This window comes from Mesorhizobium sp. M3A.F.Ca.ET.080.04.2.1 (assembly GCF_003952525.1).
In the GTDB taxonomy this organism is placed as follows: domain Bacteria; phylum Pseudomonadota; class Alphaproteobacteria; order Rhizobiales; family Rhizobiaceae; genus Mesorhizobium.
The window spans coordinates 3,444,037-3,667,222 of record NZ_CP034451.1 but is presented as its reverse complement, the minus strand read 5'-3'; the positions used below and the strand labels follow the sequence as shown (position 1 = coordinate 3,667,222).

Below are 223,186 nucleotides of genomic sequence, written 5' to 3'. Positions count from 1 at the left end.
GCCCGATATGATGGCGACCTTGTCCGCCAGCCTTCCACCCATGTCGCTCTCCGTCCTGTTGTTCGCTCGGAGCGATGCTATCGCTGACAAGCGGGATGGCCAAGACCAGTCTGGCCAGTCAAAGGCCTTGTCATTTCATTCGTGAAGGGTAGGAAAATCCGCCAGTTGCCAAAAAATGAGAACAGCATTTCACAAATCTTCAGAAAATAACAATCGACAAAGTCTACTAACTTTATAGATTAATGGTCGAGACGGAGGCCCGACCATGTCCTACATCCAGAACGACCAGCGCAAGGGCCCGAGGCTGACCGCTGAGCAAAGCTGGAGGCCCGCCTATGGCGGCACTTTCGCTTATCTCGTCTTCGCGCTGGCCTTTGTTTTCACTGGCGCGGTGGTGCTCGGCATCATTCCCTGATCGTCTCGGGTCCGAGGGACCACAATAAAATCCTGGTTGCGTAATCGGAGTTGAACTGGCGTTGCGCCGGGACGCTGTCGCGCGCCTACGCACGAATTCGAGAAGAGGGCTTCAAGCGGGGCAGATCCAACGTGATGGAGGAGATGCAATGCCGATCGAGTTCACGCATGTTCCCGGAAAGTCTGCCGATGGCAGGTTCTTCTACAATTTCGCCGAGACCGCCACCAGGCTATCGCTGATCGAGGATGCCGGTTTCCGCAAGCTGGTCGTCGACGATCCGGCCGGCCTTCTCAACAATATGGATATCGCCGCCCAGACGCTCGCCCGCACCGGCTCGTTGGAGGTGGTGCTGACACATTGGGCCGGCGTGATCGAGCCGACGGTGGCGGCAAGGCAGCTCGCAGCGCTCCACGCCAGGAGCGATGGCCGGCTGTCGCTCCGCATGCTGAACGAGCCGCTCAAGGATAGCGACGCCGAGGCGCGGCCGGTCGGCCACAGCCTGGTCTGGCAGCGCACCGACGAATATCTGGTGCTGCTGAAACGCCTGTGGTCGAACGAAAGGCCGTTCGACCATGAAGGCGCTTTTTACAGCGTGCGCGGCGGCTACGTGCCGCGCAAGGGACCGCATGGCGCTGATGTCGCCATTCGTCTCGGCGGAGAGTCCGGCACAGCGCTGAAAGTCGCCGGCCGCCACGCCGACATCTTCGAGCTCGCCGCCGGATCGCCTGATGAAGTCAGGCACTTGATCCAGCGCGTGCGGAGCGCCGCCGCCGAGCACGGCCGCGCCGGCAGGCTGCGCTTCGCGCTTCCCGTACGCATCCGTCCCGAGGGCTGGGTCGGTGCCGCCGACCACCAAGCGGTCGATGTTGCGGGACCACCGGCACGGCTTGCCCTGGCACTGTTGCCCTATGCTGCACTCGGCATCGAGGAATTCATGGTCGCCGGCATTGACCGGCCGAGCGAGATCGGCCGGATCGGACGCGAGACGATCACCTTGCTCTCCAATTCGCTGGCGCGGCGCGACGCCGAGATACCGCAGCCCGGCGCCTTCGCCGGGCGCCAGCCGCCGGCCGTTCGTTCGCCCTGGTGAGGCGAAGGTGCCCGCGATTGCTCGGTTAGAGCGGTTCAGCTTTTCTCAGAATCGCTGATCCGCTCTAAAGTTGTTTGTTTTCGCGCAATTCCGGACGGAAAACCGCTACGCACTTTTCCTGGAATTGCTCTAGGCGCGCCTGCCAGCAGCGCCAGCGCGGCTGCCGTCCAGAGCTCATAGCCCAGTCGATCAGCACGCAACGGCGATTCTTGATCGACAAAGTCACCTTTAGAGTTGACTATAAAGATCATGTTTTCTAGTCAGGCGGGAATTGCCCGCTTGCGGACAGCCTGAAGCAGCGGCCGCTCGGAGACGGATATTGACCGATACCGGTGCCCAGACAGCCTTCCATGTCGAGGCGGTGCGCTTTGCCGTCGGCGAACGCACGCTGCTCGGGCCGGTCACTCTCGAGCTGCAGCGCTCGCGCGTCTACGGGCTGATCGGCCACAACGGCTCAGGCAAATCGACGCTGATCAAGCTGCTGGCACGCCAGCAGCCGGCAAGCTCCGGCGACATCCGCTTCGCCGAGCGCCCCTTGGCCGGATGGGGCGCGCGCGAGCTGGCGCGGGCGCTCGCCTACCTGCCGCAGACGACGCCGGCGGCAACGGGGCTCACCGTGCGCGAGCTCGCCGCGCTCGGGCGCTACCCATGGCATGGCGCGCTCGGCCGCTTCCGGCCGCAAGACAGAAGCCATGTCGAGGAAGCACTCGCGCTCACCGACATGAGCGCATTCGCCGACCGGCTGGTCGACGAGCTTTCCGGCGGTGAGCGCCAGCGCGCCTGGCTCGCCATGCTGGTGGCGCAGAATGCCGGCGTCATGCTGCTCGACGAGCCGATCTCGGCACTCGACATCGCGCACCAGGTCGAGGTGCTGGCGCTGGTCAGGGATCTCAGCCGCAAGCGCGATCTTTGCGTCGTCGTGGTGCTGCACGACCCCAACATGGCAGCGCGCTATTGCGACGAGCTGATCGCGCTGAAGCAGGGCCGACTGCTCAGGCGCGGGACGCCGAACGAGATCATGCAGGGCGACGTGCTCAAGGACATTTTCGGTGTCGACATGGGCGTGCTCAAGCATCCCGTCACCGGCCAGCCCATCAGTTACGTGCAATGAGGAAGCGAATGCCAGGCTTGTCCCGAAACGGCTTTTCTTTGGCTGCGGCCGCATACCTCGTGTTTTCGAGCAGCTTTGCCATGGCGCAGGCGCAACCGGCGACGCCCACGCAGCCCGCCGCGCAGCAGCCGACGACAACCGCCCCTGCAATCGAACAGACTCCCGCGGCGCAGGCGCCCACGGTCCAGGTGCCGGCGACGCCCTCTGCCCCTGCCCCGGCCGAGCCACCCGCCCAGCCGGCACCGAGCGCGGTCCCCGCCGGCGAGGCGTCCTCCGCTGTCGCGCTGACGCTGCCGCATGACCTCTCGCCCTGGGGCATGTTCATGGCCGCCGACATCGTCGTGAAGGCGGTGATGGTCGGGCTTGGCTTCGCCTCGCTTGTCACCTGGACGATCTGGCTCGCCAAATCGCTGGAAATTCTCGGCGGCAAGCTGAGAGCCCGCCGCGCGGCCAGTGCGATCGGCAATGCCGCGACGCTTATGCAGGCCGGCCGCGCGCTCGGCCATAGTGCCGGCCCCGGCGCGCTGCTGGTGCGTGCGGCGGAGGAGGAGCGGGCGCTTTCGGCCGGCGCGCTCGACCATGCTCCTGGCGACGGCTTGAAGGAACGTGTTGCCTCCCGGCTCTCGCGCATCGAGGCGGCCGCGGCGCGGCGCATGTCGCGCGGCACCGGTCTGCTCGCCACCATCGGCTCGACGGCGCCCTTCGTCGGGCTGTTCGGCACGGTCTGGGGCATCATGAACGCCTTCATCGGCATCTCGCAGGCGCAGACCACCAATCTTGCGGTGGTGGCGCCCGGCATCGCCGAAGCGCTGCTCGCCACGGCGATGGGGCTGGTCGCGGCAATTCCGGCGGTCGTCATCTACAACGTCTTTGCGCGCTCGATAGCCGGCTACAGGCAGATCCTTGCCGATGCATCGGCGGGCGTCGAGCGGCTGGTCAGCCGCGACCTCGATTTCCGCACCGTGCCGCCGGCAAGCGCCTTGGCGGCGGAGTGACTCCCCATGGCTGCGCGGATTCGTGAAACAGCCGACGATCTCGAGGAAAGCCACGAGATCAATGTCACGCCGTTCATCGACGTCATCCTAGTGCTTTTGATCATCTTCATGGTCGCAGCACCCCTGGCGACGGTCGACGTCAATGTCGACCTGCCGGGCTCGACGGCATCGCCCGCGCCACGGCCCGAGACGCCGCTGTTCCTGACGTTGAAAAGCGACCTGACGCTCGCCATCGGCAATGACAGCCTGCCGCGCCCCAGCTTCGCCGCCGCGCTCGGCTCCAAGACCAAGGGCGACAAGCAGACGCGCATCTTCCTGCGCGCCGACAAGACGGTCGGCTATGGCGACCTGATGGAGGTGATGAACCTCTTGCGCGCCGCCGGCTACCTGAAGATTGCGCTGGTCGGCCTGGAGGCGGCGTCCAATGCCGAGAGCGTTAGCCCGGCAGGCAGTGTCCGGGCCACCGGCAGTGCCGCGCCGGGTACCGGCCTATGACGCCCGACATCTTGTCCGAAGTCCGCCAGCCGCGCCTGCGCCTGCGTGTCGGCGGCCTGTGGGCGGGCGCTGCCGCGATCGTCTTTGCCGGTCATGTGGCGGTCGCCTATGCGGTCCAGAACCTGAGCTTTGAAACGCCGGACGGCGGGCCGCCCCCAGCATTGGCGATCGAAATGGCGCCGCTGGTGACGGCGCCGCCCTTGCCGGAAGAAACGGCCATGCTCGACAGGGTGACGCCGGATCGGCCAGACCCGGTCGAGGAGGCGGAAACGGTCACCGACCAGTCGGCTGACGCCGCCGAGGCGGAGCATGTCGAGCAGGCCGAACCGACCGTCGCCGCGCTGAGCGACCAGCCGCCACTGGAAGAAATCGTGCCCGAGCCCATCGAAACGGTCGCGCCGGAGGCGGTCGTGCCACTGCCGAAGCCGGTCGAGACGGAGGTCAAACCAACCAAGCCGGTCGAAGCGAAGAAAAAGGCCGATAAGAAACTGCTTGAAAAGCCGAAAGAGCGGCCAAAGAAGGAAAAGGCGGCCAAACCTCCAAAGGCGATGATGACGGCGAGCATCGATGCCAGAGCAGGGGCGAAAGCCGCCGCACTGCAATCCTCCGACGCGGCGCCGCGCTCAAGCGCCAGCCCATCGCGCTGGAATGCCAGCCTGAAGGCCTGGATCAGGCGGCACACGCGCTATCCAAGCGCCGCAAAATCGAGGAAGGCGGAAGGCAGCCCGAACGTGACCTTCACGGTGGATGCATCGGGGCGGGTGGTCTCGGCCCGGCTGGCGCGATCATCGGGCGACGCGGACCTCGATCGCGCTGCGCTCGCCGCGCTGCAGGGCGCCTCGGTGCCGGCGCCGCCGGCGGAGCTCGGCGCGCCCGTCACCCGCACGGCGCCATTCGTGTTCAGCCTTCGGGACTAGGCTGGGGACGCGGATAGTGATAGGCGCCCGAGCGGGCGGCATTATCGTGAACTGCCCCGGGGGACCTGCCGGCCGGAAAGCCAGATGACCGTATTCACGCGACGCAATTTTCTCAAAGCCAGCGCTGCCGCTGGTCTCGCCGGAATCGGCGCCTCGACGATCGGCAGATTGAGCGGCCTTGCGGCGGCGCGGACCGACCCGGTGGTGCTGAAGACCGCGACCATCGAGGCGCAGTTGATGAACGGCGCGCCGACGAAGAATGTCTTGACCTATGGCGACGCCGTCATGCCGCCGGTTATCAGGATGAGAAAGGGCGAACCCTTCGCCGCGCGGCTCGTCAACGGCATCGACGACCCGACGACGATCCACTGGCACGGCATCCGCGTTCCCAACAAGATGGACGGCGTGCCGTTCATGATCCAGCCCTATGTCTATCAGGGCGACCATTTCGACTATGCCTTCACGCCGCCCGACGCCGGCACCTTCTGGTATCATCCGCACTGCAACACGCTGACCCAGATGGGCCATGGCCTGACCGGCGTGATCGTGGTCGAGAACCCGAACGATCCGGCGTTCGATGCCGAAGTGGTGATCAACCTGCGCGACTGGCGCCTCGGCGATGACGGCCAGTTCATCGAGCAGTTCCGGCCGCGCGACGCGGCCAAGACCGGCACCTATGGCACGCTGCGCACCGCCAACTGGCTCGATCAGCCGCAATATGACGCGCCCGCCGGCGGGCTGGTGCGGCTGAGGGCAGCCATCACCGACGTCACCCGCGTCTATGCGTTTCGCGTCGACGGCGCCGAGGCGGCGGTCATCGCGCTCGACGGAAATCCGGTGCCGCAGCGCTTTGCGCCCGATGCCCTGCAACTCGGACCCGGACAGCGGCTGGAGCTTGCCATCCGCATGCCCGACGACGAAGGCGCGATCGTCAGCCTGCGCGACGTCCGGGGCACCAAGCCGAAAATCCTGGCAACGCTGCGCTCGGTTGGAAAGTCGCTCAAGCGCGATGTTCGCGATCTCGGCCCATTAGAGGCCAATCCGGTCGCCGAGGTGGACCTCGCCGGCGCGCAGCATATTCCGCTGGCGCTCAGCGCCACGGCGGAAAACGTTCCGAACAATGGCATCTGCGGTTCGCTTGGCTACAGTTTCTGGGCCATCAACAAGGTGCCGTGGTCCGGCGACTCACCGGACCCGACCGCTCCGCTGGCGGAGCTCAAGCTCGGCCAGAGCTATGTCGTCGACATGGAGAACCTGACGCCGCATGCGCACCCGATCCACCTGCACGGCATGAGCTTCAAGGTGCTGTCGTCCTCGACCCGGCCGGTCCAGCCGCTGATATCGGATACCTACCTGATCCAGGCCAACGAAAAGGTCCAGCTCGGCTTCGTCGCCGACAACCCCGGCGACTGGCTGCTCCACTGCCACATCATTGAACACCAGAAGACCGGCATGACGAGTTATCTGCGGGTTGTATGAAACGCCGTCGTGCCGGCGCGGAAATCGCGAAGGATTGCTTGCGCCCCGATGAACCGCCAATCGAGCCGAAGTCGTGCTCTGGTCGTCGGTGGTGATGGCACATCATCTGACGCTCATATGTGCGGCGGGAAAGAAAAGTGAATGCGTCCGCCCCAAATCGTCCCGAATCAGGAGGTTTTTCCGGCCCAAACCGCAGACGATGGAGAGGTCGATGAAATTTTCCGTACTTGCCCTTGCGGGCGTCATGCTGGCGCCGGTGCCTGTGGTCCATGCCGCGCCGGTGATTGCTATGCCGGCCAGAGATAGCCTGGTGCAGGAGGCGCACGTGACATGCGCGTACCTGACCGAGGACGGCTACTGCGTGCGGCCGCACAAGAAGCACAAGTACTGGAAGCCCAAGCATCACGATCGGCAAATCTACCGCAGCTATGAACCGGCAGCGCCCGACGAATATTACTGGCGCTATCAGCGTCCACAGCCGGTTATCCGGGTCATTCCCGACTATCCGCGGCAGGATGAAGACGACTGGGACGATTGGGACGACTGAGGCTTTCGAAGCCGAAGGCCGTGCTGCATTCTGCCAAGGAGCCTTCACGGGCCTGGCGGCCTGTCCAGGAATGATCGACGGCGGAGGCTGGCCGACAGGTCGGCACCGCGGGGCAGCCCTGACTCGCCGCCTATCTTGCGGCCAACAAACCGTTTTGGACTGCTCACATATGGAGAGTTGGTCGGCTAGCCCGGCATTCGCCGCGGTGGCGCCGCCGATTCGGCTGGTGGAGCTGAGGGGGATCGAACCCCTGACCTCATCATTGCGAACGATGCGCTCTCCCAGCTGAGCTACAGCCCCGTTCCAGCGGATCGGCTTGTATCGGTCGCGGCGGTTTGATGTCAAGGCGAAACGGTCTGTCCCGCGGGCCGGCGCCGAGCGGCGGGCCTTGCCGGTTCCGCGCGCAATGGCTACATGTCGGCGACAATTTGGAGACCGGCATGATCGCCCTCATTCAAACCATCGTCATGGCGCTTGATATCTACTGGTGGATCATCATCGCTTCGGCGATCTTTTCCTGGCTCTACGCCTTCAACGTCGTCAACTCGCGCAATCAGTTCGTCGGCACCGTCGGCAACATGCTCTACCGGCTCACCGAACCGGCGCTGAGGCCGATCCGCCGCTACATGCCGGATCTCGGCGGTATCGACATTTCGCCGATCATCCTTCTTCTGCTCATCTTCTTCATCCGGCAGTTCCTGCTCACCACCGTGATTTCCTGGGTGGTCTGAGGCCATCCTGATCGATGAACGCTCCGTTTCGCCCGCGCGCGGACGGCATCGATCTCTACGTGCGACTGACGCCGAAGGCGGCGATTGACCGGATCGAGGGCGTCGAGACAGCGGACGACGGACGCAGCCATCTCAAGGCCCGCGTGCGCGCCGTGCCGGAGAACGGCGCTGCCAACAAGGCATTGGAACGGCTTGTCGCCAAGGCGCTGGGAGTCCCGGGCTCGTCGGTCTCGGTGGTGAGCGGTGGCACATCGCGGCTGAAGACGCTGCGGGTGCTGGGCGATCCGGCGGCGCTGGCGAAAAGGGTCGAGGGGCTTTCCGGGTGATCCATGTTGGCGGGACAGCGCCAAGGTCAACGGGAGCGGCGCGACTGCCGTCCTCAATCCCCCAGCGGCAGCCTTGGATCGTCGACCTTAAGCGTGTTCACGCTCTGCTTGATGCGACGCAGGGTCTCCAGCGCCGTTGGGCCGCGCGATTCCGCCACCACGGTGGCGATCATGTCGACGATGGCGAGCAGCGCGTAACGTGACGAGGTGGGCTTGTAGATGTTGCCGTCCTCGACAGGCAGAAAAGCGATGACCGTGTCGGCGGCCTTGGCCAAAGCCGAACCCGGCGCGGTGACCGCGACGGTGGTCGCGCCATATTGCTGCGCAACCTCGACCGCCTCGATGACCGAGCGCGCATGGCCCGAGACCGAGAAGGCGATCAGCGTCGTTTCCGGCGTCGCGGCCGCGGCATACATGCACTGCAGTTGGCCATCCACCTGAGCGAGGGCCGGGAGGCCCAGCCGGAACAGGCGGTTCTGCATCTCGGTCGCCATCATCGAGGAAATGCCGCCGGAACCGATGCAGAGCACATTGCCGGAACCGGCGATGCGCGCTGCCACAGCCGTCAGCGTCGCCATATCGAGGGCCTCGCCGGCGCGCTGGATAGCGGCGATCGCCGCTTCGGTGATGGCGAAGGCAATGCGCTGCTCGCGCGCGTCGCGGCTGAGCGGCGCCGGCGACAGATACGCGCCACCGATGGCGATCGCCTGCGCCAGGTAGAATTTGAAGTCGCGCAGGCCCTCGCAGCCGAGATTGCGGCAGAAGCGGGTGACCGTCGGCTCGCTGACGCCGACGCGCGCGGCAATTTCCGAGATCGCGGCCTTGGAGGCGAAATCGAGGTCGGAAAGCACCAGCCCGGCCAGCCGGCGGTCCGATTTGGTGCCGTCCTGCGACATCAATTGCAGGCGGGTGATGATGTCGGTCGGGGTTTTCATCCACTTGCCTTCACGGACGGCAGGACCATCGCCTTTGGGGCTCACGGTCACGCCCCCAGAATGTCTTCGATGAAAGGCAGGTATCCCGCTGTCACTCCGGCGTCCACCGGCAGCACCGCGCCGGTTATGCCGGAAGCGCGGTCGGAGGCAAGAAAGGCCACCGCTTCCGCCACTTCGGACGGGTTGACGATGCGGCCGAGCGGATAGAGCCGCTTCAGCCGGGCCAGGATTTCGGGATTGTTGGCCAGCCGATGATCCCAGGCGGCGGTGCGGATCGAGCCCGGGCAGACGACGTTGGCGCGCACACCGCTGCGGCCGAGCTCGACGGCGATCGCCTTGGCATAGGCGTTGATGCCGGCCTTGGCGGCGGCATAGGCCGGATTGCCAAAATGCGCGATGGCGTTGACGGAGGAGACGAAGACCGCGCTGCCCGCGCCGCGCCCGGCCATCGCCTTGACGATCGGGTCGGCGAAGGTCATCACGCCGGTCAGGTTGAGATCGAGCTCCTGCTCTATTCTGTCCGCCGTCAGCGCATCGATGGTCTCGGCGCGCGACCAGCCGGCATTGCTGATGAGGATGTCCGGCACGCCGTCCCTGTCGAGCAGGGCGCGGATCGCCGCCTCGATCGAAGCCCGGTCGAGCAGATCGAAGACGTGGCGCGAGGCGATATGCGGGCTGGCCAGCGCATCGGCCGACCGGTCGCATCCGACGATCCGCGCCCCGCGTTCGGCCAACTGCGCCACAATCGCCGAGCCGAGGCCGCCGCCCGCGCCGGTCACCACAGCGGTCTTGCCCTCGAAATCGGCCTTCAGCGCCACCCGTCTCCCTCCATCACTTCGGTCAGAGGTCACGCTACTCAACGGAATGTAATTTAGCAACATCGCTGGCCGCTTGTATGGCCGCTAAATGATCGATAATGTAGGAAAGTCACACCATATGTGCCTGCCGCCCGGAGCTTTCATGCGCATCTTCACGGCCTCGCTGGCGACGGAAACCAACACCTTCTCGCCGGTGCCGACAGACCGGGCCTCGTTCGAGATGGCCTTCTACGCCGGTCCGGGAAAGCACCCGGAGACGCCGACGCTGTGCTCCTCGCCGATCGTGGCATTGCGCCGACGCGCCGAGAGAGAGGAACTGACCGTGATCGAAGGCACCGCCACCTGGGCGGAGCCTGGCGGGCTGGTGCAGCGGCAAACGTTCGAGGCGCTGCGCGACGAGATCCTCGATCAGCTCAAAGCAGCCCTGCCGGTCGATGCCGTCATCCTCGGCCTGCATGGCGCGATGGTGGCGCAAGGCTATGACGACTGCGAAGGCGATCTGCTCGAGCGCGTGCGCGCCATCGTCGGGCCGCAGGTGGTGATCGCCTCGGAGTTCGATCCGCACAGCCATTTGACGCCGAAGCGCGTGGCGGCCTGCGATGTCATGGCCTATTTTCTCGAATTCCCGCACACCGATTTCTACGAGCGCGGCGAGCATGTCGTCGAGCTCGGCCTGGCCGCGGCGCGCGGCGAGATCAGGCCGGTCATCTCCACCTTCGACTGCCGCATGATCCAGGTGCTGCCGACCAGCCGCGAGCCGATGCGCTCCTTCGTCGACAAAATCAAAGCTTTGCACGGCAAGGACGGCGTGCTGTCGGTCTCGGTCGTCCACGGCTTCATGGCGGCCGATGTGCCGGAAATGGGCACGCGCATTCTGGTCGTCACCGACAATGACAAGGCCAAGGGCGACCAGCTCGCCGAGACGCTGGGGCGCGAGCTCTACGGCTTGCGCGAAAAGACGGCGATGACGATGCTCTCTGCTGCGGAAGGCATCGAGCGGGCGCTTGCCGCGCGTGCCGAGCGCCACGACATGCCGGTGGTGATCGCCGACATCTGGGACAATCCCGGCGGCGGCGTGCCGGGCGACGGCACCATCGTGCTGCGCGAGCTGCTGGCGCGCGGCGTCGACAATGTCGGCGTCGCGACGATCTGGGATCCGATCGCGGTGACGTTTTGTCAGGCTGCCGGCGAGGGCGCGGTCATCGACCTGCGCTTCGGCGGCAAGGCCGGGCCGCAGGCCGGCGAGCCGATCGACGCGCGCGTCACCGTGCTCAAGGCTGTCGGCGAAGGCTGGCAGAGTTTCGGGCCGAGCCGGGTCACATTGGGGCCGTCTGCTGTGGTCCGCATCGAGGGTACCGAGGTCGACATCATCCTCAACACCAACCGCACGCAGGCCTTCGAACCGGACATTTTTTCCAATCTCGGCATCGATCCGCTGTCGAAGGGCATCCTGCTGATCAAATCGACGAACCATTTCTACGCCGGCTTCGCCCCGATCGCCGCCGAGATCATCTATGTCGCCGCGCCGAGTTCCTATCCGAGCAATCCGGCGCTGACGGACTACAGGAAGCTGAAGCGGCCGATCTGGCCAAGGGTGGCGGATCCGTGGCGCTGATAATCTCCCTCCTCGAGGGGGAGATGTCGCCGAAGGCGACAGAGGGGGTCGGTACGACTGGGCTCGGTCTTCCTGCTGCAAAGACCGTCGGCGCTTCACGCGCGAGGACCCCCTCTGGCCGCTTCGCGGCCATCTCCCCTCAAGGAGGGAGATCGGCCCGGCGCTACACCAATCCTCTCTTCACCATCATCGCCTCGGGCGAAGGCATCTTGCCTCGAAACGCGGTGTAGAGCTCTTCCGGGTCCTTCGAGCCGCCGGCGGCGTAGATGTTCTTCCGCAGCCGCTCGGCGAGTTCAGGATTGAAGGGGTCGCCGGTTTCCTCGAAGGCGGCGAAGGCATCGGCGTCGAGCACCTCCGACCACATGTAGGAGTAATAGCCGGCCGAGTAGCCGTCGCCTGAAAAGATATGGCCGAAGTGCGGGGTACGATGGCGCATCGCGATCGTCTCGGGCATGTCGAGCTTGGCGAGCGTTTCGGCTTCGTAACGAAGCGGCTCGGCCGGAGCATCCGGCCGCGCATGATAGGCCATGTCGATCAGCGCGGACGCGGTGAACTCGACGGTGGCGAAGCCGGCGCCGAAGGTGCGGGCGGCCAGCATCTTGTCGAGCAGGTCCTTCGGCATCGGTTTGCCGGTCTTGACGTGCAGCGCGTGCTTTTCCAGCACCGCCGGCACCGTCAGCCAGTGCTCGTAGAGCTGCGAAGGCAATTCGACGAAGTCGCGGCTGACCGACGTGCCGGAGACCGACGGCCAGGTGACATCGGTCAGCATGCCGTGCAGCGCGTGGCCGAACTCGTGGAACAGCGTCTTCGCCTCATCGACCGAAAGCAGCGCTGCCTCGCCGGCCGGCGGCTTGGCGAAGTTCATGATGTTGTAGATCACCGGCTTGGCGCCCGGCCCGAGCTTGTAGCCGGATTTCAGCGCGCTCATCCAGGCGCCGGAACGTTTTGACGGCCGTGCGAAATAGTCGGCCAGGAACAGACCACGCTCGCTGCCGTCAGGGTTCTTCACCACGAAGACGCGCGCGTCCGGATGCCAGGCAGTGATGCCCTTCTTCTCCTCGAAGGTGACGCCGAACAACCGCGTCGCGACATCGAAGCAGGCGTCGATGATGCGCTCCAGCTGCAGATACGGCTTCAGCTCCGCTTCGTCGAAGGCGAATTTTTCGGCGCGCAGTTTTTCCTGATAGAAGCGCCAGTCCCAGGCCGCGAATTTTTCGTTGCTGCCGGCTTGCGCCGCCAGCCGCTCCAGCTCCTTCTGGTCGCTTGCTGCCTTCTCCAAGGCCTTTTCCCAGACCGGGTCGAGCAGATCGTTCACGGCCGTCGGCGTCTTCGCCATCGTGTCGTCGAGCTTGAGCGCCGCGAAGGAGGCGTAGCCAAGCAGCTTGGCCTTCTCGGCGCGCAGCTTCAGCATGTCGCGCACCACGTCGGTGTTGTCGGTGGCGCCGCCGTTCTGGCCGCGCATGATGAAGGCGCGGAACGCGGTCTCGCGCAGGTCGCGGCGCTCCGAAAAGGTCGAGAACGGCTCATAGATCGAGCGCGACAGCGTGACGGCATAGCGGCCCTTCTGGCCGCGCATCTCTGCGGCCTCGGCCATGGCGCTCTTCAGGAAATCCGGCAGGCCGGCAAGGTCCGTCTGATCGAGGAACAGCGCCCAGTCGCGTTCGTCGGCGAGCACGTTCTGCCCAAACTTCGTGCCGAGCGAGGAAAGCTCCTCGTTGATCGCCGCGAGCCGTTTCTTGCCCACCGCATCGAGCTTGGCGCCGGATCGCACGAACCCCTTCCAGGTCCTTTCCAGCACGCGCAGGGTCTCGGGATCGAGATTCAGGCTATCACGGCGCTGATAGAGATCGTCGATGCGGGCAAACAGCTTCTCGTTCATCGAGATCGCCGAGAAATGCCTGGACATCTTCGGCGAAATCTCGCGCTCCAGCGCCTGGATGTCCTCGTTGGTGTGGGCGCCGGCCCGGCACCAGAAGATCGACGAGACATGGTCCAGCGGCTCGCCGGCGAGTTCCAGCGCGGCCAGCGTGTTCTCGACTGTCGGCGCCTGTGCATTGGCGGCGATGGCATCGATCTCGGCCTGATGCGCCTCCAGCGCAGCATCGAATACGGCGGCGAAATCGCCATCGCCGATCCGGGTGAAATCCGGCAGGCCGAGCGGCCCTTGCCAGAAGGTCAGCGGATGAGCGGTGAGGTCGACGGCTTTTGCAGATGACATGGAAAAATCCGGCACAGGGGGATGGGTGGAGGCAGGCTGCTCCGATGTAGGGCGATGTCGCGCACGGCGCAACAAAGTGTTTACGCAATTCCGGACGGAAAGCCGCTGGGCACTTTTCCTGGAATTGCGATGCGACTCAATAGTCGTCGCAGTCCTGTGCGATCGCCATCTGGGTGCTGGCGGTGATGCGGCCGCCCACCACGGAGAAGGTCTCGCGCATCAGCGTGTCGTTCTCGGGAAAGTCGTAGCAGGCAATGACCGTCGTCTTGCCGTTCTCGCTCTTCTCGATGCGGTGGCGGATCGCGGCACCTGCGACCGCGCCCTGCCATTCGTCGATGGACTCGATGAAGTCCTGCTTGTCCTGGATGACGCCGATGTCGTCGAGCTTCATGCGCACGTCGTCGGCAAGCAATTGCGACAGTTCCCCGCTGTCAGCAGGGCCGAATACCAGCGGTCGATGAGGGCGCCGTCATCGGCGCTGGCGCGGACAACCATGGACAGCAGCATGGCTGTCGAAAGAAAGAACCTCCGCCAGCTCCGAAGCATCACACCTCCACTACAATTCCGGCCGCTCGAAATCGCCCGTTTCCTTGTTCATCACCCAGAGCTCGCCGGTCGAGATGTCGAACCAGGCGCCGTGCAGCGTCAGCCGCCCCTTGCCTTCGAGAATGGAGACGCAGGGAAAGGTGCGAAGATTGGCGATGGAATAGCGCACCGAAATGCGCTCCAGCGCGGTCTGGCGCTCCGTCGCCGTCATCATCGTGCTTGCGGCCACGGTCTCGGCCGCCGGCGCGATCAGGCTCATCCATTTGCCGATGAAGTCGCCCGGCGACAGCGGCGCCGAATTGATGTCGAGCGCGGCGCGGATACCGCCGCAGCGGCCGTGCCCCATCACCACGATGCTCTTCACCTTCAGACTCTGCACGGCGAATTCGAGCGCCGCCGAGGTCGAGTGGAACTCGCCGTCCGGCTCGTAGGGCGGCACCAGATTGCCGACATTGCGCAGCACGAAGAGCTCGCCCGGCCCGGCGTCGAAGATCGCCTCCGGAGCGGAGCGGGAGTCGCAGCAGGCGACGATCATCGTTTCGGGCGCCTGGCCCTCGCGCGCCAGCGAGCGATAGCGATCGCTTTCGCTGCGATAGCGGCCGTTCATGAAGTTGCGATAGCCGGTCAGCAGATGTTCGGGGAGGTGAGGCATGGGCGGCGTCTGGACCCTTTCCGGGTTGGATGCGGCAGCTCTTTTGCAGTCGAGAAAGGCTCTAGCGGCAAAAGCCGGGTGCAAGCAATGCCGAATTGCGGACGACTTCGTCGCAACCGTGATGGGGCGGACACGCTCGGTTAGGCCCAGATGGCGATTGGAATGCCGAAGCGGTCGCTCAGCGGCGGATCGGGCGAAGGGTGCGCCTCGCCGCTGGCAATGCGGCCGGCGATCAGCATCATCGCCGCCGCGTCGAGGAAGTCGTCGCTGGCGGCGCCCTTCGGCGGCGGCTGGTCGAGGAAGCTCTTCTCGTAGCCATGCCGGCAAAGCAGCGCCTTGCGCTCCTCCATGCCAGGCGGATTGACCACGCCTTTGATCTTCTTCGGCAGCGTCATCGCCGCACCGCCGTTCAACCGGCAGAAGGCCACTTCCGGATGCGATTCGAAGATGCGGCCGCGCAAATCTGGCTGCGCGATCAGCAAAGCGTCGATCTCGCGGATCTTGGCAAAAATGCCGAAGGCCTGGATCGAGACCCCGCGCGGCGGATCGGAGGTGGCAATCCCCACCGCGCTTGCCCGCCGGTGCGCGGCATACCAGGCTTCGACCGTGGTGAAGTCGCCGGTGTCGGCATAGAGCGCGTCGCGCGAGGGAATGGCAAAGACGCTCGACTGCCGCGCCCCGAGCAAAGGCCGCACCAGCGCTTCCGGCCCCCGGCCGCCGCGGCGCGAGAAGTCCGGCAGGCCGATCGGCATGTCGACGGCAACGATAGCGTCGGGTAGTGCATCGAGCAGCAGCTTGAAGCTCGGGAAAACCGAGACCGATGGTTCGGTCCCGGCTTCACGATGAACGACGATCCAGCCCGCCTTGCAGCCATCGACGCCGGCGAGTTTCACGCCCGCTTGTCCCGTCCGGGATGGAGCAGATGGCGAAGCTGCACCATGGCCATCGGATGCGACAGGCTCTGCGCATCGGTCTCGAGCTGCAGCTCGTCGCCGCCGCGTTTTGCCGTGCGCGCCAGGATCTCGTAGACGGCGGCCGTGGTCGATTGCAGCGCCTTGACCGGCGGCTGCCCGGAAAGGACGCGGGCGAGATAGACCGCCGCCGTCAGGTCGCCCAGCCCGTTCGGCGGCTTCTCGATCAGGCGGTGCTCGGCCAGCAGCGCCTGGCCGCCGTCGAGCAGGAAATTGCCGGTGCCGCCTGCCATCATCGACGGCGCCGAGGTCACCAGCATCGTCGAGGGGCCGGCAGGCAGGGCCGCCGCCATCACCGACTTGATATCCGGCAGCGGCGCTCCGGCCATCCATTCGAGCTCGTAGCGGTTGGGCGTGGCAATATCGGCGATCGGCATCAGCATGTCGCGCAGGGCAGCTGCCGTCGGTTCCGGCACATAAAGGCCGCCGGAATCGCCCATCACCGGGTCGCAGACATAGAGGGCGTCCGGGGTTCTGGCCTTCACGGCGGCGACCAACGAGGCGACGGCCTCGGCCTGGCCGGCCTCGCCGAGATAGCCCGAGAGCACGGCCCGGACCTCGCCCAGCCACGGCGCGCGTTCGAGATCGGCCAGCAGCGCCTTGAACTGGTCGAGCGGCGGCACGATGCGCGTCGCGCGGCTGTGGCCGGGGTGCCAGGGCAGGATGACGGTCGGCACCGCCCAGACCGGAAAGCCGAGCGTCTCCAGCGCGAAGACGGCCGCGCGGTTGCCGACCGATCCGCGGGCGACATGGCTGGAGATGACGATGACCGCACGCGGCGCGTCGCTTCTTGCTGCATTCATGGAATTCGATTCCTACTGCATGTCGCGTAAAAGTGTGCAGCGGTTTTGCGAAAACAAAGACCTAAATCGCGGCCTGGATCCGTTTCAGCGCGACGCGCCTTAGCCGCCCCGCGAGGCGACATACACCAGCCAGGCCAGCAGCCCAATGGCGATGATGAGACCGAGCATTCGGCCGATGCGGGTGCCCCAATATTCGATCGGATCGGAGCGATCGACGTCCGCGGCGGTGACGCGGTCATGCGCACCCTTCACCGTTCGGGCGATGAAAGACTTGCCGCCCGGCGTCGTCTCGCGCGCCACGCGCTCCAGGATGCGGCGCGATTCCGTGTCATCGTCCCGGCGCTCGGCCATGGCAAATGTCCTTTCTCACCGAAAGCTTAGCCGGTTCGCGCCGCCATTCACAGGGTGTTGTCGCGTCGGGACGGCAACGCGCCATAACGGCCAGGGTCATTTTCTTGAGCCTCGATTGTGGTATTGCTTCGGCCTGCATCTTCCATCGAGGGACCATCATGTTTGCCCAGCGCCTCTCCCCACCCTCCGTCTTCCGCACCCTTCCAGCCTTGCTGATGATGGCGTTCGTGCTGCCGCTGCTTGCCGGCTGCGGCTACAACACCATTCCCACGGCGGAGGAGAATGCCAAGGCGGCTTGGAGCGAGGTGCTGAACCAGTACCAGCGCCGGGCCGACCTGATCCCGAACCTGGTCGAGACGGTCAAGGGCTATGCGTCGCATGAGAAGGACACGCTCGACGCGGTGGTCGCGGCACGCGCCAAGGCAACGCAGATCACGGTGACCCCGGAAACGCTGAAGGATCCGGAAGCCCTCAAGAAGTTCCAGGATGCCCAGGCCGGGCTGACCAGCGCGCTGTCGCGGCTGATCGCTGTGTCCGAAGCCTATCCCGACCTCAAGGCGAACCAGAATTTCCTCGCGCTGCAGGCGCAGCTCGAAGGCACCGAGAACCGCATCGCGGTCGCCCGCCGAGACTACATCCAGGCGGTCAAGGACTACAATCTGACACTGAGAACCTTCCCCTCGGTGCTGTGGGCGACCTTCTGGTTCCGCGGCAACGAGCCGTTCGCGAACTTCACCGTCGAGGAAGACAAGATGCAGGTGCCGAAGGTTGATTTCGGCACCAAGCAGGGCGGGTGAGCGGCTACTGGATCTATCGAGCTCGCCGACTTTGCGTTCCTTCGCGCCCCCCTCTGTCCTGCCGGACATCTCCCCCACGAGGGGGGAGATTGGCTGTCGCATCCACCTTCGCCAATCTCCAACGTCGGAAGGGGAGATCCGACGCTTAAGCTGCCAATCTCCCCCCTTGAGGGGGAGGTGTCCGGCAGGACAGAGGGGGGCGCGAAGGAATGCTTCCCTCACCCTTCTTGGCCTCCTTTGCCTTCTCCTCCTTCCCCTTGCCGCGCTCGCCGCCGACCTTCCCGCCCTCACCGGCCGCGTCGTCGACAATGCCGCCATCATCGACGCTGGCACCAAAGCCGCGCTGACCCAGAAACTCGCCGATTTCGAGAAGAAGGGTTCCGACCAGATCGTCGTCGCCACCATTCCCAGCCTCGGTGGCGAGGAGATCGAGCCCTATGCCAATCGTCTTTTCCGGTTCTGGAAGCTCGGCCAGGCCAAGGAGAACAACGGCGTCCTGCTGCTGGTGGCCCCGAACGACCGCAGGATGCGGATCGAGGTCGGCTATGGCCTGGAAGGTACGCTGACCGACCTGCACACCAAGCTGATCATCGAGAACGACATGGTGCCGGCCTTCCGCGCCGGCGACTTCTCCGGCGGCATAGCCAAGGCCGTCGACGACATGATCATGGTGCTGGAGGGCAATCCGGAAGAGCTCGAGGCGCGCGGCAAGCGCAACGAGCAGGCGCCCTTCAACTCGGACGACCTGTTCTTCACGATCTTTATCACGATCTGGATCATAATCCTGGTCGGCAGTCTTGCCGCCTCCATCCTGCCGCCGATCTTCGGCCAGAAGATCGGCCCCGGCCGCTACCGCTGGCTGGGGATGACCTTCGAGCCGGGACGGCGGTCGTCCAGTAGCGGCTGGTCGTCAGGCAGCTCCGGCGGCGGCTGGTCGTCCGGCGGCGGCGGCGGGTTCTCGGGCGGCGGCGGCTCCTCCGGCGGCGGCGGTTCCTCGGGAAGCTGGTGAGATCCATGGCAACACGACCGATCAGCCCTGAGGACCACGAGCGCATCGCCGCCGCGATCAGCGCGGCCGAGGCAAAGACCGACGGCGAAATCTATTGCGTCGTGGCGCGCGCCAGCGACAGTTATTTCTTCCAGGCCGCCTTCGCGGTCTCGCTCGCCGCGCTCATCGTCAGCCTCGGCGTGGCGTACGGGCTGGAAGCGTGGTGGCTGACCATGCGCTTGCCGCATTTCGTCCTGGCCGAACTCCTGGCGCTGGCCTCGGTGCTGGTCCTGTTGTGGGCGCTGCCCGGCCTGCGCATCCATTTCGTGCCGAGAAGGCTGCGCTACCAGGCGGCGCACGACAATGCGATGAAGCAGTTCCTTGCCCGCAACGTCCATCGCACCGCGGCGCGCACCGGCGTGCTGATCTTCGTCTCCATCATCGAGCGTTATGCCGAGGTGGTGGCCGACTCAGGCATCGACGCCAAGGTCGGCCAGCATGTCTGGGACGGTGTGGTGCGGGATCTCACCGCGCATGCCGGCGACGATCGCCTCGCCGACGGTTTCGTCAAGGCGGTCGAATCAGTCGGCGCGATGCTGGCCGAGCACTTCCCGGTCACCGCCGACGACGTTAACGAGCTCGAAGACCACCTCGTCGAAATCTGATCGAGCGAAAAGCCCGTCCGAGGCCGTTTTCCGCGCTTTCGCCACCTGTCAGGAACGATTGTGCGAAAGAGCAAGCGCCCTCGGGCGGACTCTTTGCAAGCGGCCGATGCGGGTTTATGGTTAAGAAATCATGAACACGCTGATCATCGACATCAGGAAAGCCGAGCCACGCGATGCCAACGCCATCGCCGAGGTGCATCAGGAGGCCTGGCGCGGCGCCTATTCCGGCATCATCCCCCATCGCACGCTGACCTCGATGATCAATCGGCGCGGCCCCGACTGGTGGGCCAATGCGATTCGCCGCGCGGCGACGGTGCTGGTGGTCGAGATCGGCGGCACGATCGCCGGCTATGCCACGATCGGCAAGAATCGCGCCAAGGAACTCAGGCAGCAGGGCGAAATCTATGAGCTTTACCTGCGCCCGGAATATCAGGGCATCGGGCTGGGCAGCCGGCTTTTCAGGGCAGCGCGGGGCCGCCTGGCAGACCACGGTCTGAAGGGTCTGGTGGTTTGGGCCCTTGAAGACAACCAGAACGCGCTCGCCTTCTATTCCGGAGCAGGCGGCCGCGATATCGCCGAAGGCGTCGAGGTATTCGAGCAGAAGGCGCTGAAGAAGATCGCTTTCGTTTGGGAATGAAAGGCGCCGGACGCGCGGAAACGGATTGTCTGTTTCGGCGCATGTCTTCTCCCAAAACCGCTCCGTACTCGGGCCGGCCTGCATCAGGTTACAAACCATCACAAACTGTGCGCGTCCATTAGCATTCGGCGCTATTCGACGCATTGCACCATGATGCGTCCCCCGCTATCGGTCTTGCAACCGAGAGAGGGACCACGCCATGCGTATCGAAGCGATTGCCACGGGGAAGAACCCGCCTGAGGACATCAACGTCATCATCGAGGTGCCGATCGGCGGCGAGCCGATCAAATACGAGATGGATAAGGACGCCGGCACGCTGTATGTCGACCGCTTCCTGCACACCTCGATGCGCTATCCCGGCAATTACGGTTTCGTGCCGCATACGCTGTCGGGCGACGGCGACCCGATCGACGTTTTGATCTGCAACACGCGCGCGCTGGTGCCGGGCTGCGTCATCAATGTGCGGCCGATCGGCGTGCTGATCATGGAAGACAATGCCGGCCAGGACGAGAAGGTGATCGCGGTGCCCTCGCCGAAGCTGACGCTGCGCTATGAGAACGTCACCGAATACACCCACCTGCCCGAGATCACGCGCCAGCAGGTGCAGCACTTCTTCGAGCACTACAAGGATCTCGAGCCCGGCAAATGGGTCAAGATCGAGGGCTGGCACGATTCCAAATACGCCAAGAGGATGATCGTCGAGGCGATCGAGCGGGCGAAGACGGTCAAGTAGTCAGTTGTCGACCCGGCCAAAGTCGGGGACGCTGCCGATCACCTCACGCTTGTCCTTGCCGCAGGCGAAGCCCTTCGCCTTTTCATCGGCGAGTTTGCGCGCCTGATCGTTGGCCTGGGGATTGCCGGTGGCGAGCACCAGGCCGATCGTGCAGCCGCCATGCTCTTCCGGCTGCGCCACCTTGGCGACGACCAGCACCTCGGTCGGCTTGTTCTCGTTGTCGGGATTGCTGATCTCGCGGCGATGAATGACGGCGAAGGGCACGGCTTTGTCGCCATTGGTCTCGATCCGCCATTCGACCTTCGGCCCCGCGGTGTTGAGGCCGGAAAAGCTCTCCCAGACGGCGGTCATGTCGTCGGAGGGAAAGCCGTAATAGAGGGATTCGCGTGCGTCGTCGTAAGCGATCAGCACCGGATAGCCGCGATAGCCCGAGCAGGCGAGGCTCGCCCAGTCGCCTTCGCCCTCCTCGGATTGGGCGTAGGTCACGCAGTCCTTCTTCCAGTCGAGATCGGTGTAGACGCTGGAAATCTCGCCCGCACGCGCCGCCTGGCAGAGACCGGCAACGGCAAGCGAGATCAGAAGAGCACGCATCGCTGACAACTCCCATTTGAGTTGTCGAAGCGTAGCGCCACCCGCTATTTCTTCAAGCTCGCTTCGACCAGCAGGTCGGCGTTGCGGGCGACCGATGCCGCCGGTCCGCCGAGGCCGAACAGCTGGCCGCTGATATAGGCGCCTTCGATGAGGAGCAGCAGACCGTCGCCAAGCGTGTCCGGGTCCGCCGCGCCCATCGCCGCCGCCATGGCGCGCAGGCGCCGGCGCAGGCCCTGCTTGTTGGCCTCGCTGACGACGCGCGCCGGATGGCCGTGCTCGGGATATTCGACCGCGGCGTTGGTCATGCCGCAGCCGCGGTAATCCGGCCGCTGCGTGCGTTTGCCGACGCGGGTCAAAAAAGCACCGATCTGCGCGCGCGGGTCACCCGGATGGGCCTCGACGGCCTCGTCGAAGCGCTGCCAGAATTCGCGATCGTATTGGCGCAGGTAGGAAGCCGCGAGCTGGTCCTTCGACGGAAAGCTGCGGTAGAGGCTGGGCTTGGTCACACCGGCGCGCTTGACGATCTCGTCGACGCCGATCGCCCGGATGCCTTCGCGATAGAACAAGTCGCGCGCCACGCCGAGGATTTTGTCGGCGGCCTTCGGCGTCGAGGCAGGCGCCTCGCTGATCGATCCTTCAATTTTATTGTCCGATGGCATCAACCAACTCGCTTGACAATGTTACTGACCGGTACGTATGTATGGCGCCATCCCATTGCAACGTACCGGTCAGTAACATGATAGCTCAGTCCCGCCCGTTTGGCCAGCGCTACGCTTTTGTCGTCGTCGCGGTCATCTTCTTCTGCCTGCTCATCGCGGCCGGGCTCCGCTCGGCGCCGGCCGTCATGATGCTGCCGCTGGAAGAGAGTTTCGGCTGGCGGCGCGACGTCATTTCGATGGCCGCCGGCGTCGGCATCCTGCTCTATGGCCTGACCGGCCCGTTCGCCGCGGCATTGATGGAACGCATCGGATTGCGCCGCACCCTGCTTGCCGCGCTGCTGATCATGTCGGGCTCGACGGCGCTCAGCCTGCTGATGAGCAAGCCCTGGCATCTCTTCATCACCTGGGGCGTGTTTTCCGGCATCGGCTCGGGCGCAGTGGCAAGCGTGCTCGGCGCCACCATCGTCAATCGCTGGTTCAAGACCAATCGCGGCCTCATGATGGGCCTGATGTCGGCGTCGAGCGCCACCGGCATGCTGGTGTTCCTGCCGCTCATCGCCTCGCTGGCGCAGGCCGGCGGCTGGAAGCCGGTGGCGATCGCCGTCTCGATCGCGACGGCAGCGCTGGTGCCGCTCGTCCTTCTGCTGGTGCCGGAGCGCCCGGCCTCGATCGGTCAGGTCCGCTACGGCGCCGACGCCGACGACGTTCCGCCGGTCTCCCCCGCTTCGCAGGGCAATTTCCTGACGCACACGCTGAACACGCTTCGCCGCGCTGCCGGCACGCGGGTGTTCTGGTACCTGTTCGCCACTTTCTTCGTCTGCGGCTTCACCACCAATGGTCTCGTCGGCACCCATCTCATCGCCTTCTGCGGCGACATGGGCATCGGCGAGGTGCAGGCGGCCGGACTCTTGTCGATGATGGGCATCTTCGACCTGATCGGCACGACGCTGTCGGGCTGGCTCACCGACCGCTTCGATCCGCGCAAGCTGCTCGGCGTGTATTACGCCGTGCGCGGCCTGTCGCTGATCTACCTGCCCTATTCCGGTTTCTCAGCCACCAGCCTGATCATCTTCGCCGTGCTCTACGGGCTCGACTGGATCGCCACGGTGCCGCCGACGCTGCGGCTCGCCAACGAGGCCTTCGGCGACCGCAGCGGTCCGATCGTGTTCGGCTGGATCGTCGCCGGGCACCAGGTCGGCGCGGCAGCGGCAGCAGCCTTCGGCGGCACGATGCGCGAACTCCAGGGCAATTACGAGCTTGCCTTCTTGATAGCGGGCATGACCGGCATTGCCGCCGCCTGCATCTCGTTGCTGATCAACACCAGCAAGCCGGCCTTCGAGGCGGAACCGCAGGCGGCTTGAGGCGCCAATCTCCCCCCTCGAGGGCCCTCGAGGGGGGAGATCGCCTGTTCACTGTTATCAAAACTTCATGGTTCCGAGATGCGCCTGAAACATTGAGGCGGGAGCTTGGCCGGCGATGTTCAATGCCATCCCGGAGACAGCCATGAACAAGTTCTCGTTGACCCGCCGCGCTTTCGTCACTTCGGCCAGCGCACTCGGCCTTGTCGGTGCCTCCGGGCTCGCGCTGCCTTACTATTCGCGCGCCAGCCAGCGGCCAGTCTTCACCCATGGCGTCCAGTCGGGCGATGTCGATGCCACGTCCGGCATGGTCTGGACCCGCACCGACCGCCCGGCTCGCGTCATGTTCGAAGTGTCGTCGACGGAGAGCTTCGCCAACGCGACCAAGCTCGCGCCGCTCGATACGTCGCCGGCCAGCGACTACACGGTGAAGCGGCTGCTCGCCGATCTCGCCGCCGACCAGGACATCTTCTACCGCATGGTCGCCGCCGACCTTTCTGACATCAACGCTGTCTCCGAGCCGATCGTCGGCCGCTTCCGCACCGCGCCTGCGTCCAAACGCGATATCCGCTTCGCCTGGTCGGGCGACACTGCCGGCCAAGGCTGGGGCATCGACGAGACCGGCATGAAGACCTACGCCACGATCGGCAAGCACACGCCCGACTTCTTCCTCCACTCCGGCGACACGATCTATGCCGACGGCGTGATGAAGGACGAGGTCGACCTGCCCGGTGGCGGCAAGTGGAAGAACGTCGTCATGATCGACGGCAAGCGCAAGGTAGCCGAGACGCTGGATGAGTACCGCGACCAGTGGAAATACAACATGATGGACAAGAACGTGCTGGGCTTGAGCGCGATCTGCCCGACCTTCTACCAGTGGGACGACCATGAGGTCGTCAACAACTGGTCGGATTCGAAGGATCTCACAGCCGACGACCGCTACTCGGAAAAATCCATCCATGTGCTGGCGGCCCGCGCGGCGCGCGCCTTCCACGAGATGACGACGATCCGCTACGAGCCGTCGGAACCGGGTCGCGTCTACCGCAAGATCGCCTATGGACCATTGCTCGACGTGTTCTTCCTCGACATGCGCTCCTATCGCGGCCCGAACGGCCCGGGCATGGAGGACACGATGACGCCGCAATCGCGCTTGCTCGGCGAGCAGCAGACCAAGTGGCTGAAGCGCGAGCTCGCCAATTCCAGGGCGACCTGGAAGATCATCGCGGCCGACATGCCGCTTGGCCTCGTCGTCTGGAACGACGCCGCCAAGAAAACCGGCGCCGAGGCACTCAGCAATGGCGACAACGGCTTGCCGAAGGGCCGGGAGCTCGAGATCGCCGACCTGCTGCGCTATATCAAGAATGCCGGCATCAGCAACACGGTATGGCTCACCGCCGACGTGCACTATACGGCGGCCCACTACTATAACCCCGACAAGGCGCAGTTCCAGGATTTCAGCCCGTTCTGGGAATTCGTCTCCGGCCCGATCCACGCCGGCACCTTCGGCCCCAACAATTTCGACATGACTTTCGGGCCGGAGCTCAAGTTCATCAAGGCGCCGACCGCCGAGCAGGGCCAGAACCTGCCGCCTTCGGCGGGCCTGCAGTTCTTCGGCCTGGTCGACATTTCCGGCGCCACCGAACAACTCACCGTGCGGCTGATGGACCGCGACGACAACGAGCTCTACAAGGTCACGCTCGATCCTGTGCGGTCGGCCTAATCTGAATACGTCGGCGGGACAGCACCCCCCTCTGCCCTGCCGGCCATCTCCCCCTCAAGGGGGGAGATCGGATTTCGCATTAGCTTTCGCCAATTTCCAACGCTGCAGGACGCGGCGGTGGGGGCAAACTGCCAATCTCCCCCTTGAGGGGGAGATGCCCGGCAGGGCAGAGGGGGGTGCTGTCCCGCCAGGGTTCCTGTGGCGCCGTCGTCAATCCGGGTAGCAGGTCGAGGGAATATTCGGCCAGACGGCCGTGTCGCAGTTGGCCGCCTGCTGCCGCTGCTTGAAGGCGGCGCTGACCGGGCCGGTGACGATCGGGTCGACGCCCTCGGGGGCGTCGGCGAACATCTGCTGAGCCGTCTGCGTGCCGGACGGCCGCGCCGGATTGGCTTCCTTCAAGGCCGCGGCCGACTGCGCGGCTCCTGCCGCGATGAGGACGCCAAGCGCCGCCCACGCGAAAACCGGACGCAATCTGGACATCTGATCGGTCATGAACATCGAACTGCCCGGCCCCGCAAAGGTTCCGCCTTGGTTAACGGAATCATTTCACACCAAGACGTTTAAGAATCAGTGACCATGTATTTGGGGCGCGGCGTCCCCTTTCGCAAATGCGAAAAACCTTGTATGAGCCGCGCAACCGAAAATGGCGGCGCTTGTTAAGCCTGCTGCCTGCAACGCTCCCGAGACCAGACAAATGAATCTCCGCAATATCGCGATCATCGCGCACGTCGACCATGGCAAAACCACCCTCGTCGACCAGCTTCTCAAACAATCCGGCGCCTTCCGCGACAACCAGCGCGTCGCCGAGCGCGCCATGGATTCCAACGACCTCGAAAAGGAACGCGGCATCACCATCCTGGCCAAGGCGACCTCGGTCGACTGGAAAGGCACCCGCATCAACATCGTCGACACGCCCGGACACGCCGATTTCGGCGGCGAGGTCGAACGCATCCTGTCGATGGTGGATTCGGCGATCGTGCTGGTCGACGCCGCCGAAGGGCCGATGCCGCAGACCAAATTCGTCGTCGGCAAGGCGCTCAAGGTCGGCCTGCGGCCGATCGTCGTCATCAACAAGATCGACCGGCCGGACGCCCGCCACATCGAGGTGGTCAACGAGGTGTTCGACCTGTTCGCCGCGCTCGACGCCACCGACGAGCAGCTCGATTTCCCGATTCTCTACGGTTCGGGCCGCGACGGCTGGGTGTCGGAGAATCCGGAAGGCCCGAAGGACCAGGGCCTTGCGCCGCTGTTCGACCTCGTCGTCAGGCATGTGCCGGCGCCGACGGTGCATCCCGGTCCGTTCCGCATGATCGGCACCATCCTGGAAGCCAATCCGTTCCTTGGCCGCATCATCACCGGCCGCATCGAGTCGGGCTCGCTGAAGGCCAACCAGCCGGTCAAGGTGCTGCACCATGACGGCACCCAGATCGAGACCGGACGTGTGTCCAAGATCCTCGCCTTCCGCGGCCTCGAGCGCCAGCCGATCGACGAGGCCCAGGCGGGCGACATCGTCGCCATCGCCGGCCTGTCGAAAGGCACCGTCGCCGACACCTTCTGCGATCCGACGGTGAGCGAGCCGCTGCATGCGCAGCCGATCGACCCGCCGACCGTGACCATGTCCTTCCTCGTCAACGACAGCCCGCTTGCCGGCACCGAGGGCGACAAGGTGACCAGCCGCGTCATCCGCGACCGCCTGCTGCGCGAGGCCGAGGGCAATGTCGCGCTCAAGATCGAGGAATCGGCGGAAAAGGATTCCTTCTTCGTCTCCGGTCGCGGCGAACTTCAGCTTGCGGTGCTGATCGAGACCATGCGCCGCGAAGGTTTCGAGATCGCCGTGTCGCGGCCGCGCGTCGTCATGCAGAAGGGCGAGAACGGGGAACTGCTCGAGCCGATCGAGGAAGTCGTCATCGACGTCGACGAGGAGCATGCCGGCGTCGTCGTGCAGAAAATGTCGGAGCGCAAGGCCGAGATGGTCGAGTTGCGTCCGTCCGGCGGCAACCGCCAGCGTCTTGTCTTCCACGCGCCGACGCGGGGCCTGATCGGCTACCAGTCGGAGCTGTTGACCGATACGCGCGGCACCGCGGTGATGAACCGCCTGTTCCATGCCTATGAGCCCTACAAGGGCGAGCTGCCCGGCCGCACCAACGGCGTGCTGATCTCCAACGAGCAGGGCGAGTCCGTCGCCTATGCGATGTGGAACCTGGAAGACCGCGGCCCGATGATCATCGACCCGGGCGTCAAGGTCTATCAGGGCATGATCATCGGCATCCACTCGCGCGACAACGACCTCGAGGTCAACGTGCTGAAGGGCAAGAAGCTCACCAACATCCGCGCCGCCGGCAAGGATGAGGCGGTGAAGCTGACGCCGCCGGTCCGCATGACGCTGGAACGCGCCCTGGCCTGGATCCAGGACGACGAACTGGTCGAGGTGACGCCGAAGACCATCCGGCTCCGCAAGCTCTATCTCGACCCGAACGAGCGCAAGCGTTTCGAGAAGTCGGCCAGGGTGATGGGCGCGGCGTAAGCCCAACCCGAAGCAGTCATACAGGGAGGGAGGGAGCAGCTGCTCCCTCCCTTTTCACTTCAGCCGCATGCGAGCGCGATGATGGCGTCGCGGTCGGCCTCGCCTGCCAGATCGATGCGGATCGTCATGCCGTCTCGTGCCCGCCTGCGCAGGGCTTTGGCGCCCTCCGGCTCAACGGCCAGCGCGCGCCGCTCTTCCCAGGTCTGAAGCCTCGATCGCGAGATGCCCAACTCGCCGGCAAGCAGCCGATCCAGCCGTAAGGGTGTTGCGGCCTCGAGACGAAGCTCGAGCCAAAGCGCGCTCGCGCATTGTGGTCTCCCCTCGACAAGCTCCTTCCGCACCGTGATGTCGGGAAATTCCTTGACGCGGGCAATCCGGCTCCGGAGCCCGGCAGCGTCGAATGCATGGCGACGCGCCAGCGCCGGATCATTGCATTCCAGCGCCGCCAATAGCGCGGGCTCTATGTCGCGGCGATTGCAGCGCTCGAAAATGGTGCGGTTCCAGGAGTTTTCGCAGCCTGTGCAGCGATAGATCAGCCAGACGTCTATGCGCTTGCCGTTGGCGTTGACGCGGAATTTGCCGCTGCATCGATACGGTCTGGTGCCGCCGCAGCGATTGCAGTTGATGAAAGGTCGAGGCGCGATTTCGGGCGCGATCGCCCAGCGGATACGCAACAGTCCAGACATGCCGGTAGGCCCTTCCCGTTGGGAAGTCCGTCAGGCCGGCATTGTCCGAGATGCCCTATCTCTTTGTTGGCATGATCTTTTCCGAAAACCGGGTTGCACTTTTCGGGATCATGCCTGCGGGCACGGCGTGGCGAGAGCTGCGGCGGTTGGATGTCTGGCGTCGCGAGTTGCGCGCGACAGCGGCTCAGCAAGTGCCAACCGGTCTCGAACCCGCCGCCTGAAGAACACGTGAAAATGATGCAAGCTGCCGCCAAAGCTGCGCCTGCGGTGTTTTCGGGGGAGTAGACGAGACCGGCGGTTACTGAGGCAAAGTGAGGCTCGAAAAATGGATAAGGGTCGGTTCTTCTAGCCGCGAGGCGGCAGGCAGGCAAGTCCAGCCCTGCCTGCCTTCTCTCGGCGGCAATCGCCGCGCCCTGCCGTCACGTCATCTCGATGATCGGCGCGATCTCGACGCTGAAGGCAGGATCCATCAGGATCGGGCAATCCTTGGCCTTGGCAACGGCATCGTCGATATCCCTGGCCTCGACGATGGTATAGCCGGCCGTGGGATTGCTGCCGCCGTTGTTCTCGACCTTGCCGCCGGGCAGCACAGTCTTAGACATGCCGACCGGATTGCCGCCGTCGATCACCGCCGAGCCAAGCTTGCCGTACCAGCCGGTCCAGGCGTCCATCGCCGCTTTGCGTTCGGTCTCGTCGGTCGGCATCTTGCCGGAGCCGTGATAGACATAGAGAAATTTCGCCATGTTCTCCTCCTTGTCGGCGGCGTCGAACCGGCATGCGGCCACGCCGCGTTGGCTGTTTGTTTGGCGCAATTTCGGGCGGCAAACCGTTCACACTTTCCCTGAAATTGCTCGCGATATGCGGCCAGACCGCAATCCGATATGCGGGCCATGCCGCAATCGTTGATCATCGGACCAAACGGGCGGACATGCAACGAGAATGCACGGTTGCCAATTCAGGACCGAGGTCGCCTCACCGGGCCATCGCATGGTATTCGGCATTCGGCCGCATATCGACGGCGGCAGCCACCCGGTTCGACATGTTGAAGAACGCCGCGGTCGAGGCGATGTCCCAGATGTCGCAGTCGCAAAAGCCGGCTTCGCGCAACGCCGCGCGGTCCGCCTCGACGATCTTGGCCGGTTCTTCGGTCAGCTTGACCGCGAACTCCAGCATCGCGCGCTGGCGCGCCGACAACTCGGCGGCGCGGAAATTCATCACCATCATCTCGCCCAGCGCCGGCTCGCCGGAAAGCTGGCGCACTGCCGCGCCATGCGCGGTCAGGCAATAGTAGCAATGGTTGATCGAAGAGACGACGACCGCGATCATCTCGCGCTCCAGCTTCGACAGGCCGGAATCGCCCAGCATCAGCTCGTTGTACATGTCGGTGAAGGCGCGCAGCTTCTTCTCGTCGAAAGCGTAAGCCAAGAGCACGTTGGGCACGAGGCCGAGCTTCTCCTCGCATTTGGCGAAATAGGCTTTTGTCGCCTCGCCGAGTTCGGCCTGGACCAGATTGAGCGCGGTGATCTTGCCGGTCATATTCACCCTCCTCGCACGCTTCGATGCCGGCTCGAGGCCGAGCGTCATTTTTCTTGCTACGCCGTCAAACCTTTGTCGCCAAACGGCGGTCATCTGCTACCATAGCCGCAAAAGCATATGACGGGAGGGAATTAAGCATCATGGCCAGCGTGAAATCCAAGCCGAAGAAGAAGGTTGCCGCCGCCGCGAAAGCAGACGAGAAACCCGAAGGGCTTGCCAACTATCTGCTGGCCCGCGCACCGGCCGAAGACATCGCCGCCTATGATGTGGCAGACCTGGAACGCGCCGCCGAACTGGCGGGCCGGGCGGTTGCCCGCCATCGCAAAGGCGAGAGCGTCGTCGCCGTCGATGCCGAGTCGGGCGTTTCCTGCGCCGGACGGCCGGTGACCGTCATCACCGTCGTCAACGACAACATGCCGTTCCTGTTCGATTCGATCCTTGGCGAGATCGCCGAGACCGCCGGCGAACCGACCCTGGTGACACATCCGATCGTCACCGTGCGGCACGACAAGACCGGCGTCGTGCAGATCCTGGCCGACAGCGCCAAGGAGGACGACGATCACGACAGGCTGAGTGTCGTTCACGTCCACATTCCGCGATTGACGGCGGAACAGGCGAAGGGGCTCGCCGAGCGGCTGCGCAAGATTCTCGACCAAGTGCGCGCCGCGGTCGTCGACTGGAAGCCGATGCTGGCCCGGCTCGACCAGGCCATCTCCGAATTCCGCTATTCGGCCGTTCCTCTCGACAAGAAGAGCGTCGCCGAGGCCATCGCCTTCCTGGAATGGCTGCGCGACGACAATTTCACCTTCCTCGGCATGCGCGAATTCAAATATGTCGGCGGCGAGGAGAGCGGCACGCTGGAGCGCGCCGACAAGCCCGGCCTCGGCATCCTCTGCGATCCGGACGTGCTGGTGCTCAGGCGCGGCACAGAGGCGGTGACGACGACGCCGGAGATCCGTGCCTTCCTGCATGGGCCGGAAGCGCTGATCGTCACCAAGGCGAATGCCAAATCCTCGGTGCATCGCCGCATCTATCTCGATTACATCGGCGTCAAGACCTACACCCCCAAGGGGGCACTCGCCGGCGAGCTGCGGATCGTCGGCCTGTTCACCTCGACCGCCTACACGCGCTCGGTGATGAAGATCCCCTATCTGCGCTCCAAGGCCGAAACGATCATAGCCAAGTCGGGCTTCGATCCGCAGGACCACTCCGGCAAGGCGCTGATCAATACGCTCGAAAGCTATCCCCGCGACGAGTTCTTCCAGGTTCCGATACCGATCCTGAGGAAGCACGCCAGCGCCATCCTCGGACTGATCGAGCGACCGCGCGTCAGGGCGCTGATGCGTGTCGACCAGTTCGACCGCTTCGTCTCCGTCATCGTCTTCGTGCCGCGCGACCGCTACGACAGCGTCGTGCGCGAAAAGATCGGCGCCTATCTCAAGACCGTGTTCGAGGGCCGGCTATCGGCTTACTATCCGGCATTTCCCGAGGGCGCGCTGGCGCGCGTGCACTTCATCATCGGCCGGTCCGGCGGCAAGACGCCCAAGGTCGACCCTGCCACCGTCGAGGCGGCGATCCGCGATATCGTGCGCACCTGGGAAGACGCGCTTTCCGAGGCGGCCGAAGCAGCCGGCAGCGACCCGGCATTGAAAAGCATCGCGGCGCGTTTCCCGGAAAGCTACCGCGATACCTTCTCGGCGTCGGTGGCGCTGGCCGATGCCAGGCGCATCGCCAAGATCGATCCGGAAAACCAGATTGCCATCGACTATTACCGCCGCACCGACCAGAAGCCGCATCAGGCGGCGCTGAAGATCTACCACTATGGCAGCCCGGTGGCGCTCTCCCGGCGTGTGCCGGTGCTGGAAAACATCGGCTTCCGTGTCATCAGCGAGCGCACCTTCGAGGTTGGCGGCGAGGCCTCCGACACGGTCTTCATCCACGACATGGAGCTTGAGAACAGCTACGGCAGGCCGATCGACCTAACCGATGGCGGCGGCCTGTTCGCGGACGCATTCCTGTCGGTCTGGCGCGGCGACGTCGACAATGACGGCTATAACGGGTTGGCCCAGACCGCCGGCCTGTGGTCGGGCGAGATCACCATCCTGCGGGCCTATGGCCGCTACCTGCAGCAGGCAGGCATACCGCAGAGCCAGGATTTCATCGCCGCCGCGCTCAACCGCTACCCGGAGATCGCGCGCGGCCTGCACCAGTTGTTCGTCGCGCGTCTTGGGCCGACGGCCGAAGCCGAAGGCGACGTCGCCGCCAAGCACCTCAAGGCGAAGATCAAGGACGCGCTGGAAGAGGTGCCCAACATCGATGACGACACCATCATCCGCCGCTACCTCAACCTGATCGAAGCCTCGCTGCGCACCAATCATTTCGTTGCCGATACAAAGGAAAAGGGGCAGTCGCTGGCGATCAAGCTGAACTCGCAGGCGATCGACGGACTGCCGGCTCCCCGGCCATGGCGCGAGATCTTCGTCTACGGCTCAGAGGTCGAAGGCGTGCATCTGCGCTTCGGCCCGGTCGCGCGCGGCGGCCTGCGCTGGTCGGACCGTGCCCAGGACTACCGCACCGAGGTGCTGGGCCTGGTCAAGGCGCAGCAGGTCAAGAACGCGGTCATCGTGCCCGTCGGCGCCAAGGGCGGCTTCTATCCGAAGCGGCTGCCGGTCGGCGGCAGCCGCGACGCCATCTTCGAGGCCGGCACCTCGGCCTACAAGAACTTCGTCTCCAGCCTGCTCTCGATCACCGACAATATCGGCGTCGACGGCGTCATTCCCCCGGCCGGCGTGGTGCGGCGCGACCAGGACGACCCGTATTTCGTCGTCGCCGCCGACAAGGGCACGGCGACCTTCTCCGACACCGCCAACGCCATTTCCGAGAAGCACGGCTTCTGGCTGGACGACGCTTTCGCCAGCGGCGGCTCGGCCGGCTACGACCACAAGAAGATGGGCATCACCGCCAAGGGCGCCTGGGAAGCGGTCAAGCGGCATTTCCGCGAGATGAACCGCGACATCCAGACCACGCCCTTCAGCGTCGTCGGCGTCGGCGACATGTCGGGCGATGTGTTCGGCAACGGCATGCTGCTGTCGCCGCAGACCCGGCTGATCGCCGCCTTCGACCATCGCGACATCTTCATCGATCCGGATCCGGACGTCGCGGCCTCGCTCGCCGAGCGCCAGCGCATGTTTGCGCTGCCGCGCTCGTCCTGGCAGGACTATGACAAATCGAAACTGTCGGAAGGCGGTGTCATCGTCTCGCGTAACCAGAAGTCGATCACCCTGCCTCAGGCGGCCGCCACGGCAATCGGACTTGGCAAGACGACGGCAACGCCGGTCGAGATCATGAATGCCATCCTCAAGGCGCCGGCCGACCTGTTGTGGTTCGGCGGCATCGGCACCTATGTCAGGGCCTCCGGCGAAGCCAATGCCGATGTCGGCGACCGCGCCAACGACGCCATTCGCGTCACTGCGCTCGACGTGCGCGCCAAGGTCATCGGCGAGGGCGCCAATCTCGGCGTCACGCAGCGGGCGCGCATCGAATTCGGCATGAATGGCGGCCGCTGCAACTCCGACGCCATCGACAATTCGGCTGGCGTCAACTGCTCCGACGTCGAGGTCAACATCAAGATCGCGCTGGCTTCGGCGATGCGCAAAGGCTCGCTGGCGAGGCCGGCCCGCAACAAGCTGCTCGCCGAGATGACCGACGAGGTGAGCGGGCTGGTGCTGTCCAACAACTACCAGCAGACGCTGGCGCTCTCGATGGCGCGCAAACGCGGGCTGGCCGACATCGCGCACCAGGCCCGGTTCATGACGGCACTGGAAGCGCGCGGCCTACTCGACCGCGCGGTCGAGACGTTGCCCTCGCCGGCCGCCCTTGCCGAGCGCGAGGCGCGCGGCGAGCCGCTGACGAGAGCCGAACTCGGCGTGCTGCTCGCCTATGCCAAGATCGTCCTGTTCTCCGACATCGTTGCCAGCGACGTGCCGGACGATCCCCATTTCGATCGCGACCTGATGGGCTATTTCCCGGAACGCATGGCAAAGAAATTCGCCGGCGAAATACGGGAGCACCGGCTGCGGCGCGAGATCATCGCGCGCGTCGTCGCCAACGACCTCGTCAACCGCGGAGGGCCGTCCTTCGTCAACCGGCTGCAGGAGGCCACGGGCCGCACGGCGGCCGACGTCGTGCGCACCTTCGCGGTGGTGCGCGACGGCTTCGCCCTGCCCTCGCTCTATCAGGAGATCGACGCCATCGACAACCAGATCGACGGCCAGACCCAGCTCGATCTTTATCAATTGGTCAGCCGGCTGATCTTCATGACCAGCGGCTGGTACCTGAAGAACGACGCAGGCTCGGCGCCGCTCGGTCAACGCATCGCCGAGCTGCAGGACGCGCGCAAAGCGCTGGAGCCGAAGCTGGTGTCGCTGCTGCCCGCCTTCTCGCGCGAGCGGGCCGAGGCGCGGCGCCATGGCCTGTTCAAGGGCGGCGCGCCGGAGAAACTGGCCGAGAAGCTGGCTCTGGCCGAGGTAGGGGAACTGATCCCCGACATCGCGCTTACCGCGCGCATGGCCAACGCCGATATCATCGGTGCCGCCAAGGCATTCTTTGGTGTCAGTGACGCCTTCCGCATCCCGCGCGTCGAGGAGGCGGCGCGCTCGATCATGCCGCCCGACTATTACGATCAGCTCGCGCTGTCGCGCGCGACCGACACGATCGGCGCCGCAAGGCGCGGCATCGCGGTCGCGGCGCTCACCGCTCACGCCAATGCGGCCGATCCGGTCGCGGCCTGGCTGGAGGCCGGCGGTGAGCGGGTCGCGCGCATCCGCGAGCGGCTGCAGGCCCTGACCGAGGGCGGCGAAATCACTGTGTCGCGGCTGTCGGTGGCTTCGGGCCTGATGAGCGACCTGACGGGAATGTGAGCAGGCTCGGGCGGAGCTGTCCTAAAGCTTAAAGCGCGTCGGCTGAATCCTCAGCCCGACGCGCCTCAGCGCACCGCCTTCTCGCCACCCGCGGCCGTGATCACCCCGACGATGATCAGCCCCGTCAGCACCAGCCGCACGCCGGCGCTGACGCCGAACGTGTTGAGCATGGTGAGCAATAGCACCAGGAACAGGCCGGCGCCCCACACGCCGGGCACGTTGGCCTTGCCGCCTGCGACCGAGGTGCCGCCGATGACCACGACCGCGATCGAGGCAAGCAGGTATTCGTTGCCGATATCGACATTGGCGCCGCGGAAATAGCCGGCAAGTAGTGCGCCGTCGATGCCGCCGAGCGCGCCGCACAGCGTATAGGTGAGGAAGCGGATGCGGCCGACATTGACGCCGGCCAGCCAGGCGGCGCGGATGTTCTGCCCGATTGCCAGCACCGAGCGGCCATAGATCATGCGCTGCAGCGCCAGCGCGGCGCCGATGGTGAAGAGCACCGTCAGCATCGCCAGCACCGGGATGCCGAGGACCTGCCAGTTGGTGAAATCGGCAAAGCCTGGCGGCGGCTTGATCTGCAGGCCGCGGCCGTAGCTGATGTCGACCGACTGGATGATGAAGCTTGCCGACAGCGTCGCGATGATCGGCGGGATGCCCAGCGCCCAGATCAGCAGATAGTTGACGGCGCCGATTGCAGCCCCGCACAGAAGTGCGGCGAGCAGGCCGACCACGATCATGGAATCGCTGCCGCCCATGACCTTCATAGCCACGGCGCTGGCCAGCCCGATATTGGCCGGCAGCGATAGGTCGACATTGCCCGGCCCCAGCGTGATGACGAACATCTGGCCGACGCCGACGATGACGGTGAAGACGGCAAGCGAGAGCGCGGCCGTGACCATGCCGCCGGCGCCATAGCCGCCGGTGAAGGCAACGGTCGCCGCCCATACAAGAAAGGCGCCGACGAAGGACCAGAGCCAGGGTTTTTCGAGCAGCATCCGCAGCGAGGCCATCTCTCACCTCTCCCTGCGGCTGATCAGGACCCGCGCCGCCAGCACGATGATCAGGATCGCGCCGTTGGCGGCGACCTGCCAGTCGGGCGGAATGTGCATGAAGGTCAACAGCGGCGATGCGGCCAGCGCCAGCGTCAGCGCGCCGATGATGGCGCCGATCGGCGACACCCGGCCGCCGACGAACTCGCCGCCGCCGAGAATGACTCCGGCGATCGAAAGCAGCGTGTAGCCGTTGCCGATATTGGCATCCGCCGAGGTGGTGATGCCGATCAGCGCCAGGCCCGACAGCACACCGAACAGGCCGGTCATCGCAAACAGCACGATCTTGGTCCGGAGCAGCGACCAGCCGGCGCGCCTGAGCGCCGCGGCGTTGCCCCCGGAGCCGCGCAGGATGACGCCATAGGCGGTGCGCATCAGGCCGAAATGCACGACGACGGCAATCAACAGCGCGGCAAGGATGGGGAAGGGGACGTAAGGCGGCTTCAACGCCATGATCGACAGCAGCCAGTCGGGCGCCTTGCCGCCGGGCTTCGGCAGGATGAGGATGGCAAGCCCCTGCCAGACAAAGCTCATGCCGAGCGTCACCACGATCGATGGCAGGTTGCGCAGATGGATCAGCGCGCCGAGCAGCGCATAGACGCCGACGGATCCGAGCAGCACTGCGATGCCGAAGAGCGGCGCGTCCTTCAGCCATGTCGCGGTGACGCAGCCGACGAAGCCGACGAACGTGCCGATCGACAGATCGAGCTCATTGCCGGCGATGACGAACATCTGCGCGATCGTCGCCAGGGCGATCGGGATCGCCAGATTGAGCATCAGGTTGAAGCCGAAATAGGAGATGGCGCGCGGGTTCAACCAGGCGATCGCAAGCAGCACCAGAGCCAGCGACAATGCCGGCAAAAGGCTGCGCAGCATGCGCGCTTTGGCGGCGCTGCCGCGCGAGGACGATCTTGGAAGCGTGCCGGGAGCGATCGCCGTCATCTCAGGCCGCGTCGCCGAAGGAGGACTGGATGATCTTCTCCTCGGTCAGTTCGTCGCGCCCGAGATTGGCGACGATCCGGCCGTTCTTGAAGACATAGACGTGATCGCAATTGTCGAGCTCCTCGGTTTCGGTGGTGTACCAGAGGAAAGTTCTGCCCTTGGCGGCCTCCTCGCGCACGAGGTCATAGACTTCGAGCTTCGTGCCGACATCGACACCGCGCATCGGGTCGTCCATCAGCACGATCTCGGCATCGGAGCCGAGCGCGCGGGCAAACAGCGCTTTCTGCTGGTTGCCGCCCGACAGCGAATAGATGTTGTTGTTCAGGTCCGGCGTACGGATGCCGATCTTCTTCTTCCAGAACTCGGCCAGTTCCGCCTCGCGGTCTGGTGCGATCAGGAAGCCGCTGCGCAGACGCGCAAGCGAGCGGATGCCGATGTTCTGCGCGATCGACCACTGCGCAAATATGCCGTCGGATTGGCGGTCGCCGGCCACCAGCGCCACCGGCGCGGTCACCTCGATGCCGGCCTTGGCGCGAGAGGCTGCGGCGAAGATCGCGAGCAGCAGGTCCGTCTGGCCGTGGCCGGCAAGACCCGCGAGCCCGATGATCTCGCCGGCACGGGCGAGAAGCTCATTGCTGTCCTGCTGCCGTGCCGGCCGGGCGCGCACCCTTAGCGGCCCGGCCGTGACCTTCCGCGTCTCGGAAGCGGTCCTTTGATGGGCTTCGGCGCCGCCCATGGCAGCGACCAACCTGTCGCGGTCGAACGCGGTTGCGGCGTCCGCGGCCACCACCTTGCCGTCGCGCATCACCACGATGCGGTCGGCATTCTGCAGCACTTCGCCCAGCACATGCGAGATCAGGATGCAGCTGCCGCCGGCCTCGACGAAGCGGCGCACGAAGGCGAGCAATTGGCCAGCCGTATGCGCATCGAGCGACGAGGTCGGTTCGTCGAGGATGACCAGCTGCAGCGGCTCGCGCGTCAGCGTGAAGGCGCGCGCCACCTCGACCATCTGCCGCCTGCCAATCGATAGGTCACCGGCAATGTCGGAAGCGGAAATGCCGTGGTCGGGAAAGATCTCGTCGAGCTTGGCGGCGATGAGATCCGCCGCCTTGCGGCGCCAGCCGAAGCCGCGGAGCGAGGGATGGTTGATGCGGGTATTCTCGGCAACGCTGAGGTTGGGGCAGAGCGACAGCTCCTGGAAGACGCAGCGTATGCCGAGCTCGAGCGCGCGCGCCACGGAATAGCTCGCTTCCTGATTGCCGCGCACGGCGATCTGCCCGCCGTCCGGCCGCAGCGTGCCCGCCACCATATGCATCAGCGTCGACTTGCCGGCGCCGTTATGCCCGACTAGCCCGACGCACTCGCCGGCGCCGACATGGAAGTCGACGCCATTAAGGGCCCGAACGGCGCCGAAATGTTTTTCGGCGCCGTCCAGTCTGACGATGTCTGCGATAGCCTGGAGCATCCTCAACGATATCCGGTTGGCGATGCGCCTGGCAACGTCGGCAAAGTGGCATGACCCTTCTTCGAATCGTCATCCCACTTTATCGCTTGCTGGAGCATGATCTTTTCCGAAAACCGCTCACACTTTTTGCTACGCTGACCTTCGGTTCGGGATCATGCCCTATTGCTTGATATTGGCCTTGATGGCCGCGATGGCTTCTTCCTGCGTGTATTCGTGCGTGGCGACGCCACCCTCCTTGATCTTCGGCAACGCGGCCTCGAAATCGTCCTGAGTGAAGGCGAGATACGGCACCAGCAAGTCGTGCGGGATGTCCTTGCGACCGTCGAGCACCTGCTGCGCCACCCAGAAGGCGAGCGTCGACACGCCTGGCGCGATCGAGGCCGACCAGGTCGTGTATCCGTCCTTCTCCTTCTGCTCCTTCCACCACTTCAGCTCGTCCTGACGGTTGCCCATGATGATGGTCGGGCGTGGTTTGCCGGCGGCAGCGAATGCTTGCGCCGCGCCATAGCCGTCACCGCCCTGGTCGACGACGCCGACCACATCCGGCAGCGACGGCAGGATGGTCGCCACCGCCTTCTGCGCCGTGGTCTGGTCCCAGTCTCCGGTCACCGAGCCGACGATCTTGAACTCTGGATGCGCAGCCACGCCCTCGAGGATGCCGGCATGGATGGCTTCGTCGATCGAAGTTCCGGCCAGGCCGCGGATTTCGAGCAGGTTGCCGCCCTTGGGCTGGAACTTGGCCATCTGCTCGACTTCCTGCTTGCCCATGTCCTTGAAGTCGACGACGACGCGATAGGCACAGGGCTCGGTGACGATGCCGTCGAAGGAGACGACGACGATGCCGGCGTCGCAGGCCTGCTTGATGGCGCCGTTGAGCGCATCCGGCGAGGCGGCGTTAATGACGATGGCGTCATAGCCCTGCAGGATCAGGTTCTGCACCTGCGCCGCCTGGGTCGGCACCTCCTTGTCGGCAGTGGTGAAGACATCGGCAGCCGCGACCACCTTGTCCTCGACGGCCTTCTTGGTGACGATGCCGTAGCTGTCGAGCATCGCCTGGCGCCACGAATTGCCGGCGTAGTTGTTGGAGAAGGCGATCTTCTTGCCGCTCGTATCGGCAAGCGCGGTGCCCGAGGCAAGCATGGCTGCAAGGGCGCTCAAGACCAGTAGTTTCTTCATGTCATAGTCCTCCCAGATGTTTTGACAGCTGCACTTCCATCGGCCCTTGCGGGCCGGCTTCACTTCCATCCGATCTGAGCGCTCCCGCTCAAAACAGCCTCAATCCCGGCACGCGCACCCTCAGCCGGTAAAGCGACGTCGACGCGGCGATGTAAAGGCCCCGCAGATCCTCGTCGCCGAAGGTGAAATTGGCACAATCTTCCGGCGTCGCAATGACGCCGAGCAGATCGCCGGAGGCGTCGAAGACATGAATGCCGCCTGGCCCCGTGCAATAGAGATTGCCGCGGCTGTCGATCTTCATGCCGTCCGGCGCGCCTGGCATGTGGCCCTCGGTAACCGCCCACACCGCGCCGCCATTGAGGTCGCCATTCGCTTCCACGCCGAACACGCGGATGTGGCCGCGTGCGGTATCGTTGACGAACAGCCTCGACTCGTCGAGCGAAAAACACAACCCGTTCGGCTGCGCGAAATCGTCGGCGAGCAGCGTCAGCCGCGCGCCGTCGCCGTCGATCCGGTAGACGCCCTGGAACGCCAGCTCCTGCGGCCGCGGCACGCCGTAGAATTCCAGCCGGCCGTAGGTGGGATCGGTGAAATAGATCGATCCGCCGGTAGCAACGACGATGTCATTGGGACTGTTGAGCTGCACGTTCTGGTAGTGAGCGGCAAGGACCGTCGTCGCGCCGTTCGGTTCGGCGCGGGTGACACGGCTGGTCGCATGCTCGCAGGTCACCAGGCGTCCTTGCCGGTCGAGCGTGTTGCCATTGGCCATCTGGCTGGGATCGCGGAACAATTCGATCTCGCCCGAAGCGCCGCGCCGATATATACGGTTTCCCGGAATGTCGGAAAAGACGAGCCATTTCTCGTAAGGATGCCACACCGGCCCCTCGAGGAAACCATAGCCGGTGGCGAGCCGCTCCATCGCAGCATTGCCGACGACGTCATCAAAGCCGGAGTGACGGGCGCGCGCGGGCATCGACATTACGGAGCCTTTGGCTCGCGCACCGGCTTGCCGCCGACGAACCAGTCGCTGCCCGGCACGTCCTCGATCACCACCCAAATGGCTTCCTTGGGCAATTCGGCGATCTCGCTGATCGCTTCGGTGACGCGTCGCGAGATCTCGTTCTTGCGTGTTTGCGAATGGCCTTCGAGTATCCGGATGCTGACGAACGGCATGGGCTACCCTCCCGATATTCTTGTTCTTGGTCGGGAGCGTATTCGGGGTCAGGGTCCTGCGATACAGGTCAATGCGCAACGCCGACTGTGTGTTTGCACAGTCGCGGCGGTCGGCGTGCCGGCGCTGGGCTATTCGTGCAGCGGCACTTGCGCCAGCCAGGCATCCAACTGGTCCTGCTCGCGGCGCAACGCGTCGACGTTGATCAGGCCGCGCGCAAGGGCGAGATAGATTGCCCGCGTGCGCGAATTGAAGACCGACGCCTCGCCGGCGCCCTCCTCCGGCGGCGCGATGCCGAGCTTGTCGTAGACATGCTTGATGCGGCTTTGCGCGCCGCGAATCGACAGGCCGCGCCGCGCCGCGATCGCCCGGTCCGTCAGGCCGAGCGCGATGTCGATCAGGCTTTCATACTCGCCGTCGGTGATGCCCTCGAACCGGTCCTGGACGCGGTGCTGGATGCCGCGGATCTCGCGGTCGATGATGCAGTGGCCTTCGCTGAAGACACCGCGCAGCGCCGAGCGCATGCCCTCTTCGGTCGCCGATTTCAGCACATAGCCATAGACCGATCCCGGCGGCACGATGCGTGCGACGCCGCGCACATAGGCTTCGTCGGCGAAGTTCGACCAGAACAGGATATGTGTGCCGGCGCGGCGGCTCCAGATGGCGCGCGCCACCTCGATGCCGGTGGCCTTCGGCAGTTGGAGGTCGAGCACGACATGCGGCGGCTCGTGCGACGCGGCAAGGCTGATGGCGTTCTCGCCGTCGGCGGCCTCGATCACCTCGACATCGCCGGGCCACAATTGCTCGACCGTTCGCCGCGCGAAACCGCGGTGCAGGCCGTCATTCTCCGCAATCATGACCAGCATCACAATGCCTCCGCCACCGCCCGTTCAGTCGCCGCCGTTTGCCCGGGCTTCGGCGCCTCGCGGTCGATCTCGATGACGACCCGCGTGCCGCCCTTGCGGCTCGCCGGCTCGAAGCGCAGCCGCGCCCCGACCAGCGCCGCCCGCGTGTGCATGTGGCCGATGCCGCCCTGCGCGCCGGGATCGACCACGCCGCAACCGGCCCCGTCATCGCTCACGGCCACGCTGAATGTCGTCGCTGTCGATGCCAGCTGCACCTCGATGCGGCTTGGTCCGGCATGGCGCACGGCGTTGTTGATTGCTTCCTGCACGATCCGGTAGAGCGCCGTGCGCAGCGTTTCCGGCATGGTGTCGGCGCTGCCGTCGCTGCTGTCGGCTATGCGCACCGCGATCGGCGGCTTGGCCCTTGCGACGCTGCGGTTGAGATGCGCCTCGACGGCGTCGCGCAGGCCGAACAGCTCGAGCACGCTCGGCCGCATGTCGTCGACGATATGGCGCAGTTCCGCCAGGCAGCCCGCGACCTCCTGCTCGAGATCGGCAAGCTGCGCCGCCCGCGCCATACCCCGGCTGCGGAACGCCGACACCTGGCGCGCGATGCGGGCGAGGTCGCCAAGCGTCTGGTCGTGCAGGTCCATGGCCATGCGGCGGCGCTCGCGCTCCATGCCCTCGGTCAGTTGCGAGGCGCCGACCCTCAGCAGCTCCGCCCGGTTGCGCGCCTCGCTTTCGGCCAGCATGGCGCGGCGCGCCTCCTCGGTCTGGATCAGCGCGAAGATATAGGGCGCGATCAGGTCGGCGCATTGCTGGGCCACCGCCACGTCGGCCTGCGTGTAGCAGCCGGCCTCGTGGCGGCTGATGTTGAGCGCGCCGATGACGCCGCCGCGCGCCCGGAGCGGCACGATGATGCGGCTGCGCAGCTTGGCGGCGAAGATCGGTTCGTCGAACGCTCCCTCGAAATGGAAGCGGTCGTCGACCAGCGCGTTGTCGGACAGGAGGTAGGGCGTCTCGCCCCACAGCACGCGCCGGATCGGGCTGCCCGCCACCGGATGCTGCGCCAGCTCGCTCCAGCTGGTGTGGAATCCGGCCTCATAGCAGGCGTGCATGCGCCCATCGACCGCCAGCACCGCCAGATCGATATGGTCGTGCGGAATGAGCGTGCCGATCTCGATCGCCGTCGCCCGGAACGCCGAGCCTGGATCGATGTGTCCGGCCAGCGCCCGCGAGATCGCCAACAGCCGGTCGATCAGCTGGGGAGATACTTCCGACATGTCTCCTCCCTTGCCGCGCGGGCAATCCACGGGAAGGATCCGCCACCTGGACGGCTAATTCCTCGTCCGGATTTCCTCCCGCGGCCCTCCCTGGGAGCGAAATAGTGGACGCTTGCCGGCGCGGCTGTCAACGACAGCTGATGGGCGATGGGCCGATCAACTTGCGGTGCGATGATTGAAAAGCCTGCGGCTCCTGGTTTAGGAACGGCGGCAGGAGACCAATGCATGGCAGTGACGCCGACTGTTGCCCAGGGCGCTCCGGGAATCCCGGCGCGCTGGACGTCGAGTGCCAAGAGCGGCGTCGGCACCGCGCTTTCGCCCGCCAGCCGCGTCTGGTTCACCATCAGCCACGGCATATTGAACGAGCTCTACTACCCGCGCCTCGACAGTGCCTGCACGCGTGACCTCGGCCTGATCGTCACCGGCCCGAACGGCCATTTTTCTGAAGAGAAGCGCGACACCAAGCACACCATCGAAGCCTTCGAGGACGGCATTCCCGGTTACCGGCTGACCAACACCGCCGGCGACGGCGCTTACCGCATCGAAAAACAGATCATTACGGGTCCGAAACGGCCAGTCCTGCTGCAGGAGCTCACCTTCGTCCCGCTGAAGGGCGCGCCCGGCGACTATCGCGTCTACGCATTGCTGGCTCCCCACCTCGTCAATGCCGGCATGGGCAACACCGCCTGGATCGGAGAGCACAAGGGCGCGCAGATGCTGTTTGCATCGGGCCGCGGGGTCTCCATTGCGCTCGCCGCTTCGCTGCCCTGGCGCGCCTGCGCGGCCGGCTATGTCGGCTTCTCCGACGGCTGGCAGCAGCTTCAGAAGCATGGCGTGCTCGACCCCGCATGCCAACGGGCGGAGGACGGCAATGTGGCGCTGGCCGGCGAGATCGGCTTCTCCGCCGGCAAGACCACGGCCTTGCTGGCGCTCGGTTTCGGCGCCTGGCCGCAAGAGGCCGCCGACATGGCCCTCGCCAGCCTGGAGCAGGGCTTCGATGCCGCAGCCGAGGCCTATGTCGCGAACTGGCGGAGATTTCAGGCAGGGCTGGAGAAGCTGGACAGGCGCGCAGCCTCGGGATTGAACACCTACCGCGTCAGCACGGCGGTGCTGGCCACGCACCTGTCGGTCGCCAGGCCGGGAGCCGCGGTCGCCAGCCTGTCGATTCCCTGGGGCTTCAGCAAGGGCGACGACGATCTTGGCGGCTATCATCTGATCTGGCCGCGCGACCTGGTCGAGACGGCGGGCGGTTTCCTCGCCGCCGGCGACGCCAGGCAGGCGCTGCAGATCCTGAGCTATCTGCGCTCCATCCAGCAGCCGGACGGCCATTGGCCGCAGAATGCCTGGTCCGACGGCACCGCCTATTGGCGCGGCATCCAGATGGACGAGTGCGCCTTTCCGCTGCTGCTTGCCGATGCCCTGCGCCGCGCCGGCCATCTTGCGCGCGCGGCGCTCGCCGATTTCCTGCCCATGATCGAGAGCGCGGCCTCCTATGTCGTGCGCAACGGTCCTGTCACCGGCGAGGATCGCTGGGAGGAGGACGCCGGCTACAGCCCGTTCACGCTTGCGGTCGAGATCGCGGCGCTGCTCGCCGCCGCGGACATGCTGGACGCGCTCGGCAAAAGTGAGCCGGCGAACTATTTGCGTGAGACCGCCGATTGCTGGAACGACCAGATCGAGCGCTGGACCTATGTCGGCGGCACGGACCTTTGCCTCCGCGAAGGCATCGACGGCTATTACGTGCGCATCGCGCCGCCCGACGAGGCCGGCGCCGCTTCGCCCAAGGACGGCTTTGTGCCGATCAAGAACCGACCGCCGGGCGACACCGAAAAGCCGGCCGACGCCATCATCAGTCCCGATGCGCTGGCGCTTGTCCGCTTCGGTCTGAGGGCGGCGCACGATCCGCGCATCCTGAATACGGTCAAGGCCATCGACGCCTCGCTGCGCTGCGACTTGCCGCAAGGGCCGGTCTGGTACCGCTACAGCGGCGACGGCTATGGCGAGCATGAGGACGGCGCACCCTTCGACGGCACCGGCAGAGGCCGGCCATGGCCGCTGCTCACCGGCGAGCGCGCCCACTATGAGCTGGCGGCGGGACGGCCCGAACAGGCCGCCGAATTGCTCGAGACCTTCGAGCGCTCGGCCGGCCTCGGCGGCCTTCTGCCCGAACAGGTCTGGGACGGGCCCGACATGCCGGCGCGCGAGTTGCACCTGGGTGCCCCGTCAGGCAGCGCCATGCCGCTGGTCTGGGCGCATTCCGAGCACATCAAGCTGCTGCGCTCGCTGCGCGACGGCGCCGTATTCGACATGCCGCCGCAAGGCGTCGAGCGTTACATCAAGGGCGAGATCATCTCGCTCTTCAGATCATGGCGCTTCAACAACAAGATCCGCTCTCTCCCCGCCGGCAAGGTGCTGCGCGTCGAACTCTCGGCGCCCGGCGTGGTGCACTGGAGCAGTGACAAATGGCTGACGGTACGGGATGACAGGACCACCCAAAACGCCTTCGGCGTCCATCTGGTGGATTTGCAGACAGCCGGTCTGCCGCCGGGATCGACCATCGTCTTCACTTTTTTCTGGCCCGACAGCCACCGTTGGGAGAATGTCGACTTCACTGTCGGCATCGATGCTCGATCATGATCCCGAACCAAAGGTCAGCGCAGCAAAAAGTGGGAAGCGGTTTTAGGACAAGATCATGATCAACGAGTATGGCCAGGAGCTTTCCTTTCCTCGAACGACTGGGTGACACCATGCAGATCGGAATGATGGGACTGGGCAGGATGGGCGCCAACATGGTGCGGCGCCTGATCCGCGACGGCCACGAATGCGTCGTCTACGACATCAACCCGGCGAGTGTTGCCGGCCTGGTCAAGGACGGCGCCATCGGCACGGCCTCGATGGAGGAGTTCATCGGCAAGCTCAGCAAGCCGCGCAGTGCCTGGCTGATGCTGCCGGCGGCGATCACCGGCAGGATCGTCGGTGAGGTGGCGGCGCTGATGGAACCCGGCGACATCGTCATCGACGGCGGCAATTCCTATTACCACGACGCGGTCGACCAGGCCGCCAAGCTCGCCGCCAAGGGCATCAACTTCGTCGATGTCGGCACCAGCGGCGGCGTCTGGGGCCTCGACCGCGGCTATTGCCTGATGATCGGCGGCCCCGACGAGGCGGTGCGTCATCTCGATCCGGTCTTCGCAACGCTGGCTCCCGGCGCCGACGCAGGCGCCAGTCCCCCGAAGGATGCCGGCACCGCGCCCTTCGGCTACCTGCATTGCGGCCCGAGCGGCGCCGGCCATTTCGTCAAGATGGTGCACAACGGCATCGAATACGGCGTCATGGCCGCCTATGCCGAGGGCATCAACATCCTGAAATCGGCGAATGCCGGCAAGCGGCCGCGGACGGCCGACGCCGAGACCAGTCCGCTGGAAAATCCGCAATATTACCAGTTCGACATCGACCTGCCCGCTGTCGCCGAGGTCTGGCGGCACGGCAGCGTCATCGGCTCCTGGCTGCTCGACTTGACGGCGGGCGCTCTGAAGAACGACCCGGGGCTTACACAGTTCGGCGGCCGCGTTTCCGATTCCGGCGAAGGCCGCTGGACGCTGAAGGCGGCGATCGACACCGGCGTGCCTGCGCCGGTGCTGTCCTCGGCGCTGTTCGACCGCTTTTCCTCGCAGGGCGAATCCGCCTTCGCTGACAAGCTTTTGTCCGCCATGCGCTACGCTTTCGGCGGCCATGTCGAGAAGCCGAAGGGCGGCGCATGAAGGGAGTGCAGAGGCGATGAGCCAGGAACGCTCCGACACGCTGGTGCTTTTCGGCGCCACCGGCGATCTCGCCCACAAGAAGATCTTTCCAGCGCTCTACCAGATGGTCGCCAAGGGGACGCTCACCGAGCCGGTGATCGGCGTCGCCTTCGACCCCTGGGAACTCGCCAAGCTGGTGGAGCGTGCCCGCGACGGCATCGCCAACACGCTTGGCAGCGTCGATGAGAAGGTCTTCGCCAAGCTCGCTTCGCTGCTGCGCTATGTCAGCGGCGATTACCGCGACGGCGCCACCTTCGAGAAGCTGAAAGCGACGCTCGGCTCTGCGCAGCGGCCGCTGCATTACATGGCGGTGCCGCCGAACATGTTCGAGACCGTGGTCCAGGGCCTGGAGCAGTCGGGCACCGCGCGTGGCGCGAGGCTGATGGTGGAAAAACCCTTCGGCCACGACCTGCAGTCGGCGCGCTGGCTGAACCGCGTGCTGCATCTGGTGTTCGACGAACAGTCGATCTTCCGCATCGACCACTATCTCGGCAAGGAAGCGATCCAGAACCTGCTCTATTTCCGCTTCGCCAATTCCTTCCTCGAGCCGATCTGGAACCGCAATTTCGTCGAAAGCGTGCAGATCACCATGGCCGAGGATTTCGGCGTCGAGGGACGCGGCCGCTTCTATGACGGCGTCGGCTGCATCCGCGACGTGATCGAGAACCACCTGCTCAACATTCTTTTGCTGCTTGCCATGGAGCCGCCGGTCGGCCGCTCGGCCGACGACCTGATCGACGAGAAGGTGCAGGTGCTACGCGCCATCCGCACCTTGACCAAGGCCGATGTCGTGCGCGGCCAGTTCGACGGCTATCTCGCGGAGCCGGGCGTGGCGCCCAACTCGCCGGTCGAGACCTTCGCCGCGGTGCGCTTCTTCGTCGACACCTGGCGCTGGCGGGACGTTCCCTTCTTTATCCGCGCCGGCAAGAACATGCCGGTGCACGCGACCGAAGTGATTGTGCGGCTGAAACGGCCGCCGCTCGACGTCTTCGATCCGATCGATCCGGACGATGCCAACTATGTCCGCTTCCGCATCGACCCGCAGGTGGCGATCTCGATCGGCGCCCAGCGCAAGCGGGCCGGCGACGACATGATCGGCGAGCAGGTGGAACTGACCGCGCTCGACGACAGCAAAGGCGACATGCCGCCCTACGAGCGGCTGATCGGCGACGCCATGAACGGCAACGGCCAGTTGTTCACCCGCCAGGACGCGGCCGAGCTTGCCTGGCGCATCGTCGGCCCGGTGCTTGGCGACACCACGCCGCCGCCGGTCTACGCGCCGAAGACCTGGGGGCCGGCCGATGCCATGAACGGCTTCGGCCCGCCCAATGGCTGGATCAATCCGTCGAATTGAGCGGAGGACGAGAAATGCCCAGGACGAGGACGCCGGCCCCGGCGAATAGCGGGCAGGTCGTGCTCACGATCGATGTCGGCGGCTCGCATGTGAAGATCCTCGCCAGCGGCGGCGGCGAGATGCGCCGCGCCGATTCCGGACCGGGCCTGACGCCGCGGCGGGTGGTCGCCTCGGTGAACGAACTCGCCGAGGGGCTGGACTATGACCTGATCGCGATGGGCTATCCTGGTCCGGTCAGGGACAACAAGCCTTCGCGCGATCCCTTCAATCTTGGCAAGGGCTGGGACGGCTTCGATTTTGGCGCCGCCTTCGGCAAGCCGGTAAAGGTCGTCAACGACGCGCTGATGCAGGCTATCGGCAGCTATGAAGGCGGGCGCATGCTGTTTTTGGGGCTCGGCACCGGGCTCGGCGCGGCGATGATCCTCGAGAATGTCGGCCAGCCGATGGAACTCGCCCACCTCCCCTATCGAAAGGGCGGCAGCTTCGAAGACTATGTCGGCGAACGCGGCCTGGACAAGCACGGCAAGAAGAAATGGCGCAAACATGTCTTCGACGTCGTCGACAGGCTTCGCGCCGCCCTGCAGCCAGACTACGTGGTCATTGGCGGCGGCAACGTCGACAAGCTCGACGAATTGCCGGCAAAATCCCGGCGCGGCGACAACACACGCGCGTTCGAAGGCGGATTTCGACTGTGGCGCGACAAGGCATTGATCGTCTGATCTGTGACGAATCAGTATAATTGTTCAAAATAACGTGTAATAGCGTCGCGCAACGTTGCATCATGCAGATTTGCCGACTAGGAAGTCGCCAGCCTGCAGCACCTCGCGCCATCCTGGACACGCGAGAACAAGTAGCGCTTCCACAATCGCGCCTTTCGAAAGTCGAGAACGATTTTCGCGGCGTTGCGGCACTGACGGAGGTATGACGTGGCCGAGGACGACACCAACAATCGCAAGGAAATCGACCTGCTCGGGCTGACCGCTCACATCGTGTCGGCCTATGTCGAGAAGAACCAGCTGCCCGCTGCCGGTCTGAGTGACCTCATCGCCAGCGTCAACGCCTCGCTGACCGCCCTCGGCAAGCCGTCGGCGCCGCCCGCGCCGCCGCCGACCCCCGCCGTCAATCCAAAACGATCGGTGACGCCGGACTACATCATCTGCCTCGAGGACGGGAAGAAGTTCAAATCGCTCAAGCGCCACATCGGCGTCCATTTCGGACTGACGCCCGAGGCCTACCGAACCAAGTGGGGCCTGCCGGCCGACTATCCGATGGTCGCGCCGAACTATGCAGCGTCGCGCTCGGAGCTCGCCAAGTCCATCGGCCTCGGCCGCAAGGCAGCGGAACCCGAGCCGGTCAAGCCCGCCAGGGGCAGGAAAGCCAAGGCATCCGCCTGAGCCACTTCAGGGTCCGTGCAATTTTTTCTGGAGGCCTGCCGACGAGATCGGCAGGCCTTCGCGCTTTTGTGGCTTGGACACACCCGTGCCTCGGGAGGCAGATCGACGAGCTGGTAGTCATCTCGCGGCTCCCAGGGACTGGTCTGTTGCCTTGCGAACGACGACTCCGCCTTTCGTTGATCCAGCGCGGATTTTTTGCGCGCACGGCAGCACGAACTGGGCTAAAGGGTTCTGGCCGGACCAGCGCCCATCGTGGAAGTGCCCCGCCGGCCGATGCCATAACGGGGCCCTTGAACAATGACCGCCGAAGCTACTTCACCCGACCAGCGCTACGCCGCTTTCCGGCATAGACCTTTCCTCAGCTACTGGACGGCGCGCTTCCTCACCACTTTCGCGACCATGATCGTGTCCGTCGCCGTCGGCTGGCAGGTCTACGACCTGACGCGCAACCCCTTCGACCTCGGCATTGTCGGCATCGTCCAGTTCCTGCCGTCGCTGCTTCTGGTGCTGGCCACCGGCGTGGTCGCCGACCGCTTCGGCCGACGCCTGATCATGACACTGTCGTCGCTGGTCGAGGGTGCCTGCGCGCTGGCGCTTCTGTTCTTGACGCTCCGCGGCCTGACCAGCCCGCTACCGATCTTCGTCGTGCTCGCCATGTTCGGCATTGCCCGCGCCTTCTACGGGCCGGCTTCGTCCTCGCTGTTTGCCAATCTGGTGCCGCAGGAGGATTTCGCCAACGCGATCGCCTGGAACTCGTCCGCCTGGCAGACGGCGACCATCGTCGGCCCGGTCGCCGGCGGGCTGCTCTACGGCCTTTCGGCGGAAATCGCCTATGGCACCGCCACCATTCTGATGCTGGTGGCTGCCTTGCTCGTCTTCGCCATTCCCAAGCCCGCCCAGCAGACCGCCACCGACAAGCCGACGCTTGAGACGCTGTTTGCCGGCTTCCGCTACATCTGGAGTGAGAAGATCGTGCTCGGCGCCATCTCGCTAGACCTCTTCGCCGTGCTTCTATCCGGCGCCACAGCGCTGCTGCCGGTTTATGCGCGCGACATTCTCGAACTCGGCCCCTGGGGTCTCGGCCTGCTGCGCTCGGCGCCCGGGATCGGCGCCATCGCCGTGGCGGTCTGGCTCGCCGGCCATCCGCTCCGCGACCATGCCGGCAGGATCATGCTGGGCTTCGTCGCCTTGTACGGCGCTTCGATAGTGCTTTTCGGCCTCTCGACCATCACCTGGCTGTCGATCGTGTCGCTGGCCTTGCTCGGCGCCACCGACATGTTCAGCGTCTATATCCGCGAGACGCTGATCCAGCTCTGGACGCCGGATGAGGTGCGCGGACGCGTCAACGCCGTCAACGGGGTCTTCGTCGGCGCCTCCAACGAGGTCGGCGAGTTCCGCGCCGGCACCATGGCGGCGCTAATCGGCACCGTGCCCGCAGTGGTCATCGGCGGCGTCGGCGCCATCGCCGTCGCCGGCCTCTGGGCCTGGCTGTTCCCGGCGCTGCGGCAGGTAAGGCACTTGAACAGCCGCAATTGATAAGCGCAGTTCTTCTCACTTGCTTCTGGCGCGGTAGACCCCGCCATCCCGTGCGAAAGGCGCTATATCTCGACAACTAGGCGGTGCTTTGGCGGCGGCCAGCCTAGCCAATAGGTACGGAACCCGAAACTCGTCCCTATTGCTTTCTTGGATCTTATTCACGGCGACCGAACTGACAGAGTAGTCTGGACAGGTTATGGAAGCCCCGAGATATCCACCCCATGCCACCGCTGCTGCGTAGATTCTGTATTGTGAACTGCCACGCGGCGTCGCATTGAGTAGACTTAGCATCTCTTGGCGGGGATTCGGAGTTCCAATATCGAAATCTAGAATTTCGGCGCTAAGGTCATCACACTCTATTCCAGGTATCCCACCGTCTTTAGCTCTCCAGGTGCTTTGAGCGTCGAGGTAGGTTTTTTGTACCAGAGCGAGATCTGAAGGGCTAAGGCTCCAAGTCAGATTTTTGTAGTAATTTTCAAATGCCTTAATATCTATCAGTGGAACCAAATTGCATTTGTCGTCAAATTCTTTGTGTAGCGTCAGCGCGTTCATCATGCTGCCGAGTATGTTGGCGCGAATCAACGAATCACGGCTGGCCACGTTGTGATAGACCTCTTTTGCCAGAAGGGTCGACGATGCTAGAGAAGTGAGAAACGACAACAAAAGGATGAGACGCACTTCGAGGCCCTTCCCGTGAACGTAGCCATTCTACGATGCAGCAAACCTAGTGAAGGACTGATCTCAAAACAATGTAGGGGCGAAACAGGGAGGTTCGAACTTACCCATTTCTTTTCATGGCAGGCAATTCGAGGTGATCGAGTGGGAACAACGCCTGCTCGCGCGAAAGGGGTGCGGCTCAACCCCGCCGATGTCTGGTTTCTGAGAGCGGACCGACCTCCGGAATGATCGATGTGAGGCGCAGACCCCTGTCGTTCGCGCCTCGGCCAATCAAGCTGCACCGTCGATGAACGAGTTAGAGGCGCGAGCAGATCTACTCCGAAAAACTCACGCTGACGCCCCGCTGCCGAAAATAGGCCTGCATCAATTTGCGCCCGGCGCGATTGTTCTGCGCCAACTTGGTCGGATCGAACACCGCCTGCTTTTTCCCCTCTCGTGCCAGCGCTGCCTTGAGTGTCGCGATATGGGCATCGATGTCGGCATTGTCCGCTCGGAGTGAGGCGTAGATATTTTCGATCGCCTCGGCCACGGTCAGTTCGCTCACAGCTGTCGTCCTTTGGTTGATTGGGCGGCCCCTTAGCACAGATTGCGGTTCCGTCGATACCGAACGAGGTCGGTGAATTCTGAGCCGGCACGTTGGCTGCGCTCATCGGCACTATTCCTGCCGTGGTGGTCGGCGGCTTCGGCGCCGTAGCGCTCGCAGGATTGTGGGTCCATCTATCCCCGGCGCAACGGCGGGGGCGGCATCTGAACAGCCGGAAATGAATGAGCGCCCGATCAAGCCGCAGGGATCCGACACTCAGGCCTAGTCAGCTTGCGCCGACAACGGCTGACATGGGGCCGCCTCCTGCCTGTCCGGTTTCGGGCGGCAGCATTAGGAAAGCGGACACAGTCGTTGCATGGCAAACCTGCAAAGCAGGCGAGCCTTCATGCCTTCAACCCTGACAGGGAACATGAGAGACTAGTCGTTCAGCTTTCCGCCACGGTGTCCGATCGTCATCTTGGATGCGTACATCGTCGGTGAACGTTTGCCTGGAAGGTTCGCCTCGAGGACGATCTGTTCGACAAAGCCTTGGTTCATCTCCAACTCCACACATTCGTCGAGCTTATCAACGAGCCAAACCGCGTAGCCTTCAGGTTCCTTCGCGTCAAATTCCGAATCGTCCGCTGGTATCTTGGGCTCCGGAAACGCCGGGATGATCATTATCTTGGGCTTTGGCAAATCGTAGGTATGTCCCTCATAGGCATAACCGACAATTATTCCGCACGATGTTTTCTGTTCTGGAGATGATCCGAGCATGAATGTACTTCCTACCGTGGAAAGGATCGCAGTTCCAAAATTCTTCAGGTCGATCTTGAAATGATAAGAGACTCTGATTGGTATTTCTGGGAATGGAATAATTCCATTTAATATATCTTGGCGGCCTTTGTTGCTGTTATATTTCTCCAACACGTCAAGTGCGTTGACACGTTGCTCGTCAGTGATGGATGCCCCAGGCGCGGTTTCGACATACATGCCGGTGTCCCCAAAGGGTGCTGGCGCACCGGGCACGCTGAGTCCAATTTCCGCCCCCAAGCCATAGAGCCTGACCTGTGTTGCGTTGTAAGCGCCTGATGGAAACGTTAGTGTCGGTCGGTGATAGTCGTCGCTCATGTTCCTCGCTCCTTTTTGCTGCATCCTTCAGTTCACAAGATCTCCCGCCAGCTGAAGTTCTCATCGAATTTTTCCGCGAGCATCGGCGCGACGCGATCGCTGGCGTCCACCACCAACGCCGCGGCCTTTTCGAACGACAGGTCATCCGCATCGAGGCGTGGCCATGCCTGAGCAAGTGCGAGAGCCACCTCGTCCCTTGCTCTGATCAGCATGCTCTTGAACATGAAGGGCCGAGCGTGGAAGGCGCGGGACGTGAAATCCGAGATGCGCTGCATGTCGGATTGGTCGAGACCCTTGATATCGATCCCCAGCAGCCGCTCGTCGGCCAAGCCCTCGTGCACCAATGCCGCGTGGTAGATGTCGACGATCGTGTCGAACACAGCTCCCGTGAACGGCCGTGACCTGTCATGGATTTCCGCCGTCACCTCCGACATACGGCGTGCGTTGCTGGCGAGGCGGATCTGCCGATCGCCAGTCAATTCGGCAATCCGGTTCAATTCATTGAGAACAAGCAGGTTGCCGTCGCAGTGCCGCAGCAGCCGGTCCATGCCGCTGTCGAAATTCAGGAAGGACAAGAGCGAGACCAGATCCGAGCAGGCTTCGTGGAACGGTCCGAAATCGCCTTGAGTCAGGGCGCCGGCTGGTGTCCCGAACAACGAAAACAAGATTGCGTGGCCGACCTCATGTGCGATCACATCAAAGTTGAGCGCATAGGGATACTTGCCTCCGTCGATGCCGCGCTCTCGGCCGAGTTCCAGATAGCCATAGCCCGATTGCGCGTTCTCCCAGTCGACGAAGGGGATGATTTCGAGCCGCTCGTACGTCTCGGCAAAATACCAGACAATCGGTTTGCCGAGGTAGCTTTCCCAGATGTCCAGCACGCGGCTGACCGAGGCGAAAGCGTGCGCAGAAAGGAACTGTCGCGAGGTTAGGGAAAGCTGATCGAAATGGCCGTCAAAGCCAGCCTCTGCAGGCGGAAAGATTTCCCCGACAAACGGTGGCAGATAAGGGTAGTCGTAAGGCTCCTTGTCGAGGAGCGGATCGCGAACGTAGATGCGGTGATCTTCCGGGCCGGAGCGGATCAGATCGGGTGGAGTTGAAATCCATACTGTTTCGGGTGTTCCGTAACCCGAAAGATGAGGGACCTGCGGGTAGACTAGGAACCGCGTTCCCAGAAACCGATCTTGCGCAACGACACGATCGACCGCGTCCAATTGCTTGGCCCCCTCTGACGCTAGCACGCTATCACGGCGCTTACGTTGCGTAAATCGCCGGCCGCCAAGAGGTCACGGCCTAGAGCGCCAGCCCCGCATCGTCCATATCCTTGGAAAAGGCGGAGGTTAGCTGCAATTCCGGCATGGGGTGTGCTTTTTCAAATGCTTGGTCCCGCAAAAGTTCGAGTGCCCGCAGGGCATCTTGCTTTTTTTGCTGGACGAAAGCCGCGCCGAGCTCCCTGCACAATCTCCCGACGTCGTCCTTGTCGTCGTGCGCATCCCGGACCATCCGTGCCAGGGTGCGTTCGCGAAAGTTGAAGGCCTGTGCCGCACTCTCGAGCCTCGCCTGCTGTTCGGGTGAAATCACGCCGCGCCGGCAAGCGGCGCGAAGGGTCCGGCGCAGGTCAATCAGCGCATGCGTCAATTGAGCGAAATTCACCTCGGCCGGTCCATGCAATACCGCTACTGCGTCGTCGGGTGCAAAGGCGAAGCGACGATACCATCGGTAGATAAGCCCGACGCCTTGCATATGGGGGAACAGCTCGGCTGCTCGAAGGGCACCCATGCTGGCCGCGCCGACGACATGGATGCCGCGGCTGAGAGCCCACAGGATTTCCTTGTGCCGAACCGCCGGCTCAGCCTGAAAACCGCCGTCTATGATAAGGATCGCACTCGGGTCGAAATGCTGCACGGCCGAAACGATCGAGCCTTGCACGGCGGGCGGAAGGCATACCGCATCGACGACCTTCAATGCGTCGGCATGGGACACGGTAGGGCCGGTGAAGACGAGTTTCGGGCGCATAATCTCTACCCCTGCAAAAGCGGCTGCAAGGCAGGAATGACGATCCTGACAACCGACAGGGCATCGAACGGTCGCGTTCGCACCCGGACCAGGTGAACCGCATCGAACCCTCTCTCTTCGAGAATTGCCAAGAGGACCGACAGCCCGTCCGACGCCGTGTTGAACCTCTGCTCGGTCACCGCGCGCAAATCCACGCTGCGCGGTCCATCGCGGAGGAGCCGGCGATGCGCTGCGATCATCTGCCGATCGGGGTATTTCGGATAGGACGCGCGTGTCAGGTCATCGCGTGCGCCCGAGATCGCCGCTAGACGGGCCTGGGCCGCTTCGTAGATGGCGTGCGCCGCCGCGCCGGCAAAACTGAAACCCGCAGCCGAGCCATCAGCCGGATGATCCAAATGGACGGTTTCCGTCGGTTCGTCTTCCAGCAGATGACACCACACCACCGGGATGCCCAACGGCGACAAAGCCTGCCAAAGGCCGACCAGCACGTTCTTGGCCGCCAAAGTTTCCAGGAGATCGCGGAGCGACGGATCATCGATCGTCTCGGGATCGATGCGTTGACGGTGGAAAAAACCGTGGGTCCGGTATGCCGTGGCGATCGCATCGCGTTCGATGCATTCAAGCATGCCATGAACGATGGCATCCGGCTCCTCGAAGCCTGCCGCCAAACCGCTCGTCGATGCCGCGAAAATGCCGTCGTGGGGCAGGGACGGCAACACATACGCGGTGTGCGCGAGCTCGAACGGGACCAGGTCGCGGCTGCCGGTAAGAAGATTATCCGCGGCTACCCACGCCGTGTCCCTACCGCGCCATCCGGGCGCGGCGCCCCCCTGGAGATGCCTTTCGAAACGACCGGGCGGGATGCGCAATTGATCGGCGGAGCCGACGACTATGTCGAAATTCGCCACCTGCTCTGCAAAGAAGGTCTCGGCCGATTCCAGCATGGCCGATATCGCGGCTTGCGCCAGCGTGGCGCCCTTGCCTTGCGCGACCGCGTTGGAGAGCGAGAAAGGTCTTGTCACCTGCACGACCGGGATCCCGAGTTGGTCGAGTCCGGTAATGTCGGCGATCCGCGTAATGCCAAGGCCTCCGCGCATCTTCATCAGCCTCGCCAGCGCCTCGTCGGGCGGCGGACCGAGGCGTTTGTATCGCTCCAGCATAGCGGATGCTCTTGCAGGGTCAGCTAGCGCCGAACAGCCGGTTCGGGATTGACGATCAGCGAGGCGCCCGGCTCGAGAGCGGATTTCGCACGTTCGACCCGATCGCGATAGCGTGACGACAGTTCAGGTGACAGGCCTGATGATTGAAGGCTTTCGTATGTACTGACGAGGAAAGGCACGGCGCCTTGCTCCGCGGCTATGGCGATGCTCTTTTCGAGGGCAGCGACTACGTTCGCGTTCGCATCGCCCTGGAGAAGGAGTAGCTCCGCTCTTCGCCTGTAGAGTTCTGCCAGCCAGAAGCGGCTGCCGCCGGCCTTGGCCTGCGCCACGGCCGAGTCCAGCAGAGCGAGCGCCTCATCGACCTCGGCAGTTCTTGTCAAAAGCTCCGCCAGCATGCCGCAATAGACCGGTTCGTCCTCAGGCGTCTGGAACTCCCCATGGAGGCCGAGGCCCTGCCGCATTTTATCCCTGCCGCCCTCGACCTGGCCGGCGTTGCCGTCGCACCAGCCTTCGAAGATCTGCACTGCGGCGGCGAGGGCGGGCATATGATGACGCCCGGTCAAGTGGCGCAGATCCGCTATCACGCTTCGCAGCATCGAAAAATCGCGGCGATAGCAATGCAGCATCGCCTCGTTGAGGTAGGCATGCGCTATGCTGCTGGCATGTCCGGTTTGCTGCGCCCAGCTCCTAGCTTCCGACATCGAATGGAGCGCGCTTGCCGGCTTTCCGACGAACCACATTGACAAGGCGCGGTGGGCGAGCCCGCAGACCCTCGCATCATGCCCGCCGAACAACGCAGCATGGGCTTTGCCCTGGCCGTGCTCATAGAGCGACAGTCCGGCGTCGACGGCCGCGATGCAGCGGTCGTGGCGGCCAAGATTGAAGTCGATTGCCCACACGCAATGCCTGGCCTGGAGTTGCACTTCGGCATCCTCGACATCCCTGAGATCGCTGAGCACGACCTCCGCGCGCTCGCCGTCCATGACGGTATCCGTAAACCACCAGCCCCAGTAGATCGGGAACCACTTGGCCCGCTCGGCCACCGGCCGCCGCCGGGCGATCACCACGCCGTCCTCGTATAATTTGCGGGCGGGCGCCGAGTTCGGACCTTCGACAGCGGTCAGGATGGGACCGAGCACGATCATTGCCGATAGCCGCAGCGCGTCTCGCGTGTCGGCTGCCGCAACGCGCCCGCAGAGCGCCAATGCATGCTCTAGTATCTGCCTCGCTTCCGCCATCGCCGAGCGGGACGAGCTTTCCGTGCCTGCGATCACGAACTGAGCGATCGCGTCCTCCAGAAGGCCTGCGCGCTCTGCATGCTCGGCGACCTCGGCGGTGCCCAGCCACCCGGCCAGGTTTCGATTGCGGCTCACCGCGGCAAACAGGCGGCGATGCAAGGCCTGCCGTCTCTTGCGCAGCGTTGCGTTGTAGATCGTCTCCTGGATAAGCGCATGGCGCACGCCGTAGACCGGAGCGCCGGAAGGCCGCACACGGATCAGGAACCCGGCCTCACTCAGCAAATCCAGCGCGTTTGCGATGATTTCGTCGTCGAGCTCCGGCAACAGCGCGTGCAGCAATTCCTGATTGAAGCGATTGCCCGCGACGGCCGCAGCGCGCGCGACTTCGCGTGCCGGCCCCAGGGTTTCGAGCCTGGCCTCGATCACGCTTTCGAACACCGAGGCATGACTGCGCGTCTCGGTCTGCGCCAGCCGATCCGTTGCTGAGGCCGCGTTCTCGGTCATCCACTGGCAGATTTCTTCGATGAACAGCGGGACGCCTCCGGTCACGCGTTCCACCACGTCGAGCAATTCCGAGGAAGTTGACGGCTTGCCTTGCGGCCACATGGCCGCGATCGCCAGCCGCGTTTGCTCGCGATTGAGCGGATTTAGCGAGATATGCCTTGGATTCGATGCTGCCAGCCAGCTCCCGGATTCAGGGCGCGTGGTCGCGATGACAAGCGCCCGGAAGTGACGGGCCGCCTGTGCGAGTTCAGCCAACAATTGTCTCGACGTCAGATCGATCCAATGGATGTCCTCGACCACCAGGATAATCGGCCCGCTGGCGCACAGGGCTTCGAGCGCGTGGCGAACCGCCCAATTGGCTTTCGCGCGCATCGCCTCGGCGTCGATCTCCTTGAGCATCGGATCGGCTCCCGCTGCGCCGAGCAGGAACGAAAAGATATCGATGATTTCAGGATCGCGGACGTCATTATCGCGGAATGCTTCCGCCACGGCGGCAGCGCTCAGCTGGCCTTCGTTGCCGGCGAGATCGCCGCGTACGTTCTGCAGCAGCGGATGCAGCGCCGAGCGCGAGCCGGCGGGCGTGCACTGGAAGAACAGCAGTTTCGCGCGCTGGTGACGCGTGCGCCGGCGCACTTCGTGAAGAATGCGCGACTTGCCGATCCCCGCCTCGCCCTCGATCACCACCACGCCGCCGTTTCCCGCAATGGCGCTGTCCCATGCTTCGGCGATCGTGGCGAGCTCGGCCTCGCGATCGATGAGCGGACTGCTCAGCCGCCCGAAGGCGAAGAAGCGGTCGACCTCGCGCTTGTGACTGAGCGCGCGCCAGACCAGCTCCGGCTCGGCAAACCCCTTGATCGCATGGGCGCCCCTAAAGCTGAACACATGCGACCGTCGCGCCAGGTTGCGCGTCGCGTCCGAGACCACCACCGTGTCCGGCTGCGCGATGGCCTGGAGCCGCGTGGCCATCGCGAAGGCCGGCCCGGTGACATTGTCGTGACCGGTATCGGCGTCACCCTTGTGGATCAGGGTCATCGATGTCGCGATTCCGACTCGGACATGCAAATCGGCGCGGCCTTTGTCCGAGCCGACGTGCCTGCAGGCGTCGATGATTTCGAGCCCTGCCCGGATCGCCAGCGATGCCGCGTCCTTGGCGTCTATTTCGGCAGGAAACAAAGCAACGCCGCCATCGCCGACCTCAACCTGGACGGCACCCGAGCATGACGCGACTGCCTGTCTCGTCGCCCGCTGGAAGGCTGATATCAGTTCCTCGAACTCTTCGATGTCCAGGATAGCAAGAAGGTCAGTCGATCCGACCAGGTCGTAGCAAAGCGCGGTCAGGATTCGACGCTCATGCCGGGCTTCGGACGGATTGTTGCCGTTGCCGCCCAGAAAACCTGTTGCCACCGGCGCCGCCGGCAACGCGACCGGACTCCTCTCCGACATGCTGCGAATTCCTCGCCGAGTGCAGTGACGGCAATATTAGCAAAGTGCGATGCTGTCCACAAAACACTTGATCGGTGGCAAGGGCTGGAAAAAGCCGATGCTGACATCGTTATGAGAGAGATCCTCACGGCGCAAACTCTCCTTGGCGTTGACACCAGCTGTGACCGCTTTTGGTGGGCGGTCGGGATGACTTTGATGACCGAGATAAGGCGCAAAGCGGTCGTGCACGCCTCGGCAGACGTAAGCCATCTTCGGTCAAAACCGACCGTTCAGACTTTGGCTCTATCCCACCGCCGGCTTGCCAAAGATCAGGCCCAAAAATTCACCCAGCCAGCGCTTCAGATGCATGTCCCAGATCAGCCGGCCGCCGAGATGGTCGCGGCCGGGCTGCGCGCCGGGCAGCTCGAAACGATGCGCGCCGCGCACCACCCAGCGCTGCATCATCAGCCGTGTCAGCTCGCCGTGAAACTGGATGCCCCAGGCATTGTCGCCATAGCGAAAAGCCTGGTTGGGATAGGTTTCGGCGGTCGCGAGCAGCGTCGCGTCCTTCGGCAGCGAAAAGCCCTCGCGATGAAACTGGTAGACCATCTCCGGCCAGTGCAGCAGCTGCTTGCCGGCGTCTGTCGCCTTGAGCGGATACCAGCCGATCTCGACCAGGCCCTCGCCATGGCCCTCGACCTTGCCGCCGAGATGATTGGCCAGCATCTGCGCGCCAAGGCAGATGCCGAGGAAGGGCCGATTTTCCTTGAGCGGGATTTTCAGCCAGTCGGTCTCGCGGCGAACGAACTCGTCCCCGTCATTGGCGCTCATCGGCCCGCCGAAGACGACCGCGCCGGCATGGCCGTCCAGAGTGCCGGGCAATTCGTCGCCGAGCGGCGGCCGGCGGATGTCGAGGTCGAAACCTTCTTCCAGAAGCATGTGGCCGACGCGGCCCGGACTCGAGGTCTCCTGATGCAGCACGATCAGGACTTTCGGTCTCCGGGCAGGTGGCATGGAGGGAGGGCGCCCGCTTATTCGTCGCTCGATGTGCCGCGCGCGCCCGGCGCCTCGGCTGCCGCCTGCTGCCTCGCCTCGATGCGATCGCGGCGCTCGACACCGATCAGTTCGGCAACACGCCAGACCGTGTTGTCCTCAAGCTCATGCAGTTCGCCGTCGGCATAGACGATTTCCCACATCAGCCCGACAAAAGCCTTGCGCGCATCGGCGTCGAGATGCCGCTTGAGCACGCTGGTGAAAGCATAGAGGTCGATCGCCTCGTTGTCGGCGCGCTCGCCCGCGGCCGCCAGCGCGTCGAGTTCCGCGCCGCTGACCGAATAGGTCTCGGCCAGCACCGTCTTGAACTTTTCCCATTCGACATCCTGGCGCACGCCGTCGGCACTCATCACATGGTAGAGCAGGGCCGAGGCCGCCACGCGCGGATCGTCGGCGCTCGGCTTGCTCCCGCCGCCGGCAACAGGCAGGTCCCTCAGGAACGACAGCACCCGTTCGAACATCTAGATCATTCCCTTCGGCCGGATGTTGCCCGAACCTCAAAACAAACGAAACCGGCGCGGCGATTTTTCCGCTTCGTCTTCGGGCGTGACACCCGGGTCGTCCGGCAGCCGCGGCAGCTCGGACGCCTGTTCGACGGCTTCGGTTTCGTCCTCCGGCGCCGCCGTGACGTCCTTCTCGCCATCGGCCGAGGTTGCGACCGGCTGTTTCTCGTCCGGAGCAAGGTCGATTGGCCGCTCCTCGACCGGCACGGACGGCGCGGAAACGGCAATCGCCGGCATCGCGGCGTCCTCATGACTGTCGATCAGCTGCCCGAGCCGCTCCATCGGCGCGCGCCAGGTGAAGGCGTCGAGCTTGCCGGTCACCGGCGACACCGGCGCCCAGCGTTCGGAAACCACCCCATCGGCAACCCAGGCCGGATCGCGCGGCGCACGCACCGCCTTCGACAGCAACTGCCGTACCTTGCCCTGGTCGCCGGTCTCCGCCTCCTCGATGTCGGCGAGCAGCAGATAGGCGCCCTCGCGGCGATCGATGCGGATCGCGGCCTCCGCCTCGCGCCGGGCGGTGGCGAAGTCCTGCGCCTCGAGCGCGGCGCGCGCCACCGCCATCGACGACTCGGCATGGTTCCGCTTCATCTCCTGCAGCTTCTTTGCCCGGTTCAAGCGATCGAGCACCGCGTCGCCGGGTCTTGCATGGGTGTAGAGCTCGGCGATGTCCGGATGCGGCTCGGCCCTCCAGGCGGCCTCCAGGATCCTGGCGCCCTTGCGCACGTCGTTCTGCTTGAGCAGCAGATTGGCCGCGATGACCGCGGCGGGCACGAAATCAGGCGCCAGCCTGTTGGCTTCGACGGCGGCAGTCCTCGCGGCATTCGGATCGCTGTCGACGAGCGCCTGCGCCTTGGCGGTGAGCAGCACGGCGCGGCGCCGGTTGGCCGCGTCGCGCTCGATCTGCCTTGTCGATTTCTGCGCCTCGACCAGCTTCAGCGCGCCGTCCCAGTCGCCGCGCTCGGTCAGCTCCTCGAGCGTCGATTCCGCCGCCCAGGCGAGCTGCGGCGCCACGGCAGCGGCGCGGCCGGCATAGTGGCGCGCTGCGTTGCGGTCGCCCAGCCGTTCGGCCTCGAGATAAAGTCCGCGCAGCCCGAGCAGCCGCATCTCCGGATCGTCGAGCATGCGCTCGAACTTCTCGCGCGCGCCCTCATGGTCGCCTTCGAGCAGCGAGGCCTGCGCGTCGAGCAGGTTGATCAGCGGCTCCTGATCGGATCGGATCAGTTTGGCCGCTTCCTTGGTCTTCTTCCGAGCCAGCGCCCCATCGCCGGCGCCGGCAGCGATCATGCCGGTCGACAGCGCCTGGTAGCCGCGGTCGCGGCGTCGCACCCGGAAATAGCGCGAGATCGTGTAGGGACTGTTCCACAGCGATTTGAGCAGCCACCAGACGATCATCACCGCGGCGACGACGGCGACGATCGCCACCGCCGCCACCATCAGCGAGACCGTGTAATTATAGCCGTTGAAGGTGATGAGCATCTCGCCCGGGCGATCGGCCAGCCAGGCAAAGCCAAGCCCGAGCGCGAAGACGACGGCGAGAAAGATGAGCATGCGAATCATCTATCGGTCCTCACGCCTTCATCGCGCCGGCAATCAGCGCATCGAGCTGCTTTTCGACCTCGAGCCGTGCCTTGAGTTTGCTCGCAAAATCGGCGCCCGCCGTCTTCGCCGTGTCCGGCAGGGTATCGTATTCGCTGAGTGCCTTGGCGTAGTCGCCCTGGTTCACCGCGACTTCGATCCGCGCCACGGTTTCGGGGACGCCCTTGCCTTCGACGGCGCCCACCGGCCGCACCTTGACCAGCGATTTCGCGCTCGACACCAGGCTCTGGAAGAGGCCGGCATCCGGGTCGACCGGCGTCGCCGCCTCGACCATGGCGCTGGCGGCCGCATCGACTTCCGAGGCGATCGTGGCCCGGGTCGGCACGCCCTTCTCGGCATAGGACCGCAGGGCCGCGATCTCGGGAGCATCGGGCGCGATGGCCGCGAAGGTGTCGAGCTCGGTTGCGAATGGCGCGCCGCGATCGAGTGCCGCCTTCAGCGCCGAGGCTGCGATGGCGAGCGCGATCTTCGGCTGCGAGGCCTGCGCCTCGACCTTGCCCGAGAGCTGCGACACCGATTGCTCCAGCGCCGCGATCCGGCCTTCCTCGGCCTTGGCCGCCTCGCCGGCGGACTTCACCAGCGCATCGAGCCCGGCAATCTTCTCGTTGAGCGGTCCGAGATCGGCAGGGGCGGCGTTGCCGGCCTTCTGCAAATCGGCAACGGCCGTATCGATCTGGCCGACCTTGTCGCTGAGCGTCTTGAGCGCCGTACCGTCGCTGCCCTGTCCGGCCGAGGATTTGAGCGACGCGACATCCGACTTCATCTGCTCCAATGCCGATGCCAGGTCATCGACCTTGGCGGAAGCGCCGCTGTCGCCCGCTTGCTTCAGCGCCGCGACCTCGCTTTTCAGCGAAGCGATCTCGCCATTGACGCTGTCGAGCGGGGCTCCGCCGGAAACCGGCGCGCCGAGCAGGCCGACCGCCTGCAGCAGGCCGGCCCCGGCCAGCGCAATGACGCCACCGACAATCCCCGCAGCTATGGTGCCGACGCCGCGCCGGGGCGGCGTGGCGATGCGCTCGTCGCTCCGTGGCTCACTGGCCCTCGGCGCCGCGGTGCCAGAGCTGGTCTTGGCCGTCGACGCGTCCTCGAAATCGTAGTCGGACCGCTTCGCCTCGCTCTCGGCTGCGTCGGAGCCGCCGGGATAGGGCGCATCCGCCTCGTCCTTGCTCTTGGCCTCGGCCTCGGTGTTTCCGGCTCGCGCCGCATCGGCGTGTTCCCACGGCTCGATGTCGGCCTGCTCGGCATGCATGGGCTCTTCCGGAGCTTCCGGCTGCGAGGCGGCGGCGGCTTCTTCGGCCTTGGCCTCATCGGTGCGCGCCAGATCAGGCCCGGAGTTGGCGGCATCCTCGTCGCTGATTCGCGATACGGCGCCGGGCTCGAGCTCGATCGTCACCGGCTCGCGGCGGCTCTTCGAATGTCGCACCTTCGGCGTCTTGACCATGCTTGGGCTCCGCGAATTGGCTTGAGGATGGTTCAAAGGATCTAGAGCTCAAGGATGCTCTAGCACATCACCCAGCGGTGAAAAGGGGCGGTGTGATGACGCGGCCTAGCGCGAAAGCGACAAAAGCCTGAGCAGCGCGTCCTCGTCGGGCTGCGGCGCGATATGGATTCTGCCCTCGGCGATCCCGTCCAATGCTCCGCCAACGCGCGCGGACAGCGCGAAAAACGCTGCCTTTTCAAAAACCCCGCGCAAAGCGGGCCGGCGCGCCAGACGGCTCAATGCCGCAGCCGCATTTGCCGAATAGAGCAGCACCATATCGGGCGACCAGCCCGAAAGACGCGCCTGTATCTCTTCGTCGGTATAACTCAATTGCGCCGTGTCATACGTCTCCATGGCATGGACCTGCACGCCGGCAGCGGCGAGCCGCTCCTCGAAGACCGGAAACCGAACACGGCCGCACAGATAGACGATCGCCTTGCCGGCAAGATCGCTGCCGATAGCGGCGGCCAGCGCCTCGGCGTCGCCCGCCGCTTCGCTGACAGACGAAAATCCCGCCGTCCGGCAGGCTTCGGCCGTTCTTTTCCCGACCGCATGGCAAGGCAGGGCTGCGAGCGCCGCGATCAGTTCCTTCGGGGCGTGGCGAACCGCATTGGCGCTGGTGACGGCAACCGCTGCGGCGCCGCGCACGACGTCAGCCTCGACCGGCAATGCCCTGGTTGTGGTCAAAGGCAGCAGGACCGGCTGAAATCCCTGTGCTTCCAGCCGCCGCGCCGTGCGCGAGGCGCCCGGTTCCGGCCTCGTCACCAGGACGCCGACCATGCTCAGGCCCAGCCGTCGAAGAATTTGGCGCCCGCCCTGGCGCGCACTGTCCGCGCGGCCTCCGCTCCAATTTCCGCCGCAGCCGTCGCCTGGCCGTCCAGCCTGACATCATGCGATTCCCTGCCGTCGGGCGAGATGATCAGCCCGGCGAAGGTCAGCATTTCCCCCGAGACGGTGGCATGGCCGGCGATCGGCGTGCGGCAGGAGCCGTCGAGCGCGGCAAGGAAGGCACGCTCGCAGGCCAGCGCCTGCCCGGTCGGCGCATGGCGTATAGCCGCCAGCATTCTATCCACCGCGCTGTCACCGATCCGGCTTTCGATACCGATCGCGCCCTGCCCCGGCGCCGGCGGAAATGCCTCCAGCGACATCAGATCGGTGATGACATTGTCGAGCCCGAGCCGCTTCAGCCCGGCATAGGCGAGGATGGTGCCGTCGGCGACGCCTTCGTCGAGCTTTCGCAATCTGGTCTGCACATTGCCGCGGAACATCACCACCTCGAGATCGGGCCGCATGCGCCGGATGAGCGCCTGGCGCCTCAGTGAGGACGAGCCGACCCTGGCGCCATGCGGCAGGTCGGCGATCCGCTGCGCCGCCTTGCCGATGAAGGCGTCGCGCGCATCCTCGCGCGGCAGGAAGGCGGAGAGCTCCAGCCCTTCGGGGAGCACGGTCGGCATGTCCTTGGACGAATGCACGGCGATGTCGATGCGGCGGTCGAGCAGCGCCTCCTCGATCTCCTTGGTGAACAGCCCCTTGCCGCCGGCTTCCGACAGCGGCCGGTCCTGGATGCGGTCGCCGCTCGTCGATATGACCACCACTTCGAAGGCCTGCTCCGGAAGGCCGTGCGCCTCCATCAGCCGCGCTCGCGTCTCATGCGCCTGGGCCAGCGCCAACGGGCTGCCGCGGGTTCCGATTTTCAAGGTTGTTTGCATGGCGCGCAGTCCGTGATAACCCCCGGCAAACTGAGGTCTGCCGAGATTCAGGTCAGGCCGGGTCGAAAATGCAGGGTTCTGGGAACAGGAGCGGAGCGTACGTGAAGTACGTGAGCACCGGAAGCCCAGGAACCCGCCATTTGCAGGCCGGCATCACCTGAATATCGATAGACCTCCGGCGACACAATCTTCGAGGACAGCGACGAATTGATCCGCGTTCTGGGCATTGAGACGAGTTGCGACGAGACGGCGGCCAGCGTGGTGGCGCTCGACAGCGGCTCCGCGCCCGAAATTCTGTCCAACATCGTGCTGAGCCAGATCGAGGAACATGCCGCCTTCGGCGGCGTCGTGCCGGAAATCGCGGCGCGTGCCCATGTCGAGGCGCTGGACGGCATCGTCGAGGCAGCTCTTGCCGATTCGGCCGTGTCGCTCGACGAGGTCGATGCGATTGCCGCCACCGCCGGGCCGGGTCTCGTCGGCGGGCTGATCGTCGGCTTGATGACGGCAAAGGCGATCGCCGCCGCCGCCAACAAGCCGCTGATCGCCATCAATCACCTGGAGGGCCACGCGCTGACAGCGCGACTGACCGACGGGCTCGAGTTCCCCTACCTGCTGCTGCTCGTCTCCGGCGGCCATACCCAGATCGTCGCGGTGCGCGGCGTCGGCGACTACCAGCGTTGGGCGACGACCATCGACGATGCGCTCGGCGAAGCATTCGACAAGACCGCCAAGATGCTCGGCCTGCCTTATCCAGGCGGGCCTAATGTCGAGAAGACGGCCGCCACCGGCGACGCCAGCCGCTTTGCCTTTCCACGCCCGATGAAAGGCTCGGCGCAGCCGGACTTCTCTTTCTCCGGGCTGAAGACCGCCGTGCGCCAGGCAGCAACTGCGATCGCGCCGCTCAGCGACCAGGATGTCGCCGACATCTGCGCCTCCTTCCAGGCGGCGGTGGCGGACGCGCTGGGCGATCGTGTCGCACGGGCGCTTGCTCGCTTCGGCCAGGAATTTCCCGGTTTGCAGAATCCGGCCCTGGTCGTCGCCGGCGGCGTCGCCGCCAACCGCACGATCAAGGCGACGCTGGAGACGCTCTGTTCGGAAGCCGGCTTCGCCTTTGTCGCACCACCGCAAAAACTCTGCACTGACAATGCGGCGATGATCGCCTGGGCCGGCATCGAGCGGCTGCGCGCCGGGATGGCCGGCGACAATGCCGCCGACTTCGTGCCGCGCTCGCGCTGGCCGCTGGACAGCATTTCAACTCCTTTGGTCGGCTCGGGCCGGCGTGGTGCCAAGGCATGAGCAAGAAGGCCACGAGCGGCAACAGGCAAGCCAGCGGCTGGCGCGTTGCGGTGCTGGGCGGCGGCGCCTGGGGCACGGCGCTGGCGCTCGCCATGCTGCGCGCCGGCCATGACGTGCGGCTCTACGCCCGCGACGCGGAAACCGTCGCCGCGATTCGGCGCGGCGAGAACCCGCGCTATCTGCCCGGCATCGTGATCGACCCCGGCATCGCCGCGACGACCGATCTTGCCACCGCGCTGGACAATGCCAATTGCGTGCTGGCGGTGACCCCGGCGCAATCGCTGCGCGCGGTGCTGGCCGCTGCACGCGATCACGTTCCTGGAGGCGCGCCGCTGGTGCTCTGCGCCAAGGGCATCGAACGCGCCACCGGCGCGCTGCTGTCGGCGATCGTCGAGGAGAGCCTGCCCGGGAACCCCGTCGCAGCGCTGTCCGGTCCGAGCTTTGCCAGTGACGTCGCACGCGGCCTGCCGACGGCCGTGGTGGTTGCCGCCCGCCAGGCAGAATTGGCGGCGCAGCTTGCCGTGCGCTTTTCGGCCGAAAACCTGCGCTGCTATTCCAGCGAAGACCTGATTGGCGTCGAGATCGGCGGCGCGCTGAAGAATGTCTTCGCCATCGCAGCGGGCGCCGTCACCGGCGCCGGGCTCGGCGCCAGCGCCCAGGCCGCCATGGTGACACGCGGTTTCGTCGAGCTGCGCCGCATCGGCGCCGCCTTCGGCGCGAAGGCGGAAACGCTGATGGGCCTTTCCGGTCTCGGCGACCTGCTGCTCACCTGCTCCTCGGCGCAATCGCGCAACTTCGCCTATGGACTGGCACTCGGACAGGGCAAGCCTCTTGCCGGCCTGCCGCTCGCCGAAGGCGTGCCCACGGCGGGCATCGCCGCCCGCATCGCCGCCGAGCGGCAGATCGAGGCTCCGATCATTTCCGCCGTCGCCGCCATCCTCGACGGCAAAGTGACCATCGACCAGGCCGTCACCGCGCTGATGACGCGACCGCTCAAAACCGAAACCGACATCTGAACAAGCGGAGCTTGAAGACATGCTGTTTGCGTTGATTTGCAAGGATAAGCCAGGCAGCCTGCAGCTGCGTATCGACACGCGACCGGCGCACGCGGCCTTCCTGGAGGGTCTGATCAGCGAAGGCAGGCTTGCCTTTGCCGGCCCTTTCCTCGACGCCGACGGCAAGCCCGACGGCAGCCTTGTGATGATCGAGGCCCCGGACATGGCCGGCGCGCAAGCCTTGGCCGCCGCCGATCCCTATGCCAAGGCCGGCCTCTTCGAAAGCGTCGAAATCCGTGCCTGGAACTGGGTCTTCCAGAAGCCCGTCTCCCCGTAGGGACGACGCGAGGGTAAGGATAAGACGATGCAACGCTGTGCGTGACGATCCGGCAATGGCAACGGGATAAAGTGGGATGAACTACTGGCTGTTCAAGTCCGAACCCTCGGTCTTTTCCTTCGAGGCCCTGAAAGCCAAGGGCAAGGCCGGCACGCAGTGGGACGGCGTGCGCAACTATGCCGCGCGCAACAACATGAAGGCCATGCAGATCGGCGATCTCGGCTTCTTCTATCACTCCAACGAGGGGCTCAACATCGTCGGCATCGCCGAGGTCTGCGCGCTTGCGCATCCCGACAGCACGACCGACGACCCGCGCTGGGAATGCGTCGATATCCGCGCTTTCAAGGACGTGCCGAAGCCGGTGACGCTGGAACAGGTCAAGGCCAATCCGAAGCTTGCCGAGATGGCGCTGGTCCGGCTTGGGCGGCTCTCCGTGCAGCCGGTGACGCCGGACGAATGGAAAGAGGTCTGCCGCATGGCTGATCTCAACCCGGCCCCGTGAAGAGGCTCACGCCCAAGACCGCGAAGAAATTCATCCTCGACAACACGGCGCTGCTGGCGCCGCCGCATGTGCCGGAAGTGCTGCTGAACCTGGCTGATGAGGCGCATGATCTATGGCTGCGCACTGAGGAGGAACTGGCCGAGATCGGCCTGCCGCCGCCCTTCTGGGCCTTCGCCTGGGCCGGCGGCCAGGGCCTTGCCCGCTATGTCCTCGACCATCCGGCAACAGTCCGCGGCAAGCGCGTGCTTGATTTCGCCTCCGGCTCAGGCCTGGTCGCCATCGCTGCGCTGAAGGCCGGCGCGCGGCAAGTCATCGCGGCCGATATCGATCCTTTCTGCGAGACGGCGATTGCCATCAATCTCGAAGCCAACGGACTGGAGGCAAAATTCCTGGGCGTCGACTGCGTCGGCGCGGACGACGACTGGGATGTCGTACTTGCCGGCGACGTCTTCTACGACAAGGCCTTCGCCGATCGGCTGACGCCGTGGTTCGCGAGCTTGGCCGCGCGCGGTGCCGACATCCTCATCGGCGATCCCGGCCGCGCCTATCTGCCGAGGACAGGATTGCAGTCGCTTGCCGTCTATCAGGTGCCGGTGACGCGCGTGCTGGAGGACGCGGAAGTCAAGCGCACCACCGTCTGGCGATGGGGTTCGGCCGTTCCCGCTTGACGCCGCCGGCGAACAGGGATTCCCTCTGCCGAGTCGATATCACGCATCGTTGTCTCCGCAATCCAGCTTTGAGCGACATGCGTTCGGAGGGGACCATGGATTTTTCAACCGTGAACTGGCTGGCGGTGATCGTCGCCGCCGTCGCAGCATGGCTGTTCGGCGCCGCCTGGTACATGGGTTTGAGCAAGCCGTGGCTGAAAGCGGCGAAGCTCGATCCGGCCGCCATGAGGCGCTCGTTCGCTCCGTTCATCATAAGCTTCATCGCCGAGTTGATCATGGCCTTGATCATGACGCTGGTGATCGGCGCCATCACCGGCGGCGAGCCCAACCCGGTTGCCGGAGTGATCTTCGGTTTCCTCCTGTGGCTGGGCTTCGTCGCCACCACGCTTTCGGTCAATCACCGCTATCAGGGCTTCGGCTGGGACCTGACGCTGATCGACGCCGGCCATTGGCTCGGCGTCTTGCTGATCATCGGGGTGGTGATCGGCTGGTTCGGCGCGCCGGCAGCCCCGACAGGCTGAAGCTGTGTCGCGAGACTGCGCGGCCGTTGAGCATCGCTACGCGACGTCCGCTTCTTTCGCCACCTCGTCCAGAAGCCATTCGCGGAAGGCGACGATACGCGCATCGTCCTTGGCTTCTTGCGGGTAAACCAGGAAATAGGCGAACTCCGGCGCCACCTTGATGCCGAGCTCGAAAGGCCTGATCAGCCTGCCTTGGGAAAGGTCGTTGGCCACCATCGCGAAGTCGGCCAAGGCGACGGCATTGCCTTCGAGCGCCGCCTGGGCGGCGTCGGTCGACGATCTGAAGACGAGGATTCGGCTGTCGTCGAAATCATCGACCCCGGCCGCGTGCATCCACATCTGCCAGTTCGGCCATGTCACGCCCTGTTGCGACCATTCGATATGCGCAAGCGTATGGTGGAAGAGATCGCGCGGCTCCTTGAGCGGCGGGCCTGACGCAAGCAGCGCCGGGCTGCACACCGGAATGATGATGTTATCGAACAGCCGGTGCGCGCACAGCCCCGGATACTTGCCGGCTCCAAAGCGAATGCCGGCATCGACATCGTCGCGCTCGAAGTCCCTGATGTCGTAAGTGATGTCGAAGCGCAGCTCGACGCTCGGCTTGTGCCGGCGAAAATCGTCGACGCGCCGCATCAGCCACTTTGTCGCGAACTGTGCGTCGAGCGTCACTTTCAGCAGCGAGGTGCCCCGCGTCATCTTGCGCGCGCGGCTGACGGCGCGGTTGAGCAGGTCGAGCGCATCGATCGACGCCTCGTGAAGCACATTGCCCGCCTCCGTCAGCCGGATGGTGCGGCTGGTGCGCGTGAACAGCACCAGTTCGAGCTGCTCCTCAATCTCCTTGATCTGGTGGCTGACCGCCGCCGGGGTCAGGCCGAGCTCGTCGGCGGCGCGGGTGAAATTGAGATGCCGAGCTGCTGCCTCGAAGGTCCGCAGCGCTCGCGTTCCGGGCAGCAGGCGAGACATCCGATCTCCAAATAAAACTTGATGATCAGAAAAGAACTACTCGTTTCCCGTTTGTTTTTCAATCCCGCATGATTGCGGCATCGAAACACTATCAAACCGGATTTGACGCCCGGAGAATATGGATAAAGCCATGACCGACCTCGTTCTGAAGTCCCGCGCCGCCCTGAAAACCCGCTCTGGCATCGCAGCGTGGCTGCGCGCAACGATTGATTGGCTGCGTCAGGCGCGAGTTGCCGCCGGGCGTCGTCCCGAATCCATCGAAGATCTCTCGGAGAGCCTGCTGCATGACATCGGCGTCGAGCGCCAGGACGTCGCGAAGGCGGTGAACCGCGACCTCGGTCGCATCGGATTGCTGGATACCGGTTGGCAGAAGCCGGGGAGGAAGTAAGGGAGTAGGGGAGTAGGGATGTGGCAGCAGATGAACACGCCCCCTATTCCCCTATTCCCCTATTCCCCTATTCCCCTATTCCCCTATTCCCCTACCTCACCACCTTCACCACCGTCCGGTCCGACAACAATGGCAACAGCCTTGCCATGGTGCGTGCCGTCACGCCCACGCAACCTTGCGTCGGCGTGAAGCCGGGACGCGCCAGGTGGAAGAAGATCGCACTGCCGCGCCCGCGCCGGCGCGGCGCGATGTTCCAGTCCAGCACCAGGCACACATCATAGAGGCGGTCGGCACGCCGCATCCGCTCGTGGCTTGCACCGTAGGGGATCTTTACCGGTCGATTGTAGTTGCGGTCGTCCGGCACCTCGCACCAGCCGAGATCCGGTCCGATCGGCGCCATCGGCAGCCTCGTTCGGCGCCCGCCGGGAAATTGGTCATTCCGGAAATAGCCTGAAAGAATGCGCATCGCGGCCAACGGCGTCGCGCCGTCGCCCTCATGCTTGTTGGCCGATATGCCGCCGCGCCCGAGCGCGCAGGGAAAAATCATGTTGCCCGCCTGCAGGAAGCCCTGACTAGGGTTGCCGGGTCTCGCCCGCACAACCAGCACGCGCAGGCCTTTTGGCAAAAATGCGTCCGCCTCATTGCGCGCGCGTTTTTTCTTGTATGATCGTGTCACGGAACAAATCACTGTGATCGGCTGTTGCGCCGGTGAGCTTCCGCATAAATGGGGGGGAGGTCAACTGATTATTCTTTTTAAAACAACGGATTGATCCATGACATCACGTACCATTCTGATCGTTGACGACGACGACGACCTGCGAGCCACGCTCGTCGAGCAACTGGCCCTCTATGAGGAATTCGACGTTCAGCAGGAAGCCACCGCCGCCAAGGGCGTCGCTGCGGCGCGCGGCGGCCTCGTCGACCTGCTCATTATGGATGTCGGCTTGCCCGATATGGACGGCCGCGAGGCGGTGAAGATCTTGCGCAAGGGTGGCTACAAGGCGCCCATCATCATGCTGACCGGACACGACACCGACTCCGACACCATCCTCGGGCTGGAGGCTGGCGCCAACGATTATGTGACCAAGCCTTTCCGCTTCGCGGTGCTGTTGGCGCGCATCCGCGCACAGCTGCGCCAGCACGAGCAGAGCGAGGACGCCACCTTCTCGGTCGGCCCCTATACGTTCAAGCCCAGCCAGAAGCTGCTGATCGACCCGCGCGGCGCCAAGGTGCGGCTGACCGAAAAGGAGGCTTCGATCATCAAATACCTCTATCGCGCCGACCAGAAAGTGGTGACGCGCGACGTGCTGCTGGAGGAAGTGTGGGGCTATAATTCCGGCGTCACCACGCACACGCTGGAAACCCATGTCTACCGGCTACGCCAGAAGATTGAGCGTGATCCTTCCAATGCCGAAATTCTTGTGACAGAAAGCGGCGGCTACAAGCTGGTTCCTTAAACATTTCATGATCTAGAGCAATTCCAGGAAAAGTGTGAAAGCGGTTTTCCGGCCGGAATTGCGTCGAACCAAACGGATAGAGCGGTCGGGGCGGAACCGCTTCGGGTACGATCCTGATGCTGGAGGGAGATGGATCGGCTCGCCGGGCGCATCATACGGTGCGTGATCGAAACTGTTGGAGCGTGCGCGCCCGCAAAGGCGCGGCGCTCCAAAGGAGGGACTGGACTGACCGCTCGGGGACACAGCTAGGATGGCGCTGGATGACGACATCCGCATCCTGTCCGCCGTGAAGCTCTTTCAGGGCTTCACGCAGGAACAGCTGCGCCTGCTCGCCTTCGGCGCGGAAAACACCTTCCTGCAGGCCGACCGCAAGCTCTATCTCGAGGATGACGACGCCGATTCCGCCTATATCGTGGTCAGCGGCGAGATCGCGCTCTATCGCGAGTTGGGCGGCGAGCGCGTGCCCATCGGCATGGCGGGTCCGGGCGCCGTGCTCAGTGAACTCGCTTTGATCGCCGACACCAGGCGCGTGACCAGCGCCTCGGCCGCGACGGATGCGGAAGTGATCCGGCTCAGCCGCAAGATGTTCCGCCGCATCCTGGAGGAGTATCCGGAGCTGGCTATGCAGCTGCACGAGCGCATCCTGGAAGAGTTCCAAGAGATGATCGCCCGGATCGAGCAGCTCGGCCCGCGCTTTTCGGAGTAGGATGGCGAAGACGGCTCAAGCAGCGGCCATCGCCGCTGCGCCCTACTCCAAGTCAAACTTCGCGATAACCGGCACATGGTCCGACGGCTTCTCCCACCCGCGTGCCGCCTTCAGGATTTCATAGCCGCAAAAACGCGGCACCAGATTGGCCGACGACCAGACATGGTCGAGCCGCCGCCCGCGGTCGGAAGCTTCCCAGTCCTTGGCGCGGTAGCTCCACCAGGTGTAGAGCTTCTGCTCGGCCGGCACGTTTAGCCGCATCAGGTCGACCCAGCCGCCGGCCCGCCGCATCGCTTCGAAGTTTTCCGTCTCGACTGGCGTGTGGCTGACGACGTTGAGCAGCTGCTTGTGCGACCAGACGTCATGCTCCAGCGGCGCGATGTTGAGGTCGCCGACCAGGACCGAGGCGGAGGCCTCGTCCTGGCTCGCGGGCACGCCGTTCATCTCGTAGACGAAATCGAGCTTGTGCCGGAATTTCCGGTTGATCTCCGGGTCCGGCTCGTCGCCGCCGGCCGGCACGTAGAAATTATGCAGCAGGATCGACTTGCCTCCGGCTCGGACTCTGACCGACAGATGCCGGCTGTCCTCGATCTCGCAGAAGCGCCGCTTCTCGACCAGCTCGATCGGGCGCCGCGCGACGGTAGCGACGCCGTGATATCCCTTCTGCCCGTGGAAGAGGATGTGCTCATACCCAGCCTTGCGAAACGCCTTCTCGGGAAAGAGCTCGTCCGGGACCTTGGTTTCCTGCAGGCAGAGCACGTCCGGCGCGTGCTCCTTCAACAGCCGCTCGACGATCGGCATGCGCAGCCGCACCGAGTTGATGTTCCAGGTGGCGATGGTGAAAGGCATGCGGCGAGGTCCGGGACGGCGTAAGTCGCCGAACTACTGCCAGCCGCGCGCCGGAAAGACAAGCACTGCAACAATAGCAGAGGTCAGCGCCGCCCCTCATTGCCCTGCCGGGCATTTCTCCCCCGTTCACGGGGAGACGAGGGCAGTAGCCAGATGATGGGCGGCGCCAGCGTGCGGGAAAACCTCCGACAGCGACGTAAGCTTACCGCGTCTTCGTATTCAGCTCGCGGTTCGCCGTGTAGTCGATGGCAAACATGTCGGGCGGGATGCTCACGCCTTCCTTGACGTTGAAGATCATCACCGTCGTGTCCTTGCCCTGCGCGTCCGTGATCGTCCACTGGCGCAGCTCATAGCTCTTCGGATCGAACATCATGGTGATCTTGGCATTGCCGAAGACGGACTTGTCGGAGAGCTGGATGGTGGTGAGGTCGTCCTCCTCCTTGACGCTCTTCACCCGCCCGCCGGAGAGATCGATCCGGTCGTCCAGCAGCAATTTGAGCGGCGTCTTCGACAGCGGATAGAGATCGGAGGTATTAAGCTTCTTGTTGAGGATCACCACCGACTTGCCGTCGGAGATCACCCGGAAATTGGACGACCCGTCATAGTTGAAGCGGATCTTGCCCGGCCGTTCCAGGAAGAACTTGCCGCCGGTCTGCTCGCCCTTCGGCCCGAACTGCACGAATTCGCCGCTCATCGATTTGACCGAGGAGAAATGGTCGGCGATCTTCTGCGCCGTCGGCGGCACCGCTGCCTGCGCCGACGCCAGCAGTTGGAAGCCCGGCACCACATTGATGGCTGCCGTCCCCGCAAGCACAAGACCGAGGCCAAGCACCTGGCGGCGGGTCGGGGCGAATTCTCTCTGGGTCTTCATGCCGGTCACTTTCTGTGTTTCGTCCTGGTCTGCGTCTCTGGACCCCCAGTTGGGCCTAAGTTTGGCGGGTCCGACGGCGCTCCGTCGCATGAACGCGCCAGAAGGTTCAAGGTTGCCGATCGACGGAGCCGGGTGTGTTGAGCTTGAGGTCAGGCCGGCATCACCTGAATATCGGCATGCCTAGAACTTGTCGTCTTCCGTCGGCACCAATATCTCGCGTTTGCCGGCGTGGTTGGCCGGACCGACAATGCCTTCCTTCTCCATCTTCTCGATGATCGAGGCGGCGCGGTTGTAGCCGATACCGAGCCTTCGCTGGATATAGCTGGTCGAGGCCTTGCCGTCGCGCAGCACCACGGCCACGGCCTGGTCGTAGGGATCGTCGGAATCCTCGAAATTGCCGCCGCCACCGCCGCCCGAGCCTCTGCCGGAGGAGCCTTCTTCCTCCTCTTCCTCGTCGTCCTCGGTGATGGCGTCGAGATATTCGGGCACGCCCTGCAGCTTCAGATGCGCGACGATCTTCTCGACCTCGTCGTCGGAAACGAATGGACCGTGGACGCGCTGGATACGGCCGCCGCCGGCCATGTAGAGCATGTCGCCCATACCGAGCAGCTGTTCGGCGCCCTGCTCGCCCAGAATGGTGCGGCTGTCGATCTTCGACGTCACCTGGAAGGAGATGCGGGTCGGGAAGTTGGCCTTGATGGTGCCGGTGATGACGTCGACCGAAGGACGCTGGGTCGCCATGATGACATGGATGCCGGCGGCGCGCGCCATCTGCGCCAGGCGCTGGACGGCGCCTTCGATGTCCTTGCCGGCGACCATCATCAGGTCGGCCATCTCGTCGATGATGACCACGATATAGGGCATCGGCTCGAGATCGAGATCCTCCGTCTCGTAGATCGCCTCGCCGGTCTGGCGGTCGAAGCCGGTCTGCACCGTGCGCGAGATCTTCTCGCCCTTCTTCTCGGCAAGTTGGACGCGCGCGTTGAAACCGTCGATGTTGCGCACGCCGACCTTGGACATCTTGCGGTAGCGGTCCTCCATCTCGCGCACGGTCCACTTCAGCGCCACGACCGCCTTCTTCGGATCGGTGACGACCGGTGTCAGCAGATGCGGGATGCCGTCATACACCGACAGCTCGAGCATTTTCGGATCGATCATGATCAGCCGGCATTCCTGCGGCGTCAGCCGGTAGAGCAGCGACAGGATCATGGTGTTGATGGCGACGGACTTGCCCGAGCCGGTGGTGCCGGCGACCAGCACGTGCGGCATCTTGGCGATGTCGACGATCACCGCTTCACCATTGATCGTCTTGCCGAGCGCCAGGGCGAGCTTCGCCTTGGTCGTCTCGAAGTCGCGGCTGGCCATGATCTCGCGCAGGTAGACCGTCTCGCGCTTGGCGTTCGGCAACTCGATGCCGATGGCGTTGCGGCCGGGCACGACGGCGACGCGGCAGGCGATCGCGCTCATCGAGCGGGCGATGTCGTCGGAAAGGCCGATGACGCGTGAGGACTTGATGCCGGGCGCGGGTTCCAGTTCGTAGAGGGTGACGACCGGGCCCGGGCGGACATGGATGATCTCGCCCTTGACGCCGAAATCCTCAAGCACGCCTTCCAGCAGGCGCGCGTTCTGCTCCAGCGCGTCCTTCGACAGGCTCGGATCGCGCGCGACGTTCTTCGGCTCGGACAGGAAATGCAGCGACGGCATCTCGAACCTGCCGGAGCCGATCAGCGAGGTCTGCGCCTCGCGCTGCACGCGCGCGCCCTGCACCGGACGCGGCGCCGGCGCCTCGACGCGGGTTGCCGCATCGGAGCGGAAATTCCGCACATTCGCGCGGCGCTGGACAGGCTCCTCGTCGTCGAAATCGTCGACGTCGGCGTCTTCATCCTCCTCGCCGAAATCCTCATCCACCGGATCGACCGAGGCGCTGCGGTCGTTGACCATGGCGGCGAAGAATTCCGGCTCGACGCGTGCGCGGCCCGGGCCCATCCGCGATTCGGCGAATTCGGCCGATTCGACGCGCTCGGCAGCGCGCCGCCAGGCGCTGGCGCGCGGCTCCATCTGCGGCTCGAACTCGTCGCGCTCCCGCCTGCGACGCGCGGCGCGCCGGTGCAGGAAGGCGCGCAGCGACAGCCACCAATGGGTGATGGCGCCAAGCGCCAGAATGCCCTCGTCGCCTTCGTCCTCATCCTCTTCGAACAGCAGGTTGTCCCGCTCGCGCGGATCGGGCTCGGCGGCGCGTTCCATGACGGCAAAGCCGTTCCTGCGCGCGATCAGCGCCGAGCCGTAGGCAAAGAGCCACAGCGCCGGCGCGGCCAGAATGAGCGCGATGACGCTTGCGAAAAGGCCTCTCGGATAGCCGCCGACGGCTATGCCGGGAATTTTCAGCACCATGTCGCCGAAAACGCCGCCGAGGCCGGTCGGCAGCGGCCAGGTGTTGGGCGGCGTCACGCATCCGGTCATCGCCGCGGCAAGCAGCGCGAAACCGAACCAGGCAAAGCCGCGCTTCGGCAGCTTGTCGACCCCACGGGCGGAGAACAAGAGAAAGCCCCAGACCACCGCCGGCACCAGTCCGGCCACGGCGGCCAGGCCGAAGAACTGCATGGCAAGGTCCGAGAACACCGCGCCCGCATAGCCCATGGCGTTGGTGACGATGTTGTTCGTCGCATGCGAGAAGCTCGGATCGGCGACATTCCACGTGGCAAGGCTGGCAACGCCAAAAGCGGTGAACACGAACAGGCCTGCGCCGACCAGCCGCCCAACCTGACGCCGCGCGAACGCCTGGATGCCATGCCCCGTGTCGGCCAGCGCGAGCGGTGCTGAAGCGCCTGAACGCATGCTCTTCCCCGTAAGTCGTTGCCTGGCCGGGCGCATGGCGCAGTCCGGCAGATTCGGAGACAAGACTATGGGTGGGAAGGTTAAGGCCGCATTAACCATGGGCCTTTACCGAGATGACCCTGTGAAACGGAAATGGCGGGTCGAAGCCCGCCATCTCTCGCTCGCAACTAGGAAGCGAACCGCGCCCGTCAGGACACGATCTCCCGCATCACTTGTGACCGGCATACATCATCAGATTGGCGCAGAACTCGGCGTGGGGCTTGCTCATCGCCGCGTCCTGGCACTCCTTCATCATTGCATCCTGCTTGTCCTTGGCCATCGAAGCCCAGGCTGCCTTGAAGTCCGCCTCGGCCTTCATGGTCTTCATGCTGGAGTCGGTGAAGAACGGCGCCATGTTGTCCGGCTCGTCGAGTGCGCCGGCAAGTGCAACACCGCTGACCATCGACAGAGCCATTGCTCCCAGCAGGATGTTCTTGAAGTTCATCAGTTGGTTCCTTCTCTTTTGTTTGCGGGCGCCGCAACGGCGCTCGCTACCCCCCAAGTACGGAAGCAGTGAGCTGTATGTTTCTTGGCTTTCGCGCATCACGGAAACGTGATCGCGCAGAAAACGATTCCTCGCTCCCTTCGTCGCAGCCATACGATTTCCAAAAAAGAGGCCCGGATTGCTCCGGGCCTCAATGCGTGAGCCCTCTTTCGAGAGCGTCACGACGGGATGGGAGGATGCGGGGCGGCACAGGGCCGCCCGGCACTGGCGAGGCTTACGGATGATAGGCCGCTTCGCCATGCGAGGTGAGGTCGAGGCCTTCGCGCTCTGCGTCGGCCGACGGACGCAAACCGACGATCATGTCGACGATCTTGTAGAGGATGGCGCTGCCGATGCCCGACCACAGGACGGTCACCAGCACGCCCTTGCCCTGCGCCAGCAGCTGGGTAGCCGTTCCGGCATAGCCAGCAGCGAAGTCGGCCGTCGAATAGTCAACGATGCCGGCGCCACCGAGGGCGGGATTGACCAGAATGCCGGTGCCGAGCGCGCCGATGATGCCGCCAACGCAGTGGACGCCGAAGACATCCAGGCTGTCGTCATAGTCGAACGTGTTCTTCACGACCGAGACGAAGAAGTAACAGACGAAGGTGGCGACGATGCCGAGCACAATAGCACCCATCGGCCCGGCGAAGCCGGCGGCGGGCGTGACGGCGACGAGGCCGGTCACCGCGCCCGAGGCAACGCCGAGCATGGACGCTTTGCCGCGCAGCAGCGATTCAAGCACGATCCAGGTCAATGCCGCCGCCGCCGTGGCAACGAAGGTATTGATCATGGCCAGCACCGCATAGGAGTTCGCCTCCAGGTTCGAACCGGCGTTGAAGCCGAACCAGCCGACCCACAGCAGTGAAGCACCAACCATGGTGAGCGTCATCGAGTGCGGCGCCATGATGTCCTTCTTGTAGCCGATGCGCTTGCCGATCATCAGCGCTCCGACGAGGCCGGCGATGCCCGCATTGATGTGAACGACCGTGCCGCCGGCGAAGTCGATGGCACCGAAGCCGAAGATCAGCCCGGACGGGTCGGAATAGGCGCTCGGGCCGCCCCAGAACCAGACCATATGTGCAATCGGGAAGTAGACGAACGTCACCCAGAGGACGACGAAAAGGATCACAGCCGAGAATTTGACGCGTTCGGCGAAGGCGCCGACGATCAGCGCAGGCGTGATGCAGGCGAAGGTCATCTGGAAGACGACGAACACCAATTCAGGAATGGCGACGCCCTTGGTGAAGGTTTCCGACAGCGTCGATACGCTGACACCGGAGAGAAACGCTTTGGACAGGCCTCCGACGAAGGCATTGCCGGCGGTGAAAGCCAGGCTGTAGCCGTAGAAGACCCAGATGATCATGACCAAGCAGGTGATGGTGAAGACCTGCATCAGCACCGACAACATGTTCTTGGTGCGAACCAGGCCGCCGTAGAAAAGGGCAAGGCCGGGAATGGTCATCAACAGCACCAGCACGGTGGAAATCATCATCCACGTGGTGTCGCCCTTGTCGACGGTGAAAGCGGGAGCTGCCGGCGCGGCCGCGGCAACGGCGGGAGCCGCTTCCTGCGCCAACGCGGCGACAGTGCCCAATGCTCCGAGCGCGAACGAGCCCAGCAGCGCGGAGCGCGCCACCGACTTCAAGGTGGAAGGTATGTTCATTGAACTCTCCATTGGAATACGTGCTCGCCGCTCTAGAGCGCGTCGGTGTCTGTTTCGCCGGTGCGGATGCGCACCGCCTGGTCGATGCCGAAGACGAAGATCTTGCCGTCGCCGATCTGGCCCGTCTTGGCGGCCGAGGTGATGGCTTCGACGGCCTTGTCGACCATGTCGGAACCGACCGCGACCTCGATCTTGATCTTGGGCAGGAAGCTGACCGCATATTCCGCGCCGCGGTAGATTTCCGTATGCCCCTTCTGACGCCCGTAGCCTTTGACTTCGGTGACGGTCAGGCCCTGGATGCCGACGGCGGTGAGCGCTTCGCGCACCTCGTCGAGCTTGAACGGCTTGATGATTGCCATCACGATTTTCATAAGGTTTCACCCTTTTGCTGTTGCGGTCGCCCGCGTTTGCACGACTTCGCGGATCCCGCGGGAACCGGAGAGTGATCGACAGGATTCAAGCTCCGTGCCAATTGCCAAGGCAGGACAGTAACTTGTTGCAAACAAAGGAGATTGAAGGCGGCTGCACGTTATTCGTGCACAGCCGCGTCAAGGCACCTGATTAAGAAATAGGCAAAATTGTCAAAACGCCTATTTTACAGGCTTCCCCGCAAGCCGGCTCACCGTTTGAGCCGGATCAGGCCTTCCTGCGCGACCGACGCGATCAGCGTTCCGTCGCGCGCGAACAGCGATCCGCGCGTGAATCCTCTCGAGCCCTGCGTGGACGGACTATCCTGCGTGTAGAGGATCCAGTCGTCCAGCGCATGGCTGCGGTGGAACCACATGGCGTGGTCGAGGCTTGCCGCCTGGATGTCGCGGTCGAAGATGGCGCGGCCATGCGCGAAGGTCGAGGTGTCGAGCAGCGTCATGTCGGAGAGATAGGCGAGCACTGCCGCCTGGGTGGCGCGGTCCTCCGGCACCGGACCGGTGGTGCGGATCCAGATGTTCTGCTCCGGCTCCAGTTTCTCGCGGCTGGTATAGTGCTTCAGCATCACCGGTTTCATCTCGATCGGCCGGTCGCGTTCCCAATAGCGTTTGATGCCTTCCGGGACCGCCTCGCCGAACTTGCCGAGCAACTCGCGCTGCGACAGCAGCGTGTCGGGCGCCGGCACGTTGCGCGGCATCGGCAGCTGGTGTTCGAGGCCGACCTCGTCCTGCTGGAACGAGGCTTCCAGCGAGAAGATCGCCTGGCCATGCTGGATCGCAACCACGCGGCGCGTGGTGAAGGAGCCGCCGTCCCGAATGCGGTCGACCTCGTAGACGATCGGCACCTTGGTGTCGCCGGGGCGCATGAAATAGCCGTGCAGCGAATGCACGTGGCGCTCCGGATCGACCGTGCGCTGGGCGGCGACAAGTGCCTGGGCGATGGTCTGGCCGCCGAACACACGCTGCCAGTCGAGCTTGGGACTGCGACCACGATACAGGTTGTGTTCGAGCTGCTCGAGGTCGAGAATGCCCAGAAGCTCGTCCATGGCCGCCGTCATGTTCCACGTCCTTCGAAGATGTGCCATGGCGGGTTTCGGACAGGACAGGCAGTCAGTCAAGCTGCTATGGCCGCCGCAGCGGTCTCGAGCCGCGAAAGGGAAAGTGCCATGGTCGACGGCAATGCGGGTGGAGCGGACGAGGCCGCGCTGGACGTGCTGGTGGCAGGCGCCGGCTATGTCGGGCTCGCCGCAGCGGTGTCGCTGAAGCAGGCGCGCCCGAGCCTCGCCGTCGCCATCGTCGATGCGGCACCGGCCGGGGTCTGGCAGAAGGACGGCCGCGCCTCGGCGATCGCCGCCGCGGCCTGCCGCATGCTCGAGCAGCTCGGCGTATGGGAAGAGATCGCGCCAGAAGCGCAGGCGATCACCGAGATGATCATCACCGATTCGCGCGCCGCCGATCCGGTGCGCCCGGTGTTCTTGACCTTCGACGGCGAAGTCGCGCCCGGCGAGCCTTTCGCCCATATGGTCGCCAACCGGGATCTAAACGGCGCGCTGCGCCGGCGCGCCGAAGAGCTCGGCATCGATATCATCGAGGGCATGGCGGTCAATGCCTTCGATACCTCTGGAACCGGCATCACCGTGCATCTGGCCGATGGCGCTGCGCTCAAGGCGCGACTGCTGATCGCCGCCGACGGCGTCAATTCCAAGCTGCGCGACATGGCCGGCATCAAGACGGTGAAATGGGAGTACGGCCAGTCCGGCATCGTCTGCACGGTCGCGCATGAACGCCCGCACAACGGTCGCGCCGAGGAACATTTCCTGCCGGCCGGCCCCTTCGCCACGCTGCCGCTGAAGCCGCGCAAGGATGGGACCAACGCCTCATCGATCGTCTGGGTCGAGCGCACGCAAGATGCGCAAACGCTTGTCGACGGCGACGAGTTCGTCTTCGAGCACGAACTCGAGCAGCGCTTCGGGCTCAAGCTCGGCGAGATCCGCGTCGCCGACAAGCCGCGCGCCTGGCCGCTCGGCCTCACCCTCGCCCGCGCCTTCGTTGCAACCCGCATCGCGCTCGCCGGCGACGCCGCCCACGGCATCCACCCGATCGCCGGCCAGGGCCTGAACCTCGGCTTCAAGGACGTCGCCGCATTGGCCGAAGTGGTGGTCGAGGCCGACCGGCTCGGCCAGGACATCGGCGCGCTCGACGTGCTGGAGCGCTACCAGCAATGGCGCCGCTTCGACACACTGCAGATGGGCGTCACCACCGACGTGCTGAACCGGCTGTTCTCCAACGACATCGGCCCGTTGCGCGCCGCGCGCGACATCGGCCTTGGCCTTGTCGAACGCATGCCTAGGCTCAAGGATTTCTTCATTCGTCAGGCCTCGGGCCTGTCTGGCGACACGCCGCGGCTGCTCAAGGGCGAGGCGATCTGAGGGTTTCGCGGAGGCCGAGGCCCACGCGATATCGTCATCCACGGGCGGAGCGGGAGCGAGGCGGACGCGAAGACCCGCGGATCCATGCCGCGCCCTTGGTCGAAGAGCGCAGCCGACCAGAATTCTGCACTGCTGCAACGCTTATAGGTAACAGAATGGATTCTATGGTCTGCGCCACGTCGCTTCGCTCCTTGCTCCGCCATAGAATGACGACGCGAGAGGCGTTTCGCCCAATCACCAAGGAGCGGTCAGGCCGCCGCGGCTTCAGCTCAATTCACCTCGAAACCGAGCTTCTGCCTGAGCCTCAGCATGCGCTGGTCGCCGATCCGCAAACTCTGCTCGCCGCCTTGCGCCACACGGTTCAGCATTTGCAGCAAGTCGTTCCTCTCGTTCGGATCCAGACGTTCGCGCAGGAACGGCGCCAGCTTGTCGATGACGATCGTCGTGTCGTCGACCTGCGCGGCCGCCCATTTGGCGTAGACCACCGCCTCGTCGGTCTTCTTCTGGCTCTGCGCAATCTCCGCAATCACCTCGCGGATCACGCCTTCGCGCTGCGGCAGGATCGGGCCTTGCTCGGCAATGATCGCCGTGATCAGCGTCGCGGCAGCCACCACGGGATCGTCGATCGCCGTCAATGGCGAGAGCGCTGCCTGCTTGCGCAGCTTCTTGCGCCGGATATTGCCTTGCACGCGCCCGACGACATCGGCGACTTCGCGCGCGGCATCGTTCATGGCCTTCAGCCGATACCACCAGAACGCCGCCGCGCCGAGCAGGCCAAGTATAGCAATCAAGAACGGCATGCCGAATTCCCCCGAATCCCGGCGACGATAAGAGAAGTGCAGCATCGCTTCAACACGCAACAGTTGCCGCGATGAAGAAACTCCTAAGTCAATGCATGTCGCCCAAAGTGCGCAGCGGCTCTTGGAGAACGACATGCATCAAACGAAGACTGCGCAATCGCCATACACCGGGATCATGACCCCGGGATGTCGTAGGCCGCCCGGATCTCGATGGTGCCTAGTTCGGCAAGCGGAATCCCGTCGGCGATCTCGAGCGCTTCGTCGAGATCGCGCGCCTCGACCATGACGAAGCCGAGCAACTGCTCCTTGGTCTCGGCGAATGGACCATCGGTGACCAGCCGCTTGCCCTTGCGCCGCCGCAGCGACTTCGATGCTCTCACCGGTTGCAGCGCCTGCGCGATGATCAACTTTCCCTGTTGGTCGAGCACCCTGTCATAGGCGAGCGAGTCGACATCGAGTTTGGCCGACCTTTCCGCAGTAAGCGCGAAGAGGACTTTCTCCTCGCCATAGACCAGCAGCACATATTTCATTTTCTGTTCTCTTGCTTTGATGAACCATATGAGGCGACGGCGACACTCTCAGCCTTGCTCCCGACCGCCGCAGCATGATCGAGAAGCCATGCCGCGAAGGCGATGATGGCCACCGCCGCCGCCAGCCGGACGAAGCCGGATGCCGGCGGGTCGAGCCAGAAATCTTCGGGACGCCGAGCCCTTTCGGTTGGACGCCTCCAAAGCGCGAAGAACAGATTGTCCATCCTGAACCTCCATCGGCCGGAACTCCGTGGCCGCACGCAGGACGGTTGGGCGGGAGGGAAGTCGACATTTTGCACGCGTAATTTTCTCAGCCATTTTCTTCCCGCGCCGCGAACGTGGGCGGGAGGCGAGATTCAGGTCAGGCCGGCCTCACCGGAATCTCAACACGCCTCAGTGCATGGATGGTCTTCCGACGCTCCCGCGCTATAGTCGAGGAGAACGCCGGCGCCCGCCGGCGCGAACCCCGACATCCCAGGAGGATTTTCATGGACCGCACCGCAAACGCCGTCTGGAAAGGCAATCTCAAAGAAGGCAAGGGCACGCTGGATAGCCAGAGCGGAGCGCTGAAGGGAACGCCCTATTCGTTCAAGGCCCGTTTCGAGGACGAGAGCGGCAAGTCCGGCACCAACCCGGAAGAGCTGATAGCCGCCGCGCACGCCGGCTGCTACGCCATGCAGCTGTCGCACTTCCTCGCCGAAAACGGCACCCCGGCGGCCGAACTTGACGCCAAGGCGGTGGTGACGCTGGTGCCCGGCACCGGAATCACCGGCAGCGCCATCACCCTGGTCGGCAAGGTGCCCGGCATCGATGCGGCGAAGTTCAAGGAACTGGCCGAGAAGGCCAAGGCGGAGTGTCCGGTCTCGAAGGCGCTTGGGGCGATAAAGGTGTCGCTCGACGCAAGGTTGGGGTGACTGGCGTTTTTATCTGAGCTCCTTCGCGCCCCCCTCTGCCCTGCCGGGCATCTCCCCCACTTGTGGGGAGATTGGCGGCTCCAGCGCCGGCGCTCTTCTTTCTAACGTCGGCGATTGGCGAAAGCCGGCATGACCTCTGATCTCCCCCCTCGTGGGGGAGATGTCCGGCAGGACAGAGGGGGCCGCTGTCCCGCCGACATATCGGCCCAGCTAGCCGCCCAGCGCCTCAATCTTCGCCCGCAACGCGGCGACCTCTTCTTCGAGCGCTCGCAACCGCGCTTCGAGATCGGAATCCGATGACGCCGGCGGCTGCCATAGCGCTGCTGCCGCCGATGCCTCCACCGGCCCGCTCAGCAGATGCACATAGCGCTCCTCGCGCTGCCCGGGCGCACGTTCGAGCAGCAGAATGAGCGGTGGCCGGCGGCCGATCAGAAGGTCGAGATTGTCGCGCAGTTCCTCGACCGAGGCAAAGCGCGCCATGCGTTCGGCGCGCGCCAGCAATTCATGCGCGGTCTGCGCGCCGCGCAGAAGCAGCAGGCCTATGATGGCGATCTGCGGCGTGGTCAGCGAAAAACGCTGCGCCATCAGATGCTCGTAGCGCTCGACCCGCGATGCGAAGGCCTGCCGCACCAGGCCCTTCTGCTCGAGCGTGCTCAGCGCCCGCCTGACCTCGGTGAGTTCCAAGGCCATGACGGGTTCCCGCGCCGTCTTCTGGTTGGCCGCCTGATGCGCGCCGTTGAGCGTCAGCGGGTAGACGTCCGGCGTCAGCTCCTTCTTCTCGATCAGCGAGCCGAGCACGCGCGCTTCGACGGGGGAGAGGGTGGGAAGATCGGTCATGGGCGCAATCCTTTCTGACGCTGGCGGGACAGCGCCCCCTCTGTCCTGCCGGACATCCGCCAACTTGGGAGATCAGCAGCTTCGCCGACAGCGCTTCATCCTTCAACCTCTGAGATTGGCGAAAGCCGCGATGACAGCCAATCTCCCCACCCGTGGTGAAGATGTCCGGCAGGACAGAGGGGGGCGCTAAGGATCGCTACCAAAGACGCTGAGCGGCCAGATTCTAAACCCGCCGCTCCACCATCATCTTCTTGATCTCCGCGATCGCCTTGGCCGGGTTGAGCCCCTTGGGGCAGGTCTGGGCGCAGTTCATGATGGTGTGGCAGCGATAGAGCCGGAACGGATCCTCGAGGTTGTCGAGCCGCTCGCCCTTGGCCTCGTCGCGGCTGTCGATCAGCCAGCGATAGGCCTGCAGCAGCACCGCCGGACCGAGATAACGGTCGCCGTTCCACCAATAGCTCGGGCAGGAGGTGGAGCAGCAGGCGCACAGGATGCACTCATAGAGCCCGTCCAGCTTCTCGCGGTCCTCATGGCTCTGCAGCCACTCCGTGGCGGGCGTCGGCGACACCGTCTTCAGCCACGGTTCGATCGAGGCGTGCTGGGCATAGAAATTGGTGAGGTCGGGCACCAGGTCCTTGATCACCGGCATATGCGGCAGCGGATAGACCTTGACCGCGCCCGAAATGTCGTCGCAGCCCTTGGTGCAGGCCAGCGTGTTGGAGCCGTCGATGTTCATGGCGCAGGAGCCGCAAATGCCCTCGCGGCAGGAGCGGCGCAGCGTCAGCGTCGGATCGATCTTGTTCTTGATGTAGAGCAAGGCGTCGAGCACCATCGGCCCGCAATCGTCCATGTCGACGAAATAGGTGTCGATGCGCGGATTCTCGTCATCGTCGGGCGACCAGCGGTAGATGCGATATTCGCGCAGGTTCGTGGCGCCCTCCGGCTTCGGCCAGGTCTTGCCCTGCTTGATTTGCGAATTCTTCGGAAGCGTGAGTTCGACCATTACCTGCGGTCCTTTCGGATGACGAGCTTCAGCCCGGACCAGATTTCGTTAACGGCTGCGACCTTGACGTCGACCAGATCGCGCTTGAGCGCCTCGGCGCGGATCACGTCCTCGGTGACGTCGGTCGGCACCTTCGAGGCCTTCTTCGGCCAGGAAACCCAAACCATGCCGTCGCGCTTGATCGCCGCCTCGATCCCGGTAAGTCCGCCCTCGATCTCGGCTCTCTGCCGCGTGAAGGCATGCACGGCATCGTATTTCTGATTGCCCGAAATCGCGGCCCATTCGGCCAGCCGGTCCACTTCGGCAAAATCCACGGCTTCAGCCAGGCCTTCGAGCTCGGCCGGCAAGGCGATGAAGGCGGCAACCATGCCGTCCTTCAGGCCGAGCTTGGCCGGCAGGGGCGTGCCGGAATATCCCGCGGCCGCCAGCGCCATGGTCAGTACACCCGCGCCTTCGGCGCGATCTTGGCCAGGCTGATGCCGCCGTCCTTCTCCGCCAGCTGCGGCTCCGTGTGCACCGGCCGGTAGCTGAGCGTCACCCTGCCGTCCTCGCCGACATGGGCCAGCGTGTGCTTGCGCCAGGCGGCATCGTCGCGGGCCGAGAAATCTTCGCGCGCATGTGCGCCGCGGCTCTCCTTGCGCGCCTCGGCGCCGTAGACGGTGGTGATGGCGTTGACCATCAGGTTTTCCAGTTCCAGCGTCTCGACCAGGTCGGAATTCCAGATCATCGAGCGATCGAAGACCTTCAAGTCCTTGAGCTCGCCCCAGATCTGCGAAATGCGCTGGCAGCCTTTCTCGAGCGATTCCTGCGTGCGGAACACGGCCGCGTCTTCCTGCATCGCCCGCTGCATCTTCTCGCGCAAGGCGGCTGTCGGCGTCGAGCCGTTGGCGTGGCGCAGCCTGTCGAAGCGGTCCATGATCTTCTCGACCGAAGCGGCATTGGGCGACGGGATCTGCGACTTGCGGTCGATGACCTGGCCGGCGCGGATCGCCGCGGCGCGGCCGAACACGACGAGATCGATCAGCGAGTTGGAGCCCAGCCGGTTGGCGCCGTGCACGGAAGCGCACCCGGCCTCGCCCACGGCCATCAGCCCAGGCGACACGCGGTCGGGGTTTTCCAGGGTCGGGTTCAGCGCCTCGCCCCAGTAATTGGTCGGCACGCCGCCCATATTGTAGTGCACCGTCGGCAGCACCGGGATCGGCTCCTTGGTGAGGTCGACGCCGGCGAAGATCTTGGCCGATTCCGAGATGCCCGGCAGCCGCTCGGCGAGCACGGCCGGATCGAGATGGTCGAGGTGCAGGAAGATGTGGTCCTTGTTCTTGCCGACGCCGCGGCCCTCGCGGATCTCCAGCGTCATGCAGCGCGAGACGACATCGCGCGAGGCAAGGTCCTTGGCCGACGGCGCGTAGCGCTCCATGAAGCGCTCGCCTTCGGAGTTGACGAGATAGCCGCCCTCGCCGCGCGCACCTTCGGTGATCAGGCAGCCGGCGCCGTAGATGCCGGTCGGGTGGAACTGCACGAATTCCATGTCCTGCAGCGGCAGCCCGGCGCGCGCTGCCATGCCGCCGCCGTCGCCGGTGCAGGTATGCGCCGAGGTGGCGGAGAAATAGGCGCGGCCGTAACCGCCGGTTGCCAGCACCACCATCTTCGCCGAGAAGCGGTGGATGGTGCCGTCGTCGAGGTTCCATGCGACCACGCCGGTGCAGGTGCCGTCCGGCTCCATGATCAGGTCGAGCGCGAAATACTCAATGAAGAACTGGGCGTTGTTCTTCAGCGACTGGCCGTAGAGCGTGTGCAGGATGGCATGGCCGGTGCGGTCGGCGGCCGCGCAGGTGCGCTGCACCGGCGGCCCGTCGCCATAATTCATCATGTGGCCGCCGAACGGCCGCTGATAGATCTTGCCCTCTTCGGTGCGCGAGAAAGGCACGCCGTAATGCTCGAGTTCGTACACAGCGGCCGGCGCCTCGCGCACCATATATTCCATGGCGTCGACGTCACCCAGCCAGTCCGAACCCTTGACGGTGTCATACATGTGCCACTGCCAGGAATCGGGCCCCATGTTCGACAGCGAGGCAGCGATGCCGCCCTGCGCCGCCACCGTGTGCGAGCGCGTCGGAAAAACCTTGGTGATGCAGGCGGTGCGCAGGCCCTGCTCGGCCATGCCGAGCGTCGCGCGCAGGCCGGCGCCGCCGGCGCCGACGATCACCACATCGAATTTGTGGTCGACGAAATCATAGGCGGAAGCCGAGGTGTTTGCGTTGGCCAAGGCTTCAGCCTCCGAATGCGAGTTTGAGCAGGGCGAAGAGCGAAGCGACGCCGACAGCGATTGCGAAGAATGTGTTGAGGGCGATCAGCGCAAGCCTCATGCCCTCGCCATGCACATAGTCCTCGATGATCACCTGCATGCCGAGCCGCATGTGGTAGAGGGCGGAGATGAGCACCAGGGCCAGCACAAGCGCGACGAACGGATTGGCAAGGGCTGCCCGCACCTCCGCATAGCCGTGCCCGTTGATGGCAATGAGAAAGCCGACGAAGAACAGGATCAGCGGGATATTGGCGACCGCCGTCAGCCGCTGGCGCCAGAAATGGCCGGTGCCTTCCCGGGCCGAGCCGAGGCCGCGGACCTTGCCGAGCGGGGTGCGCATGTCCGTGTTGTTCGCGCTCATTACAAAGCCCCCCGCGCCATGTAGCCGGCGACCCAGATCAGCAACGTGAGCGCGATCGAGCCGGCGAGCGTTGCCCAGGCGATCCTCGAGGCGGTGTGTTTTTCGAGCCCCGCCCCGGTGTCCCAGATGAGATGACGCAGTCCGCCGAGCATATGGTGCATCAGCGCCCAGGTGTAGCCGAAGAGGACGAGCCGGCCGAGCCAGGAGCCGAATGCCCAGTTGACCCAGTCGAACGCGGCCTGCGAGCTCGACGCCGCGATCAGCCATGCCGCCACCAGCAGTGTGCCGAAGTAGAGCGCGCCGCCGGTGATGCGATGGATGATCGACATCGTCATGGTGATTGGCGGGCGATAGATGGTCAGATGCGGCGAAAGCGGCCGTTCACGTCTGGCAGATGCGCGGGTGGCTGGTGATTGGCTCATGGCTCCCCCAGTTCGGCGTCGGCGTCCCGGAGCTTGGAATGCGGCATGGCCGCTTTCCGGATGCGACTTCGGACAGCCGGTTTCTAATGCGCTTTTTGCACCGCGTCAAAGCCGGAAAATCGTTTTGGAAAAGTCATTTAGTCTGAAAAAAGGAGAGGAATTCGCTTCAATCGATTAGCGCGCCTGTGCCAACCCGGCGCAGCGTCGCTGCAGTGCGAGATGCCGAGGAGGATTTGGTCGCGCCGCCATCTGCAGATCAGTGGCGCCGAGGCCTTTCTCGTCACCAGCGCTTCTCGCGCCCCAATCACGTTTGCGTCATGGGCCATCTTAACGTCACCCCACTGGCAGAGCGGTCGTCGGGATGTGCGCCGCCGCCCGCAAAATTAACCATGTTTATCAAGATATGGCCGCAAAACCTGCCTGGCTCTTAACAAAGGTTAAGAAAGGGTTAATTTCTGATTCGAACGAAGTCCGGAACGCGATTCATCAGGGTCGCACCGAATGATTGGAGGGCGACATGCGTTCGAATTCCATGCGTACGAGCCTTGCAGCACTGATGTTGGCCGCATGCGCCATCGCAGTTGCGGTACCGGCCGAAGCCGGCCTGCGCCACCACGACCGCGTCTATGCCGATTCCTTCGGCAACCTCGTCATCGACAGCGCCGCCGGCTACAAGCGCATCATCGTCGGTGAGGGCAAGCTGGCCAAGGAAATGTCGGGCTACACAGGCGGCGCCCAGCCAGGCGTGATCTACGACGAATCGGACGACGCCTGGGCTCCCGGCTGCTACCAGCCCCCGGTCTTCGTGAAGGGCCGCAGCTACATGTACGGGCTTTCCGACGGCGAGATGCCCAATCTCAGCCCTTGCCGCTGATCGGCTTGTTCTGCCGTCCCGTAGGTCCGGGTGAAACCCGGACGCAGTCGCGACCGGCGCCCTTGGCCTGATAAAGCGCCTCGTCGGCGCGCCGCAGGAGGCCTGAAAAATCTTCTTCCGCGGCCAGTTCTGCAACGCCGAAGCTCGCGCTGCAGCGGTATTCGATGGGCAGGCCGTCAATCGGCAGAGCGCCGAAAGCGCTGCGCGCGCCCTCGGCAAACAGCGGCGGCCAGATTGGTGCCCGGCAGGATGATGGCGAATTCTTCGCCGCCGATGCGGCCGGCCACGTGGTGCTCGGCCGCCGCTTCGCGCAGGAAACCGGCAAAGGTCTCGATGACGAGATCGCCGCAGGCATGACCGTAGCTGTCGTTGATGCCCTTGAAATGATCGAGATCGGCGATGACCAGCGCCACCGGAACCCCTTGGCGGACGGCGTCTCCCATGGCGAGCTCCGCATGGCGCTCGAAACCGCGGCGGTTGAGCAGCCGCGACAGCACGTCGGTTTCGGATTTCGACGTCGCTTCGGCAAGCACGTCGCGCACCAGGATGGCCAGCGCCAGCAGCGCCAGGGCCAGGCCGAACACGGTGCCGAGCGACTGTGAGACAAGCGCATAGCTGGTCTGCACGTAGGATTGCGGATTGGCGCCCCAGCCGCCGAGCGCGCCGGCGATGAAAGGCTTCGAGGCGAACTGGATGGCGCTGGCAGCCAGCACCGTCATCAAAAGGTGATCGAGCCGCCCGCGCCTTTGCCTCGATGACCCGACGATAATCAGAGCGGTCGACTGCATGGCGGCATAGGGGAGCTGGTAGGCCATCATGCGGGTGAGCGAGTGGCGCGGCAGATCCTGAACCGTGAAGACGCCGACCGATGCGACAGCGAGGAAGAACAGCATCGGCGCCCAGGGTGGCGCGACGCCATATTTGTGTGCAAGCCCGCCATTGAAGGCGATCGTGGCCGCCAGGAAGACGGCAAAGGCGGCAACGACCGGCAAGCGCGCATCGTCGAAGGCGGGAATGGCGAACTCGGCGGCGAAATAGGCCATGCCGAGCATATAGCTGAAGGCCAGCCAGCGAGCGGCAACCCGGCCGACCTCATGTATAGCGAGCGTCATGAAGGACGCCGCCAGCAGCCCGGCGACGAACAGATTGATCACCAGGATGATGTCGGCGCTGCCCATGATTCTTTCGAAGGATATGCCGGCAGAGAAGACCATCCAGGCGCGAAAAAGAGGTTAACGCGCGCGGAAGGCGTCTGGGAGTTTCCGCCCCGGAACTGGACTGGCTTTCACCCGACGCCGAGCGGTTCGGCGACGAAAACGGTTTCCGGCCGCTCATACGACAGCCGCACGCTGTCGCGGCCGTTCTTCTTGGCCTTGTAGAGCGCCTCGTCGGCGCGGCGCATCAGCGGCACCAGCCCCTCGTTGCCGGTGCGGGCGGCGACGCCGAAGCTGGCGGTCACCCTGGTGCCCGGCGGCAGCCCGTCGATCGCGCCGACCGAATAGAAGGTGCGGATCGCCTCGGCGAAGAGGCGGGCCGAGGCGAGGTCGCTGAGCGGCAGCAGCACCGCGAATTCCTCGCCGCCGATACGGCCGGCGGCGCCGCGGGTTCCCGTGGCGAAGCGCAGTTTGGCGGCGAAATCGGCAATCACCCTGTCGCCCGCCTCATGCCCGTACTGGTCGTTGAGAGCCTTGAAGTGATCGAGGTCGGCAAGCACCATGGCGACCGGGAACCCGGCCTTGCCGCACTGCTCAAGCAGTTGCGCCGCCCGTTCCTCGAAGCCGCGGCGGTTGAGCAGTCCGGACAGCGGATCGGTATGGGTCTCGGCCTTCAGCGCCTTCATCACGTCGAGCGCCGCCGCCGTGAACAGGCAGAGCGCGATGAGCAGCGACAGCAAGGCATGCGAGAGCAGCGCCGTGGTCCAGTAGGACGAGTCGTAGAATCCGTCATAGCTCGGGAATGGTCCATGCGCGATGACGACGACCAGTGTGCGCAGGATGAAGTTCAGCCCGGAAAGCAGCGACAGCGCGAACAAGATTTTTTGGGTCGGGCCCTCGTTGCGCACGGTCCTGAGTTCGGCGGCGACCACCAGGCTCAAGGCGCCGAAACCGAAATTCATCGAAAGGATACGCCAGGCGAGATCCGGCTGGACGAACATGAACCACGAAAAGGCAGCAAGCCCCCCGCCGGTGGTGAGCGCGATGCCGACAAAGGGTACGCGCCTGCCGAAGCGCGCCACGACCGCGCTGGATAGGCAGCAGGCCGCAGCCGTGAAGCAGATGTTGGAAATGAGCTTGGTCGGCATCATGCCGACGGGGAGAGTGAAGTATTGGAACAGGAAGCCAAGCGCCGAGAGACAGTAGCTTGCCGCCAGCACCGCCAGATAGGGACGATGGCGCTGATGGAACCACAGCACGAGGAACGCAGCGCCGAGGGCCAGCGCTATCGTCGGATTGAGCAGCGCTATGAGCAGACCGGTGTCCAAAGGACTGTGGCTTTCCCCGCTTGACCCTGGGGCAGATGCTAGACCGGAAGCACGAACAAGCCGTTAAGCGAAATCCGAAGGATCTCAGCAACCCACCGGAACCGGCACCCGCAAGCGGCGTTTTCCGGCCAGACAGGAGTGATGCCTATGGCCGACACAATCACCTTGACCGATCACGACGCGATCCGTTCCTGGGCGGCGGCGCGAGCCGGTTTTCCGGCCATTGTCGACGTCTCGCCCGAAGCCGGGACGCAGGCCATGCTGCGTCTGGTGTTTGGCCAGCACGCCTATGAGGACGACGACCGGCCGGAGCGGCCGATGAATGCCGGCGGCTACGAACTGGTCGAATGGGACGAGTGGTTCAAGGTCTTCGACGAACGAAAATTGGCGCTGGTGGTGGCCGCCGACGAGCCCGGCCGGCGCGAACAGTTTCACAAGATCGTTCGCAGGTAACCGACAAGCCTGCAAGCAGAAGGCCCGGACCGCAGCGCGATCCGGGCCTTTTTTGCATTTGGTGCCGGCGACTATTTCCAGTCGCGGATGTCCACGAAATGGCCGGCGATCGCCGCCGCTGCCGCCATCGCCGGCGACACCAGGTGGGTGCGGCCCTTGAACCCTTGGCGTCCCTCGAAATTGCGGTTCGAGGTCGAGGCGCAGCGCTCATGCGGCTTCAGCCGGTCGTCGTTCATGGCCAGGCACATCGAGCAGCCCGGCTCGCGCCAGTCGAAGCCGGCGGCGACGAAGATCTTGTCGAGCCCCTCGGCCTCGGCCTGTTCCTTGACCAGGCCGGAGCCCGGCACGATCATGGCATTGACGCGCGGATTGACCTTCTTGCCCTCGACCACCTTGGCGGCGGCGCGCAGATCTTCGATGCGGCCGTTGGTGCAGGAACCGATGAACACCCGGTCGAGCGCGATGTCGGTGATCTTGGTTCCCGGCGTCAGCCCCATATAGTCGAGCGCGCGCAGCTTGGATGAGCGCTTGTTCTCGTCGGCAATGTCTTCCGGATTGGGCACAACGCCCTGCACCGAAACGACGTCCTCCGGCGAAGAGCCCCAGGAGACGATCGGCGGCAGCTTCTGCGCGTCGAGCACGACCACCTTGTCGAAATGCGCGCCTTCGTCCGAATGCAGCGTCTTCCAATAGGCCATTGCCGCGTCCCAGGCCGCACCCTTCGGCGCGCGCGGCTTGTCCTTGACATAGGCGAAGGTCGTCTCGTCCGGCGCGATCAGGCCGGCGCGCGCGCCGCCCTCGATCGACATGTTGCAGATCGTCATGCGGCCTTCCATCGACAGCGAGCGGATCGCCTCGCCGGCATATTCGATGACATAGCCGGTGCCGCCCGCGGTGCCGATTTCGCCGATGATGGCGAGGATGATGTCCTTGGCGGTGACGCCTTCCGGCAGCGTGCCGTCGACCCGCACCAGCATGTTCTTGGCCTTGCGCTGGATCAGCGTCTGCGTCGCCAGCACATGCTCGACCTCCGAGGTGCCGATGCCATGCGCCAATGCTCCAAAGGCACCGTGCGTGGAGGTGTGGCTGTCGCCGCACACGATGGTCATGCCGGGCAGGGTAAAACCCTGTTCCGGTCCGATGATGTGGACGATGCCCTGGCGGATATCGTTCTCGGAGTAGTAGTCGATGCCGAAATCCTTGGCGTTCTTGGCCAGCGCCTCGACCTGGATGCGGCTCTCCTCGTTCTTGATGCCGAACTTGCGCTCCGGCGAGGTCGGCACATTGTGGTCGACCACGGCGAGCGTCTTTTCCGGATGCCGGACCTGGCGGCCGCTCATGCGCAGGCCTTCGAAGGCCTGCGGGCTGGTGACCTCGTGCACGAGGTGGCGGTCGATATAGAGCAAGCAGGTGCCGTCGTCCTGGCGGTCGACGACATGGTCGTCGAAGATCTTGTCGTAGAGGGTGCGCGGTGCGCTCATGTGCGTAAATCCGTCGATGTGAAAATGGGAAGGTGCCTGTGCCGAACCATGCAACCCGGCAAGGGCGAGGAGGCGACGTCGGCTCAGCTAAGTCGGCTGGTGAGCGCGCCGCAGACGCGCGCGGCAAATCGCGACGGCAGGCGCTTTCTGTCCTGCAGCACGAAACCCTTATAGGCCGGATCGCCGAAAAGCTCTTCCATGGCGGGGTAGATAGCAATGTTTTGGCTTTTCGGCAATTGCGGTAGCTTTGCCTTCTCCGCTTGTGGGAGAAGGGAAGCCGCCCTCACAACACCTCGAACACAAAAGTCCGCACCAGCGCTTCCGGGTCGCCGATCGCATAGCAGCGGAACCACGGGCTCTGCTCGACCAGCCGCCATTTCTTCGCCTGCGTGAGCTCATCGAACACAGCCTGGAAGCCGCCGCTCTCGAACACCTGGTCGCGCACGGTGAAAATGGCGTGGCCGCCGCTTTTCGTGATCCGCACCAATTCATGCAGGCCGGAAGCCGGTGCGTGGCCGATCGTGAAGACGCCGGCCGAGAAGAAGGCACGAAAATGCCCGTCCGGCCAGGGCATCGGGCCGCCGAGCATCGCCTTCTTGAGCTCGCTATAGGCGTTGCGGCTGCCGGCAAGCTTGAGCATGTCGTCGGACAGGTCGAGCCCGGCGATGTCGCCATAGCCCAGCGCCTTCAGCGACGGCCCCGACAGGCCGGTGCCGCAGCCGGCATCGAGCAGAGGCCCTTCGCCCGAAGGCACATGGCGCGCCACCCAGGCGGCGATCAGGAACGGCAGCAGATAGCCGAGCGAGGCGGTCTCGCTGTCATAGGTCGCCGCCCATTCGGCGTAAGCCTTGGCCAGCGCTTCCGGCGTGTCGGACGTATATACCGAGTCCAGCGCCGCATTGGCCTTGTCAAAATTCATCGGTCGGTTTCCTCCGCGCCGGGATGCATGTCGCCCAAAACTGTGCAGCGGTTTTGGGACAACGACATGCATCGAACAACGACAATCGTAGCGCCGTCTTCGCCCGCCGGCTATTCCTGATGCTGGCGGCGCAACCGCCGCTCGAACGCCCGCAGCGCCAGCGACAGGCCGACGGTCAGGATGAGGTAGATGTAAGCGACGATCGAATAGGTCTCGAAGAAGCGGAACGAGCCGGCGGCATAGACCTTGCCCATCTGGGTGATGTCGGCGACGCCGAGCACCGAGACCAACGAGGAATCCTTGACCATCGCGACGAAATCGTTGCCGAGCGGCGGCAGGATGGTGCGGATCGCCTGCGGAAACACGATCAGCCGGAAGCGCTGCACCCGCGACAGCCCGAGTGCTTTCGCCGCCTCGATCTGACCCTTCTCGACGGCCTGGATGCCGGCGCGGAAAACTTCCGAAATGAAGGCCGAATAACCGATGGTCAGCGCCATGATGGCGCGCCACAAAAGCGAGACGTCGCGGACCAGCAATTCGCCGAGATAGCCGGCGCTCTGCAAGGGCGCCGTCAGCGCGTTCCACGCCGCCACGAAGGCCGGCGCGCCGGCAAAGGCGATCCAGAACAAAAGCACCAGGATCGGCACGCCGCGGATGATCTCGACATAGAAGCGCGCGACCTGGCGCAGCAGGCGCGAGCGCGACAAGGCCATCAGCGCCAAGCCCAGCCCGATCGCGGAGGCCAGCGCGAAGGCGACCACGGTGACGAAGATGGTGATGCCGATGCCCTTGGCGACGATGGCGAAGACCTGGGCATAGAGATCGCTGGTGGCGATGAAGAGCGCCGTCGCCAATGCCAAGGCAAGCGTGGCTGCCAGCCACCAGGGGAATTCGGGTCTGGTGGTGGAGGTTGCGGGCGGCATCAAGCGGCGCCGGCGAGATAGTCGCGGAAGCTGCGTTCCGGCACACCCCCCTCTGCCCTGCCGGGCATCTCCCCCGCAAGGGGGGAGATCAGATGTCGCCTCGGCTTTCGCGAATTTTCAACGCCGCAGAATTGGGCGAGAGGCCAAGACTGCCAATCTCCCCCCTTGCGGGGGAGATGTCCGGCAGGACAGAGGGGGGTGTGAAGGAATGAAACCTTTGCAGGCTTCGGCCCGCCACTGTCGCGTGTCATTGACAGCAAAGGAGGCTCACTGCCCCATCTTGTAATCAAGGAACCACTTCTTGTTGAGCGCATCGAGCGTGCCGTCGGCCTTGAGCGCGGCGATGGCGGCGTTGACCGGCTTCACCAGCTCCGAGCCTTTCGGGAAGATGAAGCCGAAATCCTCGGTGCCGAGCGGGCCGCCGATCAGCTTGAGCTTGCCTTCGGAAGCGTCGACATAGCCCTTGCCGGCGGTGCCGTCGGTCAGCACGACGTCGACGTCGCCCGACTTCAGCGCCTGGACGCTGGCGCCGAAGGTCTCGAACAGCTTGATGCGCGGATTCTGCTCGTTGCCGTCGAGCACGCTGTAGACGGCGGTATAGAAGGGCGTGGTGCCGGCCTGCGCGCCGATCAGCCCGTCTTTGAAGGCGGCAAAGCTCTTGGCGTCGGTGAAGCGGCTCTCGTCGCCGCGCACCAGCATGAACTGCTCCGAGCGCATATAGGGATCGGAGAAGTCGACCTTCTCCTTACGCTCGTCCTTGATGGTGATGCCGGTCATGCCGATGTTGTACTGGTTGTCGGAAACCGCCTGGATCATCGCGTCCCAGGAGGTGTTCTGATATTCGACCTTGAAATTCAGCCGCTTGGCGATCTCGTCCATCGCGTCATATTCCCAGCCGATCTGCTTGCCGGTCTTCTTGTCGACGAACTGCAGCGGCGGGTAGGCATTCTCCGTCACCACCACGACCTTCTTGCCGCCGAGGTCGGGCAGCGTGTCGGCCAGCGCCGCGACGGGCGCAAGAAGGCAGGCCAGCATGGCGGCCAGCAGCAGTTTCGACTTGGTCATGACAAACTCCCCGCAGGTGATTGGCCGCGCATTGGCCGCGCGCCACCAGAAAAAATCCGGCGCCGACTTTAGCCTTCCGCAAGCGCCTTGCAAGCCGATCCGCTGCGGCGATGCGCGTGGGCGTGGCTTCCCATCCTTCCGAACGGTCGCTTCGAGAACCCTCTTTCCGCGATCAGCCCGACCCGACGCCTCGCGCAAGCCGGCCATATTGGCCGTCAACACGCGAGCGATTTTTCTCCGAGCTCGATTCAGCGCTTGGTGGCGCCGATCGACACGGAAAGCGGGATCTTGGTGACGTCGGCCGGGAGCGCGTAGAGCCCCTCGCCTGCCTCGACCATATAGGGAAATTCCTTCCACCCCAGCATGGCATGCTCGTTGAGGAAGTCGATCGCCATGTCCGATGCGATGAGCGCATTGATGACGTCGCTCAACGGGTGGATCCACTCATAGTTCAGGCGATGGGTCAGTGGCCGCTCGTCGCCCGTATAGGTATGCGTGTCGTGCCATTCCAAGGGCGCCTGCCGTGGTGTCCGCCAATCGAGCAGCAGACCCGGCCGGTCGGTCTTGCGGCCGCATTGGAACATCGTCGGATGGCCGTCGAGAAAATAGAGTTTCCCGCCAGGCCGCAGCAGGCTGGCGACCACCTTGGCCCAGCTGAAAATGTCGTCCAGCCAGATGGTGGTGCCCCAGGTGACATAGACGAGATCGTAATAATCGTCGAGCGCCGCCACCGCGTCATAGACCGAGGCCTCGACGAAGCGCGCCTCGACGCCGGCCTGCTCGGCAAAGCTGCGCGCCGCGGCCAGCGCCTTGGGCGCGAAGTCCAGTCCGGTCACGCTTTTCGCGCCAAGGTGCTTCAGGCTTATCGTGTCGAGCCCGATATGGCATTGCAGATGGGCAATATCCTTGCCGGCAATTCGGTTGCCGACCTCCCGCATCTCCAGCGCCGTCAGGCTTGTACCGCCGGCCAGCACCTTGTCGATCGGATAGTATCGGCGCGCTGCATCGCTGGTGTGCAGTTCTGCTCGATTATTCCAATTGGAGCGATTTGCCCTCGCAAAAGCATCCACCCAAATCACCCCCAAAGCAAATAAGGCGGCCGAAGCCGCCCCTATTGCTAAGAGATGTTATGTAAAACGCAAGAGACGTCGTTAAGAAATTATTTACTCTGCCGCGGCTTCCTTGGCAGCCTCGGCGGCGGCCTTCTTCTCGGCGGCATCCTGCGCGGCCTTCTCGACGGCCAGCGCCTCGGCGGCGGCGACCTTCTCGGCCTCGATGCGGGCACGCTCGGCGTTCAGCGCGTCACGTTCCTCGTCGTTGAGCTTGCGGGCGCGAACGCCGGTATTTTCCGAAATGCGGGCCGACTTGCCGCGGCGATCACGCAGGTAATAGAGCTTGGCGCGGCGCACCTTGCCGCGGCGCACGATCTCGACGCCCTCGACCATCGGCGAGTAGACGGGGAAAACGCGCTCGACGCCTTCGCCATAGGAAATCTTGCGGACGGTGAAATTCTCCTGGAAGCCCGAGCCGGAGCGGGCGATGACGACACCCTCATAGGCCTGGACGCGGGTGCGGCTGCCTTCGGTGACGCGAACCTGGACACGCACGGTGTCGCCGGGCTGGAATTCGGGCAGCTTGCGCTTGGCTTCGATCTTGGCGGCCTGCTCGGCCTCGAGCTGACGGATGAGATCCATCTCAAAAATCCTCTTCTTGTTCTTCCGACAGTCAGAGCGTCCTCATCTCGCCTTGCAGTTCCAACGCCCGCTCGGCTATGCCCTTTGCGATAGCATCGGACAGGGACGGCTACACCGCCATTGTTGACGGGCCCGAAAGATCGTTCTTCCGGTTCGGGCGGCCACATACCGCTATTTCGGCGCTTTGTCACGCCTTATTGCACGTCGCCCGCAAGTGTGTGCGGTTCTGGCACGACGACATGCATCGAAACAAGGACTTATAAGCGCGCGCCGCTCTTCAGCGCGACGCGCCTTGAAGGCATATTTTTCGCGCCTATGGCATCATCGTATTGTGTCCGTGTCGGGTTGCGCCAGCCGCGCAGGCTTCCTAAGCGGGGAACGGTCTAAGTCCCTCGGGTTCCCAATGACATTCTTCGATGCCTTCCTGCTCTTCCTCGCGGGCTTTGTCTCTGGCGCGGTCAACGCCGTCGCCGGCGGCGGCACCTTCATCACCTTCGGTGCCATGACCCTGGTCGGCCTGCCGCCGATCGTCGCCAACGCCACCTCCTCGGTGACCCAGTTCCCCGGCTACATCACCTCGACGCTGGCCTATCTCGACGACATCAGGCATTTCTGGCGCCAGGCGCTCCTGCTTTGCCTGATATCCGCCTGCGGTGCGCTGGCCGGCTCGCTCATCCTGCTCGCGCTCTCCAATCCGTCCTTTCGCGCGCTGGTGCCCTGGCTGCTGATCGCCGCGACCGCTTTGTTTGCCGCCGGACCGTGGTTGAAGCCGGCGGCGGGACCCGAGCACCAGGCCTCGCTCGGCTCAGTCGCCGGGTCGCTGGCGCAATTCCTGACCTCGGTCTATGGCGGCTTCTTCGGCGCCGGCATGGGCGTCATGATGCTGGCGACCCTCGGCCTGACGCAAGCCGGCGACTATCACAAACTGAATGCCCTGAAGAACATGCTGGCCGTGGTCATCGCGGCCATCGCCATAGTGGTCTTCGTTTCCGGCGGAGTGATCGCCTGGCCGCAGGCGATAATCATGATCCCGGGCGGCGCTTTCGGCGGCTATGCCGGGGTGTGGATCGCCAGGCGCGTGCCGCAAGGCGTCGTGCGTGGCTTCGTCGTCGGCGTCGGCCTGTTCCTGGCGTTTTATTACTTCACCAAGGGGTGAGCCGCCGTCAGCAGGTCCGGGCGCCGCTCCCTGGTCAGCTTCAGCGCCTCGGCGCGGCGCCATTCCGCGATCTTCTTGTGGTTGCCGGAGTTCAGCACCTCGGGGATCGGCCTGCCTTCGAATTCCTGCGGCCGCGTGTAATGCGGATGCTCGAGCAGGCCACACTCGAAACTCTCTTCCTCGCCCGACACGGCATTGCCCATCACGCCAGGCAGGAGCCGCACCACGGCGTCGAGCAGCACGAGTGCCGCCGGCTCGCCGCCCGACAGGATGAAGTCGCCGATCGAGACTTCCTCCAGAGCTCGCGCCTCGATCAGCCGCTGGTCGACGCCCTCGAAACGGCCGCAAAGGATGACGGCGCCCGGCCCGGCGGCGAGTTCCCGCACGCGCGCCTGGGTCAGCGGTCGCCCGCGCGGGCTCATCAGCAGGCGCGGGCGCGGATCGCCCGGCGGCGAGGCATGGTCGACGGCCTTGGCCAGCACGTCGGCGCGCATCACCATGCCGGCGCCGCCGCCGGCTGGCGTATCGTCGACGGTGCGATGGCGATCGGTGGCGAAATCGCGGATCTGGATCGCCTCCAGCGACCAGGTGCCCGCCTCCAGCGCCCGGCCGGCGAGCGACAGCCCGAGCGCGCCCGGAAACATCTCCGGATAGAGCGTCAGCACCGAGGCGGCAAAGCTCACCGGTTGCCCCCGGCATCCTTCGGCCCGCGCGGCCGGCCCTTCGGGTCGAACCCGGGCTGACCGGGCGCCTCGCTCTCCTCCTCCTCGACCAGTCCCGCCGCCATGGGATCGACCTGGACAAAGCCATCGGCGATCGACACATGCGGCACCGCGGCCTGGGTGAACGGGATCAGCACGCCCTTGCGACCGGCAATCGTGACGTCGAGTATGTCGCCGCCGCCGAAATTGTGCACCGCGACGACCCTGCCGATGACACCGGTATCGTCCCTCACCTCCAGGCCGATCAGGTCGGCGTGGTAGAACTCGTCCTCCTCGCCATCGTCCGGCAGCACCGAGCGGTCGACGAACAGCTCCGTGCCGGCAAGCGCCTCGGCGGCGTTGCGGTCGCCGATCCCTTTGAAGCGCACCACCACGACCGTGCCTGCCGGCCGGATATCGAGGATGTGGAAGACGCGGCCGTCCTTGGCCTGGAGCGGTCCGTAATCGGCCAGCGCCAGCGGATCGCCGGTGAAGGTCTTGACCCGCAATTCGCCCTTGATGCCGTGCGCGGCGCCGATCACGGCCATCTGGACGGGGTTCTGGAGCTTGGACATCGGCATTTCCTTTGCTTTGCTCTAACGCCGGCCAGCCGCCATTTCAATGATCGCCTATTCACGGCTTGCTAACCACGCTGCCCGAAGATGCCGCCATGCAGGAATTCCTCATCCCGGCAAAGCCCGATCTTCAGAGAGCGCGCGAGAACTGGCTGAAGATGCTGGCGCGCGAGCGCCGGCTGTCGCCGGAGACGGTGGAGGCCTATGAGCGCGACACGCGCCAGTTCCTGCAGTTCCTGACCGGACATTGCGGCGGCCCGCCCGGAATTTCGGACATTGCCGACCTGCGTCCGGCCGATCTGCGCGGCTTCCTCGCTGCGCGCCGCAACGAAGGCGTCGGCGCCCGCACGCTCGGCCGCGGCCTTGCCGGCATCCGCTCGCTGCTGCGCTTTCTCGAAAAGCGCGGCCTCGTCAACGCGGCCGGTGCGACAGCCCTTCGCGCACCGCGCCAGCCGAAATCGCTGCCCAAGCCGCTGACCGCGAGCGATGCAAAACAGGTCGTTTCCGTGGAAGGCCAGCTCGCCGAAGAGCCCTGGATCGCGGCTCGCAACGCCGCCGTGCTGACGCTGCTTTATGGCTCCGGCCTGCGCATCTCGGAAGCGCTCGGCCTGTCGGGAGCGGATCTTGCCGCCGAAACCGACACCGTGCTGCGCATCACCGGCAAGGGCGGCAAGACGCGGCTGGTCCCGGTGCTGCCGGTGGCGCTCCGGGCGGTCGTCGAATACCGCCGGCTCTGTCCCTACCACATCGATCCGAAGGGGCTGCTGTTCCGCGGCGCCCGTGGCGGTCCGCTCAATCCGGCCATCGTCCAGCGCGAGATGGCCAGGCTGCGCTCGGCCCTCAACCTGCCGGACACGGCGACGCCGCATGCCTTGCGCCATTCCTTCGCCACGCATCTGCTCGGCCGCGGCGGCGATCTGCGAACCATCCAGGAACTGCTCGGCCACGCCAGCCTGTCGACCACGCAGGTCTACACCGGCGTCGACACGGCAAGGCTGCTCGAAATTTATGAGCAGTCGCATCCGCGGGCGTGACCGCTAGCGGCGCGCTCTCGTCGAGGGACAACATGGGATTGGGGCGAAGCCGCCACACGTCGTCATACCAGGGCGAAGCAGGAGCGAAGCTCCGTCGCGGAGACCCTGGTATCCATGCCGTGACCCTGGCCGAGGAGTGCAACGGAGCAGAATACTGCACCGTGGCACAGCGCAGAAGTCGCGGCATGGATCCTCGGGTCTGCGCCGCGTCGCTTCGCTCCTTGCTCCGCCCGTGGATGACGAGGGATGGGCGGCCTAACTAACCATCAGATATTCCGTCTGAGAACTAGGCGATTGTCAAAACTGCACCCGGAAACAATTTCACCCCGCCGGTTAACCGTTTTGCCGCTTTTTGAGCTTAAGAAGCGAGCCATGAAACGCGTCATCGCCATCGCCGACCGCGCGGCCCTAGTCTCGTTGAAGCTGCTTGCAGCACTCAACCTGCTGTTTTTCCTGTCCTTCATCCTTGTCCTGCTGCTTGCCGGCAGAGCGCATGCGGAAGCGCCCGCCTGCGGCGGCGCCGATCTACTGGCCGGTCTCGAGAAGACCGATCCCGCCGCCTTCAAGAAGGTCGAGGCCGAGGCCGCCGCGGTTCCGAACGGCAAGGGCCTGCTGTGGAAGCTGGAGAAGTCAGGCGAAAAACCTTCCTATCTGTTCGGCACCATGCACGTGACCGACGCGCGCGTCACCACATTGCCAACCGTGGCGCAGCAGGCTTATGACGGCGCCGACACGATCATCATCGAGACCACCGAAGTGCTCGACAAGAAGAAGATGATGGCCGCCATCGCCGCCGATCCCAACCTGATGATGTTCACCGACAACACCACGCTGTCGTCGCTGCTCTCGCCCGAGGACGCAGCCGTGCTGAACAAGGGGCTCGATGCGCGCGGCATTCCGCCGGCGACGGTTGCCAAGATGAAGCCTTGGATCCTGTCGGCGATGGTGGCGCTGCCCGCCTGCGAAGTCGCCCGCCAGGCCGCTGGAGAGCCTGTGCTCGACGTCAAGCTCGCCTCCGAGGCCAAGGCCAACGGCAAGGCGGTCGAAGGCCTGGAAACCGTTGCCGACCAGCTGCGCGCCATGGCTTCGCTGCCGCTCGCCTTCCACATGAAGGGCCTGGTCGACACGTTGCGGCTTGGCGACAAGGCCAACGACCTCAACGAAACCATGATCATTCTCTACCAGCGCGGCGAGATCGGCATGTTCTGGCCGCTGTTCAGCACCGTGCTGCCCAACGCGGAGGACGATCAGGCCGGCTACGCCGCCTTCGAGCAGACCATGATCACCAGCCGCAACAAGGTGATGGTGGACCATGCCCAGCCGATTCTGGCCAAAGGCAATGTCTTCATGGCGGTCGGCGCGATGCATCTTCCCGGCCCCGAAGGACTGGTCGAGGATTTCCGCAAGGCAGGGTATACTGTTACCGCCGTCAACTGAGTCGTCTGGCGGCTGGGGCCCGGAAAACGCCGGTTTTTCAGCGCTTTCCGTCCGCCGGCGTGAAACCGAATCGCGGGATCGCGCGTTGATGGCTGTTGATTGAAGGCTTTCATTCCAAGGAGGACACGTTTTATGGCGAACCCTAACGATCCCTTCACCCCTCCGAGCACGCCGCCCTCGTCGAGTGGCGGAGGTGGCAGCGGATGGCTGATCGCCCTTGTTGTCATTATCCTGGCCGTTGTTGCGTATTATGTCTTTGGCAGAAGCGGCGGCGAGCATGCCCCGGCGCCCGCTGAACCGCCGGCAGCAAGCACGCCGGCCCCTGCACCGGCGCCTGCTACGCCTGCTCCTGCGCCAGCCCCGGCGCCCGAGCCTGCCCCGGCCCCAGCACCGGCCCCCGCGCCGGCTCCCGCGCCTGCACCGGCTCAGTAATCAGGCCCAGCTCAATGACGAACGGCCCGCCGAGAGGCGGGCCGTTTTGTTTCGGCTGTGACCTGGCAGAGGCCTTTTTAGAAAGCCGCTCCGGTGAGTCAGCTGGCGTGGTTTTCGAGAACCGGAGCGGAGCGTACTTAAAGTACGTGAGCACCGGAAGCGCAGAAAACCGCGCCAGATGGCCGCCGGAGTGGGTTTATGAAAGGCCTCTAAATATGGATCGGCTTGAAGAACGTGGCGAGTGCCGCTTCCTTCACCGCTTCCGACATCGTTGGATGCGCATGGCAGGTGCGGGCGAGGTCCTCCGAGGAACCGCCGAATTCCATCAGCACCGCCGCCTCATGGATCATCTCGCCGGCGCCGAAGCCCATGATATGAACGCCGAGCACACGATCGCTGGCCTTGTCGGCGAGGATCTTCACGAAGCCGTCCGTATGCAGCATGGCGCGGGCGCGGCCATTGGCGCTGAACGGAAATTTTCCGACCTTGTAGTCGATGCCGCCCTTCCTCAGTTCCTCCTCGGTTTTGCCGACGGAGGCGATTTCAGGGCTGGTGTAGACGACGCTGGGGATGACGTCGTAGTTCACATGGCCGGCTTGGCCGGCAATCGTCTCGGCCACCGCGACGCCCTCGTCCTCTGCCTTGTGCGCCAGCATCGGCCCGGCGATGACGTCGCCGATGGCATAGATGCCGGGCACGTTGGTCCGCAGATGACCGTCGGTCTTGACCCGGCCGCGTTCGTCCATCTCGACGCCCGCTTCCTTGAGTCCGAGGCTGTCGGCATAGGGACGGCGGCCGGTGGCGATCAGCACCACGTCCGCCTCGATGGTTTCCGCGGCACCGCCCTTCACCGGCTCGAACGTGACGCTGGCCCCCTTCTTGGTCTTGCCGACGCCGGTCACCTTGGCGCCGAGCCTGAACTCGAAACCTTGCTTGGACAGCAGCCGCTGGAACTGTTTCGACACTTCGCCATCCATGCCGCCGAGGAGGGTGTCGAGGAACTCGACGACTGTCACCTTGGCGCCGAGCCGCGCCCAGACCGAGCCGAGTTCCAGGCCGATGACGCCGCCTCCGACCACCACCAGTTGGCCAGGCACCTTGGGCAGCGACAGCGCGCCGGTGGAGGACACGATCACCTTCTCGTCGAAGTCGACCTTGACGCCGGGAATACCGGCGACGTCGGAGCCGGTGGCAATCACGATGTTCTTGGTCTCGATCTCCTCGACCTTGCCGTCCTCGCCGGTCACCGACACCTTCCCGGCACCGACCACCTTGCCGGTGCCGCGGAAGCTATCGATCTTGTTCTTCTTGAACAGGAAGGCGACGCCGCTGACGTTGGACGCCACCGTCGCATCCTTGTGCGCCAGCATCTTCTTCAGGTTGAGCTTCGGCGCACCCACCTCGATGCCGAGCGTATCGAAGGCATGGCCGGCCTCGGCGAACATCTCGGAGGCGTGGAGCAGCGCCTTCGAAGGAATGCAGCCGATGTTGAGGCAGGTGCCACCGAAGGTGGCGTTCTTCTCGACCACCGCCGTCTTCAGCCCGAGCTGCGCCGCCTTGATGGCGCAGACATAGCCGCCCGGTCCCGACCCGATGATTACGACGTCATAAGCCATGATCTTGTCCCTCTATCCGGCCTTCAGCGGCCGCCGCTCACATTCAGGATCGCGCCCGTTATATAGGAGGCTGCGTCCGACAGAAGATAAAGCACGGCGCTCGCGACTTCGTCGGCCGTGCCCGCCCTCTTCATCGGCAGCATGTCCTGCATCCGCGCCACCCGATCCGGCTGCCCGCCGGAGGCATGGATCTCGGTTTCGGTGATGCCGGGGCTGACCGCATTGACGCGCACGCCTTCGCTCACCACCTCGCGCGCCAGCCCGACGGTCATCGTGTCGATCGCGCCCTTGGAGGCGGCGTAGTCGACATACTCGCCCGGGGCGCCCAGCCTGGCGGCGGCGGAAGAGAGGTTGACGATCGCGCCGCCCTTGCCGCCGTGCCGGGTCGACATGCGCTTCACCGCCTCACGGGCGCAGACGAAGGAGCCGACGACATTGACGCGCATCATCCGCTCGACCCGCTCGGCGCTCATCTCGTCGATGCGCGCCTTGACGTCGACGATGCCGGCATTGTTGACGAAGGCGTCGAGCCGGCCAAAGGCCCGGTCGACCGCCTTGAACATCGTCATCACATCGGCCTCGTCGCCGACGTCGCCCTTCACAGCGATGGCTTGCCCGCCAGCGGCTTGGAGCTCGGCGACCAATGCATCGGCAGCCAGCCGGTTGGAGACATAGTTGACCGCCACCCGGTAGCCGGCCTGGCTGGCCTGCCGGCAGATTGCGGCACCGATGCCCCGGCTGCCGCCGGTGACCAGCAGCGTCTTCTTGTCCGCGCTCATTCCTGGCAGCCTTTCAGCGTAAAGACGTCCCACGGCACTTTGGAGAAACCGGCGGGACCATAGGCGGCCGACATCTCGAGCGACGGCCCGAGATCGGGAAAAATCAGGCTCTTCGGTGCATCGGTGCCTTCGGCCGGCAGCAGGCCTATCCCGCCCTTGTCGTCGGAACTGTAGATCACGCCTTCCCACACCGTGCAGGCGGCAAGCTCCTCGCCGGTGACATCTCCGGTCGGGCATTTGTACATCAGCGAGCCATGCGGCCGGCCCTGGCCCTCCGTCCACATGGCGATGCCGTCGAGCACGGTATTGTTGTCGAGAACCATGCGGAACGTGTTGGTGATCGTCGCCGAGGTGCCGCTCGGGGTGAAGTCGATCTCGGCGCCGCTCTTCGCCTCGCCATAGACGGCAAGTTGAATCGGGCAGGCGGCCTGGGCGGTGGAACTCGCGGCTGTGAGAGCCAGTGATCCGGCCAGAAATCCGATCAACGGCGACGCGACGTTGGTCATCAGTTAGCCTGAACGCCTTCGCGGCCATCGGCGTTTTCGAGCACTTCGAAGTCGGTCATCAAGACCAGCGGCTCGCCGGCCGCGTCCAGTCCCCAGAAGGATGGATAGATGCCGTCGCCCCAACCGCTCCAGAACATCGCGATGTTGGCTGGATTGCCGGTGACGGGGTGATGCATAACGAACCTGTCCTGGTTGGGCGCGAATTCGGCCGCCAACACGTCATCATAGTAATTCTGGTCGGGTTTGAGCTTGTCCTGTGCGGCCGACATCAGGGCCATCGCCGTCTTGTCCATGAACGAGCCCAGACCGGCATCGACAGGATAGCCGAAGACTTGGTCGCCATTCAGCGTCGAAACGTCCTGGCCGGGCAACGTGGCAAGCTCCCAGCGCACCGGGACGCCGGGACGAAAGCGAAGGAATGCCGCCGCGACACGACCCTGCGCCTCGAACAGCGAGACCCGGTAGCGCCCAGGCTTGACCTTGCGATCTAGCGCTGGCCAGTCGTCACCGGTCACCAGAGGATCGCAGGCGATGATCTCGCCGGTCGGCAGCTCGAGGTCGCCAATCGGCGTGACGGTGATCTTGCGCTCCGCCAATTGTGCATCGGTGAGCGCAAATATGCCGAGATTGCTGCTGGCCTTGGCCGGATCCCAATCGGCAAATGCAAGCGGCGGAATGGCGGCGGAGATTCCAAGCGGGACGATGCTGCGCCGAAAAACCCGCCGCAAGCCGCGCGCTGCCCGACCTATCCCGAACCCTAGCTGCTCCAGCCAGCCGCTCACGACGCGACCGGTCCGATCACAGATCGAGCACCAGCCGCTCCGGATCCTCCAGGCTTTCCTTGACGCGCACCAGGAAAGTCACCGCTTCCTTGCCGTCGACGATACGGTGGTCGTAGCTGAGCGCCAGATACATCATCGGGCGGATGACGATCTGGCCGCCGACCACCACCGGCCGGTCCTGGATCTTATGCATGCCGAGAATGCCGGACTGCGGCGCGTTCAGGATCGGCGTCGACATCAGCGACCCGTAGACGCCGCCATTGGAGATGGTGAAGGTGCCGCCCTGCATATCGGCGACGGCGAGCTTGCCGTCGCGCGCGGCGAGACCCAGCCGGCCGATCTCCTTCTCGATCTCGGCAATCGACATCTGGTCGGCATCGCGCACCACTGGCACCACCAGGCCCTTGTCGGTGCCGACGGCGACGCCGACATGGGCGAAATTCTTGTAGATGATGTCGGTGCCGTCGATCTCGGCATTGACCGCCGGGATTTCCTTCAGCGCATGCGTCACCGCCTTGGTGAAGAAGCCCATGAAGCCGAGCTTCACGCCGTGCTTCTTCTCGAACACGTCCTTGTACTTGGTCCTCAGCGCCATCACCGCGCTCATGTCCACCTCGTTGAAGGTGGTGAGCATGGCGGCCGTCGACTGCGCCTCCTTGAGGCGGCGCGCGATGGTCTGGCGCAGCTTGGTCATGCGCACCCGCTCCTCGCGCGAGGCATCGTCGGCCGTGGACGGCGCGCGGGCCGCCACAGGCGCGGAGGCCGGAGCCGCCTTCGGCGTTTCGGACGGCTGCGAGGGCGCGCCCTTGGCGATGGCGTCGAGCACGTCGCCCTTGAGCACCTGGCCGCGCTTGCCGGAGCCGGTGATCTGGTCCACCGCGAGATTGCTCTCGGCAATCAGCTTGGCTGCCGCAGGAGCCGGCGGCATGGTGCGCGGCTCGATCGGGCCGGCGTCGCCGGCCACCTTGGCGGTCTCGGCCGCGGCCTGCTTGACCGTGGAGGCGGCATTCGGGCTGGAAGCCTGTGCCACCGCCTGCGGCTTGGTCGCCGGCGCGGCCGCTTCGCCGCCTGCCGCAATCGAGCCGAGCAACGCGCCGACATTGACGGTTTCGCCTTCCTTGACGGTGATCTCGGAGAGCGTTCCGGCGCCCGCGGCAGGCACCTCCACCGTCACCTTGTCGGTTTCGAGCTCGACCAGCGGCTCATCGGCGGCGATCGCGTCGCCGACCTTCTTGAACCACTTGCCGACGGTCGCCTCGGTGACGGATTCGCCCAGAGTGGGGACGCGGATTTCGGTAGCCATTGTGCCTGTCCGTTCTCTTGTCTGCTTGAGGTCTGTTTCGCCCGATCTGCCTGTTCACCCGGCCCGCTTATCCGCCGAGCGCGTCGTCGAGCAGGGCAGCAAGCTGGCTGAGATGCTTCGACATCAATCCGGTCGCCGGCGAGGCGGAAGCCGGCCGGCCGGTGTAGCGAACGCGCTGATGCTTGGCGTCGATATGCGCCAGCACCCATTCGAGATAGGGATCGATGAACGACCAGGCGCCCATGTTCTTGGGCTCCTCCTGGCACCACACCATCTCCGCGTTGCGGAAGCGCGACAGCTCGGTGATGAGCGCCTTGGCCGGGAATGGATAGAGCTGCTCGACGCGCAGCAGGTAGATGTCGTTGATGCCGCGCTTCTCGCGCTCCTCGTAGAGGTCGTAATAGACCTTGCCCGAGCACAGCACGACGCGGCGGATCTTGGAATCCTTGACCAGCTTGATCGGCTGGTCGGCGAGCAGTTGCGCATCGTCCCACAACAGCCGGTGGAACGAGCTCTCGCCCGACATTTCCGGCAGCGTCGACACCGCCCGCTTGTGGCGCAGCAGCGACTTCGGCGTCATCAGGATCAGCGGCTTGCGGAAGTCCCGCTTCAATTGCCTGCGCAGGATGTGGAAATAATTAGCCGGCGTCGTCACGTTGGCCACCTGCATGTTGTCCTCGGCGCACAGCTGCAGGAAGCGCTCCAGCCGCGCCGACGAGTGCTCGGGCCCCTGGCCCTCATAGCCATGCGGCAGCAGGCAGACCAAGCCCGACATTCTGAGCCACTTGCGCTCGCCGGACGAGATGAACTGGTCGAACACGACCTGGGCGCCGTTGGCGAAATCGCCGAACTGCGCTTCCCAGAGCGTCAGCGCCTTCGGCTCGGCCAGGCTGTAGCCGTATTCGAAGCCAAGCACCGCCTCTTCCGACAGCATCGAGTTGATGACTTCGTAGCCGGCTTGCGCCGCCGACAGATTGTTGAGCGGGATATAACGCGTCTCGTCGCGCTGGTCGTAGAGCACCGAATGGCGCTGCGAGAAAGTGCCGCGTTCCGAATCCTGGCCGGAGAGCCGGATCGGACTGCCGTCGAGCAGGATGGCGCCGAAGGCCAGCGCCTCGGCCGTCGACCAGTCGATGCCTTCGCCGGATTCGATCGCCTGGCGGCGGTTCTCGAGAAAGCGCAGGATCGTCTTGTGCGCCTCGAAACCCTTCGGCACCTCGGTCAGCTTCTTGCCGATTTCCTTCAGCGTGCGGACCGGAACGGCGGTCTTGCCGCGGCGCTGTTCGTCCTGATTGTCGGCCGTGCGCAGGCCGGACCAGGCGCCGTCCAGCCAGTCGGCCTTGTTCGGCTTGTAGGACTGGCCGACTTCCCATTCGGCTTCCAGATGCGCGCGCCAGTCGGCCCGCATCTTGTCGACTTCCGCCTGGGTGATATGGCCTTCGGCGATCAGCCGGTCGGCGTAGGTCTGCACCGTCGTCTTATGGGTGCGGATCTTGCGATACATGATCGGCTGCGTGAAAGCCGGCTCGTCGCCCTCATTGTGGCCGAAGCGGCGGTAGCAGAACATGTCCACCACCACCGGCTTGTGGAACTTCATGCGGAACTCGGTCGCCACCTTCGCGGCGTGCACGACGGCTTCCGGATCGTCGCCATTGACGTGGAAGATCGGCGCCTCGATCATCTTGGCCACGTCGGACGGATAGGGCGACGAGCGCGAGAAGCGCGGATTGGTGGTGAAGCCGATCTGGTTGTTGATGATGAAATGCAGCGTGCCGGCGACGCGGTGGCCGCGCAGGCCGGACAGGCCGAGGATCTCGGCAATCACGCCCTGGCCGGCAAAGGCGGCATCGCCGTGCAACAACAGCGGCATCACCTTGGCGCGCTCCGACAGCGGCACGATCTCGCCGCGCTCGCGCCCGGCGAGCTGGTCCTGCTTGGCGCGCGCCTTGCCCATCACCACCGGGTCGACGATCTCCAGATGCGAAGGATTGGCGGTCAGCGACAGATGCACCTTGTTGCCGTCGAACTCGCGATCCGACGAGGCGCCGAGATGGTACTTCACGTCGCCCGAGCCCTCGACCTCGTCCGGAGCGGCCGAACCGCCCTTGAATTCGTGGAAGATGGCGCGATGTGGCTTGGCCATCACCTGGCTGAGCACGTTGAGGCGGCCGCGATGCGCCATGCCGAGCACGATCTCCTTCAGGCCGAGCTGGCCGCCGCGCTTGACGATCTGTTCCAGCGCCGGGATCAGCGACTCGCCGCCGTCGAGGCCGAAGCGCTTGGTGCCCTTGTACTTGACGTCGATATACTGCTCGAAGCCCTCTGCCTCGATCAGCTTCGACAGGATCGCCTTCTTGCCGGCGGCGGTGAAGGTGATCTCCTTGTCGGCGCCCTCGATGCGCGCCTGGATCCACGCCTTTTCCTCGGGGTCCGAGATGTGCATGAATTCGACGCCGAGCGTCGAGCAATAGGTGCGGGCGAGGATGTCCAGCATCTGCCGGATGGTGCCGAATTCGAGACCGAGCACATTGTCGAGAAAGATTGGCCGGTCGTAGTCGGCCTGGGTGAATCCGTAATTCTCCGGCGACAGCTCGTTATAGTCCTCGAGCGGCTTGGCGATGCCGAGCGGATCGAGATCGGCATGCAGATGGCCGCGCATGCGGTAGGCGCGGATCATCATGATGGCGCGAACGGAATCGCGCGTCGCCTGGTGCACGTCCGCATCGGAAAGGGCTGCGCCGTTGACGACCGCCTTATCCTTCACCTTCTTTTCGATGTGCTTCTCGACCAGGCCCCAATTGCCATCGAGCGCCGACACCAGCTCGCCATTGGTCTGCAGGGGCCAAGAGGGCTTTGCCCAGGAAGCGCCCTTGGCGTTCTTGCGAACGTCGCCCGCATCGTCCTTCAGCGCCGCGAAGAAATCCTGCCATTCCGGATCGACGGAGGCCGGATCGTCCTCATAGGCGGCATAGAGCGCGTCGATATAGTCGGCGTTGCCGCCATAGAGGAACGAGGTGAGCGAGAATTGGTCGTTGGCCTGATCTTGTCGTGCCATGTCACTATCGGAGCCTGGCTCCGTCTCCTTCTTGGGGTGAATAGTGAGTGGTGAATAGTGAATGGCCAAAGAAAACGGGAACGACCCGCTTGGCGTCACTGTTCACCTTGTCCCTTCCATTCACCATTCACCACGCACTATTCACTGACCCTTGATCGCCTCAACTAAGGTCGTGCCCAGTCGAGCCGGCGACGGCGAAACCTTGATGCCGGCCGATTCCATTGCCGCGATCTTATCTTCGGCGCCGCCCTTGCCGCCGGAGATCACCGCGCCGGCATGGCCCATGGTGCGGCCGGCCGGCGCCGTGCGTCCGGCGATGAAACCCGCCATCGGCTTCTTGCGACCTCGCTTGGCCTCGTCCTTGAGGAACTGCGCGGCGTCTTCCTCGGCCGAGCCGCCGATCTCGCCGATCATGATGATCGACTTGGTCTCGTCGTCCGCGAGCAGCATCTCCAGCACGTCGATGAACTCGGTGCCTTTGACAGGGTCGCCGCCGATGCCGACCGCGGTGGTCTGGCCGAGGCCCACATTGGTGGTCTGGAAGACCGCTTCATAGGTAAGCGTTCCCGAGCGCGACACAACGCCGACCGAGCCCTTGCGGAAGATGTTGCCGGGCATGATGCCGATCTTGCATTCGTCGGGCGTCAGCACGCCCGGGCAGTTCGGACCGATCAGCCGCGAGGAGGAGCGGTCGAGCCGCGCCTTGACCCTGACCATGTCCATCACCGGGATGCCTTCGGTGATGCAGACGATCAGCGGGATCTCGGCCTCGATCGCCTCGATGATGGCTTCGGCGGCGCCCGCCGGCGGCACATAGACGACGGAGGCGTTGGCGCCTGTCCGTTCCTTGCCTTCGGCGACCGTGGCGAAGATCGGCAGGCTCTCGCCCTTGGCGCCGGCCCAGGTCTCGCCGCCCTTCTTCGGATGTATGCCGCCCACCATCTTGGTGCCATGATAGGCCAGCGCCTGCTCGGTGTGGAACGTGCCGGTCTTGCCGGTCAGGCCTTGGACCAGCACCTTGGTGTTCTTGTCGACGAGAATGGACATTTTTTAGCGACCTGATCAGTGAGTGCGGAACGGGTTAATGGCGACCACGGAGCCGTAAGCCTGGCCGTGATTGAGGTCTTCGGTGTACAGCGTCTTGACGCCGAGGCGCTCGGCAGCGGCGATGATCGCGCCAATAGACAAGGACATTTGTGTCGAGGAAGCATTCAGCGATCATAGAGCTCTTCCCGATTCCACTGGTTGCCGCCGATATCGCCTGCGGTATCTCCTGCCGCCTCCAGGGCGAGGCTCAGAAGAGTAGGCGAGACGCGCCGGTAGACGCCACTCACCATGTCTTGCCAAACATCGCTACCGGTAGGCTTGAATTGCAATCGCATGCGGTAGGTATCGTCGCCGTCGAAAATATACGTCACGCGGGCGGAGCCGCGCGGCGACGACCGTTCCAGAACGAGCTCGGCGCCGTTCCAGATGCCCGTGGCCGGTGTCGCCGGCACGAACCCCATGGAATCGAATTGGTGCATTGTGACGAGCTTGCGTTGCTGGTCGAAGCCGAACACATTGTGCGAGCCGAACGAAATCGTGCCGTCGCGGCGCTGGCGATAGCGCTGCACCACGAACAGGCCGCCGAACTGCGCTTCAGCCAGCACTTCCGACGTTGCCGTGCCGGCATCGGTCCATTGTGTCGCCGCAACGTCTTCCTCGCCACGCCACGCGCCGACCAGCGCCTGCAGGCGTTGGTGGTCGGCCGAAAGCGAGGAGAAAGACGCCGCGTTCATTGTCAGAGCCGCTTCAGGTCGGTGACGGTTAGGTCGCTCTTGGCATTGCCGGTGTTCAAAGTCGTTGCCGGCTCGAACATCAGCACCACCGGCTCCGTCGTCAGCGAGCGCGGCCGGTGCTCGACGCCGCGCGGCACGACGATGAAATCACCTTCGCCGAGCTCGACCGGACCGTCGCGGAAATCGATCGCGATCCTGCCGCGCAGCACGAGGAAGGCTTCGTCCTCATGGTCATGCGCATGCCAGTCGAAGACCTCGCCGAACTTGGCGACCTTCGCTTGGGCATCGTTGACGTCGCCGGCGATATGCGGATCGAAGACCTTGGCGATCTTCGCATCGGCCGCCTCGACCAGGTTGATCTTGCGCGGGGGCACGAGCTCAGCCCTTTACCGCCTTGACGATCTTCTTGGCCGCGTCGTCGAGGTCGTCGGCCGAGACGACGTTCAAGCCGCTTTCGTTGATGATCTTCTTGCCGAGCTCGGCATTGGTGCCTTCCAGGCGCACGACCAGCGGCACCTTGAGCCCCACTTCCTTGACCGCGGCGATCACGCCCTCGGCGATGACGTCGCACTTCATGATGCCGCCGAAGATGTTGATCAGGATGCCTTCGACGACCGGATCCTTGGTGATGATCTTGAACGCCGCCGTCACCTTCTCCTTTGACGCGCCGCCGCCGACATCGAGGAAGTTGGCCGGCTCTGCGCCATAGAGCTTGATGATGTCCATCGTCGCCATGGCGAGCCCGGCGCCATTGACCATGCAGCCGATATTGCCGTCGAGCGCGACATAGGCGAGGTCGTATTTCGACGCCTCGATTTCCTTCTCGTCCTCTTCGGTGGTGTCGCGCAGCTCCATCACGTCCGGATGGCGGAACAGCGCGTTGTTGTCGAACGACACCTTGGCGTCGAGCACGCGCAGCCGGCCGTTCTTCATCACGATCAGCGGGTTGACCTCGAGCAGGCTCATGTCCTTTTCGACGAATGCCTTGTAGAGGATCGGAAACAGCGTGCTGCCGTCCTTGGCCGCATCGCCGTCGAGCTTCAGCGCGGCGTTCAGCTTCTCCACGTCGTCCGCCGTCACGCCCTTGTCCGGATCGATGGCGACGGTGAGGATCTTTTCGGGCGTGTCATGCGCCACCGCCTCGATGTCCATGCCGCCCTCGGTGGAGACCACGAAGGCGATGCGGCCGACCGAGCGGTCTACGAGGATCGACAGATAGAGCTCTCGGTCGATATCGGCACCGTCCTCGATATAGAGGCGGTTGACCTGCTTGCCGGCCGCGCCGGTCTGCTTGGTGACCAGCGTATGGCCGAGCATCTCGTTGGCGTTGGCAACCACTTCGGCCGCCGACTTCGCCAGCCGCACGCCGCCCTTGGCATCGGGGCCGAGCTCCTTGAACTTGCCCTTGCCGCGGCCGCCGGCATGGATCTGGCTCTTCACCACATAGAGCGGCCCGGGCAGCGCCTTGGCGGCGGCTTCCGCCTCGCTTGCCTTGAACACGGGAACGCCGTCAGCGACCGGCGCGCCGAAACCCTTCAGCAGCGCCTTGGCCTGATATTCATGGATGTTCATGCGCTTGGTCTCCGGGGGAGGGGGCGATTACTTGCCGGCGAGATGCGGGGCGATCTTGGTGCAGGCCTCGGTCAGGCCTTGCACGGCCGCCACTGAGTTTTCGAACATCTTCTGCTCGGCCTTGGACAGGTCGATCTCGATGACGCGCTCGACGCCGCCGGCGCCGATCACCACCGGAACGCCGACATAGGTTCCCTTGACACCATACTGGCCGGAGAGATGCGCCGCACATGGCAGCACGCGCTTCTTGTCCTTGAGGTAGGATTCGGCCATGGCGATCGCGGACGCCGCCGGCGCGTAATAGGCCGAGCCGGTCTTCAACAGGCCGACAATCTCGGCGCCGCCGTCGCGCGTGCGCTGCACGATCTGGTCGAGCTTCTCCTTCGAGGTCCAGCCCATCTTGACGAGGTCGGGCAGCGGGATGCCGGACACCGTCGAATAGCGGATCATCGGCACCATCGAGTCGCCATGGCCGCCGAGCACGAAGGCGGTGACATCCTCGACCGACACCTTGAACTCTTCTGCCAGGAAGTAGCGGAAACGGGCGCTGTCGAGCACGCCGGCCATGCCCACGACATGGCTGGTCGGCAGGCCGGAGAACTTCTGCAGTGCCCACACCATGGCGTCGAGCGGGTTGGTGATGCAGATGACGAAGGCCTTGGGCGCGTACTTCTTGAGGCCGGCGCCGACCTGTTCCATGACCTTGAGGTTGATGCCCAGCAGGTCGTCGCGGCTCATGCCGGGCTTGCGCGGCACGCCGGCGGTGACGATGCAGACATCGGCGCCCTCGATGCCGGCATAGTCGTTGACGCCGGTCAGCCTGGAGTCGAACCCATCGACCGGCGACGACTGCGCGATGTCGAGACCCTTGCCCTGCGGAATCCCCTCGGCGATATCGAACAGCACCACGTCGCCGAGATCCTTGAGGCCGATCATATGGGCGAGCGTGCCGCCGATCATGCCCGAGCCGATGAGCGCTATCTTGTTACGTGCCATGTCAGGAGGTTTTCCCTTTGTGAGTGACGCGCCCAAATCGTTGCGACTTGCCGGCGTCGAGGAGAGAGGCCGTGATGCTGCGAGAACCGCGGGATTTCGCCGCACCCATAGCCCCGGCCCGGTGGAAATTCAAACGATTATTTTGAGCTTAGCATTTTCAATCGGTTAGATGGATCGGGAGTTACGTAAGCGTCAAAATTCTGAAGGCCATTGAGCGGAAGTTACACAAAGATCGTGGAAACCAGAAGACATCATCCCGGTGATGACGCCCTTGTGATGCAGCGCCAAGTCTCCCTCCTCGAGGGAGAGATGTCGCCGAAGGCGACAGAGGGGACGCCGCGCCTGAAACGCCGGCGCTCACCTGCGCCGAGGCCGGTCGAACCGACCCTCTGGCCTGCCGGCCATCTCTCCCTCAAGCAGGGAGATCGCCGTCACGCCGGCTTTCGCCAATATCCAACGACGAGCAAGGTAGCGAACCGGATCTCACGCCTGCGCCTGGCGTGCCTCGTCACTGAGCACCTGGCTCTTCCGCCGCTCTGCCCAGCCCTCCAGCCAGTCGCGGCTCTGCATTTCGACCAGCCGGGAGGCGGTGCGCTCGAACTCGAACACCTCGTTGCCGCGCTTGGCGGTGTAAAGCTCGGAGGGCTGCGCGGCGGCGCTCATCACCAGACGCATGCGATGGTCGTAGAGCGTATCGATGAGGAGAATGAAACGCTTGGCCTCGTTGCGCTTGCCTTCGCCCAGCACCGGCACATGGTCGATGAAAACGGTCGAAAACCGGGCGGCGATCGCCAGATAGTCGCGCGCGCCGAGCGGCTTTTCGCAGAGATCGGCGAAGGAAAAGCGCGCGGCATCGCCCGCCGCGCGCGGCACCACGAGATGTCTGCCCTTCAGCGTCAGCGTCACCGGCGAAGTCGGCTCGCCGTCGGTCATCGCCTTCCACGCCTCGTCGAGCGCCCGGTCCGCGGCCTCGTCGACTGGCGTGACATAGACCGGCAGGCGGTTGAGCTTCTCCTGCCGATAGTCCTTCTCGGCGTCGAGCGTCAGCACCGCGGCATTGCGCTCGAGTAGCCCGATAAAAGGCAGGAAGAGCTGCCGGTTCAGGCCGTCGCGATAAAGCTCCCGCGGGGCGACGTTGGAGGTGGCGACCAGCACGACACCATTGGCGAACAGTGCCGAAAACAGCCGCGACAGGATCATTGCATCGGCGATGTCGGCGACGGAAAACTCGTCGAAGCACAGCACCCAGGCTTCCTCAGCCAGCGCCCGCGCCACCGGCGGGATCGGATCGTCTTCCTTGACCTCGCCGTTCTTGCGCGCCGCCCGGTGCTTCTGGATGCGGTCCTGCACGTCGGCCATGAAATCGTTGAAATGGACGCGCCGCTTGCGCCTGACCGGCAGCAGTTCATAGAAAAAATCCATCAGCATGGTCTTGCCGCGCCCGACGCCGCCATGGATGTAGAGGCCCGTGATCGCCTCGCGCGTCTGCTGCTTGCGCGCGAACAGCCAGCCCAGCGCGCTCGATTTCTGCGCCAGCCTTTTTGCGGAGATTTCGTCGATCAGCCGGTCGAGCGCGGCGACAATGCGCTCCTGCGCCGGGTCACGGTCGACGGCCCCGGTCTCGACCAGATGGTCGTAGCGCTGCCTGACGGTCACATGAGTCTGGAGGCCGTCACGCAGATGCATCGGTCACTTCGTTCCGGAGCAATTCCAGGAAAGATGCGCAGCGGGTCTTCCATAGGGAATTGCCTAAATGCAAATGCTCAAGGGCGGTTCGGCGATTCACTCAAACGCCGAACCGCTCCAGGAGCGGGTTCGCCTTACCTTGTAAGCGAGATCGGCAGGCCGTTGGAAGTCTGGCCGTCGAATTTCTCGCCGCCCGAGGAATAAAGCCTCGCGAGCGGGCCGCCGTTTTCGTCATAAAGCGTCAATTGCTTGCCGGAGACGTTCCAGGACTTGATGCCGTCGATCGGCGACGGGCAGTGCAGCGGCCCGGCGCGATAGCCGGCGCCGAACTTGGTCTGCGGAGTCGCCACCTTGCAGCTCTGGCCGGACACGCTGGCGTTCCAGACGCCGGCGACGCTGGCCGCGGTCAGGTCCGCGGCGCCGGCCGGCGCCGAGCCATCCTGCGGCAGGGAGGCAACCTGGTTGTTCGTCGGCGCTGTCGGGAATTGCGACGGGTCGGTGGTGCCCGGCGCAGCGGGCGGCGGCAGCTGGTTCTGCGTCACCGTGCCGGAGGGCGCGGGCGTCAGCGGCGCCGGCTGCTGGTCGTCCATCGACGAGAACCGCGAGGTCGAGCAGCCGCTCGCAACGAGCGCGGCCAGCGATACGGCCAAAAGACCAGATTTCGAAAAAGGGCCCGTCTTCGAAAAATTCATTCCAACCTCCGTCGGATCCGGCCGGGGAACGCCGTCCGAGCAATCTCTCCCTCACCAAGATGGAGAAGGTGGCAGAATTTCAACCCGATATGGTTAAAATTGGGTTTTGCGGTGCAATTGTTGCAAATTTATCGCAACACTCATGTGACACCAAATCTCTCCGCGAGGCAGGCAAACAGCGCGCCCGAGGCCTAGCTGCGAAGCCGCGCGCTCGGGACGAAGACGTAGCCGTCCGGACCGACGATGTGGCATTCGCGCAAGCCATGCGGCTTGTCGATCGAGCCGGCCAGCACGATGTGGCCAAGTTCAGCAGCCCTTTTCTCGACGGCATCCGGATCGGCGCCGTAGAGCCGCAGTTCGATGCCGACGCCGCGCGTCTCGGCACCAGCAACGACACCGGTCATCGGATTGTCGAGATAGGAGTGGTCGGCGTGCAGCATGAACACCGAACCGAGCAGCCCGATCGCCGCGAAATCCTCGTCGGCATAAATGACCTCCGCGCTCAGCACGTCGCGGCAGAAGGCCTCCATCGCCGCCATATCGGTGACCAGCAAATTGACGCCCAGCCCGCGCGGCAGCGAGCGGCCGAAATCATCGGCCTTCATCCACGGTGTCTTGGTTCGCTTTTTCAATCGATCCTCCCCTCTGCACTCGATCGGCGATTTTAGCCTAAGCAATCCCGCAGCCCTTGGCATTCGCCGCCAAAATGCTTGCGCCAGCGGCGCTGGAAAGATCGCCGAAGCGCAGGTGGTCAAAAGCATTTCGCAGGCAGCCTTTCGCCGCTGCGTCCCGGCGAAGATACCCGCCGCCCGAGCAAGGAACTCAAGCCGCCTAAACGCGTTGGTTGCACACGCAATTCTGCCCCGGAGCCTTTCATGATCAAGTGGATCATCATCCTTCTCATCATTGCCGCTGCCGCGAGCCTCCTCGGCATGCCGGCGCTCGCCGGCGCCGCTGCCACGGGCGCGCGCATCCTGATCGGCATCGTCCTCATCATCTTCCTGCTGATCGTCCTCGGCGTCTTCGCAGTGACTTAGGCGCGACCTCTTGGTCGTCTGCCGGCGCGACCTCTTGGTCGTCTGCCTGCGCGACCTCTTGGTCGTCTGCCGGCGCGACCTCTTGGTCGTCGCCCAGCGCGGGGGGCCGTCGCTGTCCGGCTTCTTGGCCGGCGCGGCATCTGCGCCGTGGCCTGAAAGCGCGCCGCACTGGTAATTCCCGCCCGTTTCCGCCATATAGCGCCAAACGGACATGGAATGACCGGACCGATGGCAGGCACTGCCCCTTTTGCCAAGATGAACGGCATCGGCAACGAGATCATCGTTGCCGACATGCGCGGTCGTGCCGACAGGGTGACGGCCGCCGCCGCGATCAGGCTCAATGCCGACGCCGCAACGAAGTTCGACCAGATCATGGCGATTCATGATGCTCGGACGCAAGGCACCGCCTATTACGTCGATATACTGAATTCCGACGGCTCCGGTGCGCAGGCTTGCGGAAACGGCATGCGTTGTGTGGTCCAGGCGCTCGCCGCCGAGACCGGCCAGAAGACCTTCACCTTCGAGACCCGCGCCGGCATCCTCAATGCCAGGGAACATGGCGACGGCTCGATCTCGGTCGACATGGGCAAGCCGCGCTTCGGTTGGCAGGAGATCCCGCTTGCCGAGGAGTTCCGCGACACCCGCATGATCGAGCTGCAGATCGGACCGATCGACGCGCCGGTTCTGCATTCGCCTTCGGTCGTGTCGATGGGCAATCCGCACGCCATCTTTTGGGTCGACCGCGACGTCTGGTCCTATGAGCTCGACCGCTTCGGCCCGCTGCTGGAAAACCATCCGATCTTTCCCGAGCGCGCCAACATCACCATTGCCCAGGTCACGTCGCCGCAGACGATGGTCATCCGCACCTGGGAGCGCGGCGCCGGCCTGACCAAGGCCTGCGGCTCCGCCGCTTGCGCCGCAGTGGTGGCCGCCGCCCGCACCAAGCGCACCGGGCGCAGCGTGTCGCTGATCACGCCCGGTGGCGGCGAGTTGCATGTGCTCTGGCGCGATGACGACCACGTTATTCTGACCGGCGCCGCCGAATGGGAATTTTCCGGCAGCTTCGATCCCGCGACCGGCGCCTGGGCCCGCGACACCGAAAGCGCCGCCTGATGTCCGCCCTGCAAAAAGGCCCGCCCGCAGGGCTCATCGGCAACGGCCCGCCCGCAGGGCCCATCGGCCAAGGTCCGTCGCCCGACGGGCCAATCGGCAACGGTATCGACGTCGTCACGTTCGGCTGCCGCCTCAACAGCTATGAATCGGAAGTGATGCGCCGCGAGGCCGAAAGCGCCGGCCTCGGCGCGCTCTCCGGCGGCGCCGTCATCTTCAACACCTGCGCCGTCACCGCCGAAGCGGTGCGCCAGGCCAAGCAGGCGATCCGCAAGGCACGCCGCGAGAATCCTCAGGCGCGCATCATCGTCACCGGCTGCGCCGCGCAGACCGAGCCGCAGAACTTCGCCACCATGGACGAGGTCGATCTCGTGCTCGGCAATGAAGAGAAGCTCAAGGCGAACTCCTATCGCGCGCTGCCCGATTTCGGCGTCAACGACACCGAAAAGGCGCGCGTCAACGACATCTTCTCGGTGCGCGAGACGGCAGGCCACATGGTCGACGCCATCGAGGGGCGGGCGCGCGCCTTCGTGCAGGTGCAGAACGGTTGCGATCACCGCTGCACCTTCTGCATCATTCCTTATGGACGCGGCAATTCGCGTTCGGTGCCGATGGGCGCCGTGGTCGAGCAGGTCAAGCGGCTCGCCGGCAACGGCTATGCGGAGATCGTGCTGACCGGCGTCGACATGACCAGCTTCGGCGCCGACCTGCCGGGCAGCCCGAAGCTCGGCAGACTCGTGAAGACGATCCTGCGCCAGGTGCCCGACGTGAAGCGGCTCAGGCTGTCCTCGATCGATTCCATCGAGGCCGACGACGAGCTGCTCGACGCGCTCGCCACCGAGCCCCGGCTGATGCCGCATCTGCACCTGTCGCTGCAGTCGGGCGACGACATGATCCTGAAGCGCATGAAGCGCCGGCATCTGCGCGAACAGTCGATTCGCTTCTGCGAGGATGTGCGCAAGCTCCGCCCCGGGATCGTCTTCGGCGCCGACATCATCGCCGGCTTTCCGACCGAGACCGAGGCGATGTTCGAGAATTCGGAAAGAATCGTCGAGGAATGCGGTCTGACGCATCTCCACGTCTTCCCGTTCAGCCCGCGCGAAGGCACGCCCGCGGCCCGCATGCCGCAGGTCCGCCGCGAGGTGGTCAAGCAGCGTGCCGCGAGGTTGCGCGCCGCCGGTGAGGCCGCCTATCGCCGCCATCTGTCCGCGCTCGCCGGAACACAGCAGTCGATCCTGGTCGAACGCGATGGGCTTGGCCGCACCGAAGGCTTCACGCTCAGCTCAATTGGCGTCGGCCAGCCGGGCGAGATCGTTGACGCCGTCATCACCGGCCATGACGGCGCCCGCCTGACCGCGGCCCCCCTGGCCGCCCGCGCCGCCTGAGACAGCAAAGAGCATGGCCGGTTTTTTCAAGAAGATATTTTCGTTCGGCAAGAAAGAGGTCGTCGAAGAGCGCGTCGACGAGACCGCGCCGCTGCCGCCGATCAAGTGGGATGCGCTGCAGGCACTGAAGCCGGAGGCCGAGCTGGCTCAGCCGGAAACCGACCGAGCCGAAGAGCCTGCAGCGGCGGCCGCGCCGGCTCCTGAGCCGGTCCCCGAGGAGCCAAAGCCCGAGCCGGCGCCGGACATCCCGCCGGCGCCGGAACCAGTCATTCCGCCCGCACCGGAGCCGGTCGTTCCCTCCGAACCGGAACCGCTGCCGAAGCCGGGACCGGAAGAAGAACCGCAACCCGAGCCTGAGAGGCCTGAGCCGCCGGCGCCCGAGGAAGTGCCGCCGGCACAGCCGAAGCCCCAGCCTGCGCCCGCACCGACACCCGGACCCACTCCGCAGGAGGTGCCTGCCGCGCCGGTCAAGCCGGATATCGAGCCGTCGCGCCCGGAAAGGCAGCCTGGGCCGGCGCCGGTCGAAGTGCCGACCCCGCCCGGCGAGGTTCCGCCTGAAACGCCTGCGCCTGAAATTCCGCCGTCGGTGCCACCTTCCGTAGAACCGTCTTCAGAGGGCGGCGCCGCCCCTCACCCGCCTGCCGGCACCTTCTCCCCGTATGGTGAGGTGGAGAACGAAGAAGCTTCGACGCCGACAGCCGCCTCTCCCCGTCCTTCACGGGGAGAAGGTAAGGGTGAGGGGCAGCGCCAACCTGCGCAGGATTCAGCGTCAGCGGAGCCAGCTTCGTCGGCGGAGATCTCGCCACCCATTCGCCAGCCTGCGCCGGTCGAGGCACAACCGATCTCTGCCGAGGTTGCGCCAGAGCCGCAACCGGTCCCGCAGCCCGCGCCGAAACCGGCGCCCTCCGCCGGCAAGGTGACAGTGGCGAAGAAGGTCGAGCAGAAGGCCGAGCCGCAGCCGCTGCCGGAGCCGGCGCCGCGGCGCTCCTGGTTCCAACGTATGCGCGATGGGCTTGCCCGCTCCTCGCGCGAGCTGTCGGGCAACATCGCCGGCGTCTTCACCAAGCGCAAGCTGGACGAGGACACGCTGCAGGACCTGGAGGACGTGCTGATCCGCGCCGATCTCGGCCTGGAGACGGCGCTGCGCGTCACTGATTCGCTCGCCTCGAGCCGCTACGGCAGGGACGTCTCCGATACGGAAGTCCGTGCTGTCATGGCCGCCGAGGTGGAGAAGGTGCTGACCCCGGTCGCCCTGCCGCTGGAGCTCGACCTCAGCCACAAGCCGCATGTAATCCTGGTCGTCGGCGTCAACGGCACCGGCAAGACCACCACCATCGGCAAGCTGGCGGCCAAGCTGACCGCGGGCGGCCTCTCGGTGATGCTGGCCGCCGGCGACACTTTCCGCGCCGCGGCAATCGAGCAGCTGAAGATCTGGGGCGAGCGCACCCGGTCGCCGGTCATCGCCACCAAGCTCGGCGCCGACGCGGCCGGCCTTGCCTATGACGCCTTCGAGAAGGCGAAGGAAGCCGGCTCCGACGTGCTGATCATCGACACGGCCGGCCGGCTGCAGAACAAGGCCGAGCTGATGGCCGAACTGGAAAAGATCGTGCGCGTGCTCGGCAAGCTCGATCCGGAAGCGCCGCACACGGTGCTGCAGACGGTCGACGCCACCACCGGCCAGAATGCGCTCAGCCAGGTCGAGATCTTCCGCAATGTCGCCGGGGTCAACGGCCTGGTGATGACCAAGCTGGACGGCACGGCGCGCGGCGGCATTCTGGTGGCGATTGCCGCCAAGCACAGGCTGCCGGTCTATTTCATCGGCGTCGGCGAGCAGGTCGACGATCTCGAACCGTTTTCCGCGAGCGAATTCGCCAGGGCGATCGCTGGCGTGGCTTGAACAGGCACGATCCCAAAAGCGCCGACTTTCGGGACAACAAGGACTTTTATGAACATCCTCGAACGCGACCCGTCCGATCCGCAAAAACAGAAGAAGGAAGGCATCAATCCGCTGCTCAAGCTCGTGCTCGAGCTCGGTCCGCTGCTGGTCTTCTTCTTTGCCAATACCCGCAGCGGATGGCTGGTGCAGAAATTTCCGATACTCGGCGAACTCGGCGGTCCGATCTTCGTCGCCACCGGTCTCTTCATGGCTGCCACCGCGCTCGCGTTGGTCGCCTCCTGGCTGCTCACCCGCACCTTGCCGATCATGCCGCTGGTGTCTGGCGTCGTTGTCCTCATCTTCGGCGCGCTGACGCTCTATCTGCAGGACGACGTCTTCATCAAAATGAAGCCGACCATCGTCAATACGCTGTTCGGGGGCGTGCTGCTCGGCGGCCTGTTCTTCGGCAAGTCGCTGCTCGGCTACGTCTTCGATTCCGCCTTCAGCCTCGATGCCGAGGGCTGGAGAAAGCTCACGCTCCGCTGGGGCCTGTTCTTCCTCTTCCTGGCCCTCGTCAACGAGGTGGTCTGGCGGAATTTTTCAACCGATGCCTGGGTCACCTTCAAGGTCTGGGGCATCATGCCGATCACGCTTCTCTTCACCTTCAGCCAGATGCCGCTGATCATGCGACATTCGCTCGAGGAAAAAGCCAAGGAAGAGCAGGCCGGCAAGTAGAGTAAGTTTTCCGTTCGGAGATTGCGCCAAGGATAGCCGCCGGTGGTAGCATTCGGTCGACTCAACCCGCCGCCCGAGCTCATCCCTTGCTGAACATCCTCGCCATCTCCGGCAGCCTGCGTGTCGCCTCGACCAATTCGGCGCTGATCGCAGCCTTGGCTGAGAACACGCCGCAGGATTGCCGCATCACCACCTATGATGGGCTTCGCCGCCTGCCGATCTTCAATCCGGACGACGAGGGCGAGCGGACGCCACTCGAGGCTGCCGCGCTGATCGATGCCGTTACCGGCGCCGACGGCGTCATGGTCTCCTGTCCGGAATATGCCCACGGCGTGCCAGGCGGCATGAAGAATGCGCTCGACTGGCTGGTGTCGCGCGACGCCGCAGTCGCCAAGCCCGCCATGCTGGTGCACGCCTCGCCGCGCTCGCTCTACGCCCGAGCAGCACTTGCCGAGATCATGCGCACCATGTCTTTCGCGCTCTACGAAGACGCTACGCTCGAGATCGCGCTGCTCGGCAAGAAGCCGCCGGAGGTTCAGGCCATCCTGGCGGAGCCGGCCAACCGGCAGGCGATGCGCGAGGCGGTTCAAGCCTTCGCAAGCTTCATCCGCTGGCAAACCTAGCCTCGTCATCTTAGGGCGAAGTAAGGAGCGAAGCGACGTGGCTGACAGGGCGCCCCGCACCGCAACTTTGCAAGGAAGCTCCCCCTTCCTCAGCGTCTCGACATCGGTGTTGCCGACATCCCGGTTGCGAGCGTCGACATCCTCGAACGAAGAGTCAACATCAGCCTCAATAGGTCTTGGCGCCGTTTACCATCAACCGAACCATGTAGAGCGAGGTGGTGCCGGCGATGTAGAGGCAATTGCGCTTGATGCCGCCGAACACGCAATTGGCGGTCACCTCCGGCACCTTGATCTTGCCGATCAGCGTACCGTCCGGGTCGTAGCAATGGATGCCGTCGGCCGCGCTTGTCCAGATACGTCCGGCATCGTCGAGGCGAAAACCGTCGAACAGGCCGGCGGTGCAGTCGGCGAACACCTTGCCGCCGGAGACCCTCTTGCCGTCCTTGCCGACATTGAACACCCTTATGTGCGCCGGGTTCTCGGCACCATGTGTGCGGCCGGTGTCGGCGACATAGAGCTGGCTCTCGTCGATGGAGAAGGCAAGGCCGTTCGGCCTGACCATGTCGGTGATGACGGCCTCGACATCGCCCGTGCCCGGATCGACACGGTAGACGTGACAGGCGCCGATCTCGCTCTCGGCCTTGTCGCCTTCATAGTCGGTGTCGATGCCGTAGGTCGGATCGGTGAACCAGATCGAGCCGTCGGACTTCACCACGACGTCATTGGGCGAGTTGAGCCGCTTGCCGCGCCAGCTGTCGGCGATGGTGACAATGGAGCCGTCATGCTCGGTGCGGCTGACGCGCCGGCCCGAATGCTCGCAGGTGACGAGCCGTCCCTGCCGGTCGACCGTATTGCCGTTGGAGTTGCCGCAGGGCTGGCGGAACACGCTGACGCTGCCGTCGGTCTCGTCGTAGCGCAGCATGCGGTTGTTGGGGATGTCCGACCACACGACATAACGGCCGGCCGCGAACCAGGCCGGGCCCTCGGCCCAACGGCATCCGGTGAACAGCTTGTCCACATGCGCGTTGCCAACAAACAGGCGCGCAAAGCGCGGGTCGAGAACTTCGTAATAGTCGGCGGCCGCCATGCTCTTCCTCCCGGCATCCATGTGACGCGCGGATCAAGCCAGCCGGCGTGCGATTAAGCAAGACCATTGATGGCCATCACACCATGTCGAGGCATGCGTGGGGTGCAATGGTGCGTTGCAACATATTCCTTTTGCGGCGCACCATTCCTATGTCATGCTCGCAGTCGATCAGGGAGGAACAACCCGCCGCGCCAAAAGCGGCAGCAAAGGACCTCGCCATGATCTTCGACGATATCGTCGCCCGCGCTCGCACCAACATTGCCAAGCGCCGCCGGTACAACCGTCTCGTTGCCGAAATCGAGAACCTGTCGAGCCGCGATCTCGCCGATCTGCGCGCCGACCGTTCCGAGATGCTCTTCCAGGTCCACAAGCAGATCTACGGCTGAGTTTTTTGGCCGCTTGTGCGGGCTTGGCCGGCGCGTTGAGATTCAGGTCAGGCCGAGCTGAAAATGGTGGCTACCGAGAACCGGAGCGGAGCGTACTTGAAGTACGTGAGCACCGGAAGCGCAGGAAGCCGCTATTTGCAGGCCGGCCTCATCTGAATATCAGCGTGCCGCCAGCGCCTTCTCGATCTGCGGCAACAGCAAATCCCTGGCCGATTCCGGCGTCAGCGGCCCGACATGCTTGTAGGCGATCTTGCCATCCTTGCCGATGACGAAGGTCTCCGGCACGCCGTAGACGCCCCAGTCGATCGCCGTGCGGCCGGCCGGATCGACGCCGATCGCCTGGTAGGGATTGCCGAGATCGCCCAGGAAGCGGCGGGCATTCTCCGGCTCGTCCTTGTAGTCCAGGGCGGCAAGCGTGAAGCGCTTGTCCTGCGACAGAGCCAGCAGCACCGGGTGCTCTTCCCGGCACGGCGCGCACCATGACGCGAAGACGTTGACCAGCGTCACCTTGCCGGCGAAGGATTTGGTGTCGAGCCCCGGCAGGCTCGTCCCTTCCAGTGGCGGCAGCTTGGTCTGCGGCGCCGGCTGGCCGATTAGCGCCGAGGGAATTTCCGAAACGTCGCGGCCCGACAGCAATTGCGACAGGAACAGCCCCGCCAACCCCAGGAAGACCAGGAGCGGCAGGAAGACGAACAGGCGGCGGCTCCGCGCCGGCGTCTCGCTGTCGATGCTCACGGCTTTGTCGTCCCGGTCTTGTGGGAGCGGCGCCGCACGCCCGACGCTTCCAGCGCCGCCAGGTCCCGCTTGCGCCCGCGCTGGTCGAGCAGGATCCAGCCGATCAGCCCCGCCAGCACGATCGCCGTGATGGCATAGGCGGCGGTGACATAGAGGGCATGCGCGCTCATGCCCGCAGCTCCGCCAGCGTGCCGCCTTCCGCGCCTTTGCCTGTCCTTGCGATCATGCCTTCCCTTAACTTCGCGCAGCGGACCGCGCAATTGGCCGCTGCGCCGCAGCCCGGCCTGGAGCATCTTCGCCCTCAATCCGTTCCATGGCGCAGCGCCAACGCGGCCGAGAGCGGCCCAACCACGGCAAGAAACAGCGTCAGCGCGGCAAGAATGAGGAAGGGCTGCAGGAACGGCGCCGGATCAGCCACCGCGCCATAGCTTGCCGAGACCCCGAAGATCAGCACCGGAATGGCGAGCGGCAGCACCAGCACCGAGATCAACAGCCCGCCGCGCGGCAGCGCCACCGCCACCGCCGCCCCTGCGGCACCGATGAAGGTGATGGCCGGCGTGCCGACCAGCAGCGTCAGCGCCGTGGCGCCGATCGCCGCCGGCTCCATGTTCATGAACAGGCCGAGCAAGGGGGCGGCCACCACCAGCGGCAGCACGCTGCCCGTCCAGTGGGCCAGGCATTTGGTCAGCACCGTCAGCGCCAGCATATGGCGGTCGTTGCCGACCACGAGCAGGTCGAGCGAGCCGTCCTCGCGATCGGCCTGGAACAGCCGGTCGAGGCCTAACAGGCAGGCGAGCAGGGCGGCGATCCACAGGATGGCGGGGCCGATGCGGGACAAAAGATTGAGATCGGGCCCGATGCCGAACGGGATCGTGACGATGACCGCGAGGAAGAAGATGACGCCGATCAGCGCCCCGCCGCCGGCGCGGATGGAGAGGCGGATATCGCGCAGGAAGAGCGCTAGCATGATTTGAGATGCTTTCGCCCAGGCACCCCCCTCTGTCCTGCCGGACATCTCCCCCTCAAGGGGAGAGATTGGATGTCATCCCAGCTTTCGCCAACCTCCAAGGTAGGGAGGTAGGCAGGACGCCCGAACTGCTGATCTCCCCCCTTGAGGGGGAGATGCCCGGCAGGGCAGAGGGGGGTGCCTGGCACAGACATCAAGCCGTCTCCCCCATCCTCAACCCCTTCGCCCCCTCCAGCCCCAGCGTCAGATGCGTTGCCGCCACCAAAATCCCCCCGTCCTGGAGATGCCCCCTCATCAATTCCGCGAACCGCTCCTCCGATGCCTTGTCCAGTCCCGCCGTCGGCTCGTCGAGCAGCCAGATCGGCCGGCGGCTGATCAAAAGCTTCGCGATCGATGCCCGGCGCCGCTGCCCGGTGGAGAGATAGCCGAACGGCAGGTGGCCCAGGCCGCCCAGCCCGACCGTCTCCAGCGCTTCCTCGACATCCAGCGCCGGCTCGCCCTGGAAGGCGCGCCAGAACTCGAGGTTCTCCGCGACGCTCAACGCCGTCTTCATTGCATTGAGATGGCCGAGGTAATGCGAGGCGGATGCAATCGTAGGAAAATCGTCGCCGCCGCCGTCAAGCCATACCCGTCCCTCGGCTGTCCGCAGCAGCCCGGCGATGATTCTCAGCAGCGTCGACTTGCCCGATCCGTTCGGTCCGGTGACGACCATCGCCTCGCCCTTTCCGAGGGCGAAATCGATGCCGGAGAAGACCGTCTCGCCGCCGCGTTCGCCGCCCAGATTTTCGGCGATCAGCCGCATTCTTGCCCGCCCCGGAAGCACCGTTTTGCGGCGCTCGCCGCATCGCACAAATTCGTCTTTCGACTGTCTAGAACTATTCCAGGAAATTCTCTATATGCGGTTCATCCGTGCCAGCGGTCGGCGCGGGATCAGAATTAGCGCCGAACCAGCGCACGCGCCGCCTTGAACGGCTCGGGTTGCTTGGGAGCGGACAGCGGAAATGGCCGTACCCGCACCTTTGCGCGTGATTGCATGCCATCGGCGTCCGTTCCCTTTCAGGCTGAACAGACAAGGACGGATCGCACGTGTCAAAATCCCTCGACAGCTTCAATTGCCGCCGCACGCTCTCCGCGGGTGGCGCCGACTATGTCTATTTCGACCTCGCCGAGGCCGAGAAGAACGGTCTGAGCGGCGTCTCGCAGCTGCCCTTTTCGATGAAGGTGCTGCTGGAGAACCTTTTGCGCAACGAGGACGGCCGCTCGGTCACCCGGCAGAGCATCCAGGCGGTCGCCGGCTGGCTGAGCGACAAGGGCACCGCCGGCGTCGAGATCGCCTACCGCCCGGCGCGCGTCTTGATGCAGGACTTCACCGGCGTTCCGGCGGTGGTCGACCTGGCGGCGATGCGCGACGGCATCAAGGCGCTCGGCGGCGATCCGGAAAAGATCAATCCGCTGGTGCCGGTCGACCTGGTCATCGACCATTCCGTCATCGTCGACGAGTTCGGCACGCCGATGGCGTTCGCGCGCAATGTCGAGCTCGAATATGAGCGCAACGAGGAGCGCTACAAGTTCCTCAAATGGGGCCAGCAGGCGTTCCGCAACTTCCGCGTCGTGCCGCCCGGCACCGGCATCTGCCACCAGGTCAATCTCGAATATCTCGGCCAGGTGGTGTGGACCAATGCGGAGGACGGCGAGACCACCGCCTATCCCGACACCTGCGTCGGCACCGATTCGCACACCACCATGATCAACGGGCTCGGCGTGCTCGGCTGGGGCGTCGGCGGCATCGAGGCCGAGGCGGCGATGCTCGGCCAGCCGGTCTCCATGCTGCTGCCGGAGGTGATCGGCTTCCGCCTCACCGGCAAGCTCAAGGAAGGCGTCACCGCCACCGACCTGGTGCTCACCGTCACCCAGATGCTGCGCAAGAAGGGCGTCGTCGGCAAGTTCGTCGAGTTCTTCGGCCCCGGCCTGTCCAACATGACGCTGGCCGACCGCGCCACCATCGGCAACATGGCGCCCGAATACGGCGCCACCTGCGGCTTCTTCCCGGTCGACGGCGAGACCATCCGCTACCTGACCATGTCCGGCCGCGAGGAGAGCCGCATCGCGCTGGTCGAGGCCTATGCCAAGGCGCAAGGCATGTGGCGCGACGCCGGCTCGGCCGATCCGGTCTTCACCGACCTGCTCGAGCTCGACCTCGGCGACGTCGTGCCGTCGATGGCCGGGCCGAAGCGGCCGGAGGGCCGCGTCGCGCTGGAAGGCATTCCGGCCGGCTTCGCCAAGGCGATGGAGAGCGAATACAAGAAGGCGGCCGAGATCTCGAAGCGCTATGCGGTCGAGGGCGCCGGCCACGATCTCGGCCATGGCGACGTCGTCATCGCCGCCATCACCTCGTGCACCAACACCTCGAACCCGAGCGTGCTGATCGGCGCCGGGCTTCTGGCCCGCAACGCCAACCGCGTCGGGCTGAAGCAGAAGCCGTGGGTCAAGACCTCGCTGGCGCCGGGCAGCCAGGTGGTGGCCGAGTATCTGGAGAAGTCGGGGCTGCAGAAGGAGCTCGACCAGATCGGCTTCAACCTGGTCGGCTTCGGCTGCACCACCTGCATCGGCAATTCCGGCCCGCTGCCGGCGCCGATCTCGAAAACCATCAACGACAAGGGTCTGATCGCCGCCGCGGTGCTGTCCGGCAACCGCAACTTCGAAGGCCGCGTCTCGCCCGACGTGCAGGCCAACTATCTCGCCTCGCCGCCGCTGGTGGTGGCGCATGCGCTGGCCGGCACGGTGACCAGGGACCTGACTGCCGAGCCGCTCGGCGAGGGCCGCGACGGCCAGCCGGTCTATCTGAAGGACATCTGGCCGAGCGCGGCCGAGATCCAGGAGTTCATCGAGAAGAACGTCACCCGCGAATTGTTCGCGCGCAAATATGCCGACGTCTTCAAGGGCGACGCTTACTGGCAAGGGGTCAAGGCGCCGGAAGGCCAGACCTATGCCTGGGACGACAACTCGACCTATGTCCAGAACCCGCCCTACTTCGCCGGCATGGCGCGCAGCTTCGGCACGGTCGGCGACATCAGGGGCGCGCGCGTGCTCGGCCTGTTCGGCGACAAGATCACCACCGACCACATCTCGCCGGCGGGTTCGATCAAGGCCGCCTCGCCGGCCGGCAAGTACCTGACCGAGCATGGCGTCGGCGTCGCCGACTTCAACCAGTACGGCACCCGGCGCGGCAACCATGAGGTGATGATGCGCGGCACCTTCGCCAACATCCGCATCCGCAACCACATGCTGGGCGAGAACGGCCGCGAGGGCGGCTACACCATCCACTATCCCTCGAAGGAGGAGATGTCGATCTACGACGCGGCGATGGCCTACAAGCAGGAAGGCGTGCCGCTGGTCATCTTCGCCGGCGTCGAATACGGCAACGGCTCCTCGCGCGACTGGGCGGCCAAGGGCACCAACCTGCTTGGCGTGCGCGCCGTCATCGCCCAGTCCTTCGAGCGCATCCACCGCTCCAACCTGGTCGGCATGGGCGTCATCCCCTTCGTCTTCGAGGACGGCACCTCCTGGGCCTCGCTCAACCTCAAGGGCGACGAGCTGGTCGAGATCGACGGGCTCGACGCGATCAAGCCGCGCCAGAAGATGGCGGCCAGGCTCACCTATGGCGACGGCACCGTGAAGACCATCCCGATCGTCTGCCGCATCGATACGCTGGACGAACTCGACTACTTCAAGAACGGCGGCATCCTGCAATACGTGCTGCGCGATCTGGCTGCTTAGCAGCAGCCAGGGACTAGGAGTCAGGCAATAGGCAGTAGGGAAAGGGCCACCTACTGCCTACTGCCTACTGCCTACTGCCTACTGCCTACTGCCTACTGCCTACTGCCTACTGCCTACTGCTGCTTCGATTTCGGCGTCCCAAAACGCGCCGTCGCAGCCAGCAGCACAGCGAGCATGAGCCCGTTGAGGACATGCCACAGGAAGTGGGTGCCGAGCGGGAAAGCCGGGCACACGATCGGATCGATCATGCGGCAGACGACCGAGACGACGAAGATCGTGGATCCGGTGAGATTGTACCAGCCGGCGGGGTTGCCGATGGCAGCTGCCCAGACGCCGAAGAAGGCCAGCGCCAGGAATGGCGGCAGGTAGCCGGTCGTGCCGTTGGAGGCCTGCCGCAGCCAGTCCGGCACGGCAAAAGTGATCAACCCGGCCACGACATAGAAGGCGATGAAGATCGCGATCGCCTTGCCCCATTCCATGCGCAGGAAACGGCGCAGGTTGAACAGCGTGTAGGCAAGCGTGAAGCCGGCGATCGGCAGGATGTCGGCCCAGATCGTCCCTTTGTTGGCGAAGATGTGGAACAGGGTCGAGCCGACCCCGATCGCCACCACCCACCAGGCCAGCACCGCCGCGAAGACGCCTGTCTCATGCCGCCGCACCTGCCAGACGCCCCACAGTCCCGCGGCGATGAAAGCAAGGTTGGTCAAAGCATTGGCCGGCTCGGCCCAAAGTCCTGGTCCCGTCCGCTCGCAATAGAGATCGACGGGCGTCAGGAAAGATTGCCACATGGTGATGATGCCGCCTCGAATCGAACCGCCTCGAAAAATGCAATGACTCTCCTATTGCGGCCTCATCTGTGGTTGCAACGACAAAATTTCACCGCAACGTGACTTCCCGTTGACGGTCGCTTCTGCCACATATTTTAGCAATCACAACAAGGCCGGCGCCACCGGCGGGAAATTTGGGTCAGTCATGGGATCTCGAGGACCGTTGCGGCTTGCGGCGCTTGCGCTGGCCCTCGCCGCGCTTGGCGGCATGGGACAGGCAAGCGAGCCCGAGGAGTCGCAGGCCGGCAAGCCGCAAACCGAGAAATCCCAGATCGAAAAACCATTGGGTGTGGTCGAGCTCTTCACCAGCCAAGGCTGCAGCTCATGCCCGCCCGCCGACGAATTCTTTGCCGAGCTCGCCGCTAAGGAAAACATCATCGCGCTCGCCTATCACGTCAGCTACTGGGACTATCTCGGCTGGCAGGACACGCTGAGCAGCAAGGAGAACACCGAGCGCCAGTACGACTACATGCGCTCCTTCGGCAGCCGCTCGGTCTACACCCCGCAGGCCATCATCAATGGCCGCAGCCATGTCAACGGCGCCAGCCGCAAGGAAGTCGACGCGGCGCTTGCCCGCATGGACAAGACCGGCGAAGGCATGCGGGTCGGCATCAAGGTCAGCCGCACCAGCGATCGCGTCATGATTGACGCAGGCGATGCCGGCAACGGCCCGAGCGACGCCCATGTCGTGATCGTCTATTTCGACCCGCCGCAGACGGTGAACATCGGCCAAGGCGAGAACAGCGGCCGGCGCCTGACCTACTGGAACGCCGTCTCCGATATCCAGACTGCCGGCCTGTGGCACGGCAAGGCGCAGCGTTACGAATTGCCGATGACTGAAATCTCCAAGAAGGGCGGCTGCGCGGTGCTGCTGCAGTCCGTCGGCAAGGACGGCTCGCCAGGACCGATTCTCGGCGCCGCCTTCATCCGCAAGCCCTGACGCTCAGTAACAGCGACACCCCTTCTCCCCTTGGGGATAAGGAAAATAAAAAACCGGCGTCAGCTTGCTTCTGACGCCGGTCATTCAGGTTTTGGGATCGTCGCACCTGATTTTTCCAAGGAAAAACCGAGGTTGGTTCGATCCGACGCTGACCCGTGGGCGGGGGGCTTGGGGTTTACGAGCCGGTGCCGGACCGAACCGTCTCAGGCAACGCCGGTAAACTCGTCGGACATTGGGGCATTAGCGCGGATAAAATGTGGCAGGAATGTGGCGGAGCATCACCAATGACAACACACGTTTCGCAAACGTGACTGGACCTTTTGGAAACAGCACGACCCCGGAGTGCTTCGCCGGGCCTTGCAATTCGGCCACGAAAGCGTCAACCTTGGCAGGCGCAAGATCAATCGAAGGATCGCGGCATGACCGATCACAGCAGCGGGGCGGAGGATGGGGAAGCATCCGCAATACTGATCCCGCTGCATGAGGCGCGACGCGCGCGCCTCGATCAGCCGGTGCGTTTTGACAGGCGCGAATTGGACCAGATCCTCAGACTCTATGGACGCATGGTGGCGGCCAACGAATGGCGCGACTATGCCATCGATCATCTCACTGATCGTGCTGTCTTTTCCGTCTTCCGCCGCGCCAGCGAAGTGCCGCTGTTCCAGATCGTCAAGGACCCCAAACTGGCGCGTCGGCAGGGCGCGTTTGCGGTCATAGCCGCCGGCGGACGCATCTTGAAGCGCGGCCAGGAGCTAGGCCGCGTGCTCGGGGTCTTCGACCCCAAGCTGAAGGTGGTCGAAGCGTGAAGGGAATTGAGGAACTGAGGAACTGAAGAACGAAATCGGACAGCGGCTTTCGGGCGCGCCGGGCGCTTTTTCCTCAGTTCTTCAGTTCCTCAGTTCTTCAGTTCCTCAATTCCAGCTCTCCCGGAATCTCCGCTCCGGCAGCGAATCGGGATCGGGCGGCAATGCCGCGCCGCCATTGAGCGGCAGCTGCATGAACACGGTGTCCAGCCAGCGGCCGTGCTTGTAACCAGAACCTTCCAGGCTTCCCGAATGACGGAAGCCCAGCTTCTCGTGCAGCCGCACGGAAGCGCTGTCGGCATGGCCGTCGCCGATAACCGCGACGATCTGCCGGAAGCCGGCCTTCCGCGCTGCCTCGATCAGCGCCTGCATCAGCAGCAGCCCGAGGCCCTGGCCCTTGGCCTCCGGCGCGACATAGACCGAATCCTCGACGATAAAACGGTAGGCAGGCCGCGGCCGGAACGGGCCGGCATAGGCATAGCCGAGCACGAGCCCATTCTTCTCGGCCACGAGATAGGGGAAGTGGCCCGCCATCAGGCTTTCGAATCGGCTGCCCATTTCAGCCCGGCTCGGCGGTTCGAGCTCGTAGCTCGCCGTGCCGTTCGCGACCGCATCGGCGTAAATCTCGGTGATTCGGTCGAGGTCCGCTGTCAGAGCGGCTCTGATGACAGTACTGCTCATAATTTGGGCAAGCCGTTATTATGCCCGCCATAACAGCAAAACCCGGCACAAAAGAAAAGGGCGGCCGTTGGGCCGCCCTTCCGGAACTCAATGGTCCAACCGACCGGACCCGCCTTTAACGGCGGTCGCCCATGAACTGCAGCAGGAACATGAACAGGTTGATGAAGTCGAGATAGAGCCTCAACGCGCCCATGATGGCCTTGCGGCCGGCAGTGTCGGTGGCGTCGCCCTCGTAATACATCTCCTTGATGCTCTGCGTGTCGTAGGCGGTGAGGCCCGCGAAGACCAGCACGCCGATCGCCGATACGGCGAAGGTCAGCGCCGACGATTGCAGGAAGATGTTGATCAGCGACGCGATGATCAGCCCGATCAGGCCCATCACCAGGAACGAGCCGAACGCGGAAAGATCGCGCTTGGTCGTGTAGCCGTAGAGCGACAGACCGCCGAACGCAGCCGCGGTAGCAAAGAAGGTCTGCGAGATGCTGGCCGGGGTGTAGATCAGGAAGATCGACGACAGCGACAGGCCGACAAGCCCGGCATAGACCCAGAACGTCGTCTGGGCGGCCGCGACGCTCATCGACTGAACGCGGAACGACAGGAACATCACTGCTGCCAGCGGGGCGAAGATCACCACCCATTTCAGCGGCGAAGCGAAGATCGCGTAGCCGAAGGAGGTGAGCATCTCGCCGCTCGACAGCGTGGCGACTGCCGAGGCCGGATCGGTTGTGGTGGCCAGCATGATCGTGCCGACCGCGGCAAGGCCGGTGATCAGCAGGCCGAGCCCCATCAAATTGTAGACCTTGATCATATAGGCCCGCAGGCCCTGATCGATATCGACGCGCACGCCGGTGCTCGTCTGGTAGTTGCGAATGGGATCAGCCATAGGAAATCCTCTGTTGCCTCTGCCCCGTCCGGTGACAGGTCCCCTCGGAGCATCCTCTTGGGACCAGGCGCCGCTGGCGGGGCGCCAGCATGCCTGCGCGAAATATGATGGTTATTGGCGTCAAGAACAAGACGGTAACCGGTCGTAACGCTTCGTGAGAGGCAAAAAGGCCGGCGTTCGGCCCTTCTATCTGGCAAACCTTACAAAGATTTAACCCTGGAAGCCGGTCCCAAGCTCGCGAAATCAGAGAGTGCGCAGCACCGGGGCAGCTTTGTGGCCGAGCACGCGCCAGGTGCCGGCCAGGCCGATGCCGACGGTGACCGCCAGCGACACGAAGATCGTCGCCACCGCCACTTCCGGCATGAAATGCGAAGGCAGCGTCATGATGTGCGCGACCACGAACCACGCCGCGACACCGCCCGCGGCGAGCGCGAACAACGCGGTGGCAAGCCCGATCAGCGCATATTCCAGGGAGAATGCCGTGATCAGCGTCCTGCGCGTCGCGCCGAGCGTCTTCAGCACCACGGCATCGTGGACGCGCGCCCGGTTGCCGGCGGCCAAGGCGCCCGACAGCACCAGCACCGAGGCGATCAGCGCCACGCCGGCGGCGGCGCGGATCGCCGTGCCAAGCTGTGCGACCAGCCGGTTGACGATGTCGAGCGCGTCCTTGACCCTCACCGTCGTCACCGCCGGAAAGGCGCGGGTGACCGCGTTGAGCAGCCGCGCATCGTCGGCCGTGGTTGCGCCTTTGTCGGTCAGCGTCGCCAGCCAGCCATGCGGCGCCCCGGCGAACGTGTTGGGCGAGAACACCATGACGAAGTTGATGCCCATCGTCTCCCACTCGACCTGGCGGAAATTGGCGATTCTCGCCGTCACGTTGCGGCCGAGCACGTTGACGGTGACGGTATCGCCGAGCTTCAGCCCGAGTTCCCTGCCCTCCTCGGCCGAGAACGACACCAGCGGTTCGCCGGAATAATTCTCCGGCCACCACGTGCCTTCGCTGAGCGTGGCGTTGTCCGGCAGCTTCGCGTCATAGGTCAGGCCGCGATCCCCGCGCAGCACCCAGGCGCCTTGCGCCGGAATTTTCATCTTGTCGACGGCAACGCCGTTGAGCGCCATGATCCGGCCGCGCAGCATCGGCACCTTGGCCAGCGTCCCCCGCGGTGCCTGATTTCCGATCAGGGCAGCAAAGGCATCGACGTCGCTGTTCTGGATGTCGACGAAGAAGAAGTTCGGCGCCCGCTCCGGCAGGTTGCCCGAGATCTGCCGTCGCAGATTCCCGTCGATCAGCGCCAAGGTCACCAGCAGCGTCAGGCCAAGCCCGAGCGACAGCACCACCGACGGCGTCAGCGCGCCTGGCCGGTGGATGTTGCCGAGCGCGAGCCTGAGCGGGACCGAGCGCACGCGCGGGCTGCGGCTCGCCGCCCATTGCACCAGCGCTGCGACCAGCCGCAGCACCAGGAAGGCACAGACCGTGGCGCCGACGAAGATCGAGGCGATGCGGCGGTCATCGGCTGCAACAATCGCCAGGCCGGCCAACGCCAGCACGATTCCGAGCGCCGCGGCTAAGTAAGGCAGGCGCGGCAGGCCGCGGCTCTCGAAACCCATCTCGCGAAACAGCGCCGTCGCCGGCACGTCGCGGGCGCGCCCGAGCGGCAGCAGCGCGAAGGCCAGCGTCACCAGGAGGCCGAACAGCGCGGCAAGAGCGAGCTCGCCGGGATAGAAGCCGCCTTCCGCCGGCACCGGAATGACCGATTGCAAAAGGGCGCTCGCCACGAAAGGCAACGCGGCGCCGAGGACAAGGCCGAGCACGATGCCGAGACCGGCGATCAGCAGGATCTGGACGAGGTACACCGCAAAGACGAAGCCGCCCGAGGCGCCAAGGCTCTTGAAGGTGGCGATGACGCCACGCTTGCCGTCGAGATAGGCGCGCACCGCGTTCGCCACGCCGACGCCGCCGACCACCAGCGACGTCAGCCCGACCAGGGTCAGGAACTGCGAGAAGCGCTCGATATTGGACGACAGCGCCGGTGCTGCGTTGCTGCGGGTGCGGATCGACCAGCCGGCCTGCGGAAAGTCTTGTGCGGCCTGCGCCTGGATTTCCTTGATTCGCGCCTCTGACGTGCCGTCGGGCAGGCGCACCTTGTAGGCGTTCTCGACCAGGCTGCCCGGCTGGACCAGGCCAGACGCGGCAAGTCCCTCGCGCGAGATCATCAGCCGCGGCGCGAAGCCAAAACCGTCCGAGACCGCGTCCGATTCGCTGGCCAGCCGCGCCCTCAGTTCGAAGGTGGCGCTGCCGAGCTTCAGCCGGCTTCCGACATGGAGATTGAGGCGATCGAACAATAGCTCGGGCGCGGCGGCGCCGAAAACACCGGATCTTTCGCCGAACAGCTCCGTCTTGGGCAGAGCCGGATCGGTTTCGAGCCTACCATAGAGCGGATAGGCGTCGTCGACCGCCTTGGCCTCGACCAGCGCCTGGTCGGAACCGTCCTCGAGCCGCGCCATCGAGCGCATGCCGGAATTGAGCGAGACCGCGCCAAGGCCTTTTATGAAACCGAGCTCGGCACCTGAGGCGCTTCGCTGGTTGATCTGGAAGCGCAAATCGCCGCCGAGCAGCGTCTGGCCCTGGTTGGCGACGCCGGCGGTGATCGCCTGCGCCACCGAATTGACGCCGCCGATCGCCGCGACGCCGAGCGCGATGCAGGCGAGGAAGATCATGAAGCCGGACAAGCCGCCGCGCATCTCGCGCAGCGAGAAGCGGATGGCCAATGTCAGCGTTCGCATCAGGCCGGCACCTTCAGCGGTCTCTGCGCGTCCTCGATGCGGCCCGAGCGCATCGCCACCTGGCGCGCGCAGCGCGCCGCAAGCGCCGGATCGTGGGTGACCAGCACCAGCGTCATGCCGCGCTCGGCCGCCTTGGCGAAGAGCAGGTCGGCGACCTGCTTGCCGGTCGCCTGGTCGAGGTTCCCCGTCGGCTCGTCGGCGATCAGGATGCGCGGCGACGGCGCCAGCGCCCTGGCGATCGCGACGCGCTGCTGTTCGCCGCCGGAAAGCTCGCCCGGATAATGCGTCACCCGGTCGCTGAGACCCACCGCCGCCAGCTCCCGCGCCGCTACTCCGAAGGGATCGGCGTGGCCGGCCAGTTCCAGCGGCACCGCGACATTCTCGAGCGCGGTCATGTTGGGGATCAGATGGAAGGACTGGAACACGATGCCGATGTTTCGTCCCCGAAACGAGGCAATCTGGTCTTCGCTTTTGCCGTTGAGCACTTCGCCGGCGATTCGAACCGTTCCTGAATCGACCCTCTCCAGCCCGGCCAGAACCATCAGCAAGGTGGACTTGCCGGACCCCGACGGGCCGACGATGCCCGTGGCCTCGCCGTTGGCCACTTCGAGACTGACGCCTTTCAGCACATGAACCGAAGACGCCCCCTCGCCGAGCGTCAGCGAGACATCCCTCAATGCGATGACGGCTTCTGTCACAGTGAAAGCGTCCTATATGGTGGAAAAGGAGAGGCCTTCTCCCGGGAAATGGTTTTGGTCATATGGGGCTCGACGCATGGCTTTCAAACACAGGCTTGTCGCGGCCCTCATGCTTTTTCTTGGCGTCTGCGGCATTTCGCCGGCGCGCGCCGAGACGTTCAGCATCGTCGGCTTCGGCGACAGCCTGACGGCCGGATTTGGCCTGGACCCGGGGCAAAGCTTTACCGACCGTCTGCAGGCGGCGCTGAAGGCCAAGGGGCTCGATGTCGCGGTCGCCAATGCCGGTGTCTCCGGCGACACGTCCAGCGGCGGCCTGGCGCGTCTCGACTGGTCAGTGCCGGACGGGACGAGGCTCGTCATCCTCGAGCTTGGCGCCAACGACATGCTGCGCGGCGTCTCGCCCGCGATCACCGAGAAGAACCTCGATGCGATGCTGGCGAAGCTGAGAGAACGCAAGATCGCCGTGCTTCTGGCCGGCATGCGCGCCGCTCCCAATCTCGGGCCGGACTACCAGAAGAGCTTCGACGCCATATATCCGAAATTGGCGTCGAAATATGGCGTACCGCTTTATCCGTTCTTTCTCGAAGGGGTTGCGGGAAAGCCGGATCTGCAACTGGAGGACGGTCTGCATCCCAACCCGAAAGGTGTCGACGTGATGGTGGAGCGCATCCTGCCGACCGTCGAAAAGGCCATCGCCGCCCTCGGCGATGGGTCGTGAGTCCTTCCAGCAACGCTTTCCGTTGCGGAAACTACGGAACGAACAAACCGCTTGCTCCGTTCGGCTATCGATGATTCGCTACGGCTGAGAGTTTCGATTCGAGGACAGGAGGCTTCTAATGCCACGTCTTTTCACCGCCCTCGAAATTCCGCGTGACGCTGCTCTTTCGCTGTCCCTGCTCCGGGGCGGCCTGCCCGGAGCCCGCTGGATCGATGTCGAAAACTATCATCTGACGCTGCGCTTCATCGGTGATGTCGAAGGCCATGTCGCCGACGAGATCGCCAACGCTCTCGACCGCGTCCACCGCCCCTCCTTTCCGCTGACGCTCTCAGGTGTCGGCGCCTTCGGCGGCAAGAAGCCGCATGCGGTGTGGGCCGGCGTGTCCGCCTCGCCGGATCTGGTGGCGCTGCAGAGCGAGATCGACCGCATCTGCCAACGGCTCGGCCTGCCCGCCGATCCACGCAAGTTCACACCGCATGTGACGCTGGCGCGCCTGCGCAATTCGAGCCCGCTGGACGTTGCGCAATATCTTTCGGCGCGCGGTAATTTTTCCGCGCTGGCCTTCCGCGTCGGCCGCTTCGTTTTGATGTCGTCGCGCGATTCGGTCGGCGGCGGCCCTTACATCGTCGAGGAAGCCTGGCCGCTGACTGGCGCCGACGCGCGTGCATCGAGCCGCTTCGCCAGCGATGCCGACGCTTCGCGGATCATGCGGTAGACAGAGGCGAACGCTTCCGCCCCGTCGTAATAGGGATCGGGCACGTCACCGCCGTTGCCGGTCGCGAATTCCAGATAGAGATGGATGCGGTCGGCCGCTGAAGGCGGCGCCACTGCCTTGAGGTCGCGGACGTTCGCCCGATCCATGCCGAGGATCAGGTCGAAACGCGAAAAGTCGCCGGGCGCTATCCTGCGTGCCCTTTGCCCGGAAATGTCGATGCCGTGGCCCATGGCGACCGCGATCGAGCGCGGATCGGGAGCGGAGCCAACCTCCCAGCCGCTGGTCGCGGCCGAATCCAGCACGATCTCCCGACCCTGCGCGCATTCGCTCCACACGGCGCGGAACACACCTTCAGCCAAGGGCGATCGGCAGATGTTGCCCAGGCAGACGAACAGAATGGAATTTATCGGCTTCGCGCTCATCGATCCGGCGCTATGGTGCAGGTCATTTTCCCGAATAGCACAGGAAACCGACATGACCAGAGAGAAACTCAGCAAGGAAGCGATCACCGCCGCGCTCGCCGAACTCGAAGACTGGTCGCTGGCCGCAGACGGCGGCTCGATCAAGCGCAGCTTCGGCTTCAAGAACTTCTCCGAGGCCTTCGCCTTCATGACCCGCGTCGCAATGGCCGCCGAGAAGATGGACCATCACCCCGACTGGTCCAACGTCTACAAGACCGTCGACGTGACGCTGAACACCCATGACGCAGGCGGCGTGACCGCGCTCGACATCGAATTGGCCAAGCAGATGAACCGCTATTTTGGGTAGGACCATCGACGCGGCTACCTCGATGTCGTCATCCTTGGGCGTAGCGACGCGAAGCGGAGCGAAGGCCCAGGGATCCATGCCGTTACCTTGATCGAAGGGCGCAGCGGAGCAGAATTCTGCACTGCGGCGGCGCCGCAAAGTAGCGCCTGGATCCTCGGGTCTGCGCCGCGTCGCTTCGCCCGTGGATGACGATGGGAGGGCGGCCTCGGCCAACATTCCCATCGATTTTCCCAGCCAGCCCCCTTCGAACTCTTGTAGCGCTGCAACGCTTTCACCACATCAGTCCCGGCGGGCCGTCGTGCAAAGACACGCGCGGGCCAAGGAGAAACGAATGGCGCAGGAATCCGGTTCTGATTTCTTCGGCTTCGGCGACAAGCTCGCCGGCGAGGGCGAGGTGCGCGAGAAGTTCTGGCGTACCGCCAAGAAAGCGGCCCGCCAGATCCCGTTCATGGATGAGGTGGTTGCCGCCTATTACTGCGCCATGGACAAGGACACGCCGCTGCGCGCCAAGGGCATGCTGCTTGCCGCACTGGGCTATTTCGTGCTGCCGGTGGATTTCATCCCCGACTTCGTCCTCGGCCTCGGCTTCACCGACGATCTCGCCGTGCTGACGGCCGCGATTACCGCCGTCAGCGCCCATATCACGCCCGCGCACAGGCAGGCGGCCAGGGATGCGCTGGCCGACAAGAGCTGACGTCGGAGCGGTTGCAACGAGACCGCGGGCCGCCTGCGCGAAAAGACAAACTCTTGCCGTTTTCGTGGCCTCCAAGTTCGCGCCGGGACGTCGCGCCTGCCGCCTTTCCGGCGTTGGCGCGGATGGTGGCGGTTTCCGGGGGTGATCTCCTTTTCTTGAGGAAAATTCACCGTTTGGTAACCCTGATTAAATCAAAATGAAGCGACGGCAGGACGCCACGCGGCCCGCCTCCGCACCAGTCGGAATACGGGAAGAACAATGCGCGGATTGATTGCTACAGTTTACAGCCTGGTCCTGGCGGCCGCCTTCGCGGCGCCGGCGCTGGCACAACAGGCGACCAAGATCGGCCAGCACAATGCCTGGGGCACCTACAGCTACCAGTCGCAGGGCGGCAAGGTCTGCTATGTGCTGACCGTGCCGACCGACAAGCAGCCGCCGACGCTCGACCATGGCGACATGTTCTTCTTCGTCAGCCAGCGCCCAGGGCAGCAGGTCTCCTACGAGCCGCAGTTCATTGCCGGCTACAATTTCCAGGAAGGCTCCAAGGCCACCGTCACCATCGACAAGAAGTCGTTCTCGATGTTCACCCGCGGCAAGTCGGCCTGGGTTGAGAACGCGGCGGAAGAGCCGGTGCTGATCGCCGCCATGAAGACCGGCACCGACATGAAGGTCTCGGCGAAGTCGGGTCGCGGCAACCCCACTTCTTATGTCTTCTCGCTCAAGGGCATCTCGGCCGCGCTGTCCTCGATTGCCAAGTGCAAATAGGCAGGAGCCATATCTGACGATTAGGCCGGGCCTCCAAGCCCGGACTCGACACCGACGCATTGGTCTGACCCGCTATCGGGAATTGTCATGAGGCAGCACGGGGCTGATCGCCGCAAGGACGTTCGTCCGGCCATCGCTCGTCAAACCGTTAGCTCTACCATCGGCGGGTGCCTCGCGATTGCAATGATGCTGACTGTCTGGCCCCAGGATTCCCTTGCTGGGCAAAGAACGGCCATTCCGACTACCGATTTTCTCAACAGCATCGGCGTCGTTACCTCGTTTCCGGACAGGGGCCAGCCCTTGGCCAAGACCATCGAGATGATCCGCTACTGCGGCTTTCGATGGGTGAGGGCGGGAATAGAGGGATTAACTGACAATGGTCCCACAACCATGCGGACCTTTCTGGAACTGCATCGGCAAACTGGCGCCCGCCTCAGCTGGGGACTGGTGAGTGGCGGGACCGACGTAAAGAAGCTGGTCGAAACCGGCAAGATACTGGCCGACAATGGCGCGCTGCTTGCCTTTGAAGGCAACAACGAGCCAAACAACTGGTCCGTTGAGTATCAAGGCGAAAAGGGCGGCGGCGAGTTCTCCTGGATGGCCGTCGCGAAGCTGCAGCGTGACCTATATCATGCGATCAAAGCGGATCCGGCGCTTGCGAAATATCCCGTTTGGTCGATCTCTGAACCGGGCGCGCAGCAAGACAATGTCGGCCTGCAGTTTCTGGCAATCCCTCCGGGCGCCGGAACCTTGATGCCAGATGGCACCAAATATGCGGAATATGCGAATGTACACAATTATCTCTATCATCCGCATTCGCCCGATCCGGCGGACAACAAGGCGTGGGATGCCACCGACCCCACCTATGCATCGCGGGTCGACGGTTTGTTCGGCAACTTCGGCCTGACATGGTCGAAGTGGTTTCGGGGCTACACTCAAGAACAACTTGAAACACTGCCCCGCGTCACGACCGAAACCGGCGCCAACATCTCGGGCCGCGTGACGGAAGAGCTGCAGGGCTTGAACTTGCTGAATCTGTATTTCGCGCAGTTTAAGCGCGGCTATGCATACACGTCAGTCTACCTGCTGAGGGACCGCACCGATGAGGCCGGCAACCAGTCGTTCGGTTTCTTCAAGCCCGATTATTCGCCCCGCAAGGCCGCGACCTACCTTCACAACATGACGACCATACTGGCTGACAAGGGCACCGTCGCTGCGCCCGGACAGTTGGACTACACGATCGTGGACCAGCCTCCGACGGTTCACGATCTTCTGCTCCAGCACAGTGATGGGACATTCCAATTGATCGTATGGGACGAACGGTTGAACGGCCAAGATCAAGTGACAGTGGACTTTGGTGTCACGGGCGCTTCCCTGAGCGTCTACGACCCGACCATTGGCGTCGATCTTATCCAGACACGGAACAACGCAACCTCGCTCGAGCTCTTGCTCAGTGATCATCCGATTGTCATCGCGATTTCAACTGCAAAGTAGCTCCGGTGCGGCGGTTGCTTGCGCAGTACCGGGGCTTGCGACCGCGTCGGCACCGACGCATGACTCTGCCGCCGAGCTGTGCTATGCGGCGCGCTTCATTTCGGGCACGATGCTGAAATCGGCCGCAAACCGCTTATATTGGCGCAACCATGACCCTTTCGTTTGACCTGACCGCCGAAGGCGCACGCGACGCCTTGCGCGCCCGCGCCACGGCGACCGAGAAGCCTTCGCTGATCGGCCTGACCCGCGCCGAGCTTGGCGCCGCCCTTGTCGAAGCCGGCATCGTGCCGGAGCGCCAGGCGAAAATGCGTGCCCAGCAGCTCTGGCATTGGATGTATGTGCGCGGCGTTTCCGACTTCGTCCATATGTTCAACATCTCCAAGGATCTGCGCGCCGAGCTCGACAAGCACTTCACCGTCGCCCGGCCCGAGATCGTCGAGGAGCAGATTTCTTCCGACGGCACCCGCAAATGGCTGTTCCGCTTTCCGCCGCGCGGCGCCGGCCGCCCGGTCGAGATCGAGACCGTCTACATCCCCGAGGAAGGACGCGGCACGCTCTGCATCTCCTCGCAGGTCGGCTGCACGCTGACCTGCTCCTTCTGCCACACCGGCACGCAGAAGCTGGTGCGCAACCTGACGACGGAAGAAATCCTGGCGCAGCTGCTCACCGCGCGCGACCGGCTGGGCGACTTCCCCGACCGCGACACGCCGGACGGCGCCATCGTTCCGGCCGAGGGCAGGAAAGTCTCCAACATCGTCATGATGGGCATGGGCGAACCGCTCTATAATTTCGAGGCGGTGAAGAAGGCGCTGCTGATCGCTTCCGACGGTGACGGGCTGTCGCTGTCGAAGCGCCGCATCACGCTGTCGACCTCCGGCGTGGTGCCGGAGATCGCCCGCACCGGCGAGGAGATCGGCGTCATGCTGGCGATCTCGCTGCACGCCACCAATGACGACCTGCGCGACCTTCTGGTGCCGATCAACAAGAAGTTCCCGCTGAAGGAGCTGATCGCCGCCTGCCGTGCTTATCCGGGCCTTTCGAACGCCCGGCGCATCACCTTCGAATATGTGATGCTGAAGGACGTCAACGATTCGCTCGAGGACGCCAAGGCGCTGGTGAAGCTCTTGAAGGGCATTCCGGCCAAGATCAATTTGATCCCGTTCAATCCCTGGCCCGGCACCAACTACCAGTGCTCGGACTGGGAGACGATCGAGAAGTTCGCCGACTACATAAACAATGCCGGCTACGCCTCGCCGATCCGCACGCCGCGCGGCCGCGACATCCTCGCCGCCTGCGGCCAGCTGAAGTCGGAGTCCGAACGCATGCGCAAGGTCGATCGGCTGGCGCTGGAGGCGATGATGATCGCGGGACACGGCGAGGCGTGAGGCGCCTCATCACCTATCTCGTCCGCTTCGCCGTCATCCTGATCGGCTATATCGTCGCTTCGCTGGCGGCCAGCGCCTTCCTCGACGTGCTGTTCCTGGCCCATCTCGGCTACACGCCGCAGCATCCGGAGCCGGCGGCCACCGCCTCGCTCTATTTCTCGGTGCCGTTCGTGGCCCTGTTCGTGGCTTATTTCGCCTTCATCCCGGCCGCCGCCGTCATCCTCATCGCCGAAGTGCTCGGGCGGCGCGACTGGCTGTTCTACGCGCTGGGTGGCGCCGTCATCGCGCTCGTCTTCCTCGGCTTCGTCTATCACATCGCCGCTGCCAATTTCGAAGTCACCGAAACCAGAGCCGGGCTCGCCGTGATCGGCAGCGGCATGGTTGGTGGCATCTTCTACTGGCTGTCCGCCGGCCGCTCGGCCGGCCGCTGGCGCCGCGAACCGCTGCTCAGTCCGGAGTCCTAACCGCCTACTTCGCCTGCGCCGTCAGGATCTTGAGCGCGAAGGCCGAGAACACGCCGCCGAACAGATAGTCGACCGCGCGGGTGACGCGCGGGCTGGCCTTCATCGCCGCCGAAAACTTCTCCGCCGCCAGCACCATCGGCGCCGTCACCGGGATCGACAGCACGATGAACATGAGGCCGAGGAAGAACAGCTTGCCGGGCGCATGCGGATCGTCCACGGAGACGAACTGCGGCAGGAACGTCATGAAGAACAGGATGATCTTCGGGTTCAGCAAATTGACGCCGAGCCCGGCCGCCCAGCTGCGGAACAGCGAGATCCGTGGCCCCTCCTTCTTTTCCGGCGAGAAGGCCGAGCCCTTCGTCACCGCCTGCCAGGCCAGGAAGACGAGATAGCCGGCGCCGAAGACCTTCAGCACGAAGAACGCCATCGGCGAGGCGACGATCAGTGCCGAGATGCCGACCACCACCAGCGTGGTGTGGATCAGCGTGCCGGTGAGCGCCCCGGCCATCGAGGCGAAGCCGGTGGCGCGGCCCTGGCTCAGCGTGCGCGACACGAACAGCGTCATGTCCGGTCCCGGCGTGATCGCCAGGATCACCGTCGCGATGGCGAACTGGATCAGCGTCGTGGTGTCGGGAACGAAGGACATGAATATCGATCCTGCGAGTGATCTCATGGCTATAATACGGCTGTCTCATCCACGCCAGCGGCTGACCGGCGCCGTCTCTGGTCCAGCATATGCGACAAGGCGGGCCCGGTTCGTCTCTTGCGCGGCCTGGAAGGGCCGTGATACCTCGCCCGCGAAACCTTTGCCGGAACCGCCAAAATGTCCAAGACCAAAGACGTGAAGAAAGTCGTGCTCGCCTATTCCGGCGGCCTCGACACCTCGATCATCCTGAAATGGCTGCAGACCGAGCTCGGTGCCGAAGTCGTCACCTTTACCGCCGACCTCGGCCAGGGCGGCGAGCTCGAGCCGGCGCGCCGCAAGGCCGAGCTGATGGGCATCAAGGACATTCGCATCGTCGACGTGCGCGAGGAGTTCGTCGCCGACTTCGTCTTTCCGATGTTTCGCGCCAATGCCGTCTATGAAGGCACCTATCTGCTCGGCACCTCCATCGCCAGGCCGCTGATCTCCAAGCATCTGGTCGAGATCGCCAGGGAGACCGGCGCCGACGCCATTGCCCACGGCGCCACCGGCAAGGGCAACGATCAGGTCCGCTTCGAGCTTTCGGCTTACGCGCTCAATCCCGACATCAAGGTCATCGCGCCGTGGCGCGACTGGTCGTTCAAGTCGCGCACCGATCTCATCAATTTCGCCGAGCAGCACCAGATCCCGGTGCCCAAGGACAAGCAGGGCGAGGCGCCCTTCTCGGTCGATGCCAACCTTCTGCACTCCTCCTCCGAGGGCAAGGTGCTGGAGGACCCGTGGAGCGAGCCGCCGGAATTCGTCCACCAGCGCACCGTCTCGCCGATGGACGCGCCGGACGCCGTCACCGAGATCGAGATCGAATTCCTGAAGGGCGATCCGATCGCGCTCAACGGCAAGAAGCTGTCGCCGGCCACCATGCTGGCGGCGCTGAACGACCTCGGCCGCGACAACGGCATCGGCCGCCTCGACCTCGTCGAGAACCGCTTCGTCGGCATGAAGTCGCGCGGCGTCTACGAGACCCCCGGCGGCACCATCCTGATCGCCGCCCACCGCGCCATCGAATCGATCACGCTCGACCGCGGCGCCGCGCATCTCAAGGACGAGTTCATGCCTCGCTATGCGGAACTCATCTACAACGGCTTCTGGTTCTCGCCCGAGCGCGTGATGCTGCAGGCGATGATCGACAAGAGCCAGGAAGACGTCGAAGGCACGGTGCGGCTGAAGCTCTACAAGGGCAACGTCATGGTCACCGGCCGCAAGTCGAAAAAGACGCTCTATTCGGACGCGCTGGTCACCTTCGAGGACGACCGCGGCGCCTACGACCAGAAGGATGCCGCCGGCTTCATCCGCCTCAACGCGCTGCGGCTCAGGACGCTCGCGGCACGGAACCGCCAGTGAAGCTGCCGATCTCCCCCCTTGCGGGGGAGATGCCCGGCAGGGCAGAGGGGGGTGGGAAGGATCGCCGACCCCCACAATTTGCAACCGAACGCGGCATTAATATCCGGCGACGATTTGCTAAACAGGCTGGCGGGACAGCACCCCCCTCTGTCCTGCCGGACATCTCCCCCGCAAGGGGGGAGATTGGCCGTCACCTCGGCCTTCGCAAATCTCCAGCGCAGCCAATTTAGGTCAAAAGCAGAAAGAGCCCGTCACTCGCCGTCGATCGCTTCGGCGATACGGGCGATGGCCTGCTGGTAGACACTTGCCGAATTCCAGCCGGCAATGGCGCCCATGTTTGCCTGATAGCTCGCGCCCGCCTGCCAGCCATGACCCTTGAGGAAATTGGCGGTGGAAGCCAGGGCCGTGTTCTTGTCGCGCAGATTCCCGCTGCCGACGCCGTATTTCAGGACGTTGCCGGGCAGGAACTGCGTGTGGCCGATCTCGCCATGCATGGCGCCGACTGACGCCGAGGTCAGCGCCCCGCGGTCGACCAGCTGCAGCGCTGCAATGGCATGCGGGTAGAAATAGTCCGGGCGGCGGCAATCATAGGCCAGCGTCAGAATGGCCGAGACAGTGTTCTGGTTGCCCATGGACGCACCGAAGCCCGTCTCCATGCCCCAGATGGCGAGCAACACGCCCGGCGGTACGCCGTAGGTCTGCTCGATCCGGTCGAACAGCGCCGCGTTCGCCTTCTTCAGTGCGCGGCCCTTGGAGATGATCGCGGCCCCGCCGCGGCGCTTCATGAACTCTTCCACCGAGCCGCTGAAAGCCTTGTGAATGGCGCGGTCGGCGGCGATCGTCCGTGTCGCGTAGGTCGCGCCGGCCAATGCGGACAGGCCCCTCTGGCCCACACCCTCTGCCTTGGCCTCAGCGGCAAACTCTTGCTTCCAGGCCTCGAAGCCGGCACCGTTCTTGCCGCAGCTGCCTGCTGCCTCGGCGCCCGTCACCATTGCAAAGACCGCGAGCGTCGCGGCCACAAAAACCTTTCCCTTGGCAAGAAATGCCATGCTTTTCTCCTGGTTTGCCTGAATCACGTCCCGGTTGCGAATTTGCCAGCGAAGCGGCCGATTGTCACCGCCCCCGCGGTTGCACCGGCGAATGCCGGGGAATTTGCCCACGATCAAGTAATTATTATGGCGGGCCCTCGGTTTTGTGAAAGATGTGGCGCCCGGGGGCGCCCAGCTTGCGGCGAGATAGCGTTGGAACGCAGCGCCTCGACAGGCGTTTGGGCCAAGCCCAGCTCCCATTCCCTTCCCACGGGTCGATGACAGATGAAGCTGTTCGACTGCCCAAATTGCGGCCACCGGCTCTATTTCGAGAACGCCCAATGCCTGAACTGCGCCAGCCTGGTGCTCTATGACCCTGAGCAGGCGCGCTTCGTGCTCTCCGGCGCCGGCGGCGTCTTGCCCTGCGGCAATGCCGACGAATGCGCCTGCAACTGGCGCGCCGAGCCGGACCGGGCCTTCTGCCGCGCTTGCGCGCTCAACCAACTGATCCCGGACCTGTCGGTGGACGGCAATCGCCGGCGCTGGATACGCGTCGAGGCGGCGAAGAAGCGCGCCGTCTATTCGCTGCTTGCCTGTGGCCTGCCGGTTGTCGCGAAGGCCGACCCTTCGGACGAGGCTGGGCTTGCCTTCGACTTCCTCGCCGACCCGATCGGCGGCGGGCCGGGCGGTGAGCGCATCCTCACCGGCCACGACAACGGCCTGATCACGCTCAATGTCGCCGAGGCCGATTCCGCCGAGCGAGAGAGGCGGCGCGTCGAGATGGGCGAGAACTACCGGACCTTGCTCGGCCATTTCCGTCACGAACTCGGGCATTATTACTGGGACCGGCTGATCCGCGACGATCCGCAACGGCTTGCGGCCTTCCGCGCCCTGTTCGGCAACGAGCAGGCCGATTACGAGCAGGCGCTGAAGGCCTATTACGCCGGCGGTGCGCCGCCGGACTGGCAGCAGCACCACATCTCGGCCTATGCGACGTCGCATCCCTGGGAGGACTGGGCCGAGACCTGGGCGCATTACCTGCACATCACCGACACGCTGGAGATGGTGCATGCGCTGAATTTCCCGCTCGGGCGGCTGGAGACGGTGGACGCCGACGCGCTGCCGCGGGGCGATACGGGCGGGCATTTGCAGCCGGCGCCTGCGGATCCCGATCCGCCGCCGGAGTCGTTCGAAAAGATCCTTGCCCGCTGGCTCGTGTTGTCGGAGGCCTCCAATTCGATCAACCGCTGCATGGGCCTGCCCGACCTCTACCCCTTCGTGATCTCGGATATGACGGCGCGAAAACTCGCCTTCGTTCACGCTCTTTTGAGCGGTCTGCAGCAAGACCATGGAACAATTCGTGAGGAGGCGGCAGCACTTTAGCCGGAACGCATAAGGCCTGGTTTCGTTTCCGAGCCCGAGGGAGCGTTGAAAAACGGAGAGAAACCATGAAAAGCGTTCTGTTTCCGGCGGTTGCCGGTGCGCTGCTCGCCCTGTCGGGCGCTGCCCTGGCCGATACCCCTGTCTCGGCGGTGACCGATCTCAATGTGCGCGCCGGTCCCGGCCCGCAATATCCCGTCATTGGCGTGTTGGCGGCTGGCCAGTCGGCAACGCTCACCGGCTGCATCCAAAACAGCAAATGGTGCACCATCGCCGAGGCGGGCGGCAACGGCTGGGTCTATTCGGACTATGTGACGGGCGAGTTCGGCGGCAACCGCGTCGTGCTGACGCGCCGGCCGGCCGAAGCAAACATCGCCATCGTCCAGCCGCCAGCCGACGATATCTATACGGACAATTATACCGCAGCGATCGTTGCGGGCGAGCCGATCGATCCGATCGCCAGGCCGCCGGCCGCGGTCGGCACCTACGTGACCACGCACCGGGTCGATCCCGTCTATCTCGAAGGCGAGGTGGTGACCGGGGCGACCCTGCCCGAATCGGTCGAGTTGCGCGAAATCCCGGACTACAACTACCGCTATGTCTATGTGAACAACCAGCCGGCGCTGGTCGATCCGGGCACGCGGCGCATCGTCTATGTGATGCGCTGATTGCGAGACTCACACCACAAACGGCCGCTAGCCATGGCGGCCGTTTGCTTGCGTGCTGGAAGCGGCTTGTCGTCGCGGCATACGTTCGCGAATTGGCCGAAGCGCCACGGCCGGAGGCTGGCTGGAACATTGATCGCGTCGGGTGTCGGCGCCGCATTGTGCGCTCGAAGCAGCCAATTCAGCCACGACCCACGCTACGGTAATCGCGCGGTAACCGCCGTCCTCCTACATCATACAGCCGAAAGCGTTCGGCCGGGGACCCACATGACCATCCACAGTGCCGCCTTCGAGAGTTACCGGCGCTCGCCCAACCGAAAGACCACTATCCCGCGGCTTCTTCTCGGAACCGCGATCGTGGTCGCCTTCTGGATGGCCATGACGGTGCTCGTGCTCTTTGCCGGCACCTATGCCTTTGTCGTCTGGCATCTTGGCCCGTCGACCGGGCAGCATGTGCAGGACTTCCTCGCCTCGCCGGTCGGAATTCTCACCGCGCTGCTGTCGTTTGCCGGCATCTGGATCGGCTTGTGGGTGGCGATGCGTTTCGTCCATGGCGAGCCGCTCTCGGCCCTGATCGGCACCACCCGGCGCGTGTCGTGGGACGGTTTTGTCAAAGGCCTGATCGCGGTCCTGATCACCTCGCTGATTTCGGAGATCCTGCTTTACGGCCTGCAGCCGGACATCGACCGCGGCCCGATCCCGCTCGCGTCATGGCTACTCTTCCTCGTCCCGATCCTGCTGCTTGCCTTTCTGCAGACCTCCTCCGAGGAGGTGCTGTTTCGCGGCTATCTTCTGCGCGGGTTCGCCAGCAGGTTTGGCAGCCCGCTGATCTGGGCGACGCTGCCGGTGCTTCTGTTCACCGCGCTGCACTGGAGCACGGCCTCGACGCTGGCCATCAATGCCTGCGTGCTGGTCTCCATCGCCGCCTTCGCCCTGCTTCTGACCCTGCTGGTCTACAGGACCGGCAATCTAGGCGCCGCCTTCGGCGCCCATCTCGGCAACAACCTGACCGGCTTCCTGCTGATCTCGCATCAGCAGAGCTACAATTCCTTCGCCCTGCTCAACGCCAAGCCGCTCGAGGGTCCGGGCTGGACGACATGGGACGCCGTGCTCATCGCCGCGATCGGTATCGCCAGCACCCTGCTGACGATGCTGCTGCTTCTCCACCGCCGTTCGCCGCTGAAGGTCGCGCCGTAGGATTTGAACGGCCGATCGGCTGTCCTTAGCCGCTCGGGATCGCGGCCTTTGGCCCCGAAGCGGCGTCTGCCTTGACTCTGAGCCCGATTTCCTGTCTACACCCCACGAATTCCGCGACGAGTTTCCCTTCGCGAAGCCGACCAGGACGCCGAGCCCTCGTTTGAGGCAAGTGCTGTAAACCGATCCTGGAGGCCAACACCCGGCAGCGCAATGCGCCCCCGGGTGCTTTTTGGCTTTGGCTTTGTTTGGCGACTTGACGCGAACGCATTACCTCTCCGGCATCCGCAGGTGCCAGAGAAAAGGAAGTCGAATGTTTGAATCCCTGCAAGAGCGCCTTGGCTCCATCCTGAACGGCCTGACCGGCCGCGGCGCGCTGTCCGAGGCCGATGTCTCGGCGGCGTTGCGCGAAGTGCGCCGGGCGCTGCTCGAGGCCGACGTGGCGCTGGAGGTGGTGCGTTCCTTCACCGACAAGGTGCGCGAGAAGGCGGTCGGCGCCGCTGTGCTGAAGTCGATCAAGCCCGGACAGATGGTCGTCAAGATCGTCCATGACGAGCTGGTCGACATGCTCGGCGCCGAAGGCGTAGCCGTCGATCTCAACGCACCGGCGCCGGTCGTCGTCATGATGGTCGGCCTGCAGGGCTCCGGCAAGACGACGACCTCGGCCAAGATCGCCAAGCGGCTGACCGAGCGTCAGAACAAGAAGGTCTTGATGGCTTCGCTCGACACGCGGCGTCCGGCCGCGCAGGAGCAGCTGCGCCAGCTCGGCGAGCAGACCAAGGTCGCCACACTGCCGATCATCGCCGGCCAGAGTCCGGTCGACATCGCCCGCCGCGCCGTGCAGGCGGCAAAGCTTGGCGGGCATGACGTCGTCATCCTCGACACCGCCGGCCGCACGCATATCGACGAGCCGCTGATGATCGAGATGGCCGACATCAAGAAGGTGTCGTCGCCGCACGAGATCCTGCTGGTTGCCGACTCGCTGACCGGCCAGGACGCCGTCAACCTGGCCAAGAGCTTCGACGAGCGCGTCGGCATCACCGGCCTGGTGCTCACCCGCATGGATGGCGACGGCCGCGGCGGCGCCGCACTTTCGATGCGCGCCGTCACCGGCAAGCCGATCAAGCTGATCGGCACCGGCGAGAAGATGGACGGGCTCGAGGAATTCCACCCCAAGCGCATCGCCGACCGCATCCTCGGCATGGGCGACATCGTCTCGCTGGTCGAGAAGGCCGCCGAAACCATCGACGCCGAACAGGCGGCTGCGATGGCGAAAAAGATGCAGTCGGGCAAGTTCGATCTGAACGACCTTGCCGCGCAGCTTCAGCAGATGTCGAAAATGGGCGGCATGGGCGGCATCATGGGCATGATGCCCGGCATGGGCAAGATGAAGGATCAGCTTGCCGCCGCTGGTTTCGACGACAAGATGTTTCGTCGCCAGCTCGCCATCATCTCCTCGATGACCAAGGCCGAGCGCGCCAACCCGGATCTTCTCAAGCATTCGCGCAAGAAGCGCATCGCCGCCGGATCCGGCACCGATGCTGCCGAGATCAATAAGCTCTTGAAGATGCATCGCGGCATGGCCGACATGATGAAGGCGATGGGCGGCAAGGGCAAAGGCGGCGGCCTGATGCGCGGCATGATGGGCGGCCTTGCCTCGAAGATGGGGCTTGGCGGCATGATGCCTGGCGGCCCGGGCGGCTTAATGGGCGGTGGCATGCCCGACCTGTCGAAGATGGATCCCAAGCAGCTCGAGGCGCTGCAGAAGCAGGCCCAGGCCGCCGGTCTCGGCAAGGGCCTGCCGGGCGGCCTGCCCGGCGGCGGCGGGCTGCCCGGCCTGCCTGGCGGCATGAAGTTGCCCGGCCTTCCCGGCCTGGGCGGCGGCGGGCTGCCTGGCCTTGGAAAGAAGAAATGATGGGCAAGAAGAAGTGAGACGGCGATGAACGAGGACAAGGATATGGCCGACGCACGCGCCATCCTGGCGGGCTACCGCGCTTCGATCGACAACATCGACGCGGCCCTCATCCATATGCTGGCCGAACGCTTCCGCTGCACCAAGGCGGTCGGCGTGCTGAAGGCCGAGCATGGCTTGCCGCCCGCCGACCCGGCGCGCGAGCAGCAGCAGATCGCCCGCCTTCGCCAACTGGCGAAGGATGCGCATCTCGATCCAGATTTCGCGGAGAAGTTCCTCAACTTCGTGGTCCGCGAAGTCATCCGTCATCACGAACAGATCGCCGCCAACAACGGCGTGACGAAAGCCGGCTGATCAATGCATGTCGCCCAAAAGTGCCGAGCGATTTTGGGATACGACATGCACAAATGACCAGCCTCAACCGATCAACGAAATCAGAGCTTTTAGGAGAAAGAGAATGGCACTGAAGATCAGACTGGCCCGTGCGGGCTCGAAGAAGCGTCCCTACTACCATGTCGTCGTCGCCGACGCCCGTTCGCCGCGCGACGGCCGCTTCATCGAGGCGCTCGGCTCCTGGAACCCGCTGCTGCCGAAGGACGGCGAGCGCGTCAAGGTCGACGCCGACCGCGTTAAGCACTGGCTCTCGCACGGCGCTCAGCCCACCGACCGCGTCCTCCGCTTCCTCGACGAAGCCGGCATTGCCAAGCGTTCGGCCCGCTCGAACCCGCAAAAGGCCCTGCCAGGCAAGAAGGCGCAGGAACGCGCCGCCCTGCTGAAGAAGGCACAGGAAGATGCCGCTGCTGCCGTCGCTGCGGCGAGCGCCGCGCCGGCCGAAGCGGAAGCTGCTACCGCCGAGTAAATTCGGCGTCGGTTTCGCTTACGAGAACGGCGGGCATGAACCCGCCGTTCTTTTCTTTCGAACCTAATGCAATGCCTCAGTAACCCTGCGGGCAGCGCGCTATGTAGACGCGCCCGTAACGGTCGCGGTAGCGGCAGCGATCGGGTTCGCTGGCCCTTCCGATCAGCGCGCCGGCCACTGCGCCGACGGCGCCGCCGACCACCGCGCCCTCCACCGGATCATTTGCCACTGCGGCGCCTACGGCCGCACCGCCCAGACCACCCACAGCCGCACCCTTTTCCGTCTGCGAGCAGGCGCCGAGCGCCATCGTCAGCACCAGAATGGTAATAACTTTCTTCATTTTGGTTCCTCTCTCACGGGGATCGCCGTCCTCGCCGCCACGTCATTAACTCGCGACCGGCTAAATTGATCCCTGGAACAATGAAGATTGGCGGCTCCGCGCGCGGGCTACGGTGACGGTGCCCCGCTCCGGGGCGGGCCGAATTCTTCACCGCGACCCGCTTCAGCGACTGAACGGGAACAGCGCGCGCACCCTAGCGTCGCGCAGATAGAGCCCGCCCCATAACATGATATCGAGATAGACGCCGAACAGCGTGTGCGAAAACAGCGGGTTGCCGATGCGCACATGCGTGGAGATGGCGCCACCCATATAGGCGGTGAGCAGGATGGCGCCGAGCACGGAGGTGCGCGGAAGCGCGTAAAGCGCGGTCGAGACCAGCCCGATGATGCCGAGGAGACGGGCGATGCTTGCGTCGGCCGGCCAGCCGAGCGCGGTCATTGTCTCGGTGACCACGGCGAGCGGCGGCAGCTTGATGACGCCGTCGAAGATCATGAACAGGATCACGACGGCGCTGAGGGCGCGCCCGCTCCACAACGCGCCGTTCGAGACAGGCGCGGCGTCAGTCATGCTCATTGCTGTTGTCTCCTGATGTTCGAACCCTGGCTGCTCGCCAGTGTCGAACCAAGGACGGCGCTCGGCGTCGCGATCCTACAGGAGTCGGCGCTGTTCTTTTCGGGACGGCTGCGGCAAGCGTCCGCCCGGCTCAGGAGAAATTGAACTTGTCGGCCGGGATCATCGCCGGCGGCGTCTCGCCGAGCGCTTCGAACACGGAGATCTCGCAGACACGGCAAAGACCGTCCAGCGCAAGATCGTTGGGCTGCGTCCCGAAGGGGTCCTCAAGCTCCTCCGACAGCGCATCGAGGCCGAAGAAGGTGTAGGCGATCAGCGCCGTGAACAAGGGCGTCGCCCAGCCGGCGGCCGACGCCAGTCCGAACGGCAGCAGCAGGCAGAAGACGTAAGCCGTGCGCTGCAGGAGCAGCGTGTAGGCGAAGGGCAGCGGTGTGCCGGTGATGCGCTCGCAGCCGGCCTGCGCTGCGGCGATCTCCGACAGCCGCTCGTCGAGGATGCGGTAGCCGATCGTATCGATCGCGCCGCTCTTGCGCAGCGCCGCGACTCGCGCACCCATCCTGCGCAGCATGGCGTCCGGGGCATTGACCGCTTTCGCTACAGCTTCGACATCATCGCCAATGAAGCCCCGCGCCTCCGGCAAGGCGTCTACCCGCCGCAGCTGGCCGCGCAGGAAATGGCAGAACGCGATCGCATCCATCAGCAGGGCGCGCAGCTCGCTGCGCTCTTCGATCAGGCCGGTTGAGGCACGCGCCAGATTGCGGATATCGAAGACGAGCTGGCCCCACAGTTTTCGCGCTTCCCACCAGCGGTCATAGGCGGCGTTGTTGCGGAAGCCGAGATAGATCGACAGCGCGACGCCGAGCAGGGCGAAGGGCGCGGTGCCGGCATTGCCGAAATCGAGCTTCAGCGCCCGCACGATCACCACCACCAGCGCGCCATAGGCGGCGAAGCCGAAGATCTGCGGCAGGATGCGCGGCACCACCGAGCCGCGCATGATGAAGAACAGGTGCAGGAATCCCGGACGCGGACGGACGATCATCGAAACCCTCAACCAATTCCGGCAACACTGCCCTGCTCCCGCGGGACAGTGGCGGCCCTGATCTTGTGTATTGTGCTATTCACCAGCCGCGCAAGTCCGGCCGCCCGCGACATTGCGATGTCGCTCGAATATAGGACTCGCCGTTTTAGTTGCCGGTTCCGCGCCAGGCTTGCGTCACCGTCGAAGGAGAGAAAATGACCGGCGAGACCAATCTGCAAAAACTGCTCGCGTCGATGGCGCCGCAGCTGCTGCCGGACGTCCACCTCTTCGCAACGCTGGCACCAGGCGCGGCCGTGCCGGATGCGCTCAATCCGGTCATGAGCTTTCGCGAACCGGAAGGCTTGACGCTGATCGTAACCGAGACAGAGGCGAAAGCCGCAGGTCTTGCCGGCACGTTCCGCTGCCGGATGATCACGCTGGACGTCCATTCCTCGCTGGAGGCGGTCGGCTTCCTCGCCGCCATCACCGCACGGCTGGCAGCAGCCGGCATGGGTGTCAATCCGGTGTCGGCTTTCCACCACGACCACCTGTTCGTCCCAGCCGATCGGGCCGAGGAGGCGATGGAGATACTGGCAAACTGGTAGAGGAGAACCGATGCTTCGCCGACAGCGCTCTCTGCAGCGCTGGCGATTGGCGAAGGCGCATGCGAAGGCCGACCTCCCCCACGAGGGGGGAGATCGGCAGCTCCAACATCGCCGCCGATCGACAAGCCCGCGGCAGCGGCGGAACAGCCCGTGAGCGTTGGGTAAACAGCCGTCAGGCTGCCTTCTTCTTCGGCTGGATCAGCCCCCGCTCGACCAGAAGCTCGGCGATCTGCACCGCGTTCAGCGCCGCGCCCTTGCGCAGGTTGTCGGAGACGACCCACATCGACAGGCCGTTGTCGACGGTCGAGTCCTCGCGGATGCGCGAGATGAAGGTAGCGTCCTCGCCGGCCGATTCGAGCGGCGTGATGTAGCCGCCGTTCTCGCGCTTGTCCAAGACCTGGCAGCCGGGAGCGTCTCGAAGGATTTCCCGCGCTTCGTCGGCCGTGATCGGCTTCTCGAACTCGATGTTGACGGCTTCCGAATGGCCGATGAACACCGGCACGCGCACGCAGGTCGCCGTCAGCTTGATCTTGGGGTCGAGCATCTTCTTGGTTTCGGCCACCATCTTCCACTCTTCCTTGGTGAAGCCGTCGTCGAGGAAGACGTCGATGTGCGGAATGACGTTGAAGGCGATCCGCTTGGTGAACTTCTTGATGTCGACCTGGTCGGCGACGAAGACCGCGCGCGTCTGGGTGAACAGCTCGTCCATGCCTTCCTTGCCGGCGCCGGAGACCGACTGGTAGGTTGCCACGACCACGCGCTTGATGGTGGCGACATCGTGCAGCGGCTTCAGCGCTACCACGAGCTGCGCCGTGGAGCAGTTCGGATTGGCGATGATGTTCTTGCGCGAGAATTGTTCGATCGCATCCGGGTTCACTTCGGGAACGATCAGCGGCACGTCCGCGTCGTAGCGGAAGGCCGAGGAATTATCGATGACGACGCAGCCCTGCTTGCCGATCTTGGGCGACCATTCCTTGGAGACGTTGCCGCCGGCCGACATGACGCAGATGTCGGTGTCGGAGAAATCGTAGGTGTCGAGCGCCTTGACCTTCAGCGTGCGGTCGCCGAAGGACACTTCGGTGCCTTGGCTGCGCCGCGAGGCCAGCGCCACCACTTCGCTCACCGGAAAGCCGCGCTCCTCCAGAATGTTGAGCATTTCGCGGCCCACATTGCCCGTGGCGCCGACTACCGCAACCTTGAAACTCATCGAAATCTCCTTGTCCCTCTCCGCTGGTTGTTGGAGAGAACCCGCCGGCCTATGCGGGTTCCGTCCCCCGGGCCGAACCCGGGAGAGGGTGGTTAGGCCAAGGGAATCACACCGTTTTGGTGGTGGTTGTTTTGGCCGTGGTTTTGCTGGAACGCGGGGACGCGCCGAAGCGCCCGGCCCAATGGTTCGCATTGAGGCTGGGGGCATCGAGTGCAAGAAGAGCCATCAAAAGGCCGCGCATCGAGGACGATCCCGTTCGAAGCGGGCTTTTACGCGGTTTGGTAAAAGAGTCAATCGGCGCCGAGACGGTTGAGGGTGGAGCGACGGATCGCCGTCATCGCCAAGCTGGAGCACCCCTCATCGACCGCGCTTGGCTCGGCCACCTTCTCCCACGGGGAGAAGAAGAGGCGGTGCCGCTTGCGCTGTACAATGGCGGACGCAGGAAGTACGAACACGCAAAATATCCTTTGGCGTGTCTGCGCTGGCCGGCTTGTGCTGCCCGATAGGCAGACCCGAATTCCGAAAGACAAAGATGTCCAGTTTCGAAACGATCGTGCCTGCGCTTGCCGAGGCGCTGCAGAACCGCGGCTATAACGAACTGACAGCGGTTCAGAAAGCGGTGCTGGCCCCTGGGCTCGGCGCGGCCGATGCGCTGGTCTCGGCCCAGACCGGTTCCGGCAAGACGGTGGCCTTCGGCCTTGCCCTGGCGCCGAGCCTGCTCGGCGGCGCCGAACGCTTCGCCGACGCCGGCGCGCCGCTGGGGCTGGTGGTGGCTCCGACGCGGGAGCTGGCGCTGCAGGTGCGGCGCGAATTGGAATGGCTTTACGCGCTGACCGGCGCAACGGTCGCCTCCTGCGTCGGCGGCATGGACATGCGCAGCGAGCGGCGCGCGCTGGAGCGCGGCGCCCATATCGTCGTCGGCACGCCGGGCCGGCTGCGCGACCACATCACCCGCGGCGCGCTCGACATGTCGGCGCTGAAGGCCGTGGTGCTCGACGAGGCCGACGAGATGCTCGATCTCGGCTTTCGCGAGGACCTCGAATTCATCCTCGATGCCGCGCCCGCCGAGCGCCGCACGCTGATGTTTTCCGCCACGGTGCCGCGCTCCATCGCCACGCTGGCGAAAAGCTACCAGCGCGATGCCGTGCGCATCTCGGCCGGGGGCGAGGAAAAGCAGCATCTCGACATCGAGTATCGGGCGCTCTCCGTCGCGCCGGCCGACCGCGAGAACGCCATCATCAACGTGCTGCGCTATTACGAGGCCACCAACGCGATGGTGTTTTGCAACACCCGCGCCGCCGTCAACCATCTCACCGCGCGCTTCAACAACCGCAATTTCTCCGTCGTGGCGCTTTCGGGCGAGCTCAGCCAGAACGAGCGCAGCCATGCGCTGCAGGCGATGCGCGACGGTCGCGCCAGGGTCTGCATCGCCACCGACGTTGCGGCGCGCGGCATCGATCTGCCCAATCTCGACTTGGTCATCCATGCCGACCTGCCGAGCAATCCCGAGACGCTGCTGCACCGCAGCGGGCGCACCGGACGTGCCGGACGAAAAGGCGTGAGCGCGCTGATCGTGCCGGGCAACGCCCGCCGCCGCACCGAACGGCTGCTGCACAATGCCGGCCTGGCCGCGACTTGGGGCAACCCGCCCTCGGCCGACGAGGTGCTGCGGCGCGACGACGAGCGCATCCTCGCCGATCCGGCCTTCGGCGAGCCGGTCAAGGAAGAGGAGCGTGATTTCGCCGGCGCACTGCTCGAGCGGCATGGCCCCGAACTGGTGGCCGCCGCCTTCGTGCGGCTCTGCCGCGGCAGCCGCTCGGCACCCGAGGATCTGCTCGAGGTCGCGCCCTTTGCACCGTCAAAGGAGCAGTTTACACGCCGTGACGAAGCACCCGGCCGCCGCGACGAATTCGGCGCCAGTGTCTGGTTCTCGCTGTCGGTCGGCCGCCGGCAGAATGCCGAACCGCGTTGGCTGATCCCGATGCTGTGCCGCACCGGCAGCATCTCCAAACGCGAGATCGGCGCCATCAAGATGCAGCCGGAGGAAACCTTCGTGCAGATCGCCGCCGACTGGGCCGACCGCTTCCTCGCCGCGATCGGCCCCGACCGCAAATTGCAGGGCAGCATCGCCGTGAAGCGGCTGGACAGCACGCCGGATCTGTCGCGAGCCGGCTACCAGCCGCCGCGGCCCGAGAAGAAGCCGCATCGCGGCAAGCGCGCTTTCGATCAGAGCACGCCCAAATTCGAGAAGCGCGCGCCGGGCGAGCAGCGGCCGACCGACGCGGCGGACTCAAAACCCTGGGCGAAAAAGTCCGGCAAACCGAAATTCGAAAAATCAAAACTCGATCGGCCGAAATTCGACAAGCCGGCAAAGCACAAGAATCCGAAGAAGCGGCCGGGCTGACCGCACAGCCTGCCAGCGCCGCCGACCTCACGCATGCCTCTTGCGATTCGCCGCGACTTTGAACAGTCTGGGCACGGCGCAGCAACGGGGACAGGGCGATGCGCGGCGAAGTTCTGCACTATGACGAGCAGCAAGGCTTCGGCTTCATCAGCGGCGCCGACGGCAAGCGCTACAGTTTCGCGCGCGAGGATTTGCGCCGCGAGATGGCGCTGACCAGGGGCGCCGAAGTCGAATTCCAGCCGAATGGCGACCGGGCAAGCAATATCTATTCGGTCCGCGCCCGCGTTACCGGCCAAACAGACAATGCCGCTCCGGCCGTGGCGGCCGCGCGTCCAATGCCGGGCAGCGCACCTGCGGCGCCCACGCCATTCGGCCGCAACGCCGACAACGGAACGATCCAGACCACCGGCCTCTGGGACTATTTCTGGCGTGGCCTGACCACGAACTATGTCAACTTCGCCGGTCGTGCCCGGCGCAAGGAATTCTGGGGCTTTTGCCTGTTCTGGACGGTCGGCCTCGCCGTCCTTGTCGGCGTCGGCCTCTCCGTGGATTTGGGAAGCGGCATCGAACAGGGCGACGACCTGCCGATCGTCATGATCGGCCTTGTCGTTCTCTACATTCTGCTGACGTTCCTGCCGTGGGTCGCGCTGCTTGTGCGCCGCCTGCACGATCTCGGCCTGACCGGCTGGCTCGCAATCCTCTGCTTCCTGCCCTATGTCGGCGGACTGGCCACCCTGGTCTTCGGGCTGATCCCGACCCAGGCCGGCGACAATAAGTGGGGACCGGTGCCGGGCGGGGTGAGATTCTAGCGCGATACGTGCGCATTGAAATTTTATACAACTTTAGATAGTCTGCGGCGACGCGATGCAGGGGGAGCCAATGCGCGGAACTGTGTTTCACTACGACAAGGATCACGACTACGGCTACATCAACGGCGTTGACGGCAAACGCTACATCTTCGGCCGCAGCGACCTGACCAACGATGTAGCCCTCGCCAGAGGCATGCTGGTCGAGTTCTCGCCGGACGATGGCACTGCGCACGACATCGTGGCCGTAGGATCGGTCGTACCATCACCAAGCGGCAGTCTGCAGCCGCAGCTCGGCCGAACCACTGAAATCCGCCCCGCCAAGTCCCTGGGACTGTGGGCTTATTTCCTGCGAGCTCTGGGCGACGACTATCGCAATTTCACCGGCCGAGCCCGTCGTAAGGAGTTTTGGGCGTTCCATCTCTGGTTCTACGCCGTGCTCGTCGCGCTGTTCGGTTTCGGCATCCTGCTCAACCTGGCGATAAGCGGTTTCGATGATGGTCCAAGGACCTCAATCGGGTATATTCCTGCCCTGCTTTTCGTGCTGGTAGCAATCCTGCCGTCGATCGCGCTCGTCGTGCGGCGTCTGCACGACATCGGGCTGACCGGCTGGCTTGCCTTGCTTTGCTACACTCCGGCATTCGGGGCGGTGGCCATTCTCATCTTCGGGCTTCTTCCCTCTCAATTCGGGGACAACCGGTGGGGGCCGATGCCAGCCGGAGCCGACCCGGCCTGAAAGCCTGCTCGATGCGGCTTAACCCAGGAACTTGGCGATGATGGCGTCGCCCATCTCCGTCGTGCCGACTTCCTTCATGCCTTCGGACATGATGTCCTTGGTACGAAGCCCGTCATCGAGCACGGCGGCGATCGCGCCTTCGAGCTTGTCGGCTTCCGCCACCATGCCGAAGGAATAGCGCAGGCACATGGCGAAGGAGGCAATCATCGCGATCGGGTTGGCGATGCCCTTGCCGGCGATGTCGGGCGCCGAACCGTGCACTGGCTCATAGAGCGCCTTGCGCTTGCCGGTCTTGACGTCCGGTGCGCCGAGCGATGCCGAAGGCAGCATGCCGATCGAGCCGGTGAGCATGGCGGCGATGTCGGACAGCATGTCGCCGAACAGATTGTCGGTGACGATGACGTCGAACTGCTTCGGCCAGCGCACCAGCTGCATGCCGCCGGCATCGGCCAGCATGTGGTCGAGCTTGACATCGCTGTACCTGGCCTTGTGCGTCTGGCTGACGACCTCGTTCCACAGCACGCCCGACTTCATGACGTTGCGCTTTTCCATCGAGGTGACCTGGTTGCGGCGCGTGCGCGCCAGCTCGAAGGCGACGCCCGAGATGCGCTCGATCTCGAACGTGTCGTAGACCTGCGTGTCGATGCCGCGCTTCTGGCCGTTGCCGAGATCGATGATCTGCTTCGGCTCGCCGAAATAGACGCCGCCGGTGAGCTCGCGCACGATCAATATGTCGAGGCCCTCGACCACCTCCTGCTTGAGCGAGGAGGACGCGGCCAAAGCCGGATAGCAGATGGCCGGCCGCAGATTGGCGAACAGCTCCATGTCCTTGCGCAGGCGCAGCAGCCCCGCCTCGGGGCGCACCTCATAGGGCACATTGTCCCATTTCGGCCCGCCGACGGCGCCGAACAGCACTGCGTCCGCCGCCATCGCTTTTGCCATGTCGGCATCGGAGATCGCCGCGCCATGCGCGTCGTAGGCCGAGCCGCCGACCAGCCCCTCGTCGGTGGCGAAGCCGCTGTCGAGTTTTTCGTTCATGGCCCCGATCAGCTTCTTCACCTCGGACATGGCCTCGGGGCCGATGCCGTCGCCGGCGAGCAGGAAGAGATTTTTCGAAGTCATGGAGAACCGTCCCGGGAGAGTTTTGAACCGCGGCCTTGCTAAACGCCAAGCGCTTGCGGCGCAAGCCTGCCAACCATCACCGGTGCGAGAGAATATTGACCAGCCGGCCGAGCGGATCGCGCACATAGAAGCGCCGCACGCCCCAGGGCTCATCGGCGGGGCCGTATTCGATAGGGAAGCCGGCACGCTTCATGGCTTCGAACGCTGCGTCGACGTCATCGACCTCGATCGAGAGATCGGGTACCGGCGTACCCGACCCGCCCTCGGCCATAAAGCTTATCTGCACGGTCATCGTCTCGGCCGAGCCACAGGTGACGATCCAGCCTTGATCCATCAACACGTCAAGTCCGAGCACATCCTGATAGAAATGCTTCGCCGCAGCGGTGTCTTGCGTGGCGATGTTAGCGACGATGCGCTTGACCTTCACCATCGGCTGATCCTCGCTTTGCACAAGTCATTGCCCAAATGCCTTTTGGGCGACCGCGTCACTGCGGGCGCTTGAGCGCCGTCACTTCGATCTCGATCTTCATTTCCGGTTTGTTGAGATGGCAGACGATCATCGTTGCAGCCGGACGGATGTCGCCGAAGACCTCGCCAAGAATGGGAAAGACCACGTCAACATAGGCCTGGTCGGTGATGTAGTAATGCGCCCGCACCACATCGGCCATGTCGAAGCCGCCCTCGGCCAAAGCCCTGGCGATGGTGGCGAGGCAATTGCGCGCCTGCGCCTCGACCGTCTCCGGCATCGTCATGGTGGCATAGTCGTAGCCGGTCGTTCCGGACACGAAGCACCAGTCGCCCTGCACCACCGCGCGCGAATAGCCGGCGGTCTTTTCGAAGGGCGAACCGGTCGAGATGAGCTTGCGCATGGAGGCGGCCTCCTTGTGATGGTCGCGTCCGTCTAGCAGAGTAATGCGATCTCGTCGTGGGCCAAGCCGGGCGGACCCGTTGTCAGGACAAGCAGGCTACGTGAGAGATTGGCCGCAAACTCCTCCGGTCGTCATTCCTGGGCGGCGCAAGGAGCGAAGCGACGCGCGCAGACCCTGGAATCCATGCCGTGAACTATAAGCGTTGCAACGGTGCAGAATCTGCAACGCCCCACTCTGCGGCAACGGTCCCGGCATGGATCCTCGGGTCTGCGCTCCGCTGCGCTTCGCTCCGCCCGTGGATGACGAAGCCGCGATAGTCGCGCCCTGCCGATTCCTAATTCCCCGACCCCTGCGCGTCGTCATACGCCTTCTTGATATCGGCCGGCCAGCTCTTCACGTCGGGCCAGGTCAGCGGCTCGCCATTGTCGCCGCGGCGGGCGAAGTAGACCTTGTGCTGGACGGGGTCGACAGCCAGGAAGCCGTCGCTGCCGCCGCAATCATGCGGCACGCAGCCGGTGGCATAGAAGGCGCCGGACGCGGTCTTTTCGGTGCCGCCGCCGACCAGCAGGCTGGTCGCCATGTCCGGCATGTCCTTGCCGAGCAGCGCCTCGGCCGCCTTGTAGACGGCCTCGTTGTGGAAGGCGTCGATGATGTTGTCGTATTTGGACGGATCGACATCCTTCCAGTCGGTTCCCGGCTCAGGCGTGTAGGTGAGTTCGCCCGAGGTCGTCAGGCCCGTCCTCGGCGACCATTGCAGCGCCGGCTTGGAATCCCCGGGCAGAAGATAGGGCACGTAGTAGATCGCGCTTGCGGAGACGGCAGCCGGCGGTGCGCCGCATTCGTCCTGCTCGACCGTGGTGGTCTGGATCTCGCCGTCTTGCGCCTTCCAGGCGATCACGCTCGCCGGCCCGCACTGGTTGCCGCCGTCGCCAACGTTGAAGAGGGCGACCTTGACGCCGCCGATCTCGGCGATTCTGTCGAGGAAGACATCGTAGTTGCTGGCCAGTTGCTTGCCGTCGAAGGCCAGGACCTTCTCGCCATACTGCTCTTCCTGCGTGATGGTGAACTGGCCGCCCTCGAAGGGGATCGGGGCCTGCTTGTCCTCATCGGCGGCCGCATCGTCGCTGCCCGATCCCTGGTCGGCGGCCCCGCCGGACGCATCGCCAGCCGGCACAAGCACCGGGTCGGTCTGCGCATGCACGCCGGCTGCCGGCATGAGCAGCCACGCCAGCGCGCAGGCGCCGGCCAGAAGCGAGCGTGTCATGACTGTTCCTCCGTTCAGCCGTCACCCAAAGACCTCCCGGCGGCGGCGCTTCGCCACCCGGACCTGAATCTCGATTGCCGCCGCTTAGGCCCAGGGGCGCAGCTCGGCGTTCCTCTTCTCGAAGGAGGCGATGGCGCCGGCCTTTTCCATGGTCAGCCCGATGTCGTCGAGACCGTTGAGCAGGCAATGGCGCTTGAAGTCGTCGAGGTCGAACTTGACCACGCCGCCGTCCGGGCCGCGGATCTCCTTGGCTTCGAGATCGATCGACAGCGTCGCGTTCGATCCGCGCGAGGCATCGTCCATCAGCTTGTCGAGGTCTTCCGGGTTGACGGTGATCGGCAGGATGCCGTTCTTGAAGCAGTTGTTGTAGAAGATGTCGGCGAACGAGGTCGAGATCACGCAGCGAATGCCGAAATCGAGCAGCGCCCAGGGCGCATGCTCGCGGCTCGAGCCGCAGCCGAAATTGTCGCCGGCGACCAGGATCTGCGCCTTGCGGTAGGCCGGCTTGTTGAGCACGAAATCCGGGTTCTCCGAACCGTCGTCCTTGTAGCGCATCTCGGCAAACAGGCCGGTGCCAAGCCCGGTGCGCTTGATCGTCTTGAGATAATCCTTCGGGATGATCATGTCGGTGTCGACATTGACGATCGGCATCGGCGCGGCGACGCCGGTGAGCTTGGTGAATTTGTCCATGGCTTTTGCCCGTCTTCTTTCGTTGCGGGGAGAACTTGGCGCACGCTTTACACAAAGCCGGCGGCAAATGAAAGGCAACTGTTCGTGCGGACCATTGCGCCATGGCGGATCGGATGGCCTGGCGAAAAACGGCTTCATGATCGCGGCCGACTGGTGCAGTCTGGCCGCATGACCGACCATTCCCGAATCCTCTATGCTTGCGAGCCCACGCTCGACGCCGCCGAGTTCCGCCGCGTGCTGGTGGAATCCGGCCTCGGCGAGACGCGGCCTGTCGACGACGAAGTCCGCCTGAAGGCGATGCTCGGCAACGCCAACCTGGTGCTGACGGCGCGCCTCGAAGTCGACGACAAGCCGCTGATCGGGGTTGCCCGCGCCGTCACCGATTTTTCCTGGGTCTGCTACATCTCCGAGCTTGCCGTTTCCAAATCGGCGCAAGGGCTCGGCATCGGCAAGGGCCTGATGGACGAGGCCCGTCGCCAGCTCGGCCCTTCGGTCGCCATAAGCCTGATCTCGATGCCCGACGCCGTCGGCTTCTACGAACGCATCGGCATGACGCGCATGCCCGACGCTTTCTGGTTCGCCCGCAAGCGCTGACTCGACGATCGACTTTTCTCAAGAAGAGGCTCATCCTCCCAAAGCAACAGTCACCGACAGGAAGTAGATGCGGCATCAAATGCTTCCTTGTCCGGTCGTTTTGCTTTCGAGGAGGGGCCCTTGGCGGAGAGTGCGTTCAAATACTGCGATCTCGTCATGAAGGGCGGCATCACCAGCGGCATAGTCTATCCCAACGCGGCCCTGAAGCTGTCCGAGACATACCGGTTCAAGAGCATCGGCGGAACCTCCGCCGGCGCGATCGCCGCTGCCGCCTGCGCCGCCGCCGCGGTCGGGGAGCGGCGAAAGACCGCCGGGCAGGAAATCGCCAAAGCCCCGTCGCAGGTCGGTTTCGCCGGTCTGGCTGGAGTGTCCAGCACGCTTTCGGGTGAGGGTTTCATCTTCGGCCTGTTCCAGCCCGCCTCGGGCGCTAGCGCTGCCTACAGGCTGGTTGTCGTGCTTGCCGGAAACGACGGCCCGCTTCGCAAGTGGCTTCAGACCGTCGTCGCGGTGTTTGCGATCGCACCAGTCGAGACATTCGGGCTCTTCGCTCTGCTCTGCTGGGGTTGGTGGGCCGCCGGCTTCTTCTCGGATCCCCTGGCGATCGTCTTGCACGCGGTTCCTTCATTCCTCGGCGCCTATGCGCTCGGGGCAGTCTTTGCCGCCCTGCGCGTCGCGCGGGTGGTGCGGCGCAACCTTCTCGGCCTCTGCTGCGGCAAGCGGGGCGCCGGGTCGTTCCGGGGAAAGGGCAAACCGGCGCTCACCGATTGGCTGCATGAAACGCTGCAGAACCTCTCCGGCCAGGCCGACGCCAGGCCGCTCCTGTTCGAGGACCTGTGGGAAGCGCCGCCCTACCCGCAGGAGCCTCAATCGAGTCATGCCGTTTCCCTGACGATGATCACCACCGACGTTTCGCACAGCGAACCGCGCAGCCTGCCCTTCGACAAGGACACCCATTTCTGGTTCCTCAAGCGTGAGTTCGATGCTCTGTTTCCCGAGAACCTTGTCGACTGGATGATCGGCGAATCGGGCAAGCAGCGTCGCTTCAATGGCGAAACTTATTATCGCCTGCCTGAATATGGAAAGCTCCCGGTCCTGGTCGCCACCCGCATGAGCCTGAGCTTCCCGCTGCTGATCAGCGCTGTGCCGCTGCATGAAATCTTCGATCCCGCCGCCGCGGACGGCGTGGATGCGCCGGCGCTCAAAAAGAGCAGTCCGAAAACGCCCCTGGAGGCTACCGATTCGCTTGCCGCCGGCGGCGCCGAACAGCCATCCGACACGGCTGCCTTCCGACGCTGCTGGTTTTCCGATGGCGGCATCTGCAGCAACTTCCCCATCCATCTTTTCGACGCGCCGCTGCCGCGTTGGCCGACCTTCGCCATCGACCTCGTCTATCCCGACGCAAATGACAGGCAGAACAGGGGAGTCTTTCTGCCGAAGCCCGATGATGGCTGGCAGGCCCAATATCAGTCCCTCTCCGGCATGAAGTCCGTCCGCGAGATCGCGGCGTTCGTATTCGGCATCGTCGCCACGATGCAGAACTGGCGCGACCTGCTTCAGTCGCGGGCGCCCGGCAATCGCGAGCGCATCGTCCACGTTCCCCTGACGCCCGAGGAGGGCGGCATGAATCTGAACATGCCAGCGCGTATCCTGGAGCAGGTCTCCGAGAAAGGCACGCGGGCCGGCGAGACATTCGCGGAGTTCTCTTTCGATGCCCACTACTGGACGCGCTGGCGCAACCTCGCCTCAGCCTTGCAGCGCTACACCATCAGGGTCGCCGAGAGCGCTGACTACGAACCGAAAATAGCCGAGTATGTGAAAGCCTATGAGACGGCCCGCACCACCAACCCGGTGCCGCCCTTTGCCTTCGAGGGAGCCATGCAGCGGGCCGAGGCAAGGGCCCTGCTGGCAGGGCTGATCGCCCAGGGGCATCGATGGGAAGACAAGGGGCCCGACTTCACGGAGACCGCGCCACGGCCGCTGCCGCAGATGCAGATCACGCTCACCTACTAGAGCAATTTCAGGAGAGATGCGTGGCGGCCGGAACCGCGCAAAAGCAAAAAACAAACACTTGGAGGGGGCAGCGATTCCGCGAAGCGCTGAACCGCACTAAGAGCAAAACCGGGAATGACCCTCAGATCACGTTCAGCTCCCTGAACGCCCGTCCCTGCGCGATCCGTTCATACCCGAAGGCCGAGCAGTCCACTGTGCGATAGCCGCCATGCACGATGAGCTCGGCGAGCGACTTGCCGACCGCCGGCGCCTGCTGCAGCCCGTGGCCGGAAAAGCCGTTGGCGAAAATGAAGTTCTCGACTTCCGGATGCGGCCCCACCACGGCGTTCTGGTCGAGCGTGTTGTAGTCGTAGTGCCCGACCCAGGCGCGCGTCGGCTTGATCGCCTCGAAGGCCGGGATGCGGGTGGCGAGCACCGGCCAGATCACCTCTTCGAACAGCGGCCAGTTGACGTCGAAATCGTTGGGATCGGGCGCGCAATCCCCTTCCTCCGGCTCGGCGCCGCCGGTCAGGTAGACCGAGCCTTCCGGCCGCACATAGATGCCGGATGGATCGACCAGCAGCGGCATGTCGGCATATCTCTCGCGCGCCTCGAAGACGAACACGTTGCGCTTGCGCGGCTCGACGGGCAGCTCGAGCCCGGCCATGGCCGCCACCTTGCCGGCGTTCGGGCCGGCGGCGTTGACGACGATGCCGGCCTTCAGCGTCTCGCCATTGTCGAGGCTCACGCCGGTGACGCGGTTGCCCTGCCGCGCGATGCCGGTGACGGAAGCGGTGATGAAATCGATCTGCTTCTCGCGCAGCGCCTTGCGGAACAGCATCAGCATCGCATGCGCGTCGAACCAGCCTTCGCCGGTGCGGCCATAGGCGCCAGCCGAAATGCCCTCCACCGACAGCCATGGGAAGCGGCGCGTCAGCTGCCCGGCATCCTCGAGCACGATGTCGGCGCCTTCGGCGATCTGCGCTGCGTGGTTGGCCTCGAGGATCGGCAGCCCGGACTCGCCGGCCAGGATGAGATAGCCGCCCTCGCGAAAGCCGATATCGGCGTCGGCGCCGAAAGTCTCCTTGAGCCGCCGGAACAGTTTCAGCGTGAACTGCGACAGGCGGATGTTTTCAGGGATCGAGAATTGCTGGCGGATCGAGGCCATGGAGAGCGTTGTCGCCGCGTGGGAAAATTGCGGATCGCGCTCGACCAGCGCGATGGAGCCCAGGAACCCTTCCTCGCGCAAATAATAGGCGATCGAGGACCCGACGATGGCCCCGCCGATAATGACGATGTCGTACTGCACTTCTTTCGGCTCTCCGGCTCCAGAGCATGATCCCGAACCGAAGGACCGCGTAAGCGAAAAGCGGGTGCCGGTTTTCGGATAAGATCATGCTCAACTTGATAAAGGCAGACTGATCTCGAAGCGCGTGCCGCGCTCGGAGTCAACCAGTCTGATCGTGCCATCATGCGCTTTCAGGAGGGCCAGCACGATGCCGAGCCCCATGCCGGTGCCGCCGCTCTCGCGCCGCGTGGTGAAGAATGGCTCGAACACCTTTGCGCGGTTGCTGGGCGAAATGCCGTCGCCGTCGTCGCCGATATGGACCACGACCCTGCCGCCTGCGACCGCGGCCTTGATCGAAACCAGCTTCGCGCCGTGCCGCGCCGAATTGTCGATGAGATTGGCGATCACGATGGCAAGGTTCTCGCCGGAAATGCCGACTGCGACCTCGCCGCCGGCCTCGATGCGGACCTCCAGCCTGGTGTCGACCGGCAGCAGCGCGAGCGCCGCGCTGGGCGTCGTGCTTTCGCCGCTGGGCGCCAGGTTTTCCGCCCGCGCCAGCTCGAGCAGCCGACGCACCAAGAGGTTCAGCCGCCCGGCATCGGTGACGATGTTGTTGGCGAAGCGCTGCCGCTCGGCCTCGTCCATCGTGCCGCCGGAATCCCTCAGCAGCTCCGCCGCGCCCTGGATTGCCGTCAGTGGCGATTTGAGCTCATGCGAGACGTGGGTGGCGAATGTCTGGATGCTGTCCGAGCGCGCCTGCAGCTTGCCGGCCATGTCGAGGAACGCAGCCGACAATTCTGCCATCTCGCGCGTGCCGTGATGGTCGAGCGGCCGCATCGCCTCGCGGTCGCCGACGGCGATGCGCTTTGTCCGCTCGATCAGCGCGTAGATCGGCCGGCTGACGGTGCGGATGAACATGAGCGCGATCAGCAGCGTGCCGCCGAGCATGGCGATGGCAGCGAGCGTCACCTTGCCGCGCTCGCCATAGAGATGCTTGATGATGTTGTTCGGCGTTCGCGACAGGTACACCACGCCGGCGACCCGGCCCTCGACCTCGACCGGCATGGCGACGAAGACGCGCACCCTAGTGCCGCGGCTCACCGAGTAGAGGGGCGGCGGCGGCTGGTCGGGAATCCTTAAGCGCAGCTCGCTGGCATAGCGCCCGGCCAAGGCCTGCCGCACCTCTTCGACCTCGCCGAGCGATTGTCCGACTTCCGAGCGGCCGGCGATGACGACGCCGCGGGGATCGAGCAGCCGGAAACCGGCGAGCGTCGTCTTCTGTATCTCTTCCAGCATGCCTGACAGGCGCACGCCGATCGCCGCGAAGCCCGGATCGGCAGCGGCAGGAAGGCCTGGCGGCCGGGTCGGCAGCACATCGTCGGCGGCAAGGTCGAGGCGCGGTTCGATCGGGTGGTAGGGATAGTCGCGGGCGCTCGCCGCATCGGACGGGACCGGCGGTCCGAGCCTGTCCTGGGCGATGCCGGCGTCGCGCACCTCCCGGGCGTAGATCGCGGCAAGAGCGGCGCCTTGCGCGATGAGCTCGGCCTCGGTCTGGCGGATCAGCTGGTTCTCGTAGAGGCGGAAGAAGAACAGTCCGACCAGCGGCAGCGCCATCACCACGATCAGGATGGCGACGACGACGGTGGCAAGCCGCGGCCGCCATTTTTCCTTGCTCAACCACCGCATCGGCCGAGCCGGAAGCCGACGCCATGCACGGTCTCGATCGCATCGTTGCAGCCGGCCGCCGCCAGCTTGGCGCGGATGTTGCGGATGTGGCTGTCGACGGTGCGGTCGGAGACATGGATGTTCGATTGATAGGCATTGGCCATCACCGCATCGCGGCCGAGCACGTGCTGCGGTCGGGCAAGGAATCCCTTCACGATCGCGAACTCGATGGCCGTCAGCACCAGCGGCCTGCCGTCGAAGCTCGCCGCATGGCTTGCCGGAACCAGCGTCAGTCTGCCATGCGCGAACTGCCGCTCATCCGTCTCCTCCACCGCCACGGGGCGGGCGCGCCGCAGGATGACGTTGACGCGGGCGACCAGCTCGCGCGGGCTGAACGGCTTTGTCACATAATCGTCGCCACCCATCTCAAGCCCGAGGATGCGGTCGATCTCTTCGTCCCGCGCCGACAGGAACAGCACCGGAATGTCGCAGCGCTGCCGCAGCCGCCGGCAGACCTCCAGCCCGTCCATCTCCGGCATGCCGATATCGAGCACGATGAGGTCCGGCGGACGGCGCTCGACCGCCTGCAGGGCCGCGGCGCCGTCTGAAACCGCGTGGGTTTTCATGCCGGCCTTTTCCAGCGCGAAGCAGATGATCTCGCGGATGTGCGGGTCGTCGTCGGCGACGAGGATATTGTGCGGCATGAATCAGTGGCCCGGCGCATAGGGTTGGGTGACGGCAGGATCGGCAAGCGCGCCGTTCTTCTCGAGATAGCGCAGAAGCCGCCAGTCGCGAAAGCTCCAGGCGCGCCAGTTTTTCTGGCTGGCACGATAATGGGCTTCAGCGATCAGATCGGTCTCATCGCCGGCCTCGCGGTCGGGATACGATCGCTTTTGATGGTCGAAGAAGCGACCGAGAGCCGGCAGGGCGTCAGGACCCAGCGAACGCGTATAGCAGATGTCGAGGGGAACGCCGTGTCTGGTCATTTCAAGGGAGTGGTCGACATTGTAGTTGGCGATGAGCGCGGCGAAGTTGACGAAGCAGCAGGCATAGAGCGTCGCCGATAACGTCAGAAGATTGGCGGAGAACAGCCATTCGCTGGATTTTCCGAGCGCGATGCGAGCAATGATCAGCGCCAGCCCTGCCGCGACCAGCCCCATCCAGACAAAGGCGGCGATGCGCAGATAGGTCAGTGCATAGACATCGACATAGAGGTCCAGCCTAAGGATAGAGGAGATGACCAGTACGATGTTCTGCGCCACCCACAGATAGACCAGCCGGCGGATCAGCGGGTCGTGCGAGGTCTCGCTGCCGGGCTTGAGCGCCGCCAGCACGAAGCCGGCCGCAAGCAGCGCGGTGACGACCAGCGGATAGGCGCCGCGATGTGCATAGGCGGCATAGGTCAGCCCATCGGGCAGCGCCACACCGCCCCACAGATACGTGGCGTCGAGCGCGGTCTGCACGGCGAATAGGGCGTTGAAAACCATCAGCGCGCGCAGGATCGCCGCCTTGCCGAAAATGATGTCCTCGGCGGAAGCCCTTGCCGGTCTTGCCGTTGGCGCGGCCGGCGCGAGGCGCCTGATGCGGGAGACGAAGCGCGGCAGCCGCGGCCGCAGGAAAGCCCAGACGCCGGCGAGCACGACCAGCCAGAAGACAACCCGGCCGACCTCGATATATTCGAGCAAGGCGTAGAGATCGATCAGTGAGAACCAGTGTTCGATGATGGGGTTGGCGGCGCCGAACAAGGCGAGGAAGACCGCGCCGAGGGTCAGCGGCATGATCCAGACGGTGATTGCCGCCAGCCGGATCCCCCGTCGCCCAAGCCGCCGCGCTGCCTTGCGCCAGCCAATGAAGTCGCGGGCGAAGCGGAAGGGCGCTGCAAGCAGGAACAGGCAGATCTGCTTCGCGATGCGGGCGAGCCCCGGGCCCAGCCGCCCGCCCAGCGACAGCGCGAATAGAGCCAGCGCCACGATCGCGACCAGCACGGAGAGCGGGCTGACATTTTCGACCAGCGGCAGCAGCCCGGCAAACAGCGCCAGCGGTCTCAGCCAGACCCTGCCATTGCTTATCGCTGCCGGATGCATGGCGACGACCGCGCCGGCGAGCACCATGCCGAACAGGAAGACGGTGATGCCGATCGGCTGGTCATAGAGAAGGAAATCCCCCAGCCCCACCAGCAGGACGGCGGCGCCGACGCGGCGGCAATAGCTCGGGGCAAGTGATGTCGCGGTCATGGCCGGGCTTTCCTCAGGACGGCGGCGGTCCGGACTGCATGCCGCGATCCAGGGATGAAGGGCAGGATGTTGGCGCCCGGGCGCAGCCTTTGCGGCTCGGCGAGCCACCAGCCGTCTTTGCGCAGCCGGCGCGGCAGGGACCAACGGGGTTTTGCATGTGTTCGCATGCCGCCTGTCTCGCCGGCCGCCGCGGAGGGCTTGCGGCGGATTGGAGGAGGTTTTCCGCAAGGATTTGCAGATTTCGTGCAGAGGGGAGGGCGCCGGCGTCCTCTCCCCCCTCGAGGGGGAGATGTCGCCAAAGGCGACAGAGGGGGTCGCTGCGCGTGAAGCGCCGGCGCTACCCCGCGACGAGAAACAGCGTTGGCGCTTTGTGCGAGACGACCCCCTCTGACCGCTTCGCGGCCATCTCCCCCTCAAGGGGGGAGACTCCTCCGCGACTTGCCTCACTCGTCCCCAACCGCCATAGATCGGTCATGGAAACCTACCGTTCGCGCCGCTTGGTGCTCTACATGCCCGCCTTCAACGAGCGGGCGCTCGCCAAGATCGCATCGCTTGCCTGCGACGCGGTCGTCATCGCATGATGACCGTCCAACGCCGGCTGGCTGCAACTCACCACAGGGTCGAAAAATGAAACTTTACCGCTTTCTGTCCGGTCCGGACGACTCCACCTTCTGCCACAAGGTGACGGCGGCCCTAAACAAGGGCTGGCACCTGTTCGGCTCGCCGACCTATGCCTATGACAAGACGACCAAGTCGATGCGCTGCGGCCAGGCCGTGGTGAAGGATATCGAAGGCCAGGACTACGCCCCGGACACCAAGCTCAGCGATTGGTAGATGCTGCCGATCTCCCCCCAAGTTGGGGAGATGCCCGGCAGGGCAGAGGGGGGCGCGAAGGAACGAGGCGTCAGCGGAATGGCGCGTGAGCACTCACCCTGCCGCCGCCTGCTCGGCCGCTTCCTCGATCCGCTCCATGTCGTCGTCCGACAGGCCGAAATGGTGGCCGATCTCGTGGATCAGCACATGGGTGACGATGTCGCCCAGCGTCTCCTCGTTCTCGGACCAGTAGTCGAGGATGGCGCGGCGGTAGAGGGTGATGCGGTTCGGCCCCTCGCCGGTCTGCGGGTTCCAGCGCTCGGCGATGCCGCGCCCCTCGAACAGGCCGAGCAGGTCGAAGGGCGTCTCCAGCGACAGGTCGTCCATGATCTCGTCGGTCGGGAAGTCGGCGATCTGGATGACGATCTCGCCGGTCAGCGTGCGGAATTCGTCCGGCAGATGGGCGTAAGCCTCCAGCGCCAGGAATTCCATCTCCTCCATCGATGGCGAGAGTTGATCGTGCCAGGTGCGGGTCTTGTAGATGCGGGCCATGAAGTGTCCTTTGATCCCGGCATATAGGCTTTTGCGCCGGTCGAGGCAATTGAGCCGCAATTCCGCGCTCAAATCCTTTGCCGTTGAGGTTGAATCGGCTATGGCTCGGTTCCGGCCATGACTCAGGAGCTTCTCATGCCGGACCTTTCCACCCTTGGACTTTTCGCCATTGCCTGTCTCGCGCTGACCGCCACGCCGGGGCCGGACATGCTGTTGATCGCCTCCCGCAGCGCCAGCCAGGGGCGCGCCTCGGGCCTGGCGACCTATGCCGGCATCGCCGCCGGCACCTATTGCCACGCGCTCGCTGCCGCCTTCGGGCTGTCGCAACTTTTCGTGGCAGCGCCGATCGCCTACGACGTCGTGCGCTATGCCGGCGCGGCCTACCTCGCCTACCTCGCCTGGAAAGCTTTCCGTTCCGAAGGGACGGCATTCGCGCCGGTCGCCGGCCTGCCGCGCTATTCGCGGGCTCGCATCTTCCGGCAAGGCCTGCTTACCAATCTGCTCAACCCGAAGATGGCGCTGTTCGTGCTGGCGCTGTTCCCGCAGTTCGTGCATCCCGAGGCCGGGTCCGTCGCGGGCCAGATCCTGATGCTGGCGACCGTGCTCAACCTCATCGGGCTGGTGGTCAATGGCCTGGTTATCCTGACCGCGAGCCGGATCGGTGTCGCCTTGTCGAGGCGCACGCGCTTCCAACGGGCGCCGCAGATCCTGCTGGGAACCGTCTTTGCTGGGCTTGCCGCGCGACTGGCTTTCGGCGGCCAGCGCTGAACCAAAGGCAATTTTCTTAAGGAATAAATTCCTTGTGAGTCTGCTTGACTCTTCCAAGGCGCTCTGGAATCTATAGGAACATAACAGGAACAATTGCTGCCGGAAGTGAACGTCATGGCGATGAGCGCCGTGGCGCGGGACACTGTTTTTGCCCTGCGCCGCCAGATCGCGAAGATAGAGGGAACGCTGCCCGAGCGCCTGGAAACGCCGGCGGTCGGCGCGCTTAAAGCAATTCCAGGCAAAGTGCGAAGCGGTTTTCCGTCCGCAATTGCGGAAAAACAAATTTCCAACGATGCCGCCGGCTCCGACCTCACAATCGTCCGGCGCGGCCTTGCCGTGGCCCTGCCGGACGCTTTCCTGCATACCGGCATCGAACGCTTCGACACAACGCTGGGCGGCGGTCTGCCCAAGGCGGCGCTCAGCGAGATCCATGGCCTGGAGACCCGCGATGGCGGGGCCGTTGCCGGCTTTGCGCTGTCGATCGTCAGCCTGATCCTGAAGGAGAGGCAGGGCCTGCCGGTCCTGTGGATCGGCACCGCTGAAATCTTCCGCGAGGCCGGTTTTCTCTACGCCAGCGGGCTCCACGCTCTCTTCGGCATCGAGCCCGCGCAATTGCTGTTTTCCGAGGCGCCGAAACTGCGTGATGCGCTGTGGATCGCCGAGGAGGCCGCGCGCATGGCGGCCTTTGGCGCCGTCATCCTCGAGATCCGCGGCAGCCCGCGGCTTCTCGACCTCACCGCCACGCGCCGCCTCCATGCCCGCGCCCAGAACGCCGGCCGGCCGGTGCTGCTCCTGCGCCAGGCGGGCGAGGCCGCGCCGACCGCCGCGCCCGTGCGCCTCATTGTTTCGGCGGCACTCTCGGCCAGCCGCGAGACGCTCGCCGGCCCGCTCGCCGGCTCGATCGGCCGCCCCGCTTTCACCGTCGATATCGGCAAGAGCCGCACGGCCCTGCCCGGACAATTCACACTGGAGTGGAACCCCGATGAGCACGCATTCGAAGAAAGAAGGGGCGAAGAAAGAAGAGACGAGGAAAGAAAGTTCCAGGAAGAGTGGGCAACGAATCCTGTCGCTGTGGTTTCCGCATCTGCCGGCGGAGCGGATCCTGCGTCAGCGTCTGGGGCGGTCCTGGCGTTCCCGGCCCTCGGATCACCTGGCCCCACCTCACCCACCACTTGTGATCAGCCATCGCGACAGCAACGCCCAGCGCATCGCAGCCCTCGACGAACGGGCTGAGGCGCTCAATTTGAAGCGCGGCATGGGCATTGCCGACGCCCGCGCCATGCATCCCTCGATCGATGTGGTGGAGGCCGATACGGAAGCCGACCGCCGCCTGCTCGAGGGCCTTGCCGACTGGTGCGACCGCTACACGCCGCTGGTGGCGATCGACGGCGAGGATGGGCTCTTCCTCGACGTCACCGGCTGCACGCATCTGTTCGGCGGCGAGCGCGCCATGCAGGACGAGATCCGCACCCGCTTCTTCCAGCAGGGTTTCGATGTCCGTGCCGGCCTCGCCTCGACGCCGGGAGCAGCCTGGGCGGCGGCACGCTACCACGGCGACCGCATCATCGCCGGCGGCGAGGAGGAGGCGCTTCTGGCGCCGCTCCCATTGTCTGCGCTGCGCATTGCCCCGGAGATACGCGCCAGCCTGGAAAGCGTCGGCCTGCGCACGGCGGGCGCCGTGATGGCGGCACCGCGGGCGCCGCTCGCCCGCCGCTTCGGCGCCACCTTGCTGTTGCGTCTCGACCAGGCGCTCGGCCGCCTCGACGAGGCGGTGTCGCCACGCCTGCCGGTGGCGCCGCTCTCGGTGGAGCGCCATCTTGCCGAGCCGGTCGTGCTGACCGACGACATCGAGCGCCTGGTGAGCCGGCTTGCCACGGCCCTGAAGAGCGATCTCGAACGCCGCGGCGAGGGCGCCAGGGCGCTCGCCCTTCTGCTTTTCCGCGTCGACGGCGCCGTCAGCCGCATCGCCGTCGGCACCTCGCGTCCGCTGCGCGAGCCGCAGCTGATCAGGCGGCTGTTCCACGAGAGGCTTGCAGCGCTGGAGCAGGACATCGACGCCGGCTTCGGCTTCGACCTCGTGCGGCTCTGCGTGCTCTCGGTTGCCGCCTTCGACATGCTGCAGGGCGACCTTGCCGGCGAGACAACCGACGACGAAGCCGACATCGCCTTGTTCGCCGACCGCATCCGCGCCCGCCTCGGCGAGGCCGCGGTGCTGAAGCCGGTCGTCGTCGAAAGCCATCTGCCGGAGCGCGCCGTCGCGATGGTCCCTTTCGCGGCAGCGCCGCAAAAGCGCATGCCGCCGAAACAGTCCGGCCGCTCGGCACCGCCGATGCGCATCTACCCGCCGGAGCGGCCGGTGCGGCTGTTCCGCTCGCCCGAGCCGATCGAGGTGCCGGCGACCGAAATCCCCGAGGGCCCGCCGATGAATTTCCGCTGGCGCCGCGCGCTCTACCGCGTCGCCCGGGCTGAGGGACCGGAACGCATCGCGGCGGAATGGTGGCGCAGGCTGCCCGGCGAGGAAGAGGCGCCGACCCGCGACTATTATCGCATCGAGGACAGCGAGGGGCGCCGCTACTGGCTCTATCGCCAAGGCCTCTACGACGCTTCTCACGTCCCGCCGCGCTGGTTCATGCACGGTGTCTTCGCATGAACGCGCTGACCGCCATCCCCTATGCCGAGTTCGGCATCCAGTCGAACTTCTCCTTCCTGCGCGGCGCCTCCAAGCCGGAGGAGCTGGTGGTCACGGCGAAATTCTACGGCTTTGCCTCGATCGGACTTGCCGACAGGAACACAGTGGCCGGCGTCGTGCGCGCCTGGCAGCAGGCCAAGGTCGAGACGCTGGCCTATCATCCCGGCTGCCGCCTGGTCTTTCGCGACGGCACGCCGGACATCCTCGCCTATCCCCGCGACCGCAAAGGCTGGGGGCATCTCTGCCGCATGCTGACCCAGGCCAATCTGCGCGAGGAGAACGAGAAGGGCGCGACCCTGCTCGAGCTGGATGACCTTCTCGAATGGGGCGATCGGATGGCGCTTGCAATGCTGCCTCATCTGTCGGCCCGGACGGAAGACAGCCTGCCACTTATTAGCCGGCTCAAGGATCGCTTCGGCGCGGCGCTCAGGCTGGCCGTGGCCCCGGACTATGGCGGCAATGACCGCTTCCGCATCGAGCAGGCGGCGGCGATGGCCGAGCAGGCCCGCCTCCCGCTGATGGCGACCAACGACGTGCTCTACCATGCCGCCGACCGCCGGCCGCTGCAGGACGTGCTCACCGCCATTCGCCTCAACACGCCCGTTTCCGAAGTCGGGCTGGAGCTGACGGCCAATGCCGAGCGTCATCTGAAGCCGCCGCTGGAGATGGCGCGTCTTTTCCGCCGGCACCCGCAGGCGCTGGCGGAGACGCTGCGCTTTGCCGAGGAGCTGACCTTCTCGCTCAGCGATCTCGAATACAATTATCCGGACGAGCCGACCGAGTCCGGGCTGGGACCCCAGGCCGAGCTCGAGCGCCTGGCGCGGGAAGGGGCATGCGTGCGCTATCCGGCCGGTGTTCCCGCCCATGTCACGCAGCGCATCGAGGAAGAGCTCGCCCTCATCGAGCGCCTCAACTATGCGCGTTATTTCCTGACCGTCCACGACATCGTCAAATTCGCCCGCAGCAAGAACATCCTCTGCCAGGGGCGCGGCTCGGCCGCCAATTCGGTCATCTGCTTCTGCATCGGCATCACCGAGGTCGGGCCCGACCGGATCGATGCGCTGTTCGAGCGCTTCATCTCCGAGGAGCGCAACGAGCCGCCCGACATCGATGTCGACTTCGAGCATGAACGGCGCGACGAGGTCATCGCCTATATCTACGAGAAATACAGCGCCAAGCGGACAGCCCTTGCCGCCGCCGTCATCAGCTATCGCGGCCGCTCGGCCCTGCGCGAGGTGGCGAAAGCCATGGGCCTGTCGGAGGATGTCCGCAGCGCCTTGTCGAGCACCATCTGGGGCTGGTCGACCTCCGAGCTCGGCGACAGGGAGGCCAATGCCGGCGGCCTCGACCGCAGCGATCCGCTGGCGCGGCAGGTGCTGGAACGCGCCAACGAGATCATGGGCTTTCCCCGCCATCTCTCCCAGCATGTCGGCGGCTTCGTCATCACCAGGGACCGGCTGGACGAAGTCGTGCCCATCGTCAAGACGGCGATGGAGGAGCGCAAGATGGTCGAGTGGGACAAGGACGATCTCGACGCGGTGAAGATCCTCAAGGTGGACGTGCTTGCGCTCGGCATGCTGACCTGCCTGAAGCGCGCCCTCACCCTGCTCCAGGACCATTACCAGGACGCGCGCGACGAATACGGCCGCTCCTACGGGCTGAACTCTCTGCCGGCGGAAGACTCCCGCGTCTACGACATGATCTGCCGGGCCGACACGCTCGGCGTCTTCCAGATCGAATCACGCGCCCAGATGTCGATGCTGCCGCGCTTGAAGCCGCGCGAATTCTACGACCTCGTCATCGAGGTGGCGATCGTGCGCCCCGGCCCGATCCAGGGCGACATGGTGCATCCCTATCTGCGCCGGCGGCAGGGCAAGGAGGAGGCCGACTACCAGAAACCGGAACTGGAGGCGATCCTCGGCAAGACGCTCGGCGTGCCGCTGTTCCAGGAACAGGCGATGAAGATCGCCATCGTCGCCGGCGGCTTCAGGCCGGGCGAGGCCGACGAGCTGCGCCGCGCCATGGCCACCTTCAAGCGCACCGGCACGATCGGCAACTACCGCCAGCGCATGATCGACGGCATGGTCTCCAGGGGCTACGAAAAGGACTTCGCCGAGCGCTGCTTCAAGCAGATCGAGGGCTTTGGCGAATACGGCTTTCCCGAAAGCCATGCCGCGTCCTTCGCTCTGCTGGTCTATGCCTCCTGCTGGTTCAAGGCCTTCTACCCGGACGTCTTCTGCGCCGCGATTCTGAATTCTCAGCCGATGGGTTTCTACCAACCGGCCCAGCTCGTGCGCGATGCCCGCGACCATGGCGTGGACGTGCGCGAGGTCGACATCAACCATTCCCTCTGGGACTGCACATTGGAGGAGGCGGTCTTCGATCCCTCGCGCATCCTCGAGCGCCACGCCTCGATGCGCAGCGTCATCGAAACGGCGCATGCGGTTCGGCTCGGCTTCCGCCAGATCAAGGGCCTGTCCGAGGAGCGCATGAAGATCTTTCTCGCCCAGCGTGGGCGCGGCTACATCTCGGTCAGGGACGTCTGGCTGCGCTCAGGCCTCGATGTCGGCGAGATCGAAAGGCTGGCACAGGCCGATGCCTTCCGCTCGCTCGGCCTCGACCGCCGATCAGCACTCTGGGAGGTGCGCGCGCTCGACGGCAGGAGCGCCGCCGAGAAACTGCCGCTGTTCGACCAGCCGGGGCTGGGCCTGCGTGAATTGGAGCCGGAGACCAGGCTGCCGAAAATGCCGCTCGGCGAGCATGTCGTCCACGACTACCGCTCGCTCGGCCTGTCGCTGAAGGAGCACCCCGTGGCCTTCCTGCGCGAGCGGCTTGACCGCGCCGGCATCACCCCCAACGCCCGCCTGCCCTCGGTCCGCGACGGCCGGCGCGTCACCGTTGCCGGCCTGGTGCTGGTGCGCCAGCGCCCCGGTAAGGGCAATGCCATCTTCCTCACCCTCGAGGACGAGAAGGCGATCGCCAACGTCATCATCTGGCCGCGCGTCTTCGACCGCTTCCGCCCGGTGGTCATGGGCGCGCGCCTCATCCGCGTCACCGGCAAGCTGCAGCACGAATCCGACGTCATCCATATCGTCGCCGACAGGATCGAGGACCTGACCTCCTGGCTGAGCGTGCTCCTGCACGAGGCTGCAGGGCCGCCAATCATCGCGCATCAGCCCACTGCGCACCGGCCAGCCCCGGCGAACCGCGGCCTGCCGGTCGGCCAGGACATCGAGGCCCTGTCGGGTGCCGCGCAACAGGTCATGCCCAAGGGGCGGAACTTTCAGTAGGGCGACGCGAAGTAGCAGGAGCCTATCGTAGCTGCTGCCACGATGCAGAATGTTGAATTGCCGGCGGGACAGAGGGGGGCGCGAAGGATCGCAACCTTCTACGTCGATACACCTAGAAGACATCGCCATTTAGGAAGGCCCGCTCAACCTCGGCGGCGGCGTCAGCAGATCTTCAGCCGAGATGGTGCGGGCTTCCGAAGGCAGCATGATCGGGATGCCGTCGCGCACCGGATAGGCGAGCTTCGCCACCCGCGAGATCAGCTCGCCGCGCTCGGCGTCCCAGGTCAGCGGCCCCTTGGTCAGCGGGCAGGCGAGCAGCTCCAGCAATCTTGGGTCGACCGTGGCCTTCTGTCCGTCACGTCCATCCGCTGCCATCGCACTTTTCCTACTGCCAGGCCTAAGTGGGTTGAGATTCAGGCCAGGCCGAGTCGAGAATGGTGGCTTTCCGAGAACCGGAGCGGAGCGTACTTGAAGTACGTGAGCACCGGCCTCCGCCGGCCGAAGCCTTGTCTTACTCCCACGTCACTATCATGAATGCTTCGGCCGGCGAAGGCCGGAAGCGCAGGAAGCGCAGGAAGCGCAGGAAGCCGCCGATCGCAGGCCGGCCTCGCCTGAATGTCAATCCACTTTACTGCAGGCTCGAGCCAAAATCCTCATCCTCGCGCGCCAGCGCTATTTCGGTGATGGCGATCAGCGTCTCGGCGCGCGTCTTGAGGTCGGGCGCCTCGAGCAGCGCCTGCTTCTCGGCCGGGCCGTAAGGCGCCATCATCGACAGCGCGTTGACCAGCATGGCGTTCTCGGCGCGGCTGACGCTCTCCCAGTCGGCCTCGAGGTCGTTGGCCTGCAGATAGGCACGGAAAGCCTTGAGCAATGACGGCCGGTCGACCTCCCCGCCGGCCTGGTCCTCCTCGAGGTCGGCCAGAAACGGCGCGATACGGCATTGCCGGAACGGCGTCTTGACCTGCAGCTCATGGGCGACGCGGAAGCGGCACACGCCCTGCAGCGAGATCAGATAGCGGCCGTCGCCGGTCTCGGCCAGCGAGATGATACGCCCGGCGCAGCCGACGCTGCACAGCTGCGGTTCGCCGTCCTCGCGCAGCATGCCGTCGAGGCTGGGCTGGATCATGCCGATCAGCCGCGCCCCGCCAATGGCCTCGTCGATCATCTGCAGATAGCGCGGTTCGAAGATGTTGAGCGGCATGCGCCCGCCGGGCAGCAGCAAGGCCCCTGCGAGCGGAAACACCGGGATCGTCGACGGCAAATCCGTGGCGAGCCGGTAGCGCGCATTTCCGACCTGCACCTCAACCCTCCGAAACCCTCGCCGGCAAGCGGGCTATGCCGCAGCCGGCGCATGCGAAACCTTACCGGCAGTCCAAGGCCGGATTGCGACCCGATGCACCCAGAGCGCGTCGCGGCGGCGACCTGCTGCTCTTAGGCATGTCGTTCTCCCATCACCGCTATGCAGCTTTGGGCGACATGAACTATCTGGCGCATCCGCGCCCTGCCGCAAGCCCATGCGGCAAGACAGCCGGCAAACGCTCTAGGAAAACAGCAGCGACGACAGCTTGCGCCGCGCCGAAAGCGTCGCCTCGTCGGTCATTCCCCAGGCCTCGAAGAACTTCAACAGCTGCGCCCGGGCGCCGTCGTTGTTCCATGTCCGGTCGGCCTTGATGATCGCCAGCAGATTGTCGGCGGCCTGCATCCGCTCGCCGTGCGCATTCTGCACCATCGCCAGATCGAAGCGCGCCTGGTGGTCGGCTGGATCGGCGGCGAGGCGGCGCTCGAACTCGGCCGGATTGCCGAGCGCGGCGGCCTCCGCGGCAAGCGTCATCCTGGCGCGCAGGGCGGCAAGCGCCGGAGTGTCCTTCTTGGCCTCCGGGGCCTGCGCCAGCAGGGCCTCGGCGCCTTGCGTGTCGCCGGCCTCGAACAGGATCTCGCCCAGTCCGGCGATCGCCTCGACCGTGTCCGGCGCCTGCTCCAGGATAGCCTCATAGATGTCTTGCGCGGTCTGAACGTCGCCCGCCTCGCGCGCTTCCGTCGCCGCGGCCAGCGCCTCGGTGATCTGCGGCGCGCCGCCGCCCTTGCCGCCGATCTTCTGAATGAACTGCGTGATCTGGCTTTCGGGAATGGCGCCCATGAAGCCGTCGACCGGCTGGCCGTCCTTGAAGGCGATGACAGCCGGAATCGACTGGATGCCGAGTTGGCCGGCGACCGAGGGATGCTCGTCGATGTTCATCTTGACCAGCTTGACCTTGCCGCCGGCGGCCTGCACCGCCTTCTCCAGCTGCGGCGTCAGCTGCTTGCAAGGACCGCACCAGGGCGCCCAGAAGTCGACCAGCACCGGTTGCCGGCGCGATTCCTGGATGACGTCGGCGGCGAAGCTGGCGGTCGTGGTGTCCTTGATCAGTTCGGCCGCGGCCGGCGCCTCGCCGAGCGAAGGCTTGGCGCGATCGCGATCGCCGCCGCCATACTGCACGGATTGGGCGTACCCGCCGCCGATGCCGCTGAACGGATTGTTGCCACTCATGTCTTTTGCCCTTTCGGTCGCGCCGGCATCGGAGGGCGCGAAATGTTGCTCGGTTCGTGCCATCCATGTGGCGATCAGGCCGAGACTTTCAAGATAACAGGATCATGACCGGTTGCCTCGACGAATTTGACCAGATCGGCGGCGCTGATCGACGTCGTCGCCTCGTTGGTCAGCGGATGGGCGTTGATCACCGCGTGGCTCATCAACTCCTGGTCGAGCACCAGCTTGACCCGCCCGGCCGTGTCGTTGATCAGGCCGAAGACGCTGACCGCGCCCGGGATGACGCCGAGCAGCTCCATCAGCATGTCCGGCTTGCCGAACGACACGCGGCTGGCGGCGCCGATCATGTGATGAATCTGCTTGAGGTCGACCTCGGCCTCCTCGCCGACGGTGACGAGGAAGAAATTGTCCTTCTTGTCCTTGAGGAACAGGTTCTTGGTGTGCCCGCCATGGATCTCGCCGCGCAGCGCCTGCGAATCGGCGACCGTGAACAGCGGCGGGTGCCGCACGGTCGAAGCGGAAATGCCGAGATCGGCAAGAAAGGCGAAAAGCTCGGCTTCGGTCTTCGGCATCGGTCCTCGCGTCGTCCAGAACGGCTGATGCCTTTACGGCCAATGATGCCCCCGGGGCAAGGCCGGCTTGGCACGAAGCCGGCGAATCCACGGCGCCCGGGCGGGTCCCGGCGCATGGCGAGCTAGCTCGAAAAGAACCGTCATTTCCCTGTTGCAATCGCCGCGCTCTTCGGCCATATAGGCGCGGCTTGCGGCCCAAAGCCGCGCGAGCGGGTGTAGCTCAGGGGTAGAGCACAACCTTGCCAAGGTTGGGGTCGGGCGTTCGAATCGCCTCACCCGCTCCAGTTTCCTTCAGGGATCAAGCAAACGAAAAGCCGCGGTTTTCCGCGGCTTTTTCGCGTTTGGGCTGATTGAAAACGCAAGGGCGCGCAAGTGGCCCGGAAGGTCGCGGTTACGCGCGGGTTACCAGCTCGCGGAAACGACGACGGGTGAAGTCGCGGCGTTGCTGGCATGGCCAAATTCTGTCCCTAGGGCAGCGGCTCTTTCCGCTCCTCCATGCGCCTGAGGAGAACCGATGCCACAGACAGGTGATCCAGGCACCGATCAATGGGATCTGAGGTAATGTCATGCCCGCGAGGGTTGCGGATGGCCGACATTACGCCCGCGAATATGAACTTGAACCCCATCTGCTCATCAACGTCGCTCGATGTGACTAGGTCGGTGAGCTTGATCTTTGGAGCTGCCTCCGCAAACGCCGCCATCATCAGCTTGTAGCCGCTTTCATTGATGCCGGAGAGCTTCTTCACCTGGACGTCCAGGTACTTGAATGCCTCGAAGGTGGCCTGGGAATAGTGGCCGTTGTCAAACAGCTTCAGAGAGACACCGGCAATCTCCGGATGAATGTTCCGCTCATCGAACGGATGGACATCCCGGCCCTCAGTGACTGAAGGCTGGCCGACATTTTTCGCCCCTCGTGCGATCCTCTCGAACAGCGTCAGCGCAACGCTCATGGATAGAGGTTAGCCTTGATGCTCCTGAAGATGGCGTCATAGGTCTCCTGCGTTCCCTCTGCAGGAAGATTGATCTCGACGCGCACTGTCAGAGCTATATCACCCTTCTGCCCCTTCGGCGGAACAGGCGGAGGGTCCCCAACGACCTGATCCTGGGCCTTCTGCTCAGCCGGCTTGGCCTTCTTCGCGGGACTCTTCGGTTTTGAGGTGTTAGTCGACTTTGTCTTCGGGGTTGCCTGGCTCTGATCCGCCTTGTACCCGGCGAGCTCCCGCAAAGCGATGAACACGGCCGCCTGTCGGCCTCCGATGACGTCGCTAGTCTTGTCGGTACTGCGAAAGTAGCTGATGAGCTGATCCTTGTTCATCGTCCAGGCATCATCGCCACGCAGTTCGAATAGGTCCGCGTACGCCTTCTCGACGATGCCCTCAAAGGACGACTGGAACTCACCCTCATCATGCTTGGTCATAGCCTCTTGACCGGCGTCGGTTCGCTTCCCCTCCTCATCGATCAAGCTCAGGAACTGCAGCACGTTAATGACGTAGCTCTCGTTCTTCGAAGCTAGCCCGAGCTTCTTGACCGTGTCAGAAGTCACCGTCGTCGGGAAATTCTTTCGGAGAAAGCCGATCATCTGAGTGATGTTGCCAGCGCCGGAGATATAAGGATGACTTGCCATCTTCGTCCCACAATTTTGCTCAAGCCTCTATTGATCAACTGACTCTCGCGTCGGGTCAATATGGAGGCTTTCGCGCTCCACTAGTGGATCAACATTGGGAGCATGGAACAGACACGATACGCGCTGTCACAAACTTGCGGATACGCCGAGGCGTGAAGTCGCGGCGTCGCGAGAGTCCACGGCAGCGTTGGATGCTACGTTATAAGAGGCTACTTAACGCCGGCCTAGCCGCTGACTCTCTAGAGGCGTCGAATGAGATTCTTGATCCAGCTCATACTAAACTCAATCGCCCATTCCGTCTGGGAACGAGTCAGGCTCGGCATCTGCGAACTGCCAGCTCCATGTCCAAACGGGTTACGGACATGGGTGAAAAATTCTTTTAGCGATGCGCTTTCCCAAGAGGTGATCAATGCGTTCTTTTTCGACGCGAGGTTATCGATATAGTTGTGCGCACCCTTCTCCCCACCGTGGGTCCAACCTTTCTGATCGGATATGATTTTGATGCTGCTCTCCAGCGCGCGCGCAGCATAAAATGCCGGGTCGCGTCCATCGGAATCCCGAAGATCGAGGGCCTCCTTCATATCCACGTCCACATTTGCCCATAGCGGATCAGACACAAGCTGCCAGAAAGGGGTTCCAATCTCTTTTTGGGCCAAATCGTCCGTTGAGATCTGAATGAAGCCATTGTGGTAGTTTAGGGGATATCCAGCCTGACGAAACCGAGCGTTCAGTTCATCGACATTTGCGCGGAATACTGCAGTTCTCGTCTCTCGCCGTTTGCGAGCGCCTTCCACCGGATCGCCCGGTACACGCAACGAAGCCGACAATCGCTCGCCGTCGGTAATGGCTGCGGCGTTCATGGCAACAATCTCGTTCTCTCTTCCCCTAAAGCCAAGCTCAATGAGACTGAGGCGTTCTTTGATATGCGTGTCAGGAGAACCTCAAACTGGTTGTGTCATCCAGTTCTGGCAAACTGTCACCATCGCATATTTGCTGGTCTGGACGTGATCGCTGCCATTCCATTTCGTCGTGTAGCTGAACCACTGCGGCGAAAGCTCCTGCATCCCCAGCTCCCGCGACACATTGGCATGCAGTCCCGCCCAAAACGCAACGCCAATAGGGTCTTCTTTCCCGTCGCGGTAATACGGGTAGATGTCTTCCGAGAGGATACGAAAGGCTTGAACGAGAACCCGACTATCCCGTTGCTCAAAACCGTCACGCAGCGGCTTGCTCTCGTATCGGCGTGCAAAGATGTCGATAAGCATGATTCATTTGAGACAGAGTCTCAACCCTGAAACAAGGGGGCAAATGGCGCGCTCAGAACCTGCATCAGAAAGAAGCTCTATCCACTGACAGACGAGCGTCTATCGCCGTTCAGTAGCTAGCGCCTCGACCATAACCGCCACGCGCTCGAGATCGTCGCTTCGTAATACCGCCAAAGCAGCGATTGTGCGCTGCCGTGCCAGTTGTTCTGGCACGATTTTCTCCAACGAGGTTGTCAACAGATCAGTGGGCGTAGTCGCCAGCACTGACGATATTCTCACAAGCGTTGCCAGATCTGGTTCACGCCGTCCGCTGACATAATTCCCGTACCGCCGCTCGCTCAAACCAGCGCGGCGCGCCACTTCCGCGTTTGAAAATCCAAGCTCCTCGGCGCGACGCCGGAGATTTGTCGCGAACAACTCCATACGCACGAAATGTTCATGACACGCACCACGGGTCTATGTACGTTCTGGCGTAGTGATTCACGCCATTTCGTGGGGGCGAAGTGAAGCATCAATACGTCGGGGACATAAGCGATTATCGGAAGTACGCACTGCTGCGGGCGCTCTCGTGGGGCGGCGCCAATCGTATCGGCGTGTGCTGGATGCTAACGACTTCAGACGGAAGCTCTGACGGTGGTAAGCTTGCCTATCTCCAGAAACCCGACCGATACCGGCAATTCGATCCCCAGCTTTTCGATATCCTGGCGCATGCGGCCGGTGAGCCGGATCGCCGCCGGCTCCAAACCATAGAGGAAAGCGGCGCCGTCCGAGACGCAGCCTACTTCAGCGAGCCGTTGCCTGACGATAAGGCGGGCCGCGCCGCTTTCATGGATCGCTGTCTATCCGATTTTGATCGCGCGGATATCGTCTTCTTCGACCCCGACAACGGTTTGGAAATGTCACTTGCGAAGGGCCGCAAGAACTCCTCCAAATATCTCTACCTAGATGAAGTCGTCCGCTTCTACGGGGCAGGGAAATCCCTGCTAATCTACCAGCACTTCCCCAGGGTCGAACGGAGCTCCTTCCTGGGATCGAGCATCGAGCGTTTGCGGAAAGGCGCGGCCGACTCGTTGGTCTGGACGTTCACCACGGCTCATGTTGTCTTTTTCCTTGTCATCCATCCACAGAGCCCAGCCCGCTTAGCAGTCGCCGCAATGGAAGCATGCCGGCGATGGGACGCGAGCTTCATCGGGGGCGAGTATATCGGCCGCGCCACGCTCCACGCGGCTTAGCGGAATAATTGACCGCGAGATCTCGCCGTGTTTCGATTTTCGCTTTTTGCTCAATAAGTTAGGAACCAACAATGCAGCGTCTACCTATCACTCTGGCGGCGGCCCTACTCTCGCTTCCGGCCTTTGCCCAAGATTCGAGCACGCAAATGACGGGAGCTGGTTTCTCAGAAGCTTGCACCCGCGCGAATGAGAGCTGGATCAGTTTCTGCAATGGCTACATCCAGGCGGCAGTCGACAGCGTTGGTAAGAGGGACGGCATCTGTATTCCGAGCGGCACGACGCGCACCGAGCTCGTCACCGTAGTCGAGAAGGCGATCACGGGTTCGGATCAGCTAAAAGCGCTGAATGCCAATGAAGCTGTCCATTTCGTGATGCGCAAATCGTACCCTTGCCCGTGACCTATCCAAACTGAATTTCGTACCGGGTACGGGCTCGGGACGATATCGCACGGTTAGACGGGTCCCTTCGGTATTGCCCTGGCATTTGCTTGAAGGGGAGGGGCGGCGCGCGGCGCACGGGGAAAACGCGAATACAGTAAGGCGGCGATCGTGATGGCAACCGCCGCCTCTGACACGACTTTTGGCTGGCGCGACTATTCAGGCTCGATGGCGATGTAGTCGACAGACTCGCACTCGCCGAATTCTTCTAGCGCCCATTCGATCTCGGCCGGATCGAGCCGCATCAGCTCTGCTGCTTTATCGAGGGACATCCACTCCTCGCTGCCGGTGCGCTTGTCCTTGACCATGATGTGCATGACTGCCTCCTGTCCAACAGGACAGGAAAACACGGCGCGAGTCTTGGCACAATTATTCGCGTAATATCAGATAGTTAGCTCGCGCACAGGTAGTGCAAGCCTGCCACATGCCGCCCTGCGCCGGGCAGGCCACGGGGCGGGCCCTGCGCCCGCACCGCCCCGGCGGCAGCGCCGGCCTGCTAGCGCCCACGGACGTACGGTCCCCGTGGCGCGGCGTGGCCAGCACCGCAGCTACCTACCCACCGTAGGCCCGGTCCAGCGCCTCCATTGCAGCACTGCCGTCACGAACCGCCTGGGTGTAGTGGCCAAGCGTCACGGTCGGGTTCGCATGGCCGGCGATCTGCGCGACCAGACCGATCTCAATGCCTTGAGCTTGCAAGGTCGAGATAAAGGAGTGGCGCGCCGAATGCGGCGTCACATACGGAAGGCCCAGACGCTTGAAGACCGGCGTCCAGTAACGCTTACGGAAGTTTTGGTAGAGCAGCGGCCCACCGCCGCCGAGGCGGGGCTTCGGCCATTCCTGTAGCCGGCCGGGGCCGGGGAAGACGCGGTGTAGCTCCTTGCCCTTTCTCGGGCAGCGGACCCGCCAAGCCAGCAGCATCTCACGCAACACGGCGCTCATTGGGATGTCGCGAGTACCGGCTTCGGTTTTGGTCATCTCGGTGAGCGTTCCATCGCGCTCCTGGATGCGGCGAATGTGGATCACGTTCTTGTCGAAATCCACCTCGGACCAGAGCAGGCCCAGCTGCTCGGACGGTCGCGTCCCGGCGAGGAAAGCGAAGGCGTAGTAGATGCCGCATTCTGCGTCATCTTTGGCGGCCCGGACCACCTTCGCGATGTCTTCCGGGGTCAAGATTGCCTTCTTCGGACGGTTCCGGACCCTCGTAAGCCCAGTCGGCATCGACGGCGCCCTTACCAGGAAATCTTCCTCGGCAAGGGCCGTGATCGATTTGATGTGGCTCTTTGCCCGATTGGCAGTGTAGATGCCGCAGTGGTCCACAATGGTCTTGTGCCAAACTCGGAGCATCGCGGGGTTTAGATCAGTCAGCTTTACGTCACCAAGAAGCTGGAGAAACCGGGCTCCCTCCGGCGCGACGCCGGTTTCGGTATAGTTTGCCCGCTCTTGAGCGGTGCCGACCAACAACGGACCACGGATAGCGCCGTTCACGACAACCTTATATCCCATGAGGGTCGAGGGCTTCACCTTGCCTTCTTTGTCTGCCAACCAATGATCTATGGCCTTGCCGAGGGTTGGCGAAGTTCGTTCGTCGACATACTTGCCCTCAGAAACCTTGATTAGCAGGGCATTCCGGAAGGCCTCGGCATCCTTCTTACGATTGAAGGCGCGGCGGCGCCTGCGCTTCAACTTCGGATCGCGGTACTCGCAGTAATACTGGTCATAGTGCGCAACCTTGCCGTCCTTTAGCTTACGCCGACGGGTCGTGTGCGTAATAGAAACTCTAAAGTCGTTCATCTCTGTGCTCTCGCTAAGCAAAAACAGTCAGGAAAACACGCAGCGGTAACCCGCACAATTAATCGCGAATTGTGCCCCGAGGCCTCCTGAGCGACCCCACTTGTAACCAGCGCGGTAACCTCAGCATGTTGTTGGATGTCGCAGCCGCGAGACGACGCGGCCGCGGATATTGCGGATTCCTCGGCCACCGAGGTTGAAATCGAGTCCACGAACATCTCGGCAGCGAAACGGTGAAAGCGGCGTTCCAGCATTCCGGCGGCCACGGGACGGACGGCCGCCCATACAGCACCGGCACAGGGGGTGGGCGGCGGCAGTGCACGGCAGCTACCCCACCCCCTCTCTCCCATAGCGTATAGGTGTCCGTCCGTCCGGGCGGCACTAATACGGTCCTTTGGTGACGAACGGCAGCGGCTCATCGGGTAGGTAGGAGAGCGGAATACCTAGTGCGCGCTTCTTCCCCAGCACCTTGAATTGGACAGGGTTACGAGGTGTGAAGGCACCCTCCAACTTGCGAAGGGCGCGTTCCCAAGCCTTCTGCGCCCATTGTGTGCCCTGGAACACCCCCTCCGTCGCTGGAGCGCCGTTGGCGATGTAGAAGCCGGCGGCCTCGCCCTCGGCATTTACCCGCATGCCGTAGCTCGCGACTATACGCTCTGCATCCGCGAAGTCGTTGCCGCGCCGCTGCTGTTCATCCCTGACGCAGGCGAGCCAATGCCCGAGGGGATAGCCGTCCGTGACATGGGAGAGCAGGTAATCGAGGCACTCCTGCGCGTCGTCGCGCTCGACTTCAAGGGCATGTTGCTCGATGGCCGGCGCATATTCGGCGGCGAGCGCCCGCGCTTCCTCGTCCGTGGGGATCCTGCTGTTCAAGGCAACGAAGCCCGCCCCGATGAGGATGCTCATGTTCTGACGATGGCGCCGATCTCCCACCAGATGGATGTCGATGGCGTCGGCGGCCGGCTGCACCAGATGGGCGAGCCCAATCATATGGGAGCACCACGCCGAGCCCGTCGTACGGAAGTATGTCTCATCCTGGGCGATGCGCTTGGCGACCTCCCTGTCGTTGTTGTGCATCAGCAGTTCGAACATCGAGATGCGTGACTGGTCAGCCGGGGACATGCCGCGCGGGTTGATGGCGCTGAACAGGAAGGTGGTGCGCAGGCTGAAGCTCATAGCCTTCCCTTCCGGTGTGCCCTTCAGCACCGGTGTATCCGCTGACGACGCGCTGCGGGCGAGCCGGAGGATGTTTCGCAAGGTTGAACCGTTCTGGTCACTCTCGAACTCGTCCAGCAGGATCGGCAAGCTATCTGGCCCCAGCGTCTGGCGGATGCCTGCTTCCGTGCTTTGGCCGTCCGCCGATATCGCTAACGGGCTCAGCACGATGGAAGCGACCGTGTGGATGGTGGTTTTTCCCGACCGCGCCGGCCCGTAGACGAAGGCATGGGGCCGCCACACCAGAGCGCCGCAGATCGGAGCCATCGCGAGCCAACCGAACAGCAGTCCAGCATCCTGCGAGTTGCGCCAATGATAGAGCTCCAAGTGGCTCCTGAGGCGCTCGGCATCGAAAGGCGGCCCATCGTTATCCAGAACTATGCGTTCAAAGCATAGGTAGAGGAATTTCGAGCTTTCGATCGGCTGGCCGAGATTGACGATCACCTCGCCGCTCTCAGGCCAGATCCCACGGCCACGAATGCGCAGGGGATTGAACGGGCCCGCACGGCGGCAGGCTTTTATCAGGGTCTCTCCTGCGGCTTTGAAATTTGCGCCCCTTCTGCCGGGAAACCGCTGACGCCAAAATCCGGATTCGGCCAGACCGAGCAGATACTGCTCCGCGAGAAGCTGCTGGGCGGATGCGAGTATGACGATCTTCCGCACCGGATCGAGTAGCGCGTAGTGCCCTTCTTTCGTGAAGCCCAGCGCCCTCGGCCCGGTGGGGCCGGGATCGTAAATTATGCCAAGCTGGATAGGCGACGTGATGCTACCGCGATGCGGGCAGCCGTCACAGAAGCGCTCATTGCCGAGTTCCGAGCGGATAGAATCGCAGGTGCGGGGACCGGCTTCCTCAAGTGCGCGTCTGAGTTTCTTGTCCGCCTCGCGCGGACTATAACCGGGATGCCGAGCGCTATATTCGTGGAAGCTGCGTTCGCCATCTTTGCAGCGCGACGTGATCGACGCGGCACCATACCAGTTGGGCTCATCAGCAGCGGCCGCACCATCCCCCGTGAAGTGGCTATACCAAGGACATTCCTGCCGAATCACCGAATGGTCGGCTGGTTTCGCCGAGGCCGCTTTTGGTGTTTCGCCATCAACCTGCGGCAGTTCCCGTTCCAGGTCGGAGAGTGACAGTCGTTCCTCGGGACTGTAAGTGATGACCGCCACAGGCTTTGGTGTGCCCGACTTGTGATTGAAGGTCATTGGCACGCGGAAGACGCGAGCAAGATCGCTGACATTGTCGATCTCATAGCCGGCACGTTCGAAGTGATCAGCCAGCTTACGATAAAACTGCCGCAAGATGGCTTGAGCCCTACGCCGTTCGTCTCGGTTCACCAGAGCCATCGACTTGTCGAATGCATAAAGGACGTGGAGACCGTTGCCGCTATGTTGGACCAGAAACGGCTTGACCTCGAACGACTGGATAAGGTCGAGGGCGGTGTCGCTATCGGGCGGATAGTGCTTGGTGCTGTTCTTTGCCTCGGCAAAATCGATGTCGGCGAAGATGCCTGGAAGCGAGACGGCGGTTTCATTCGAACCGCGCGCAATGGGTTTGAGGCCTGTCGCCTGGGTACTTAGCCCGAGGTACAAATCCTCGGTGTGTTTCCGCTTCTCGATATCGCGAACCAGTCGGGGAATATCGTTCGGCCTGTACGAACTCGTCTTTTTGGTCTTGCGGCTCCACATCTTGAGTTCGCCCTCAAATGACGAACCCCAAAACTCGTTGATCAGGTTGGGGAGAGAGAACTCAGCGCCCATCGAGAGTCTCCCGACGGCAAGAGTCGATGTAAGCTAGGACTTCTGAAAGCTTGACCAGCGGCCTGGACGTGAACGGGGTGTAGCTAGGAATGTCCCCGCGCCGGACGGCACGTTGGACTTGCCAGTATTTGGCACCGATCGCCTCGGCGGCTTCGTGAATGGTGAGCAACCTCGGCGGAGGCGGTGTGCCGGGCTCCGCAAATTCCGAATCCATGTCTTTTCTCCTTAAAGGAGCAGAGACGACGGAGCCGGGAGGAAGGGCTGCGCAGTGCATCTCCGCCCCGTTGAACCAGGGGGGTGAAAATGCAAACCGGCAGCGCTCTGCAGAACTTTCCAACCTTAGCAACTGCGGCCTAACTAGCCTGCGTTTCGGTTGTCACGTCTGAAGCACTCCACCATGAGACGGCGTTAGCCGTGCGTCAGCGTTTCTCATCGGTGTTGCTGCTGTTCTTTTAGGCTGGCGTGCGTCACACGTCCACCCTCGCTTTGTTTCGGAAGCGTTCACGGAATGTGGTCAACCAGCAGCGCCTGGAGGGATCACGCGCCCGTGTGCCGCGCCGCTGCTGCACAGCCGAGGTATATGCGTAGGGGTGGCGGCAGAGGCGTGCGGGGTACGCTATCAGTTAGACGCGTACCAACGCAGCGACATTTGGGTCATAGACATAGTCCGCGATGGTGCCACTTTTGATCTTCTCGACGGCCTCGTCGATGATGAATAGCGGGACAAGGAACCATTCGCGCGGAATAACGGGATGGCCAAAGCGGTCCTTGATCTCGATGTCGAGGCGGGCCGGGTCGAAGATGCGGTGAATCAAGTTTTCAAGCCGGGTGCGGTTGATGTTGTAGAGCGTATAGGTGGCGACGATCTCCACGTCAGCCAGCAGGAAGGTCGGATCGAGTTTCGCGTTGGCGACGCGCGTTTTCACATCCCCGCCGGTGACGCCGATCTTGTGCAGCACGTCACGGCGCCCAGCGACAACCGGGTTGTCGGATTTGCTGCGCAGGACGTAGATTGTACCGCTGGCAAGGTCCCCTTGTTCGCTCTCCCCGGCGAACAGCGGCCCGGCCGTCGGGTCGGTGATGCGCCGCCCCGCCTCGTCTTTGTACAGTGCGCGCTGGAGCGACCGGCGCAGCAAATTGCTTTGCGTCCCGTTGGAATAGATGACCCGCAGACGAGCGTCGTATTCCCCATTTGGGGCTTTGAAGGTTTCGCCAACTTCGGCAACGTAGGCGATCTGGCCGCCAAGAACGAAGAACTGGCCTTCCGTGATGTCCGCTTTCAGGAAACCGGCATCCTTCACAAACGAGCGGGTTGTCCTGACGCCGGTGTCGAGGTCGCGCTGAACGTTGGCGAACAACGGCTTGAACTTCCCAAAATCCGGGCAGGGATCGCGGTTGGCGATCTCCTCCGCTGTACGCTTTTCAGCGCTGGCACGTACATGCCGCAGCTCCGTGATGTCGGACGATCCGGCCACACCCCCCAGTTCGGCGAGCAACTCGTCCTCGCCCATTTCCTCTACCGGGCCGGTGACGACGACCTCCTCGGGGGCAAGTAAGTCCTGCCGGTCGAGCGACAAAAGAAGCGAACGGCATTCCTCCAGCGCGCGCAGCCGGTCGAGGCGCACGGCGTAAAGCCGCTCGAAGATGTCGCGGTCCTCGCCGTGCTGCGGCGCGCGGCCATGCTGCTCGGCGAAGCGCTGGATTTCGTCAAATCCGGCGATGATGCGCTCCTCGCGCGGTGAACGCCCGCCCTTCTTCTCAGGGACGGCGAAGTCGTCGAGTTCGGCGCGGAGATCGTCGAGGTCAAGGTCACTCATAGCGGCCCTCGTCCTTGAAGCGGACGAAGGCAGCGGCGCCTTCGGCCATCCGTTTCTCCCAAGCGTCAGTGGAGCTGATGGACGGGAGCCGTCCGCGTTCCTTCTTGAATTTCACGGCGCGCACGGCGAGTTCCTTGGCCTCATCCGGCGTCAAGCTGGTACGCTTGCCGGCGATGGCGGCGGCAACCTGTTTCAAGCTGTCCTCGCTCATGGTCTTGGCGAGGATGGCATAGGCTTCGCCGAACGGATTGATGCGGTCGATCAGATCGATGTCGAGTTCGCGCACGTCCATTGCGAACTTGCGCACGCCGTCGATCAGGGCGGTGTTGGATGGCGGTTCATCACTCCCGCCACCCCCACCGCCAAGCGCGATCTGCTTGGCCTGCTGCGTCAAATTGAGCGCAGCGATGGCGTGCTGCCGCACCGCCTCCTGATCCTCCTCGCCGAGTCCAGGGTACTTGTCCTTGATGATCTTGCCCAACCTGACCTGCGTCAGTTCCTGCGGCACCAGTTCCTCGTCGAACAGGCCGCGTTCGATGGCAGTCTTGTCCTGAACGAAGGCGGCAATGACCTCGTTCAGATCCTCCCGGCAGATCCGTTGTCCCTCCTTGCTCGTCGGCTCGGCGAGGCCCTTGATCTCGATTTGGAACTCGCCGGTATTTTCATTGAAGCCGACATTGCACTTGTTAGGGTCATATCCGCCCTCGCCGTAATTGAAGCCGGGAGTCGGGCCGCTCGTCGGGTTCTTCGGCTTGAACTCGAAGCGCGGCGCAAGCACCTGCTCCATCAACAAGCTGGCGGCGATGGCTTTCAACGTATCGTTGACGGCCTCGGTGACGACCTGCTCGGAAGCGTCCGGCTCGGCGATCAGGTTGGTGAAGCGGGCGCGCATCTTGCCACGCGCGTCGCGGGTCGCGCGTCCGATGATCTGCACGATCTCGGTCAGGCTCGAGCGGTAGCCGACCGTCAGCGCGTGTTCGCACCAAATCCAGTCAAAACCCTCCTTGGCCATGCCAAGGGCGATGATGATATCCACATGGTTGCGATTGTTCTTCTGCACCGAATCCTTCAGCGCGGCGGAGACCTTGTCGCGCTTGGCCGGATCATCATCGACAAGATCAGCGATGCGAAGGATGCGGCCGTCCTTTGCCTTGACCAACTGGAAGCCCGTGGCAGGATCGGTCCCCTGCCACGCGCCCAGTTCCTCGATGATATGCTCCACCTCCCTGATCTTGTCCTTCGTGCTTTCGCGCGAATTAACGCTCGGAATGTGGATGATAGTTTTCTCACCGGGGTCGAGGACTTTGAGAATGTCGTCGGCATAGGCACCGGAATAGAAGAAATAGCCGATGTCGAGCGATTTCAGATATTCGTAGCCGTTGAGCTGCTCGTAGTAGGTGTAGGTGACGGTATCGAACTTCTCCTCGTCCTGTGGAGCGAGAACGGGTACGGCGTCGCCCCGGAAATAGGACCCGGTCATGGCGACGATATGCACTTTGTCGCGCGCGATGAGCTGCCCAAGATGCTGGCCGAGCCTGCTTTCCGGGTCGGCGGAAACATGGTGGAACTCGTCCACGGCGATAAGCCGGTCGTCAAACTTCTCGATGCCGAATTTCTCTACGGCGAAGCGGAAGGTTGCATGGGTGCAAACCAGCACCTTGTCGTCGCCTCCCAGAAAGACGCCAAGGGAATTGACCTTGCCGCCATTGTCCGAACCAGGGGCATTGCAAAGATTCCATTTCGGCTCCACGGCCCAGTCGGCCCAGAAACCGAACTTGCTTAACGGCTCGTCGTTGAAGCTGGCGCCGATGGATTTCTCCGGCACGACGATGATGGCCTGTTTCAGGCCCTGATTGGTCAGCTTGTCGAGGGCGATGAACATGAGCGCGCGGCTCTTACCCGACGCCGGGGGCGATTTGATGAGAAGATATTGCTCACCGCGCCGCTCATAGGCGCGCTCCTGCATCGGCCTCATGCCGAGCGCGTTGGCCTTAGTCGAGGAGCCAGTACTGGCATAGGAAACCGAAACGGACGGGACTGTTTTCTTTTCGTCGGTCACGCGCTTGCCCTCGCCCTTCCTCTCGCGGCCGACTTCGGCGCAGCGGTCATTTTTGTATAAAGTTCAAACAGCCTCTCCAGCCGCTCCGTGTCATTGCGGAAGCGGCGACCAATATATATGCGCTCCAGTACCTCGTCGTTGCGCTCGTGCGCCTCGCGCAAGTCGGCGGGCATGTTCTCCGGGTCGTATAGGTCGGCGATGGTCGCCGGGAAATGCCCCTCGCGCGTCAACAGGATGTCCTCGGCACAGCGGGTCAGGTCGGCCTTGTTCTTGTCGGTGAGTGTGGGGACCGGAAAGGTGTTCCATCCGAGGGTATTGGAATACGAAAACCGCATCTCAAGACGAACACAAACCGCCCCGATCCAAACCCAATGGAGGCGCGACGCCACTAGTGAGAGGTGCCAGAGAGGTGCATCGTAGAGCGCGAAGCACTTATTCGAGAGAACAGACTGGTTGTCGAGCAAGTCGACGGGAAGAAATTCGCGGTTTTCGGAGGATACGACAGGGATAGCGAAGAACTGCTGTCGGGCGCTGTTCATCTCACGAAACTGGTGGGGACGGTTGACCATGCCGTTTGCAACTGCGTCGCCCGACTCGGATCGCTTCTCTGCGCCAACTCTAATACGCTGGTCGATGTCCTTGACGGCAAGCGTTGTCGGATCAGGCTTTTCCTCAAACCAAAAGCAGTATCGCGGCTTGGCGTTGATTACTTCCGTCGATCCGTAGAATTTTCGGACAAACCTGCTATCCAGACCAGCCGCGACATAAGCGTCTTTCGCCTCTCGGTCGAAAAGCAAGTGTTCCGAAAGGCCATAGTAGTTTCCCTTGACCATCGGATAAATTGCCGACAGCGGTTTTCTAGAAGCATATACCCAGAAGTTATCTTGGGCCAACAGGTATGCATTTATGTTATCCGCCGAGATGCGGACATCGCCATCAAATATGATCCGCTCTCCCGCGTCCTTGCCTGCACCCACGATGACAACCGTTACTCCTGCATCGTTGCGCGCAAGGTTACTCCACTTGAACGACCGAACTGCGAAAGCGAAGCGCAGTCCGTCGTCAAAGAGTGCTTTCCAGAAATTGGACACATGCTGACCTTGAGCCACGCTATTTGTAGCAACAAACGCAAACCTTGCTGCGGTGTGCTTTGAATAATCGTGCGCTTTGAAGAACCACCCGCAGACGTAGTCGAGCAAGCCCCAGTTCTCGATCCGTCCATCCAACAGTGCCTTGAGATCGTCCTTCTGTGTCGCTGTCTTCCTGGCATTCCCCTTGTACGGCGGGTTTCCGCAGATGTAGGTCTCACCGCCCTCATTCTCGAAGTCGATCTGCGCCTGATCGAGCGGCGTATGGAACAAGTCATCGGCCTGAAACTTCACGCCCGTTCCGGTCGGCGGGCAGACGCTTAGCCAGTCCAGCCGCAGGGCATTGCCGCAGGTTATCCAGTTCTGCGCATCGAGCGGCAGAAACTCTGCGAGAGCTTCCTTTTGGCCGCGATATAGAACGTCGCACTGAAACTCTGCGATGATGAGCGCAAGACGTGCTACCTCAGCAGGGAAGTCGCGCAACTCGATTCCACGGAAATTGGTCAGGGGAATCTCGGTGCGCCGGTCTGGCTCGCCGCGCAGCTTATTGATCTCGGCTTCGATCTCCCTCATTGCCTTGTAGGCGATGACAAGGAAATTGCCCGAGCCGCAGGCCGGGTCGAAGACTCTGATCTTCGCCATGCGCTTGCGCAGGTTGAGAAGCGACCGGGCATTGTTGCCGGCCTCCTCAAGCCGCTTCCGCAGATCGTCGAGAAACAACGGATTGAGGACTTTCAGGATGTTCGGAACCGACGTGTAGTGCATGCCGAGCGCACCGCGCTCCTCATCGTCGGCGACCGCCTGGATCATCGAGCCGAAAATGTCGGGGTTGATCTTCGTCCAGTCGAGATTGCCAATGTGAATGAGGTAGGAACGGGCTATCTTGCTGAAACGTGGTACGTCGATACTGCCCGAAAAAAGCTCTCCGTTCACATACGGGAAGGTGTCGGCCCACCTCGGCAGATTAGCCGCCTTCCGTTCGGCGATCTTCGTGTTCATGGTGAGGAACAGCGTGCGGATGACCTCGTGGGTGTTCGACGAGTCGCGCGCGCTCATCTGCTCGACTGTAGCCGTGAACAGGCCGGTGCCGTTGAAGATGTCGGTATCCTCGGCGAAGAAGCAGAAGATCAGCCGCGCCATGAAATGGTTCATTCCCGCTCGGCGCTCGACGGCATCCCAATCGGGGTTTTCTTCCAGCAGCGTACGGTAGAGCCGGTTCAGACGGCCGGTGGCTCTGATGTCGAAAGAACTCTCTCGTATCTGCTTGACGGTCGTGATGCCGGCGAGGGGCAAGAAGAAGCCGAAATGATTCGGGAAATCGGCATAGGCACAGGCAACTGTTTCGCCGCTCGCCAGGTCTTCGGCCTCAAAGGTGTCTCCGTCTGTCGCCAGCACGAATTTCGCCCTGGTCCTGGCCGTGGCCGGGCTGGCTTTCAGCACGCCAAGCGTCGCTGTGACTTCGCCAGGAGCGGCCACGGCGATATGGATGTTGCTGGTCTGAAGCACGCCGCCGGGAAGGTCGGACTTGTTCGACGCGCCCGCCCGCAACTTCTTGATCGTCGTTTCCTTGTTGCCGAAGGCTTGCAGGAAGGCGAACGGAAACTCGACAGGTTCGAACGGCTGCTCGGCGAGGGCCGATATGGCTTCCTCAATCTCTACGGCGTTCATGTGTTCAGGCCATTATTGATTTCTTTGTCCAACATGCACGGGGGTTAGTTGGCGGACGTAGGACAACCGCCTACCCGTGCGAGCAAGTTGCTATTTGTTGGAGGCGGCGTTGGCCGGTGACCGATTCGCTCCCATTGACGCATCCAATTGCCGCTTAAGGTCTGCAACTCGATCTTTCAGGACTTGCACATCCTGAGCAAGTTGGTAGCGCGAGCCTCTGAGTTCTGTTTGCGCGTCAGCCGCAAATTGTTGAGCCCCAGCAAAAAGTTGCCAACAGGTAATCACCAGTCCCGCCACGCCAATCGCGCCAGCAACAGTGGCAATATTCAAAACGTTACGCGTCCACTCAGCCTGCTTTCGCATTTCAGCAATTGACAGTTCTATCGCGTGCTGCGGTGGGCCATTACCCGTGGCCTCGGCTAAATAATTGTCCAGCGATTTTCGCTTGTTTTTTGAAGCGGGAAATGGCGGCTGACAATTAACCGGATCTGGAAGCCACGATATCTCATCTGGAGCTTTTGCCGGATTTTGCCAGCTCAATTTTGTAAATTCAAAATAGACAATACCCTCTCCGGCGGTAATGTCGTACGGCTGAGTGGTGAAATTATGGATTGGTATTGATAACCTACCATCGAAGCCAGGGTCTACTAATGGTCCAGTACCTACAAGCAAGCCGCGATATACGTCCCGTATCAACAAGTTGAACCTTGCCGCGATGTACGATGGCATTCGAAAGGTTGGTTCCAATGTCAAAAAACAAATGGAATTGGGCGCGATCTGAACTGAATCACGGACGCAAGATTCCGTCTCACGCTTCTTCGGATCCGCGGAGAGATAGAAACGCTCTACGTGACCTTTGTCATTCCTATATCTGACCGGCCCTTCAGCGGCGACCAAATAGGTCGCAGGCTTGATCAGGCGCGATGCATCGAAGGGCTCAATCATACCCGTAACCATCGCGTACGTGGCCAAATGGCCCGCGTTCAGCAAGGCGGGCTCAATCTTGCCCGCGTACGGATCAAACTCGTCAAAAAGGTCATGGCGCCCGTCGGCGGAAAGTCTCGATTTGGCAACGGCCTCGGCCAGCACCGCAACCTGGTTGTGAAACGCTTCCAAGCTGACCTTCATACTGCATACCTAAGGTTTACACTCGAACGAGGCTCGAGTGATGCCGCCCCAAAGCCGAGAAGGTCAATCTGTCTGCCCATATCGCGCTCGACTTGAATTAAGAATTTTTGGCTACGCCAAGTCGGACTGTCTTGGGCGCCGGGGGGATCAATGTAGTCCATGTGGTTCATTACGACTCGATGCGGCCTGTTGCTGTTTATCGCTCGCTTCACAATACTTGGATCAAATCGCCCGACTCGGCGCACGCGATGAGTTGCCGAGGTCAACTCGACGAAATCGGGCGCCAAATGGGCCTCTCTCGCAAGCTCTGGCCAAGAGATTTCGTTAGGCAAAGGACCCGAGTTTCCGCCAACGCGGATTGGAAAGGCTCTAAGCACCAAAACTACGTCGTCGACGTCATGGGGGGCCAACCCAGCTTCGGAGACAAATCCAGCTGCCGTGGTATCGCGGCTAGTCGCGTACGGAAACTCGTGGGAATGCCAGATGGATAGGGCAAATCCCTGTGTGCCCTCTATGACGACGCGCTCATTGCGATCTAGCAGGCCCCTCAAATAGGCCGCCGAGTCATGCTCGATAAAGTTCTGCAGTTCTTTGACATCTCGTGCCAGGCGGTGCGCAGAGGTGCGCGACAAGCGCTCCATCAGGGCTGCGCCAGTGCCCGAGGCGGTCGAGCCAATTGAACTCATGAGTGCCAGATCAGCTTCCTTATTAATATGCTCACGAGTGATGATGGAGGCATTACCGTCGATTCGTAGGCGGTCCGGACTCACGCTCAGCCTGGCTATTTCGCGTTGCAGTATGTGCAGGTCGATCAGGCTACCCGCAGGCAGGACAATTTGCACATCCGAGCTTACCGCGCCCGCAGGCAGTTGACGCAACGTGATGAGTTCACCTTGGTCGTTGACCGCACTATGGCCCGAATTTGGGCCACCGACGCGCACGACTGCAGCCGCGCCACTTGTTCTGGTAACGTAAGCGGAAACCTTGCCTTTGCCTTCCGAGCCGTACTGCCCGCCGACTACCACTGTAACTGGCATAGGATTCTCCGCTTGCTCTCGCCGGGTTCTAACTCAATTGCCAGCCTCCGGAAAGGCTGGCCGGATTTTGAAAGATACGGGAGGTTACTAGCGGTCGGCTCATTGCTATACACTTGCAGCATGGCGACAAAAGGCAATAGCATTCGAACCGCAATCGGACCCACTATCCTACTGGGTTCAGGCAATTTCTTCGACTATGAAGACCCGGAAAACAGCCGCGTCACCCTGGCGGATTTGGCGTACAGTTTGGCCTTCACTGGAAGATTTTCCGGCCAGTGCGTAAGTCGGCGCACCGGCAAGCGCGTTTTCTATTCGGTTGCCCAGCACTGCGACATTATGAGCAGGCTCGCCCCAGAGTCCCATGCTTATGCCGCGCTGATGCATGAAAGCGGCGAGGCCGTGTGTGGCGATTTGAATACTCCGCTTAAGTCCAAATTGCCCGAGTATCGGCATATTGAGAAGCATTGCTCCAGCGCGATAATGGCAGCGTTCGGGGTCGACAACTTCGACCACGCCCTCATCAAAACCTACGATGTGAGATTGTGGGCAACCGAACGCCGTGATCTGTTGAATTGGGATGGCCGGCGCTGGGCCGAAGACGACGATGCCGAACCATTTGACTTCGAAATAATCCCTCTAGGCCCATACGAAGCTGCGGAGTCCTTTCTAGCGAGGTTCAACGAAATCGCTCCGAAGACGATACGTGACCGAGAGAATACCCAAAATGGAGCAATGAAGCTCTAGCATCCACGCGGTCACCGTGCGGTCACCGTTTCGCCGTTTCGCTGCGGTACGCGCCAGGTCGCTGGAGTATCGTTCCGTTCACGAATCGCAGCCCAGATGAATACCGGAAGAACGGGCACTCTTACGTACTGGAATGAAATCGACGATATTCTGCTGGAATACCTTAACGGTGTAATTTTTGCCTTGCCAAACTGGGGCGACAACGCGATTTCATGTCGCGTAGTGTTGTGCTCTACCCGTCCTTACCGTGCGAACACTATTTGCACGGAGGTCAGCAGCAGGTTACCAGCAGGTCACCGCCGAGGTTACGCAGCGCCCGTTAGAGTCGATTATCTTCGGATTTGGAGACCGCGGCAAGCCGGCCTTGAGCGCGACGGGCAGTGATTCCAACCTGCGTAGGTTTGTGCTCTACCCCGACTGAGTCGCGTCAGGGTGAACGCGAGGCTCCGGGCCAGCATCGGCGAACGATGTGTCTGCTCTGTCGCCAAGATGGAAGCGGCCGAATCCGCTAGTCATCATGTGCCGAGACGGGTCTTCAAGCAAAGGGTTTGCTGCTACCCGCACCTGCCTAAGCGGAGCATCGCGGCAAGCAGTCTGAGCGCGGCAAGCGTATCGACCATCGACTGCCGATTTCGATTGCTTTGCCGCTATAATGCCCGCCGCGCCAGATCGCCTGAAGCAATCCAGGAAATTGGTGGCAAGAGATTAGAGTCCGGCACCGAGGCTAAAATCTTGGACCATAATGTCGCCACTGGGTATTGGCGATGGTACCCGCCGCCTACCCATAGGGCGGAAGGGTTCAGGACAAAGGCGAATCCGCCAACGACGACCAAATGACGGGCATGGCCCACGCCTGTTAGTCTAAGAGCAAGGTTGCTATCGGCCACCCGGACGGCACGATACGCCCTCCGTCCGCGCAGTTTCTGTTGGCGAGTCTCAGACACCTGTCAGCGCACTATGGACGAGTGCGCGCAGTTCTTTGCGCACCGGAATGGCGCTCGAAGGCAGCAGTTGCGTGAAGAGAATGACAACCATGTCGTCGATCGGGCTCACCCAGAAGAAGGTGCCTGCGGCCCCGCCCCAGCCATAGTCTCCGACCCGCGCCGAAATTTGTGCCTTGGCCGGATCGAGGACGACGGAACCCAACAGACCAAACCCGACGCCGTCAAACTGGGTCTCGGCCCAGACTTCGGTTGCCAACGAGGCAAGATCGCCCGGCAGGTGATTGCACGCCGCCAAGCTCAAGGTGCGGGGACTGAGGATGCGCTCGCCATTGAATTCACCCCCACCCCGTAGCATCTCAGCAAACCGCCAATAGTCGTCGATGGTTCCGACAAGCCCGCCGCCACCGCAGAACGTATCGACCTTGCCTTGCCGCCACGCCGAAACCTCAGGCCTTTCGTTCAAGGCCATGCCGCCCGCAGTCACCTCGTACATCGGGGGGAAGCGGCTGATCTCGGAGTCCGGCACAGAGAAGCCAGTATCGGTCATGCCCAGGGGCTCGAAGATCCGCGTAGCGAAGTATTTGTCGAGCGTCATGCCGGAAACGACTTCAACTACGCGCCCGATGACATCGGAGCCAGTGCTGTACTGCCACCTCGTGCCAGGCTCCCATTCCAGCGGCAACTCGGCGATCCTGCGAACCATCTTGTCGAGCCCGCCATAGGCCAAGGCCAAGCCGAGCGTTTCCTTGGCATAGGCTTCGCCGAGCAAGCGGGGGTTTGTAAAAAGGCTCAGGCCAGATTGGTGGGTCAAGAGATGATGGATCGTCATCTTCGTTTTGACAGGCACCGTTTGGTCGAGCGACGTTGCGTCCGGTATCAGAAGTTGCACGTCTTTGAATTCCGGCAGATAAGCCTCGACCGGATCGTCGAGATGCACCCGCGCTTCCTCGTACAGCGTCAACAATGCGACGGCCGTGACAGGCTTGGTCATTGAGTAGATGCGGGCGATGAGCTCGCGCTGCCAAGGCCGCGTGGCCTCCACATCGGCATGCCCGGCGCAGTCGAAGTAGGCGAGCTTGCCATGCCGCGCGATGAGAACCGCGCCGCCAGGCCAGCGCCCGGCGTCGGTGTAGCGCTGCATCCATTGCTTCAATCGCGCCAGCCGCGCCTTGTCGAAACCAAGGTCCGTAGGATCACCAATCGACTCGCCAGCCAGCTGACTCATCGCCCAAACGTCCTGTCGCTGGACAAAGACCTTTGGCAATCCTGAACGCTTCCCGCATTGTTGCCAATAGTTGCCTGCCTGAATATTTGAGGCGCGCATGAACCAGCGCGCTTCATAGGCCCCGCGCGAACTGCGCATATTTGGACCCGCGTTATGGCGGTTGCGATTTCCCGTCCGGCAAACCAGTCGTCGACCATGTTGGTCATCAGTAGGAGTATGCCTCCAGTCCCACCGATCACTCGGCCGCCAATCTGCAGGTCCAGAGCGTTGAGGCCGTCATCAGCATACGTGAGACCTTGCCGCCCGCGACCCGGATCAGCATGAGCCGCGCGCGATATCGGCGACTTCCGTTCCGAATGACGACGCGCGCAAGGCCGCGCGAGCTTCTTGATGGGAGAAGCTCGTGGCACGGCGGTGCTCTTTGTAACCTTCTGGAGCCCGTGATAAATTCCGCGCCCGAACCGAGGTCCTAAAATGGAGAGGGCGTGGTGACGAGTTTCGATTCGAAAAATCTTTCGATGATTCATCACGATTTACACGACCACTTGCCCTCCGAACCGGCTTTGAGAGCGAAGGCTCTCGAGAGCCTCCTGGTAGAGAAGCGCTTGGTCGATCCGAAAGCGATGGACGCATGGATCGAGATGTATAAGGAGGAGATCGGACCCAAGCGCGGCGCGAAAGTTGTGGCGCGAGCATGGAAAGATCCCGCTTTTAAAGCGCGCCTGCTGGCAAACGCGACGTCGGCAATCGACGAGTTCGGCTTTGCGGGCCACGGAACGGGTCATCTAGACGTGGTCGAGAACACTCCTGACGTTCATAACCTCGTCGTCTGTACGCTTTGCTCCTGCTATCCGTTCTCCATACTGGGCATGTCGCCGGCATGGTACAAATCCAACGAATACAGGGCGCGCGCCGTACGCGATCCTCGGGGTGTCCTAAAAGAATTCGGGGTCGACCTCGAAGACACCGTAGAGGTGCGCGTCTGGGACTCGACGTCGGAAAGACGATACCTCGTACTGCCGCAACAGCCAAAAGGCACTGAGAGCTTGGATGAGGACTCTCTTACGCGGTTGGTGACGCGCAATTCGATGATCGGAACTGAAAGGGACCTCTGGCAGTCGCAGAGGGACCGCTGATGGACGGCATACATGACCTTGGTGGGCGGGAAGGGTTCGGCTCGATCCAAGGCACGAGCGATGGGGAGCCGTTCCATGAACAATGGGAAACACGTGCTTTTGGATTGGCGCAGGCGGCCGCTGGCGATAGCGACTGGTCGATAGACTGGTTCCGACACTGCCGCGAGTTGATCGTTCCGGCGGATTACCTGACGCGATCCTATTTCGATCACTGGCTGCTCACCCTTACAGCGCAAATGATCGACGCGGGCTATATTACCTTGGCGGAGCTCAAATCGGGGACATCGATGTTCACGCCTCAGCCAGGATTGCCGCCGGAGACGGCGGAGGACGCCAGAGCCTATGTCAAGAACCCGCGCAGCTACGCCGTTGAAATCGAAGCTCCGCCATCATTTGCCTTAGGCGAGTCCGTACGCGCAAAGATATCGGGGCGATCGGGACATACTCGTCTTCCCGGTTATGTGCGCGGCAGAAAGGGAACGATCTTCGCCCGTCATGGTGGCCATGTCTTCCCGGATGCGTCTGCGCGGGGCGAACAAAAGGCGGAGCACCTTTATACGATTAGTTTCGCTGCGTCGGAACTGTGGCCGGAAGCGATGGACCGCCGGGACCGGGTTTTTGTTGATCTTTGGGAGGGCTATCTTGAACGTTCCTGATCCAGGCTGGGGGCCGTTGAGGAAAAGAGATGACGAGCCAATCTTCGCTGAACCATGGCAAGCGCAGGCAATGGCAATCGCCAATCTAATGATCGGTTCGGGAACGATTTCGCAAATAAGATGGGCGGAAATCTTAGGTGAAGAAGTCCGCCTGGCGAACCCTGCCGGGAGTGCCGACGATACCAGCACCTATTACGCAGCCGTGCTGGCTTCTCTCGAACGTATTCTGGACGCAGGGGGACACGTTTCATACCAGGAACTGGCACGCCGACGAGACGAATGGCGGCGAGCACACTTGCATACTCCTCACGGGCAGCCCGTTAGCTTGGCCGCTGCCGACTTATGGGAACTTTGCGCGGGTCGCCCTTGGGGGGACCCGAAAGGTCACACTTGATCCGTCGCCCTTACATGATGGAGGTCGCTCTTCCATGAAGATGGACCGCCGCCTTCGGGCAATAGTCTCGACCGTCGCAATCCGGCCGGCTGAAATGTCGCGCGCGGTCCGTCGGTTGTAGCATTTGATCCTAGCACAGCGTCTCGCAGGCCACCCCGTCGCTGTCGCGGTCGAGCTTTCGGCCCCACGAGCAGTTGTGCAGATACCACTGTGCTTCGTCGCACGAGCTGATCTGAGAGCAGTAGCGGCGCGGCGCGCACGAATAGCTCCCGCTTTGCGCCACCAACTTGCGATTCATGATGCCGAGAGGCTCGCTCGTTGGAGGCTGACTGTCACCGTGCGATGCGCGCCAGTCCCACGGATCTTGGAACTTCCCGCCCCACAGACCGACCTTCGCCGCTTTTGCCTTCGTCTGCTGCGCCGCATAGGCGCCGTGGCTGTACCGCGGCCAATCGACCGCCTGGCCATGCTCGACCATCCACACGGCCACGCTGGTGCCGTCAGCGCGCCGACAGTTGCCGACATAGCGGTGATAGCGGTCCCAGGTCACGAACGTGCATTGGATCGGCCTCGAGGCGGCCAAGAAAGTGTCCAGTGCCTCGGCCGATCGCCGGCCGCAAGGGTACTCAAAACCCTTGGTGTCGTCGCAGTATTGCTTGCTCTCCGGCGCGTCGATCCCGTTGAAGCGTATCCGCTGCCCGTGGACTTCGATCGTGTCGCCGTCGATCACCGACGCGACGCCAGCGATCGGCGCCGGCTTCGGGCCGATCAAGTCCGATAGGTTGAGCTCCGGCAGGCTGTCGCTGTGTCGTAGGACGGTTTGGGCGGCCAGCGCGCCAGCCGCAGCGACAGTCACGAAGATCAGCCGTCGCGGCACGCTCGCCCAACGCAGGGAGCGCGAGCGCCGCGCGCCGCTGCGCTTCCGCCACTGGTCCGACCGGTTGTCGTAACGAGATTTGTCCAAGCCCCTCTCCCCGACGGAAGAATGCGCCGAAACCCCGCCTGGTGTCCAGATGAGACGACAAGGAACGTTAATGTCATCTCGAAGTTGATTCACAGCCCACGCTCTGGAGAAGGAGCGGGATACTCTCATGCCGTCCACATCGATCAGAAAAACAAAATACGATCCGGCCAGCCGTGTTCTCTCGGTCTGGTTCGTGGCCAGCGGCAAGCACTACGAGTTTGAAGAAGTGCCGCCGGAGACTTATGCGGCGTTCCGATCGGCGTTCGTCAAAGGCCGTTTCTTCAACGACCATATTCGCAATCGCTTCCGATACCGTCACATCCCAGACTAGGCGTCCATTTCAAGCGGCTCATGTTTTGGCCGCTCATGCCAGATGACTTGCCGCAAGTCCCGCCGATCGACTGCTTGCCCACACGTTGGGCAGAGGTGGAAATGATGCGCCTCCGTCTGCGGCTCGCGTCCGTGTCGCGTCCCGGTGATCGGCGGCCCGAGATCCGAAAGCTTGGTCATGACCACTAGTCCATCGACTTTGCTAAAATACGAAGAGCCGGAACGCGTTCGACGGCTTGAATCCGGCGGTTCGGAGTAGCAAGTCTATGCGTAACGCCCGCGAGCGGCCGAAGTTCATCAGGCCGCTGAAGCCAGGTCGAGACGCCACCAGTCAGCGACGACTGGCTGAACGAGATCAAGTAGGACGGTTTCGGACCCAGATCATCCTCGATTTGGCCGGCGCCCGCGCTTTCTCCCGAAATGGCTTCGACTGGTCCACGCGCTATTGGCCGATCGTGGCCACGGCGGAGAAACTGCCAGCAAGGGCTTTTATTCTCGACGGTAAGATGATCGCGCCCGAACCCGACGGCCGGCCCAACTTTCAACAGATGCACTCGCGGATGACCTGGAACGCCGAACAGCTAACAGCTTGCATTCGTGGCTTTCGACATTCTGCACCTCGACGGCCAGGATCTTCGCTCGCTGCCAGCGATCGAGCGCAAGGCGAAGCTATGGGACCTGGTCAAACCCGCCAAGGGGATCTCCAGTACAGCGAGCACGTCGAGGGCGGCGGAGCTGCATTCTTCGAAGCGGTCGAGAAAATGGGGCTGGAGGGCATGGTCTCGAAGCGGCGGGGAAGCCCCTACAAGACCGGCAAGCTGGACTCTTGGGTCAAAACGAAGTGTTGGGAACTGGGGGAGTTTGAACTGCTAGGCATTCGACGCGAGTCAGGGAAGCCCGCAGCGGCGATCATGACGCGCAATGGGCGCTACGCTGGCGCTGCGGCCGTCACGCTGCCCAGCGGGCTTCGTGAACGGCTCTGGCAGCGTGTGCAGGCAGACAGGGCAACCAAGCCGTCGAAGCGTGTCCCCAGAGCCTTTGCCGACGACGTCGAATGGGTAAAGCCGGGCATCACCGGCCGAGTGAAGTTCCTTCGCGGGGAGCATATCCTGAGGCATACGTCCCTTGAGGGTTTCCGCGAGGATTTGATAGACTAGTGCTCGACCGGCTCTGGAAGTATTACCCAGCGTTCGCGCCGATGGACCTGGATCACGCTACCCTATTCGTCATCCCACCTTTCTGACTTCCTGCGAATTGAAGCCAAACCTTGACTGAACCAATGGGTCAGATACTTTCAGGTTCGTGCTTTGAAAAAGTGGTAGCGCGGCAGAAGCGGTAATCACGATCAATCTCAGCAGACAGCCACGCCCGTTTCCCAGGATCGGTGCCGGCATTTCCGCTTGCAGTGCTACCATGCTAATCCGGGATTTCACAATCAGTATAGAATTGCCATATGATACCAATCTACATCGGGTATGATCCGCGCGAATCCCGAGTTCTCGACGTAGCACGATGGAGCGCCTACCGGCGAACAAGCACGCCGTTGCAGATACGGCCCCTCGTGCTTAAAGACCTTGTAGCCCAGGGAATCATGAAGCGACCGATCGAGGTCCGTGATGGTAAGCTCTGGTGCCCAATTTCCGAGGCACCAATGGCCACCGAGTTTGCCATATCGCGCTTTGCCGTTCCGTTTCTGCGGCAAGGCGGCTGGGCCATGTTCTGCGATTGTGACGTCCTGTTTCTGCAGGACCCGGTCAAGCTGCTCGACCTGGTCGATCCTTCCTGCGCGATCATGGCGGTTAAGCACCAGCAGCGCGAATCCGAAGCGGTCAAGATGGACGGACAAACGCAGACGTTCTATCGCCGCAAGAACTGGTCGTCGGTCGTTTTGTGGAACCTGGACCATCCCGCCAACAAACGGCTGACCAACGAGATGCTTAATAAGTGGCCCGGGCGTGACCTCCACGCCTTCAAATGGCTTGAGGACAATGAGATTGGGGAATTGCCCCTGGCATGGAACTACCTGGTAGGGGCTTCGGCTTCGGAACTCGATCCCGCCGATGTCTCGCTAGCGCACTACACGCTCGGCGGTCCTTGGTTTGCGGGCTGGTCTGGCGCCACGCAATGGGACGAATTGTGGAGCCGAGAAGAAAAGATCCTACGCGCCTATGAGGAACATGCGGTTCAGATTCCCGGATGAAAATTCCGCTCTCGGATCATCTCTTGCCCATCTTCCCAAAGCCAATTCTTCGCTTGTCCAGAGTGACGGGTCCCGCCCTGGTGATGGGGTCGGCGCCGAATTTTCGCCTCCCGCGGGGACATGATTCCCATTGGGCACTTGTGACCGTCAACGCTTCCCAGCTTTTGGCGGAAACCTTCGGCCTTCCCATTCCTGATATCGCGCTGATCCGCCGCGGCATTTTGATCGGCGCGGGCGGGCAGGATATCTACAAGCGTGATTTGTTAAAAGGACGGCAGGCAAAGCATCTGATCATCCCGGTCTGGCAGGACGTTGAGGACAAGCTGAAAGCCAGTTGCTGCACCGTCAATTATCGCTATGACACCTTGCAGGCGCTTACCAAGTGGCAGCTAGCCAACATCGTTTGGCGGCTTAGCGGCAAATATCATGTTTCCGGCGGCTGGCACCGGAAAATCTCCACCGGAGCCTTCGCGATCATACTGGCGCGTTTCGCCGGTTTCGCCCCTGTTGTGGTCAGCGGGTTTTCCCTGTCCCAAGCAGGGCATGGATACGACACCCGAAACGCCTTTCGATATCATGCCGACGAAGATGCGGCTTTGCTTCGACGGGTGGTGCGAAGAGGCGAGCCAATCTACGCAGAGGACAGAGACTTCGCAGCAGAAAGTGGATTGACCTTATGGCAAGGATAGATGCGATGAGGATTTCCGGACTGCTCTGGGAGGCGAAGCGACTCAGAAGAACAACGAGCGTCGCCGAAGCGAAACGTCCTCGCGCAAAAGGTAAGAACCTGCTTGACGAGTCATTTCGATGAGTTCGCGGGCTTGGGCCTCGGTGATGCCCGTTTCATCGTGCGCTCGGGCTGGTCAATATGGCGGTGTGCCTTCGCATAGGCGACGCACTTGTCGGCGAGCCAGGCTTTCAACTCGGCATAAGACTTGAAGCGCAGCCGCGGTGTGAAGAAGCGCTCCCGCACCAGCCCGACCTGGTTCTCGACCTGACCCTTCTCCCCGCCGGACGCCGGCGTGCAGGCGACCGGCTGCACCAGATAGTGACTGCACATCTGCAGGAAGCGGCGATTGTATTGCCGGTCCTTGCCGACGAAGATCGTTTCCACCGCCGTCTTCATGTTGTCGTAGATGCCGCGCGTGCAGTCGCCACCGAAGAAGGCAAAGGTCCGGTCGTGCGCGTCGAACACGATCTCCTGCGTCTCCCGCGGATAGGCCCTGACGAACATCATGCGGCTGTGGCAGAGCCGGACATGGGCGACTTTCACGGTCACAGTCACGCCATTGATCAGGACGATCTCGTGGCTCCAGTCGAACTGGTAGGCCTCGCCCGGCGCGAAGAACAGCGGCACATAAGCGTCCGCCGTCGCCGACCCCTGCGCCTTCGCCCAGCTCTTCGCGTAGCGGCGGACGGCGTCATAGCCTCCCTCGTAGCCGAGGCTGCAAAGCTCTTCGTAAATCCGGATCAGTGTCAGTTGCTCGCGCGCCGCCTTGCCACGGTTGCCGTTCAAAAATCCGTCAAGCTGATCCTGCCACGGACCGATCTTCGGATTGGGCTGCCGCTCGCGTTCGTAGGAGAACGATGTCTCATCGGACCTGAGTATCTTGCGGACGGTGTTCCGCGAACATGCAGTTCGCGGCAAATCCGCTTGAGAGACCATCCCTGCCCATGGAAGGCGCGCCGAACCCGGGCAATCGTATCCGCCGACTTCATCCCACACCATCCGCTCGCCTCGACGAGCTAACGGTCGCAAATCAAAGCATCAGGGGGGTCAAAATTGGACGCCGATTCCCCGGCTTAGGGGGTCAATTTTGCACGCCGATTCACATCCGAAGCTTATTCGAGATTCAGGCGGACGTGTTTCTTCGCGCGGAGGGAGACACGTTCGTATCGCCGCACGCTGAAACTCGGGTGGGGGCGGAGTTTCGTTGGTCGCGGTTAGCTGCGCCTTTGATCACATATGATTCACATGAGTTAGGGCGGACCATCTACAAACGTGCAGTATTAACCGTAGCCATTGGGCAATGAGGCAACCCGTGCATGACGAGTTGGAATGGCTCACTCGGGCGCTACGGCGACAGGCATTGGTCTATCGGGATGGCTCAACTGAAGCTGCCGACGATTTAGTGGCGTGGACACTGGAAAGGGCAATCGCGGAAATTGGTGAGGATACGCCGATCTCAGTGTCGCTCAGCAGTTGGCTGTTCGAGATAATGCGTCGGCGCCTTCATTGACTGGCGCGCGACGAGCAGATCACGAACAGAACCGCCGCGCCGACCAGCGCGGCAATCAGCGAGCCGGCGAGGATGCCGACCTTGACCGCGTCCTGAAGGGCGGCGTCGTTGGCGAAGGCGAGCAGGCCGATGAACAGGCTTATGGTGAAGCCTATGCCGCACAGCAGCGAAATGCCGACCATATGCAGCCAGCCGGCATTGGCCGGCAGGTCGGCGAGGCCGAGGCGGATGGCGAGCGCCGAGGAGCCGAACACGCCGATCAGCTTGCCGAGCACCAGGCCGGCGGCGACCCCCAAGGTCAGCGGCTCGACCAGAGCGGCGAGGCTCAGGCCGCCGAGCGAGACGCCGGCATTGGCGAAGCCGAAGACCGGGATGACGATGAAGGGCACCAGCCGGTGCAGGCCGTGCTCCAGCCGGTGCAGCGGCGAATGCTCGGCATCGTGGCCCGTGCCGGCGGAGCGTTCGAGCGGAATGGTGAGCGCCAGCGCCACCCCGGCCAGCGTGGCATGCACGCCCGATTTCAGCACCAGCACCCAAAGCAGCGCGCCGAGCACGAGATAAGGCACGAGGCTCATCACCCGCATGCGGTTGAGCACGACGAGCGCGGCGATGACGGCGAAGGAGGCGCCCAGATAGGCGAGCGACAGGCCGCCAGTGTAGAACAGCGCGATGATGATGACGGCGCCGAGATCGTCGATGATGGCCAAAGCGGTGAGGAACACCTTTAGCGAGGCCGGGACCCGGCTGCCGAGCAGCGACAGCACGCCGAGCGCAAAGGCGATGTCGGTGGCGGTCGGGATCGCCCAGCCGGACAGTGCTGCCTGGTTGCCGCGGTTGATGAGGACATAGACCAGCGCCGGAACCACCATGCCGCCGGCGGCGGCGATGCCCGGCAGCATGCGGCGCGGCCAGGTGGAGAGCTGCCCGTCCAGCACCTTGCGCTTGATCTCCAGCCCGACCAGCAGGAAGAACACCGCCATCAGCCCGTCATTGATCCAGTGCGAGACGCTGAGCGGCCCGAGATAGGCATGCAGGAGCGCGAAATAGGTTTCGGCGAGAGGCGAGTTGGCGACGATCAAGGCGAGCGCCGCAGCCGCCATCAGGACGATGCCGCCGGCCGCCTCGCCGTCAAGGAATTCGCGAACGAGCGATTTGAACTTTGGCACGCTGGCGCTCCACGGAAAACGATCTTCAGTCTCCGTAGTCGGGCCGAGCCTGGGCGCACGCAGCACACGCCAGGGGCCAAAGATATGCAAGCAGGCCTGGAAGACAAGGTCGCGGACTGTTTCGCCGAGAGGCCAGCTGTTTCCGTGCCGGCAACAAGAGACGGGCCGCACTGACGACGATATGAGTTGCTATCTCGGTTGGTGGCCTTACCAAAGCCGCATGTCTCGATCCTCAGTTATCATCCTCGCTGTCGTCCTGATCGTACTGGCAGCTATTCTGGCGTCAGCATGGTTTCTAGAGCCGCCTTGCTGGGGCGGTCATATCTGAGGAGCGCCGGATTGCCGCTCCGCCTTAGGGCAGCATCACGGCGCTCCGACCCCCAGGGGGCCGGCTCGGCCTGTGTCACTCCTCCCGGACAAGGAGATCGGGTCTCCTCCTATTGTTCATCCGCACAACGTCCCGCTCCTTGCCGGCGAATGGCGTCGGGAGGGCTCACATAAAAAACGATTCGCGCAAATGCTGTACGGAGTATATTTTTTTGCCGTGGCGCGGCTTCGCCGCGCGCGTTTGAGGGTGCAATGGCGAACTCGAAGTCGCTATCGGTGATGGAACTCGAGATCATCCGATCGGCACTCCACACCGAAATCCGCGAAAACAACCTACCGCAAAGCGAGTGGCGAGATCACGCCACGAAATTGATTCAGGAATTCACCGGCTCTCGCCCGGTCGATCCCGAATTGCTGGATTGGATTGTGCGGAATGAACAGCCCCAGCGTTGAGCGAGATCGGCGCTCATTGCGGAACAACCCCGCAGGCACGTCGTTTAACCGGGAGTTGGGGTGTTAACCGTCTCAGGGCAGAGCCCGTCGCTTACGCTCAAAGGTGCGGCGGGCTTCTGTACGTAAGATCTCGATATATGCGTGAAGTTCCTCCGCGGCGAGCATATTCTTCGCCATGCCTCGATGCGGAGTTTCAGAGAGAACCTAAGGTTTGTTAAAGAGGCAACTCACCGGGCGAGGCTCGCCCACCCTGCCTTCAAGCCCGGCGAGTCGCCACCCGATCTCCAAAGACCGGGGGACCGGGAAGACCCGGCACGCTGTTCAGTGCAAATCTGGTGCCGGCAATTGGGTCTCGAAACGGGACGCAGGATTCGCTTTATGCATCCTTGGCCGCCCGAAGCTTTGAAAGAGACCGCCACAACTCCGTTTCGTCGGTAAGCCCGTTGTCGAAGGCTTCAAAGACCTCAGAAGCCAACTGCTGTCGTTGGTCCCGATCTTTCTTAGCGAGGCGCCGCTCATAGCACAGCCGATCAAAGACCCGCTGGAGTAACGCCAGATCAGCGGGTTCGTACACACCACTGTAACGAGACAATGGCATTGTCGTCGGCCCAAGCGCCCGTTCCGAATTATCTCACGCAGAGGCCGAGGCATGAAGAAGAAAGATGTCGAGGGCCTGTCCCATTGCGGAACAATCCCGCAGCCGTGCGTTTAACTAGACAGGCGGTCGATCCCCCTTGGGGTGTAGCCGTCTCATGGCAGCATAGAAGCCCGTCGCCAGCGCTCCCGACCAGGCGACGGGCTTTTCCTATTTGAAGGCAAATTTGTACACAACCCGGTTGGATTGATCGGTAACCCGCACCCAATCGGCCTCGCCTTGCCTGTCTTGCATCTTGCGACCAGTGATCCATTCGGCGGCAGCTTGTGGCGAAGTGGTCTTCGCGAAGGCCAGAGAAGTAGGCTCGTTACCCGACATGATCTCGACAGCGTAGCGGTTCATCGGAACACCCGGTTTTCGGCTGCAGCCAATTTGTGGACGCTAATGGAACATGCATTCGGGCATGGCAGTTTAAGACGCAGCGGTCGTTTCGTGTGATGACGACGCCGCTCCTTCAGGAAGCAGCCCTACGCCTGTTCCTCTCCTGTGTCACACCTATGATAAGCGGATCGGGCTGCCTATGTTCCGCCTACCCGCTGCTTCGCCCACAGAGCTTCCGAGACGAAAGGAACCTAAGACTGCCGGCCTGCTTTTCCTCAGCATGAGCACCGAGACCAAGCTGGAAATCGGAGAGCGCCACGTCCGAGAAGGCAAGGCACGCATTGCTCGCCAGCGCGAGCTGATCGAAGAATTGTCACGCGATGGCCACCGGACCGGGGAAGCGAAAAGGTTGTTGCAGGAGTTTGAGGCTGTGCAACGGGAACTCGAAGCGCACCTGGACTTTCTGCGAAAATCCAAGTGAATGGGGTGCCGGCCTCTTGGTTGCCGCCTTTTGGCGGAACTGAATCCCCCCGTCATCAGTTTAGCGCTATCGTCGGCAACAGCCTCATGGACGTCGGCGGCTGAGAGACAGCGACCGCGCTCCCGTCTGAACACGACCGGAGGCGAGCTATGCCAGACGATCCTGAAATCCCCCGCCCACGCCAGTCCCAGAACGACTGGAACGTGCTCGCTCTGACGAGAGCATCCATAAATCGTTCGAGGCAACTGCTTATCGATACTGAGCCGCAGCGAAACCCGCACAGAATACAGCTCGATCGAAATGCTGTATCCCTAACCCAGGTTGACGACGAGTGGCACGTCCTCGTCGAGCAAGTGGACCAGCATCTGGTTACCCGCTCTTTCCGAGACGAGCGATACGCCGTGAACTACGCCGAAGGACAAAGGGTGCGTCTAGGACTGCAAACGGTGACCCGCATCTAGGCTGCGTTCTTCGGCCTTTGCCAGCAACCGCGACAGATGCAGTTGGTGGAGGTCCTGTAGGCTTTCGAAGATGTCGAGTAGGTCATACGCCTGCTCAGTGGGCAACTTCAGGCGTTCCAATTCAGCGATACGCTCACGCTGCTGACTGATGTGTCGACCACCGAGCCAGACGTGTCCCCGCACCATCACAATGTCATCAGCGAGCGCCATGGACCGAAACGTTTGCTTGGGAAAGGTGGTTCCATCACCACGGCAGCGGCTAGCCTATCTTCTATCTACACGCCGGCTTCGAGGCGCGGGGGCCGTCGCGCCGAAAGCGCTCACGTGACTGACCCTTGTAGGAACCAATCGGGTCAACAAAGGTTAATCACTCCCGCCAGCAATCAAAAGCGGCGGCTGATGAGCGGAGCGAATTATGTCTCCTTTCGAAGCCCATCGTGCCATCCGGACCAAATCAGCGCAGATAAAAAGGCGCTCCACCGAACTCCGCTCGGAACTTAAGCGGAGCGTTGACGACGCCCGTTCCCAATCGCAGGAGCGCGTGGCGCGTTCGCTTCAGCTTCTCGCGAGCACCCAAATCCGATCGTGGTGGCCGAAAATTTCAAATTGAGACTCGGCGTTGCGCGTTGCGACGCACGAGAGCAGAATCAACCTACCCCGCTCGCAATGGCGGGGTAGGTCCGGCTCGCAAAATCCTGTGTCACACATCGATAAGCGGGCCGGGCCGCCAATGTTCCGCTCTCTTTTGGAGTCCTGCATGGGAACGCATTCAGAGCGCCTTGATTTAGGGAGCATGAGATCGGCCACGCTCGAGTTTGCTACCGCAGTGATCAACCAGGCGGAAAAGCTCCGCGCTGAGAACGAGAAGATATGTGCCAAGGCAAAGGCTGAGGTCGACCGGGCGCGAAGGCTCATTGACGAAATCGAAGCGGTCTCTCTCCAACGACACGCAGGCACATCGCTGAAGAAACTGCGTTCCGCTCACAGGTTGCCCATATCGACTGAATGATGCCCGCCGACCGCCTAAGAGTGAGCAAATCCGACGACCGCTACCAGGTGGCAGACGAGAGCGGCCCGATGCGCAGCTTCGACACCATCGTCGAGGCTGTGCGGTTCGGGCGCGCCTGTGGCTCGACTGGGGTCAAACCATCATCGGCGACCAGATAGCACCGCAAGACTTCGTGGCGACGTTCCTAGGCTCTCCCGTCGGCCGCATTCAAGGCGAGCGACATGGCCCGAGCGCTGCCACATGGCGTTGGTCGATCGCCACACACGATAAGCGCTGGCGTGGACATGGCGGGCAGCGCGGACAGGTCCAAACCAAGGATGAGGCGGTGGCCAAGCTGGAGCAGGTGTTCACGAAATACATCGCCGAGACGCCGGAGGGACCATCGCGACTTAATAGGCCCGGCGTGGGACGTTCGGAAGCGCCCCCGCTAGACTGAAGGTCCGGGCCCAAAGATTGCTGGAACTTGAAGATGCGCCACAGGTTGGTAAGTGCCTGTTTGCGCATGTTGTCCGCTCTAAGCCGCATTCAGGCGACACTTCAGCAAACTGCCCGTTGGTTCTGCCAACGGGTTTTTTTTTCGTTTCAAGCGGCTTAGCGACCAATGGTTTTGTGGAACCTGTTTGCCTGATCTGCGTTCTCGGCCATCGGGGACTACCTATGGCCGAAACCAAGCAAGAGCGCGCGGAACGCATTCGAGCGGAGAAGGATTTCCGTGTCCGCTTCCTTGTGAGGGAAACCGGCATCACTGAAGCTCAGGCACGCGAGCTTATTGACCTGATTGGCATTGATGCGAGTTCGCTTTTACGCGAGGCGCGTCTTCTCAGGCGAAACTGAGGCCGCTTCCCTATAACATAGTTGATTGGCCGGTCTCTAA

General features: G+C 63.9%; 220 protein-coding genes, 2 tRNA genes and 3 pseudogenes (1 of these 225 cut by a window edge). 93 read left to right on the top strand and 132 right to left on the bottom strand.

Going from position 1 to position 223,186, the window contains the following annotated elements:
* Nucleotides 1-42, bottom strand: partial view of an SDR family oxidoreductase gene (locus EJ074_RS17615; protein ID WP_095804784.1) — the 5' portion only. 726 nt of this gene lie to the left of the window's left edge; only the first 42 of its 768 coding nucleotides appear in the window; the start codon lies at nt 40-42; the stop codon falls past the left edge of the window.
* 223 nt (nt 43-265) lie between these two features.
* Here EJ074_RS17615 and EJ074_RS17610 point away from each other — a divergent pair, with 223 nt between their 5' ends.
* Nucleotides 266-415, top strand: coding sequence for a hypothetical protein (locus EJ074_RS17610; RefSeq protein WP_095804785.1), 150 nt, complete (start codon nt 266-268; stop codon nt 413-415).
* A gap of 148 nt (nt 416-563) precedes the next feature.
* Nucleotides 564-1,505 carry an LLM class flavin-dependent oxidoreductase gene (locus EJ074_RS17605; protein ID WP_129553635.1) on the top strand — a complete coding sequence of 314 codons (942 nt, stop codon included), beginning with the start codon at nt 564-566 and terminating at the stop codon, nt 1,503-1,505.
* Between the two features lie 35 nt (nt 1,506-1,540).
* Here the strand turns inward: EJ074_RS17605 and EJ074_RS17600 are convergent, their stop codons facing one another.
* Nucleotides 1,541-1,756, bottom strand: coding sequence for a hypothetical protein (locus EJ074_RS17600; RefSeq protein WP_129553634.1), 216 nt, complete (start codon nt 1,754-1,756; stop codon nt 1,541-1,543).
* A gap of 68 nt (nt 1,757-1,824) precedes the next feature.
* On the opposite strand from EJ074_RS17600, the gene EJ074_RS17595 reads away from it, so the two are divergent.
* The 6 genes from EJ074_RS17595 to EJ074_RS17570 all read left to right on the top strand — a co-directional run bounded on the left by EJ074_RS17595 (nt 1,825) and on the right by EJ074_RS17570 (nt 7,049).
* Nucleotides 1,825-2,616: an ATP-binding cassette domain-containing protein gene (locus tag EJ074_RS17595; RefSeq protein WP_129553633.1), complete on the top strand. Its 792-nt coding sequence runs from the start codon at nt 1,825-1,827 to the stop codon at nt 2,614-2,616.
* Nucleotides 2,617-2,696: 80 nt separating this feature from the next.
* The gene (exbB, locus tag EJ074_RS17590) at nt 2,697-3,611 is read left to right on the top strand and encodes a tonB-system energizer ExbB (RefSeq protein ID WP_245420291.1); all 915 of its coding nucleotides are present in this window, start codon (nt 2,697-2,699) and stop codon (nt 3,609-3,611) included.
* 6 nt (nt 3,612-3,617) lie between these two features.
* A complete protein-coding gene (gene exbD, locus EJ074_RS17585; RefSeq protein ID WP_095804788.1) occupies nt 3,618-4,106 on the top strand; it encodes a TonB system transport protein ExbD in 489 nt (162 codons plus the stop codon).
* Nucleotides 4,103-5,023: a TonB family protein gene (locus EJ074_RS17580; RefSeq protein ID WP_095804789.1), complete on the top strand. Its 921-nt coding sequence runs from the start codon at nt 4,103-4,105 to the stop codon at nt 5,021-5,023. The genes exbD and EJ074_RS17580 overlap by 4 nt, the downstream gene beginning before the upstream one ends.
* Nucleotides 5,024-5,107: 84 nt before the next feature.
* Nucleotides 5,108-6,502: a multicopper oxidase family protein gene (locus EJ074_RS17575; RefSeq protein WP_095804790.1), complete on the top strand. Its 1,395-nt coding sequence runs from the start codon at nt 5,108-5,110 to the stop codon at nt 6,500-6,502.
* Between the two features lie 211 nt (nt 6,503-6,713).
* Nucleotides 6,714-7,049, top strand: coding sequence for a hypothetical protein (locus EJ074_RS17570; RefSeq protein WP_129553632.1), 336 nt, complete (start codon nt 6,714-6,716; stop codon nt 7,047-7,049).
* 224 nt (nt 7,050-7,273) lie between these two features.
* Here EJ074_RS17570 and EJ074_RS17565 read toward each other — a convergent pair.
* Nucleotides 7,274-7,349, bottom strand: a tRNA-Ala gene (locus EJ074_RS17565).
* Between the two features lie 140 nt (nt 7,350-7,489).
* Between EJ074_RS17565 and EJ074_RS17560 the strand changes: the two genes are divergently transcribed.
* Together EJ074_RS17560 and EJ074_RS17555 are read left to right on the top strand one after the other, a co-directional pair.
* Nucleotides 7,490-7,780, top strand: a complete 291-nt coding sequence (locus tag EJ074_RS17560; protein WP_095804965.1) for a YggT family protein — start codon at nt 7,490-7,492, stop codon at nt 7,778-7,780.
* A gap of 14 nt (nt 7,781-7,794) precedes the next feature.
* On the top strand, nt 7,795-8,106 hold the full coding sequence (locus EJ074_RS17555; RefSeq protein WP_095804791.1) for a DUF167 family protein: 312 nt from the start codon (nt 7,795-7,797) through the stop codon (nt 8,104-8,106).
* Nucleotides 8,107-8,159: 53 nt separating this feature from the next.
* On the opposite strand, the gene EJ074_RS17550 is transcribed toward EJ074_RS17555, so the two are convergent.
* Together EJ074_RS17550 and EJ074_RS17545 are read right to left on the bottom strand one after the other, a co-directional pair.
* Nucleotides 8,160-9,041 carry a MurR/RpiR family transcriptional regulator gene (locus tag EJ074_RS17550; protein ID WP_095804966.1) on the bottom strand — a complete coding sequence of 294 codons (882 nt, stop codon included), beginning with the start codon at nt 9,039-9,041 and terminating at the stop codon, nt 8,160-8,162.
* A gap of 47 nt (nt 9,042-9,088) precedes the next feature.
* On the bottom strand, nt 9,089-9,859 hold the full coding sequence (locus EJ074_RS17545) for an SDR family NAD(P)-dependent oxidoreductase (RefSeq protein WP_165349956.1): 771 nt from the start codon (nt 9,857-9,859) through the stop codon (nt 9,089-9,091).
* Nucleotides 9,860-10,001: 142 nt separating this feature from the next.
* Here EJ074_RS17545 and EJ074_RS17540 point away from each other — a divergent pair, with 142 nt between their 5' ends.
* On the top strand, nt 10,002-11,474 hold the full coding sequence (locus EJ074_RS17540; protein WP_095804793.1) for a M81 family metallopeptidase: 1,473 nt from the start codon (nt 10,002-10,004) through the stop codon (nt 11,472-11,474).
* Between the two features lie 163 nt (nt 11,475-11,637).
* Here the strand turns inward: EJ074_RS17540 and EJ074_RS17535 are convergent, their stop codons facing one another.
* From EJ074_RS17535 to EJ074_RS17510, 6 genes are all read right to left on the bottom strand, one after another.
* Complete coding sequence (locus EJ074_RS17535) at nt 11,638-13,692, bottom strand: M3 family metallopeptidase (protein WP_129553630.1); 2,055 nt, start codon at nt 13,690-13,692, stop codon at nt 11,638-11,640.
* 136 nt (nt 13,693-13,828) lie between these two features.
* Entirely contained in the window at nt 13,829-14,104 is a 276-nt protein-coding gene (locus EJ074_RS17530; protein WP_348626965.1) for a hypothetical protein, read from the bottom strand.
* A gap of 144 nt (nt 14,105-14,248) precedes the next feature.
* Nucleotides 14,249-14,890, bottom strand: a complete 642-nt coding sequence (locus EJ074_RS17525) for a carbonic anhydrase (RefSeq protein WP_129553629.1) — start codon at nt 14,888-14,890, stop codon at nt 14,249-14,251.
* Between the two features lie 140 nt (nt 14,891-15,030).
* Complete coding sequence (locus EJ074_RS17520) at nt 15,031-15,783, bottom strand: DUF429 domain-containing protein (RefSeq protein WP_095804796.1); 753 nt, start codon at nt 15,781-15,783, stop codon at nt 15,031-15,033.
* Nucleotides 15,780-16,664 (bottom strand): pyridoxal kinase PdxY, encoded by an 885-nt coding sequence (gene pdxY / locus EJ074_RS17515; protein WP_095804797.1) that lies wholly within the window; start codon nt 16,662-16,664, stop codon nt 15,780-15,782. Before pdxY ends, EJ074_RS17520 begins: the two co-directional genes overlap by 4 nt.
* Nucleotides 16,665-16,763: 99 nt before the next feature.
* The gene (locus EJ074_RS17510; RefSeq protein WP_095804798.1) at nt 16,764-17,015 is read right to left on the bottom strand and encodes a hypothetical protein; all 252 of its coding nucleotides are present in this window, start codon (nt 17,013-17,015) and stop codon (nt 16,764-16,766) included.
* Between the two features lie 158 nt (nt 17,016-17,173).
* Between EJ074_RS17510 and EJ074_RS17505 the strand changes: the two genes are divergently transcribed.
* The 5 genes from EJ074_RS17505 to ppa all read left to right on the top strand — a co-directional run bounded on the left by EJ074_RS17505 (nt 17,174) and on the right by ppa (nt 20,835).
* Nucleotides 17,174-17,812 carry a LemA family protein gene (locus EJ074_RS17505; protein WP_095804799.1) on the top strand — a complete coding sequence of 213 codons (639 nt, stop codon included), beginning with the start codon at nt 17,174-17,176 and terminating at the stop codon, nt 17,810-17,812.
* A gap of 166 nt (nt 17,813-17,978) precedes the next feature.
* Complete coding sequence (locus EJ074_RS17495; protein ID WP_095804800.1) at nt 17,979-18,821, top strand: YgcG family protein; 843 nt, start codon at nt 17,979-17,981, stop codon at nt 18,819-18,821.
* A gap of 5 nt (nt 18,822-18,826) precedes the next feature.
* On the top strand, nt 18,827-19,465 hold the full coding sequence (locus tag EJ074_RS17490) for a TPM domain-containing protein (protein ID WP_095804801.1): 639 nt from the start codon (nt 18,827-18,829) through the stop codon (nt 19,463-19,465).
* Between the two features lie 130 nt (nt 19,466-19,595).
* Nucleotides 19,596-20,102 carry a GNAT family N-acetyltransferase gene (locus tag EJ074_RS17485; RefSeq protein WP_095804802.1) on the top strand — a complete coding sequence of 169 codons (507 nt, stop codon included), beginning with the start codon at nt 19,596-19,598 and terminating at the stop codon, nt 20,100-20,102.
* Between the two features lie 199 nt (nt 20,103-20,301).
* On the top strand, nt 20,302-20,835 hold the full coding sequence (gene ppa / locus EJ074_RS17480) for an inorganic diphosphatase (RefSeq protein ID WP_095804803.1): 534 nt from the start codon (nt 20,302-20,304) through the stop codon (nt 20,833-20,835).
* Here the strand turns inward: ppa and EJ074_RS17475 are convergent, their stop codons facing one another.
* The gene (locus EJ074_RS17475; RefSeq protein ID WP_095804804.1) at nt 20,836-21,426 is read right to left on the bottom strand and encodes a hypothetical protein; all 591 of its coding nucleotides are present in this window, start codon (nt 21,424-21,426) and stop codon (nt 20,836-20,838) included.
* A 44-nt stretch (nt 21,427-21,470) separates the two neighbouring features.
* A complete protein-coding gene (locus EJ074_RS17470; RefSeq protein WP_129553628.1) occupies nt 21,471-22,085 on the bottom strand; it encodes a TetR/AcrR family transcriptional regulator in 615 nt (204 codons plus the stop codon).
* A 77-nt stretch (nt 22,086-22,162) separates the two neighbouring features.
* On the opposite strand from EJ074_RS17470, the gene EJ074_RS17465 reads away from it, so the two are divergent.
* Entirely contained in the window at nt 22,163-23,446 is a 1,284-nt protein-coding gene (locus tag EJ074_RS17465) for an MFS transporter (RefSeq protein WP_095804806.1), read from the top strand.
* A 142-nt stretch (nt 23,447-23,588) separates the two neighbouring features.
* The gene (locus tag EJ074_RS17460; RefSeq protein ID WP_095804967.1) at nt 23,589-25,163 is read left to right on the top strand and encodes an alkaline phosphatase; all 1,575 of its coding nucleotides are present in this window, start codon (nt 23,589-23,591) and stop codon (nt 25,161-25,163) included.
* Between the two features lie 210 nt (nt 25,164-25,373).
* Here the strand turns inward: EJ074_RS17460 and EJ074_RS17455 are convergent, their stop codons facing one another.
* Nucleotides 25,374-25,661 carry a hypothetical protein gene (locus EJ074_RS17455; protein ID WP_245420293.1) on the bottom strand — a complete coding sequence of 96 codons (288 nt, stop codon included), beginning with the start codon at nt 25,659-25,661 and terminating at the stop codon, nt 25,374-25,376.
* Nucleotides 25,662-25,857: 196 nt separating this feature from the next.
* On the opposite strand from EJ074_RS17455, the gene typA reads away from it, so the two are divergent.
* Nucleotides 25,858-27,687: a translational GTPase TypA gene (gene typA, locus EJ074_RS17450; protein WP_095804807.1), complete on the top strand. Its 1,830-nt coding sequence runs from the start codon at nt 25,858-25,860 to the stop codon at nt 27,685-27,687.
* A gap of 59 nt (nt 27,688-27,746) precedes the next feature.
* On the opposite strand, the gene EJ074_RS17445 is transcribed toward typA, so the two are convergent.
* The 3 genes from EJ074_RS17445 to EJ074_RS17435 all read right to left on the bottom strand — a co-directional run bounded on the left by EJ074_RS17445 (nt 27,747) and on the right by EJ074_RS17435 (nt 29,909).
* Entirely contained in the window at nt 27,747-28,373 is a 627-nt protein-coding gene (locus EJ074_RS17445; protein ID WP_095804808.1) for a DUF1062 domain-containing protein, read from the bottom strand.
* Nucleotides 28,374-28,792: 419 nt separating this feature from the next.
* Nucleotides 28,793-29,116 carry a YciI family protein gene (locus EJ074_RS17440; protein WP_095804969.1) on the bottom strand — a complete coding sequence of 108 codons (324 nt, stop codon included), beginning with the start codon at nt 29,114-29,116 and terminating at the stop codon, nt 28,793-28,795.
* Between the two features lie 229 nt (nt 29,117-29,345).
* Nucleotides 29,346-29,909: a peroxidase-related enzyme gene (locus tag EJ074_RS17435; RefSeq protein ID WP_095804970.1), complete on the bottom strand. Its 564-nt coding sequence runs from the start codon at nt 29,907-29,909 to the stop codon at nt 29,346-29,348.
* 140 nt (nt 29,910-30,049) lie between these two features.
* On the opposite strand from EJ074_RS17435, the gene EJ074_RS17430 reads away from it, so the two are divergent.
* Nucleotides 30,050-34,828, top strand: a complete 4,779-nt coding sequence (locus EJ074_RS17430) for an NAD-glutamate dehydrogenase (RefSeq protein WP_095804809.1) — start codon at nt 30,050-30,052, stop codon at nt 34,826-34,828.
* 65 nt (nt 34,829-34,893) lie between these two features.
* Here the strand turns inward: EJ074_RS17430 and EJ074_RS17425 are convergent, their stop codons facing one another.
* The 8 genes from EJ074_RS17425 to EJ074_RS17390 form a co-directional block, all read right to left on the bottom strand.
* Complete coding sequence (locus EJ074_RS17425; RefSeq protein WP_129553627.1) at nt 34,894-35,841, bottom strand: ABC transporter permease; 948 nt, start codon at nt 35,839-35,841, stop codon at nt 34,894-34,896.
* Nucleotides 35,842-35,844: 3 nt separating this feature from the next.
* Nucleotides 35,845-36,822 carry an ABC transporter permease gene (locus EJ074_RS17420; RefSeq protein WP_095804811.1) on the bottom strand — a complete coding sequence of 326 codons (978 nt, stop codon included), beginning with the start codon at nt 36,820-36,822 and terminating at the stop codon, nt 35,845-35,847.
* A gap of 1 nt (nt 36,823) precedes the next feature.
* Nucleotides 36,824-38,287 (bottom strand): sugar ABC transporter ATP-binding protein, encoded by a 1,464-nt coding sequence (locus EJ074_RS17415; RefSeq protein ID WP_095804812.1) that lies wholly within the window; start codon nt 38,285-38,287, stop codon nt 36,824-36,826.
* 159 nt (nt 38,288-38,446) lie between these two features.
* A complete protein-coding gene (locus EJ074_RS17410) occupies nt 38,447-39,463 on the bottom strand; it encodes an ABC transporter substrate-binding protein (RefSeq protein ID WP_095804971.1) in 1,017 nt (338 codons plus the stop codon).
* 88 nt (nt 39,464-39,551) lie between these two features.
* The gene (locus EJ074_RS17405; protein ID WP_095804813.1) at nt 39,552-40,442 is read right to left on the bottom strand and encodes an SMP-30/gluconolactonase/LRE family protein; all 891 of its coding nucleotides are present in this window, start codon (nt 40,440-40,442) and stop codon (nt 39,552-39,554) included.
* Nucleotides 40,442-40,636: a 4-oxalocrotonate tautomerase family protein gene (locus EJ074_RS17400; RefSeq protein WP_095804814.1), complete on the bottom strand. Its 195-nt coding sequence runs from the start codon at nt 40,634-40,636 to the stop codon at nt 40,442-40,444. Before EJ074_RS17400 ends, EJ074_RS17405 begins: the two co-directional genes overlap by 1 nt.
* Nucleotides 40,637-40,765: 129 nt before the next feature.
* Complete coding sequence (locus EJ074_RS17395) at nt 40,766-41,500, bottom strand: response regulator transcription factor (RefSeq protein WP_095804815.1); 735 nt, start codon at nt 41,498-41,500, stop codon at nt 40,766-40,768.
* Nucleotides 41,500-42,762: a GAF domain-containing sensor histidine kinase gene (locus EJ074_RS17390; protein ID WP_095804816.1), complete on the bottom strand. Its 1,263-nt coding sequence runs from the start codon at nt 42,760-42,762 to the stop codon at nt 41,500-41,502. The genes EJ074_RS17395 and EJ074_RS17390 overlap by 1 nt, the downstream gene beginning before the upstream one ends.
* Nucleotides 42,763-42,987: 225 nt before the next feature.
* On the opposite strand from EJ074_RS17390, the gene EJ074_RS17385 reads away from it, so the two are divergent.
* From EJ074_RS17385 to EJ074_RS17360, 6 genes are all read left to right on the top strand, one after another.
* Nucleotides 42,988-45,399: a glucan 1,4-alpha-glucosidase gene (locus EJ074_RS17385; protein ID WP_129553626.1), complete on the top strand. Its 2,412-nt coding sequence runs from the start codon at nt 42,988-42,990 to the stop codon at nt 45,397-45,399.
* Between the two features lie 110 nt (nt 45,400-45,509).
* Entirely contained in the window at nt 45,510-46,523 is a 1,014-nt protein-coding gene (gene gnd / locus EJ074_RS17380) for a phosphogluconate dehydrogenase (NAD(+)-dependent, decarboxylating) (RefSeq protein ID WP_095804818.1), read from the top strand.
* 16 nt (nt 46,524-46,539) lie between these two features.
* Complete coding sequence (gene zwf / locus EJ074_RS17375) at nt 46,540-47,916, top strand: glucose-6-phosphate dehydrogenase (protein WP_095804819.1); 1,377 nt, start codon at nt 46,540-46,542, stop codon at nt 47,914-47,916.
* A 14-nt stretch (nt 47,917-47,930) separates the two neighbouring features.
* Nucleotides 47,931-48,635: an ROK family protein gene (locus tag EJ074_RS17370; RefSeq protein WP_095804820.1), complete on the top strand. Its 705-nt coding sequence runs from the start codon at nt 47,931-47,933 to the stop codon at nt 48,633-48,635.
* A 207-nt stretch (nt 48,636-48,842) separates the two neighbouring features.
* Complete coding sequence (locus EJ074_RS17365) at nt 48,843-49,310, top strand: MucR family transcriptional regulator (protein ID WP_095804821.1); 468 nt, start codon at nt 48,843-48,845, stop codon at nt 49,308-49,310.
* Between the two features lie 297 nt (nt 49,311-49,607).
* Nucleotides 49,608-50,846 carry an MFS transporter gene (locus tag EJ074_RS17360; protein WP_095804822.1) on the top strand — a complete coding sequence of 413 codons (1,239 nt, stop codon included), beginning with the start codon at nt 49,608-49,610 and terminating at the stop codon, nt 50,844-50,846.
* Nucleotides 50,847-50,861: 15 nt separating this feature from the next.
* Here the strand turns inward: EJ074_RS17360 and EJ074_RS17355 are convergent, their stop codons facing one another.
* On the bottom strand, nt 50,862-51,524 hold the full coding sequence (locus EJ074_RS17355) for a hypothetical protein (RefSeq protein WP_129553625.1): 663 nt from the start codon (nt 51,522-51,524) through the stop codon (nt 50,862-50,864).
* Nucleotides 51,525-51,837: 313 nt separating this feature from the next.
* Nucleotides 51,838-52,068 carry a hypothetical protein gene (locus EJ074_RS17350; RefSeq protein WP_095804823.1) on the bottom strand — a complete coding sequence of 77 codons (231 nt, stop codon included), beginning with the start codon at nt 52,066-52,068 and terminating at the stop codon, nt 51,838-51,840.
* A gap of 62 nt (nt 52,069-52,130) precedes the next feature.
* On the opposite strand from EJ074_RS17350, the pseudogene EJ074_RS30235 reads away from it, so the two are divergent.
* Nucleotides 52,131-52,289 (top strand): annotated as a pseudogene (locus EJ074_RS30235) (MFS transporter); the annotation flags it as partial.
* A gap of 196 nt (nt 52,290-52,485) precedes the next feature.
* Here the strand turns inward: EJ074_RS30235 and EJ074_RS17340 are convergent.
* From EJ074_RS17340 to hemC, 12 genes are all read right to left on the bottom strand, one after another.
* Nucleotides 52,486-53,178 carry a hypothetical protein gene (locus EJ074_RS17340; protein ID WP_129553624.1) on the bottom strand — a complete coding sequence of 231 codons (693 nt, stop codon included), beginning with the start codon at nt 53,176-53,178 and terminating at the stop codon, nt 52,486-52,488.
* A 32-nt stretch (nt 53,179-53,210) separates the two neighbouring features.
* A complete protein-coding gene (locus EJ074_RS17335) occupies nt 53,211-54,392 on the bottom strand; it encodes a hypothetical protein (protein WP_165349954.1) in 1,182 nt (393 codons plus the stop codon).
* A 79-nt stretch (nt 54,393-54,471) separates the two neighbouring features.
* Nucleotides 54,472-55,194 (bottom strand): TfuA-like protein, encoded by a 723-nt coding sequence (locus EJ074_RS17330; RefSeq protein ID WP_095804826.1) that lies wholly within the window; start codon nt 55,192-55,194, stop codon nt 54,472-54,474.
* A gap of 5 nt (nt 55,195-55,199) precedes the next feature.
* A complete protein-coding gene (locus EJ074_RS17325) occupies nt 55,200-56,354 on the bottom strand; it encodes a YcaO-like family protein (protein ID WP_095804827.1) in 1,155 nt (384 codons plus the stop codon).
* 23 nt (nt 56,355-56,377) lie between these two features.
* Nucleotides 56,378-59,539 (bottom strand): AAA family ATPase, encoded by a 3,162-nt coding sequence (locus EJ074_RS17320; protein WP_095804828.1) that lies wholly within the window; start codon nt 59,537-59,539, stop codon nt 56,378-56,380.
* Between the two features lie 36 nt (nt 59,540-59,575).
* Nucleotides 59,576-59,788: a hypothetical protein gene (locus EJ074_RS17315; protein WP_129553623.1), complete on the bottom strand. Its 213-nt coding sequence runs from the start codon at nt 59,786-59,788 to the stop codon at nt 59,576-59,578.
* A gap of 33 nt (nt 59,789-59,821) precedes the next feature.
* Nucleotides 59,822-60,532 (bottom strand): glutamine amidotransferase, encoded by a 711-nt coding sequence (locus EJ074_RS17310; protein WP_095804829.1) that lies wholly within the window; start codon nt 60,530-60,532, stop codon nt 59,822-59,824.
* Between the two features lie 17 nt (nt 60,533-60,549).
* Entirely contained in the window at nt 60,550-61,032 is a 483-nt protein-coding gene (locus tag EJ074_RS17305) for a TerB family tellurite resistance protein (RefSeq protein ID WP_095804830.1), read from the bottom strand.
* A gap of 36 nt (nt 61,033-61,068) precedes the next feature.
* A complete protein-coding gene (locus EJ074_RS17300) occupies nt 61,069-62,634 on the bottom strand; it encodes a heme biosynthesis protein HemY (protein ID WP_095804831.1) in 1,566 nt (521 codons plus the stop codon).
* Between the two features lie 10 nt (nt 62,635-62,644).
* Nucleotides 62,645-64,114 (bottom strand): mitofilin family membrane protein, encoded by a 1,470-nt coding sequence (locus EJ074_RS17295; protein ID WP_095804832.1) that lies wholly within the window; start codon nt 64,112-64,114, stop codon nt 62,645-62,647.
* Between the two features lie 105 nt (nt 64,115-64,219).
* The gene (locus EJ074_RS17290) at nt 64,220-64,933 is read right to left on the bottom strand and encodes a uroporphyrinogen-III synthase (protein WP_095804833.1); all 714 of its coding nucleotides are present in this window, start codon (nt 64,931-64,933) and stop codon (nt 64,220-64,222) included.
* A 2-nt stretch (nt 64,934-64,935) separates the two neighbouring features.
* Entirely contained in the window at nt 64,936-65,862 is a 927-nt protein-coding gene (gene hemC, locus EJ074_RS17285) for a hydroxymethylbilane synthase (protein ID WP_129553622.1), read from the bottom strand.
* Nucleotides 65,863-66,072: 210 nt separating this feature from the next.
* On the opposite strand from hemC, the gene tsaD reads away from it, so the two are divergent.
* The 6 genes from tsaD (at nt 66,073) to EJ074_RS17255 (ending at nt 70,181) form a co-directional block, all read left to right on the top strand.
* Complete coding sequence (tsaD, locus tag EJ074_RS17280; RefSeq protein ID WP_176478333.1) at nt 66,073-67,158, top strand: tRNA (adenosine(37)-N6)-threonylcarbamoyltransferase complex transferase subunit TsaD; 1,086 nt, start codon at nt 66,073-66,075, stop codon at nt 67,156-67,158.
* Nucleotides 67,155-68,174: an NAD(P)H-dependent glycerol-3-phosphate dehydrogenase gene (locus EJ074_RS17275; RefSeq protein WP_095804836.1), complete on the top strand. Its 1,020-nt coding sequence runs from the start codon at nt 67,155-67,157 to the stop codon at nt 68,172-68,174. Before tsaD ends, EJ074_RS17275 begins: the two co-directional genes overlap by 4 nt.
* Nucleotides 68,175-68,193: 19 nt before the next feature.
* Nucleotides 68,194-68,490, top strand: coding sequence for a YciI-like protein (locus EJ074_RS17270; RefSeq protein ID WP_095804837.1), 297 nt, complete (start codon nt 68,194-68,196; stop codon nt 68,488-68,490).
* Between the two features lie 76 nt (nt 68,491-68,566).
* Nucleotides 68,567-68,992 carry an EVE domain-containing protein gene (locus EJ074_RS17265; protein WP_095804838.1) on the top strand — a complete coding sequence of 142 codons (426 nt, stop codon included), beginning with the start codon at nt 68,567-68,569 and terminating at the stop codon, nt 68,990-68,992.
* Entirely contained in the window at nt 68,989-69,660 is a 672-nt protein-coding gene (locus tag EJ074_RS17260; RefSeq protein WP_095804839.1) for a methyltransferase, read from the top strand. The genes EJ074_RS17265 and EJ074_RS17260 overlap by 4 nt, the downstream gene beginning before the upstream one ends.
* A gap of 95 nt (nt 69,661-69,755) precedes the next feature.
* Nucleotides 69,756-70,181 (top strand): DUF1761 domain-containing protein, encoded by a 426-nt coding sequence (locus EJ074_RS17255; protein ID WP_095804840.1) that lies wholly within the window; start codon nt 69,756-69,758, stop codon nt 70,179-70,181.
* 36 nt (nt 70,182-70,217) lie between these two features.
* Here EJ074_RS17255 and gcvA read toward each other — a convergent pair whose 3' ends face one another.
* Nucleotides 70,218-71,144 (bottom strand): transcriptional regulator GcvA, encoded by a 927-nt coding sequence (gene gcvA, locus EJ074_RS17250; protein ID WP_095804841.1) that lies wholly within the window; start codon nt 71,142-71,144, stop codon nt 70,218-70,220.
* 130 nt (nt 71,145-71,274) lie between these two features.
* On the opposite strand from gcvA, the gene EJ074_RS17245 reads away from it, so the two are divergent.
* Entirely contained in the window at nt 71,275-71,532 is a 258-nt protein-coding gene (locus EJ074_RS17245; RefSeq protein ID WP_095804842.1) for a hypothetical protein, read from the top strand.
* 91 nt (nt 71,533-71,623) lie between these two features.
* On the opposite strand, the gene EJ074_RS17240 is transcribed toward EJ074_RS17245, so the two are convergent.
* Nucleotides 71,624-72,220, bottom strand: a complete 597-nt coding sequence (locus tag EJ074_RS17240; protein WP_095804843.1) for a L,D-transpeptidase — start codon at nt 72,218-72,220, stop codon at nt 71,624-71,626.
* An 85-nt stretch (nt 72,221-72,305) separates the two neighbouring features.
* Here EJ074_RS17240 and EJ074_RS17235 point away from each other — a divergent pair, with 85 nt between their 5' ends.
* Together EJ074_RS17235 and EJ074_RS17230 are read left to right on the top strand one after the other, a co-directional pair.
* Nucleotides 72,306-72,989, top strand: coding sequence for a response regulator transcription factor (locus EJ074_RS17235; protein WP_095804844.1), 684 nt, complete (start codon nt 72,306-72,308; stop codon nt 72,987-72,989).
* A gap of 250 nt (nt 72,990-73,239) precedes the next feature.
* The gene (locus EJ074_RS17230) at nt 73,240-73,695 is read left to right on the top strand and encodes a cyclic nucleotide-binding domain-containing protein (RefSeq protein ID WP_095804845.1); all 456 of its coding nucleotides are present in this window, start codon (nt 73,240-73,242) and stop codon (nt 73,693-73,695) included.
* A 42-nt stretch (nt 73,696-73,737) separates the two neighbouring features.
* Here EJ074_RS17230 and EJ074_RS17225 read toward each other — a convergent pair whose 3' ends face one another.
* From EJ074_RS17225 to tesB, 7 genes are all read right to left on the bottom strand, one after another.
* Nucleotides 73,738-74,544 carry an exodeoxyribonuclease III gene (locus EJ074_RS17225; protein WP_095804846.1) on the bottom strand — a complete coding sequence of 269 codons (807 nt, stop codon included), beginning with the start codon at nt 74,542-74,544 and terminating at the stop codon, nt 73,738-73,740.
* 202 nt (nt 74,545-74,746) lie between these two features.
* The gene (locus tag EJ074_RS17220; RefSeq protein ID WP_095804972.1) at nt 74,747-75,415 is read right to left on the bottom strand and encodes an outer membrane lipoprotein carrier protein LolA; all 669 of its coding nucleotides are present in this window, start codon (nt 75,413-75,415) and stop codon (nt 74,747-74,749) included.
* Nucleotides 75,416-75,595: 180 nt separating this feature from the next.
* Entirely contained in the window at nt 75,596-78,250 is a 2,655-nt protein-coding gene (locus tag EJ074_RS17215) for a DNA translocase FtsK (RefSeq protein ID WP_095804847.1), read from the bottom strand.
* 208 nt (nt 78,251-78,458) lie between these two features.
* The gene (locus tag EJ074_RS17210; RefSeq protein WP_095804848.1) at nt 78,459-78,734 is read right to left on the bottom strand and encodes a hypothetical protein; all 276 of its coding nucleotides are present in this window, start codon (nt 78,732-78,734) and stop codon (nt 78,459-78,461) included.
* Between the two features lie 274 nt (nt 78,735-79,008).
* On the bottom strand, nt 79,009-80,439 hold the full coding sequence (locus EJ074_RS17205; protein ID WP_095804849.1) for an ammonium transporter: 1,431 nt from the start codon (nt 80,437-80,439) through the stop codon (nt 79,009-79,011).
* A gap of 32 nt (nt 80,440-80,471) precedes the next feature.
* A complete protein-coding gene (locus tag EJ074_RS17200; protein WP_095804850.1) occupies nt 80,472-80,810 on the bottom strand; it encodes a P-II family nitrogen regulator in 339 nt (112 codons plus the stop codon).
* A 248-nt stretch (nt 80,811-81,058) separates the two neighbouring features.
* A complete protein-coding gene (gene tesB / locus EJ074_RS17195) occupies nt 81,059-81,922 on the bottom strand; it encodes an acyl-CoA thioesterase II (RefSeq protein ID WP_095804851.1) in 864 nt (287 codons plus the stop codon).
* A gap of 108 nt (nt 81,923-82,030) precedes the next feature.
* Here tesB and EJ074_RS17190 point away from each other — a divergent pair, with 108 nt between their 5' ends.
* Nucleotides 82,031-83,293, top strand: a complete 1,263-nt coding sequence (locus EJ074_RS17190) for a ubiquinone biosynthesis hydroxylase (RefSeq protein ID WP_095804973.1) — start codon at nt 82,031-82,033, stop codon at nt 83,291-83,293.
* A gap of 269 nt (nt 83,294-83,562) precedes the next feature.
* Here EJ074_RS17190 and EJ074_RS17185 read toward each other — a convergent pair whose 3' ends face one another.
* The 3 genes from EJ074_RS17185 to EJ074_RS17175 form a co-directional block, all read right to left on the bottom strand.
* Nucleotides 83,563-84,093 (bottom strand): hypothetical protein, encoded by a 531-nt coding sequence (locus tag EJ074_RS17185; protein ID WP_095804974.1) that lies wholly within the window; start codon nt 84,091-84,093, stop codon nt 83,563-83,565.
* Nucleotides 84,094-84,266: 173 nt separating this feature from the next.
* On the bottom strand, nt 84,267-84,623 hold the full coding sequence (locus tag EJ074_RS17180) for a YciI family protein (RefSeq protein WP_095804852.1): 357 nt from the start codon (nt 84,621-84,623) through the stop codon (nt 84,267-84,269).
* Nucleotides 84,620-84,847 carry a hypothetical protein gene (locus EJ074_RS17175; RefSeq protein ID WP_095804853.1) on the bottom strand — a complete coding sequence of 76 codons (228 nt, stop codon included), beginning with the start codon at nt 84,845-84,847 and terminating at the stop codon, nt 84,620-84,622. The genes EJ074_RS17180 and EJ074_RS17175 overlap by 4 nt, the downstream gene beginning before the upstream one ends.
* A gap of 264 nt (nt 84,848-85,111) precedes the next feature.
* Here EJ074_RS17175 and EJ074_RS17170 point away from each other — a divergent pair, with 264 nt between their 5' ends.
* Nucleotides 85,112-85,537, top strand: coding sequence for an OsmC family protein (locus EJ074_RS17170; protein WP_095804854.1), 426 nt, complete (start codon nt 85,112-85,114; stop codon nt 85,535-85,537).
* 210 nt (nt 85,538-85,747) lie between these two features.
* On the opposite strand, the gene EJ074_RS17165 is transcribed toward EJ074_RS17170, so the two are convergent.
* The 6 genes from EJ074_RS17165 to sdhC form a co-directional block, all read right to left on the bottom strand.
* Nucleotides 85,748-86,374, bottom strand: coding sequence for a DUF480 domain-containing protein (locus EJ074_RS17165; protein WP_095804855.1), 627 nt, complete (start codon nt 86,372-86,374; stop codon nt 85,748-85,750).
* A 223-nt stretch (nt 86,375-86,597) separates the two neighbouring features.
* On the bottom strand, nt 86,598-87,377 hold the full coding sequence (locus tag EJ074_RS17160) for a succinate dehydrogenase iron-sulfur subunit (protein WP_095804856.1): 780 nt from the start codon (nt 87,375-87,377) through the stop codon (nt 86,598-86,600).
* Entirely contained in the window at nt 87,377-87,811 is a 435-nt protein-coding gene (locus EJ074_RS17155) for a DUF3052 domain-containing protein (protein WP_095804857.1), read from the bottom strand. Before EJ074_RS17155 ends, EJ074_RS17160 begins: the two co-directional genes overlap by 1 nt.
* A gap of 2 nt (nt 87,812-87,813) precedes the next feature.
* The gene (gene sdhA / locus EJ074_RS17150; protein ID WP_095804858.1) at nt 87,814-89,643 is read right to left on the bottom strand and encodes a succinate dehydrogenase flavoprotein subunit; all 1,830 of its coding nucleotides are present in this window, start codon (nt 89,641-89,643) and stop codon (nt 87,814-87,816) included.
* A 4-nt stretch (nt 89,644-89,647) separates the two neighbouring features.
* Nucleotides 89,648-90,043 carry a succinate dehydrogenase, hydrophobic membrane anchor protein gene (gene sdhD / locus EJ074_RS17145; RefSeq protein WP_095804859.1) on the bottom strand — a complete coding sequence of 132 codons (396 nt, stop codon included), beginning with the start codon at nt 90,041-90,043 and terminating at the stop codon, nt 89,648-89,650.
* Nucleotides 90,043-90,465 carry a succinate dehydrogenase, cytochrome b556 subunit gene (gene sdhC / locus EJ074_RS17140; RefSeq protein WP_095804860.1) on the bottom strand — a complete coding sequence of 141 codons (423 nt, stop codon included), beginning with the start codon at nt 90,463-90,465 and terminating at the stop codon, nt 90,043-90,045. The genes sdhD and sdhC overlap by 1 nt, the downstream gene beginning before the upstream one ends.
* Before the next feature lie 517 nt (nt 90,466-90,982).
* Here sdhC and EJ074_RS17135 point away from each other — a divergent pair.
* The gene (locus EJ074_RS17135; RefSeq protein ID WP_095804861.1) at nt 90,983-91,339 is read left to right on the top strand and encodes a hypothetical protein; all 357 of its coding nucleotides are present in this window, start codon (nt 90,983-90,985) and stop codon (nt 91,337-91,339) included.
* Here the strand turns inward: EJ074_RS17135 and EJ074_RS17130 are convergent.
* Nucleotides 91,323-92,517: pseudogene (locus EJ074_RS17130) on the bottom strand (GGDEF domain-containing protein). The gene EJ074_RS17135 and the pseudogene EJ074_RS17130 overlap by 17 nt on opposite strands.
* Nucleotides 92,518-92,624: 107 nt before the next feature.
* The gene (locus tag EJ074_RS17125; protein WP_095804862.1) at nt 92,625-93,821 is read right to left on the bottom strand and encodes a GGDEF domain-containing protein; all 1,197 of its coding nucleotides are present in this window, start codon (nt 93,819-93,821) and stop codon (nt 92,625-92,627) included.
* Between the two features lie 147 nt (nt 93,822-93,968).
* Between EJ074_RS17125 and EJ074_RS17120 the strand changes: the two genes are divergently transcribed.
* On the top strand, nt 93,969-94,274 hold the full coding sequence (locus EJ074_RS17120; RefSeq protein ID WP_095804863.1) for a hypothetical protein: 306 nt from the start codon (nt 93,969-93,971) through the stop codon (nt 94,272-94,274).
* A gap of 71 nt (nt 94,275-94,345) precedes the next feature.
* Here the strand turns inward: EJ074_RS17120 and leuC are convergent, their stop codons facing one another.
* From leuC to rplS, 6 genes are all read right to left on the bottom strand, one after another.
* Nucleotides 94,346-95,755: a 3-isopropylmalate dehydratase large subunit gene (leuC, locus tag EJ074_RS17115; RefSeq protein ID WP_095804864.1), complete on the bottom strand. Its 1,410-nt coding sequence runs from the start codon at nt 95,753-95,755 to the stop codon at nt 94,346-94,348.
* Between the two features lie 283 nt (nt 95,756-96,038).
* Nucleotides 96,039-96,674 (bottom strand): class I SAM-dependent methyltransferase, encoded by a 636-nt coding sequence (locus tag EJ074_RS17105; RefSeq protein ID WP_095804865.1) that lies wholly within the window; start codon nt 96,672-96,674, stop codon nt 96,039-96,041.
* A 110-nt stretch (nt 96,675-96,784) separates the two neighbouring features.
* On the bottom strand, nt 96,785-97,597 hold the full coding sequence (locus EJ074_RS17100; RefSeq protein WP_095804866.1) for an amino acid ABC transporter permease: 813 nt from the start codon (nt 97,595-97,597) through the stop codon (nt 96,785-96,787).
* Between the two features lie 267 nt (nt 97,598-97,864).
* Nucleotides 97,865-98,662: a transporter substrate-binding domain-containing protein gene (locus EJ074_RS17090; RefSeq protein ID WP_095804977.1), complete on the bottom strand. Its 798-nt coding sequence runs from the start codon at nt 98,660-98,662 to the stop codon at nt 97,865-97,867.
* Nucleotides 98,663-98,910: 248 nt separating this feature from the next.
* A complete protein-coding gene (locus tag EJ074_RS17085; protein WP_095804867.1) occupies nt 98,911-99,732 on the bottom strand; it encodes a class I SAM-dependent methyltransferase in 822 nt (273 codons plus the stop codon).
* A gap of 93 nt (nt 99,733-99,825) precedes the next feature.
* The gene (gene rplS / locus EJ074_RS17080) at nt 99,826-100,356 is read right to left on the bottom strand and encodes a 50S ribosomal protein L19 (RefSeq protein WP_095804868.1); all 531 of its coding nucleotides are present in this window, start codon (nt 100,354-100,356) and stop codon (nt 99,826-99,828) included.
* A gap of 403 nt (nt 100,357-100,759) precedes the next feature.
* On the opposite strand from rplS, the gene EJ074_RS17075 reads away from it, so the two are divergent.
* Nucleotides 100,760-101,512 (top strand): sulfite exporter TauE/SafE family protein, encoded by a 753-nt coding sequence (locus EJ074_RS17075; protein ID WP_095804870.1) that lies wholly within the window; start codon nt 100,760-100,762, stop codon nt 101,510-101,512.
* On the opposite strand, the gene trmD is transcribed toward EJ074_RS17075, so the two are convergent.
* Together trmD and rimM are read right to left on the bottom strand one after the other, a co-directional pair.
* A complete protein-coding gene (trmD, locus tag EJ074_RS17070) occupies nt 101,494-102,195 on the bottom strand; it encodes a tRNA (guanosine(37)-N1)-methyltransferase TrmD (RefSeq protein WP_095804871.1) in 702 nt (233 codons plus the stop codon). The two genes, EJ074_RS17075 and trmD, sit on opposite strands and share 19 nt — an antisense overlap.
* Nucleotides 102,192-102,788 (bottom strand): ribosome maturation factor RimM, encoded by a 597-nt coding sequence (gene rimM / locus EJ074_RS17065; protein ID WP_095804978.1) that lies wholly within the window; start codon nt 102,786-102,788, stop codon nt 102,192-102,194. The genes trmD and rimM overlap by 4 nt, the downstream gene beginning before the upstream one ends.
* A 95-nt stretch (nt 102,789-102,883) precedes the next feature.
* On the opposite strand from rimM, the gene EJ074_RS17060 reads away from it, so the two are divergent.
* Nucleotides 102,884-103,822, top strand: a complete 939-nt coding sequence (locus EJ074_RS17060; RefSeq protein ID WP_095804979.1) for a tyrosine recombinase XerC — start codon at nt 102,884-102,886, stop codon at nt 103,820-103,822.
* Between the two features lie 372 nt (nt 103,823-104,194).
* On the top strand, nt 104,195-105,259 hold the full coding sequence (locus tag EJ074_RS17055; RefSeq protein ID WP_095804872.1) for a TraB/GumN family protein: 1,065 nt from the start codon (nt 104,195-104,197) through the stop codon (nt 105,257-105,259).
* Between the two features lie 641 nt (nt 105,260-105,900).
* On the opposite strand, the gene lpdA is transcribed toward EJ074_RS17055, so the two are convergent.
* The 15 genes from lpdA to EJ074_RS16975 all read right to left on the bottom strand — a co-directional run bounded on the left by lpdA (nt 105,901) and on the right by EJ074_RS16975 (nt 121,091).
* Nucleotides 105,901-107,307 carry a dihydrolipoyl dehydrogenase gene (gene lpdA, locus EJ074_RS17045; protein ID WP_095804874.1) on the bottom strand — a complete coding sequence of 469 codons (1,407 nt, stop codon included), beginning with the start codon at nt 107,305-107,307 and terminating at the stop codon, nt 105,901-105,903.
* A 23-nt stretch (nt 107,308-107,330) separates the two neighbouring features.
* Nucleotides 107,331-108,086, bottom strand: coding sequence for an SDR family oxidoreductase (locus EJ074_RS17040; protein ID WP_095804875.1), 756 nt, complete (start codon nt 108,084-108,086; stop codon nt 107,331-107,333).
* Entirely contained in the window at nt 108,083-108,592 is a 510-nt protein-coding gene (locus EJ074_RS17035) for a hypothetical protein (protein WP_095804876.1), read from the bottom strand. Before EJ074_RS17035 ends, EJ074_RS17040 begins: the two co-directional genes overlap by 4 nt.
* The gene (locus EJ074_RS17030; protein WP_095804877.1) at nt 108,592-109,320 is read right to left on the bottom strand and encodes a DUF4241 domain-containing protein; all 729 of its coding nucleotides are present in this window, start codon (nt 109,318-109,320) and stop codon (nt 108,592-108,594) included. The genes EJ074_RS17035 and EJ074_RS17030 overlap by 1 nt, the downstream gene beginning before the upstream one ends.
* Before the next feature lie 70 nt (nt 109,321-109,390).
* Complete coding sequence (gene odhB / locus EJ074_RS17025; protein WP_095804878.1) at nt 109,391-110,677, bottom strand: 2-oxoglutarate dehydrogenase complex dihydrolipoyllysine-residue succinyltransferase; 1,287 nt, start codon at nt 110,675-110,677, stop codon at nt 109,391-109,393.
* Nucleotides 110,678-110,744: 67 nt separating this feature from the next.
* Nucleotides 110,745-113,732 carry a 2-oxoglutarate dehydrogenase E1 component gene (locus EJ074_RS17020; protein WP_095804879.1) on the bottom strand — a complete coding sequence of 996 codons (2,988 nt, stop codon included), beginning with the start codon at nt 113,730-113,732 and terminating at the stop codon, nt 110,745-110,747.
* 141 nt (nt 113,733-113,873) lie between these two features.
* The gene (sucD, locus tag EJ074_RS17015) at nt 113,874-114,779 is read right to left on the bottom strand and encodes a succinate--CoA ligase subunit alpha (RefSeq protein ID WP_095804880.1); all 906 of its coding nucleotides are present in this window, start codon (nt 114,777-114,779) and stop codon (nt 113,874-113,876) included.
* Nucleotides 114,780-114,794: 15 nt separating this feature from the next.
* Nucleotides 114,795-114,926, bottom strand: a complete 132-nt coding sequence (locus tag EJ074_RS30630) for a hypothetical protein (RefSeq protein ID WP_280952429.1) — start codon at nt 114,924-114,926, stop codon at nt 114,795-114,797.
* 17 nt (nt 114,927-114,943) lie between these two features.
* Entirely contained in the window at nt 114,944-115,513 is a 570-nt protein-coding gene (locus tag EJ074_RS17005; RefSeq protein WP_095804881.1) for a DUF1579 family protein, read from the bottom strand.
* A 2-nt stretch (nt 115,514-115,515) separates the two neighbouring features.
* Nucleotides 115,516-115,887, bottom strand: coding sequence for a cupin domain-containing protein (locus EJ074_RS17000; protein ID WP_095804882.1), 372 nt, complete (start codon nt 115,885-115,887; stop codon nt 115,516-115,518).
* Nucleotides 115,888-115,891: 4 nt separating this feature from the next.
* Entirely contained in the window at nt 115,892-117,085 is a 1,194-nt protein-coding gene (gene sucC, locus EJ074_RS16995; protein ID WP_095804883.1) for an ADP-forming succinate--CoA ligase subunit beta, read from the bottom strand.
* 27 nt (nt 117,086-117,112) lie between these two features.
* Nucleotides 117,113-118,081: a malate dehydrogenase gene (gene mdh, locus EJ074_RS16990; RefSeq protein ID WP_095804884.1), complete on the bottom strand. Its 969-nt coding sequence runs from the start codon at nt 118,079-118,081 to the stop codon at nt 117,113-117,115.
* Nucleotides 118,082-118,564: 483 nt separating this feature from the next.
* Nucleotides 118,565-119,767, bottom strand: a complete 1,203-nt coding sequence (gene zapE, locus EJ074_RS16985; protein WP_095804885.1) for a cell division protein ZapE — start codon at nt 119,765-119,767, stop codon at nt 118,565-118,567.
* 134 nt (nt 119,768-119,901) lie between these two features.
* Nucleotides 119,902-120,459 (bottom strand): protease inhibitor Inh/omp19 family protein, encoded by a 558-nt coding sequence (locus tag EJ074_RS16980; RefSeq protein WP_095804886.1) that lies wholly within the window; start codon nt 120,457-120,459, stop codon nt 119,902-119,904.
* Between the two features lie 191 nt (nt 120,460-120,650).
* Nucleotides 120,651-121,091, bottom strand: a complete 441-nt coding sequence (locus EJ074_RS16975) for a hypothetical protein (RefSeq protein WP_245420294.1) — start codon at nt 121,089-121,091, stop codon at nt 120,651-120,653.
* A gap of 243 nt (nt 121,092-121,334) precedes the next feature.
* On the opposite strand from EJ074_RS16975, the gene EJ074_RS16970 reads away from it, so the two are divergent.
* The 6 genes from EJ074_RS16970 to EJ074_RS16945 all read left to right on the top strand — a co-directional run bounded on the left by EJ074_RS16970 (nt 121,335) and on the right by EJ074_RS16945 (nt 127,225).
* Nucleotides 121,335-121,496, top strand: a complete 162-nt coding sequence (locus tag EJ074_RS16970) for a DUF1328 family protein (protein ID WP_040987840.1) — start codon at nt 121,335-121,337, stop codon at nt 121,494-121,496.
* A gap of 228 nt (nt 121,497-121,724) precedes the next feature.
* A complete protein-coding gene (gene dapF / locus EJ074_RS16965) occupies nt 121,725-122,609 on the top strand; it encodes a diaminopimelate epimerase (protein ID WP_095804980.1) in 885 nt (294 codons plus the stop codon).
* Nucleotides 122,609-123,991, top strand: a complete 1,383-nt coding sequence (gene mtaB / locus EJ074_RS16960) for a tRNA (N(6)-L-threonylcarbamoyladenosine(37)-C(2))-methylthiotransferase MtaB (protein ID WP_281033640.1) — start codon at nt 122,609-122,611, stop codon at nt 123,989-123,991. The genes dapF and mtaB overlap by 1 nt, the downstream gene beginning before the upstream one ends.
* Before the next feature lie 13 nt (nt 123,992-124,004).
* Nucleotides 124,005-125,888 carry a signal recognition particle-docking protein FtsY gene (gene ftsY, locus EJ074_RS16955; protein WP_095804888.1) on the top strand — a complete coding sequence of 628 codons (1,884 nt, stop codon included), beginning with the start codon at nt 124,005-124,007 and terminating at the stop codon, nt 125,886-125,888.
* Nucleotides 125,889-125,936: 48 nt separating this feature from the next.
* The gene (locus tag EJ074_RS16950) at nt 125,937-126,602 is read left to right on the top strand and encodes a septation protein A (RefSeq protein WP_095804889.1); all 666 of its coding nucleotides are present in this window, start codon (nt 125,937-125,939) and stop codon (nt 126,600-126,602) included.
* A gap of 86 nt (nt 126,603-126,688) precedes the next feature.
* Nucleotides 126,689-127,225 carry an NADPH-dependent FMN reductase gene (locus EJ074_RS16945; RefSeq protein ID WP_095804890.1) on the top strand — a complete coding sequence of 179 codons (537 nt, stop codon included), beginning with the start codon at nt 126,689-126,691 and terminating at the stop codon, nt 127,223-127,225.
* A gap of 166 nt (nt 127,226-127,391) precedes the next feature.
* On the opposite strand, the gene EJ074_RS16940 is transcribed toward EJ074_RS16945, so the two are convergent.
* On the bottom strand, nt 127,392-128,312 hold the full coding sequence (locus tag EJ074_RS16940; RefSeq protein WP_095804891.1) for an SMP-30/gluconolactonase/LRE family protein: 921 nt from the start codon (nt 128,310-128,312) through the stop codon (nt 127,392-127,394).
* Between the two features lie 218 nt (nt 128,313-128,530).
* Between EJ074_RS16940 and EJ074_RS29725 the strand changes: the two genes are divergently transcribed.
* Nucleotides 128,531-128,698 carry a hypothetical protein gene (locus tag EJ074_RS29725; protein WP_095804982.1) on the top strand — a complete coding sequence of 56 codons (168 nt, stop codon included), beginning with the start codon at nt 128,531-128,533 and terminating at the stop codon, nt 128,696-128,698.
* 159 nt (nt 128,699-128,857) lie between these two features.
* Here EJ074_RS29725 and EJ074_RS16935 read toward each other — a convergent pair whose 3' ends face one another.
* The 4 genes from EJ074_RS16935 to ccmA all read right to left on the bottom strand — a co-directional run bounded on the left by EJ074_RS16935 (nt 128,858) and on the right by ccmA (nt 131,202).
* The gene (locus EJ074_RS16935) at nt 128,858-129,433 is read right to left on the bottom strand and encodes a DsbE family thiol:disulfide interchange protein (RefSeq protein WP_095804892.1); all 576 of its coding nucleotides are present in this window, start codon (nt 129,431-129,433) and stop codon (nt 128,858-128,860) included.
* Nucleotides 129,430-129,603: a heme exporter protein CcmD gene (gene ccmD / locus EJ074_RS16930; protein ID WP_095804983.1), complete on the bottom strand. Its 174-nt coding sequence runs from the start codon at nt 129,601-129,603 to the stop codon at nt 129,430-129,432. The genes EJ074_RS16935 and ccmD overlap by 4 nt, the downstream gene beginning before the upstream one ends.
* 131 nt (nt 129,604-129,734) lie before the next feature.
* Nucleotides 129,735-130,400, bottom strand: coding sequence for a heme exporter protein CcmB (gene ccmB / locus EJ074_RS16925; protein WP_095804893.1), 666 nt, complete (start codon nt 130,398-130,400; stop codon nt 129,735-129,737).
* A gap of 193 nt (nt 130,401-130,593) precedes the next feature.
* Nucleotides 130,594-131,202 (bottom strand): heme ABC exporter ATP-binding protein CcmA, encoded by a 609-nt coding sequence (gene ccmA, locus EJ074_RS16915; RefSeq protein ID WP_129553621.1) that lies wholly within the window; start codon nt 131,200-131,202, stop codon nt 130,594-130,596.
* A 284-nt stretch (nt 131,203-131,486) separates the two neighbouring features.
* On the opposite strand from ccmA, the gene acnA reads away from it, so the two are divergent.
* Nucleotides 131,487-134,177: an aconitate hydratase AcnA gene (acnA, locus tag EJ074_RS16910; RefSeq protein WP_129553620.1), complete on the top strand. Its 2,691-nt coding sequence runs from the start codon at nt 131,487-131,489 to the stop codon at nt 134,175-134,177.
* Nucleotides 134,178-134,290: 113 nt separating this feature from the next.
* On the opposite strand, the gene EJ074_RS16905 is transcribed toward acnA, so the two are convergent.
* The gene (locus tag EJ074_RS16905; protein ID WP_095805404.1) at nt 134,291-134,965 is read right to left on the bottom strand and encodes a ceramidase domain-containing protein; all 675 of its coding nucleotides are present in this window, start codon (nt 134,963-134,965) and stop codon (nt 134,291-134,293) included.
* A 184-nt stretch (nt 134,966-135,149) separates the two neighbouring features.
* Here EJ074_RS16905 and EJ074_RS16900 point away from each other — a divergent pair, with 184 nt between their 5' ends.
* Both EJ074_RS16900 and EJ074_RS16895 read left to right on the top strand, forming a co-directional pair.
* Nucleotides 135,150-135,944: a thioredoxin family protein gene (locus EJ074_RS16900; RefSeq protein WP_095805403.1), complete on the top strand. Its 795-nt coding sequence runs from the start codon at nt 135,150-135,152 to the stop codon at nt 135,942-135,944.
* A 419-nt stretch (nt 135,945-136,363) separates the two neighbouring features.
* The gene (locus tag EJ074_RS16895) at nt 136,364-136,750 is read left to right on the top strand and encodes a DUF2794 domain-containing protein (protein ID WP_095805402.1); all 387 of its coding nucleotides are present in this window, start codon (nt 136,364-136,366) and stop codon (nt 136,748-136,750) included.
* A 105-nt stretch (nt 136,751-136,855) separates the two neighbouring features.
* Here EJ074_RS16895 and EJ074_RS16890 read toward each other — a convergent pair whose 3' ends face one another.
* The 4 genes from EJ074_RS16890 to EJ074_RS16875 all read right to left on the bottom strand — a co-directional run bounded on the left by EJ074_RS16890 (nt 136,856) and on the right by EJ074_RS16875 (nt 141,793).
* Nucleotides 136,856-137,428 (bottom strand): GNAT family N-acetyltransferase, encoded by a 573-nt coding sequence (locus EJ074_RS16890; RefSeq protein ID WP_095805401.1) that lies wholly within the window; start codon nt 137,426-137,428, stop codon nt 136,856-136,858.
* A 115-nt stretch (nt 137,429-137,543) separates the two neighbouring features.
* Nucleotides 137,544-138,311, bottom strand: coding sequence for a Bax inhibitor-1/YccA family protein (locus EJ074_RS16885; RefSeq protein WP_095805400.1), 768 nt, complete (start codon nt 138,309-138,311; stop codon nt 137,544-137,546).
* Between the two features lie 243 nt (nt 138,312-138,554).
* Nucleotides 138,555-141,095, bottom strand: a complete 2,541-nt coding sequence (locus tag EJ074_RS16880; protein WP_129553619.1) for an ABC transporter permease — start codon at nt 141,093-141,095, stop codon at nt 138,555-138,557.
* On the bottom strand, nt 141,095-141,793 hold the full coding sequence (locus EJ074_RS16875; protein WP_095805398.1) for an ABC transporter ATP-binding protein: 699 nt from the start codon (nt 141,791-141,793) through the stop codon (nt 141,095-141,097). Before EJ074_RS16875 ends, EJ074_RS16880 begins: the two co-directional genes overlap by 1 nt.
* A gap of 76 nt (nt 141,794-141,869) precedes the next feature.
* On the opposite strand from EJ074_RS16875, the gene EJ074_RS16870 reads away from it, so the two are divergent.
* Together EJ074_RS16870 and thpR are read left to right on the top strand one after the other, a co-directional pair.
* Entirely contained in the window at nt 141,870-142,511 is a 642-nt protein-coding gene (locus EJ074_RS16870) for an arylesterase (protein ID WP_095805397.1), read from the top strand.
* Nucleotides 142,512-142,629: 118 nt separating this feature from the next.
* Nucleotides 142,630-143,226, top strand: a complete 597-nt coding sequence (thpR, locus tag EJ074_RS16865) for an RNA 2',3'-cyclic phosphodiesterase (protein WP_095805396.1) — start codon at nt 142,630-142,632, stop codon at nt 143,224-143,226.
* On the opposite strand, the gene EJ074_RS16860 is transcribed toward thpR, so the two are convergent.
* The gene (locus tag EJ074_RS16860) at nt 143,130-143,648 is read right to left on the bottom strand and encodes a low molecular weight protein-tyrosine-phosphatase (protein ID WP_095805395.1); all 519 of its coding nucleotides are present in this window, start codon (nt 143,646-143,648) and stop codon (nt 143,130-143,132) included. The genes thpR and EJ074_RS16860 overlap by 97 nt on opposite strands.
* 52 nt (nt 143,649-143,700) lie before the next feature.
* Here EJ074_RS16860 and EJ074_RS16855 point away from each other — a divergent pair, with 52 nt between their 5' ends.
* The 6 genes from EJ074_RS16855 (at nt 143,701) to EJ074_RS16830 (ending at nt 148,796) form a co-directional block, all read left to right on the top strand.
* Nucleotides 143,701-143,994 carry a 4a-hydroxytetrahydrobiopterin dehydratase gene (locus EJ074_RS16855; protein WP_095805394.1) on the top strand — a complete coding sequence of 98 codons (294 nt, stop codon included), beginning with the start codon at nt 143,701-143,703 and terminating at the stop codon, nt 143,992-143,994.
* 331 nt (nt 143,995-144,325) lie between these two features.
* Complete coding sequence (locus EJ074_RS16850; protein ID WP_095805393.1) at nt 144,326-144,688, top strand: YkvA family protein; 363 nt, start codon at nt 144,326-144,328, stop codon at nt 144,686-144,688.
* Between the two features lie 258 nt (nt 144,689-144,946).
* Nucleotides 144,947-145,453, top strand: coding sequence for an invasion associated locus B family protein (locus EJ074_RS16845; protein ID WP_095805392.1), 507 nt, complete (start codon nt 144,947-144,949; stop codon nt 145,451-145,453).
* Nucleotides 145,454-145,540: 87 nt separating this feature from the next.
* The gene (locus tag EJ074_RS16840) at nt 145,541-146,947 is read left to right on the top strand and encodes a glycosyl hydrolase (protein WP_245420310.1); all 1,407 of its coding nucleotides are present in this window, start codon (nt 145,541-145,543) and stop codon (nt 146,945-146,947) included.
* A 149-nt stretch (nt 146,948-147,096) separates the two neighbouring features.
* Nucleotides 147,097-148,332: a 23S rRNA (adenine(2503)-C(2))-methyltransferase RlmN gene (gene rlmN / locus EJ074_RS16835; protein ID WP_095805391.1), complete on the top strand. Its 1,236-nt coding sequence runs from the start codon at nt 147,097-147,099 to the stop codon at nt 148,330-148,332.
* Nucleotides 148,329-148,796 carry a hypothetical protein gene (locus tag EJ074_RS16830; RefSeq protein WP_129553618.1) on the top strand — a complete coding sequence of 156 codons (468 nt, stop codon included), beginning with the start codon at nt 148,329-148,331 and terminating at the stop codon, nt 148,794-148,796. The genes rlmN and EJ074_RS16830 overlap by 4 nt, the downstream gene beginning before the upstream one ends.
* Nucleotides 148,797-148,800: 4 nt before the next feature.
* Here EJ074_RS16830 and EJ074_RS16825 read toward each other — a convergent pair whose 3' ends face one another.
* Entirely contained in the window at nt 148,801-149,442 is a 642-nt protein-coding gene (locus tag EJ074_RS16825) for a LysE family translocator (protein ID WP_095805389.1), read from the bottom strand.
* Nucleotides 149,443-149,619: 177 nt separating this feature from the next.
* Here EJ074_RS16825 and EJ074_RS16820 point away from each other — a divergent pair, with 177 nt between their 5' ends.
* Nucleotides 149,620-150,840 carry an argininosuccinate synthase gene (locus EJ074_RS16820; protein ID WP_095805388.1) on the top strand — a complete coding sequence of 407 codons (1,221 nt, stop codon included), beginning with the start codon at nt 149,620-149,622 and terminating at the stop codon, nt 150,838-150,840.
* A gap of 251 nt (nt 150,841-151,091) precedes the next feature.
* Here EJ074_RS16820 and EJ074_RS16810 read toward each other — a convergent pair whose 3' ends face one another.
* On the bottom strand, nt 151,092-151,889 hold the full coding sequence (locus tag EJ074_RS16810) for a lytic transglycosylase domain-containing protein (RefSeq protein ID WP_129553617.1): 798 nt from the start codon (nt 151,887-151,889) through the stop codon (nt 151,092-151,094).
* A 264-nt stretch (nt 151,890-152,153) separates the two neighbouring features.
* Between EJ074_RS16810 and EJ074_RS16805 the strand changes: the two genes are divergently transcribed.
* From EJ074_RS16805 to rpsP, 6 genes are all read left to right on the top strand, one after another.
* Nucleotides 152,154-153,251, top strand: a complete 1,098-nt coding sequence (locus tag EJ074_RS16805) for a putative zinc-binding metallopeptidase (protein WP_095805386.1) — start codon at nt 152,154-152,156, stop codon at nt 153,249-153,251.
* 65 nt (nt 153,252-153,316) lie between these two features.
* Nucleotides 153,317-153,916, top strand: coding sequence for a DUF1236 domain-containing protein (locus EJ074_RS16800; RefSeq protein ID WP_095805385.1), 600 nt, complete (start codon nt 153,317-153,319; stop codon nt 153,914-153,916).
* Nucleotides 153,917-154,180: 264 nt separating this feature from the next.
* Nucleotides 154,181-155,110 carry a CPBP family intramembrane glutamic endopeptidase gene (locus EJ074_RS16795; RefSeq protein ID WP_095805384.1) on the top strand — a complete coding sequence of 310 codons (930 nt, stop codon included), beginning with the start codon at nt 154,181-154,183 and terminating at the stop codon, nt 155,108-155,110.
* Between the two features lie 310 nt (nt 155,111-155,420).
* Nucleotides 155,421-157,022, top strand: a complete 1,602-nt coding sequence (ffh, locus tag EJ074_RS16790; RefSeq protein ID WP_095805383.1) for a signal recognition particle protein — start codon at nt 155,421-155,423, stop codon at nt 157,020-157,022.
* 24 nt (nt 157,023-157,046) lie between these two features.
* Complete coding sequence (locus tag EJ074_RS16785; protein ID WP_095805382.1) at nt 157,047-157,373, top strand: chorismate mutase; 327 nt, start codon at nt 157,047-157,049, stop codon at nt 157,371-157,373.
* Nucleotides 157,374-157,476: 103 nt separating this feature from the next.
* A complete protein-coding gene (gene rpsP, locus EJ074_RS16780; protein WP_095805381.1) occupies nt 157,477-157,878 on the top strand; it encodes a 30S ribosomal protein S16 in 402 nt (133 codons plus the stop codon).
* A gap of 76 nt (nt 157,879-157,954) precedes the next feature.
* Here rpsP and EJ074_RS16775 read toward each other — a convergent pair whose 3' ends face one another.
* From EJ074_RS16775 to EJ074_RS16765, 3 genes are all read right to left on the bottom strand, one after another.
* Nucleotides 157,955-158,218: a glycine zipper domain-containing protein gene (locus EJ074_RS16775; RefSeq protein ID WP_095805380.1), complete on the bottom strand. Its 264-nt coding sequence runs from the start codon at nt 158,216-158,218 to the stop codon at nt 157,955-157,957.
* 162 nt (nt 158,219-158,380) lie between these two features.
* Nucleotides 158,381-158,791, bottom strand: coding sequence for a DoxX family protein (locus EJ074_RS16770; RefSeq protein ID WP_095805379.1), 411 nt, complete (start codon nt 158,789-158,791; stop codon nt 158,381-158,383).
* 130 nt (nt 158,792-158,921) lie between these two features.
* Nucleotides 158,922-159,827 (bottom strand): bestrophin family ion channel, encoded by a 906-nt coding sequence (locus tag EJ074_RS16765; RefSeq protein ID WP_095805378.1) that lies wholly within the window; start codon nt 159,825-159,827, stop codon nt 158,922-158,924.
* Nucleotides 159,828-160,021: 194 nt separating this feature from the next.
* On the opposite strand from EJ074_RS16765, the gene EJ074_RS16760 reads away from it, so the two are divergent.
* Entirely contained in the window at nt 160,022-160,411 is a 390-nt protein-coding gene (locus tag EJ074_RS16760; protein ID WP_095805468.1) for an ACT domain-containing protein, read from the top strand.
* Between the two features lie 172 nt (nt 160,412-160,583).
* Here EJ074_RS16760 and EJ074_RS16755 read toward each other — a convergent pair whose 3' ends face one another.
* Nucleotides 160,584-161,618 (bottom strand): aspartate-semialdehyde dehydrogenase, encoded by a 1,035-nt coding sequence (locus tag EJ074_RS16755; protein WP_095805377.1) that lies wholly within the window; start codon nt 161,616-161,618, stop codon nt 160,584-160,586.
* 532 nt (nt 161,619-162,150) lie between these two features.
* On the opposite strand from EJ074_RS16755, the gene EJ074_RS16750 reads away from it, so the two are divergent.
* The 3 genes from EJ074_RS16750 (at nt 162,151) to EJ074_RS16740 (ending at nt 165,564) form a co-directional block, all read left to right on the top strand.
* Entirely contained in the window at nt 162,151-164,022 is a 1,872-nt protein-coding gene (locus EJ074_RS16750; protein WP_095805376.1) for a DEAD/DEAH box helicase, read from the top strand.
* Nucleotides 164,023-164,120: 98 nt separating this feature from the next.
* The gene (locus tag EJ074_RS16745; RefSeq protein WP_095805375.1) at nt 164,121-164,831 is read left to right on the top strand and encodes a DUF805 domain-containing protein; all 711 of its coding nucleotides are present in this window, start codon (nt 164,121-164,123) and stop codon (nt 164,829-164,831) included.
* A gap of 70 nt (nt 164,832-164,901) precedes the next feature.
* Complete coding sequence (locus EJ074_RS16740) at nt 164,902-165,564, top strand: DUF805 domain-containing protein (protein WP_095805374.1); 663 nt, start codon at nt 164,902-164,904, stop codon at nt 165,562-165,564.
* Nucleotides 165,565-165,582: 18 nt separating this feature from the next.
* Here EJ074_RS16740 and leuB read toward each other — a convergent pair whose 3' ends face one another.
* The 5 genes from leuB to leuD form a co-directional block, all read right to left on the bottom strand.
* The gene (gene leuB / locus EJ074_RS16735; protein WP_095805373.1) at nt 165,583-166,686 is read right to left on the bottom strand and encodes a 3-isopropylmalate dehydrogenase; all 1,104 of its coding nucleotides are present in this window, start codon (nt 166,684-166,686) and stop codon (nt 165,583-165,585) included.
* Between the two features lie 76 nt (nt 166,687-166,762).
* Nucleotides 166,763-167,113: a VOC family protein gene (locus tag EJ074_RS16730; protein ID WP_095805467.1), complete on the bottom strand. Its 351-nt coding sequence runs from the start codon at nt 167,111-167,113 to the stop codon at nt 166,763-166,765.
* A gap of 58 nt (nt 167,114-167,171) precedes the next feature.
* Nucleotides 167,172-167,555: a RidA family protein gene (locus tag EJ074_RS16725; RefSeq protein ID WP_129553616.1), complete on the bottom strand. Its 384-nt coding sequence runs from the start codon at nt 167,553-167,555 to the stop codon at nt 167,172-167,174.
* Between the two features lie 334 nt (nt 167,556-167,889).
* Nucleotides 167,890-168,819, bottom strand: a complete 930-nt coding sequence (locus tag EJ074_RS16720) for a hypothetical protein (RefSeq protein ID WP_095805371.1) — start codon at nt 168,817-168,819, stop codon at nt 167,890-167,892.
* Between the two features lie 84 nt (nt 168,820-168,903).
* Nucleotides 168,904-169,509, bottom strand: coding sequence for a 3-isopropylmalate dehydratase small subunit (gene leuD, locus EJ074_RS16715; protein ID WP_095805370.1), 606 nt, complete (start codon nt 169,507-169,509; stop codon nt 168,904-168,906).
* On the opposite strand from leuD, the gene EJ074_RS29720 reads away from it, so the two are divergent.
* The 3 genes from EJ074_RS29720 to EJ074_RS16705 all read left to right on the top strand — a co-directional run bounded on the left by EJ074_RS29720 (nt 169,508) and on the right by EJ074_RS16705 (nt 172,113).
* A complete protein-coding gene (locus EJ074_RS29720) occupies nt 169,508-169,681 on the top strand; it encodes a hypothetical protein (protein ID WP_165349953.1) in 174 nt (57 codons plus the stop codon). The genes leuD and EJ074_RS29720 overlap by 2 nt on opposite strands.
* Nucleotides 169,678-170,103 (top strand): GNAT family N-acetyltransferase, encoded by a 426-nt coding sequence (locus EJ074_RS16710; RefSeq protein ID WP_095805369.1) that lies wholly within the window; start codon nt 169,678-169,680, stop codon nt 170,101-170,103. Before EJ074_RS29720 ends, EJ074_RS16710 begins: the two co-directional genes overlap by 4 nt.
* 120 nt (nt 170,104-170,223) lie before the next feature.
* On the top strand, nt 170,224-172,113 hold the full coding sequence (locus EJ074_RS16705) for a patatin-like phospholipase family protein (RefSeq protein ID WP_095805368.1): 1,890 nt from the start codon (nt 170,224-170,226) through the stop codon (nt 172,111-172,113).
* Between the two features lie 121 nt (nt 172,114-172,234).
* Here the strand turns inward: EJ074_RS16705 and EJ074_RS16700 are convergent, their stop codons facing one another.
* The 4 genes from EJ074_RS16700 to EJ074_RS16685 form a co-directional block, all read right to left on the bottom strand.
* Nucleotides 172,235-173,401, bottom strand: coding sequence for an FAD-binding oxidoreductase (locus tag EJ074_RS16700; protein WP_095805367.1), 1,167 nt, complete (start codon nt 173,399-173,401; stop codon nt 172,235-172,237).
* A gap of 90 nt (nt 173,402-173,491) precedes the next feature.
* Complete coding sequence (locus tag EJ074_RS16695) at nt 173,492-175,066, bottom strand: HAMP domain-containing sensor histidine kinase (RefSeq protein WP_095805366.1); 1,575 nt, start codon at nt 175,064-175,066, stop codon at nt 173,492-173,494.
* On the bottom strand, nt 175,054-175,749 hold the full coding sequence (locus tag EJ074_RS16690) for a response regulator transcription factor (RefSeq protein WP_095805365.1): 696 nt from the start codon (nt 175,747-175,749) through the stop codon (nt 175,054-175,056). Before EJ074_RS16690 ends, EJ074_RS16695 begins: the two co-directional genes overlap by 13 nt.
* A gap of 3 nt (nt 175,750-175,752) precedes the next feature.
* A complete protein-coding gene (locus EJ074_RS16685) occupies nt 175,753-177,279 on the bottom strand; it encodes a DUF4173 domain-containing protein (RefSeq protein WP_095805364.1) in 1,527 nt (508 codons plus the stop codon).
* A gap of 627 nt (nt 177,280-177,906) precedes the next feature.
* On the opposite strand from EJ074_RS16685, the gene EJ074_RS16675 reads away from it, so the two are divergent.
* Nucleotides 177,907-178,113, top strand: a complete 207-nt coding sequence (locus EJ074_RS16675) for a DUF1737 domain-containing protein (protein ID WP_095805362.1) — start codon at nt 177,907-177,909, stop codon at nt 178,111-178,113.
* 93 nt (nt 178,114-178,206) lie between these two features.
* Here EJ074_RS16675 and EJ074_RS16670 read toward each other — a convergent pair whose 3' ends face one another.
* Complete coding sequence (locus tag EJ074_RS16670) at nt 178,207-178,644, bottom strand: metallopeptidase family protein (protein WP_095805466.1); 438 nt, start codon at nt 178,642-178,644, stop codon at nt 178,207-178,209.
* Nucleotides 178,645-178,779: 135 nt separating this feature from the next.
* Between EJ074_RS16670 and EJ074_RS16665 the strand changes: the two genes are divergently transcribed.
* The 4 genes from EJ074_RS16665 to EJ074_RS16650 all read left to right on the top strand — a co-directional run bounded on the left by EJ074_RS16665 (nt 178,780) and on the right by EJ074_RS16650 (nt 185,391).
* A complete protein-coding gene (locus EJ074_RS16665) occupies nt 178,780-179,412 on the top strand; it encodes a LysE family translocator (protein ID WP_095805465.1) in 633 nt (210 codons plus the stop codon).
* Between the two features lie 114 nt (nt 179,413-179,526).
* Entirely contained in the window at nt 179,527-180,645 is a 1,119-nt protein-coding gene (locus tag EJ074_RS16660) for a hypothetical protein (RefSeq protein ID WP_095805361.1), read from the top strand.
* Nucleotides 180,587-182,062 (top strand): DUF6504 family protein, encoded by a 1,476-nt coding sequence (locus EJ074_RS16655; RefSeq protein WP_095805360.1) that lies wholly within the window; start codon nt 180,587-180,589, stop codon nt 182,060-182,062. The genes EJ074_RS16660 and EJ074_RS16655 overlap by 59 nt, the downstream gene beginning before the upstream one ends.
* Nucleotides 182,059-185,391: an error-prone DNA polymerase gene (locus EJ074_RS16650; protein WP_095805359.1), complete on the top strand. Its 3,333-nt coding sequence runs from the start codon at nt 182,059-182,061 to the stop codon at nt 185,389-185,391. Before EJ074_RS16655 ends, EJ074_RS16650 begins: the two co-directional genes overlap by 4 nt.
* Before the next feature lie 129 nt (nt 185,392-185,520).
* Here the strand turns inward: EJ074_RS16650 and EJ074_RS16645 are convergent, their stop codons facing one another.
* From EJ074_RS16645 to EJ074_RS16630, 4 genes are all read right to left on the bottom strand, one after another.
* Nucleotides 185,521-185,766, bottom strand: a complete 246-nt coding sequence (locus EJ074_RS16645; protein WP_095805358.1) for a Trm112 family protein — start codon at nt 185,764-185,766, stop codon at nt 185,521-185,523.
* Nucleotides 185,767-186,019: 253 nt separating this feature from the next.
* On the bottom strand, nt 186,020-186,691 hold the full coding sequence (locus EJ074_RS16640) for an LON peptidase substrate-binding domain-containing protein (RefSeq protein WP_095805357.1): 672 nt from the start codon (nt 186,689-186,691) through the stop codon (nt 186,020-186,022).
* 240 nt (nt 186,692-186,931) lie between these two features.
* A complete protein-coding gene (gene trxA / locus EJ074_RS16635) occupies nt 186,932-187,918 on the bottom strand; it encodes a thioredoxin (protein ID WP_095805464.1) in 987 nt (328 codons plus the stop codon).
* A 74-nt stretch (nt 187,919-187,992) separates the two neighbouring features.
* Nucleotides 187,993-188,490 (bottom strand): prolyl-tRNA synthetase associated domain-containing protein, encoded by a 498-nt coding sequence (locus EJ074_RS16630; protein WP_095805356.1) that lies wholly within the window; start codon nt 188,488-188,490, stop codon nt 187,993-187,995.
* 209 nt (nt 188,491-188,699) lie between these two features.
* Between EJ074_RS16630 and EJ074_RS16625 the strand changes: the two genes are divergently transcribed.
* A tRNA-Gly gene (locus EJ074_RS16625) sits at nt 188,700-188,774 on the top strand.
* Nucleotides 188,775-188,957: 183 nt separating this feature from the next.
* Here EJ074_RS16625 and EJ074_RS16620 read toward each other — a convergent pair.
* The 5 genes from EJ074_RS16620 to EJ074_RS16605 form a co-directional block, all read right to left on the bottom strand.
* Nucleotides 188,958-189,440 (bottom strand): TIGR02391 family protein, encoded by a 483-nt coding sequence (locus EJ074_RS16620; RefSeq protein WP_129553615.1) that lies wholly within the window; start codon nt 189,438-189,440, stop codon nt 188,958-188,960.
* A complete protein-coding gene (locus EJ074_RS16615; RefSeq protein ID WP_165349952.1) occupies nt 189,437-190,114 on the bottom strand; it encodes a DUF5343 domain-containing protein in 678 nt (225 codons plus the stop codon). The genes EJ074_RS16620 and EJ074_RS16615 overlap by 4 nt, the downstream gene beginning before the upstream one ends.
* 239 nt (nt 190,115-190,353) lie before the next feature.
* Nucleotides 190,354-191,037 carry a hypothetical protein gene (locus EJ074_RS30230; protein ID WP_348627029.1) on the bottom strand — a complete coding sequence of 228 codons (684 nt, stop codon included), beginning with the start codon at nt 191,035-191,037 and terminating at the stop codon, nt 190,354-190,356.
* A gap of 18 nt (nt 191,038-191,055) precedes the next feature.
* Entirely contained in the window at nt 191,056-191,379 is a 324-nt protein-coding gene (locus tag EJ074_RS30755) for a hypothetical protein (RefSeq protein WP_165349951.1), read from the bottom strand.
* Nucleotides 191,380-191,478: 99 nt separating this feature from the next.
* Nucleotides 191,479-191,802 carry a helix-turn-helix transcriptional regulator gene (locus tag EJ074_RS16605; protein WP_129554065.1) on the bottom strand — a complete coding sequence of 108 codons (324 nt, stop codon included), beginning with the start codon at nt 191,800-191,802 and terminating at the stop codon, nt 191,479-191,481.
* Between the two features lie 80 nt (nt 191,803-191,882).
* Between EJ074_RS16605 and EJ074_RS16600 the strand changes: the two genes are divergently transcribed.
* Together EJ074_RS16600 and EJ074_RS16595 are read left to right on the top strand one after the other, a co-directional pair.
* On the top strand, nt 191,883-192,611 hold the full coding sequence (locus EJ074_RS16600) for a hypothetical protein (protein WP_129553614.1): 729 nt from the start codon (nt 191,883-191,885) through the stop codon (nt 192,609-192,611).
* Between the two features lie 71 nt (nt 192,612-192,682).
* Nucleotides 192,683-193,009 carry a Rap1a/Tai family immunity protein gene (locus tag EJ074_RS16595; protein ID WP_129553613.1) on the top strand — a complete coding sequence of 109 codons (327 nt, stop codon included), beginning with the start codon at nt 192,683-192,685 and terminating at the stop codon, nt 193,007-193,009.
* Nucleotides 193,010-193,203: 194 nt separating this feature from the next.
* Here EJ074_RS16595 and EJ074_RS29705 read toward each other — a convergent pair whose 3' ends face one another.
* From EJ074_RS29705 to EJ074_RS16560, 8 genes are all read right to left on the bottom strand, one after another.
* Nucleotides 193,204-193,365: a hypothetical protein gene (locus tag EJ074_RS29705; protein WP_165349950.1), complete on the bottom strand. Its 162-nt coding sequence runs from the start codon at nt 193,363-193,365 to the stop codon at nt 193,204-193,206.
* A gap of 235 nt (nt 193,366-193,600) precedes the next feature.
* Nucleotides 193,601-194,839, bottom strand: coding sequence for a site-specific integrase (locus EJ074_RS16590; RefSeq protein WP_129553612.1), 1,239 nt, complete (start codon nt 194,837-194,839; stop codon nt 193,601-193,603).
* Nucleotides 194,840-195,217: 378 nt separating this feature from the next.
* The gene (locus EJ074_RS16585) at nt 195,218-197,809 is read right to left on the bottom strand and encodes a hypothetical protein (RefSeq protein WP_129553611.1); all 2,592 of its coding nucleotides are present in this window, start codon (nt 197,807-197,809) and stop codon (nt 195,218-195,220) included.
* 623 nt (nt 197,810-198,432) lie between these two features.
* Nucleotides 198,433-199,626 carry a GIY-YIG nuclease family protein gene (locus EJ074_RS16580; protein WP_129553610.1) on the bottom strand — a complete coding sequence of 398 codons (1,194 nt, stop codon included), beginning with the start codon at nt 199,624-199,626 and terminating at the stop codon, nt 198,433-198,435.
* Entirely contained in the window at nt 199,619-201,685 is a 2,067-nt protein-coding gene (locus EJ074_RS16575) for a DEAD/DEAH box helicase (RefSeq protein ID WP_129553609.1), read from the bottom strand. Before EJ074_RS16575 ends, EJ074_RS16580 begins: the two co-directional genes overlap by 8 nt.
* Nucleotides 201,682-204,441, bottom strand: a complete 2,760-nt coding sequence (locus EJ074_RS16570) for a DNA methyltransferase (protein ID WP_129553608.1) — start codon at nt 204,439-204,441, stop codon at nt 201,682-201,684. Before EJ074_RS16570 ends, EJ074_RS16575 begins: the two co-directional genes overlap by 4 nt.
* 90 nt (nt 204,442-204,531) lie before the next feature.
* Nucleotides 204,532-205,569: a hypothetical protein gene (locus EJ074_RS16565; RefSeq protein ID WP_129553607.1), complete on the bottom strand. Its 1,038-nt coding sequence runs from the start codon at nt 205,567-205,569 to the stop codon at nt 204,532-204,534.
* Nucleotides 205,566-206,606 carry an adenylosuccinate synthetase gene (locus EJ074_RS16560; RefSeq protein ID WP_129553606.1) on the bottom strand — a complete coding sequence of 347 codons (1,041 nt, stop codon included), beginning with the start codon at nt 206,604-206,606 and terminating at the stop codon, nt 205,566-205,568. The genes EJ074_RS16565 and EJ074_RS16560 overlap by 4 nt, the downstream gene beginning before the upstream one ends.
* A gap of 120 nt (nt 206,607-206,726) precedes the next feature.
* Here EJ074_RS16560 and EJ074_RS16555 point away from each other — a divergent pair, with 120 nt between their 5' ends.
* Entirely contained in the window at nt 206,727-207,350 is a 624-nt protein-coding gene (locus tag EJ074_RS16555) for a hypothetical protein (protein ID WP_129553605.1), read from the top strand.
* Between the two features lie 936 nt (nt 207,351-208,286).
* Here the strand turns inward: EJ074_RS16555 and EJ074_RS16550 are convergent.
* A complete protein-coding gene (locus EJ074_RS16550) occupies nt 208,287-209,657 on the bottom strand; it encodes a serine hydrolase domain-containing protein (RefSeq protein ID WP_245454708.1) in 1,371 nt (456 codons plus the stop codon).
* Between the two features lie 350 nt (nt 209,658-210,007).
* Here EJ074_RS16550 and nthA point away from each other — a divergent pair, with 350 nt between their 5' ends.
* Both nthA and nthB read left to right on the top strand, forming a co-directional pair.
* On the top strand, nt 210,008-210,655 hold the full coding sequence (nthA, locus tag EJ074_RS16545; protein WP_245454707.1) for a nitrile hydratase subunit alpha: 648 nt from the start codon (nt 210,008-210,010) through the stop codon (nt 210,653-210,655).
* Nucleotides 210,655-211,311, top strand: a complete 657-nt coding sequence (gene nthB / locus EJ074_RS16540; protein ID WP_129553604.1) for a nitrile hydratase subunit beta — start codon at nt 210,655-210,657, stop codon at nt 211,309-211,311. Before nthA ends, nthB begins: the two co-directional genes overlap by 1 nt.
* A gap of 524 nt (nt 211,312-211,835) precedes the next feature.
* On the opposite strand, the gene EJ074_RS16530 is transcribed toward nthB, so the two are convergent.
* Nucleotides 211,836-212,669 carry a thermonuclease family protein gene (locus EJ074_RS16530; RefSeq protein ID WP_245454706.1) on the bottom strand — a complete coding sequence of 278 codons (834 nt, stop codon included), beginning with the start codon at nt 212,667-212,669 and terminating at the stop codon, nt 211,836-211,838.
* 127 nt (nt 212,670-212,796) lie between these two features.
* Here EJ074_RS16530 and EJ074_RS16525 point away from each other — a divergent pair, with 127 nt between their 5' ends.
* From EJ074_RS16525 to EJ074_RS16505, 4 genes are all read left to right on the top strand, one after another.
* Nucleotides 212,797-213,000, top strand: a complete 204-nt coding sequence (locus EJ074_RS16525) for a KTSC domain-containing protein (protein WP_129553601.1) — start codon at nt 212,797-212,799, stop codon at nt 212,998-213,000.
* Nucleotides 213,001-213,265: 265 nt separating this feature from the next.
* Nucleotides 213,266-214,156 carry a DNA ligase gene (locus tag EJ074_RS16515; protein WP_245454705.1) on the top strand — a complete coding sequence of 297 codons (891 nt, stop codon included), beginning with the start codon at nt 213,266-213,268 and terminating at the stop codon, nt 214,154-214,156.
* Nucleotides 214,157-214,650: 494 nt separating this feature from the next.
* A complete protein-coding gene (locus EJ074_RS16510; RefSeq protein ID WP_245454704.1) occupies nt 214,651-215,199 on the top strand; it encodes a hypothetical protein in 549 nt (182 codons plus the stop codon).
* Nucleotides 215,196-215,888, top strand: a complete 693-nt coding sequence (locus tag EJ074_RS16505) for a hypothetical protein (protein ID WP_129553598.1) — start codon at nt 215,196-215,198, stop codon at nt 215,886-215,888. Before EJ074_RS16510 ends, EJ074_RS16505 begins: the two co-directional genes overlap by 4 nt.
* Nucleotides 215,889-216,043: 155 nt before the next feature.
* Here the strand turns inward: EJ074_RS16505 and istA are convergent.
* Together istA and nhaA are read right to left on the bottom strand one after the other, a co-directional pair.
* Nucleotides 216,044-216,918: pseudogene (istA, locus tag EJ074_RS16500) on the bottom strand (IS21 family transposase); the annotation flags it as partial.
* A gap of 514 nt (nt 216,919-217,432) precedes the next feature.
* Nucleotides 217,433-218,605: a Na+/H+ antiporter NhaA gene (nhaA, locus tag EJ074_RS16495; RefSeq protein WP_129553597.1), complete on the bottom strand. Its 1,173-nt coding sequence runs from the start codon at nt 218,603-218,605 to the stop codon at nt 217,433-217,435.
* Between the two features lie 579 nt (nt 218,606-219,184).
* Between nhaA and EJ074_RS16490 the strand changes: the two genes are divergently transcribed.
* Nucleotides 219,185-219,385 (top strand): hypothetical protein, encoded by a 201-nt coding sequence (locus tag EJ074_RS16490; RefSeq protein ID WP_129553596.1) that lies wholly within the window; start codon nt 219,185-219,187, stop codon nt 219,383-219,385.
* 805 nt (nt 219,386-220,190) lie between these two features.
* On the opposite strand, the gene EJ074_RS16480 is transcribed toward EJ074_RS16490, so the two are convergent.
* Nucleotides 220,191-220,382 carry a hypothetical protein gene (locus EJ074_RS16480; RefSeq protein ID WP_129553594.1) on the bottom strand — a complete coding sequence of 64 codons (192 nt, stop codon included), beginning with the start codon at nt 220,380-220,382 and terminating at the stop codon, nt 220,191-220,193.
* A gap of 259 nt (nt 220,383-220,641) precedes the next feature.
* On the opposite strand from EJ074_RS16480, the gene EJ074_RS16475 reads away from it, so the two are divergent.
* A complete protein-coding gene (locus tag EJ074_RS16475) occupies nt 220,642-220,842 on the top strand; it encodes a hypothetical protein (protein WP_129553593.1) in 201 nt (66 codons plus the stop codon).
* 431 nt (nt 220,843-221,273) lie between these two features.
* Here the strand turns inward: EJ074_RS16475 and EJ074_RS16470 are convergent, their stop codons facing one another.
* A complete protein-coding gene (locus EJ074_RS16470; RefSeq protein WP_129553592.1) occupies nt 221,274-221,513 on the bottom strand; it encodes a hypothetical protein in 240 nt (79 codons plus the stop codon).
* 1,252 nt (nt 221,514-222,765) lie between these two features.
* On the opposite strand from EJ074_RS16470, the gene EJ074_RS16465 reads away from it, so the two are divergent.
* On the top strand, nt 222,766-223,146 hold the full coding sequence (locus EJ074_RS16465; RefSeq protein ID WP_129553591.1) for a hypothetical protein: 381 nt from the start codon (nt 222,766-222,768) through the stop codon (nt 223,144-223,146).
* Nucleotides 223,147-223,186 lie beyond the last annotated feature (40 nt).

Excerpts from the sequence above, each read along its gene's own strand:
- EJ074_RS17165 (WP_095804855.1), bottom strand. The coding sequence starts at position 86,374 with ATGACCGATCTTCCCACCCTCTCCCCCGTCGAAGCGCGCGTGCTCGGC.
- EJ074_RS17205 (WP_095804849.1), bottom strand. The coding sequence starts at position 80,439 with ATGAACATACCTTCCACCTTGAAGTCGGTGGCGCGCTCCGCGCTGCTG.
- EJ074_RS17490 (WP_095804801.1), top strand. The coding sequence starts at position 18,827 with ATGGCAACACGACCGATCAGCCCTGAGGACCACGAGCGCATCGCCGCC.
- EJ074_RS16860 (WP_095805395.1), bottom strand. The coding sequence starts at position 143,648 with ATGAGCGCGAAGCCGATAAATTCCATTCTGTTCGTCTGCCTGGGCAAC.
- EJ074_RS17385 (WP_129553626.1), top strand. The coding sequence starts at position 42,988 with ATGGCAGTGACGCCGACTGTTGCCCAGGGCGCTCCGGGAATCCCGGCG.
- rpsP (WP_095805381.1), top strand. The coding sequence starts at position 157,477 with ATGGCACTGAAGATCAGACTGGCCCGTGCGGGCTCGAAGAAGCGTCCC.
- EJ074_RS17320 (WP_095804828.1), bottom strand. The coding sequence starts at position 59,539 with ATGTCGGAGAGGAGTCCGGTCGCGTTGCCGGCGGCGCCGGTGGCAACA.
- EJ074_RS17575 (WP_095804790.1), top strand. The coding sequence starts at position 5,108 with ATGACCGTATTCACGCGACGCAATTTTCTCAAAGCCAGCGCTGCCGCT.
- EJ074_RS16745 (WP_095805375.1), top strand. The coding sequence starts at position 164,121 with ATGCGCGGCGAAGTTCTGCACTATGACGAGCAGCAAGGCTTCGGCTTC.
- pdxY (WP_095804797.1), bottom strand. The coding sequence starts at position 16,664 with ATGAATGCAGCAAGAAGCGACGCGCCGCGTGCGGTCATCGTCATCTCC.
- sdhC (WP_095804860.1), bottom strand. The coding sequence starts at position 90,465 with ATGAGCCAATCACCAGCCACCCGCGCATCTGCCAGACGTGAACGGCCG.
- EJ074_RS16695 (WP_095805366.1), bottom strand. The coding sequence starts at position 175,066 with ATGCGGTGGTTGAGCAAGGAAAAATGGCGGCCGCGGCTTGCCACCGTC.
- EJ074_RS17405 (WP_095804813.1), bottom strand. The coding sequence starts at position 40,442 with ATGTCGATGCCCGCGCGCGCCCGTCACTCCGGCTTTGATGACGTCGTC.
- EJ074_RS17100 (WP_095804866.1), bottom strand. The coding sequence starts at position 97,597 with ATGCCGCCCGCAACCTCCACCACCAGACCCGAATTCCCCTGGTGGCTG.
- EJ074_RS17410 (WP_095804971.1), bottom strand. The coding sequence starts at position 39,463 with ATGAAGAAACTACTGGTCTTGAGCGCCCTTGCAGCCATGCTTGCCTCG.
- ppa (WP_095804803.1), top strand. The coding sequence starts at position 20,302 with ATGCGTATCGAAGCGATTGCCACGGGGAAGAACCCGCCTGAGGACATC.
- EJ074_RS16490 (WP_129553596.1), top strand. The coding sequence starts at position 219,185 with ATGGCGAACTCGAAGTCGCTATCGGTGATGGAACTCGAGATCATCCGA.
- rplS (WP_095804868.1), bottom strand. The coding sequence starts at position 100,356 with ATGGATCTCATCCGTCAGCTCGAGGCCGAGCAGGCCGCCAAGATCGAA.
- EJ074_RS17425 (WP_129553627.1), bottom strand. The coding sequence starts at position 35,841 with ATGGCCTCGCTGCGGATGCTGCTCGAAAAACCCTGGCTCTGGTCCTTC.
- EJ074_RS17445 (WP_095804808.1), bottom strand. The coding sequence starts at position 28,373 with ATGTCTGGACTGTTGCGTATCCGCTGGGCGATCGCGCCCGAAATCGCG.
- EJ074_RS29725 (WP_095804982.1), top strand. The coding sequence starts at position 128,531 with ATGATCTTCGACGATATCGTCGCCCGCGCTCGCACCAACATTGCCAAG.
- lpdA (WP_095804874.1), bottom strand. The coding sequence starts at position 107,307 with ATGGCTTATGACGTCGTAATCATCGGGTCGGGACCGGGCGGCTATGTC.
- EJ074_RS17600 (WP_129553634.1), bottom strand. The coding sequence starts at position 1,756 with ATGATCTTTATAGTCAACTCTAAAGGTGACTTTGTCGATCAAGAATCG.
- EJ074_RS17255 (WP_095804840.1), top strand. The coding sequence starts at position 69,756 with ATGGATTTTTCAACCGTGAACTGGCTGGCGGTGATCGTCGCCGCCGTC.
- EJ074_RS17155 (WP_095804857.1), bottom strand. The coding sequence starts at position 87,811 with ATGGCGCTGGCGGCCGCGGGATATTCCGGCACGCCCCTGCCGGCCAAG.
- EJ074_RS17505 (WP_095804799.1), top strand. The coding sequence starts at position 17,174 with ATGTTTGCCCAGCGCCTCTCCCCACCCTCCGTCTTCCGCACCCTTCCA.
- EJ074_RS17005 (WP_095804881.1), bottom strand. The coding sequence starts at position 115,513 with ATGAACGCGGCGTCTTTCTCCTCGCTTTCGGCCGACCACCAACGCCTG.
- EJ074_RS16905 (WP_095805404.1), bottom strand. The coding sequence starts at position 134,965 with ATGTGGCAATCTTTCCTGACGCCCGTCGATCTCTATTGCGAGCGGACG.
- thpR (WP_095805396.1), top strand. The coding sequence starts at position 142,630 with ATGCCACGTCTTTTCACCGCCCTCGAAATTCCGCGTGACGCTGCTCTT.
- EJ074_RS16810 (WP_129553617.1), bottom strand. The coding sequence starts at position 151,889 with ATGGCATTTCTTGCCAAGGGAAAGGTTTTTGTGGCCGCGACGCTCGCG.
- EJ074_RS17300 (WP_095804831.1), bottom strand. The coding sequence starts at position 62,634 with ATGATTCGCATGCTCATCTTTCTCGCCGTCGTCTTCGCGCTCGGGCTT.
- EJ074_RS17510 (WP_095804798.1), bottom strand. The coding sequence starts at position 17,015 with ATGGCCGAGCGCCGGGACGATGACACGGAATCGCGCCGCATCCTGGAG.
- EJ074_RS17200 (WP_095804850.1), bottom strand. The coding sequence starts at position 80,810 with ATGAAAATCGTGATGGCAATCATCAAGCCGTTCAAGCTCGACGAGGTG.
- EJ074_RS17215 (WP_095804847.1), bottom strand. The coding sequence starts at position 78,250 with ATGCGTTCAGGCGCTTCAGCACCGCTCGCGCTGGCCGACACGGGGCAT.
- EJ074_RS16765 (WP_095805378.1), bottom strand. The coding sequence starts at position 159,827 with ATGATCGTCCGTCCGCGTCCGGGATTCCTGCACCTGTTCTTCATCATG.
- EJ074_RS16750 (WP_095805376.1), top strand. The coding sequence starts at position 162,151 with ATGTCCAGTTTCGAAACGATCGTGCCTGCGCTTGCCGAGGCGCTGCAG.
- EJ074_RS16475 (WP_129553593.1), top strand. The coding sequence starts at position 220,642 with ATGAGCACCGAGACCAAGCTGGAAATCGGAGAGCGCCACGTCCGAGAA.
- EJ074_RS17180 (WP_095804852.1), bottom strand. The coding sequence starts at position 84,623 with ATGAAATATGTGCTGCTGGTCTATGGCGAGGAGAAAGTCCTCTTCGCG.
- EJ074_RS17440 (WP_095804969.1), bottom strand. The coding sequence starts at position 29,116 with ATGGCGAAATTTCTCTATGTCTATCACGGCTCCGGCAAGATGCCGACC.
- leuB (WP_095805373.1), bottom strand. The coding sequence starts at position 166,686 with ATGACTTCGAAAAATCTCTTCCTGCTCGCCGGCGACGGCATCGGCCCC.
- zapE (WP_095804885.1), bottom strand. The coding sequence starts at position 119,767 with ATGCATCTGCGTGACGGCCTCCAGACTCATGTGACCGTCAGGCAGCGC.
- exbB (WP_245420291.1), top strand. The coding sequence starts at position 2,697 with ATGGCGCAGGCGCAACCGGCGACGCCCACGCAGCCCGCCGCGCAGCAG.
- odhB (WP_095804878.1), bottom strand. The coding sequence starts at position 110,677 with ATGGCTACCGAAATCCGCGTCCCCACTCTGGGCGAATCCGTCACCGAG.
- EJ074_RS16795 (WP_095805384.1), top strand. The coding sequence starts at position 154,181 with ATGACCATCCACAGTGCCGCCTTCGAGAGTTACCGGCGCTCGCCCAAC.
- EJ074_RS17605 (WP_129553635.1), top strand. The coding sequence starts at position 564 with ATGCCGATCGAGTTCACGCATGTTCCCGGAAAGTCTGCCGATGGCAGG.
- EJ074_RS16970 (WP_040987840.1), top strand. The coding sequence starts at position 121,335 with ATGATCAAGTGGATCATCATCCTTCTCATCATTGCCGCTGCCGCGAGC.
- tesB (WP_095804851.1), bottom strand. The coding sequence starts at position 81,922 with ATGACGGCGGCCATGGACGAGCTTCTGGGCATTCTCGACCTCGAGCAG.
- EJ074_RS16980 (WP_095804886.1), bottom strand. The coding sequence starts at position 120,459 with ATGAATTTTTCGAAGACGGGCCCTTTTTCGAAATCTGGTCTTTTGGCC.
- EJ074_RS29705 (WP_165349950.1), bottom strand. The coding sequence starts at position 193,365 with ATGCACATCATGGTCAAGGACAAGCGCACCGGCAGCGAGGAGTGGATG.
- EJ074_RS16515 (WP_245454705.1), top strand. The coding sequence starts at position 213,266 with ATGCGTAACGCCCGCGAGCGGCCGAAGTTCATCAGGCCGCTGAAGCCA.
- EJ074_RS16645 (WP_095805358.1), bottom strand. The coding sequence starts at position 185,766 with ATGGCAGCGGATGGACGTGACGGACAGAAGGCCACGGTCGACCCAAGA.
- EJ074_RS17060 (WP_095804979.1), top strand. The coding sequence starts at position 102,884 with ATGCAGGAATTCCTCATCCCGGCAAAGCCCGATCTTCAGAGAGCGCGC.
- EJ074_RS16660 (WP_095805361.1), top strand. The coding sequence starts at position 179,527 with ATGGCGATGAGCGCCGTGGCGCGGGACACTGTTTTTGCCCTGCGCCGC.
- EJ074_RS16620 (WP_129553615.1), bottom strand. The coding sequence starts at position 189,440 with ATGAGCGTTGCGCTGACGCTGTTCGAGAGGATCGCACGAGGGGCGAAA.
- gcvA (WP_095804841.1), bottom strand. The coding sequence starts at position 71,144 with ATGTCTCGCCTGCTGCCCGGAACGCGAGCGCTGCGGACCTTCGAGGCA.
- EJ074_RS17395 (WP_095804815.1), bottom strand. The coding sequence starts at position 41,500 with ATGCTGGTCATGATTGCGGAGAATGACGGCCTGCACCGCGGTTTCGCG.
- EJ074_RS17360 (WP_095804822.1), top strand. The coding sequence starts at position 49,608 with ATGACCGCCGAAGCTACTTCACCCGACCAGCGCTACGCCGCTTTCCGG.
- EJ074_RS16555 (WP_129553605.1), top strand. The coding sequence starts at position 206,727 with ATGGCGACAAAAGGCAATAGCATTCGAACCGCAATCGGACCCACTATC.
- EJ074_RS17090 (WP_095804977.1), bottom strand. The coding sequence starts at position 98,662 with ATGACCAAGTCGAAACTGCTGCTGGCCGCCATGCTGGCCTGCCTTCTT.
- EJ074_RS17455 (WP_245420293.1), bottom strand. The coding sequence starts at position 25,661 with ATGTTCATGACCGATCAGATGTCCAGATTGCGTCCGGTTTTCGCGTGG.
- EJ074_RS17390 (WP_095804816.1), bottom strand. The coding sequence starts at position 42,762 with ATGTCGGAAGTATCTCCCCAGCTGATCGACCGGCTGTTGGCGATCTCG.
- EJ074_RS17580 (WP_095804789.1), top strand. The coding sequence starts at position 4,103 with ATGACGCCCGACATCTTGTCCGAAGTCCGCCAGCCGCGCCTGCGCCTG.
- sucD (WP_095804880.1), bottom strand. The coding sequence starts at position 114,779 with ATGTCCATTCTCGTCGACAAGAACACCAAGGTGCTGGTCCAAGGCCTG.
- EJ074_RS16560 (WP_129553606.1), bottom strand. The coding sequence starts at position 206,606 with ATGCCAGTTACAGTGGTAGTCGGCGGGCAGTACGGCTCGGAAGGCAAA.
- EJ074_RS16785 (WP_095805382.1), top strand. The coding sequence starts at position 157,047 with ATGAACGAGGACAAGGATATGGCCGACGCACGCGCCATCCTGGCGGGC.
- EJ074_RS17330 (WP_095804826.1), bottom strand. The coding sequence starts at position 55,194 with ATGCGCCCGAAACTCGTCTTCACCGGCCCTACCGTGTCCCATGCCGAC.
- EJ074_RS16480 (WP_129553594.1), bottom strand. The coding sequence starts at position 220,382 with ATGAACCGCTACGCTGTCGAGATCATGTCGGGTAACGAGCCTACTTCT.
- ftsY (WP_095804888.1), top strand. The coding sequence starts at position 124,005 with ATGGCCGGTTTTTTCAAGAAGATATTTTCGTTCGGCAAGAAAGAGGTC.
- EJ074_RS16770 (WP_095805379.1), bottom strand. The coding sequence starts at position 158,791 with ATGAGCATGACTGACGCCGCGCCTGTCTCGAACGGCGCGTTGTGGAGC.
- exbD (WP_095804788.1), top strand. The coding sequence starts at position 3,618 with ATGGCTGCGCGGATTCGTGAAACAGCCGACGATCTCGAGGAAAGCCAC.
- EJ074_RS17290 (WP_095804833.1), bottom strand. The coding sequence starts at position 64,933 with ATGGTCGGCGTCCTGGTGACGAGGCCGGAACCGGGCGCCTCGCGCACG.
- EJ074_RS17230 (WP_095804845.1), top strand. The coding sequence starts at position 73,240 with ATGGCGCTGGATGACGACATCCGCATCCTGTCCGCCGTGAAGCTCTTT.
- EJ074_RS17325 (WP_095804827.1), bottom strand. The coding sequence starts at position 56,354 with ATGCTGGAGCGATACAAACGCCTCGGTCCGCCGCCCGACGAGGCGCTG.
- EJ074_RS16850 (WP_095805393.1), top strand. The coding sequence starts at position 144,326 with ATGGCGCAGGAATCCGGTTCTGATTTCTTCGGCTTCGGCGACAAGCTC.
- zwf (WP_095804819.1), top strand. The coding sequence starts at position 46,540 with ATGAGCCAGGAACGCTCCGACACGCTGGTGCTTTTCGGCGCCACCGGC.
- EJ074_RS16805 (WP_095805386.1), top strand. The coding sequence starts at position 152,154 with ATGAAGCTGTTCGACTGCCCAAATTGCGGCCACCGGCTCTATTTCGAG.
- EJ074_RS16895 (WP_095805402.1), top strand. The coding sequence starts at position 136,364 with ATGACCGATCACAGCAGCGGGGCGGAGGATGGGGAAGCATCCGCAATA.
- EJ074_RS17035 (WP_095804876.1), bottom strand. The coding sequence starts at position 108,592 with ATGACCAACGTCGCGTCGCCGTTGATCGGATTTCTGGCCGGATCACTG.
- EJ074_RS17105 (WP_095804865.1), bottom strand. The coding sequence starts at position 96,674 with ATGAATTTTGACAAGGCCAATGCGGCGCTGGACTCGGTATATACGTCC.
- EJ074_RS17245 (WP_095804842.1), top strand. The coding sequence starts at position 71,275 with ATGACCGACCTCGTTCTGAAGTCCCGCGCCGCCCTGAAAACCCGCTCT.
- EJ074_RS30755 (WP_165349951.1), bottom strand. The coding sequence starts at position 191,379 with ATGCTTATCGACATCTTTGCACGCCGATACGAGAGCAAGCCGCTGCGT.
- ccmD (WP_095804983.1), bottom strand. The coding sequence starts at position 129,603 with ATGAGCGCGCATGCCCTCTATGTCACCGCCGCCTATGCCATCACGGCG.
- trxA (WP_095805464.1), bottom strand. The coding sequence starts at position 187,918 with ATGAGTGGCAACAATCCGTTCAGCGGCATCGGCGGCGGGTACGCCCAA.
- EJ074_RS16940 (WP_095804891.1), bottom strand. The coding sequence starts at position 128,312 with ATGGCGGCCGCCGACTATTACGAAGTTCTCGACCCGCGCTTTGCGCGC.
- nthB (WP_129553604.1), top strand. The coding sequence starts at position 210,655 with ATGGACGGCATACATGACCTTGGTGGGCGGGAAGGGTTCGGCTCGATC.
- EJ074_RS17275 (WP_095804836.1), top strand. The coding sequence starts at position 67,155 with ATGAGCAAGAAGGCCACGAGCGGCAACAGGCAAGCCAGCGGCTGGCGC.
- EJ074_RS16820 (WP_095805388.1), top strand. The coding sequence starts at position 149,620 with ATGTCCAAGACCAAAGACGTGAAGAAAGTCGTGCTCGCCTATTCCGGC.
- EJ074_RS17055 (WP_095804872.1), top strand. The coding sequence starts at position 104,195 with ATGAAACGCGTCATCGCCATCGCCGACCGCGCGGCCCTAGTCTCGTTG.
- EJ074_RS16565 (WP_129553607.1), bottom strand. The coding sequence starts at position 205,569 with ATGAAGGTCAGCTTGGAAGCGTTTCACAACCAGGTTGCGGTGCTGGCC.
- EJ074_RS17120 (WP_095804863.1), top strand. The coding sequence starts at position 93,969 with ATGGCCGACACAATCACCTTGACCGATCACGACGCGATCCGTTCCTGG.
- EJ074_RS17235 (WP_095804844.1), top strand. The coding sequence starts at position 72,306 with ATGACATCACGTACCATTCTGATCGTTGACGACGACGACGACCTGCGA.
- EJ074_RS17465 (WP_095804806.1), top strand. The coding sequence starts at position 22,163 with ATGATAGCTCAGTCCCGCCCGTTTGGCCAGCGCTACGCTTTTGTCGTC.
- EJ074_RS16710 (WP_095805369.1), top strand. The coding sequence starts at position 169,678 with ATGACCGACCATTCCCGAATCCTCTATGCTTGCGAGCCCACGCTCGAC.
- EJ074_RS17560 (WP_095804965.1), top strand. The coding sequence starts at position 7,490 with ATGATCGCCCTCATTCAAACCATCGTCATGGCGCTTGATATCTACTGG.
- EJ074_RS16740 (WP_095805374.1), top strand. The coding sequence starts at position 164,902 with ATGCGCGGAACTGTGTTTCACTACGACAAGGATCACGACTACGGCTAC.
- EJ074_RS17270 (WP_095804837.1), top strand. The coding sequence starts at position 68,194 with ATGCTGTTTGCGTTGATTTGCAAGGATAAGCCAGGCAGCCTGCAGCTG.
- EJ074_RS16525 (WP_129553601.1), top strand. The coding sequence starts at position 212,797 with ATGCCGTCCACATCGATCAGAAAAACAAAATACGATCCGGCCAGCCGT.
- EJ074_RS16650 (WP_095805359.1), top strand. The coding sequence starts at position 182,059 with ATGAACGCGCTGACCGCCATCCCCTATGCCGAGTTCGGCATCCAGTCG.
- rimM (WP_095804978.1), bottom strand. The coding sequence starts at position 102,788 with ATGTCCAAGCTCCAGAACCCCGTCCAGATGGCCGTGATCGGCGCCGCG.
- EJ074_RS17170 (WP_095804854.1), top strand. The coding sequence starts at position 85,112 with ATGGACCGCACCGCAAACGCCGTCTGGAAAGGCAATCTCAAAGAAGGC.
- EJ074_RS17550 (WP_095804966.1), bottom strand. The coding sequence starts at position 9,041 with ATGAAAACCCCGACCGACATCATCACCCGCCTGCAATTGATGTCGCAG.
- typA (WP_095804807.1), top strand. The coding sequence starts at position 25,858 with ATGAATCTCCGCAATATCGCGATCATCGCGCACGTCGACCATGGCAAA.
- EJ074_RS16900 (WP_095805403.1), top strand. The coding sequence starts at position 135,150 with ATGGGATCTCGAGGACCGTTGCGGCTTGCGGCGCTTGCGCTGGCCCTC.
- EJ074_RS16630 (WP_095805356.1), bottom strand. The coding sequence starts at position 188,490 with ATGCCGAAGACCGAAGCCGAGCTTTTCGCCTTTCTTGCCGATCTCGGC.
- EJ074_RS17525 (WP_129553629.1), bottom strand. The coding sequence starts at position 14,890 with ATGCCTCACCTCCCCGAACATCTGCTGACCGGCTATCGCAACTTCATG.
- sucC (WP_095804883.1), bottom strand. The coding sequence starts at position 117,085 with ATGAACATCCATGAATATCAGGCCAAGGCGCTGCTGAAGGGTTTCGGC.
- EJ074_RS17175 (WP_095804853.1), bottom strand. The coding sequence starts at position 84,847 with ATGGACAATCTGTTCTTCGCGCTTTGGAGGCGTCCAACCGAAAGGGCT.
- EJ074_RS16845 (WP_095805392.1), top strand. The coding sequence starts at position 144,947 with ATGCGCGGATTGATTGCTACAGTTTACAGCCTGGTCCTGGCGGCCGCC.
- EJ074_RS17305 (WP_095804830.1), bottom strand. The coding sequence starts at position 61,032 with ATGTTCGAACGGGTGCTGTCGTTCCTGAGGGACCTGCCTGTTGCCGGC.
- rlmN (WP_095805391.1), top strand. The coding sequence starts at position 147,097 with ATGACCCTTTCGTTTGACCTGACCGCCGAAGGCGCACGCGACGCCTTG.
- EJ074_RS16760 (WP_095805468.1), top strand. The coding sequence starts at position 160,022 with ATGACCGGCGAGACCAATCTGCAAAAACTGCTCGCGTCGATGGCGCCG.
- hemC (WP_129553622.1), bottom strand. The coding sequence starts at position 65,862 with ATGCAAACAACCTTGAAAATCGGAACCCGCGGCAGCCCGTTGGCGCTG.
- EJ074_RS17315 (WP_129553623.1), bottom strand. The coding sequence starts at position 59,788 with ATGGCTTACGTCTGCCGAGGCGTGCACGACCGCTTTGCGCCTTATCTC.
- ccmA (WP_129553621.1), bottom strand. The coding sequence starts at position 131,202 with ATGCGGCTGATCGCCGAAAATCTGGGCGGCGAACGCGGCGGCGAGACG.
- EJ074_RS16890 (WP_095805401.1), bottom strand. The coding sequence starts at position 137,428 with ATGAGCAGTACTGTCATCAGAGCCGCTCTGACAGCGGACCTCGACCGA.
- EJ074_RS16880 (WP_129553619.1), bottom strand. The coding sequence starts at position 141,095 with ATGCGAACGCTGACATTGGCCATCCGCTTCTCGCTGCGCGAGATGCGC.
- sdhD (WP_095804859.1), bottom strand. The coding sequence starts at position 90,043 with ATGAGCGCGAACAACACGGACATGCGCACCCCGCTCGGCAAGGTCCGC.
- EJ074_RS16840 (WP_245420310.1), top strand. The coding sequence starts at position 145,541 with ATGAGGCAGCACGGGGCTGATCGCCGCAAGGACGTTCGTCCGGCCATC.
- EJ074_RS17415 (WP_095804812.1), bottom strand. The coding sequence starts at position 38,287 with ATGCTCCAGGCTATCGCAGACATCGTCAGACTGGACGGCGCCGAAAAA.
- EJ074_RS17435 (WP_095804970.1), bottom strand. The coding sequence starts at position 29,909 with ATGACCGGCAAGATCACCGCGCTCAATCTGGTCCAGGCCGAACTCGGC.
- EJ074_RS17225 (WP_095804846.1), bottom strand. The coding sequence starts at position 74,544 with ATGCCTTTCACCATCGCCACCTGGAACATCAACTCGGTGCGGCTGCGC.
- EJ074_RS16870 (WP_095805397.1), top strand. The coding sequence starts at position 141,870 with ATGGCTTTCAAACACAGGCTTGTCGCGGCCCTCATGCTTTTTCTTGGC.
- EJ074_RS17340 (WP_129553624.1), bottom strand. The coding sequence starts at position 53,178 with ATGAGCGACGACTATCACCGACCGACACTAACGTTTCCATCAGGCGCT.
- EJ074_RS17020 (WP_095804879.1), bottom strand. The coding sequence starts at position 113,732 with ATGGCACGACAAGATCAGGCCAACGACCAATTCTCGCTCACCTCGTTC.
- EJ074_RS17265 (WP_095804838.1), top strand. The coding sequence starts at position 68,567 with ATGAACTACTGGCTGTTCAAGTCCGAACCCTCGGTCTTTTCCTTCGAG.
- EJ074_RS17420 (WP_095804811.1), bottom strand. The coding sequence starts at position 36,822 with ATGACGGCGATCGCTCCCGGCACGCTTCCAAGATCGTCCTCGCGCGGC.
- EJ074_RS17160 (WP_095804856.1), bottom strand. The coding sequence starts at position 87,377 with ATGGTCGAACTCACGCTTCCGAAGAATTCGCAAATCAAGCAGGGCAAG.
- EJ074_RS16595 (WP_129553613.1), top strand. The coding sequence starts at position 192,683 with ATGCAGCGTCTACCTATCACTCTGGCGGCGGCCCTACTCTCGCTTCCG.
- EJ074_RS17295 (WP_095804832.1), bottom strand. The coding sequence starts at position 64,114 with ATGGTCAAGACGCCGAAGGTGCGACATTCGAAGAGCCGCCGCGAGCCG.
- EJ074_RS16950 (WP_095804889.1), top strand. The coding sequence starts at position 125,937 with ATGAACATCCTCGAACGCGACCCGTCCGATCCGCAAAAACAGAAGAAG.
- ccmB (WP_095804893.1), bottom strand. The coding sequence starts at position 130,400 with ATGCTAGCGCTCTTCCTGCGCGATATCCGCCTCTCCATCCGCGCCGGC.
- mtaB (WP_281033640.1), top strand. The coding sequence starts at position 122,609 with ATGTCCGCCCTGCAAAAAGGCCCGCCCGCAGGGCTCATCGGCAACGGC.
- EJ074_RS16685 (WP_095805364.1), bottom strand. The coding sequence starts at position 177,279 with ATGACCGCGACATCACTTGCCCCGAGCTATTGCCGCCGCGTCGGCGCC.
- EJ074_RS16570 (WP_129553608.1), bottom strand. The coding sequence starts at position 204,441 with ATGAACGCCGTAGAGATTGAGGAAGCCATATCGGCCCTCGCCGAGCAG.
- EJ074_RS17430 (WP_095804809.1), top strand. The coding sequence starts at position 30,050 with ATGGCCAGCGTGAAATCCAAGCCGAAGAAGAAGGTTGCCGCCGCCGCG.
- gnd (WP_095804818.1), top strand. The coding sequence starts at position 45,510 with ATGCAGATCGGAATGATGGGACTGGGCAGGATGGGCGCCAACATGGTG.
- leuD (WP_095805370.1), bottom strand. The coding sequence starts at position 169,509 with ATGGACAAATTCACCAAGCTCACCGGCGTCGCCGCGCCGATGCCGATC.
- EJ074_RS29720 (WP_165349953.1), top strand. The coding sequence starts at position 169,508 with ATGGCTTTTGCCCGTCTTCTTTCGTTGCGGGGAGAACTTGGCGCACGC.
- EJ074_RS16720 (WP_095805371.1), bottom strand. The coding sequence starts at position 168,819 with ATGACACGCTCGCTTCTGGCCGGCGCCTGCGCGCTGGCGTGGCTGCTC.
- EJ074_RS17555 (WP_095804791.1), top strand. The coding sequence starts at position 7,795 with ATGAACGCTCCGTTTCGCCCGCGCGCGGACGGCATCGATCTCTACGTG.
- EJ074_RS17540 (WP_095804793.1), top strand. The coding sequence starts at position 10,002 with ATGCGCATCTTCACGGCCTCGCTGGCGACGGAAACCAACACCTTCTCG.
- EJ074_RS16590 (WP_129553612.1), bottom strand. The coding sequence starts at position 194,839 with ATGAACGACTTTAGAGTTTCTATTACGCACACGACCCGTCGGCGTAAG.
- EJ074_RS16670 (WP_095805466.1), bottom strand. The coding sequence starts at position 178,644 with ATGGCCCGCATCTACAAGACCCGCACCTGGCACGATCAACTCTCGCCA.
- EJ074_RS16775 (WP_095805380.1), bottom strand. The coding sequence starts at position 158,218 with ATGAAGAAAGTTATTACCATTCTGGTGCTGACGATGGCGCTCGGCGCC.
- EJ074_RS16825 (WP_095805389.1), bottom strand. The coding sequence starts at position 149,442 with ATGTCCTTCGTTCCCGACACCACGACGCTGATCCAGTTCGCCATCGCG.
- EJ074_RS16855 (WP_095805394.1), top strand. The coding sequence starts at position 143,701 with ATGACCAGAGAGAAACTCAGCAAGGAAGCGATCACCGCCGCGCTCGCC.
- EJ074_RS17610 (WP_095804785.1), top strand. The coding sequence starts at position 266 with ATGTCCTACATCCAGAACGACCAGCGCAAGGGCCCGAGGCTGACCGCT.
- EJ074_RS16605 (WP_129554065.1), bottom strand. The coding sequence starts at position 191,802 with ATGGAGTTGTTCGCGACAAATCTCCGGCGTCGCGCCGAGGAGCTTGGA.
- EJ074_RS17470 (WP_129553628.1), bottom strand. The coding sequence starts at position 22,085 with ATGCCATCGGACAATAAAATTGAAGGATCGATCAGCGAGGCGCCTGCC.
- EJ074_RS17220 (WP_095804972.1), bottom strand. The coding sequence starts at position 75,415 with ATGAAGACCCAGAGAGAATTCGCCCCGACCCGCCGCCAGGTGCTTGGC.
- EJ074_RS17040 (WP_095804875.1), bottom strand. The coding sequence starts at position 108,086 with ATGAGCGCGGACAAGAAGACGCTGCTGGTCACCGGCGGCAGCCGGGGC.
- EJ074_RS17485 (WP_095804802.1), top strand. The coding sequence starts at position 19,596 with ATGAACACGCTGATCATCGACATCAGGAAAGCCGAGCCACGCGATGCC.
- EJ074_RS17185 (WP_095804974.1), bottom strand. The coding sequence starts at position 84,093 with ATGCCGTTCTTGATTGCTATACTTGGCCTGCTCGGCGCGGCGGCGTTC.
- EJ074_RS16580 (WP_129553610.1), bottom strand. The coding sequence starts at position 199,626 with ATGAGTGACCTTGACCTCGACGATCTCCGCGCCGAACTCGACGACTTC.
- leuC (WP_095804864.1), bottom strand. The coding sequence starts at position 95,755 with ATGAGCGCACCGCGCACCCTCTACGACAAGATCTTCGACGACCATGTC.
- EJ074_RS17135 (WP_095804861.1), top strand. The coding sequence starts at position 90,983 with ATGCGTTCGAATTCCATGCGTACGAGCCTTGCAGCACTGATGTTGGCC.
- EJ074_RS16585 (WP_129553611.1), bottom strand. The coding sequence starts at position 197,809 with ATGGGCGCTGAGTTCTCTCTCCCCAACCTGATCAACGAGTTTTGGGGT.
- EJ074_RS16675 (WP_095805362.1), top strand. The coding sequence starts at position 177,907 with ATGAAACTTTACCGCTTTCTGTCCGGTCCGGACGACTCCACCTTCTGC.
- EJ074_RS16510 (WP_245454704.1), top strand. The coding sequence starts at position 214,651 with ATGGCCACCGAGTTTGCCATATCGCGCTTTGCCGTTCCGTTTCTGCGG.
- EJ074_RS16755 (WP_095805377.1), bottom strand. The coding sequence starts at position 161,618 with ATGAGTTTCAAGGTTGCGGTAGTCGGCGCCACGGGCAATGTGGGCCGC.
- EJ074_RS17460 (WP_095804967.1), top strand. The coding sequence starts at position 23,589 with ATGAACAAGTTCTCGTTGACCCGCCGCGCTTTCGTCACTTCGGCCAGC.
- EJ074_RS16550 (WP_245454708.1), bottom strand. The coding sequence starts at position 209,657 with ATGCGCAGTTCGCGCGGGGCCTATGAAGCGCGCTGGTTCATGCGCGCC.
- EJ074_RS16690 (WP_095805365.1), bottom strand. The coding sequence starts at position 175,749 with ATGCCGCACAATATCCTCGTCGCCGACGACGACCCGCACATCCGCGAG.
- EJ074_RS17210 (WP_095804848.1), bottom strand. The coding sequence starts at position 78,734 with ATGAACTTCAAGAACATCCTGCTGGGAGCAATGGCTCTGTCGATGGTC.
- EJ074_RS17535 (WP_129553630.1), bottom strand. The coding sequence starts at position 13,692 with ATGTCATCTGCAAAAGCCGTCGACCTCACCGCTCATCCGCTGACCTTC.
- EJ074_RS16665 (WP_095805465.1), top strand. The coding sequence starts at position 178,780 with ATGCCGGACCTTTCCACCCTTGGACTTTTCGCCATTGCCTGTCTCGCG.
- dapF (WP_095804980.1), top strand. The coding sequence starts at position 121,725 with ATGGCAGGCACTGCCCCTTTTGCCAAGATGAACGGCATCGGCAACGAG.
- EJ074_RS17400 (WP_095804814.1), bottom strand. The coding sequence starts at position 40,636 with ATGCCGTTCGTCAGCATCCGGATACTCGAAGGCCATTCGCAAACACGC.
- EJ074_RS16505 (WP_129553598.1), top strand. The coding sequence starts at position 215,196 with ATGAAAATTCCGCTCTCGGATCATCTCTTGCCCATCTTCCCAAAGCCA.
- EJ074_RS16470 (WP_129553592.1), bottom strand. The coding sequence starts at position 221,513 with ATGGCGCTCGCTGATGACATTGTGATGGTGCGGGGACACGTCTGGCTC.
- EJ074_RS16885 (WP_095805400.1), bottom strand. The coding sequence starts at position 138,311 with ATGGCTGATCCCATTCGCAACTACCAGACGAGCACCGGCGTGCGCGTC.
- EJ074_RS17475 (WP_095804804.1), bottom strand. The coding sequence starts at position 21,426 with ATGCGTGCTCTTCTGATCTCGCTTGCCGTTGCCGGTCTCTGCCAGGCG.
- EJ074_RS16725 (WP_129553616.1), bottom strand. The coding sequence starts at position 167,555 with ATGCGCAAGCTCATCTCGACCGGTTCGCCCTTCGAAAAGACCGCCGGC.
- EJ074_RS17370 (WP_095804820.1), top strand. The coding sequence starts at position 47,931 with ATGCCCAGGACGAGGACGCCGGCCCCGGCGAATAGCGGGCAGGTCGTG.
- ffh (WP_095805383.1), top strand. The coding sequence starts at position 155,421 with ATGTTTGAATCCCTGCAAGAGCGCCTTGGCTCCATCCTGAACGGCCTG.
- EJ074_RS17190 (WP_095804973.1), top strand. The coding sequence starts at position 82,031 with ATGGTCGACGGCAATGCGGGTGGAGCGGACGAGGCCGCGCTGGACGTG.
- EJ074_RS16800 (WP_095805385.1), top strand. The coding sequence starts at position 153,317 with ATGAAAAGCGTTCTGTTTCCGGCGGTTGCCGGTGCGCTGCTCGCCCTG.
- EJ074_RS30630 (WP_280952429.1), bottom strand. The coding sequence starts at position 114,926 with ATGTCCTTGTCTATTGGCGCGATCATCGCCGCTGCCGAGCGCCTCGGC.
- EJ074_RS17570 (WP_129553632.1), top strand. The coding sequence starts at position 6,714 with ATGAAATTTTCCGTACTTGCCCTTGCGGGCGTCATGCTGGCGCCGGTG.
- EJ074_RS17310 (WP_095804829.1), bottom strand. The coding sequence starts at position 60,532 with ATGCCACCTGCCCGGAGACCGAAAGTCCTGATCGTGCTGCATCAGGAG.
- mdh (WP_095804884.1), bottom strand. The coding sequence starts at position 118,081 with ATGGCACGTAACAAGATAGCGCTCATCGGCTCGGGCATGATCGGCGGC.
- EJ074_RS16615 (WP_165349952.1), bottom strand. The coding sequence starts at position 190,114 with ATGGCAAGTCATCCTTATATCTCCGGCGCTGGCAACATCACTCAGATG.
- EJ074_RS17075 (WP_095804870.1), top strand. The coding sequence starts at position 100,760 with ATGACATTCTTCGATGCCTTCCTGCTCTTCCTCGCGGGCTTTGTCTCT.